Annotated in this window: 160 protein-coding genes (1 of these 160 cut by a window edge); 84 read left to right on the top strand and 76 right to left on the bottom strand. The window is 55.3% G+C overall.

The window, feature by feature from the left end; genetic code table 11:
* Window positions 1-957, bottom strand: partial view of a hypothetical protein gene (locus tag Pla52o_RS13745; RefSeq protein WP_146595162.1) — the 5' portion only. 300 nt of this gene lie to the left of the window's left edge; 957 of the gene's 1257 nt are visible here — the first part of the coding sequence; its start codon is at window positions 955-957; the stop codon falls past the left edge of the window.
* Window positions 958-1500: 543 nt separating this feature from the next.
* Here Pla52o_RS13745 and Pla52o_RS13740 point away from each other — a divergent pair.
* The 4 genes from Pla52o_RS13740 to Pla52o_RS13725 all read left to right on the top strand — a co-directional run bounded on the left by Pla52o_RS13740 (window position 1501) and on the right by Pla52o_RS13725 (window position 18816).
* Window positions 1501-11472: a hypothetical protein gene (locus Pla52o_RS13740; RefSeq protein WP_146595161.1), complete on the top strand. Its 9972-nt coding sequence runs from the start codon at window positions 1501-1503 to the stop codon at window positions 11470-11472.
* An 8-nt stretch (window positions 11473-11480) separates the two neighbouring features.
* Window positions 11481-16589, top strand: a complete 5109-nt coding sequence (locus Pla52o_RS13735; protein WP_197169226.1) for a protein kinase domain-containing protein — start codon at window positions 11481-11483, stop codon at window positions 16587-16589.
* Between the two features lie 214 nt (window positions 16590-16803).
* Window positions 16804-17574 carry a hypothetical protein gene (locus tag Pla52o_RS13730; RefSeq protein ID WP_146595159.1) on the top strand — a complete coding sequence of 257 codons (771 nt, stop codon included), beginning with the start codon at window positions 16804-16806 and terminating at the stop codon, window positions 17572-17574.
* Window positions 17575-17673: 99 nt separating this feature from the next.
* Complete coding sequence (locus tag Pla52o_RS13725; RefSeq protein WP_146595158.1) at window positions 17674-18816, top strand: hypothetical protein; 1143 nt, start codon at window positions 17674-17676, stop codon at window positions 18814-18816.
* Window positions 18817-19004: 188 nt separating this feature from the next.
* Here Pla52o_RS13725 and Pla52o_RS26910 read toward each other — a convergent pair whose 3' ends face one another.
* The 12 genes from Pla52o_RS26910 to Pla52o_RS13670 form a co-directional block, all read right to left on the bottom strand.
* Window positions 19005-19148 (bottom strand): hypothetical protein, encoded by a 144-nt coding sequence (locus Pla52o_RS26910; protein WP_197169225.1) that lies wholly within the window; start codon window positions 19146-19148, stop codon window positions 19005-19007.
* A gap of 138 nt (window positions 19149-19286) precedes the next feature.
* Window positions 19287-20060, bottom strand: coding sequence for a hypothetical protein (locus Pla52o_RS13720; protein WP_146595157.1), 774 nt, complete (start codon window positions 20058-20060; stop codon window positions 19287-19289).
* A gap of 557 nt (window positions 20061-20617) precedes the next feature.
* Window positions 20618-25660 carry a vWA domain-containing protein gene (locus tag Pla52o_RS13715; RefSeq protein ID WP_146595156.1) on the bottom strand — a complete coding sequence of 1681 codons (5043 nt, stop codon included), beginning with the start codon at window positions 25658-25660 and terminating at the stop codon, window positions 20618-20620.
* The gene (locus tag Pla52o_RS13710) at window positions 25657-27387 is read right to left on the bottom strand and encodes a peptidylprolyl isomerase (RefSeq protein ID WP_146595155.1); all 1731 of its coding nucleotides are present in this window, start codon (window positions 27385-27387) and stop codon (window positions 25657-25659) included. Before Pla52o_RS13710 ends, Pla52o_RS13715 begins: the two co-directional genes overlap by 4 nt.
* 758 nt (window positions 27388-28145) lie before the next feature.
* A complete protein-coding gene (locus tag Pla52o_RS13705) occupies window positions 28146-28436 on the bottom strand; it encodes a PAAR domain-containing protein (protein ID WP_146595154.1) in 291 nt (96 codons plus the stop codon).
* Between the two features lie 49 nt (window positions 28437-28485).
* Window positions 28486-34023, bottom strand: a complete 5538-nt coding sequence (locus tag Pla52o_RS13700; protein ID WP_146595153.1) for a hypothetical protein — start codon at window positions 34021-34023, stop codon at window positions 28486-28488.
* A 14-nt stretch (window positions 34024-34037) separates the two neighbouring features.
* On the bottom strand, window positions 34038-34976 hold the full coding sequence (locus Pla52o_RS13695; protein ID WP_146595152.1) for an FHA domain-containing protein: 939 nt from the start codon (window positions 34974-34976) through the stop codon (window positions 34038-34040).
* A 13-nt stretch (window positions 34977-34989) separates the two neighbouring features.
* The gene (locus Pla52o_RS13690; RefSeq protein ID WP_146595151.1) at window positions 34990-36993 is read right to left on the bottom strand and encodes a type VI secretion system Vgr family protein; all 2004 of its coding nucleotides are present in this window, start codon (window positions 36991-36993) and stop codon (window positions 34990-34992) included.
* 83 nt (window positions 36994-37076) lie between these two features.
* Entirely contained in the window at window positions 37077-37493 is a 417-nt protein-coding gene (locus tag Pla52o_RS13685) for a hypothetical protein (RefSeq protein ID WP_146595150.1), read from the bottom strand.
* 142 nt (window positions 37494-37635) lie between these two features.
* On the bottom strand, window positions 37636-39549 hold the full coding sequence (locus Pla52o_RS13680) for a type VI secretion system contractile sheath domain-containing protein (protein ID WP_146595149.1): 1914 nt from the start codon (window positions 39547-39549) through the stop codon (window positions 37636-37638).
* On the bottom strand, window positions 39549-40433 hold the full coding sequence (locus Pla52o_RS13675; protein WP_146595148.1) for a hypothetical protein: 885 nt from the start codon (window positions 40431-40433) through the stop codon (window positions 39549-39551). Before Pla52o_RS13675 ends, Pla52o_RS13680 begins: the two co-directional genes overlap by 1 nt.
* Window positions 40433-41500, bottom strand: coding sequence for a hypothetical protein (locus tag Pla52o_RS13670; RefSeq protein WP_146595147.1), 1068 nt, complete (start codon window positions 41498-41500; stop codon window positions 40433-40435). Before Pla52o_RS13670 ends, Pla52o_RS13675 begins: the two co-directional genes overlap by 1 nt.
* A 470-nt stretch (window positions 41501-41970) precedes the next feature.
* Between Pla52o_RS13670 and Pla52o_RS13665 the strand changes: the two genes are divergently transcribed.
* From Pla52o_RS13665 to Pla52o_RS13595, 15 genes are all read left to right on the top strand, one after another.
* The gene (locus tag Pla52o_RS13665; protein WP_146595146.1) at window positions 41971-43848 is read left to right on the top strand and encodes a hypothetical protein; all 1878 of its coding nucleotides are present in this window, start codon (window positions 41971-41973) and stop codon (window positions 43846-43848) included.
* Window positions 43849-43963: 115 nt separating this feature from the next.
* Window positions 43964-45181 (top strand): type VI secretion system protein TssA, encoded by a 1218-nt coding sequence (gene tssA, locus Pla52o_RS13660; protein ID WP_146595145.1) that lies wholly within the window; start codon window positions 43964-43966, stop codon window positions 45179-45181.
* Between the two features lie 75 nt (window positions 45182-45256).
* Window positions 45257-45778 carry a type VI secretion system contractile sheath small subunit gene (gene tssB / locus Pla52o_RS13655; protein WP_146595144.1) on the top strand — a complete coding sequence of 174 codons (522 nt, stop codon included), beginning with the start codon at window positions 45257-45259 and terminating at the stop codon, window positions 45776-45778.
* A gap of 77 nt (window positions 45779-45855) precedes the next feature.
* The gene (gene tssC / locus Pla52o_RS13650) at window positions 45856-47352 is read left to right on the top strand and encodes a type VI secretion system contractile sheath large subunit (protein WP_146595143.1); all 1497 of its coding nucleotides are present in this window, start codon (window positions 45856-45858) and stop codon (window positions 47350-47352) included.
* A gap of 93 nt (window positions 47353-47445) precedes the next feature.
* Entirely contained in the window at window positions 47446-47988 is a 543-nt protein-coding gene (locus Pla52o_RS13645) for an Hcp family type VI secretion system effector (RefSeq protein ID WP_146595142.1), read from the top strand.
* A complete protein-coding gene (locus tag Pla52o_RS13640; RefSeq protein WP_146595141.1) occupies window positions 47985-48521 on the top strand; it encodes an Hcp family type VI secretion system effector in 537 nt (178 codons plus the stop codon). Before Pla52o_RS13645 ends, Pla52o_RS13640 begins: the two co-directional genes overlap by 4 nt.
* 255 nt (window positions 48522-48776) lie before the next feature.
* The gene (locus Pla52o_RS13635) at window positions 48777-49646 is read left to right on the top strand and encodes a type VI secretion system accessory protein TagJ (protein ID WP_146595140.1); all 870 of its coding nucleotides are present in this window, start codon (window positions 48777-48779) and stop codon (window positions 49644-49646) included.
* Window positions 49639-50136 carry a type VI secretion system baseplate subunit TssE gene (gene tssE / locus Pla52o_RS13630; protein ID WP_146595139.1) on the top strand — a complete coding sequence of 166 codons (498 nt, stop codon included), beginning with the start codon at window positions 49639-49641 and terminating at the stop codon, window positions 50134-50136. The genes Pla52o_RS13635 and tssE overlap by 8 nt, the downstream gene beginning before the upstream one ends.
* A 6-nt stretch (window positions 50137-50142) precedes the next feature.
* Window positions 50143-52026 carry a type VI secretion system baseplate subunit TssF gene (gene tssF / locus Pla52o_RS13625; RefSeq protein ID WP_146595138.1) on the top strand — a complete coding sequence of 628 codons (1884 nt, stop codon included), beginning with the start codon at window positions 50143-50145 and terminating at the stop codon, window positions 52024-52026.
* Window positions 51990-53012, top strand: coding sequence for a type VI secretion system baseplate subunit TssG (gene tssG / locus Pla52o_RS13620; RefSeq protein WP_146595137.1), 1023 nt, complete (start codon window positions 51990-51992; stop codon window positions 53010-53012). Before tssF ends, tssG begins: the two co-directional genes overlap by 37 nt.
* A 6-nt stretch (window positions 53013-53018) precedes the next feature.
* Complete coding sequence (gene tssH, locus Pla52o_RS13615) at window positions 53019-55793, top strand: type VI secretion system ATPase TssH (protein WP_146595136.1); 2775 nt, start codon at window positions 53019-53021, stop codon at window positions 55791-55793.
* Window positions 55794-55987: 194 nt separating this feature from the next.
* Entirely contained in the window at window positions 55988-56830 is an 843-nt protein-coding gene (locus tag Pla52o_RS13610) for a hypothetical protein (RefSeq protein ID WP_146595135.1), read from the top strand.
* Between the two features lie 990 nt (window positions 56831-57820).
* Window positions 57821-58789 (top strand): DUF1559 domain-containing protein, encoded by a 969-nt coding sequence (locus tag Pla52o_RS13605; protein ID WP_197169223.1) that lies wholly within the window; start codon window positions 57821-57823, stop codon window positions 58787-58789.
* Window positions 58786-59226 carry a hypothetical protein gene (locus Pla52o_RS13600; protein WP_146595133.1) on the top strand — a complete coding sequence of 147 codons (441 nt, stop codon included), beginning with the start codon at window positions 58786-58788 and terminating at the stop codon, window positions 59224-59226. The genes Pla52o_RS13605 and Pla52o_RS13600 overlap by 4 nt, the downstream gene beginning before the upstream one ends.
* A 100-nt stretch (window positions 59227-59326) precedes the next feature.
* Window positions 59327-60391 (top strand): metallophosphoesterase, encoded by a 1065-nt coding sequence (locus Pla52o_RS13595; RefSeq protein WP_231612316.1) that lies wholly within the window; start codon window positions 59327-59329, stop codon window positions 60389-60391.
* A gap of 541 nt (window positions 60392-60932) precedes the next feature.
* On the opposite strand, the gene Pla52o_RS13590 is transcribed toward Pla52o_RS13595, so the two are convergent.
* The 6 genes from Pla52o_RS13590 to Pla52o_RS13565 all read right to left on the bottom strand — a co-directional run bounded on the left by Pla52o_RS13590 (window position 60933) and on the right by Pla52o_RS13565 (window position 71209).
* Entirely contained in the window at window positions 60933-62627 is a 1695-nt protein-coding gene (locus Pla52o_RS13590; RefSeq protein ID WP_146595132.1) for a type VI secretion protein IcmF/TssM N-terminal domain-containing protein, read from the bottom strand.
* A 9-nt stretch (window positions 62628-62636) separates the two neighbouring features.
* Window positions 62637-63278, bottom strand: a complete 642-nt coding sequence (locus tag Pla52o_RS13585; RefSeq protein ID WP_146595131.1) for a DotU family type IV/VI secretion system protein — start codon at window positions 63276-63278, stop codon at window positions 62637-62639.
* 22 nt (window positions 63279-63300) lie between these two features.
* Entirely contained in the window at window positions 63301-64800 is a 1500-nt protein-coding gene (gene tssK, locus Pla52o_RS13580) for a type VI secretion system baseplate subunit TssK (RefSeq protein ID WP_146595130.1), read from the bottom strand.
* Between the two features lie 151 nt (window positions 64801-64951).
* A complete protein-coding gene (locus Pla52o_RS13575) occupies window positions 64952-68209 on the bottom strand; it encodes a protein kinase domain-containing protein (protein ID WP_146595129.1) in 3258 nt (1085 codons plus the stop codon).
* 464 nt (window positions 68210-68673) lie between these two features.
* Window positions 68674-69276, bottom strand: a complete 603-nt coding sequence (locus Pla52o_RS13570; RefSeq protein ID WP_146595128.1) for an RNA polymerase sigma factor — start codon at window positions 69274-69276, stop codon at window positions 68674-68676.
* 55 nt (window positions 69277-69331) lie between these two features.
* Window positions 69332-71209, bottom strand: a complete 1878-nt coding sequence (locus Pla52o_RS13565) for a TolC family protein (RefSeq protein ID WP_197169222.1) — start codon at window positions 71207-71209, stop codon at window positions 69332-69334.
* A 575-nt stretch (window positions 71210-71784) separates the two neighbouring features.
* Between Pla52o_RS13565 and Pla52o_RS13560 the strand changes: the two genes are divergently transcribed.
* The 4 genes from Pla52o_RS13560 (at window position 71785) to Pla52o_RS13545 (ending at window position 78113) form a co-directional block, all read left to right on the top strand.
* On the top strand, window positions 71785-73566 hold the full coding sequence (locus tag Pla52o_RS13560) for an efflux RND transporter periplasmic adaptor subunit (RefSeq protein WP_197169221.1): 1782 nt from the start codon (window positions 71785-71787) through the stop codon (window positions 73564-73566).
* A gap of 14 nt (window positions 73567-73580) precedes the next feature.
* On the top strand, window positions 73581-74546 hold the full coding sequence (locus Pla52o_RS13555; protein ID WP_231612315.1) for an efflux RND transporter periplasmic adaptor subunit: 966 nt from the start codon (window positions 73581-73583) through the stop codon (window positions 74544-74546).
* The gene (locus Pla52o_RS13550; protein WP_197169219.1) at window positions 74543-76744 is read left to right on the top strand and encodes a site-2 protease family protein; all 2202 of its coding nucleotides are present in this window, start codon (window positions 74543-74545) and stop codon (window positions 76742-76744) included. The genes Pla52o_RS13555 and Pla52o_RS13550 overlap by 4 nt, the downstream gene beginning before the upstream one ends.
* Before the next feature lie 172 nt (window positions 76745-76916).
* Window positions 76917-78113 (top strand): winged helix-turn-helix domain-containing protein, encoded by a 1197-nt coding sequence (locus tag Pla52o_RS13545; protein WP_146595123.1) that lies wholly within the window; start codon window positions 76917-76919, stop codon window positions 78111-78113.
* Window positions 78114-78330: 217 nt separating this feature from the next.
* Here Pla52o_RS13545 and Pla52o_RS13540 read toward each other — a convergent pair whose 3' ends face one another.
* A complete protein-coding gene (locus tag Pla52o_RS13540; RefSeq protein WP_146595122.1) occupies window positions 78331-78708 on the bottom strand; it encodes a response regulator in 378 nt (125 codons plus the stop codon).
* Window positions 78705-80321, bottom strand: coding sequence for an ATP-binding protein (locus Pla52o_RS13535; protein WP_231612314.1), 1617 nt, complete (start codon window positions 80319-80321; stop codon window positions 78705-78707). Before Pla52o_RS13535 ends, Pla52o_RS13540 begins: the two co-directional genes overlap by 4 nt.
* 123 nt (window positions 80322-80444) lie before the next feature.
* Between Pla52o_RS13535 and Pla52o_RS13530 the strand changes: the two genes are divergently transcribed.
* The 7 genes from Pla52o_RS13530 (at window position 80445) to Pla52o_RS13500 (ending at window position 88701) form a co-directional block, all read left to right on the top strand.
* Window positions 80445-81782 carry a sigma-54-dependent transcriptional regulator gene (locus Pla52o_RS13530; RefSeq protein ID WP_146595121.1) on the top strand — a complete coding sequence of 446 codons (1338 nt, stop codon included), beginning with the start codon at window positions 80445-80447 and terminating at the stop codon, window positions 81780-81782.
* A 354-nt stretch (window positions 81783-82136) separates the two neighbouring features.
* Window positions 82137-82895 carry an SDR family NAD(P)-dependent oxidoreductase gene (locus Pla52o_RS13525; RefSeq protein WP_146595120.1) on the top strand — a complete coding sequence of 253 codons (759 nt, stop codon included), beginning with the start codon at window positions 82137-82139 and terminating at the stop codon, window positions 82893-82895.
* A gap of 56 nt (window positions 82896-82951) precedes the next feature.
* Window positions 82952-83956 carry a zinc-binding alcohol dehydrogenase family protein gene (locus tag Pla52o_RS13520; protein WP_146595119.1) on the top strand — a complete coding sequence of 335 codons (1005 nt, stop codon included), beginning with the start codon at window positions 82952-82954 and terminating at the stop codon, window positions 83954-83956.
* Between the two features lie 139 nt (window positions 83957-84095).
* Window positions 84096-84935, top strand: coding sequence for an SDR family oxidoreductase (locus Pla52o_RS13515; protein ID WP_146595118.1), 840 nt, complete (start codon window positions 84096-84098; stop codon window positions 84933-84935).
* Between the two features lie 254 nt (window positions 84936-85189).
* Window positions 85190-86182 (top strand): oxidoreductase, encoded by a 993-nt coding sequence (locus Pla52o_RS13510; RefSeq protein WP_146595117.1) that lies wholly within the window; start codon window positions 85190-85192, stop codon window positions 86180-86182.
* A 143-nt stretch (window positions 86183-86325) separates the two neighbouring features.
* Complete coding sequence (locus Pla52o_RS13505; protein WP_146595116.1) at window positions 86326-87285, top strand: FAD-dependent oxidoreductase; 960 nt, start codon at window positions 86326-86328, stop codon at window positions 87283-87285.
* Window positions 87286-87438: 153 nt separating this feature from the next.
* Window positions 87439-88701 (top strand): M16 family metallopeptidase, encoded by a 1263-nt coding sequence (locus tag Pla52o_RS13500; RefSeq protein WP_231612313.1) that lies wholly within the window; start codon window positions 87439-87441, stop codon window positions 88699-88701.
* Window positions 88702-88810: 109 nt separating this feature from the next.
* Here the strand turns inward: Pla52o_RS13500 and Pla52o_RS26905 are convergent, their stop codons facing one another.
* Together Pla52o_RS26905 and Pla52o_RS13495 are read right to left on the bottom strand one after the other, a co-directional pair.
* A complete protein-coding gene (locus Pla52o_RS26905) occupies window positions 88811-88975 on the bottom strand; it encodes a hypothetical protein (protein WP_197169218.1) in 165 nt (54 codons plus the stop codon).
* Window positions 88976-89885: 910 nt separating this feature from the next.
* Complete coding sequence (locus tag Pla52o_RS13495; protein WP_146595114.1) at window positions 89886-90638, bottom strand: type 1 glutamine amidotransferase; 753 nt, start codon at window positions 90636-90638, stop codon at window positions 89886-89888.
* A gap of 342 nt (window positions 90639-90980) precedes the next feature.
* On the opposite strand from Pla52o_RS13495, the gene Pla52o_RS13490 reads away from it, so the two are divergent.
* The 3 genes from Pla52o_RS13490 (at window position 90981) to Pla52o_RS13480 (ending at window position 95535) form a co-directional block, all read left to right on the top strand.
* Window positions 90981-92036, top strand: a complete 1056-nt coding sequence (locus Pla52o_RS13490) for a hypothetical protein (RefSeq protein WP_146595113.1) — start codon at window positions 90981-90983, stop codon at window positions 92034-92036.
* Between the two features lie 203 nt (window positions 92037-92239).
* A complete protein-coding gene (locus Pla52o_RS13485; protein WP_146595112.1) occupies window positions 92240-93640 on the top strand; it encodes a DUF1552 domain-containing protein in 1401 nt (466 codons plus the stop codon).
* Entirely contained in the window at window positions 93637-95535 is a 1899-nt protein-coding gene (locus Pla52o_RS13480; protein WP_146595111.1) for a DUF1592 domain-containing protein, read from the top strand. Before Pla52o_RS13485 ends, Pla52o_RS13480 begins: the two co-directional genes overlap by 4 nt.
* A 26-nt stretch (window positions 95536-95561) precedes the next feature.
* Here Pla52o_RS13480 and Pla52o_RS13475 read toward each other — a convergent pair whose 3' ends face one another.
* The 9 genes from Pla52o_RS13475 to Pla52o_RS13435 form a co-directional block, all read right to left on the bottom strand.
* Window positions 95562-96701, bottom strand: coding sequence for a class I SAM-dependent methyltransferase (locus Pla52o_RS13475; RefSeq protein WP_146595110.1), 1140 nt, complete (start codon window positions 96699-96701; stop codon window positions 95562-95564).
* A gap of 90 nt (window positions 96702-96791) precedes the next feature.
* A complete protein-coding gene (locus Pla52o_RS13470; protein WP_146595109.1) occupies window positions 96792-97436 on the bottom strand; it encodes a DsbA family oxidoreductase in 645 nt (214 codons plus the stop codon).
* 19 nt (window positions 97437-97455) lie between these two features.
* Complete coding sequence (locus Pla52o_RS13465) at window positions 97456-98502, bottom strand: hypothetical protein (protein WP_146595108.1); 1047 nt, start codon at window positions 98500-98502, stop codon at window positions 97456-97458.
* Window positions 98503-99360: 858 nt separating this feature from the next.
* Window positions 99361-99540, bottom strand: coding sequence for a hypothetical protein (locus Pla52o_RS13460; protein WP_146595107.1), 180 nt, complete (start codon window positions 99538-99540; stop codon window positions 99361-99363).
* Window positions 99541-99689: 149 nt separating this feature from the next.
* Window positions 99690-100781, bottom strand: coding sequence for a DUF1559 domain-containing protein (locus tag Pla52o_RS13455; protein WP_146595106.1), 1092 nt, complete (start codon window positions 100779-100781; stop codon window positions 99690-99692).
* Window positions 100782-101643: 862 nt separating this feature from the next.
* Window positions 101644-101985 carry a hypothetical protein gene (locus Pla52o_RS13450; protein WP_146595105.1) on the bottom strand — a complete coding sequence of 114 codons (342 nt, stop codon included), beginning with the start codon at window positions 101983-101985 and terminating at the stop codon, window positions 101644-101646.
* A gap of 76 nt (window positions 101986-102061) precedes the next feature.
* Window positions 102062-103045: a DUF1559 domain-containing protein gene (locus Pla52o_RS13445; protein ID WP_197169217.1), complete on the bottom strand. Its 984-nt coding sequence runs from the start codon at window positions 103043-103045 to the stop codon at window positions 102062-102064.
* A 371-nt stretch (window positions 103046-103416) separates the two neighbouring features.
* Window positions 103417-104667 carry a hypothetical protein gene (locus Pla52o_RS13440; protein WP_146595103.1) on the bottom strand — a complete coding sequence of 417 codons (1251 nt, stop codon included), beginning with the start codon at window positions 104665-104667 and terminating at the stop codon, window positions 103417-103419.
* 26 nt (window positions 104668-104693) lie between these two features.
* Window positions 104694-107024, bottom strand: a complete 2331-nt coding sequence (locus Pla52o_RS13435; protein ID WP_146595102.1) for a hypothetical protein — start codon at window positions 107022-107024, stop codon at window positions 104694-104696.
* A 573-nt stretch (window positions 107025-107597) separates the two neighbouring features.
* On the opposite strand from Pla52o_RS13435, the gene Pla52o_RS13430 reads away from it, so the two are divergent.
* The 4 genes from Pla52o_RS13430 to Pla52o_RS13415 are packed head-to-tail and all read left to right on the top strand — an operon-like array spanning window position 107598 to window position 111015.
* On the top strand, window positions 107598-108095 hold the full coding sequence (locus tag Pla52o_RS13430; protein WP_146595101.1) for a CBS domain-containing protein: 498 nt from the start codon (window positions 107598-107600) through the stop codon (window positions 108093-108095).
* A gap of 36 nt (window positions 108096-108131) precedes the next feature.
* Window positions 108132-108362 (top strand): hypothetical protein, encoded by a 231-nt coding sequence (locus tag Pla52o_RS13425; protein ID WP_146595100.1) that lies wholly within the window; start codon window positions 108132-108134, stop codon window positions 108360-108362.
* A gap of 24 nt (window positions 108363-108386) precedes the next feature.
* A complete protein-coding gene (locus Pla52o_RS13420; RefSeq protein ID WP_146595099.1) occupies window positions 108387-109544 on the top strand; it encodes a Gfo/Idh/MocA family protein in 1158 nt (385 codons plus the stop codon).
* Window positions 109534-111015 (top strand): glycoside hydrolase family 130 protein, encoded by a 1482-nt coding sequence (locus Pla52o_RS13415; protein ID WP_146595098.1) that lies wholly within the window; start codon window positions 109534-109536, stop codon window positions 111013-111015. The genes Pla52o_RS13420 and Pla52o_RS13415 overlap by 11 nt, the downstream gene beginning before the upstream one ends.
* A 490-nt stretch (window positions 111016-111505) precedes the next feature.
* Here Pla52o_RS13415 and Pla52o_RS13410 read toward each other — a convergent pair whose 3' ends face one another.
* The 4 genes from Pla52o_RS13410 to Pla52o_RS13395 all read right to left on the bottom strand — a co-directional run bounded on the left by Pla52o_RS13410 (window position 111506) and on the right by Pla52o_RS13395 (window position 116975).
* The gene (locus tag Pla52o_RS13410) at window positions 111506-113812 is read right to left on the bottom strand and encodes a glycosyltransferase family 4 protein (protein WP_146595097.1); all 2307 of its coding nucleotides are present in this window, start codon (window positions 113810-113812) and stop codon (window positions 111506-111508) included.
* A gap of 48 nt (window positions 113813-113860) precedes the next feature.
* Window positions 113861-114319, bottom strand: a complete 459-nt coding sequence (locus Pla52o_RS13405) for a c-type cytochrome (protein WP_146595096.1) — start codon at window positions 114317-114319, stop codon at window positions 113861-113863.
* 179 nt (window positions 114320-114498) lie between these two features.
* On the bottom strand, window positions 114499-115680 hold the full coding sequence (locus Pla52o_RS13400) for a baeRF7 domain-containing protein (RefSeq protein WP_146595095.1): 1182 nt from the start codon (window positions 115678-115680) through the stop codon (window positions 114499-114501).
* 335 nt (window positions 115681-116015) lie between these two features.
* On the bottom strand, window positions 116016-116975 hold the full coding sequence (locus Pla52o_RS13395) for a PAC2 family protein (RefSeq protein ID WP_146595094.1): 960 nt from the start codon (window positions 116973-116975) through the stop codon (window positions 116016-116018).
* A gap of 268 nt (window positions 116976-117243) precedes the next feature.
* Between Pla52o_RS13395 and Pla52o_RS13390 the strand changes: the two genes are divergently transcribed.
* Window positions 117244-117798, top strand: a complete 555-nt coding sequence (locus Pla52o_RS13390) for a DUF2267 domain-containing protein (RefSeq protein WP_146595093.1) — start codon at window positions 117244-117246, stop codon at window positions 117796-117798.
* Between the two features lie 123 nt (window positions 117799-117921).
* Here Pla52o_RS13390 and Pla52o_RS13385 read toward each other — a convergent pair whose 3' ends face one another.
* Window positions 117922-118932, bottom strand: coding sequence for an alcohol dehydrogenase catalytic domain-containing protein (locus Pla52o_RS13385; RefSeq protein WP_146595092.1), 1011 nt, complete (start codon window positions 118930-118932; stop codon window positions 117922-117924).
* 467 nt (window positions 118933-119399) lie between these two features.
* Here Pla52o_RS13385 and Pla52o_RS13380 point away from each other — a divergent pair, with 467 nt between their 5' ends.
* From Pla52o_RS13380 to Pla52o_RS13370, 3 genes are all read left to right on the top strand, one after another.
* Entirely contained in the window at window positions 119400-119645 is a 246-nt protein-coding gene (locus Pla52o_RS13380; RefSeq protein WP_146595091.1) for a hypothetical protein, read from the top strand.
* 549 nt (window positions 119646-120194) lie between these two features.
* Complete coding sequence (locus Pla52o_RS13375) at window positions 120195-121460, top strand: Na+/H+ antiporter NhaA (RefSeq protein ID WP_146595090.1); 1266 nt, start codon at window positions 120195-120197, stop codon at window positions 121458-121460.
* 285 nt (window positions 121461-121745) lie between these two features.
* Window positions 121746-122792, top strand: a complete 1047-nt coding sequence (locus tag Pla52o_RS13370) for an LOG family protein (protein WP_146595089.1) — start codon at window positions 121746-121748, stop codon at window positions 122790-122792.
* Window positions 122793-122905: 113 nt separating this feature from the next.
* On the opposite strand, the gene Pla52o_RS13365 is transcribed toward Pla52o_RS13370, so the two are convergent.
* The 3 genes from Pla52o_RS13365 to Pla52o_RS13355 all read right to left on the bottom strand — a co-directional run bounded on the left by Pla52o_RS13365 (window position 122906) and on the right by Pla52o_RS13355 (window position 127690).
* A complete protein-coding gene (locus Pla52o_RS13365) occupies window positions 122906-124858 on the bottom strand; it encodes a MutS family DNA mismatch repair protein (RefSeq protein ID WP_146595088.1) in 1953 nt (650 codons plus the stop codon).
* Entirely contained in the window at window positions 124855-126606 is a 1752-nt protein-coding gene (locus Pla52o_RS13360) for a hypothetical protein (RefSeq protein WP_146595087.1), read from the bottom strand. The genes Pla52o_RS13365 and Pla52o_RS13360 overlap by 4 nt, the downstream gene beginning before the upstream one ends.
* 148 nt (window positions 126607-126754) lie before the next feature.
* Complete coding sequence (locus Pla52o_RS13355; RefSeq protein WP_231612311.1) at window positions 126755-127690, bottom strand: DMT family transporter; 936 nt, start codon at window positions 127688-127690, stop codon at window positions 126755-126757.
* A gap of 15 nt (window positions 127691-127705) precedes the next feature.
* On the opposite strand from Pla52o_RS13355, the gene Pla52o_RS13350 reads away from it, so the two are divergent.
* From Pla52o_RS13350 to Pla52o_RS13340, 3 genes are all read left to right on the top strand, one after another.
* The gene (locus tag Pla52o_RS13350) at window positions 127706-128905 is read left to right on the top strand and encodes a hydrolase (protein WP_146595086.1); all 1200 of its coding nucleotides are present in this window, start codon (window positions 127706-127708) and stop codon (window positions 128903-128905) included.
* Between the two features lie 172 nt (window positions 128906-129077).
* Entirely contained in the window at window positions 129078-130499 is a 1422-nt protein-coding gene (locus Pla52o_RS13345; RefSeq protein ID WP_146595085.1) for a class-III pyridoxal-phosphate-dependent aminotransferase, read from the top strand.
* Between the two features lie 64 nt (window positions 130500-130563).
* Window positions 130564-131601 (top strand): arginine N-succinyltransferase, encoded by a 1038-nt coding sequence (locus Pla52o_RS13340; protein WP_146595084.1) that lies wholly within the window; start codon window positions 130564-130566, stop codon window positions 131599-131601.
* A gap of 8 nt (window positions 131602-131609) precedes the next feature.
* Here the strand turns inward: Pla52o_RS13340 and Pla52o_RS13335 are convergent, their stop codons facing one another.
* From Pla52o_RS13335 to Pla52o_RS28015, 3 genes are all read right to left on the bottom strand, one after another.
* Window positions 131610-133679 carry a DUF5722 domain-containing protein gene (locus Pla52o_RS13335; protein ID WP_231612310.1) on the bottom strand — a complete coding sequence of 690 codons (2070 nt, stop codon included), beginning with the start codon at window positions 133677-133679 and terminating at the stop codon, window positions 131610-131612.
* 37 nt (window positions 133680-133716) lie between these two features.
* Complete coding sequence (locus Pla52o_RS13330; RefSeq protein ID WP_231612309.1) at window positions 133717-134445, bottom strand: hypothetical protein; 729 nt, start codon at window positions 134443-134445, stop codon at window positions 133717-133719.
* Between the two features lie 437 nt (window positions 134446-134882).
* A complete protein-coding gene (locus Pla52o_RS28015) occupies window positions 134883-138632 on the bottom strand; it encodes a PVC-type heme-binding CxxCH protein (RefSeq protein WP_146595081.1) in 3750 nt (1249 codons plus the stop codon).
* Between the two features lie 226 nt (window positions 138633-138858).
* Between Pla52o_RS28015 and Pla52o_RS13320 the strand changes: the two genes are divergently transcribed.
* On the top strand, window positions 138859-139674 hold the full coding sequence (locus tag Pla52o_RS13320; RefSeq protein WP_146595080.1) for a hypothetical protein: 816 nt from the start codon (window positions 138859-138861) through the stop codon (window positions 139672-139674).
* An 88-nt stretch (window positions 139675-139762) separates the two neighbouring features.
* Here the strand turns inward: Pla52o_RS13320 and Pla52o_RS13315 are convergent, their stop codons facing one another.
* Together Pla52o_RS13315 and Pla52o_RS13310 are read right to left on the bottom strand one after the other, a co-directional pair.
* Complete coding sequence (locus Pla52o_RS13315; protein ID WP_146595079.1) at window positions 139763-140263, bottom strand: GNAT family N-acetyltransferase; 501 nt, start codon at window positions 140261-140263, stop codon at window positions 139763-139765.
* A gap of 256 nt (window positions 140264-140519) precedes the next feature.
* Window positions 140520-140792 (bottom strand): DUF1294 domain-containing protein, encoded by a 273-nt coding sequence (locus tag Pla52o_RS13310; RefSeq protein WP_146595078.1) that lies wholly within the window; start codon window positions 140790-140792, stop codon window positions 140520-140522.
* A gap of 44 nt (window positions 140793-140836) precedes the next feature.
* Between Pla52o_RS13310 and Pla52o_RS13305 the strand changes: the two genes are divergently transcribed.
* The 3 genes from Pla52o_RS13305 to Pla52o_RS13295 all read left to right on the top strand — a co-directional run bounded on the left by Pla52o_RS13305 (window position 140837) and on the right by Pla52o_RS13295 (window position 146629).
* Window positions 140837-142822, top strand: coding sequence for an AAA domain-containing protein (locus Pla52o_RS13305; protein ID WP_146595077.1), 1986 nt, complete (start codon window positions 140837-140839; stop codon window positions 142820-142822).
* A 255-nt stretch (window positions 142823-143077) separates the two neighbouring features.
* Window positions 143078-143707, top strand: coding sequence for a hypothetical protein (locus tag Pla52o_RS13300; protein ID WP_146595076.1), 630 nt, complete (start codon window positions 143078-143080; stop codon window positions 143705-143707).
* 342 nt (window positions 143708-144049) lie between these two features.
* Complete coding sequence (locus tag Pla52o_RS13295) at window positions 144050-146629, top strand: ATP-dependent Clp protease ATP-binding subunit (RefSeq protein ID WP_146595075.1); 2580 nt, start codon at window positions 144050-144052, stop codon at window positions 146627-146629.
* 155 nt (window positions 146630-146784) lie between these two features.
* On the opposite strand, the gene Pla52o_RS13290 is transcribed toward Pla52o_RS13295, so the two are convergent.
* Entirely contained in the window at window positions 146785-147843 is a 1059-nt protein-coding gene (locus Pla52o_RS13290; RefSeq protein ID WP_146595074.1) for a ThiF family adenylyltransferase, read from the bottom strand.
* 136 nt (window positions 147844-147979) lie between these two features.
* Between Pla52o_RS13290 and ccsA the strand changes: the two genes are divergently transcribed.
* Together ccsA and hemA are read left to right on the top strand one after the other, a co-directional pair.
* Window positions 147980-148888, top strand: a complete 909-nt coding sequence (gene ccsA, locus Pla52o_RS13285; RefSeq protein ID WP_146595073.1) for a cytochrome c biogenesis protein CcsA — start codon at window positions 147980-147982, stop codon at window positions 148886-148888.
* Window positions 148885-150168, top strand: coding sequence for a glutamyl-tRNA reductase (gene hemA / locus Pla52o_RS13280; protein ID WP_146595072.1), 1284 nt, complete (start codon window positions 148885-148887; stop codon window positions 150166-150168). Before ccsA ends, hemA begins: the two co-directional genes overlap by 4 nt.
* A gap of 245 nt (window positions 150169-150413) precedes the next feature.
* Here hemA and scpB read toward each other — a convergent pair whose 3' ends face one another.
* Window positions 150414-151694, bottom strand: coding sequence for an SMC-Scp complex subunit ScpB (gene scpB / locus Pla52o_RS26900; protein ID WP_197169216.1), 1281 nt, complete (start codon window positions 151692-151694; stop codon window positions 150414-150416).
* 384 nt (window positions 151695-152078) lie between these two features.
* Here scpB and Pla52o_RS13265 point away from each other — a divergent pair, with 384 nt between their 5' ends.
* From Pla52o_RS13265 to dnaN, 4 genes are all read left to right on the top strand, one after another.
* On the top strand, window positions 152079-152783 hold the full coding sequence (locus Pla52o_RS13265) for a hypothetical protein (protein ID WP_197169215.1): 705 nt from the start codon (window positions 152079-152081) through the stop codon (window positions 152781-152783).
* A complete protein-coding gene (locus Pla52o_RS13260) occupies window positions 152780-153967 on the top strand; it encodes a cysteine desulfurase family protein (protein ID WP_146595070.1) in 1188 nt (395 codons plus the stop codon). Before Pla52o_RS13265 ends, Pla52o_RS13260 begins: the two co-directional genes overlap by 4 nt.
* Window positions 153968-154115: 148 nt before the next feature.
* Window positions 154116-155246: a helix-turn-helix domain-containing protein gene (locus Pla52o_RS13255; RefSeq protein ID WP_231612308.1), complete on the top strand. Its 1131-nt coding sequence runs from the start codon at window positions 154116-154118 to the stop codon at window positions 155244-155246.
* 938 nt (window positions 155247-156184) lie between these two features.
* Window positions 156185-157303, top strand: a complete 1119-nt coding sequence (gene dnaN, locus Pla52o_RS13250; protein ID WP_146595069.1) for a DNA polymerase III subunit beta — start codon at window positions 156185-156187, stop codon at window positions 157301-157303.
* A 5-nt stretch (window positions 157304-157308) separates the two neighbouring features.
* Here the strand turns inward: dnaN and Pla52o_RS13245 are convergent, their stop codons facing one another.
* Entirely contained in the window at window positions 157309-163599 is a 6291-nt protein-coding gene (locus tag Pla52o_RS13245) for a hypothetical protein (RefSeq protein WP_146595068.1), read from the bottom strand.
* 476 nt (window positions 163600-164075) lie between these two features.
* Window positions 164076-165224, bottom strand: a complete 1149-nt coding sequence (locus Pla52o_RS13240; protein ID WP_231612307.1) for an aminotransferase class I/II-fold pyridoxal phosphate-dependent enzyme — start codon at window positions 165222-165224, stop codon at window positions 164076-164078.
* Window positions 165225-165416: 192 nt separating this feature from the next.
* On the opposite strand from Pla52o_RS13240, the gene Pla52o_RS13235 reads away from it, so the two are divergent.
* Window positions 165417-166658 carry a BaiN/RdsA family NAD(P)/FAD-dependent oxidoreductase gene (locus Pla52o_RS13235; protein ID WP_146595067.1) on the top strand — a complete coding sequence of 414 codons (1242 nt, stop codon included), beginning with the start codon at window positions 165417-165419 and terminating at the stop codon, window positions 166656-166658.
* Between the two features lie 122 nt (window positions 166659-166780).
* Here the strand turns inward: Pla52o_RS13235 and nth are convergent, their stop codons facing one another.
* Window positions 166781-167434 carry an endonuclease III gene (nth, locus tag Pla52o_RS13230; protein WP_146595066.1) on the bottom strand — a complete coding sequence of 218 codons (654 nt, stop codon included), beginning with the start codon at window positions 167432-167434 and terminating at the stop codon, window positions 166781-166783.
* Between the two features lie 184 nt (window positions 167435-167618).
* Between nth and Pla52o_RS13225 the strand changes: the two genes are divergently transcribed.
* A complete protein-coding gene (locus Pla52o_RS13225) occupies window positions 167619-168860 on the top strand; it encodes an MFS transporter (protein WP_146595065.1) in 1242 nt (413 codons plus the stop codon).
* Between the two features lie 151 nt (window positions 168861-169011).
* Here the strand turns inward: Pla52o_RS13225 and Pla52o_RS13220 are convergent, their stop codons facing one another.
* From Pla52o_RS13220 to Pla52o_RS13200, 5 genes are all read right to left on the bottom strand, one after another.
* Window positions 169012-169596, bottom strand: a complete 585-nt coding sequence (locus tag Pla52o_RS13220; protein ID WP_146595064.1) for a hypothetical protein — start codon at window positions 169594-169596, stop codon at window positions 169012-169014.
* Between the two features lie 139 nt (window positions 169597-169735).
* On the bottom strand, window positions 169736-170134 hold the full coding sequence (locus Pla52o_RS13215; protein ID WP_231612306.1) for a DUF3467 domain-containing protein: 399 nt from the start codon (window positions 170132-170134) through the stop codon (window positions 169736-169738).
* Window positions 170135-170426: 292 nt separating this feature from the next.
* On the bottom strand, window positions 170427-172664 hold the full coding sequence (locus Pla52o_RS13210; protein ID WP_315852948.1) for a hemolysin D: 2238 nt from the start codon (window positions 172662-172664) through the stop codon (window positions 170427-170429).
* 124 nt (window positions 172665-172788) lie between these two features.
* On the bottom strand, window positions 172789-173697 hold the full coding sequence (locus tag Pla52o_RS13205; RefSeq protein WP_197169214.1) for an efflux RND transporter periplasmic adaptor subunit: 909 nt from the start codon (window positions 173695-173697) through the stop codon (window positions 172789-172791).
* Window positions 173698-173766: 69 nt separating this feature from the next.
* The gene (locus Pla52o_RS13200; protein ID WP_146595061.1) at window positions 173767-175818 is read right to left on the bottom strand and encodes a biotin/lipoyl-binding protein; all 2052 of its coding nucleotides are present in this window, start codon (window positions 175816-175818) and stop codon (window positions 173767-173769) included.
* 351 nt (window positions 175819-176169) lie between these two features.
* On the opposite strand from Pla52o_RS13200, the gene Pla52o_RS13195 reads away from it, so the two are divergent.
* The 4 genes from Pla52o_RS13195 to Pla52o_RS13180 all read left to right on the top strand — a co-directional run bounded on the left by Pla52o_RS13195 (window position 176170) and on the right by Pla52o_RS13180 (window position 179231).
* Window positions 176170-176619: a hypothetical protein gene (locus Pla52o_RS13195; protein ID WP_146595060.1), complete on the top strand. Its 450-nt coding sequence runs from the start codon at window positions 176170-176172 to the stop codon at window positions 176617-176619.
* Between the two features lie 323 nt (window positions 176620-176942).
* Window positions 176943-177491: a DinB family protein gene (locus tag Pla52o_RS13190; protein ID WP_146595059.1), complete on the top strand. Its 549-nt coding sequence runs from the start codon at window positions 176943-176945 to the stop codon at window positions 177489-177491.
* Between the two features lie 32 nt (window positions 177492-177523).
* Window positions 177524-178045 (top strand): SixA phosphatase family protein, encoded by a 522-nt coding sequence (locus tag Pla52o_RS13185; RefSeq protein WP_197169213.1) that lies wholly within the window; start codon window positions 177524-177526, stop codon window positions 178043-178045.
* Between the two features lie 4 nt (window positions 178046-178049).
* Complete coding sequence (locus Pla52o_RS13180) at window positions 178050-179231, top strand: metallophosphoesterase (protein WP_146595057.1); 1182 nt, start codon at window positions 178050-178052, stop codon at window positions 179229-179231.
* A 59-nt stretch (window positions 179232-179290) separates the two neighbouring features.
* On the opposite strand, the gene Pla52o_RS13175 is transcribed toward Pla52o_RS13180, so the two are convergent.
* The 4 genes from Pla52o_RS13175 to metK form a co-directional block, all read right to left on the bottom strand.
* Window positions 179291-180946, bottom strand: coding sequence for a serine/threonine-protein kinase (locus Pla52o_RS13175; RefSeq protein WP_390620874.1), 1656 nt, complete (start codon window positions 180944-180946; stop codon window positions 179291-179293).
* Between the two features lie 71 nt (window positions 180947-181017).
* Window positions 181018-181668, bottom strand: a complete 651-nt coding sequence (locus Pla52o_RS13170) for a sigma-70 family RNA polymerase sigma factor (protein WP_146595055.1) — start codon at window positions 181666-181668, stop codon at window positions 181018-181020.
* Window positions 181669-181775: 107 nt separating this feature from the next.
* Window positions 181776-182606, bottom strand: a complete 831-nt coding sequence (locus tag Pla52o_RS13165) for a metallophosphoesterase family protein (protein ID WP_146595054.1) — start codon at window positions 182604-182606, stop codon at window positions 181776-181778.
* A 31-nt stretch (window positions 182607-182637) separates the two neighbouring features.
* A complete protein-coding gene (gene metK / locus Pla52o_RS13160; RefSeq protein WP_146595053.1) occupies window positions 182638-183819 on the bottom strand; it encodes a methionine adenosyltransferase in 1182 nt (393 codons plus the stop codon).
* A gap of 196 nt (window positions 183820-184015) precedes the next feature.
* On the opposite strand from metK, the gene Pla52o_RS13155 reads away from it, so the two are divergent.
* The 19 genes from Pla52o_RS13155 to Pla52o_RS13065 all read left to right on the top strand — a co-directional run bounded on the left by Pla52o_RS13155 (window position 184016) and on the right by Pla52o_RS13065 (window position 202722).
* On the top strand, window positions 184016-185074 hold the full coding sequence (locus tag Pla52o_RS13155; protein ID WP_146595052.1) for a hypothetical protein: 1059 nt from the start codon (window positions 184016-184018) through the stop codon (window positions 185072-185074).
* A 36-nt stretch (window positions 185075-185110) separates the two neighbouring features.
* Entirely contained in the window at window positions 185111-186073 is a 963-nt protein-coding gene (locus Pla52o_RS13150) for a hypothetical protein (protein ID WP_146595051.1), read from the top strand.
* Between the two features lie 1241 nt (window positions 186074-187314).
* Entirely contained in the window at window positions 187315-188361 is a 1047-nt protein-coding gene (locus tag Pla52o_RS13145; RefSeq protein WP_146595050.1) for a hypothetical protein, read from the top strand.
* A 214-nt stretch (window positions 188362-188575) separates the two neighbouring features.
* Window positions 188576-189538: a DNA-methyltransferase gene (locus Pla52o_RS13140; RefSeq protein WP_231612305.1), complete on the top strand. Its 963-nt coding sequence runs from the start codon at window positions 188576-188578 to the stop codon at window positions 189536-189538.
* Between the two features lie 123 nt (window positions 189539-189661).
* Complete coding sequence (locus tag Pla52o_RS13135) at window positions 189662-190183, top strand: hypothetical protein (RefSeq protein WP_231612304.1); 522 nt, start codon at window positions 189662-189664, stop codon at window positions 190181-190183.
* Between the two features lie 106 nt (window positions 190184-190289).
* The gene (gene can, locus Pla52o_RS13130; RefSeq protein ID WP_146595049.1) at window positions 190290-190949 is read left to right on the top strand and encodes a carbonate dehydratase; all 660 of its coding nucleotides are present in this window, start codon (window positions 190290-190292) and stop codon (window positions 190947-190949) included.
* A gap of 304 nt (window positions 190950-191253) precedes the next feature.
* Window positions 191254-191736 carry a Na+/H+ antiporter subunit E gene (locus Pla52o_RS13125; RefSeq protein ID WP_146595048.1) on the top strand — a complete coding sequence of 161 codons (483 nt, stop codon included), beginning with the start codon at window positions 191254-191256 and terminating at the stop codon, window positions 191734-191736.
* Complete coding sequence (locus Pla52o_RS13120) at window positions 191733-192017, top strand: monovalent cation/H+ antiporter complex subunit F (RefSeq protein WP_146595047.1); 285 nt, start codon at window positions 191733-191735, stop codon at window positions 192015-192017. Before Pla52o_RS13125 ends, Pla52o_RS13120 begins: the two co-directional genes overlap by 4 nt.
* Entirely contained in the window at window positions 192014-192346 is a 333-nt protein-coding gene (gene mnhG / locus Pla52o_RS13115; RefSeq protein WP_146595046.1) for a monovalent cation/H(+) antiporter subunit G, read from the top strand. Before Pla52o_RS13120 ends, mnhG begins: the two co-directional genes overlap by 4 nt.
* Window positions 192343-192906 (top strand): DUF4040 domain-containing protein, encoded by a 564-nt coding sequence (locus tag Pla52o_RS13110; RefSeq protein ID WP_146595045.1) that lies wholly within the window; start codon window positions 192343-192345, stop codon window positions 192904-192906. Before mnhG ends, Pla52o_RS13110 begins: the two co-directional genes overlap by 4 nt.
* A complete protein-coding gene (locus Pla52o_RS13105) occupies window positions 192903-193340 on the top strand; it encodes a Na(+)/H(+) antiporter subunit B (protein WP_146595044.1) in 438 nt (145 codons plus the stop codon). The genes Pla52o_RS13110 and Pla52o_RS13105 overlap by 4 nt, the downstream gene beginning before the upstream one ends.
* Window positions 193337-193876, top strand: a complete 540-nt coding sequence (locus tag Pla52o_RS13100; protein WP_146595043.1) for a sodium:proton antiporter — start codon at window positions 193337-193339, stop codon at window positions 193874-193876. The genes Pla52o_RS13105 and Pla52o_RS13100 overlap by 4 nt, the downstream gene beginning before the upstream one ends.
* Entirely contained in the window at window positions 193876-195354 is a 1479-nt protein-coding gene (locus Pla52o_RS13095) for a monovalent cation/H+ antiporter subunit D family protein (protein WP_146595042.1), read from the top strand. The genes Pla52o_RS13100 and Pla52o_RS13095 overlap by 1 nt, the downstream gene beginning before the upstream one ends.
* Window positions 195351-196883 (top strand): proton-conducting transporter transmembrane domain-containing protein, encoded by a 1533-nt coding sequence (locus tag Pla52o_RS13090; RefSeq protein ID WP_231612303.1) that lies wholly within the window; start codon window positions 195351-195353, stop codon window positions 196881-196883. Before Pla52o_RS13095 ends, Pla52o_RS13090 begins: the two co-directional genes overlap by 4 nt.
* 4 nt (window positions 196884-196887) lie before the next feature.
* Window positions 196888-197154 (top strand): hypothetical protein, encoded by a 267-nt coding sequence (locus Pla52o_RS13085; RefSeq protein WP_146595041.1) that lies wholly within the window; start codon window positions 196888-196890, stop codon window positions 197152-197154.
* Window positions 197144-198850 carry a Na(+)/H(+) antiporter subunit D gene (locus tag Pla52o_RS13080; protein WP_231612302.1) on the top strand — a complete coding sequence of 569 codons (1707 nt, stop codon included), beginning with the start codon at window positions 197144-197146 and terminating at the stop codon, window positions 198848-198850. Before Pla52o_RS13085 ends, Pla52o_RS13080 begins: the two co-directional genes overlap by 11 nt.
* A 999-nt stretch (window positions 198851-199849) precedes the next feature.
* Window positions 199850-200857: a PIN/TRAM domain-containing protein gene (locus Pla52o_RS13075; RefSeq protein WP_146595039.1), complete on the top strand. Its 1008-nt coding sequence runs from the start codon at window positions 199850-199852 to the stop codon at window positions 200855-200857.
* A gap of 9 nt (window positions 200858-200866) precedes the next feature.
* Window positions 200867-201307 (top strand): hypothetical protein, encoded by a 441-nt coding sequence (locus Pla52o_RS13070; protein WP_146595038.1) that lies wholly within the window; start codon window positions 200867-200869, stop codon window positions 201305-201307.
* Between the two features lie 86 nt (window positions 201308-201393).
* Window positions 201394-202722, top strand: coding sequence for a hypothetical protein (locus Pla52o_RS13065; RefSeq protein WP_197169212.1), 1329 nt, complete (start codon window positions 201394-201396; stop codon window positions 202720-202722).
* Between the two features lie 68 nt (window positions 202723-202790).
* Here Pla52o_RS13065 and tyrS read toward each other — a convergent pair whose 3' ends face one another.
* The 3 genes from tyrS to Pla52o_RS13050 are packed head-to-tail and all read right to left on the bottom strand — an operon-like array spanning window position 202791 to window position 206014.
* Window positions 202791-204074, bottom strand: a complete 1284-nt coding sequence (gene tyrS / locus Pla52o_RS13060; protein WP_146595036.1) for a tyrosine--tRNA ligase — start codon at window positions 204072-204074, stop codon at window positions 202791-202793.
* 25 nt (window positions 204075-204099) lie between these two features.
* On the bottom strand, window positions 204100-204813 hold the full coding sequence (ispD, locus tag Pla52o_RS13055) for a 2-C-methyl-D-erythritol 4-phosphate cytidylyltransferase (protein WP_146595035.1): 714 nt from the start codon (window positions 204811-204813) through the stop codon (window positions 204100-204102).
* Window positions 204814-204817: 4 nt separating this feature from the next.
* Window positions 204818-206014: a Gfo/Idh/MocA family protein gene (locus Pla52o_RS13050; protein ID WP_231612301.1), complete on the bottom strand. Its 1197-nt coding sequence runs from the start codon at window positions 206012-206014 to the stop codon at window positions 204818-204820.
* A gap of 242 nt (window positions 206015-206256) precedes the next feature.
* Between Pla52o_RS13050 and Pla52o_RS13045 the strand changes: the two genes are divergently transcribed.
* Both Pla52o_RS13045 and Pla52o_RS13040 read left to right on the top strand, forming a co-directional pair.
* The gene (locus tag Pla52o_RS13045) at window positions 206257-206889 is read left to right on the top strand and encodes a hypothetical protein (protein ID WP_231612300.1); all 633 of its coding nucleotides are present in this window, start codon (window positions 206257-206259) and stop codon (window positions 206887-206889) included.
* A 137-nt stretch (window positions 206890-207026) separates the two neighbouring features.
* Window positions 207027-209039, top strand: coding sequence for an ATP-dependent helicase (locus tag Pla52o_RS13040; protein WP_146595034.1), 2013 nt, complete (start codon window positions 207027-207029; stop codon window positions 209037-209039).
* Window positions 209040-209203: 164 nt separating this feature from the next.
* Here the strand turns inward: Pla52o_RS13040 and gap are convergent, their stop codons facing one another.
* On the bottom strand, window positions 209204-210199 hold the full coding sequence (gap, locus tag Pla52o_RS13035) for a type I glyceraldehyde-3-phosphate dehydrogenase (protein WP_146595033.1): 996 nt from the start codon (window positions 210197-210199) through the stop codon (window positions 209204-209206).
* Between the two features lie 189 nt (window positions 210200-210388).
* On the opposite strand from gap, the gene Pla52o_RS13030 reads away from it, so the two are divergent.
* Entirely contained in the window at window positions 210389-211219 is an 831-nt protein-coding gene (locus Pla52o_RS13030; RefSeq protein ID WP_231612299.1) for a class I SAM-dependent methyltransferase, read from the top strand.
* Window positions 211220-211307: 88 nt separating this feature from the next.
* Here the strand turns inward: Pla52o_RS13030 and Pla52o_RS13025 are convergent, their stop codons facing one another.
* Entirely contained in the window at window positions 211308-212492 is a 1185-nt protein-coding gene (locus Pla52o_RS13025) for a site-2 protease family protein (protein ID WP_146595032.1), read from the bottom strand.
* 159 nt (window positions 212493-212651) lie between these two features.
* Here Pla52o_RS13025 and Pla52o_RS27695 point away from each other — a divergent pair, with 159 nt between their 5' ends.
* Entirely contained in the window at window positions 212652-212789 is a 138-nt protein-coding gene (locus Pla52o_RS27695) for an RbsD/FucU family protein (protein WP_261343345.1), read from the top strand.
* Entirely contained in the window at window positions 212785-213066 is a 282-nt protein-coding gene (locus Pla52o_RS27775) for an RbsD/FucU domain-containing protein (RefSeq protein ID WP_315852953.1), read from the top strand. Before Pla52o_RS27695 ends, Pla52o_RS27775 begins: the two co-directional genes overlap by 5 nt.
* A 151-nt stretch (window positions 213067-213217) precedes the next feature.
* Here the strand turns inward: Pla52o_RS27775 and Pla52o_RS13015 are convergent, their stop codons facing one another.
* The 12 genes from Pla52o_RS13015 to Pla52o_RS12960 form a co-directional block, all read right to left on the bottom strand.
* Window positions 213218-213949 (bottom strand): ABC transporter permease, encoded by a 732-nt coding sequence (locus Pla52o_RS13015; RefSeq protein WP_146595031.1) that lies wholly within the window; start codon window positions 213947-213949, stop codon window positions 213218-213220.
* 91 nt (window positions 213950-214040) lie between these two features.
* Entirely contained in the window at window positions 214041-215837 is a 1797-nt protein-coding gene (locus tag Pla52o_RS13010; protein WP_146595030.1) for an arylsulfatase, read from the bottom strand.
* 168 nt (window positions 215838-216005) lie between these two features.
* Window positions 216006-217319: an outer membrane protein assembly factor BamB family protein gene (locus tag Pla52o_RS13005; RefSeq protein WP_146595029.1), complete on the bottom strand. Its 1314-nt coding sequence runs from the start codon at window positions 217317-217319 to the stop codon at window positions 216006-216008.
* A 129-nt stretch (window positions 217320-217448) separates the two neighbouring features.
* A complete protein-coding gene (locus Pla52o_RS13000) occupies window positions 217449-218186 on the bottom strand; it encodes a hypothetical protein (RefSeq protein WP_146595028.1) in 738 nt (245 codons plus the stop codon).
* A gap of 110 nt (window positions 218187-218296) precedes the next feature.
* Window positions 218297-218893: a CAP domain-containing protein gene (locus Pla52o_RS27420; protein WP_231612298.1), complete on the bottom strand. Its 597-nt coding sequence runs from the start codon at window positions 218891-218893 to the stop codon at window positions 218297-218299.
* 308 nt (window positions 218894-219201) lie between these two features.
* Entirely contained in the window at window positions 219202-219696 is a 495-nt protein-coding gene (locus Pla52o_RS12990; RefSeq protein ID WP_146595027.1) for a hypothetical protein, read from the bottom strand.
* On the bottom strand, window positions 219693-220322 hold the full coding sequence (hisH, locus tag Pla52o_RS12985; protein WP_146595026.1) for an imidazole glycerol phosphate synthase subunit HisH: 630 nt from the start codon (window positions 220320-220322) through the stop codon (window positions 219693-219695). Before hisH ends, Pla52o_RS12990 begins: the two co-directional genes overlap by 4 nt.
* 208 nt (window positions 220323-220530) lie before the next feature.
* Complete coding sequence (locus Pla52o_RS12980) at window positions 220531-221673, bottom strand: iron-containing alcohol dehydrogenase (RefSeq protein ID WP_146595025.1); 1143 nt, start codon at window positions 221671-221673, stop codon at window positions 220531-220533.
* A 269-nt stretch (window positions 221674-221942) separates the two neighbouring features.
* On the bottom strand, window positions 221943-222296 hold the full coding sequence (locus Pla52o_RS12975; RefSeq protein WP_146595024.1) for a VOC family protein: 354 nt from the start codon (window positions 222294-222296) through the stop codon (window positions 221943-221945).
* Window positions 222297-222313: 17 nt separating this feature from the next.
* On the bottom strand, window positions 222314-223291 hold the full coding sequence (locus tag Pla52o_RS12970) for an aldo/keto reductase (protein ID WP_146595023.1): 978 nt from the start codon (window positions 223289-223291) through the stop codon (window positions 222314-222316).
* Window positions 223292-224333: 1042 nt separating this feature from the next.
* A complete protein-coding gene (locus Pla52o_RS12965; protein ID WP_231612297.1) occupies window positions 224334-224912 on the bottom strand; it encodes a hypothetical protein in 579 nt (192 codons plus the stop codon).
* Between the two features lie 681 nt (window positions 224913-225593).
* Complete coding sequence (locus Pla52o_RS12960) at window positions 225594-229670, bottom strand: FG-GAP-like repeat-containing protein (protein ID WP_146595021.1); 4077 nt, start codon at window positions 229668-229670, stop codon at window positions 225594-225596.
* Window positions 229671-230686: the final 1016 nt, after the last annotated feature.

Here is a 230686-nt window from a genome sequence, read left to right as displayed (position 1 = left end):
ACTGGCGGTTTGCCAGTTCTGAACCTCACCTTGACCGGTCATCGAGATCGTCTCCGGCGAAGGCATGCGGTTGACCGGGCGATTGCTTGGCAAAACGTCGGCGTCGGTTCCCGCTATCCCGATGGAGACGTCCGCGTTCAAGCTTCCAATCGGCTCAAAAGCAAACAATGAAGCGTTTTGATCGACTTCGGAACCTTGGCCACCTCCCGTGACGGTGCTTGGCCGCGACAATGGTGCATCGACACGAACCAGAACCGGGCTTGCTCCCTGCTCAAGGCGACTTGGTAACACGGGTGGCTCTGAATGAACCCTCGTCTCGGTGCCACTCGTCTCGGTGGCTCTCATCTCACTGCCACTCGTTTCACTGCCACTCGTCTCGGTGGCTCTCATCTCACTGCCACTCGTTTCACTGCCACTCGTTTCACTGCCACTCGTTTCACTGTCACTCGTCTCGGTGTCACTCGTTTCGGTGCCCCTTTTGAGTAGGGTTTTGAATGAAACCGCTGGCTCCGGTTCACTGATCTGGCTGGACTCACTGATCTGGCGGCGTTCGACGATCAATTCGCGTTGCAGCGGGGTGAGCGTCGATTCATACCGGGGACTTAACGGTGGAGCGGTTGTCGTCTCAGGGGCATTCGCGTGCGTCGCGATTTCGGATGGAGCGGGTGACGACGTTGCAGGAATGGACGACGTTGCAGCAATGGAGGCGGAGAACGCAGACGGGGTGGGCTTCAGCGACGCGGGACCTTCTTCTTCAAACACCGGTGGTTCGACGACATGCAGTGTTAAACGGCGTTGCCGCAGCGCTGGGTCGGCCGCGAAACCGATTTGGACGCTGTCGCAAACGATGAGGCTACTGAATACACCGATCACGATTCGTAGAACAAGGACGCGAACAGGATGGTGAGTCTGATTCATCGTGGTCCTACCGTCGGCGAGGTTAAAAGGAGCCTTCATGAAGATAACTTCGGTCAGGATCATCCGGTTTGTGAAGGCAGAGGGGCATCACCGGTCCCCATCAGCAGAATCCGTTCGTGCACGAAAACCCGTTTTTTTGGCATGATTGCGCGAACGAGACTAACCGGACCAACCGTTACCAGACGCCCATCTCTTTCAAACCAGTCAGCTGCAACGGCACCAGAAAGCCCCACAGCGTGCTAGCAACTGTTTAAAATCGACTATTTCCCATCAAATCTCCGGATTTTCCGTGTCAGACACCGCACCGAAGGCGACTCTAAGAACTACTCCCCGTTCTCTCACGCCGCTCGCCACTCGAGAAAACCGACTGTACAGTTGTCTCCTATGTCATCGCCAAAGCGTTCCCGACTCTACCGATGGTTAAGGTCATTGTCATTGCGGCGCCAGTTCTCATCCGGCGGGGCGGGCAGCGATGCATCGCGGAGGGCTCCCTCAGGGCGGCGATCGGCACGGACGGATGTGTTTCCAAGGCTTTATGCGTCGCAATTGGAGCCCCGCATCGTTCTCAACGGTGCCCCGATCGTGCAACTAGACGCCAGCGGCGTGTTGACGGTGGGATCTGGAGCCGCCGGAGGGGATGGGGTTGCGGACACGTTCCAGCTCACCTTCTCGGATTCTTCCGGTGCTGGAGCTGGGGCTTCCGGGGGCACAGGAGCGTCGTCGGCGACGATCGAAGTCTCCGTCAATGACGGTGAAACGATGTCCATCGCAGCGGATCAAGTGCGCAGCATTCAAATTTTGGGTTCCTCGGATGTCGATTCCGTCGCATTGGATGCCGAGTTGGTCGACCGTTTTTCCGTCACGCTCGACGGGGCGAGCGCCACTTCGGGGCGAGACACGCTGTCGTTGAACTCGGATGCGAATGATCAATGGTCAGGGCTAAGTGTTGACGTCGATGCAACGGGCGGCCAACTGCAACTGACCCGTGCGGATGGAGTTCTGTCGGCGGGACTGAATTTCACTGGCACCATCGATGTCATCGACTCGCTGACGGTTTCCGATCGTCAGATCTCGATTAGCGGTGGCACCTCGGTCACTTTTATCGGTGATGGCGATCGATTAGGAGTGGAATCGAATCAGGGATCCATGCTGACGACCAGCCTCGATCGCGCTCATTGGCAGATCAACGCCACGGGGGCAGATGTCAGCGTGATCGGTCGCGCTGACGTCGATGGGCTAACGATTGATGCCGGGATCGAAGGACGAATCGAAGTCAGTGGGGAAGTCGACGCTTCGCGTTCCCTCGCTGGATCAGTGGGTGGCAGCGTGCAATTGCGCGCCGGTGAGGTCACGCTCACCGAGACGGCGTTGATCGACGTCTCGGGTGCGAATGGTGGAGGACGAATCGAAGTCGGCGGCACGCTGCAGGGTCAATCCGACGGCTCCCCAAACTCTCAACGGACAGTCGTCGAGTCCGGTTCTCGGTTGATCGCGGACGCGACCGATGAGGGCGATGGGGGGACCGTCATTATTTGGAGCGACGAAATCACGGCCTTCGCCGGAACCATTTCTGCTCGCGGGGCGGCGTCCTCGGGCGATGGTGGATTTGTGGAGGTGTCGGGCAAAGAGCGATTGTGGATGCGTGGGCAAGTCGATACCTCCGCCACCAACGGCAATATGGGCACGCTGCTGCTCGATCCCACAGCCATCAATATTGTCGAAAGCGCCGATGGTTCGGGCACTTTGGATAACCAGTTATCGGCAATCGATATGGTGATCGACAGCGGGGACCCAAGCGCGGAACTCAATACCGTCAGCACGGGTCAATTACAGGCCTTCACCGAAGGTAGCAACGTGATCTTGGCTGCCACAGGCGATATCACAATAGAAGACCTTGCCAGTGATGCGTTGACATTGACATTGGGACCGGGCCTGGGTGGCATCGTTCCGCGAGGAAGTTTGACGCTGACATCGACCACCGGAGCGGTCATTTTCGCCGGGGCGAATGACGTCATTGATACGGGCGGTGGCTCGTTGATCATTAACGCGGAAACCAACATCACGCTCAATGCGGACGTGATCACCGGCGGAGGCAACATCGTGTTACTCTCGGCCGGCACAATCACGACTGCGGACCTGAGCGGCAACGCGATCCGTTTGCAGGGTACGGACGTGACGACCGGAGCACTGACGGCCAGCAACGCCACTGCGTCAACCTATGCCGTGGACATCGATTCGACCACCTTGGATGTACAAGGCGGCATTCTCGCTAACACCGCTGCGGCAGGGGGTGTGGTACGCATACAGGGAAATTTGGCATCAGATTTAAGCGTGGATCTCACCGGCGGCGCCAACCGCTCGGGTGACTTCGTGGGCGTGGGCGAGATCGCCGCGACGACGCCAGGGGGTGCTTCGTTAGCGATCACCACGAACGGCGGCGACATCCACTTTGCAGGCGATGTCTCGGACCTATCGGGGCTGTCCATCTCCAACGCCACCACCGTCACGCTTCAGAATGTCGAGATTGACGGCAGCGTCCAGGTCGCGGGCACCAACATCCTCCTCGAAGGCGCGTCCTTGAGTGATCGCAGTGCGGCAGGAACCATGACGCTCACAGGCGACTTAACCCTCGCAACGGACGTGACGCTATCGGCCGAAGCTTCGATTGAGGTCAACGGTCGTATCGATTCCGCAGATGCCCCGGCAACCCCCGCTGGACTCAATATCCAATCGGAACTGGGGACCGTGCTATTGAGCGGCGAGATTGGATCGGTTTCTGCACTCGCCGGGCTGAACGTGTTATCGACGGATTTATCGATCGACGCGATCGGAACGTCTAGCGATGCCGGAGTCATCGGCGACACCGAGTTAGTGGGATCCGACAGCATTACGCTTTTGTCGCAGACCTATCACACCGGTGGCTCGTTAACGTTTACAGGTCCCGTTTCGGTCTCAGGCGCACTCGGTGCGGCAACGCTTCAATTCACCACTGACGCTTCGGACGCTGATTTACGATTCGACGACGATGTCGTGCTGCCGGGTATCGCCATCCTCGACGCTGGCGGAGACCTAACCTTTGCCGCGGCGCTGACGACGAGCGACCGTTTACAGGTCAGCGGGGATGAGGTGCGATTCGCTGGCGACACGACGGTCACGGGCTCGGTCAGCGTTAATGCACAAAATACACTCACCGTCGAAGCCGACATCGATGCAACAGGCCCGATTTTGTTGCAAGCGAATCAAGACAACACCGACAGCGAAGGTTTTGTGCAAACCAGCGGCTCGGTGATCGAATCGACCGCCGGTTCCAGCGATGCGATTGAGATCGCTGTTGGCGGCAGCGGCGGTGCCCAGATTGCATCGCTCCGCGCGGGGGCGGGGTCCGTGACCGTGACCGCCGGTGGAGCGATCGTGGATGACGGTGATATCAGCGCGGACGTGGTCGCCAATTCATTGATATTGAACGGAAATTCCAGTGTTCAGCTTGATACCGACATTGCGACGCTGACCGCCAATTTAGGAGTCAGCGGCGGGCTAGACATTGATAACGAAGGTAATCTAACCATCGATCAAGTTGGCGTCACCGACGGTTCGGCGGTGATTTCAGCGACCGCGTTGACCGTCGACGAGATCAGTGTTTCGGACGCGCTCACGCTCATCGCTCGCACCGGCGGCATCTCGGACGGCAATGCCGGGGCGATGAATGTCACCGCGAATGAGTTGAACATTGAATCCGTCAACGATGTGAATCTCGATACCGACATCAATGAATTGTCGGCAACCATCAGCGGTACTGGAAATTTGTCGCTCGAAAATCGAGACGAACTGACGATCGATCAAGTTGCCGTCGTCGACGGTTCCGCGGTGATTTCAGCGACCACGTTGACCGTCAACGAGATCAGTGTTTCGGACGATCTCTCGCTCATCGCTCGCACCGGCGGCATCTCGGACGGCAATGCCGAAGCGATGAATGTCACCGCGAATGAGTTGAACATTGAATCCGTCGACGACGTGAATCTCGATACCAACGTCAATGAATTGTCGGCAACCTTCAGCGGCACTGGAAATTTGTCGCTCGCGAATCAAGGCGGACTGACGATTGGCCAGATCGCACTCGGCGGTGGGTTTGTCAATCTGAACGCAACGGCTTTCGTCGTCGGTGATATTTCGACGACGGGCGATGTCACCTTGGTCGCAACAAGCGGTGGAATCCTTGACGACAATCTCGATACAACGACCGTCACGGCCAATACACTGACGCTGTCATCCGCATCCACCGTGGATCTCGATACGGACGCTGCGACGATCGACTTGACCATGACCGGCACAGGCGACGTCACGCTGGACCAAAGCAGTCGAGCGTTGGTAATGTCAGCGCTGAATGTTCCCAGCGGCGATGTGACGATTGACTCCGAAGGCGAGGTGCGTTTAAGCACCGTCACGCTGGCTAATAAAAATCTGACGGTATCCGGGTCCGACATCACCGCCGCTGATGACATCGTCGGTGTGTCCGATCTAGTGGTGACGGCGACTGGCGAAGTTGAGTTTTTGCAAGTGGTCAGCATTGCTCAAACCGTGCAAGTGGACGCTGACGGCGACGTTGCCTTTCGCCAATCAGCCAGTAGCGGAGGAAGCTTCGAAGTCGAGGGGGACAACGTTCGCTTTGATGAATCGATCACCGCGGGCGGAGCGATCACCATAACCGCAGCCAATGAATTGCGACTGAGCGATGATCTAGATGCGGGTGATCAACGCATTTCATTGACCGCGAATGCCGATGGCATCGGCACTCAAATGTTGGTGCAAACCGGGGGTGTGATCCAAACGACCAGCACTGCGACGGATGCGTTAACGATTCAGGTCGATGGTGAGGGTGACCTGACATTGACGAACTTGGAAGTCCTCTCGGGCGGAATTCAATTGATCGCTGGCGGTCAGGTCACAGGTGACGGCAGCCCGGCGGTCGACATTCAATCGGTCAGTCTGAGTGTGGAAGCGGGCAACGGGATCAACTTGGTCACTGACGTGCGAAGTTTGTCCGGTTTCGTCACCGGTGCTGGCGACATCGTGGTTGATTCGTTTGGCGATGTGAATGTACTGCGGCTCGAAACCACCGACGGATCGATTCAAATGACCAGCGTTGGCACCGCAACGTTGACCGAAGTCATCGCCGGCGCGAACGGCAACATCGACTTGAGCTCCAACACCGGGTCGATTGTGTCGGCTAGCGGAGCGACGGGTCCGGTGGTGCAAGGGGGCGATTTGACGGTCAATGCCGCTACGGGCGTCCGTTTGCAAACCGATGTCGAAGGATTGTCCGGCGGCGTCTCGGGCACTGGCGATTTTGAAATCACCGACCAGAGTGAACTGACGATCGGTCAGATCACGCTTGGCGGTGGGTTGGTGAGTCTGAACGCGACGGCTTTCGTGGTTGGGGACATTGCGACGACGGGCGATGTCACTTTGGTCGCAACAAGCGGTGGAATCCTTGACGACAATCTCGATACAACGACCGTCACAGCCAATACACTGACGCTGTCATCCGCATCCACCGTGGATCTCGATACGGACGCCGCGACGATCGACTTGACCATGACCGGCACAGGCGACGTCACGTTAGACCAAAGCAGTCGAGCGTTGGTAATGTCAGCGCTAAATGTTCCCAGCGGCGATGTGACGATTGACTCCGAAGGCGAGGTGCGTTTAAGCACCGTCACGCTGGCTAATAAAAATCTGACGGTTTCCGGGTCCAACATCACCGCCGCTGGCGACATCGTCGGTGTGTCCGATCTAGTGGTGACCGCGACTGGCGAAGTTGAGTTTTTGCAAGTGGTCAGCATTGCTCAAACCGTGCAAGTGGACGCTGACGGCGACGTTGCCTTTCGCCAATCAGCCAATAGCGGAGGAAGCTTCGAAGTGGCGGGCGACAACATTCGCTTTGATGAATCGATCACCGCGGGCGGAGCGATCACCATAACCGCAGCCAATGAATTGCGACTGAGTGATGATCTAGATGCGGGTGATCAACGCATTTCATTGACCGCGAACACCGATGGCATCGGCTCTCAGATGTTGGTGCAAACCGGGGGTGTGATCCGAACGACCAGCACTGCGACGGATGCGTTAACGATTCAGATCGATGGCGAGGGCGACCTGACTTCACCAAATCTAGAAGTCCTCTCGGGCGGAATCCAATTGATCGCCGGCGGTCAGGTCACAGGTGACGGCAGCCCGGCGGTCGACATTCAATCGGTCAGTCTGAGTGTGGAAGCGGGCAACGGGATCAACTTGGTCACCGACGTGCGAAGTTTGTCCGGTTTCGTCACCGGTGCTGGCGACATCGTGGTCGTTTCGTTTGGCGATGTGGATGTACTGCGACTCGAAACCACCGACGGATCGATTCAGATGACCAGCGTGGGCACCGCAACGTTGACCGAAGTCATTGCCGGCACGAACGGCAACATCGACCTGAGATCCAACACCGGGTCGATTGTATCGGCTAGCGGAGTGACGGGGCCGGTGGTGCAAGGGGGCGATTTGACGGTCAATGCCGCTACAGGCGTCCGTTTGCAAACCGATGTCGAAGGATTGTCCGGCGGCGTCTCGGGCACTGGCGATTTTGAAATCACCGACCAGAGTGAACTGACGGTAGATTCAGTTTCGGTCGCCGATGGCGTCATTCGCCTTACCGCTGAGACGATGAACGTAGGGGCGGTTACGGCACCCGGCATGGTTTTTCTGACCACGACGGTAGGTTCCATCCGTGATGCCAATGGCGGCTTGGTCAATGTCACCGCAAGCCAATTGAATGTGAATAGTATTGGCAGCGTTGATTTGGATACCGACATCGACACGGTCTCGGTTGCGATCACCGGAACCGGCGACTTAGACCTTTCGGATGACGACAATTTGCAGGTCAATTCGATTGCGGTCGGTGACGGCAAGGCATCGATTTCGGCCACTCAGTTGGGCATCGATGTTATCACGGCCAGTGAGCGGGTGACGTTGGTCTCCCGAACGGGTCAAATCACCGACCTGAACGGTTCGTTGCTCAATGTGACCGCTCCCACCCTGGAAATCCAATCTGCAAGCGACGTGGAACTGGACACCAACATCGATGCACTACAAGCCAACATCACAGGCAACTTGTTGATTCGTGAGAACAACGCAATTCGCTTGGACGACGTGACACTTTCCCTGGGAAATGCGTCGGTCGAAGCAAGTTCGATCGACGTCGTTTCGATCACCGGCGCAACCGAGACGACGCTGATTGCCTCTGCGGGATCCATTCTTGGTAACGCAGACGGAAGCGTCGACATCACCGGCGGACGTGTTACCGCCCGTGCGACCCATACAATCCAGCTTGAGACCCAGGTCGATTCCGCAGATTTAGAGTCGACGACTGCGGGCAATGTCGAGATTTCCGATTCCGCAGATTTGTTTGTTGATCGAATCGTTGTCAATAATGGCAATGCGATCGTGACGGCCGATCAAATCTTGGTCAATCAAGTGACCGCATCGAACGACGTGACGATGACCAGTCGAAACGGCGGTGTGACAGACAACAATGGCGCGGCCGTGAATGTTACTGCAGCCACGTTAATCATCGATTCCAGTGGACATATCAACTTAGATACAACCGTCGACGCGGTAGAGTTACGTGTTACCGGTGCCGGGAACATTGATCTCCACGACACGGATTCGTTGGCCATCGACGTGGCGACCACGGATTCGGGAAACGTGACGATCACGGCAACCGAGATGACGGTCGATGACGTTTCTGCGTCAGGGGTCGTTCGTTTGGAAGCCACGTCCGGCGGCATGGCCAGCGTAGCAAGTGGTTCGCCGATTGTCGTCGCGGATCAATTAGTCGCGATAGCGACCTCGGGAATTGATCTGAACACTCGCGTTACCGTCGCCGATTTAACCGTATCCGGGCTCGGTGATCTTCGGATCAATGAAACCGATGGGATCGATGTCACTCGGCTAAACGTAGCCGACGGTGATGCCACGGTGATCAGCGGTGCGGGACTAACGCTGATGCGTGACGTGACCGTAACGAATGGCAATCTTGAGGTTCAATCCTCCGGCGACGTCACCTTCAATGGCTTAGCCTCCAGCGGTGGCGTGTTAAGTGTCAGCGGTGACAACATCACGGTTCAAACCGTGTCGAACGTGTTGGGTGCAGTCGAGATAACGGCACTGAATCGGTTACAGGTCAACAATGGCATCGACGCCGGCAACTATCAGGTGCGTCTACATGCAAACCAAGACAACAGCGGCAGTGAAGGGTTCGTTCAATCGCAATTGGGTGCCAGCATTCGCACCAACCTTACGACTGCAAACGCGGTTGATATCCAAGTCGGTGGCGACGGCGATGCAAGTATCTGGGATGTACAAGCGTCCAATGGCGGAGTGGTGATTGACGCGGGCGGTCGCATCGCGGATTACGGTGACGCGGCGGCCAACATCGTTGCTCAATCACTCAACCTCGTCGCTGGCAACGGGGTCATGATCGGAACCGCCGTGAATACGATTTCCGCTTCGGTCTCCGATGGCGACATTGTCATTGCGGAAAACGATGCCGTACGACTCCAGAACGTGACGGCCAGCAATGGCAACATAAACATCACCAATTCGACGGGGACGATGGAAGTCGCATCGGTCAATGCACAGGCAGGTGATGTACAACTCACGGCGCTCGACGGTGCGGTGATTGGCATCGGCTCGGATGCGACGCACGTCCGCGGAATCAACTTGTTGGCCAACGCGACGGCGGGAGTTCAATTGCGAACCGATGTGGTGCAAGTTTCGGGGACCGTCACCAACCCCGGAAGTCATTTTGAAATCCAGCAACACGCTAACCTTCGCGTTGCGGATTTGGATGTTCGTGCGGGCGATGCGATCTTCGATGTCGAGAATGATCTTGTGTTGGCCAATGTCACCGTTTCGAATGCATTGCGTGTTGACGCTGTTGGCTCGGTAAGTGGCGGGGCAAGCAGTGGGCCCGATGTCACGGCGGACCAATTGATTGCTCGCACCGATCGAGGGGTGGAATTAGAAACGGCTGTAAACAGCGTTGATGTTACGGTCAGCGGCGAAGGTAATGTGCGGATCCAAGATCGCGACTCGCTAACCGTTAACCGGGTGCTTGCGAACGACGGGGACATCGCGATAACCGCCATGACGGGTGAAGCGAGGATTCAGGGCGAGGTGATTACCGCGAGCGGGCAGATTGAATTGACCGCGACAAGCGGTGATTTGCGATTTGCAAATCCAGTCGCAGGTTCCCAAATATTGATTAGCAGTAGTGGCCCCAATGCTTCGATTCGAAGTTCTGCGGGTGCGAATGTCTTGATGGAGGGACCGGGTATTGTTCTGTTTCAAACGCCGCAATCACAATACTTTAATGTGATGCCTGACCTGCGTGTCGACCCAATCAACCGTGCTGGACTAGGTGATATCCAGGTCGGGTTTGATGGCGTTGCGGATCTGAACATTTCCTTTGGCTTGCCGGTAGGCCCGGCTGAGACGTTCTTTGTGTTGACGGTCCATTGGGGAGATCAAACCGAAACCTACACCAACGCCAATACGACCGTGGGTGATTTGTACCTTCAACGAGCCGGCGCTGCGGCGGGATCGGAACTCGTTTTTACGTTGACGCATCAATACTTCAGCAATCCAACGGTGGGCGATGCTACCGCACCGATCCCGATTTTGGTGACGGCCAGTAATTCGGGGCCAGGCGGATCCGCTGCGGACATTACCTTTTTCGCGAATGGGGACGAAACCACTCCATTGTCGAGTATGGTTGAGGTCGTCTTGAACGTTCCCGGTTCGGGGCTAGCGACAGTGGGCATTCTCGTCACCGCCGTCGAAATCCCCGACGAACCTCTCGAAGTTGAACCGTTGCCGGAGCCTGTGTTGGTCCGCAGCACGTCTGCCGATACGTCGCAGTCGACCGAACCTTTAATGATTCGGTCCGAAGCTCCGATCGCCTACGAGCGGTATTACGTTTTGCGAATCGTTGTGTTGCTTGACGAGACCGGTGCGACTCACGAATTGGAAGACATTCGTATCGATGACGCGGAGATCAAGAATTTACCGGGACTGTTTGAAAAACTCCCTGACGATCGATATCGGCTGTATCAGGTTCGCGAAGATGGCGTGGCTCAGATGATCACCGATGTGGTTGTCCGAGGCGGCAAATCGGCTGGGAATGTCGAATTCGATGAGGATTGGACTGTCCCCGCCGAGCAGGACCAGGATCCAACGGTTGAACCGAGGACGAGTCCTAACGAGGAATCCGCACCGGCGAATCGAGAACGCTCATCCGAAGACTTGGGAGCGTGGCGTTCGTTCAACCCTGGAGTCGTGATCACGCGGACCGGCTTAGTGATTCGACCGAGCAACGAGTTTGCTCACCAAGAGGTTAACCACGAAAACGGTGTCAGCGCGAGTGTGCCCCCTTCACTTTCCGCAGTGAGTGATCAGGGTATTGAAGCCAGCTTGCCGATGGCTTGGCGATGGCGTATGTCTCAAAGAATTGGATAGGAAATTTCGTGCTGAATTGTTCACGTTGCAGCGCCGACTACAGCGAACAGGGACTCGATAATGGTCGCTGTCGGAATTGCGGACACGTCGTTAGTTGGTCGGCAACGGCGGTCCCAAATTCGGCGATTGCTTGGCCGACGGACGACTCCTCGGTTCCGATTGGCGACATCTCCGAGACACCGAGAGAGGCCCACGAAACACTCGATGGGTTTGGCGAGCCCGATCCCGTCAAGGGTGAACCCGAGCAAGTGGATCCGGATTCAGAGAAATTAGAGACGGAATCAGAGGATGCTGCGACCGTTCGCGCGCTTGATGCCACGATCGCGTTGGACTCCAATGCCGTCAAACAAACCCCGTCGGCGATCGTGCAAAAACAGTGGGCCACGCTAGCCCCAGAAGGGAAAGAGATTTCAGCGACGATCATGACCAACTCCACCGAAGTTGGCATGTCCGATCATTTGGTGATTCCTCGTCGTTCCGTTCGCAACTCGGACGAGGCCCTTGGCAAACGCACCGATTATGAATTGATCGAAGTCATCGGCCAAGGTGGCGAAGGCATCGTCCACGCGGCGCGTCAAGCGTCCATCGATCGCACCGTCGCGCTGAAGATGATCCGGTCGGGTCTTGGTGAAGCGGCCCACGCTCGCGACAAATTCTTGTCCGAGGCCGTCGTCACGGGCGATCTCGAGCATCCGAACATCGTGCCGATCTATGACCTCGGAACGACCAACGATGGATCCCCGTTCTACGTGATGAAGCGGATCGAGGGCACCCCTTGGTCGGAAGTCATTGGTCGCAAATCGCTGATGGAGAACTTGTCGATTCTCATGCGTACAGCCGACGCCGTCGCGTTGGCTCACTCTCGTGGCGTCGTGCATCGCGACCTCAAGCCCGAGAACATCATGCTAGGAGGGTTCGGAGAAGTCTTGTTGACCGACTGGGGGATCGCGCTGTGTACCGAACAGTTTGCGAAGCGATCCAGCGTCGTGATCTTACAGGGCTTGGGCGGCACGCCGGCGTACATGGCGCCCGAGATGGCAACCGGTCCGATCGAAGCGATCGGTCCAGCGGCGGATGTCTATTTGCTTGGAGCCATGTTGTATGAAATCGTGAGTGGTCATCCGCCCCATCACGCCGACACCGTCATGGGTTGTCTGCACGCCGCGTCTCGCAACGAGATTCAACCCACCGACGTGAAGGGAGAATTGATTGAAATCGCGCGGCGTGCGATGGCTACCGATCCGCGATCACGTCACGAATCGGTCAAGGATTTCCAAGAATCGATCGCAGCCTACCAATCGCACTCCGAAAGTGTATTGTTAGCCAACCAGGCACGCCAAGATCTACAAAAGGCGCGGCGAGACGGTAGCTACAAAGATTACGCAGCGGCTCTGTTTGGCTTCCAAAAAGCGGTCGAATTGTGGACGGGAAATCAGGACGCGCAAAAAGCGTTGTCATCAACCGCTAGTTTTTATGCGGATGCCGCATTGCAAAAGGGTGACTTGGATCTGGCACTCTCGTTGCTGGATCCCAACGCATCGCAACACGATAAATTGCGGAAGAAGATCATTGCGGCACAGGCGGAGCGAAACGCTCGCCTGCGCCGTCTGCAAACGATGCGATACGTTGCCGCAGGACTATTATTTGCCATCCTCGGCGGAGGATCGTACGCGATCTTGCGGGTGATGGCAGCCAAGCAGGTTGCGGAGTCGGAGGGCTACCGAGCGACAGTTGCCGCGGCCAACGCCAAGCACGAAGCGAAGCAGGCCGAATTACAGAGAGTCGCAGCAGTGGAGGCGACGGAGTTAGCCATCGCACGCGAAATGGAAGCCAAATTAGCTCGGGAGCAAGCCGAAGCCGCAGCCCAAGAGGCACACGAGCAACGCGGCCGCTCCGAGAAAGCCAGACGGGAAGCCGACGCAGCGCTGCGACGAGCCGAAGTCGCTTCCTACACTTCCAATATTTCACTCGCGGTCAGCAGCATCGCCAACAATGCGTTCAGTGATGCCTTGGGTATCTTGAGCGAGCAACGTGACAATCCACAAACGACTCCGCTGCGACATTGGGAATGGGGTCGACTAATGTACCTATGCAGCGGTGGGGATCCTGATGCTGCCCAAGGGGCGGCGGTAACGACGCTACCGACCGAAGCCGAAGCGATGGCGGTTGCCGTGTCGCCCGATCGACGTCGCATCGCCGCGCCGGACATGGCAGGATCCATTTTCCGATGGCGGCGTGATGATGACGATCCCGACGGACCGTGGATGATGTCGCCAACGATTCCGGGCAGCGTCCCCGTTAATGATGTCGTTTACTCGAATGATGGCCTGCGTTTGGCGTCGGCTGGCGATGACGGCATCATTCGCATTTATCAACTCGATAATCTGGATGCGCCTGCACTGCAACTCGAAGGGCATCGGATGGCGGTTCTGTCGTTAGCTGTATCGCCCACCGTAGGCTCGAATCTCTTAGCCTCGGCTTCCGCCGACCGGACGATTCGTTTGTGGAACATCGAAACGGGCACGCTGGTTCGCACGTTGGTGGGGCATACCGCAGAGGTGTGGTCGGTCGCGTTCTCGGCTCAGGCGGATCGCTTGGTCACGGCCAGCCAGGACTTTACCGCTCGCGTTTGGTCGGTCCGCACAGGATTGGAACTGCAGCGGTTCCGTGAACACAGCGAACCGGTCTTTTGTGCCGCTTTTTCGCCCGACGGAAAATCGGTTACCTCAGGCGGATATGACAAGCGTTTGTTGGTTTGGAAAGCGGACCGTTTCGAACCCGTCCAAGCGACTCTAGTCGACGAGGTCATCAAACGGCTCGATCCCAATGCGAAGGCCAAACCCAAACAGGCATTCCGAGTACTCGCCGGACACAGCGGTGGAATTCGAGATGTCCAATACAGTGCCGATGGTCAATTGATCATTAGCGCGTCGCGAGACAACACGCTGCGGGTCTGGGATGCCGATCCCAGCACGCAGGCCACTGGGGTTCGCCAACAACTGCGATCGGCGTTACAGGGAGCGGTTGCCGAGGACCAACCTCTCAAAACGCTACGCGGTCATGGCGGCTGGGTTACGAGCGGTCAGTTTTTGTCGCCCTCGACCGTGGTTTCATCCGCCTACGACCGTAGCGTCAAGATTTGGTCACTGCTGCGTTATGAACCGACGATCTCGTTGGCGTCGATTGATCGCCCCGTGCTTTCGGGGACGTATTCGCCCGATGGTCGAAACGTCGTTCTTGCACTGGACGATGGGACCGCAGGCGTCTGGGACACCGTCTCGGGAAAGCGAACTTCCCAATTGCAAGAAGGGCACGACTTCCTGGCGACCACCGCCGCCTTTCTGCCTGGTGCCGATCGACTTGTTACCGTTGCCGGCGATGACACCACGCGATTGTGGGATGTGCAACACGGCGCCGAAGTCTGGAGCGTCGGGGGAACCGGCCGTCGCGGCTTGTTGGCCTTGTCGCCCAACGGGAATCAGATACTGACCGGCAGCAGCGATGGCAAGGTAGCACAACTCTTTGAGGTCGAAACGGGCCGCAAAATACGGCAACTTGGGGTCGACCAATTCGCTGCCCTGGCGTCCCAATACCCTGACGCGACTCGTCGTGAATTGGAGAGTCAAATTCCCGACATCACGGCGGTTAGTTTCGCACCTCGCGGCGGGTTGATCGCGACCGCGGACAGTTTTGGAGTATGCCGTTTGTGGGCTGAGTCACAAGACGAGCCCAAGGTCGTTTTCCGTGGGCATGACGCGGCGGTAACCTGCTTGCAATGGTTGCCAAACGCGGACGTGCTGGTAACCGCCAGTGCGGATAGCTCCGTCGCGTTCTGGGACGCGAGTTCGGGAGAGGAATTGCCGGGCCCACGATTACAGCATGACGATTCGGTTTCCTTGTTGACGGTTTCTGACGATGGCACGCACGCGCTCTGTGTCGCTGCGGACGGCGCCGGCGGACAACGTTTGTATTACTGGGACCTGATGAATCGAACGCTGATTGCTCGTTATCCCGACGCCGCTTCGCGAGGGAATGCCTCGACGAAGGAAGCCAGCGAGAAAATGGCGATCAACTCGATCGCGTTCTCGCCACAAGGCGACATGGCGTTGGTCGCAACGTTTGAGATCAACACGTCGCGCTATCAAATTCGCCAATGGGATTTTAACAGCGGCAGTTTCGATCCGATCAACGAAGGAACGCTGAAAACGGGGACGGTTTTCTCGGCGGTCTACGCTCAAGCGGCAGCACAGGCAATTTTGACCGTCGGTGGCAACGGCGCTAGGTTTTGGGATAAGGAAGGTGGCCAGGAGCTGATGAACTATCGGCCGCACGGATCCATTTTGTCGGTTGACTATGCACCGGACGGTGACCGAATCGCAACCACCGGCTCCGATCGCTCCATCAAAATCTGGAAACATGACGAAGCGAAGGGTCAGTGGATCTCCGAAGCTAAACTGATTGGCAAACACGTCGGCCCCATCAACATTGCCAAATTTTGCCAGGCGAGTGGCGACACGATGCTCGTTTCGGGTGGCGATGATGGTTTGGCCATCGTGTGGCAGTTCAGCGAGACGAACCACTGGCAACCGGCCCATACCCTACGCGGTCACACGGCGGCGATTCATGCGATTGCCGCATCACCCGACAACCGCTGGCTAGCGACGGCGTCGGCCGACCAGACCATTCGATTGTGGGATCTGAAAACAAACCAATCGGTGGCACAGCTTCATGAGCATCGCGGTGAGGTTTTGGCGATCACCTTCTCCTCCGACTCCAACCGCTTGCTCAGCGGCGGCAGTGACAACCGGGCGATTTTGTGGGATGTCATGACCCATCAGCCGTTGACTCAATTGGTTGGGCATTCGGCCGCGATCAACGCTGTAGCGTTTTCCCCCGATGGTGCCCGAGTGGTGACATGTGGACAAGACAACACATTGAAACTGTGGGATACCAGTGACGCGGCACTAACAAACTCGAACAGCGGCAATGAATTGCTCAGTCTTTCTGCGCATGACCGAGAGATCACGGCTGTTGAGTTTTCACCCGATGGCCGGCAACTCCTCTCCACCGGTCTGGACGGAAAAGCCCTACTCTATAACAGCGTCGAAATACGCTAGCGATGGCTAGCGTATTCTCCACCGTATCTCTCGCCCGGTAAGCCTTGCCGAATAAGCACTGAGCATTATCGGCGGTCCTGAGACTTTACTGAATTTATACGCGATTGGTGTCAGAACCAAAACAATTACAGCCTCTTAATTGGGGGGGGGAAATCGCATTTTGCGAAGCCTCGCCCCTCACCCACTGATACCGACAACCTACAGGACATCCACGATGGGCAAACTACGATCCAGCATTATCGCCGCAAACCAAGAACTTGGAAAACTTCAAAAGGCGATCAGCGATCTCCCTGGTGAAATCGAAAAGAAGATCAGCAACGTCTGGAGTCTTACGCAAACTGGCTCGGAGGGCTTCGATACGCTCTACATCTATGTGAGTCAGAAAATAAAAAAGGAGGGCAAAAGCTGGTCCGACGTCGAAAAGGAAACGTTGCGTTCCATCGCTGACAAGGATATCGCCACCTTTGTTGTCGGAATCAACGGTTTTCAGAAAGATGCTCTGAAACGACGAAAGGAGTTCGAGGCAATTCCCAAGGAGCTAGCCAACTTACAAAAAACCCTCACCAAGAGTGAAGCGTCGCTCAACGACATTCAAGCCAAGCTAAAGAAAAAGAAAGCAAAGCTGTTTAAGTCCAAAGACTACAAAGCAAAACTTCAGGCGTATGAGAAATGCCTCGACAGCTTGGACGATCGCGTCAGCGATATCCAAAAATCCATCAAGGCCACAACGATGCTGGCCAAAGAAATCCCCGGTGAGAGTCAAATTTCGAAGGTGCTCGATGCAAGTTTGGACCTCACGCTCGCGGACCTGAAGAACAAAGCGACGATGCTGACCGTTAAACTTGAGAAGAAGTATTCCGAGATGGAAAAGCAGGGAGTCACCATCGCCAAGAAGTTTCGCCAAGCGGGCAACTTTAGCGGGGAGTTGAAAATGATGAAGAAGATGGTGGACGATGCCGACGCGATGGAAGAGTTTGACAGTTAACGACGATCGCGAAGCAAATCACGTCGAACGATGCACTCGAGCCCCCAGCCATTTTTCGGGTAGGCCGAAAAATTCCCACTCTCTTTATTCGGATCTAAGATGGCGACTGTTAAATACACAACGTTGCGAAAATTTAATCTCAATGGTGGCGTCAAGTCTAAATACCTTGACGTGGGGGCAACCACGGTCGATGTGATTATCGAGATCGACAAGACGCTCGACGACCTGATTAAATCGGGCAAGGAAAGTCTAAAGATCAGTCACCTAGGTGACGTGGCTAAGAAAGAGGTCAGCAAAGCGAGTAAAGCATTTGCGGACACGATCAAAGACCTCGATAAGAAAATCGCTCAGAATATTCTGGACAAAGAAGCGACTGACGCGAAGATCAAAGAGGCAAACCAAGTCCTTAGGCATTACGCCAAGATTGTCGAAGCCAACGCCAATGCCGCTGTCCAGAAGGAATGGCAAGGGTACATGTCCCGTCGCAAGCACTTGAAAAGCTTTCGCATCAAGTGCGTGGCAAAAATCACGATGAGTACGATTGGAATCGGAATCGCCGTGACCTCCGCCGTCATGTCGTTCGGTACGCTGTGGATGAACATCGGTACCGCCGCGAAAGGACTAACCGATCTCGTCCAGACGGCAAAAACATGGAGCCAAAGCCTTGATACCGTCTATCGCGACCTGCTGGTTCAGATGACCAAGGTCGATGCACTGAACGCAAAGCGGGAAAAAGCGAAAAGCACGAAGGAAGCTCAAAAACTATCCAAGACCAAGGAAGGCCTCAAAGAACTGACTAACTCGCTGTTGCCCATTTCAAAAAGCATGGTCAAGGCGACCAGTGAAATTGAAAACACTTGCAAACAGTTTCTAGGCCTCGTCGCAAAACTTGAGAACAAAGCAGACGACATTGCTGGCCAGATCAACAAACTCATGAAGCTGATGACCAAGATTCCCGACAAGCAGCTCAGCAGCGATTTGAAAGCCATCGTCACCCAAATGGACCGGAAGATCCAGGAACTGTTTAGCGAAATCACGAAGTTGCACAAACGCTCACAGAACGCGGCCAAGTTTGGCAACCGCGCACTCAAGGCAACCCAAAAGCTAAGAAAACAGGACCAGTGGGGCCCCGTCGATGCGGAAAAATCACTCGACACCGGCAAGCATGCAATCTCGGCGTACGCCGTTACCAACTTTATTTATCAGCTCGCGAAGAATGGAAAATCATTGATCCCGATATAGTGTCATCTTGCTCGACCAACGAGGTTGTTCGTTGCTGGCACCATTGAGCAAATTCACCCGCTGTGGAAGTGGACCTTCCGCAGGCTTGCTGCCGTTTCTGAGCTGGACCGGGGGATCAAGGCGGTCAAGGTTTTCACCTGATGATCGCCAACGCCCGATGATGGCCTACGCCCGATGACCACCAACGGTTATCGACGAGACTCGACGGACAAGCCTTGCTCTACACCCGCCTCGATTTCCGCTAGCGCATTTTCATCGTTGATGTCGCTGCCGTCACCCGACGGCAGCGACCAAGTTTTGGCGAACGCCGCTACTTTTTCAATCGATGTCATTTCTCAAAGTGCTCCCGCTCGGAGCACCGACTTAACGCCAACGACGCTATCATCCCGCACCCCGGGGTTAGGGTTTTGCGAGCGTAGCGTCACAAACGACAAGCCTGGGTGCGTGCGTCAGCAAAGTGTCGGCAACGGTTAGCTATTGGCCTTTACCCACTCTTTCACAGCCTTGACGACCTGTACCAGGGCGCTCATTTCTTTCTTGACGCCGGCCGCATCGGCATTCTTGGGTAAGGCTCGCCCGTCATTAGCCCAGGCGGTCATGATTTTGACGACCCCATCGAGATCCTTGCCCTTCCAGGTCACCATCCCCTTCTTCTGAAAACTCATGGCGTTTTTGATGTTTTGGGTGATATCGCGAGCGGCAGTTACGATCCCCGAATTGAAGACAGCAACCTTCGTTTCGACAGTCTTTTGCGCCTCCACCTTTGCCAAAAATGCGGACATTTTTTTCAAGCCGCTCTGAGTCCCTGGGATCACGACCGCAACCGCCTTCTCCTTCGCCGTCATTGCGGTCAATTGATTCGCGTAGGTTACCCCCATGGTGTTCATCGTCACGGTCATCGCTTTGATCCGCTTCTTTAGCATCACGACGGCCTTCCCATAGGCGCTGTCGGCATCGGCCTCTTTCGCCAGCGTGGCTTCCAACAGCTTGATGTACTTCTCGCCATCTTTCTTGAACGCAAGAACGACTTTATCGTACGTCGCGATGTCTTTGGCCTCGAGCGTTCCTTTACCATTCTTTACGCCAAGATCGGCATAGGCTTTATCAACCTTCTTCAGGGCATCTTCGAGACTGCTGGATTTCCGAAAGATGCCTAACGTTTTCTCTGCAGGCTTTTTCTTTCCCGTCAGGGTTTCGAAATCTTTCTTACAAGCTTTCCACTGAACAATGTAGGTGAGGTCCATTTGTGTTTTCCTTGGTAATCGCCGACAGGAGATGTAAGCGTGGTGTGACGTTGCAACGAAATGAATGGGGTTAGTTGCTGCACAAATTAAAGACGCAAATGAAACAAAAGCTGACACAAAACAACGAATGATCGCTAAATAATTTCAATGCGTTGCATTACCGCTTTGAATTCCCAGACCCCGAATCCGAAAGCATGAACGCCAGGAGTTGCTAAGCAGCAGGAATGATTGGGTGAAATCCCATTAGCCGCTTGGGCGTTAGCCCCGGTTGAACCGCTTGAACCGTGGCTAACGCCAAAACGGCTAATCTACCGAAAGACTCCTGCCTACCTGCTTAGACCAGCGGATGATTCTTAAGCAAGCGGGTCCGGGCATGGTCGCTTGCTGCTCCCCAGCAAGTCGCGTTCATCGTTGCCCTTGCCATCGTTGCCCTTGCCATCGGTTGCCCCTGTCATCGGTTGCTCGTTCCTGACGGAGTTGGGCGAACGTATTCTTTGCTTTGCGAAAGCGTGCCGAAGCAGATTCCAAACCGAAGGCAAGCCTTTTGGCTGCAATCACTATCGGGCGGGTTGCAAAGAGATGACGTCGGCGGCGTGGAACAGTTCAACCTCAATTGGCTGCCCCCCCGTCGGGTTCAACGCTCCCGCCTGCAACGCCGACATGGCCGTCAACACGATCTGCGATTGCGAGGATCGCTCTATCCCGCCGGCGTCGGAGTTAGCAAACGAGAAGGTGTGAGCAACGATGCCGTGAGCCGCGTCAAACTGATGCGTCACGAGCGTTGGCTGATACTGCTGGGCCGTGCGGAATTCCACTTTCAACTGGCCCAACCCTTGTGTCCCCGAACCCTGACCCGACGCATAATATTGCTCGATCACGCTGACAAGATATTGATCGTGGTTTGCGGATCGATCACTAACGGAAATCTGCAATTGGATCGATGGGAATTCCGGTAGCTTATAGCTGACGAAGGATTCCGGTTGATCCAAAACCTTCTGCAGCGGGATCGTTTCCATTGGCGCCGTTGGGGCGAACTTACAGAAATACCGCAACTGAGCCGCATCAGCATCGCTGGGCCAATCGGCTGCTTTCCATCGGAGCAGTGGCACCGGTTGTCCAGGCTCAAAATTCGAATCGTAGAACCAGTAGCGGTGATTGCGATCTTCGACACCCCGGATCACCGGGGTCACCATTAAACAGGTTTCCGCGGGCCGTGGCGTCACAGGGTCAACGGTGGATTGAATCGAAACCGGGAACACCGCATCCGCACCGAGACGCTGAGGGCGGTGGGCACGCAGTAGATAAGGAGTTTTTTCGTTGCTGGCACCTTTGACCAAATTCACCCGCTGTGGAAATTGACTTTCAAAGGGGATGGGCAAAAATCGACGACCGTCGTCGGACAATCGAATTTGCAAGGCCTCGCCGCCCGACAAAGGAATCACTTCGCTTAAAGATTCGAAGACCAATCGAAATTGATCGCTGGCGGTGAGCGCGGTATCGACCGTCACGGTTCCGTTGAGCGTTGCAACGACCGTATGCTCACCATGATCCGAGTGAGCATCCGTGGACGAATCCTGCAGTGAGAAACTCCCCATCGCGAGGCTCTCACGAAGTTGCCGCACCAATTCACCTGCGTCGTCGACGGAGGTCGCTTGGCCTCCGGTGGCATCTGCGATCTGTTGGAACTCCGCCTCCGTAGCAACACGCTCGTTCGCATCGAGCCCAAAACCGAGCAGATGGATTGGGACATTGACCCCCTCGGCGGCTCGCAAGACGTCTTGCCGAGTGACCTTGGCTGGTTTGCGAATGTCACTACGGCTGGGGGTGAATTGATAGTCACGACCGTCGGTAATCACGATGATGCTTTTTTGCGTGTCAGCATCGTCATTTCGAAACGCGCTGAGTGCTTCGACGAGCGCAAGGTTCAGCGGTGATTGGCCCCATGGTTGGACCGTATCAAGTCGCGTCAACACTTGCCCAGCATCAAAGCGTCCCAATGGTAAAACGGTCTCGATATCGAGACTTGGCATCAGCCCCTCCGGGACGTTTGGCCCCGCACTTGGTGACTGGCTACGCTGAGGTGGATCGGAACGTGTCCAGGCAACGCGGTGACCAAAGAAAACGACACCGACTCGGGTGGCATCTTGCTGTGACAATTCGTCCAGCATTTCGATCAACGCAGTCTTCGCCAAATCCAATCGTGATGTGGAAGCGTCCGACGCGGATTCTCCCGCCAGCGGTTCCTCCATACTACGTGAACAATCCAACACAAACATCACCGATGCCCGCCGTTGTCGTTGCCCGATCAATGTGATCCGGCTGTCGTGATGGCGGTGAGGTTGATATTGCACCACCGTGCCACCCAAGCGATTAACCACAAACGGTTGCGTGTATTCGTTACCACGAAACGTCGTGGATACAACAAGTCGTGGGCTGACCGGTTGCTCTGCTTCCCCGCCGCTGCTTGCGTCGACATCGGGGGCAATCGCAAGGTCAAAGCTTGTAACATCGGGGAGCGGGGATTGCACCGTTGCGGCGCCGGTCAATTGACGGCGATCGGATGTCTGCACCCAAACCGCTGCGGTGCCTGGCGGCAACGCCCGATCAGGCAATTCACCGGGTGCAGGTGGCAGGACCGTAACATGGATCGATTCCTCGGATTGGCCCGCCGGCGAGGGCCGTGGCGATGGCAAAGGCGAGGTGTCGGCTTTCATGGCGAACCCTTTGCGGGCACCCAGTCGCCGTTTGATTTGGTCTCCTTGAACTTTCGCGATCTGGCGTTGCAAGGAGGCATCGGCGGGACCAATGCGGTCGATCATCGCTAAGCAATCGGTACAAGCCGAATCGAAAAACGGCGTCGCGCCGGGGCCCCGCACATCGGATTGCGGTGAGCCTAAAAAGGCTTCGAGTTGTCGCTCGGCGTGCCAGAGCAGTAGCTGTTGTAAATCGCGTCGCCAAACGTGTTCGAGTGGTGAGGGTTTCGGTGATCCGCTGCTCAGCGACAAGCATTGAAGCTGCATTCGCGCGGCCGAGGACCAAACCGCCGGGTCGCTGGGGTCGGTCATCAAGCGTGTCGAGTCCGCGTCGGCCGTCCAGTTCGCAAGCGACTCGCGAACCCGATACCCCATCCGCTCAATTCGCTCTACCCCATTTTCAACGGCGACCACCGGTGACGAGGCCGCGGCATCGGTTGCCGCCAACGTCGCAGGGTTGGCTGGTTCACTTTGGGTGATCAAGATCGCTGGATGAACCGACCAGGAAAGCAATCGGTCCAACGATGGGATTGCCGCAGCAGTCGTGGTTTCCGTGGCCAAGTTTTCCCATGGCGATGATGTGGATGCGGAATCAACCTCCGCGGTAACGTGCTGAGAGGCAGCAACCGCATCACGGATTTCACGTAGTTTCCGGCGTTGTTGCCAAGGCAAACCGGGGGCTCGCAGCGCCAAGTTGAGTTGCCGGATCGATGCGCTGGTGATGTCGTCTTGTTGTGCGAGGTTTGTCAGAAATCGATCCAGTTGTCCCTCGAGTTGAACCAACGTCTGCTGCAGTCGATCCGACACATCAAAAAACGGAATTTGTTCGCTGGCATCCGACTCGGAATCCGATTTTGCAGCGGGATTGACGCCAGAGTTCGAATTCGCGTCGAGAAGACGATTGAGCGTAATCGCATCGCGCAAAGCTGGAATAACCAAAGTCGTGACTAAGTCATCGGGGGTATCAACGGCGTCGTCACCGTTGGATTCTGACAAGGCGTCGATGGGTAGCCCCGCGATCGATTCAGCGACAAAAGGCAGCCGATTCATCGCCTCGTCGCGAACCGAATAGGCTTCGATCACTCGGCGGAGTCGCTGACCAACGGATTGATAGGCTTGCCGAGCGGACATCCATTGGGAGTCGATCGATTCGGCTGCCGCATTTTCACCCGCGATCAGCAAATCTTCGGCTCGCAACCGCTCATGATCGGCACGTTGAAGTGATTGTTTTAACCACGCCGTCGCGCGAATGTCTTGCGTTGCGGAGTCCAAACGCATGACAGAATATTGATCGGCCTGATTTCGAAGTTTCAAGACTTCGACCACCGGATCCTGCCGTGTCCAGCGGTTGAGGGTGCCATAGCGCTGCAGCAACTTTAGAAATTGCAGGTCATCGGTCGCTGCGTTAGCGTTGGCGCCACCCGAAGGAGTTGCCCCGAGCGTCGTGATCGTCGAATGCAATTTAGATCCGCTGGGTCGTGCGACCAAGTCATTCCAACTTTGCGTTGCCGCTTCACTCGCAGCGGATGTCACGCACCCCATCGTGACGGCTAATTGTGAAGAAGGAACCGGTGCACCGGACAAAATCGGTTGCGACTGTCCCGTCAACACCCGTCGGACGGTCACGGGAGAGGTTTGAACCGGAGCTTCCTGCACTTGTTCCGAGATTCGTTTCAACTCACGTTCGATCAGCGTCCGTTGACGATTCGCCTGTTCTTTATAGGCGGAACCCGCTATCGCCAAATCCTCGAGCCACAGCATTTTCTGTTGAAGCTTCGCGTACGGTTCAGGTGCAACCGCCAGCAAATCTTTTCGAGGCAATCGCGACACCTGTTGCCAAAGTGCATCGAGCTGTGCCGGAGTGACCGACGGTGTCGCGTCGACTTGAAAACGGTCTTGCCATTGCTGCAAGCTGTTCCCCGAGAGTGACCAAACCAAATCAAAATCGTCCGCTTCGGCGGGCAACCGCATTACCGCTTGGCGCGGCATCTGGTGAGCGTGACACCAGCGACTAAATTGTGCATTCAAATAGTCGGCGAGTTCCTGGACCGAGACGCGTCCGTCCCCGTTGCCTGAGTGGGCGTGTTGGGCTTCCGCTGCGATGGCCGGATGGTCTGCGGCACCCGCCAATCCGTGGGCGACAAAATAGCCAAATAAACTACCACCGAGTGCCGGACTACTCCACCCAATCTGATCGGGCGAGGTGCTATTGAGGATCACTAAGTTCGGATGTCGCGCGGGGTCGATCGCCGACGCAAGTCGGTCGGCAAACGTGTTATGCAATTGTCCGGTTTGCCAATGCGACAGGGTGCGGTTGCTGTCGAGCAAGACCAATTTGTGAACGGTAGCAGGCAAGCGGTCCGAAATATGGTTCAGGATTTCTGCGATTGGCAACCACGATTCTGAATCCAGTGGCGACGCGTTCGTAGGCATCAGGTAGGGAATGCCGTTGGAATCCACTCGTCCATGAAGGCTAAAATGGAACATCACGGTCCCGGTCATCGCCCCTGAGCGAACAATGGAATCGAGATCATGGTCGAGGCGTTTGAGTGCCAATTCACGACTTTGCCAATCGGGCGAGGCATCAAAGATCTGAACCGTTTCTTGATCGAGCGTTGCTAATCGCCGCGCGTCTTCATCGGCCCAGGCGTTAGGCAGCACGGGCCATGCGTAATCGGTGACCGTCGCAGAGATCAACGGCGTCAATCTTGGTCGATGGACCAGTTCATAAACCCACAACCCAATGAAGGCGAGGGTAACAGCAAACAGCAATCCGACTGCGATTGCGCGTATGCGGCGACGGGATCGCAATCGTCGGCGAACTTCATTAACGGTATTGGCATTCATAGTTGGGCTGTTTCCGGGCCTGAACCGCCCTGCGATTGCGATAAGATCTTCGATTCGGTCGACTCGGAATCGACGACAGGCTTAATGACTTTCAACTCCGCTGGGACGTCTAGTTTTCCTGGGACTTCTGGTTCCGCTGGCTCGTCACCCGCATATTGAATCCGAGCTTGCGTCCTTAATTGTGCGATGTACGCGGTTTCTGCTGCTTTCCGTCGGTCTTCGAGAATATCCATTTTGACCTGACGTGTGACATCCTCTAGCGGCTTGGGCGGACTGAGTCGAATCTCGTTAACGAGCACAAACGATGCCCCGAGTGGACTTGTCATGATCTCGCTGGCCTGTCCCGGCTTGAGCGATTCCAAGGAGTCACGAATCGCCGGAAACGCGACATCGTTGAGTGTCATAAAGTCAAACGTTTTGCGATGCACGTACCGCTCGTCATAGCCGGTCGGCGGTTCGCTACGAAAACCGGTGGCGGCTAATTTTGCATACGCCAAAAACTCGGTCGCGAGATCGGAATCGCCCACCTCGCTCGCGTTGACTGAAAACTGTTGCCAACGGATCTGATCCGGGGCTCGATAAAGTTCCGCATGCTGTTGATACCAAGTTGTCACGGCCGCTTGGTCCACCAAAGCATCATGATCCACTTGGCGACGCAGCAACTCCTCGGCGAGCGATAACTCAAAGCGAGCATTCAGCGTGGTTTCGTCGTAAGCGACTTGGCCAATGGGATTGCCCAATGGGAAGGTGGATTGCTCTTGCAACCGTTCGCGGACCGCAACGGATAGCACAATGCGGGCGGTTTGGGCGAGCACTTTGCGGTCGATCGCCTGTTCAAGCACTTCGTCCATCAACGATTGCAATCGCTTGTCACTCGCGGATTGGATCGACTCGCCACTCTCAACAAAGCGTTGTTCCACCGTGGCCAGGATTTCTTCAGCCAGGATTGGCTCGCCGTTAACGCGGACCAGGACCTGAGACGTGACGGAGTTTGGTTCTGCCGCATGCCGTACGAGTTCGCCAATCGCTCGCGATGCTTTGCTAAGCAGTTCTCCCTCTTCGAGTTCAGGACCTTCCGCTGGCAAATGATCGTATCGTTCGTCGGGATTCCCGATCGGGACACAACAATGTTCCAGTGCCAATCGCGCCGTCCGACGAACTCGGCTCGATGTCTCGACAAAGCAGCCTGTGCTATCGACGTCCCACGCCAATCGCGATAACCCCTGGTGAACTTCCAAGGTGCAGCAGCTATTCTTGCCACAGGAGCAGCAATCCTGTTGAGCCACTGCCCGAAGTGCTTTGACGGTTGCATAACGCACCTCTTCACTGCAATCGGTCAGATTCGCAGCTAATGCTTCGGCAACGCCCTCGTAGCAACCACAACCGACGGTTGCTAAATACTCGGCTGCTTTCGCCTTTTGTGCAGCCGCATCTTTCTGTTGCTTGACCTTGGCGGCTGCCTGAACGCTGGCGGGAGCGTCGGGACTGAGATTGGCGGGGTCGGTCAGTGCCAACAACGGGGGCTTGGGTTCGAGTCCGGGAAACCGACCACCGAGCCGAGCGGTAATTCGATCACGAAGCAATCGAAGCAGCCCAGCCGTGCCACCGATGACTTGGTTAATCCCCAGAAACTCCGGCAGTGTGCAACTGGGGCTCGCCGGAGCAGGAGCGGCAATGGCAACCAACGTGGTTGTCCCCACGGTGGCACTGGTCGGCGGTGTCGGCACTGGGGGAGCTGGGGGAACAATCGGTACCGATGAACACCCGCTGCTAATCAAACACCACAATGCCAGCAAACAGCATAGCCGATCTGTTCGCCCAAAATTCACGTAGCTGCCCTAAACGAGTTCAAACGACTGCACCCATCCGAATGCGCCCTATGTGACTATAAGCCTAAAGTGGCATCGGCAATTCGGGTCCTGCGGCCTGAGCATATCGCAGGGATTAAGTAAAATTCGCCTATAACACCTGGGCTAATGCCGCCTCCGTCGCAATCAAAACGGACACTCCAAGTCGCTCCCTAACGGCTGGTTGATTTACTCGCAATGCTGCGCATAGCGATGAGCCGGTGATCGCCAGTCTGGGCTGTGGAAAATTTGGGTTTGTGGGGTTTGTGGTTTGCGCAATTTTCATCCCGACGGGATGACCAACAGTAGCCGGTGGTTTGAGCGCAGCGAACACCACCGGAAGGCCAGCGTGGATGTCCCAACCGACCCCACAGGGTGTCGTAGACCGAGCAAGATTGTCCTAACCGATTATTCAACAACGTGTTACGCATTTTGAATCATGTGCGCAAACAAAATCATAATCCGACGCGTGAGCGAGGGATTTTACGAAGGGTCCCTCGCTTACGCTTCGGGTTATGAAATATCCGCGTCTAGCGCTCGCCGACTAACTAAATCATAAAGAGCTTTACGCACATCCCACTCACGCCAAACTTCTGGCGGTGGTTCGGGCACGGGATGGCGGAGCGGGTAGGTGCGGGTCATCCAATCAGGACGGTCGGGCAGCCTGGTGCCGAAATCACCCCACCATGACCGGCGGCGTCCGTTAGTCGCGCCGCAGGCTTGCCACCGATCAGTACCATTGGGGATCCACCGGTGACGGTGCCAGGAGGACCGACGCAAACGGTCGGATCTCCCATTCGTGCCGCTGGTAAATTACCGATCAGCACGGTGGGACAGCCCATCGCGATCGGTCCGCCCACGTGGGGCACGATCGCTGTAACCGCTGGGCAAACTTGCATATCGGTCGCGCGTGCTGCGGGTAAACCCATGAGGATGTATCCTTGGTCAACGTTGGTTTTCTAATCGATTGAATCACGTTTATTCAATCATGATCTGAATCGGCTGTATTGTCTTATTGCCCTCAGGCACCACCACTTCTTGTTCACCCGAGCAATAATGATTCCTGACGAACGCATTGCTCTTTAGCATGTAGCTGCCGGGCGCAACCTTGGCAAAGCGAAATTCGCCAGCAGCGTTGGCGACGCGTGTGGCGATCAAACGTGGTGTCTCTTCGACCGTGAACAAATCCACTTTCGCACCCGCACCGGGAGTTTTTCCATGTGCGACCCGACCGCTGACAAGTTTCGGTTGTTGCGCCTCCGCTTCCATTTCGGCTGCGGAACGAATTCGCAACGAAATTGACGTGGGAGGACCGACGTTGCCAACCACATCGGTTGCCTGCAGCAACATGGTGTGCGTCCCCGCTATTAGCCCTGACGTCGGCAACGTGGTCGCCCACGCACCACTCGGTGTTAGCGTCGCCTTTACCGCTGGTGGAACCTCTGAAAAAGAGGTTGTCCCGGTCACCGCAAAACCAATCTTGACCTCAGCAACCCCCGATAAACCTTCGTCATCAACGGCGACGGAGACTTCGAGCGGTTTTTCTTCGACGACCGATCGACTGGGCAAGACCCTGACCGCACCAAGTCGAGGCGGCTGACCGTCCAAAACGATCTCGACCGGGTCACTCCAGACTTCGGTTTGTCCGGTACGCAGATGCCCCAGCAAATTTACGCGGGCGTCGGCCAGCGTCCCCGCGGGGATCGGCAACTTGAAATCGCTCACCTCACTGACGATGTCAAACGTTCCTGTGCCAGGCGGCAAGGGAGCTTTGGGGGGCTGCCAACCAATTCGCACCTGCCGATCCGATCGCAATACAAGGGGAGACTCATCGCGGAATTCACGATCGCGATCGGCATCAATCCCGATCGCAAACTGGTCGCGAGGATTCAAGAACGAACCCACCGGTGCATCGACTCGGGCCTCGACCTCGATCGGCTCTGCGGGCGACGCAAAAGCCTTGCCCGGTATCGGAGACGTGATCACCACACGGCTGCGATCGGTCCATTCGGATACCGACGGTTGCGAGTTGGTGGGACGCAAGCGGTACAAAAAGGCTCGGGGAAACTGATCGACATCCAATTCGACAAGCAACTGCGTGTCATCATTCGTCGGGATGTCGGCGCTCAGACGCAGATTAGTTTCGTTCGCGTGCAAGCGTCCTGCGAGTGTTAAATTCACCCCCGGCTCGGCATCATCGGACAGCCGAGCTTGGATAGGAATTCCTTCCGCCGGGACCACAAAACCTTTGACCGCCTCGACATCAATGACGAGCTTGCCGACGGCCGCGTCATAGCGGACCCGAGGCTGAACGTAGCGGCGCGGACGTTGAGGCGAACATTGGATCGGAAGGATCGCGGTGGTGCCGGTCGCCGCATCACGAATCACCACGAGCAAACCATGCGTGATTGAGATTGCAGGTGCTTCGGCGTCGGTGGGTTCCGCATCGGTGGGTTCAGCGGAGTCCGATGGAACCGCGTCTGGGGCGACTGCGGCTTCCGAATCGCTCCCCTTCGGTGGAAGCGGTGGTGAGGGAAGCAGTTCCACCGGACGAGCGTCGGCCGGTAAGGTGATCGGTCGGGGTGAAACCAACGTCACCGTCGACAAATCGTTGAGCCAATGGTCGGCTGCGGATGCGGGTAACATCGTTTCAGGTACGTTCAACGGCATCGAATCGACGGGAGCGACCACCGATACCATCGCGTCAAAATCGCTGCCGCGTGTGTTGTGGAGCGAAATGCGGTACGACGTCGCGCGATTCGGATAGGGATGCAGCGTCGGTTGCGTGCCCTCGGTTGTCCACGTCTGCGGATCACCTTGAATCGCGATGGCCACCGCAGTGCGATCGGGGAGCCGAATGGAAACGTCCGATCGCGAATGGTCAGTCGCCGTCAACGCGCGAACGACCACCTTGGACCGATTGCCAACCTGATCTTGACGCAACAGCGTCAACGTCACGGGTTGCGATTCTCCGGGTTGCAACTTTAACGTTGGCGGCAGATCGGCGACATCAGGACGGAAAGGATACCGGGCCGCTTGACGAAGACGATTGAGCTTCCCAGCTTGCTCAGCTTGTTGTCCACCGTTCGCCGAAGTGCTGACCAGCAATTGCAACTCGTCGTCTGCATCGCGAACCAACCAATTCAATTCGTCTCGCAGCGCCGTCTCTTCATAAACATTGGGCGTCCGTTCGGAATGCAGATTGATGTAACGCGGATCGAACTGCACCACCAACCAAACCTCGGTAGCTTCCCGACTTCGGTTGACGATGGTGACGTCGGTGGAAATCTCGGACTCTTGGGGCGAGAAGACGATGCTTTCGGTCGCTTCCATTGCAATCGCTGGAGTAGGAACGAGACTTAGCGATGGCTGCATGGTCTCGGCTGCCGCGAGCGACCGATAGCGTTGTGCAGACGCCAGATGCAATTCAAGATTTGTCGGTAATGATTCGGCAATCGCCTCGCGATCGCGATCCGCCTGCCAAACAAATTGATCATACCGCTCCGCCGAATCGATTCGCATCGCAACAGCACCAGGATCAAACAAATCGCTTAGAGCGGGGACAACCGTTCGAATCGCTAGTTGCGTTTGATGCAATCGGGACCGTCGTTCGTCACGCTGCGGAGCGTCACTCAAATCGCTTGACTGCTCTAGCCATTGGACTAACCGAACCGGCCACTGTTCATGGTCGTTCGTCAAGGACGTTCGCAATTGATCGTACGCGGCGCTGAATTCATCAATGCTGCGAGGTGTGGCGACCCAATCGGAAAGTGTTTGCCGCACGGAGGGTGCGATCAACGGTGAACGAGTGAGCAACGATTTATCTGGGTCGGCAACCTCCGCGGAATCACCATCATCAGACGGGCCAATCGGATCGGCAATCTCCAGCAACATTGACTGCCAACGGACCCAATGATTCGCTTGACGTTGCAGATTCGCCAGGCGTGTGGGTCGTGCTGGGTCATTTTGCCAATGGCCTGAGTAAGCGCGTTGTGCGTTTAACGCCACGGCGGTCGGAGGCGAATAATCCTGCAGACTGACGGCTTCGATTTCGCCGACAACCGCGATCCATTTCATGCGGCTTTGCGCTGACAACAGCGGAGTTTGCAGCACGAGACTCATGTACCAAGCATCCGACGAACGTATCGGTCCCTGGACCAACCGTTGTGTTGCCGAATCGTTGAATCCACGACGTAAGTCTTCGAGCAATGCTTGCAGTTGTCGAGCAACGTTTTGAAGGTCAGCAGGGTACGTGTCTTCGGAGATTCGAATGCTTAACGACGCCAAGCGACCGAGTACTTGATGGAGATCTTCGCTCCTCGGCAAGGGATGAGTCAAATCGGCATGGGCATGGCGTTGGAGTGCGATCAGGAACGGTAGATCGGCCAACAATTCGTTGGTCAGTCGATCGAGACGAAGCCGAGCATCGGCGATTTCCAACAACCGCATGTAGCTTGCTTCGGCGGCTGCGAGTCGATTTCCTGCGGCCGATCGCCAATCCGACTTCAATTGGTCGAGCATCCACCGCTCCGCATCGCGGCGTCGCGAATCCGCTACCTTCAAATCGTCTTGAAGCGGGGCTAGCGAAGCAACCGACACAGCCGCTCGCTCGCCTACGATCGCAGTGCGAAGTAGTTTTTGGACGAGCGCCCAGTCGGTTGCTGCTAAAGATGCAAACTGCTTTGCCAATCGCAATTCGGTAATCCGCTGGAAATCATCTTGCCAAGATTCCTCGATCCATTTCAGGAAACCATCGGGTAACTCTTGGTCAATCAGCTGAGCGTATTGATCAATGGCTTTCCGCTCGGATTCATTCCAACGTTGATGTGACGAATCGGTTGCCTCTAGCAATGCCAGCGAACCGAGGTCACTTGCCAACGCAATCGTGGGGCGTCTTCGCAAAAATCGATCGACAAGGCGATCCGAATTTTGCTTCGCGACCGTGGCGGAATCCAGCAACGTCGCCATCGGCAGCAATTCTTCGGTCAGCAACCGTGACAGCGGACGCGTTTCGAATCGCAAACCGCAACGGATCGATTCATCGACCGCCAAGAGTTGTTGACGGTAATCCCACCAGAGATCGGGCGCGTAATCGAGTGGCCGAGGCGATTGCCCCTGTGCAATGGTCAATTGGTCGTGGATGCTCCAAGCTTGGGCCAATTGATCCAGCAGCGAAACATCTTGAAGCGGATCGGTGGGTTCAATACCGCTGGCATCCGAATCGGATGGGTCATCGGCATCGTTCGGCTGCGGACTTCCCGTCTGATTCTCTGGGACAGCATCCGACGGTGCGGGTGCCTTAGCGGGTTCGCCTTCCTTGCCGTCTTTTTTTTCCGATGACGGCTTCGCAGCTTTGCTACCCGAATTAGCTTCGAGCCCACGCAGTTCGGAAGTGATTTCGGGCACCCGAGCTTCGGTCAATTTATCGCGAACAGGGTTGATTAACGGTCGCATCCGATTGGCTGCGCGCTCGCGAAATACGTTCTCCCACTTTCCACGCTCGCGAGGCTGCCTTGCTTCGGCCAAACTGTCTTGGACGTCACCCTCACGTGCCTCTTCGGGCACACTGCCAACGGACAACAACGGAACCGACGGCCAAGCGGTGTCAGGTCCGCCGCCGCCCCACAGCAGTTGCGGTGTCTGCGTCGTAAACCCATCACTGATTTGTCGCACCCAATCCGCAACACTGCCACGAACATAGACCAACAACTCATCGGTATCGATCAACTGGTCCCCGTCTAAGTCCGCATCGCCTTTCAACCCACGAGCGACGAAGTAGGCGAACACGGTGCGATGGAGTGCCGGCGACCGATGGGTCATCTCTAACATCGAATGAGAGGTTAACACCCATAACGTTGGGTCCCCGGTCTGTTGCACGGCGGTCGCGACTTGGCGTGTGAACGTCCCGGGCAGTACGGTCCCACGGTCGGCCAGCAGATTGGTTGACGTATCCAAGATCAACAACTTCGTTCGACCGGGTAAGCGTCGAACTTGATCGATGACTTGTGTGACTGGCATCTCGATCGATCCGTCGGCCAACCCGCCAATCCGCAGGGTGGCGGTTGATAGAGGCGGACTCGCTTCGTTGCTAGGGCTCGTGCTTGGCACCGGCTGACTTTCGCCCTCGTTAGCGGACACATAGATCAGGACGGCGTCGTTGGCGTCGATCGATTCGCCCAATGGCGTCTGGGCAAGATTGCCAATTCCGATCGTGGACAGAGGCATCAATTCAACCATGGGCGGGTTGTCACCCGATTTTGCCAAGCTGGTTTTCAGCGGTGTCAGATGAGCGTACTGTTCCAGCGCGTAGGGGGGCGGAGCGACGCCTGCGACCGGATCATCGCCCGCAATCGCGTAGACGAAATGGGTATTGGGATGCTGAAACGGCGACACCAACGCCATGATGAACCACCCCACCAATGCAAGCAGCGCAGCAGCGACCGCCAATCGCGCCAATCGCTTGGCGGGGCTGCGTCGGCTGTGGGGAATGTCTCGCCAACCTTGGCTGGTGACCATGACGGGATCCTCGGTCAAGTGTCGTAAAGTTTCAACTCACCCGACTCGATGGCTGCGGCGACCATCGTGTAGTGCTTGAACTGTTCCTCGATAGGCGGCGTGCGATGATGATAAATCGCGATCGCGAGTGCCGCGGCGACTGCGTGACTCGCCAAAGCATCATCGGGCTTCACCGGTTGAGGCGACGTCGCCGGGGCGATATTGTCGCCGCTCCAAAATGCAGCCGCGGCCAACATCCCCCCTGGCCCCTCATAATCGGCACGTTGTGCAGCCGCTTCGGCATGCAGCGAATTTTCTTGAACCGGCGAATGCGTCCAGGCAACGGCAGCGGCCAAGCCCGCCTGCTGAATATCGCTGATGCGATCCTGGAACGTTTCTTGAACGAGGTGGCAACCCCATGCGATACCAGGGCGTCGACCCAGCGTGAATGCGCGAACGCGCAGCGCTTGACGGTAGTCGCCTGCAGCGGCCAGAAGCTGCATCAACTCCAAGGAACTGGAGCAATCTCTGGCCAATCGCGGCGCATCGTCTTCCAATTCTAATCGCATACAAACTTCGACCGCGGTCATTCCGATCGCGATGGCGGCAACCGGGTCGGTCGATCCACGATCGCCCGATTCGTCATCATCCGCAGCGGCCAATAAACTTTCATCCATCCCTTCAATCGAGACAATGAACTCGGTCTCCCCGGCGCGGATCGCATCGCCCGGCATCAGTAATTGCTGGCTAACTTCCGCGGCGTTCACCCACGTCGGGGCTGCCCCCAGACTTTGCAATACGCATCGCTTCTCTCGACAGTCCAGGGCAAAGTGGAACTCCGCCATCGAGCTATCCAGGGGGAAGCTGAAATCAGCCCATTCGGTTTGCCCGAACCGCGTGACCAATCCGTGCTGGGCAACCATCCGCTGACCTCGGTGCTGGCCAGCGACAACGCTGAGAGTAACTTTCATCATAAACCATGACCGCCTAATTAATTTTAACGACACTGCCCTTAACGGTCATGATGCCCGAAGCTTTCACCGTGGTCATCGCCGAGCTGACATCCACTTTCGTGTCACCTTTGATTTCGATTTTGGGTGCCTTTAGGGTGATCCCGGATGACGTAATTTCGATGCTACTGCCACCGACGACAAGTTTGATCGACCGCGCTGCGGTGATCTTGCTCGTGCCGGAGTCGACATCAATCGAGTGATTCCCTGATTTGATTGTCAACGCGTCGTTGTTTTCGATCGTCTCCGTACGCTCGCCCTCGGAGACGGTGAGGGTGAGGTCGCCCTTTTTAATCTCGGTGGTTCGATCCCCTTCTTTGATCGTCAAGGAATCATTGCCCTTTTCGAGCGTGATGGTGCGATCGTTGTAGATGTCGATCGTCTGATTCCCCTCGCCGCTTTTCTCTCCTTTGCTAAGCCCGACCTCCAACGTATCGTTGTTTTCGACAACGCGGTGAAAATCGGTTTCGGCATGCAGGTAGATCTGCTCCTCGTCCTTCTTGTCCTCAAAACGCAGCTCGTTAAACGTTTCGTTGGTCCCCGCTTTCGTACTGCGAGTTTTGATTCCGCTTTGCGTCTGGTTGTCCGGCAACGAATACGGCGGCATCTGGTCAGCGTTGTAAAGGCTGCCGATCACGATTGGTTGATCCACGTCGCCTTCGAGAAACTGAACAATCACTTCCTGGCCAATTCGTGGAATGAAGATGCTGCCCCATCCCGACCCGGCCCAAGCTTGTGCGACGCGCATCCAACAGGTGGTGTTTTCGTCCTTTTCCCCGAGTCGGTCCCAGTGAAATTGAACCTTGATTCGTCCGTATTTGTCCGTCCAAATCTCTTCGCCACTCTTCCCGACCACCACCGCAGTTTGAGGGCCCCCCATCATCGGCCGGGGCGTGCGCGGTAGATTGCGAAACGTGACATCGCCAGGGATCGCTTTGAAGCGAATGCGAAACGCCCGTTCAAAATCCTCGTCACTCGTGTAGCGACGGTCACCAGGATCCTCGAAATCGAACCCTTCGATCCGCAGGTCCGTTTCCGTTAACAGGTATTCAATGTTGTCGGCTTTGCGTGGAAACTTCTCGAGCGTAAATAAACCACCCGCAGCCAACCCCAGTACATTGCCTTCGCCGGTGCCGACGCTGTCGGCGACCTGACGCGCCTGCAATTGGACCTTGGTATATGCTTCGCCGTCCGCCGCTTCGGTGTACTTGCCCGGATAATCATAGACCTCGCCCTGCTCTAAATCGTAAGCTCCCTCGTACAGCGCTTTCGTCTCCAGGTCCGCTCTCGGCTTTTCGAAGTCGTAGTCGGTCGTAACAAAACTACCGGAGGTCGCGGCCCGGCCAGGTTGGAAATCCCAGATATGAGCCAGATGCTGTCCACTTGTTCCAATGCGATGGAAGGGAATTGTCGCTTCCCCGTCAATCGCAGAGTGGGAACCGGTCCCATCGACCAACACCATCTCATGACCTGAATCGGAGTGTTTGAAAAAGTACGAGATGCCGACCTGTTCCATCAACCGGCTGACGAAGGCGAAATTAGATTCTCGGTACTGAACACAATACGCAACCGGTTGGTACGTTTCTTTGAGTTCATCGCAAAGCGTGACCCCATTTTCTTTCAAAACCGTCTTGATCACGTCCGCGATGGTTTCGTCTTGAAAAATTCGGCAATCTGCTGACTGTTTGAGCAACCAAAACTGAGGGCGAACAATGGCCACGTAATGATCATGGGAGCGGACCGATCCGGCATGAGAGATTCGCGTGATCACTCCACTGAAGTATCGGGGATCGGAGGCACCAAAATCCATTTTCATCGACAAGTGGGTCCCCACCAAGTCATCGAAGTCGACGTCGGTTGCATTACCTAGCAAATGAAATTCATAACGGTAGGGTTCGCCGAGCGACTCACGCCCCACCATTCGACCGAAGAATAGCTTGTCAGGGCCGAGTGCCGTCGTGAGTTCAAAGCCAGTCGCCAAGGTTGATTCTCGTGAGTGGTTGGATCGAGGTCATCGGGAGGAAAGGTCGTCGTGTTGATCACGAGACACAACGAAAAGCGAGTCTACCGTCTTCGCTTCAGCAACCGCATCGCCAATTTTTGCTTCTCTTGGGCTTCCTTGCTTTTTCCCGAGCGAGGCGTGTCAGACGTCGAGGATGAACCGCTTGCCAATTTTGACGGTGTTTTCTTGGACACCGGCTTGCTACGGTTCGCCCGCTTGCCCCCCCCGGATGAGCCGCTCTCGGAAGCTTCCGTGGTCTTCGCCGTCTCGGTTCCGCCTTTCTTTCGGCGGGCCAAATCTCTAATCGATTCGGCTCCCTCCTCAACGCCCTGTTTGTGCGCTTCAAAGGTGCTGATGTGCCCTTCGACGGTATGCTTCAGGCCAGTCAAGGATTCCGCGTGCCCTTCTAGAAAACCAAGTCCAGGGACACGACTCATCTTCACTAACCAATCGCTCAGTCCGTCTAACTTATCACGCATGATTTTTCCCAGACAATGAAGTCGTTACAGCAATGAAGTCGGTACGGCAAAGTAGGGCAACGCCCTTAATGGGGGGCGCTGCCCTATTAAGATAAGGCAGGTCGCTAGCAACACCTGACAGACATTGAATCCTTGTCCGTCCCTACAAATCAGCTAACAACGCGGCTAACTCCGGATCCATTTCATCATCATCGTCCGCTGAGGCGTCCTCGTCCGAATCGGAATCGGAATCATCGTCGGAATCCGAATCATCGCTCAAGCTAGCTAACAACGCGTCCAAATCGTCATCGGAATCGTCGCTCGCGTCGGAATCGCCATCGTCGTCCTCGCTTTCGTCACCGCCATAGCCATCCTCATCGTCGTCATCTTCTTCGTCTTCGTCATCTTCGTCGTCAAACGTGTCATCCTTCATTGCATGCATCAGGTCGTCGCGAAATTCCTCTCCGTCCTGGGTAACACGCGGCTTGACGGTGGACCGCAATTCGGCCTCTCGCTCGGAGGCCCGTTGGCGATCTTCCGCCTGCATTTTCGACGCCTCCGCGCTCTCAGGCCAAACGCCCGCCAATTCGACTCCTGCCACGCTGCGGGTACTCCCCAATCGCACCACCGGTTGGCCCTGAATCGAGAGCACCGGGATATAGCCGGCATCGATCACGGCATGCGCCATCCGTTGGGATAGCAATCGGTCGGTACAGGGCAGCGCGATCTGATCACCATCGGCATCGTTACAGTAGTAAAACGGCATGTCATCGAACGACATGATCGATCCGATCTGCATTTTTTTCAGTCCCTGGGCAGAATACGTTTGCCCAAGCATCAACCCGAACAACAAAACGCCGTTGCCCCACAGCATTCCGGAGACTCCCGATTGCGCTGTGAATTCCTCAAACGCGAAGGCATCGACCGGATCACTTTTCTTTCCGTAAGGCAAACGCAACAGAAACTGGGGCACCGTCAGGGCCAAGTATTTGGATTCCGGAATCTCCTTCAATGTCGACCAAGCTTCGGCGACCAGCGGGTGCGGCTCTTCGCCTTTCTTTCGATCCAGAACGTGCTTACTAATCGAGGTCACGAAGGGTGCCTCGGCTGCTGCAGCGATCTTGGCAATCCGGCCAAGCAACTCGGCGTGGGGTGGAGTTTCATCAAAGACATAGTGCCCCAGAATCGCCGCCAGCGACCCTTGCGACGCGTCCATCGCCGGTTGCTCAACCAGCAACTTGTACAGCCCTGAATCTTCGAGGGAATCGACCTCGCTTAAGTCAGCCGCGAGCTCTTCGGCCGAAACATCATACAGCACTAACTGCAGCGAGCTGTCCGTTTCCAACCGCCGAGTCAGAAGATCGACACCGCGCCAAATCGACTCCATCGCCTGAAAATCCGCTTGATGCAGCAGCGACCGCATGGTGCCCGACAAACTGTTGTCCACAGCCGCAACGAGCGCCTCTTGATCGGGATCCGCGTCGGCTTGGACGTAAGGAGCGATCAATTGCTTGACGAGCTCTTCGACATCGATGTCGGAATCATCCGCGGCGATGGGTTTTCCGGTCAAACGGGCAAAGTCACTCAATTTGCCTCCGACCGGAACGGTACTCCCGCGACTTCCACTCTTTCGCTTTGCCTTTCGTTGGCGACTCCGCAGCGATACCAAGTCCGCTTCGTCGACCCACTGACGCACTTCCTCCGCTGCCGCTTTCGCGGTGCGATCATGCAGCAACCGTTGTCGGAGCGATTTCAATTCGTCGAAAACCTCCACTTTATCGACCAATTCGTCGGGATGGAAATCGTCCATCGACTCGATTTCCAATTCGATCGATTCTGAATCGGAGCCCATGGGTAACCGCACCGAGATGCCCATCCGCTCGATGATGTCATCCAAATTATCGACATCCACGCGAATCGGTTTACGCGTAGCAAGATCATCGCCAGTCTCGAGTCGACCGGTCATTGCGCGTCCCGAAAAATCGCCCAACAACGCAATACGAAAACGACTTCCGTCTCCGCTGCGAGCCACCGACTTGCCGCCACCCAAGGTGCCAAAATTACATTCAAATCGCATCAAACACTCTCCTCCGAATTTAGTTGTTCAGGTTTTGAATCCAGCTCGTCTTGAGCCGTTTCCCAGCGCTGCATGTCGGTGAACCAGTAAGCTGCTTCGAAAAACAAGGGAATGAATGCTAGAAACGCGCCGTTCCGCAAAAACGATTGCAGGAACTCGCGATTTTCAAACACTTGAACTAGAAAAAACACGTGATCCGAAGATCCATACAATTTGCCCATCGCACCGACCAACAACAGGACAAACAAGGCTCCGGGCATAAAGTCCGCGTAGTCTTGGGCATACGGATAGCGAATGTAGGCCATCACCCGTGCTGAAAAAGGGATCGCCATGGCCAACATCGGCACCAACAGCAAGCTCTGGGGATCCCGCAGCGGCAATCGGACGCCGGCACTCCAGCAGACGAAGTACAAGGCTTCGCTGAACAACAAGACGTAAACCCAACTCAGCGTGTAGAGCAAACACAACGCTAAGACGAGAGAACTAATCCGAGTAGGAAAGACAGTGTCAGGGGTCGGTTGCTCGTCGATCCGCATCAACCTTGAAAAGAATCTGCGATAGCGTTTCTGGAACAGTTCGTCGTAAACGAGGTCTTCGAGTATTCGAAAGGAATAGACGTGGGCGATCACCTGCGTGTAAAGCTTGGTTACCGAAAACACGATCACGATGCCACATCCAACGGCTAACGCCACGGCCGACCCGCCGACAAAGTCGTCACTGATCGTGTCCAAGATTTTAAAGAACGCTCGAACCGGATGCTGGCCCTTGATCAGCATGTTGTACGCAAACGTCCAGCCTAAAATCACCAGCAACAACGTGATCCGAAGTCCAGCGACGTTCAAACGATATCTCGGCGGTCTTTCCGGCGAGGGAGAAGACGACATCAAATTATGTCCAACAAAGAACTCGGCAGGGCGAACAAGAACGAGCCGAGAATTGGAAAAAAGATAAGACACCATTGCGGTCGGCTCTGATGCCAAATCGCATGACCTTCCATTGGACGAATCGGAAAACAATAGATGAACGCGTAAATCAAAAACATGCTCGAAGTAAACAATGCCATGGGACTACCGGTAGCCGTGGAGATCAACAACAACACAAGGTGACACGCATACAGTAGTGACAGGGCGGTAAAAGCGACCTGGCCTCGCTGCTTCGGCGTTCCATAAATAACCATATCCGTCAACATCGGTAGGAACGAACCGGCTCCGGTGAAGTAGCCCTGCAGCAGGATTCCGTCGACCTCCGTCGCAAAGCGGGTCGTCGCACCGTGAACGCGACCGGCAAAGTGAATCAAGGCCGCATAAACCAACAACGGCAAGGAGGAAAGTGCGATCATCGTCATCCATGACGATCCAAATTGATCCGAAAGCGATGCCTGGGAGGCATTGCTGGCTAAATAAACGCTGCCGATAAACGAAAATCCCAAGCCGATCACGCCAATCACTAGCGACAGGATCGATTTCTGGTGTGAAACGATCTCCTCTTTTGCGACCGCACCTGCAAGCAGGTGACGCGACGCGGCCCCGGCAGCCGAATGCAAAACCACGCGAGTTAACCGCCGCGTTAATGTTCGTGCAACTGCTCGCATGACGGTGGATGCAGCGGTACGCATCGCCCCGCGGGCTCCGAATTGAATCACGCGACGTGCAGTTGCACGCAAGATCACGCCAATTCCCACCGCCGCTTCACGGGCCCTGGCAGCCGCCTGGGTTGTTACGTCATCCGCAAGCAAAGAGACAAACAATAAGGGGGAGATCAAGCATAAAACGATGCCCACGATGGCTAACGTGAGCAAACTTGAACGTGAGAGCCCCCCCGAATCAAGCGTCGCTGAGCCAATCGCAGGATCCAAGCCAATCGCAGGATCCAACGGGTCCGGTTTATCGACACCAATACTCGAGGGGTCCTCGTCGCTGGCATTACGTGGATTATTGATGACTGCGTTCAATGTAGAAGACTGCGTTCAATTTATACCCAGAGTGATCCCAGCAGGACCGCACCGGCCCCAATTCAAGGAAGTCCTTTCGTGGTCGAAAGCTGACAGTAAACCCAAAATTTTTGGCAAGACGACCCGTCAAGGGAATTCGCAGCTTGTGAAGATGTTTGAAATTGCCTCATCGGGGAGGGAATTGCTACGACGTGGAGGAACTCATTGCCGATACCACTGGTACAACCCTCCGGGTCGCACATCGCACGGGGAGACATAAACCCGTCATTATTTCGCCTAACCCTAAACCTAACCTAAGCTTTTTGATCGGAAAGGGTGCCAGGAACCAAGAATGCGAATCGCGCCTACGGGCGTTTTAGCTTGTGGTTCCTGACCTCCCTTTCCATGAAGCCCCCGACACTTCCCCCTGAAACCCATCGTTCACCGCAGGGCCGGAGCGAACACCTACTGTACGTTTGAACCGCAATCCAATGCAATTTATGATACGCCGCAAGCCAACCAACCGGTATCGCATCGATTCGATTGCGATGGCTTGGGTGTGTGCTGTTACTCATGTTCTTTTGACAACGCCTTCGTCGATATCCGCCGAACCCTCTCAAGTGAACTTGTTTGGCTCGGAACGGTTTGAGTCGGGGCTCAGTGAACCGAGCAACTTCGATCCAGGCGAGATCCAGTTAGGCGAAAAACGCGATGGTCTGATTGATACAGCACGGTTCGAGTCGGGGCTGATCTCGTGGCCGGAGTCTACCGTCATCCCGACCTCGGCGGAGACTGCCTCATCGGCGGCGACTTCCCCATCGAAGGCGACTACCCCATCGAAGGCGACTGGGCAAGGCGAACCGAAACGGGTCAATCCAGCCACATCAGCGCCGGCCACATCAGCGCCGGCCACAGCGGCGCCAGCCACGCGAGTGATCGTTGGAATGCCACAGTTGGCGGGGCATGTTAAGGATGAATTGCGTCTGCAGCCGAATGTCCAACTGGAATCGGGGACTGGACGAACCGCCACCTCAGGTTATTCCAATGCGAATGCGGGACGCTCGTCCGATGCAGGGCAACGGACGATGCCCTCGCGATCCATGTTTCTATCGCGCACGCCCGAAGATCAACAAGCGATCGAGAATCATCGGATCGCAGCCTCCCCATCAGGTGTCATTCGCGAAGTTTCGCGAGACCCTTTTTCACTTGCGAGTCGATCGAACGCTTCGCCATCAAGCAGCTACATTCCAGCCGGTGCGCGAGGGCAGATGATCTCCTCCCCTAGCGATTTGGCTCATCCAATCGAAGAATTGCCACCGTCGATTTTGGAATCCGACGGAATCGGCGAAGGCTTTGGCACGATCCACGATGGCGAAAGCGTGCTGTATGGTAACAACAGTATCTATTCACACGTTGAGGATCCGCTGACCGCCGGCGAAAGGGCAAACGACTCCCTATTGAGTCCCTCGCGGGGCGAAGCCGCCATGGACCGCATGATCCACGGGGTCCAAAGATCGGTTAACCGCATTCGGTCGACGCGCCAGCGAGTGGATGCTGGGCTAGGATCGATTTTGGTTCCCAACGCGCCATTGGTGCTCGACAAGACCCAACCGCTCCATCAATACCGCATCCGCACGGACTTTAACTATGGCAACGATTTCCCCGATCGCAGCGAATATCTGTGGGCATCGCCGTTAAAAGGGCCTGGGTACCAAGGGGCCATTGATACGCAAGAATTCGCATTCATGTTTGAAGTCGGTGGTGATTCAGCCTCGGTCCAAACCGAATTTTCGGTACGTGCATTTGACGCCGAGTTCGGTGGGGGGCACACCGGTGTAGGCGACATTCGAATCACGCAAAAGCTAAAGCTGTTCGACGGCAAACGTTGGCAAATCACTCAATTAATGCGCGTCCATACGCCGACTGGCAATTCCGCGATTGGTGCCGGAACCGGCCATGTGTCGATGGAGCCTGGCGTTCTGATGCGTTGGCAACAGAGTTGTTGGACTTATTGGCACGGCGAGCTCGAATACCGAATTCCACTCGGGGGCGATCCGCTGTACTCAGGCGATGTGCTCACCTATGGCTTTGGGGTCAGTTCCGTGTGGTACGAGACCCTGTCATCGGCTGTCATCCCAACCCTGGAGTTGACCAGCCTCAACTTTTTAACGGGTCAAAAAACGGGCATGCTCACGTCGTTGCCCGTCGATGGCGAATCCGCCATGGCATTGCACCCTGGGGTTCGTTTCGCTTGGGACCGCGGAGGTGATTTCGGAATCACCGACTTGGGAATTAGCTCCGGAATCCCGATATCCGATCTGCACTACTTTGACAGTTTCCTAAGATTCGAACTTAGGTTCACTCACTAAAAATATCAACCAATCTCTGGCATTCGTGTCAGATCCACGAGGGCAGTCGCCTTAGTGATCATGCCGTTCTCCGTTTTTTTTATCATCCTTTGTCCGCGCTGTGACTTGTTTGCATATGGCTTCGATAGACCTGGAAACTTTGCAGTCACCCGTTTCTGCCGATCTTCCCTCGGGGGAGGATCTTGAGTACGACACGCTGTTCGTGGAAATGGAACAGGCCGCAGCTGGCAAACCAGACCAGATCATGGGGGATGCGGTTGTCGAGGGAGAGGAGCCGGATTGGAAGTTGGTGCAACGCAATGCGATCACCTTACTCGAACGCAGTAAAGACCTGCGGGTTTGTGTTTGTTTATGCCAGGCAGCGCTTCGCAATGAGAGCTTTGCTGGATTGAGTACCGCGTTGCAGCTAACCCAGCTTCTAACCGAGGCATTTTGGGAAACGTTGTACCCCGAACTCGACGAGGACGACGACCTTGATCCCACCGCCCGCGTCAACACGATCATGGCGTTGACGACGGCTGCGACGATGTTACGACCGATCGAGCAGGCACCGCTGTTGTCGGTTCCGATGCTCGGCGCCGTATGTTGGGCCGACATCAAACCCGAGGCGGGGGAAGAGGATCCGCAACAGGCTAGCTCTGAAATCCAAGCCATTATCAACAACTGCGAACTGGACCAAATCGCGGACCGTCGCACTGCCGTTGCTGACGCATTGCAGGCATGTGCGGCAATTGAAACATTCATTACAAGTCAAGTTGGCGTCAGTCGGGCGCCGAGTCTAAAACCGCTGCGGGACCTGCTGAAACGAATTGGAAACCAACTCGACCGTTGGTGGAATGATCGTGGCGGCGATCAAGCGGCGGGCTTGCTCGACCAAGACGACGACGCGGATGCAGACAATCACGAAGCGTCCGAAACCGAAGCTGAATTTGCCTCCGACACCGAGCCCCGGGGCAACACGCCAGGCTCACGTCCGGCTCGGGGGTCGGCCCCCATCAACAATGTGATCAGCTCACGCGAGGAGGTGATTTCGGCGATCGACAAAATTTTGGTCTACTACCAGCGCTACGAACCGTCGAGCCCGCTCCCGCTGTTGCTGGTACGGGCCAAGCGTTTGGCGACCAAATCGTTCATCGAGATTCTCCAAGACTTGATCCCCGAGGGTCTCTCTCGCGCCCACGAAATTGGGGGCATCGTCGCTAGCGACGCTGGTTCGTCCGTCGGCGACACCGCCACCCACTTCGACGCGAGTGACTCGTACGAAGCCGATTTTCCCGACGCTGATTCATCGGGAACGGATGACGAGACCGATGCGGATGACTTCTTCAGTTAGCTCCACACGTGCAAACCTACTGAAACCACGACTTTTTATCGACTCCAACCTTTTTAGCTTTTTGGGAAACATGACATGGCCAAAGCCAGTTCACAAAAATTCATCGCCCGCAATCGAGCTCCTCGTGTCCAAATTGAATACGACGTCGAGGTTTATGGTGCCGAGAAAAAAGTCCAACTGCCCTTCGTGATGGGCGTGTTGGCCGATCTATCGGGCAATCCGTCGGAGAAACTTGCTCCAGTGGCCGATCGAAAAATGCTGGAGATCGACGTTGATAATTTTGACGATCGTCTCAAAGCCATGAAGCCACGAGCCGCATTCCGAGTGCCCAACACCCTGACCGGCGAAGGCAATTTAAGCGTTGACATCACGTTCGAATCGATGGACGACTTCTCGCCAGGCGCGATCGCTCGAAAAGTCGAGCCGTTGAAAAAGTTGCTCGATACACGGACCGAACTCTCGAATTTGATCACCTACATGGATGGAAAAGCAGGTGCCGAGGAACTGATCGCCAAAGTTCTCGAAGACCCTGAATTGCTGAAGACATTGTCGGCCCAGGCGAAACCTGCTGGGGACGACGAACCCGCTGCGGAATGATCGGGCGGAATTCAGACACTCCTAAGCCTATCGGCTAACAACAGAAACAAATTTTACCAATCAATAGGAACCATGCCATGTCATCGGATGCTTCTCAAGATGCGGCCCAAGCGGCACAGTCATCCACACTGGAAACCAGTGCTTTTGAGTCACTGCTGAAGAAAGAGTTTCGCCCAAAATCGGACGAAACCAGCCGTGCGATTCAAGGGGCCGTGCAAACCTTGGCTGCACAAGCCCTCCAAGGTGCCAACCTGATCTCCGGCGATGCCCTTGCCTCGATCGAAAGCATGATCGCGGAAATCGATCGCAAGCTGACCGAACAGATTAACGAGGTGTTGCACAACGAAGAGTTCCAGAAGCTCGAAAGCGCTTGGCGTGGTCTTCATCACTTGGTTAACAATACCGAAACCAGCGAAATGCTGAAGATTCGAGTGATGAACATTTCCAAAAAGGATTTGGCCAAAACACTCAAGAAGTTCAAAGGAACCGCCTGGGATCAAAGCCCGATCTTCAAGAAAATTTACGAGGAAGAATTTGGCCAGTTTGGCGGTCAACCGTACGGTTGCTTGGTCGGAGATTACCACTTCGACCACTCGGCACCCGATGTCGCTTTGCTGACCGAGATGCAACAGATCGCGGCTGCCGCTCACGCACCGTTCATCACCGGTGTCGCGCCCGAAACGATGCAGTTCGATTCCTGGCAAGAGCTCAGCAATCCGCGTGACCTGACCAAAATCTTTGAAACCCCCGAGTACGCCAGCTGGCGAAGCTTGCGTGAATCCGAAGATTCACGTTACATCGGCTTGTGCATGCCTCGCTACCTGGCACGGTTGCCCTACGGTGCCAAGACCGACCCGGTGGATGAGTTTGCGTTCGAGGAAGACGTCGCCGACGCCGATCATCGTCGCTACACGTGGTCCAATGCGGCTTACGCGATGGCGACGAACATCAATCGTGCCTTCTCGTTGTATGGCTGGACGACTCAGATTCGCGGTGTCGAAACCGGCGGAGCAGTCGAGAACTTGCCCTGCCACAGTTTCCCGACCGATGATGGTGGCGTGGACATGAAGTGCCCCACGGAGATTGCGATCAGTGACCGTCGCGAGGCAGAATTGGCGAAGAACGGCTTCATGCCGTTGATTCATCGCAAAAATTCGGACTTCGCAGCATTCATTGGTGCTCAATCGTTACAGAAACCGACGGAGTACGACGATCCCGATGCGACGGCCAATGCCAACTTGGCGGCACGGCTTCCGTACCTGTTTGCGACCTGCCGATTTGCCCATTACCTGAAGTGCATGGTCCGCGACAAAATCGGTTCTTCGATGACCCGTGACGCGATGCAGGCTTGGCTCAACGAATGGATCGGCCAATTCATTGAACCCAATCCCGATACTTGCACCGAAGCGGCAAAGGCGATGCGTCCGTTGGCCGAAGCGGAAGTCATTGTGGAAGAGGATCCGAGCAACCCGGGCTACTACAGTTCCAAGTTCTATCTCAAGCCGCACTACCAATTGGAAGGACTGACGGTCTCGTTGCGTCTGGTTTCGAAACTTCCTTCTGGAAAATCCTAAGCATTGCGTCATACCCACGGGGGCAATTGCCTCTTGTTAGTATCAACTCCGTTTCACTCACTCGTTCATAAGCATTAGAAGGCAGGTTCACAGATGATTTTGATTCACATCGACGGTATCAAGGGCGATTCACAAATCCCAGGTTACAAAGACAAAGATTGGTTTGCCGTTGACAGTTTTAACTTTGGCGTGGTGCGGGAAACAACCGACAGTGCCAAGGCTGGTACCGACGACATCACGATTGGCGTTGGCGATCTGCAAGAATGCTCGTTTGAAAAGACGACCGACCGTGGTTCGATCAAATTGATGCATCATTCGATTTCGGGCGGTCCACTTCCATCGGCAGAGGTTCACTTCGTCCAGACCAAAGACAGCAGTGATTCCAAGCAAGCCGTGTTCCCTTACCTGATGTTCAAATTGGAGCCATGCTTCATTAAGACTTGGAGCATCAATGGTGCCGAGGACGGTCGGCCGACCGAAACGGTAACGTTGTGGTACCAGAAGATCGCGATGCAGTATTACGCCTACACCAAGGTCAACGGCAAATACGCTTCGAAGACCGAAGGCACAGCGGGTTGGGACCAAGTCGTCAACAACTCGTGGGACACACCTAAGTTTGAGGTACCAAAGGGTTGATCATCCTTGTACGCGTTCGCGACGTGAAAGGCCGCTGTCGCATCCCCGGATACGACAAGAACTGGTTCGAAGCCAGGTCTGTCGAATATGGGGTGCAGAACAAGCGGCCAGGCAATTCCAGTTCAACGGATGCCAGTCGTGGCCTTGCCGACCTACAGGCACTTCAAATCACGAAAGTCGTCGATCAATCGACGTCGGATTTGATGTTTCAAGGGATGAAAGGCGAGGCGATTGCATCGGTCGAAATACAGATGGTGGAGACTGCGAAGAATGGGGCTGCGAATTACCCGTTCTTGATGCTTCGGTTCGAGGATACGTTTGTGGTGGATTGGAAACTCAATTTGAGCTCCACCGCCACTACCGAAACCGTGTCCTTCGAGTACGAGAAAGTTGCCATTGAGTATCATCGAACGTCGGATGGTTTGACCTATGAACGTGTCGGTAACAAGGGTTGGGATGCATCGCTGGAAGGTAGCAACAACCAGTTGGGTGCGCCCTGGGATTACACGTTCAAGCAACGCGGCGATAAATGATCGGGCATTCCCCGGTTGTTCGAATACAAGTCTTCATCCTGATGCGTTAACGGACCGATACGCTAACGGTCCCATGGCGCTAAGTTAGCGAAGTCGTCTTTTTTCACGTCGGATGGGGCGTTGCTACCATCCGACAGACGCTCAGCCGACTTGTGTCGAAATGGCTCCAAAGAGTCAGCAAAAACCACCGCTCGGTTTTCCTGCGCGTCCGTCTTATCTCACTCAAATCCTACCGCAACGGAAGAAGGAAATACTATGTCCGCAGCTGAAGCCTTGCAGCGAGGCGACCTTGGGCAAGCTCTGTTGGAATTGAAGGCAGAAATTCGAGCGGAACCTCAAAACGCAAGTCTGCGAATCTTCTTGTTTCAGCTGTTAGCGGTCAACGGAGAGTGGCAAAAGGCGATGACCCAACTGCAGTTGTGTGGTCAACTCGATCCGGCTGCTGAATTGATGGTCACCGCCTATACCGCGGCGATCCAATGCGAGCGATTGCGCGAAGAAATTTTCGCAGGCAAGCGAACCCCGCTTGTGCTTGGCGAACCGGAGCCTTGGGTTGCTTGGATGATCCAAGCGCAGTCGATGCAGTCACAAGGTCAGTCGGATGTTGCAGAGGAATTGCGAGCGAAGGCCTTTGACGCCGCCCCAACGACCTCGGGACGACTTGAATTTCGAGCTTCGGGAAAAGGCAGCGAGGAACAACGCGAATCGGCTGAATTTGCCTGGTTGGCCGATGCCGACTTGTCCTTGGGCCCGATCCTCGAATGCATGCTAGATGGACGCTATTACTGGGTTCCAATCAATCACATGGAATCGATGCGGATTGAGCCGCCAACGGACCTTCGCGATATGGTCTGGTTGCCGACCCAATTCACCTGGGTCGGCGGTGGTCAGCAACTGGGTTTCATCCCGACTCGCTACCAAGGATCTGAAGCAAGCGACGACGATGCGATCCGATTAGCGCGTCGCACCGAGTGGATCTCGGATAAAAACGGTTTCGAATCGGGACGCGGACAACGACTCCTGACAACCGATCAATCTGAATTTGGGTTGCTGGATTTACGTGAAATCGTGTTCGCGGTGGATGACACGCAACCGGCGTCCAGCGGAGTTGATGGCGATGGCTGATTTAACCAACCGCGAGCGGTTGCAACCATCCCTGCTCGATCGATTAACCGACAACGAACCGCAGAAACGATCCGAATCGCGGGACGACCGCGTCCTGTCGGTCGATCGCTTGAAGCAATGTGTGCTGCGTGATTTGGAATGGCTTCTCAATACCGAGAACCTTTGCTCACCGGTGGACTTTGGACGCTACCCCGAAATACAGTCGTCCGTGCTGAATTTCGGACGGCCCGCCTTGTCAGGTAAAGCGGGATCCACGGTCGATCTGAAGCAATTGCAAAGTCAAATTCATCAAGCGATTCTTAGCTTCGAGCCGAGAATCATCGCAGACACGCTTCAAATTCTGATTCAGTACGACGACGACGTCCAGTCCAATAACTCATTACGATTCGAGATCCGGGGGCAACTGTTTGCACAGCCGTTGCCACTTTCGCTATTTTTGCGGACCGATGTGGATCTTGAGAGCGGCGTGATTCATGTGATCGAGGAGTGAGCTAGGATGGATCCCAGACTGCTGAGCTACTACAACACCGAACTGCAACATCTTCGCGAGATGGGTGCGGAGTTCGCGAAGCAATACCCCAAGGTTGCCGGTCGGCTCTCTCTTGATGAATTCGAGTGCGCGGACCCCTACGTTGAACGTCTGTTAGAAGGCTTCGCGTTTCTGACCTCGCGGATCCAATTGAAGTTGGATGCCGAACACGCGGATTTGACGGGGCATCTTCTCGATGTCGTCTATCCAAACTACTTGGCACCGCTGCCTTCGATGACGATGGTGCGTTTGCAACCTGACATGCAGCAAGCCTCGCTAAGGGAGGGGCATGTCATTCCTCGGCAAACGTCACTGCGCGGGTTGCTCGGGCGCGGGGACCAAACCGCTTGTGAATACCGTACCGCCCATGAGACGACGTTGTGGCCGATCGAGTTAACCGAGGCGGGCTATTTTTCCCGTTCCGCTGCCGCGATTGACCTTCCTTCGCAACTGCGCGACGTCAAAGCCAGCATTCGGTTGACGTTGAAAACGCCCGGCATTCCCTTTCAAAAACTCGCCATCGATGAGCTGCCGATTTTCATCACGGGCAGCGAGCATTTGCCGATGGTTCTTTACGAACAAATCCTCTCGCAAACGCAAGCCGTCGTGATTCGTCCGGCCGGCCCCAAACCGGCTTGGCAACGTGTGCTTCATCCGGGCAGCGTCACCGCCCATGGTTTCCAGCCCGCCGAAGCCTTGTTGCCTGTCTCGGCACCCTCGTTCCAGGGCTATCGATTGCTGCAGGAATACTTTGCCTTTCCGCAGCGATTCATGTTCGTGATGCTTCAAGGATTACGTGATGCGTTGCGCACGGCCGAAGAAGATGTCATCGAGGTCATCTTTACGCTGAATCGGTCAACCGAAGGGTTGGACGGACGGATCAGCGCCTCGAATTTCGCTCTCTTTTGCACTCCCGCAATCAACCTGTTTCCCAAAGTGACCGATCGAATTCATCTGAACGACCATGATCATGAACATCATGTCGTTCCCGATCGAACACGGTCACTGGACTACGAGGTTTTCTCAGTCGAAAAGGTGACGGGGTACGGTGCTCAAGACCGCGAGGGGCAAGACTTTCACCCCTTCTATGCCTCGTTCGACGTGGAGGACGAGTCGCCATCCTCTGCGGCTTCCTACTTTACGACCCGTCGTCGTCCCCGATTGTTATCGTCGCGAGAAAGACGCCTCGGATCAAGATCGAGTTACTTAGGCGATGATGTTTTTCTCTCGCTTGTCGACGCGGACCAATCGCCGTATCGGCACGACCTAAGACAGCTGCGAGTCCAAACGCTTTGCACCAACCGTGACTTGCCATTGCAAATGCCTCTCGGGGTGGGTGAAACCGATTTTAGTCTGACGATCGGTGCGCCGGTTTCAAGTGTGATTTGTGTCGCGGGGCCGAGTCGCCCCGTGCCCTCTCGCTCTCATGAATCAGGGAACTTGCTATGGCAATTAGTCAGTAGCTTGACACTCAACTATTTGTCATTGTCGGACTTGCCGGACGGCCGAGGTGCCATGGCCATTCGTGATCTCTTGAAGCTGTTTGTGGTGCCCCATGATACGGTCATGCAACGCCAAGTCGAAGGTGTACGATCGATTCGGTCCGAACGGGTTGTACGGCGAGTCCCGTTGCCTGGCCCGACGACATTCGCCCGTGGATTGAAGATTGATTTACAAATGGACGAATCCGCATTCGATGGCAGCGGCCCGTTTTTATTAGCCAGCGTCTTGAAGGAGTTTTTTGCCAAGTATGTCACCATGAACTCGTTTGCCGAGACCGTTTTCCATAGCACCACACGAGGAGAAATCAAACGATGGCCAGCGAAAATCGGAACAAGGCCGTTGATGTAAGTCTCTACGATGAAATTCGTGCTACGCCCTACCGTTTCGGATTTCAACTTACGCTGCGCCGACTCGATTGCATTCATCATGACCGTCCGCCGACCGGGTTATCTAAGCGCGCCTGCGACGAACCGCTGCGTTTGGGTCAAACGCCCGGCTTGGACTTTGCCCCCGCCAACCTGCAAGCCTGTGAGCTGACGCCGGATGGGGAACGCTATGTCTTGCGAAGTCGTTTTTTGGGAATGTTTGGTCCCAATGCCCCGTTGCCACTGCACCTGACCGAGTACGCTCGAGACCGAATGCGGCGGCATCACGACGACACGTTTTCGCAATTCATGGACTTGTTCCATCATCGTCTACTCTCGCTGTTCTATCGGGCTTGGGCGACGGGCCAACCGACCGTGCATATGGATCGGGCGGACACCGATCGATTTTCCGCCTACGTTGGCTCGATGATTGGCCATGGGACCGATTCGTTTCGTAACCGCGACGCGGTCTCTGATCACGCTAAGCTTTCCTTTGCCGGTCGAATCGCGAGCCAACCTCGAAATGCCGAAGGATTGCAGGCAATGCTCGCGGCGTTCTTTCACATGCCTTGTGAAATCCAACAATTTTCAGGTCACTGGATGAGTCTGCCGGCCGATTGCCGTACTCATTTGGGCGGCTTTGCCGAATCCACGACCCTCGGGCAATCCGCACTGTGCGGAGACCGTATTTGGGATACGCAATCTAAATTCCGAGTGGTCTTTGGGCCCGTCGAACTCGACCAATTCTGTCGACTCCTGCCTGGCCAGGCTGGACTAAAACGATTGATCGCCCTGGTTCGCAATTACGTCGGTGATGAATTGCTCTGGGACATACAACTGAAACTAAAGCGGGAGTCGATTCCGCAAATACAACTCGGCCAACAGGGGCAACTCGGTTGGACCTCCTTCTTGACTAGCGGAGCGGCGGATGCCGATTCCGTTGCTGCCGTCTTCACCCCCAACGATTAAGAAATAATGAGTGAAATTAGCCGCGTCGCCTTGTTTGGCAAATTGAATTCACTTGGATACAAAGCGATCGAAGGTGCCACCACCTTCTGTAAGCTTCGTGGCAATCCGTATGTCGAATTAGTGCATTGGTTTCATCAATTGCTTCAGCATTCCGGTTCGGATTTGCATGAAATCCTTCGGCATTTCGAGCTTGATCCAGCACGGGTTGCCAAGGATCTTGTCGAATCGTTGGATCGTTTACCGCGTGGAGCGAGTTCGATTTCGGACCTCTCGCCGCATATCGAAGAAGCGGTCGAACGCGGATGGGTCTATGGAACATTGATGTTCGACCAAGCTCAGGTTCGCACGGGATTTCTGGTCATTGGGATCCTGAAAACCAAGACGCTGGCAAACGTTTTGTACGGCATTTCGGGCGAGTTCAAGAAAGTCAAAATCGATGAACTGACGGAGAAGTTTCGCGAGATTGTTCGCAAATCGCCTGAGGAGGAATTGGCGGCGAGCGACTCCAAAGGCGTCGGTGGAGGCGCATCCCCGGGCGAATCGAGCGGCGCAATGTCGTCCCCGCAAATGGGCAAGCAAGAGGCGTTATCGCAGTATGCAGTCGATTTGACCCAGCGTGCGTTGGATGGCAAGATCGATCCTATCGTCGGACGCGATGAAGAGATCCGCCAAATTGTCGACATTCTGATGCGGCGTCGCCAAAATAACCCGATCCTGACCGGAGAAGCTGGCGTGGGTAAAACTGCGGTGGTCGAGGGCTTTGCCCTGCGAATCGCTGCTGGCGACGTGCCGCCACAACTCAAAGAAGTGCGATTGTTGATGCTCGACGTGGGATTGTTGCAAGCCGGCGCAAGCATGAAGGGTGAGTTCGAAAATCGTCTTCGCCAAGTTATCGAAGAAGTCCAAGCATCCGAAAAACCGATCATTCTGTTTATTGACGAAGCGCATACGCTCGTCGGTGCCGGCGGTGCGGCTGGCACGGGCGATGCCGCTAACTTACTCAAGCCCGCACTTGCTCGCGGAGAACTTCGTACCGTCGCCGCTACGACCTGGGCCGAATACAAAAAGCATATCGAAAAGGACCCCGCTTTGACGCGGCGTTTCCAAACGGTCCAAATCGCGGAACCGTCCGAGAAAAAGGCCATTCTGATGATGCGTGGTCTAGCTTCCACGCTCGAAGCCCACCATCGGGTGCAATTGCTTGACGAGGCGATCGAGGCCGCCGTCGAATTGTCGCATCGTTACATTCCAGCGAGGCAGTTACCGGACAAGGCAGTCAGTCTTCTCGATACCGCCTGTGCTCGAGTCGCAATCAGTCAACACGCGGTTCCTGCCGAAGTCGATGACTGCCGAAAACGGATCGCTGCATTGGAAACCGAAATGCAGATCATCGAGCGAGAACGTACCGTCGGCGTCGACACCGAGCAGCGCGAGGCGGTGACCACTTCACTGCTGGAACAGGAACACAAACGCCTCGAAATCCTTGAGCAAAGATGGGAAGCCGAAAAGACGTTGGTGGATCAGATTTTGGAACTGCGATCTCAACTGCGAGCCCACACCGGAAAAGTCGATCTTCCCCTTCCGACCGACGCCTCCGCCGAAGCTCAGCCGCCAACCGAGAAGGCCGATGCGAAAAAGCAGACGCCCGCTGAAACCGAGGTGGGTGAAACGGAACCCCAGGAACCGTTTGACGTCGAACAAACACGCAATGCCTTGCGTGCCGCGCAGCAGGAGCTGGCAGACTTGCAAGGTGAAAGTCCGCTGATTCTTCCCACCGTTGATCAGCAAGCGGTGGGCTGTGTGGTCCAAGACTGGACCGGGATTCCCGTCGGCCGGATGGTCAAGAACGAGTTGGAGACCGTGCTCAACTTGGCGGATAACCTTGAACAACGAATTATTGGTCAACGGCATGCACTCGAAATGATCTCCAGCCGGATCCAGACCTCCCGCGCAGGGATGGATAACCCGCAGAAGCCGATTGGTGTCTTCATGCTCGCCGGGACTTCCGGTGTGGGTAAAACCGAAACGGCGTTAGCGCTGGCCGAGGCACTTTATGGTGGTGAGCAAAACGTCATTACCATCAACATGAGTGAATTCCAAGAAGCCCACACGGTCAGCACGCTTAAAGGGGCGCCTCCGGGATACGTCGGCTACGGCGAAGGTGGTATTTTGACCGAAGCAGTCCGCCGACGGCCCTATAGTGTTGTCTTGTTGGATGAGGTCGAAAAAGCCCACCCCGACGTTCACGAGATTTTCTTCCAAGTTTTCGATAAAGGTTGGATGGAAGATGGCGAAGGTCGCAAAATCGATTTCAAGAACACATTAATCCTGTTGACGACCAACGCCGGCACGGAACTGATCATGAACTTGTGCGCGGATCCCGATCTAATGCCTGGCCCCGAAGGGATCGCCAAGGCACTTCGTGAGCCACTCTTGAAGGTCTTTCCTCCTGCCTTACTGGGGCGATTGGTTGTCATTCCTTACTACCCATTGAGTGACGAGATGATTGGTGCAATCACTCGCTTGCAACTGGGACGGATTCAAAAACGGGTGCAAACCAATCACCGCGTTCCACTCACCTACGACGATGACGTCATCCGTTTGATTGCTAGCCGATGTACCGAACTCGAAAGTGGTGGCCGGATGATTGATGCGATTTTAACCAACACGCTGCTGCCCGCGATCAGTCAAGAGTTCTTAAAACGAATGATCCAAGCGAAGCCGATCAGCAAGGTTCATATTTCAGTCGCAGCCGAAGAATTCGCTTATGACTTTTCCTAAATCGACTCCGTATTAACTGCGGCGGCAACTTGTTCCTGCGTTTCAGGGACCCCACATATAAGTTATCAAATGGATGGTGTAGCGGCAGGACGCAAGCCTCCATGGGGCGGTATCGGACGGATGAAGCCGTGCCGCTAAAACGCTAATTTTTTGTGGATGGTCCCGAATTTGTCTAATCACATCGTTCCTTTTGAATGCCCATTCCTTATCCTAAAGAACTGACGCTTCCGCATTGGAAGACTAAAAAGTCCCGCCTGGTTACGGCGCAGGATCTGGAACGGCTATTGGTTAAATTGGAGAGCCAGCACAAGGCGATCGATCAGGTGAAATTGTCGGCATCCGGCTACCGAAACTTGGTGACGGTCGAGTCGGTGAAGCAGGCGATCGAAGCGGCGAATCGAATCCATAGCCGTCACGTTACGGTCCATACCACTTCACTAAAACAAACTCAAGCATTAGCCAAGAAAACGGCGGATCGGTTAGTCAGAGCACGAACCGTCCCCAAGGCAGACATCGATTTGGTTCGAGCCATTGAATCGGCTTCGGCAACACAGCTTGACGCCTGGGCCGATCCTAGCAAAAACGGCAAACGCTCTTTCGAAAAACAATTGCGAGTGCTCGAACTCAAACAATCACCTCTCTTGAGAAAAATCGAACAGGCGATCAAAGAGACGTCGCTCGCAATCAAAGCAACGAAACTAGTCCCGACCGTGCCCTACTGGATCGTCGGAAAAGAGTCACGATTGAAGTGCAAGCCGATTGGTAACAAGAGTGTCGAAATACAATGCAAATCGTTGCAAGGCTTACTGAATGATCATCCGTCGTTCGCTAGCCTGTCAGCGACATTCAAATCGTTTAGTGATGATTACCCGCGAAAGCAAAAACGAATTCGTATTGCCGACCCAAAACTGGAACGCAGTTCGCCCGTTGAATACCAGCGACTGCTCCTTTCGGAACAACAGGCCGTTGCTGGCTGCCTCGTTGACCTCACCAACGCACTGAAAGATTTGAAACGCAAACTGAATTCGATGAATTGAATTCAGCTAACCGCTTCACCCACCCCGGTGAAGCATTGATCGATTGCGTTTTGCCGCGTTTCGGTGACATGACGCCCCGCCGGCCCGCGTTGGGTTGTTGGATAAGCGTTCATCGCTAGATTCGCGTTTCGGGGGTCCCGAGCAAGCTCCCTACAACGTGCTTGACTATCAAACCTCGCCCAAGCACGGGCATCCAGATCGTGCCAGCCCGGCGAACTTTCCGGAAAGACTTCAACGGCTACGTGACGGTCGACGCGTTTGGCGTCAACGGTGAAGTTCCCTCACGTGTCGGGCCGACTAGCGCTTCGTGTGGTCATGCGCACAAGTGTCGCACGTTCGAGTGTCGCAAGTTCGAGGCGTCCAAAGGAAATGATCCCAAGCGAGCGGCGTAGGCGCTGAACCGATGGCAACCGCTACGCGTGTTCGGGTCCGATGGTCGCTTGCCGATCCACAAAAAGGACACGGAGCGAGATCGACGTCGGCTGATAAGCGGCTGAAAGAATTGGCGGTTCATCGGCAGCGAGGCGACCGGTCCGATCGCAGCGAGGCCGTACACGATCACGACCAATCTCGCATCGTCACCCGCGCGACTTGTGGGCGTAGCTGGACGATGTGCTACATCGACCCGAGGGTGGCAACGTCGAGGTCGATGACTTGCTCCCCGGCAAGTGGGCTCAGGCAAGTGGGCCCAGACGCATCCAGCCAACATCCGCGCTTAGCGCCAAGCCGAATCAGATCGCCCCGGCCATGGAAACCAATGCAAACAAAAGTCCGCCGCGTCCTCCGTCCGAAGCGGATCCGACGATAGCCGCACCAAACGCTTATAAGAACCCAACCTGCCCTTCATCTCTGCTTCACAAACTTGTGGTTAACTCCTCCTCGTCGTGCCAATGCACCCACTCTCCGTGTCGTTGCATGAGACAACTCAAGTGAATGCACCTAGAACCTAAGACATCGATCGATAGGAACATGAAGAAAATAAAATTGACAATGAAACGCGTTAAGGGTTTTACGCTGGTCGAATTGTTGGTCGTGATCGCGATCATCGGCGTTTTGGTGGGCTTGCTATTGCCCGCCGTTCAAGCTGCTCGTGAAGCAGCCCGACGGATGCAGTGTTCAAACCATCTCAAGCAGATTGGACTTGCGCTACACAATTATCACGATACCCATCGAAGCTTTCCGCCGGGTGGTATTGTGGCTGAAAAGGTGACCAAGGGATTGGGCGACACGTGGTGCAACAGCGGTGCTGCCACGCAAGGAGCACCTTGGACCGTGCTAATTTTGCCGTTCATGGAAGAGGGAGCTCGTTATGATCAGTACGACTTTGACCTCCCTTTATCGGCCTCGTTCACGAGCCAGGTCCCAAGTTCATCGCCCAACCGTCCGCTGTGGTATGATTCGAACGGGAATTATCAATGCCCGTCAGATCCTGCTTCGGGTGGCGACGTGAACAATCTGAACTACTTCGGCGTGCAAGGGGGTGGCAGCTCAAGTAACGTCAACTGTTTTGGTGGCAACTCAAACGTCTTTTTCGTCAACGGCATCTTGTACGCGAACTCAAGAAGCAAGTTTCGCGACATCACCGATGGAACGACCAATACCTTTCTGGTCGGCGAAACAAAGTACCATCTGACCGAAGCCGGAACCAACTCGACATTCTACTTCAGCTGGGCCTCGTCGATTCGTCTTGGTTCGGGAGGAACGATGCCGCATCCCGCCACCCTGGCGGGATCGTATGAGTCAATCAATTCCCGCATCCCGACCGGCAGCAAGCCAGTGGGCAGCACCGATTCAAGGACCGGCTACTCGCGTCTGTTCGGCAGCTATCATCCCGGCGGCTGCCATATGCTGATGGGCGATGCCTCGGTAAATTTCATCAGCGAATCGATGGACCTCGATCTCTATCGCCAACTCGGAATCCGCAACGACGCCCTGCCGATCGGAGGGCTCGAGCTATGATTCAACATTCGATTCGAAAATCCACTTACTCCGTCGTGCTGATGATGATCGTCGCTTCGTTAACCACGATCGTCGGTTGCGGGTCGGAAGGCGCTGGGCCGGGAAAATACCATGTATCCGGCAACGTTACCTTTCAGGGGCAGCCATTGCCCGAAGGTGAGATCTTGTTTACGCCGGACACTGCGGCCGGAAATCGTGGGCCAGCGAGTATTGCTTATGTGAAAGACGGTAAATACTCGACGCAGCCTGGCAAGGGACTGATTGGAGGAGCGTACCGGTTCGAGGTCGAGGGCTTCGAAACGAAAGCGGAAAAGGACCAAGATGGCGAAGCGATCGTCGCACCCATGTTTCAGACTTTCGTCTCGCAACATGATTTCGAACTCCAAGATTCCACGTTCGATTTCGAAGTGCAAGTTCCGGCGAAGAAGAAGCGATAGCTGAGCCCGCAATCTCAAGCGGCAGTGCAGCTTGATAGACTATCATGCTGTACTGTCTTGCTTTTATGTCGATGTCCCACCTTCAAAGAGAAACGAACCGTTGATCCATTTCACGCGCAGAGAGCTCTCACTCTCCTTCCTTTCGCTTGTCTTGGCGTCCCCGTTGGGACTTTCCCCTTCCCAATCGCATGCTCAAGAGCGAACCCTCTCCGCCCCAAGCCCCGGTTCGTTTTCGATCGTCGTCATCCCCGACACCCAGGCCTATCGTCGCGAAAACGACCAACTGAAGAACACGATATTCTCGCAACACATCGACTGGATTCTCGAAAACCAGGAGAAGCAGAACATCGTCTTTGTTAGTCATGTTGGCGATATCGTCGATAAGAATATCGACGCCCAGTGGACCGTCGCTCAACAGTGCATGAACCGTTTGCATGGCAAAATTCCTTACGGAATATCGGTCGGCAATCACGATATGACAAGGATCGGTGACGCGTCCTTATTTCAAAAGTACTTTCCCACCACGCGATTCGACGACTTTAATTGGTACGGTGGCTGTTATACACCCAAGTCGCATAGTGGCGAGATTTCGGGCAACAACGTCAACAGCTTCCAACTGTTTTCAGCCGCCGGTATCGACTTCGTTTTTTTGCATCTGGAGTGTAACGCTCCGGACGACGTTTTGGCGTGGGCCGACGAAGTGTTAGAACAGCACGTCGACCGGTGTGCCATCGTCACCACGCACATGTGCCTTGGCCCCCTGCAACGTCCAGAATCCCCAAGTGATTTCATGGATGCGCCCAAGGGACGGATGCAATGGAAAAAGATCCATGGCGAGCGTGGGAATACGCCGGAACAAATGTGGAACAAGTGTTTTCGCAAGCATTCCAATCTCTCGATGATTTGCTGCGGAGATCAAAGCCGTAGCCACTCGCTGCACGAAGTCGCTACGGGTGACCATGGCAACCAGGTCCATCAGCTGCTTTCCGATTACAGCACCGGTTGGCTGCGGTTATACCGTTTTCACCCTGCCAATGATCGGGTCCAAGCGTGCACGTTTCATCCCAACAGCGAAGTGTTATGCGAGGGGACGAAACATGTCCCGGGGATCGCCGGCCACCAATTCGAGTTTGAAATTCCATTCGCTGTGCAGCAGCAACCTTAGGGACACAGCCGTCGCGTCAGCGATGTTATTGGATCCGACGGCTTTCGAGAACATTGGTTTTTCAGCCCGCGATTTTTCGCTTCACCTCCACAGCCGTGAGCGTGAAGTGTCCTGTTCAGCGAGGCTCATGTTCTCGGTCGTATAACCGGTTCAGATTCGGCTGGCGTCCACTTCAAAAGCGACATCGAGAATCCGGCACAGACTCTCGCCACCCGATAGTATCCACGCGGATCATCGTTTCGAGAAACTCCGCTCGCTCAAGCAATGGAAAGAACGCGGCAATCACATTTGACTTCGCGTTTTGCTAGGCTTGAAAACGTCAATTCACATGCGATTCATCGCATCTTAAATTTTGATGCGGTGGCCGTGAGAGACGGATGGTGCCCGAACCTTCGATGTCACCTGATTTCCAGTAACCGTTGATCTTTCTCGAGTCAAAGCAGATCTCTCGCTGGAAACGGAACGTCCTAAATTGGATCAACGGTTATGGGTGCCCACGGGCCCCTGCGGCGAACCCAACCGTGACCTCCGGAGTTCCGTTTTACCAAACGATCATCCCGATCAGGACAACCAACAAGATCAGGCTGACGACCAAACCAACCGTCGCGAGACGCTCCCGTCGCAAGTCGTCGCGCAATGCGTCGCCTGTCCATTCAACCAGCTCTTGCTCCTCATCCATTTTGCTCAAGATGCCGCCGACGAAAGCGCGATGGTCCGAACGCTCTCCCGTGGCTGCAAAATAGCAGCCGCTAAATAGCAAACCATCTTCGGCGGACCCCTGTTCGGGATCATAGGCGAAGGCACCTTGAAGCACATCAATCAGCCGAGATTTCAAGGTACAGCGAATTTGACAGAGCAGATGATACAAACGCTGGTTACCGGGCCGGGTCATGGCTTCATCCTCGCGAAACAAGGCGTAAACCCAATCTTCAAACGTTCCACAAACCAGCTCGCCCAAGGCAGCCATTTCAGACTCGGTGGCCAACGTGCGACAGTCATACTTTCGTCCAAACCGCTGCGCCGACACGCGTTGACGGCCAACCCGACGCATCAACTCTCGGAAGCCTTGTTGGCGTTCCATGTCGGTCACCAAGGCTGTCACAGGGCAGCGCACTTGAAGCATGTAATGAATGGTCGTCAAATCCGATTTAACGGCTTGCTGTAATGCATCCGCATCGCCCGTGCCACTGTCAATTGCAGCGTACGGCAGCAGCGAAAGGATACCATTGATGGGGCAAAGTGGTTCACGAACCCGATTGATCTGTTGGCAAAGGTAAGTCAATCGTCCGATACGCTGCGTTGACTCTTTGGAATTCAGAGTGATTGGCTTGCGTTCGGTTCCGGAATCACCAAAGACTTCGTCCGATTCAGCGTGCGGTTCCGGTTGCAGGAATTCGCCTCCCAATTGCATCGTCCCACGGATCGCGGAAGAGGCTGGGCCTGACACGGGCGCAGGTTCCGTTGGCGTCCCAGCCGGGCCTTGCGATGGAAGAAACTGATCCAATTGCACCGTCCCCATGGGGCGTTCCGATGCCATCGGTCCCGCCGGACTTGGGACAGTGCCCATCGGTGCGGGCGCCGATGTCGCAGGCGCCGATGATGGCGGTGGTGATGCCGGCGTGGGCGAAGCGGCGGCGGCGGGTCGCCGCGCCGACGGGTCGCCGAATTCTTCATAGTGACGTTGGCGTTTCGCAGCCAAACCACTCGACCAACTGGCGTCGCTACAAAACAAGTAAACCGAATCGGAGGTGGCGTACCAGTGCAACGGTGCAGGACCCTCGGGCACACACTCGACCCGCAAATCAAGTTGACCGGTCTGCATGATCGCTCGCTCTTGTCCAAGGCTACGCGAACCGATGACCAAATAGACCGCCATCTCGCGAATCTCGAGCCCTTGTTCTTTTAGGGCCTCGATTCCGGCTGCCCAGGAATGATCAATCTCGGGGTACAACGACTTTTCTCCTTCTAGCCAAAGTCGCAGTGCACGATACAGCACGATCGGAATGATAAAGACAAAGGCAATGACCAACAAAATTCGGCCAAAACCGATCGCATGCCGCCAAGGAACGTTATTGGGATCGAGATAAAAGAAAGTCCAAACCACAGCAACCAAGGTGACCAAGAACAGCCACGTGAGCACAGCGGCACATCCGGGCGCCGTCGACGGGATCAGTCTCGAAAGCCAACGATGCATGCGGCGTGACGGGGGCGGGGTGGATTCAGGTGCGTCTGACATCAAACGTGACTATTGGGTTTGCGACCAGAGGAAATGGATGACGATGCAGACGAACAACATCGAAGCGGCCAGCCAAGGCCAAACGACCCGTGATTTTTTCTTCAGCGGTGGCGCACCGTACAATTCGCGGCCCGGCGTATCAAGCTCAGGGCGGCCTTGACCGAGCCGAATGGACATCGAAACCTGTCGCGCCCAGGTCGGAAAATCAGCGGGCAGGCCATGCTTTTGAGTAAGCACTGCGGCCGTTTGAGGATCGGCATAGAGTCCACGAAACCCAAGGATTCCACAGATGTAACAGACCTCTAATGCATCCCGGTTGGGGGACCCCGCCGCCCGTTGGGCGTTCACGAAAAACTGTTCAAAGCAAAGCCGAGTATTGAACAGTTCCACTTCCATCACATTGTTTTGCCACCACGATGCGTGGCTCCATGAACTTTGAACCAAGATATCGTCGATCCAAGAGACAATGGCATACTTGGCCAATTCCCATTGATCCCCGTTGGGCAGCATCGCACTCGCCTGATCAATCAACGAGCGAATGCGGATTCGCTCCTCGTGAGGCAACGGATTCTCGTTATCTCCAATCCGCGTCATCAGATCGAGAGCATAAAGGAAGATGGGGTCGACCGCTTGAGCAAATTGAGGTGTCATATCACCATCTTTCGATCGGGCATCATGTGGATTGTGGCACCGAAAAAAGTGCGAATTGCAACGTCACCGTGCGTCCGAACGCGGTGACCACCAAATTCCGCTCTCCTTGCAACCGATCCCGGTTGACGATCAGAGCTTCCTTTAGTCGCATTGCCATCGACTGCGTCTCCTGCACATCAAGCCATGCGGGTGACCCCGTACGAGGGACTTCGTAATATACCCAATCTCGTCGACTCGGCAACGCACGGACCGCGTGGTCCGCTTGCTTCAATTCCAAACCTTCGGCACGATGACTGAACAAAAATTCAACCTGACGACTGCTGCCAAGCTTCCAATCCAAATGACCAGGCGATAACAGGTCGCGGCACTCTTGTTCGGTCAAATCGCCCTTGAACACACCGATGTACCACTTCCAGTCCGAGTTGAACCAGCGTGGTTCCAGCGAAACCTGCATCCCTAATCCAACGCCAACAAAGTACCGCTGTTCGTACTTGTAACTGCGAACCGCGTTCAGTAGCGTCTCAATCCGGGCGCGAATGAGATGGAAAATTCGTGCCAAGTCCTCGTGGTCATAAGGAGGCACTTCCTCCGCTCGCCGAGCATCGCTGAAGATCGATAATTGGCCGACAATACGACACAGTTCTTCGTAAGCTTGATAAGGATGCACGCCTTGGGCAAACGCCATCACACCCAGCGTCGTGAAAGCCGTGTTGAGTTGATTGAGCATCAAGATTCGGTCGGCATCCCCCGGTTCGTTTGTCTCCAAACCGATGCCGCGACTTAGAATCTGCTGACTAAGCACCTCTAATTTTTGACCGATCATGTCATAGATCGCACGGACGACATCGCGACCGAGCCCCGGCCATGCGTCGATCGAAATGACAGGGGGGATGTACGATGGGTCGATCCGTGGCTGCGAATCTCCATCACCAGAACGCTTGATTTGAGCGATCGGGCAAAGTTCGTAGCCGCTCAGGTCTTGGGTGGAAAGCAAGAGTCGCGCATTGAGCGTACGGAACTCGAGCTCCTGGTCATTGCCACCTTGGCTTTCATCTTGGACTTCCAATCGAGCGGTTCGAAATCGAGTCACCTCTGCGGAAGCTCCCGAACCGATTGATTGCGGATCGGAAGTTCCTTGATCGACATTCGACCGTCCCAATTGCAGCTTGGGGATGCCTAAGTAAACCCGCACCGTCGATTCGTTTTCGAATCCTTCGGCCAACTCGGTCATCAGCGGTTGAGAATCTTGCAATCCCGCCTTTAAACTCAGACGATCGGGTTGTTGCCCGATCCCCAGATCGACCAGAGTGCCATCGGGCATTCGGGCTTGCAGTTGGTCGATTTGGAATTGCTGGTTGGCCAGCGCTTCCTCGCTGAACCGGATCGATTTAAGACCGTAGCTGTAGGGGTGATCCCAACGTTCGGACGTTTGCAGGACCTCATTCCAGTGGCGTTCGCCGGCCTGGAAGTGTTGCGGCCTAAGCAGAAGGCCCTCGTACCAATGTACCGGATGGTTTTTCATGAACAACGATTTCCGTAATGCAGACCGCGTGGTCCAGTGAGAGTATAGGGGTGCAAATGGGATGGCCGCCTATCCGGTATCGTAAGGCAACTCAACCCGAATGTCTGACGGTAATGGAGGGATGAAACCCGCAAATTGGCTCGTATCCCGATCATTTCTTGCTTCGATTGCGTTTGTGTTGGTCCGATTCGACGGTGACCAGCCAATGCTTCAAAATATTGATGGAAGAATCCGAAAGGTCGACCCAGTCCGCAGCGGCCACGACGCCTCGCAAGGTGTCGGCTGCCAAATCTAGTTGCCCTTCCTTCATCGCCACCAGCCCCTCGATGAGTTTCACACGGGAAGCTTGCCGAATCGAGCTAGGTAGTTGTTCGATTCGTCTTCGCGCGGTTGCGTACCGCTGTTGACGCAATGCCTCGTCAATCCGCTGCAGGTACCAATTGTCCACTCGCTGAGAATCGTCGCCGGACGCAACGCGACTAGCCACACCCGTGGCGGTGCGTTCCCGACGCTGACGTAAACTATCCCACTGTTCCGACGTCAACGCGACCGGGCTTCCCTCAGGCCCAGCACGATAGCCAAGGATCCATTGAACTTCCGCTTGGATCTCTTCAGCGGACTCGTTCAATTCGCTGAACTCGAACCTCCACGATGTCCCGTCACGATCGTGGCAGACGACAGCCTCTGCTCCCGCGACGAGCTCAACTTCTGCGATTGCCATGGGGGATCGCCCGATGGGCGTTAGCGCTGCGTCCGAATGAGTGTCCCAAAGTTGCACCGCGCCATAGCCTCGGTCGTCTACGCCACCGATTGCGATTCGCCCCGTCGATAGATCGAGTTCGGCGCAGGTCACTTGAAAATCGACCGCCAATGAGCTGGTGACGTGAACGTCGGGCTGTAGCCGGAGCAATTCCAATCGCCCCTCAACGCCGCCGACAATCAACACCGCAGCCTCGGCATCCCAGCGCAACCACCCGATCGGTTGGTCGTAATGAATTAACGTCGGTTGGGAATCAGTCAGAGCAAGTCCTGAACGCGGAGCCGCTGAAGGCGGAGTCTTGGAGTGAAAATTCAATTGCAGCACCGACAAGTTCCGCTGATCTTGTCGTCCGTCCATGGTGCTCGAACTCTCCGCAAGTTCATCTCGAGCGAGATCATCCCGCAACGCCACCGCCACACAGTTCGCTTCCATGCATACGGCCCTGGCGGTCTCGTGCGGGCTGGATTCATCAACGCCCCTTTCCAAGAGCGTGTAGACACTTGTCCCATTCTCACCGCTCGGCGAACCCTGCCCCGTGGCGACACGTTCAATCCAATGGAGTGATTCGATCATCGCGTCAAGGGAAAGGGGATGGGACGTTGAATTGCTGGCTGCCAAATCCCAAACACGTATCAATCCCTGTAGATTACCGACCGCGAGATACCGGTCGTCGTCGCTAAAGGCAATTGACGTGACCGAACCGGTAGTTGGGATCTCCAATCGCGGCATCGGAAACGATCGATTTTCGGTGACGTCCGCAGGGATCAACCAAACCGAATCGCCGGGGGCCCCCGCGGTGTTTGCCGTAGCGAATGCCACTTGACTACCGTCGTGGCTGAGGATGCTCACTCGTGGCCGCGGCTGATGCCAAGCCAGAGGTTTCGACCACGAATTGCTGCCTTCCATCTTTGGGCGGTCGATCGTTCCAACGCTGGCAACCGGAGCGGTTTCCGCGTGGGGCTCGACAAGTGACCGAGATCGAATCAAGCCCTCCCCGTCCTGAAATAAAAGTCGAGCAGGCTCAGGTTGAAAACGTAATTGGCGAATCGGTCCCACCTGTTGCCAACTTGTCAGCGGTCGAGGCGATTGACTTAGGATCGAGGCGATTCGCAAGCGAATGTTGTCTTGCAATTCTGCTGCCCCGTCGAGATCTAGCATCACCGAGAGCGGCTGCAATGACGCAAGCGCGCGTCCCGACCGCATCTGCTCCTCCACGTCTTCCCATTGCCTACTTGCCAGCAACCGTTGAGCTACCTGCAATCGTTGAGTTGTTTGTAAGGTCAATGGAACATGCGAGGAATCAGGGCCTCTACCGTCCGAGCCGGCGCCAACTCGCATCGCGGCTACAAGCGTTTGATTGGATCGTTCAGCTTGATGCACACGTTGGAGCAACAGCCCCAGGCTAAAAAGTAGTCCAGAGACCAAAGCGGCGATCAAGACGTGGCTGAGCCTCCTCGTTTGAAAGGCAGTCAGCAATCGTTCGGAAATTCGCATACGACGTGCAGAAATTTCTTCCTGATCGCAAAACCGCTGCAGATCGTCGGCCATCTCCGCCGCCGTCTGGTAACGTTTGGCCGAATCTTTAGCGATGGCCTTCAGAACAATCGTTTCAAGATCTCGTGGCAGGTTTGGGTTAACATGACACGGTGCGGGGGGATCGCGATGAAGGACATCCTGCATCAGCTCAACGCGATCACTTGCCTTGAACAATCGCTCACGAACCAACAACTCATAGAGCGATGCGCCTAACGCATAGATATCGCAACGTTCATCGGCAACGCCACGAAACCGCTCGGGCGAAAGGTAACGAAGCGTTCCCAACAACTGACCGGTTTGCGTCAACTCGTCATCATCAACTTTGGCGAGACCAAAGTCAGCGACCCACACGACCCCCGTGTCATCTAGCAAGAGGTTCGACGGCTTGATGTCGCGATGGACAACGCCGCGTGCGTGAGCGTGCGCAAGCGCACTGGCGACCTGGGCTCCCATCTGAGCAATCGAGCGAGCATGCAGCTCGTAGTCGAGGTCCGCATCGCTAAGGTCGGGATCGGTCTGCGGAGTTTCACGAAGCTCGTTATAGACCTGGGCCAACGAACGACCTCGGATCAACTGCATGGCAAAGTATTGGCAGTCCTCCGTCTCGCCGATTTCGAAAATGGGGACGATGTTGGTATGGTGCAAATTAGCCGCCGCTCGAGCTTCACGACGAAAACGGTGTAACGACTCCACGTCATGCACGTTCGCGGTGTGAAGCACCTTCAACGCCACTCGCCGGGAAAGGGAGACCTGCATTGCCTCGTAGACAATCCCCATGCCTCCTTGGCCGATCATTCGAACCAAGCGGTAATCCCCAATTCGACGACCGTTCTGAAACGGCTGGATACTTGCGTCGGCGGTGCGAAGCTTGTCCAAGAAAAGGTCTTCGACTGGCAAACCATGCAAGCGATCGCAGCAGGTCGAACATTGTGCAATGTGGTCATCCACCTCCGACAACAACTTGTCGTCAAGGCGACCGTTCGAATAGTCGTCGAGTTGTTGATCCGAGGGATGGTCGCCATCGAAACCATCGACCATCGACAACAAACGACTCTTGGGAGCAAGGTCGGAATCGGTTGCGACGATTTCAGAAAGCTTGCTCTTACATGCCATCACTAATCAATGCGGTCCTGGAGTTTGACGTTACCTTCCCGCCGTACCGATGTGCAGGCTCTTCCAATAGGAGAACTCGCCCTGTGGAATTCGAATCGTGAAATGACGATCAACAAAACGCCCAAGTGAACCTAGGGTTTTTCGGAAATGCCGTCATTGAGACGTTAACTATCTTCCTAATAATAACGCCGTTGTGGGGTGCTGTGTCCATCGGTGCAACTCTTCGTCGCACAGCTAAGCAGGGAGGCAGGAATGATTGGGTGAAATCCCATTAGCCGCTTGGGCGTTAGCCCCGGTTGAACCGTGGCTAACGCCAAAATGGCTAATCTACCGAAAGACTCCTGCCTACCTGCTTAATGTCGCGAGGATAGCTATACGCACCTACCAAATCAATAGAAGAAACCGACTCCATCGGAGGGGCAAAACGCTGGCGTTTTCCTTATCTCTCGGGGCAATCCGAACGTTCAAACTTCGCCGTCGTCAGCGGTTTGAAGCAGTCCCTCGGCTTCCTGACGCAATCGCCTCAGAATACGGGATTTGATCTGATAGACCCCCGCGCTAGAAATACCCGCTTCTTTGGCCACTTCACTGGCATCGCGCTGTTGGAGCACATGGCGGCGAAAAACTTGCATCGATTTTTCGGTAAACTCCCCTTCGATAGCGAGAGTGATATGCTGCAAAACATGGACGTCATGTTGCTCATTCCAACGCCGCGTCATCTCGCTGTTGGGATCCTCCAATTCACTGAGCATCATACGGAAATCATCATCCCCGGTCGCAATGGGTCGCAATCGTCCGTCCCGCCAAAACTGGCGAACGCGATTCGCTGTGACACTACGAAGCCAGCTGCGAAACGCTCCAGTCCTTCCCGAGTGCTCGAATCGTGGTAGCTCCTTGATCATGATCGTCATGATCTCTTGAGCGACGTCGGCCGCATCTTGCGCGGGGATCGAGTAACGACGAAGCCAACTCGCGATCAATGGTTGGTAAATATCGACCAATTGAGACCAAGCTGCGTCGTTACCGCCGCGGGCGAGTTCGAGCAAGGATCGGTTTGTGTGTTCCATCGAATGACTATCTTGAACTCAGGTAGGACAAACTTGGATTGCTATGATAGAGGGGCTATTGGGAATCAACCAGGTAGACAGAGGTGTAGTCGAGCAGTGACCCCTTTTCGAAGTGCACATTCTTGATCGCAACGGTCTGGTCCACCAAGGCGCGAAAGTATTCCGCGTCCGCGTCGGCAACCTGTCTGTAGACATCCAATAACACCGCGGGTTCAATCCGTCCGGTCCGTTCATTTCGCTCTTCAAGAAGTTTCAAACGCTTTTGAACCGCAAGACGGCGATGATACGACGCTCGGCCCACTTCATAGGCGCGGTACAAATCGGTGACGGCATTGGACAGATCGTGCGTGATCACACGTTGTGCTTCTTCCATCACCGCTCGGTCACGGGCCAACTGTAATTGAGCGTTGCGGACGGCGTTGTAGGCGGCGCGATAACCGACTGGCATCGACATCTCCATCCCTAATAACCATTCCTGGAAATCGCCCGTCGTCAGATCTTGAAACGCATTGTCGAACTTCGGCGATGTCAGCGGAGGAACCAAGAGGCCCGGCTGACGATCGGAATTGATCAAATCCTTTCCAAACCCGCGAAACCGATATCGCCCAATCATGTCAAGTTGAGGCAGTAAAAAATTACGATTGGCAACGACTTCCATTTCACGTCGATGCAGAGCAATTTGTTGCTTACGCAGTTCGGTTCGTCGGCGCATCGACTCGCTGACGACCTCGTCCCAGTCGAACACAATACGCGCTAGAATGGGATCTCGAGCGGGTCGGATCAAGCGTCCATCGGCCAGCGGCACGCCCATCAACAATCTCAACCGTCGCTCGGCAACATGAATGCCTACGGTTCCGCGAAACGTCCCTCCACGACTGCCGTTGTTAGCGAGCGTGCCTTCAACCAACCGGCCACCCAGCACATTTTGGATCTCAATTTCATAGGCATAGAATTGTGCTTCGGCCAACGCTTCCTGCTCGGCGACGCCGCCTGGCAAATTTCCGCCTTTGGCTTGGATCTGCTTGAGCACTTGTAAGGTTCGGTCACGCGCCGCTTTGCGTGATTCGAGCAATCGGTAGGCAAAGTAGAGGTCCCAATAGGCATTCTCAATTTGATTGACAACGTCACGAATGTCTTGTTCAAAATCGATGACGCTCATGTCCGTGTTGAGCCTCGCCAGAACCACTCCATTTAGGTTCCCGGGGGTTGCGGCTGGACCTGCGATGCGATTGAAACCAACGCCGGCCCCTTGCAACAACGGATGCCGAACCTCGCCCTCCAATTGCGCCGTCCAACCGCTCGAAAACAGATTGCCAGGCAAATTGTTGGCGTCATAGTCGATGACTTGTCGCAGCGTAAAATCGGTTCCGGTCGCGGCTTTCTTGGTTAACTCAACTCGGTAATTACCTAAGTCCTGCTTGATCAGATTGGCGCCTCCGCCCAGGAACCGGTTGTTGACGGCGCGGTCATTGTTCTCGAATACCGCCAACGCATTCAGCTGAGCATCGAAAGCCGACAGGGCTGCATCGACACCGAACCGAGGATCCGTTTCTCGCAGTACCGGATCATAGACGGTCGGCACTTGATCGGGCGATCGAACAGTCAAACCACCAAGGTCTCGCAGCACGGTCGAATTCTGAAGCGCAATATGAATCGCTTCTTCTGCGGTCAGATCCCAGTACTCGGTGGCCTGATCGTAGACAGTGAAAGGTACACCGGTGTCCGCCGCGGCAGGCATGTCGACAACCGAGTCAAACTCAACGCCGTTCGCCAATGCTTGCATTGAATCGATCTCGCCTGTGATCGATCGTTTTGGCACATTGGTGTGACATCCCGCAATGACGACGACGAGCAGGGCAATGAGGACGACGATCCCTGCCCTACCGATCACGACTCGCCTCAATCGATCGAGCGGTGCAATCAGATTGCCCATTCTGTTGTTTCGATTGTTGGACACGCGGTTCCACTGCTTTTTGGGCTGAGGAGAAATATGGTATTTCTGATCGATAAAATCAGCTCCGCATTGATGCGACGATATTGGGATGTCATCGGCTCGACGACGGGCCCCCATCCGGTACAATCGTTAAAATTGTCGTTTTTTCAGATTATTTCATCGGTTCATGGCCGCTTCCCGTCCCCAACGGTTTCCCGATGAATCCCATGTACACCTCTTTGCCGCCAGAACCCGAAAACACTCCTCTCGACCGCTTTCAAGATCGTTTCGAGTACCTAGGGCGGTTAGCTAGGCAGCCGATTTCGACCGCAGAGTTCTCTCAGGCCTTGCTGAATTGCTTGGTTCGGGATATTCGAGCCCGTCGGTCACGGGTGTGGCAATCCGAACAAGGTCATTGGCATCAAATAGCGATTGCGGGTGAACCACCTGGGGGATCAAACGACAGCGAAATTACGCCTGGATCAGCGTCTGCGACAGGACCCGCGCCCGTAGCAGGATCAGCGTCTGCGACTCTCAGCAGCGACGCAACCGGCGTCGGAAAGTGTGAGCGAGTCATGGCCGAGGATGGGTCAGTATGGCTATCGCTCTCGATTGCCCAAGTCGCCACTCAAGCCCCCAGCATCGTATTGCAAGCTGCCCTCCTTCCTGCACTCACCAACGATGCCCACCAGGCAAGGGCAAAGGAGATCGACGCTGCAGCCGAATTGCTCCAAGCGTACGGATTGTTGTTCGAGGATCATCTCGGCCATCAAATGATCCTGCGGCTGCAAACGGCACTGAGTAGTGAACATCAGCTGCGAACGTTTAGTGATTCCATCCACAGCAGCGTGGACTTGCATCGAACCGCAATGGCGATTGTTGCGGCCACCGTAACAGCAACGCGGTGCCAAAGAGCGAGTGTCACGATTCATTCTACAAGTGGCCGTTCGTCAAGTCCGAATCGAAATCTCGATCAACGCGTGCTTGCCGTTAGCGGCGTTTCAACGCTCGACCCGCGATCGCCTCCCGTCCGAAAGTTGGCGAAATTGGCGTCCATCGTTGCTACGTTAAAAAAGCCGTTGATTCATGACGGCCAGGACCATGACCTTCCTCCCCAGGCCATGGAAGCACTTGACGCTCATCTTGATGAATCTCATTTGGGCTGTTTGCTGGCATTGCCCCTAGAGTTGTTGCGTTCAACCGCCGATGTGGACGCAACCCTCGAGAGTGAGTCTGAAGGATTGGCGATGCCCTCCGGCGCTCCGGTGGGAGTGTTGTTACTTGAGTTCGCCAATCCATCGGCCCTGCACTCCGCGGCTCCCACGGCAACGAAATTGACCGCGACTGCCGCAGTGGCATTGCGAAACGCAGCAATCCACTCACGGCTGCCTTTCCGCCGCGTCCTTTCTGGTTTGCGCAGCATGACCGAACGCCGCGGTCTGGCGGGCGTTCATCGAATCGTTTGGGCTACTTTGGCATTCGTTTTCATTGCATCGGCACTGATGTTGATCCCCGCCGAACTGACGATCGAGTCTACCGGTACATTGCAACCCGCCGTGGTCCGCGGTTGCTTTGCGCCACGCGACGGCAACATTGACGATGTCCTCGTCCAGCACAATCAAACGGTGGCTTCCGGGGACACGCTATTGCAGATGCACTCACCGGATTTGGAACTAGAACTTCGTCGTATCGAGGGTGCCGTCGAGTCAACAAAGAAGCAACTGATTGCAGCTGAATCCGCTCGCAGACGAAACTTGAATGGGTCTTCAAGCGGTCGCCGTGACTCTCGTGATGGAGTCGGGTCGGATTCCGGCGGCAACCACTTGGCGGCTGAGGAAACACAGTTGCAGGCAACCTTGGATAGCTACCTCGAACAGCTTTCCTTGCTGCGCGGCGAACGCGATCGATTAGCGATCAAAAGCCCTCTCGATGGCGTTGTATTGACCTGGCAAGTTGAGCAGACGCTGCGAGGCCGACCCGTGCGACGCGGTCAGCAATTGCTTCGAATCGCGGCCGCCGATAGTCCCTGGATCCTGAAGCTAGAACTGCCCGACGGGGGTGCCGGTCACGTCCAAAACGCCCGTCGTGAACTCAAGCGGGAATTGGACGTGGAGTATGTCATCGCCAGCCATCCTCAAGATCGTTTACATGGGAAAATCATCAACGTTGCCCAAATCACGTCGATGTCCGATGAAGGTCCCGTGGTCGAGGTGATCGCAGCGATCGATTCGCCACCGCAAGGGTTGCTGCGTGCCGGGACTCAGGTTCGTGGTCAGATCCATTGCGGACAACACGCGCTCGGCTATGTCTGGTTCCACGAACTGTGGGATGCAATCTGTCTTCATCTCTTCTTTTAATGCCTTTCACTTCGATGCAATCTTTACCCATCCTTTCGAATATTTTCTTACGACGTCCGATCCTTCCGACGCTGGTGTTGGCTCTTCTCATTGCGATGACGGGAACGGCGTCGTGTGAAGTGATCGAGATTCCGCGAGCACTGGTCACCAGCATCAATGCCACGGAGGTGCCTGCAAGGGAGACGGGCGTGTTGGCCGAGATCACGGTCCGAGTGGGTCAAATGGTGAAGGTCGGCGAGCCCATGGCGCGGATTGATGATGAAGAAGCCAAGCAAAACGAAGCGTTGGCGGAAGTCGAAATGAAGATTGCCATCAAACAGGCCCAGACCGCGCCGCTGGTCGCCGCCGCAGAAGCAGCAGCCACCGTCGCCGCAAACAATCTGCAACGTGCCGAAGAAGCGCTGGCTCAATTCAACCGTAGCTTGTCGCTCTCGGAAGTCGATGACTATCGCTTGAAAAACACCGATGCCCAAACTCTTTTATGGCAGCGCAAGCACGAGAACGAAATCGCTCAATTGACACAACAATTCCAAACCCAAAAGTGGAACCAGGCTCGTAGTCGGACCAAGCGGCACCACATCACGGCTCCGATCTCCGGAATGGTCAATGAGGTTTACCACGATCCAGGCGAATGGGTGATCCCGGGTCAGTCGGTGGTTCGCATCCAGCCACTTGACCAGCTCCGCTGTGTTGGATTTGTTCCTGCCGACCAGGTGAGTTTACAGCGTCCCACTGCAAATGGGGCAACGCCGGCGGTTGATCGAGAGAATCCGCGCAAGCGGATGGCCGTGGGGGATGCAGCAACGTTGACGGTTCCGTCGGAGCGAAGTGATGCGGATGATGAATTTCCGGGACGTGTGACATTCATCGACCCTGAAATCGAACCGGAATCGGGCCAAGTCAAAATCTGGGTCGATGTCGATAACCAAGACTTGCGGTTACGTCCGGGTACTCGCGGAACGTTGACAGTTCGATGGTGAAAACCGCCATAGACCGACGACTCGGCGTTCGCATGCGTGGCGGTCTGACGAGCGTTGAATCGTGGACGCGAGCAGGGCGTGTTTGGATTTTGTCCGATCCGTTGGTGCGTCAGTATTTTTATCTGCTCGACGAGGAATACGAGTTGTTGCGACTGCTCGACGAGGATGCGAGTGTTGCCAACGTTAGACAACGGTTCGAAACCGGGCATGTGCGACGACGCTTGGACCCGGCACGATTGATTGCGTTGATCGCTCGTTGGCACCGCGAGGGGTTGGTCGAATCGCTTTCCCCCAACCAAGCAACCATGTTGGCCGATCTTGGCGCCGAGGAACGTCGTCGTCGCTGGCAACAACAATGGCTCAATCCGCTGGTGATTCGACTTCCTGGCTTTGATCCTGCCTGGATCTTGGGCCGGATCGCGCCTCACGTGGCTTGGTTCTTTTCGCCAATCATGGTGTTGTTTAGTGTGCTATTGATGTGCTCGGCGATCCTGCTGGTGACCACTCAATTCGCGACACTGCGAGCAAGTTTGCCGAGTCTAGACATGCTGGCGCAGCCGAACCAGTGGTTTGTCTTGCTGGGCGTTGCCGCTGGGATCAAAATCTTGCATGAGTTCGGTCACGCGCTAGTCTGTCGACGGTTCGGGATCCAAGTGAAAGAGATGGGCGTGTTGTTGATGCTCTTGATGCCGTGTCTCTACTGCGATGTTTCGGACGCGTGGCGTCTTCCCCAGCGTCGACATCGGATGTTCATTTCCGCAGCCGGGATCTATGTCGAATTGGTGCTCGCGGCCGCCGCAACTTGGTTGTGGTGGTGGAGTCAGCCAGGATTGTTTCATACCGTTTGCCTCAACGTGATGTTAATCGGATCGGTCAACACCGTGTTGCTCAACGGCAATCCGCTACTTCGGTACGACGGCTATTACTTGCTTTCCGATGGCCTCGGTATTTTCAATCTCTGGTCGCGGTCTCGTGCGGCAGTCCGTTCGGCAATCGAACGACTTTTGCTTGGGATTGTGTCGGATGGTGATCCGATGGACGACCGATTCACCCGCCTGTTCTTAATCGTTTATGGCATCGCATCGATTGCCTACCGCTACTTGGTACTGGGTTTCATGTTGCTGTTCCTACATGCCATGCTTAAACCTCTCGGGTTAGAGTGGCTAGCCATGGTTGGCGGTGTTTGGCTTGTCGCCACCAGCGTCATTTTTCCAGCACGACGTCAATTGCAACGCAGGTTTAGTCCATCCGGTCGGCGAGGTGTCGCAAGTCGCAATGTCATCCTTTCCGCTGTTGGACTCGGGTTGCTTTTGATCGTTTTCTTTTTCCTTCCGCTACCGAACTGGATGACCGTGCCGGCGATCGTTCAGCCAAGCCCCGCTGTCGATGTCTACGTTGCTACCGGAGGTCGCTTAGTCGAAGTGAACCGAAAATATGGCGATCCTGTACAACGTGGCGATCTTATCGCCCGACTTGAGAACCCTGAATTGAAGATCGAGCAAATGCAGGTTCGTGGAGAATGGGAACGAGCGGTCGCTTGGCTTGAACACCTCGAATCCCTCGGTGCTACCGACCCCGCGACTCGATCGATGATCCCCGCAGCAATTGCGAGGCGTGACGACCTTGGTAGACAAGTACAGCAACTTGCCGATCAACTCCACGCACTCCGTTTATTTGCAACCACAAGCGGTGTCGTTTTGCCGGTCACACGAGACATCAACGAAACCGTCGAAGAGGAGCTGCCCGAATGGGATGACCAACCTCTGGACCCACAAAATCAAAATGCGTTTTTGGCAACGGGAACACGGATTTGTACGATTGGCTCAGGAAAGCAATGGCAAATGATGGCGTTCGTTCCCCAAGAAGAAATCGTTGAACTTCAGCCAGGATTGGCCGTCCGTTTGCGTCTCGTCCATCTTCCCGGCGAAGTCTTCGACGGGGAAGTCGAGTCGATTGCAAGTGCCAATGCAAAATCGATCCCGAGGCAATTGCAAGATTCGGTGACGCTGTCGCCCGGTTCCTCCACAGCCCATGTCGGCACACGACCGCTCGGCAGCCTTTACGAGGTACGTGTCAAAATCGACGCGGAAACGGCGGACCTGTGGGTGGACGCTCGTGGTAAAGCTCGGATCTGGCTACCACGCCGAACCGCTTTTGAATTGACCCGGCGACTGCTGAACCAAACGTTCGCCCTCTAAGTTCGCGTGGGAAAGCGGCGCTGCAGCAAATTGCTGAGCCCGGCAAACGTTTGATTCCTGAACGCGAGTCTCCGTACCGCATAGGATAAACTCAATTGCCAAAATTTCCACAAAGTGTCCAACACCTTTTCGCCCCGACACTTTTTCGCCTGTTATTCATCGATGCTACTCTATGATCGAATTGTCGCCTGCTCAAGCCAAACGTCTTGTCATCAACCGCCAAGGTTTGCACAAAAGCAACGCGTTCGGCCGCGGGGATTCGGCACTGCATGATTGCATCGATCGACTCGGCTATATCCAGATCGATACGATCTCGGTCATCAATCGAGCCCACCATCACACGTTTTGGACACGCGTTGCAACGTTTCGCAACAATCACCTGGATGCATTGCAAAAGGACCGCAAGATCTTTGAGTACTGGGCCCATGCCGCCGCGTACTTGCCGATGCAAGACTACCGCTACTGTTTGCCCTACATGAATGCGATCGCTTCGGGGCAAAAGCATTGGCGAACGCCAGACAAAAAAGTGATGGCGTCGGTAATGCAGCGGATTCGTTCGGACGGTCCGCTAAAAGCCCGTGATTTCGCTGCGTCAGGAAGCAAAACGCTGCATTTCTGGGGAGCGAAGAAGCCGGAAAAAATTGCGTTGGAGCAGCTGTTCATCGAAGGGAAATTGATGGTCAGCCATCGCGACGGATTTGAAAAAGTATTTGATTTGCCCGAGCGCATTTTGCCATCGAGATTGGATACCAGCACACCGACCAGTGAAGAGTTTTACAGGTATTTGATTATCCGCACGATCCAATCTCAAGGATTCGCCACCGAATCGGAAATCGGATACCTGCGTAAAGGCATCAAGTTAGCACTGAGGAAACAGATCCAGCAAATGCTTGCCGACAACGAGATTGTCCAGGTTCGCGTGCACGGGAACCCCAATGTTTACTACTCGCAAACGGATATGATTGAGCAGGATCGCCCAGCTCGGGTTGCGAGGAACGTCCATTTGTTATCGCCATTCGACAACCTTGTGATCCAGCGAAAGCGAATGGCTCAGTTGTTTGATTTCGATTATCAAATCGAATGCTACGTTCCCGAAAGCAAGCGGAAGCACGGTTACTTTTGTCTGCCGATCCTGTTCGGCGATGAATTGGTGGGTCGGCTTGACCCGAAAGCCGATCGCAGGAACCGCAACTTGGTTGTCCGTAATCTGGTGATCGAAAAAGAACTCAAACACGTGGACGCCTTCATCGACAAACTCGCGCGAAAACTCAACGAGTTGGCGATTTTCAATGGCTGTGACAGCACCGTGATCGAGCGCTGCAATGTCAAGCAGATTGGCTCCGCAGTGTCTCGCCGCCTGGCCTCGTAATACCGCGTAACATGCGCACGTGGTTGCCCATATACGCACAGCTCACATCTCCATTGGCCAGCATAGACTACGAGGTCGTACGGCTTTGAAGTCGCTCGAAGCTCGTCGTTTAGCGTGCCTCACCTCCCCAAAATCTCGCAGCAGGCTCGATTTCCGACCCTCCCCGCGTTGCGGGGCGGGTGAAGCAGATTCTTAACTTTAAAGCCGGACGCTCCTCCTACGTTGCGGGGCAAGCTCGTGCGATCGCGGCTTGCAAGTTCGGCACGCTGACGGGTTTGAGCAAGAAGTCGGCGATGCAGTCACAATCGTCGCAGTGCAAATCATCGCTACCGGGTCGCTCGTACGAAGAGACAACGATGACCGGAATCGTTTGCGTCTTGTTGATCTGGATCGCCGCTTCGATTCCCGACATCTCCGGCATTCGGACGTCGGTGATCACAAGGTCAGGTTCCGTCTGACGACATAGCTCGACCAATTCACGGCCGTCGCCCGCTTCGCCCACCACTTCGTAACCAAGTTTACCGAGAAGCCGACGCACGCCCTGACGTATATCCGCTTCATCGTCGGCGATCACGATTCTCAGGCGGCGTTTCATTCGATCTTTCGTGGCAACGTAATCAGGAACTCGGCACCGCCGTCGGTATCGTTTCCGACCTTAATGGTGCCGTGATGTGCTTTAATGAATCGATTAGCAATCGCCATGCCTAACCCGGTTCCTTTTGCCTTTGTCGTGTGAAACGCCTCAAAAACCCGTGATCTCAGTTCTTCGGCAATGCCTGGCCCGTTGTCTCGCACGGAGATCGAGATTGCAGGCTCTCCGTCGAGTTCGACGTTGCGGCAGGTCACTGAAATGCGGACCGGGTCGTCGCAAGCGGTCAAGGAGTTCTCGAAAAGGTTGCGGAACACCTGCTCGATTCGGAACGCGTCCAATTGGCAATTCAAATCGACGCCGTCGATCGCTTCATTGAGTTGTGCATCGCGACCGGTTCGCGACACGTGCAAGTTCGTCCAGGCTTGCCGCCATACGCGGGACACGTCTGTCATTGTAGTGTCCAAATGGATGGGACCGGCGAAACTGCGCAGCTCGTCATGCAGGTGCTGCAAATCTTGCTGTGCACGACTGATCCGATCCAGATCATCGCGAGCGTCGGTCCCCTCCTCAATTTCGTATCGCAGGATGTCCACGCTGACTTGAATTCTCTGTAACGCGTTGCGGCTTTCGTGAGCGATCGCCGAAACCATTTGCCCCATCGCAGCGAGCCGTTCCGACTGGACCACTTTGTCTTGACTCGCTGCCAGCTTGGCGTCGGCGATTTTGCGGTCGGTGATGTCGCGGATCAAACCGAGATAGCCGAGCGGATTGCCGTCTTCATCGCGGATCGTCGATGCCACTATCTCACCGGGAAATGTCGCTCCCGATTTCTTCCGCCACTGGATCTCCGTCAGATCGATCGCTTCGGACGATCCTGGGTTAAATCCTTCTTGGGCCAACCGATCGTAGTCGGCGGAGTCAGCGTACAACAGCGAGGTCGATCTTCCCAAAACTTCTTCCGCTTCGTATCCAAAAACCCGACTCGCACTGCGACTAAAGTGAGTGATCTTGCGGTCCAGCCCGCTGGAAACCAGCGCGTCGGGGACGCCGCTTACGATCGTCTTCAATACGGCCCGTTCCCGCTCGACTTCGCTCTGATAGCGAACTCGTTGAATCGCCAACGCAGCCAAATCCGCGCTGCTCGAGACAAACTCGAGATCACTTGCTTGCGGTGTACGAGGTTCGTTGTAGTACATCGCAAACGTACCGAGGACTTCACCGGTCGACGCGATGATGGGTTGTGACCAACATGCTTGTAGCGACGCTCGCAGGGCAAGCTCGCGGCCGGCTTCCCAAAGCGGATCAGTATTGATGTCTTCGACGATAACGCGTTCGCCTGTGAAGGCAGCCGTGCCACACGAACCGACTTTGGGTCCAGGCATCAAGCCGTCGACACCCGCACAGTAAAAATCGGGCAGCCGACGAGAGGCCCCGTGCTGCAAACGACCCGATGGTTGATCTAACAACAGAATCGAGCCGATCATTTCAGGTCGCGACTCTTCCGCGACTTCGACCAGTGTGTCCAGGACTTCATCGAGCGACGCCCCTTGAGCCAATCGTTTCAGCACACGCGTTTGCCCCTGCAAATCACTTTCCAGCAAATCTCGGCTCAGCATTTCAAGTTCTCGGTTCAGGGCAAGATTCGCTTGATCGAAGTTTCATCGAACATTTGTCTCAAATGTTCCCGGCCACGCATAGTCCTGCGGCCAATTACCGACAATTGTTCTACAATACGCCGCATGGATAACAAAGCTTTTGACATTCTGTTTGTGGACGATGATTCGGATTTTGCGTCGGGATGTGTGCGTTGGTTTGAGAAAAATGGCCATCGGGTCACCCACACCACCAGCGGCCAGGATGGCATCAGCCAGTGTGAAAAACGTGACTTTGACATCGCGGTGCTCGATTGGAATCTGCCGGGGCTGAGCGGCTTGGAGCTGGTCCAGCGGATGCGGGACTCGAATCCCGACACCGAAATCATCGTCTTAACCGGGGAAGGCTCGATCGAAAATGCGGTCGAGTCGATGCGGCGTGGCGTCTACGACTTTCTCTCCAAACCGTTTCCGATGCCCGAGCTGCAACGCAGATGTTGGGCTGCGATGGAACGTCGCCGCTTGCGAAAAGAGAACTCGCAATTGCGTGAAGTGATCGACCGAACCAAGCGGCCGGCCGCGAAGATGCTCGGCGAGTGCGAGCCGATGAAGAAAGTATTTCGTCTGATTGATCGAGTCGCCCCGACCGACAAACCGGTGTTGATCGAAGGCGAGAGTGGAACAGGAAAAGAATTGGTCGCCCAAGCGATCCATCAGGGCAGCTCACGCGGTGGGCGACCGATGGTGACGGTGAACTGCGCGGCGTTGCCCGAGCAACTCGTCGAAAGCGAATTGTTTGGACATGAGAAAGGATCCTTCACCGGCGCGACCGCGGCGAAGCCAGGATTGTTCGAGGTAGCCGACCGCAGCACGTTGTTTATTGACGAAGTTGGCGAGTTGCCGCTTGCGTTGCAACCCAAGTTGCTACGAGTGCTCGAAGACGGCTCGATGCGTCGTGTTGGCTCGGAAAAAGAACGTCGTGTCGATGTGCGGATCGTCGCGGCGACCAATCGGCACCTTCAAACGGAAGTGGCCGAAGGGCGATTTCGCGAGGATTTGTACTATCGCATCAACGTTCTGGCAATCGATCTGCCACCGCTCCGCGCACGAGGAGACGATGTCGAACGCTTGGTCGATCATTTTCTGGGGGATCAACATCAGCTTGATGATGATGCTCGCGCTGCATTACTGGACTTCGCTTGGCCAGGCAATGTGAGGCAACTCATCAACACGATCGAGCGTGCCAAGATCCTGTCGGACGATGTTATCATGATCGAGGATTTGCCGGACCAATTCGAGCCACCGTCGGCTGATTCGTCCCATGCCGATGCGGATTCCGAAGGTTCGCTGGTGACGTTGCAGCGAGACCATATCAAGGAAGTGCTTGAACAGGAAAACGGTAACAAATCCGCTGCGGCCCGCATCCTCGGCGTCGAGCGACGCAAGCTGTACCGGATGATGAAGCAGCACGGGATTGAGATGTAGAACGTTTCTCTCAAAGGTTCACGGAGGTATCGTCAATCTAGTGAACCGAGCCGTTGGGACAACGGTTCTACATAGCTGCCCGCTAATTGACACCCGGCTTTCGGCAACTGCGCTCATGTGGGCACTTCGCGGATCGACCTTCTCGGCGGTAATGCCATTCTTGGCTCCTCTGGCCGAATTCCTCACGTTTTATCTGCTTCAGCCGCCGATGGCACACCGCTTGCGACATGCTGATTGCGAGTCCAGACGATCAAACGGATCGTAGCAGAGGTAGCCAGCTTGAAAGTGACCCCATTGCAAGACTTTCGGACCGGCAATCCTGCATCCCCCATGGAAATCTAGAGAGGAAAAACGATGTCGCATGATAAAGTCGCTGTGGTCACCGGTGCAGGGTCTGGGATTGGTGCTGCGACCGCCAAGCGGTTTGCTCGAGATGGTTTCAAAGTGGTTCTCAATGGTCGTACCGAGAGCAAGCTTAGCGCGGTGGCGGAGGAAATCGGTGTGGAGAATAGCTTGGTCGTGACGGGCGATGTTTCTTCGGAAGCCGTGGTTGAGAACATGATTGCTCAAACCATCAAGACCTACGGACGACTCGATGTGGTCGTCAACAACGCAGGAGTCTTTGTCGGCGGTACGATCGACAAGCTCTCCGCGGCGGACTGGGACAAGCAAATGAACATCAATGCCAAAGGCCCCTTCCTAGTGACCAAGGCAGCGTTGCCGCACTTGGTGAAAACGAAAGGCTCGGTCGTCAACGTTTCCTCTGTGTCGGGACTCGGCGGCGACTGGGGAGCGTTCGCATATGACGCTAGCAAGGGCGCGGTGACGCTGATGACCAAGGCACTGGCTTTGGATTTTGCTCCGCAGGGCGTTCGCATCAATGCGGTCGCGCCAAGTCTAACCGATACCGAGATGGCCGAAGCGGTGATGGAGAACGACGAGGTTGTTTCGGCGTTCGCAAATCGAATCGCGATGGGGCGTGCAGGAAAGTCCGAGGAAGTCGCGGACGTGATTGCATTCCTGGCAAGCGAAGATGCTCGCTTTGTGACCGGTACGATCGTGCCGGTCGATGGAGGCTTGAGCGCCTCCAACGGTCAACCAAAACTGGGATAACCCCAAAAGCAACCGTCAATGTCGCACTACACAATACAAATAAAGGGAAACCAAAGATGAAAGCGATTGGATATAACCAGGCTGGGCCAATTACCGCAGCCGATTCACTGGTCGAATTTGAAGCCGAGACACCGAAATTGAGGCCGCACGATTTGTTGGTCGAGGTGCGAGGCATCTCGGTCAATCCAGTGGACGTGAAAGTCCGCGAGAATATGGCACCTGAAACTGGAACCAAAGTGATTGGTTACGATGCCGCGGGAGTGGTCAAGCAAATCGGCAGCGACGTCAACAAGTTCAAGATTGGCGACGAAGTTTTTTATGCTGGGGATATTACTCGTCCCGGCACCAACTCGGAACTTCATGCCGTCGATGAACGGATCGTCGGAAAGAAACCGAAATCGCTCGGTTTCGCGGAAGCAGCTGGCTTTCCGCTGACATCGATTACCGCTTGGGAATTGCTGTTCGAGTCGCTCGCAGTCAAAGAAGGCGAAGGAGCTGGTGAAAGCCTGTTGATTATCGGGGGTGCCGGGGGCGTCGGTTCGATCCTGATTCAGCTTGCCAAGAAACTCACGGGGCTGACCGTCGTGGCAACGGCTTCGCGTCCGGAAACGATCCAGTGGGTCCAGAAAATGGGCGCCGACCATGTGATCAATCACCGCGAGTCGCTTGTCGATCAGCTGCAGGAGCTGAAGCTTCAGCCACGCTACGTTGCCTCGCTGACCGGAACGGATGGGCATTTCCCGGCAATCATCGAGCTGATCAAGCCTCGCGGCCATGTTGCGTTTATTGACGATCCCCAAACACTCGACATCAAATCGGGCAAACCCAAAGCACTGACGTTTAGTTGGGAATTCATGTTTGCTCGCTCAATGTTCCAAACTGACGACATCGAGTATCAGCATGAGTTGCTAAACCGGGTATCGGAGATGATTGACGATGGCACGCTGATTTGCACCGTGACGAACAATCTTGGCAAGATCAGTGCCGACACGCTCAAGGAGGCTCATAAGCAGCAAGAAAGCGGTCGTGCGATCGGCAAAAATGTACTCACGGGTTTTTAGCTGTAACGCAGGAGACCAGCCTAGACTACGGTTCGACTTTGGGCTCGGCCTAAATCGTGCATCAAGCCATTCTCCTAACCCAAATCAAACGCGTCGCTGGCTACCTAGTCAGCTGACTGTATTACAAGGATTTGAAACCATGCCCCAGCCAAGAATTGCCGTGACCGGCGCGACAGGATTCCTCGGCGGTCGAATTGCTCGGATCTTGGACGATCGCAATATCCCCACGCGTTTGATTGTGCGGAATCTGGCAAAGGCTCCCCAATTGAAACATGCCGACGTTGCGGTTTCGACGTATGTCGATCATGCGGCACTCGTGGCCGCAACCACGGACATCGACACCGTCTTTTGGGTCTCCGGTTTTGAGGCCAGCGATCGATTGGACCAGCACCGAGCGGCGATTGATGCCTTCGTCGAAGCCGGCGTGCAGCGAGTTGTTTACACCTCGTTCATCAACTGTGCGCCCGACTCGATCTTCACGCTTGCCCATGATCACTATCACACCGAGCAAATCATGGAAAAAAAGGGGCTCCCCTTCGTCGCGTTGCGGAACAATTTTTACTCCGAGATGGTGCCTCGGCTTGTCACCGATGGGGTAATCCGCGGTCCAGCTGGAAACGGTCGCTTCGCGCCGGTGGCCCGCACGGACGTCGCCGATGTTGCGGTCGCGATGTTGACCGACCCCACGTCACCCACGGGGCGGTTCGACGTAACCGGTCCAGAGCTTTTGAGCATGGAGCAAGCCGCCGCATTGCTGACCGAGGTTAGCGGTAACCCGGTCGTCTATCAGAACGAGACGCTGGAGGAAGCCTATGCCTCGCGTGCCCATATTGACGCTCCGCAATTCGAGATCGAAGGTTGGGTCACCAGCTACAGCGGCATTGCCGCGGGCGAATTCGAAGTCGTCAGCGACACGGTCGAACGTTTCGCTGGGCATCTGCCGATGACACTGAGAGCTTTTCTTGAGGGCCACTCGTAGCACCGGCTGTCGACTAGGTTGTGCACCGAATGACATCCGTCTTCGACAACTGCCCAAATAGGGGCGATCCAGTTGCGTTTCAGTTCCCACTCGCGATCAACTCAGGGCTGATCGATCAATGGCCTGATCGATCAATGGCCTGATCGAACAATGGCACGTTGATTGCAACAATCGCTCAAGTACAGGATAACCGCCTGTTTTCAATAGTATCCCGAATGCGGGCTAACAGCTTGCACCACGAAAGAATCAACACAATGACATTCAAAGCCCTTGTTGTCGAACAGAACGGCGACGCCGACGTTTCGGCAACGATTCAAGAATTGAGCGAAGATCGCTTGCCCGCAGGCGACGTGACGGTGGCCATCCAGTACACCACCGTCAACTACAAAGACGGGTTGTGCATGCAGCCCAACAGCCCGTTGGTTCGCGACTATCCTCACGTCGCGGGGATCGATTTTGCGGGAACGGTCGAAACCTCCAATGACCCACGATACTTCGCCGGTGACAAAGTGGTGTTGACGGGTTGGCATGTTGGCGAGACGCACTGGGGAGGCTATTCACAGAAAGCTCGCGTCAACGGCGATTGGCTGGTGCCGCTACCGGACGGTCTGACGACCAAGCAAGCGATGGCGGTTGGAACGGCTGGCTTGGCCGCGGGTCTGGCGGTGATTGCATTGGAAGATCACGGTCTTAACCCGAATCAAGGCGAAGTGCTAGTCACGGGTGCCGCCGGAGGAGTGGGATCGATCGCAACCGCGATGCTTAGCAAGCTCGGCTACGAAGTGGCCGCCGTCACGGGCCGCCCCGAAACCGAGGAATACTTGAAATCACTCGGTGCCACACGCGTTGTCGCCCGTAACGAGATCGACACGGCCATCAAGAAACCACTTGAACGTCCCGTATGGGCGGGTTGCGTCGATGCGGTCGGCGGCGAAATGTTGGCTCGCGTGCTCGGTCAGTTAAAATATGGCGGCTCGGTTGCCGCGGTGGGACTCGCCGGCGGCGCGGCGTTTCCCGCATCAGTGATTCCGTTCTTGCTTCGCGGAGTCAACTTGCTCGGAATCGACACCGTGCTGCATCCGTTTGAAAAACGCATCAAAGCATGGCAACGCATCGCTACCGACTTGCCACTTGAAAAACTCGATGCCATGATCCGACCGGCGACTTTGGCCGAGGTCCCAACCCTCGCGTCTGAAATTCTTGCAGGCCAGATCAAAGGCCGCATCGTCGTCGATGTGAACGCCTAAATCTAACCCCCGACTCCCTGAATCTCCCCCCCGGCTCCCTAAATCTACCCCCCGGCTCAGCGCCAAGGCCTTGGCCACTTCAGCGAATCAGTTAGTCTGGATACTCTTTTCATTTTGTATCCAAGTCCGAAACGGAAAAACGAATGAATCGCAAAGTCGCGGTGGTGGGTCAAGGGCTGATGGGGCTAACGTCCGCCTTGAAGCTACTCGAGGCGGGATGCCATGTGACGCTATTCTCCCGAGAACCGTTCGAGCTGACCACTTCGATGTCAGCCGGGGCGTATTGGTGGCCGCACCGGACCTATCCCATGGACAGGGTCGCTGCCTGGGCCAAGACCACCTACGACGAATATGCAAAAGAACGCTCTGATCCTAAGTCGGGCGTTCACTTTGAACAGCATCTTCGCTTCTGTCTCGATCCCGACGACAGCTCGTATGTGTTGCAAATCGTTGATCAGTGGGAACGGGTCGATGGAGCCAGCTACGGGATTGCCTGCGAGGATGCTTTCCTGGTGACCGTGCCCGTGATCGATGTCCCCGTGTTCATGGCGAATCTAAAGCGACGGGTCGAAGATCGGAACGCCGTGTTCGTGACCCAACACGTTGCTTCGGCCCAACAACTGTTGCCGGAATTTGATCTCGTTGTCAATTGCACGGGCGTGGGATCCAGAGACTTTGCCGGAGACGAGGAAGTGTTTCCTATTCGTGGCCAGGTGGTGCGCGTCGCTCGTCCAGCCGGCCTTCACCGCTCGACCCGGATCTATCAAAAGAACGATCAGTTTACGCTCGTGCTTCCTCGCACCGATGACGTCATTCTCGGCGGGACCGCCCAGGAGGGTGATTGGGATCGCCGCGAAAGACCGGATGATTCAGCGACGATTCTTCAGCGGTGTACGGCGATCGTCCCCGAGATCGGAAACGCGAAGGTTCTGGGGACCGCCGTCGGGCTTCGTCCAGGACGCCACGCCGTCAGACTGGAATTGGAGATGACGTCCCCTGGGCACCCTGTGCTGCATAACTACGGTCACGGCGGCGGCGGATACACCGTGGCGTGGGGGTGTGCCAACGAGGTCGCGACCTTGGCTCGCAGTGTCTTGTCGTGAGCCTCGGCCGATCCATTATGGTCGTTGTTCGCTAAGCGAACTTACGTTTTTAGCCTTGTCAGAGACGTTCCTTAACGCTTCTGGATCGATAGGGTATGGTATCGATAGATCATCGAACCACTATCCTCTATCCCTGCGAGCGTGACCGAGCAAATGATCGATTTTGAGTTGATTGCCGGTCCCTTTGATGTTCCGATCTATTTTCAGCGGCTGCCGGTCAACACGGTGTCGTTGAATTGGTTGGTCTTTGTCGGCAGCGCGGATGACGATCAAGCCGGCGGACACGGTATCTATCACTGGTTCGAACATGTGCCCTCGCGAGGCACAAAGAAGTTTCCCGGTGGCTATCGCGATACCGAAGCACGGTTGGTGCGGCACGGTGGTGGCAGCGACGCCGAAACCGGATCGACACACACCTCGTTCAGCGCCGCCAGTCCCAAACGCGTGTGGGCTGAGTCGCTGGAGATTCTCGCCGATATGGTGGGCCAACCGCTACTGCGGGTCAGCGACATCGAAGCCGAACGCGATATCATCCTGCAAGAGATCAACGAGTGGCATTCAGATCCCTACCATCACTCGCTGTGCCGATTACCAGGAGTGCTTTGGCCCGACCATCCGCTGGGGCACGACCAACTGGGGACGGCGAAACAGCTGAAGGCGATCGACGCTCGGCAACTGCGACACGCCCATGCATCAGGCTACTCTCGCAACCGATCCGCTCTGTTTATCGCCGGCGATATCGAGCGCAATCAACTGATCGAAGTGGTGCAATCATGCTTGGAGCAGATGCCTGGCACGCCGCTGAGCCCAAGAAAGCATCCCGCTCATTACGGCCCGTTGCCCGCTTGGCAAGCCGATCACGTGACAACGATCGACTCGCCTCACGCCGATTCGATCGTCTACTTACTGTTCCCCATCCCGCCCACGACCGACGGCATCGAAGCTCACTTGCAATGGGATTTCTTGGAAGATGTCTTTTCCGCTGGCGAACTGGGTTCTCCGCTAAATCGGTTGGTCCGCGAGGACTCGCGACTCGCCTACTCGCCCGAATTCATCAGTACCACTTATCCCGATGGCGGGTACGCCGGTTTGGTCGCGCAAACCAGCGTCGAGCCGGAATTGGTTCTCGAAGCGTTCTGGAGATTGATCCAAAGTCCCGAGATCCGTTCGGCTGCGTGGTTGGACTATGTCCGCGACACAATTCGGGGAGGCATTGAAATGCATGACCCCAACGCTTGCGAATACACCGACGAAGGCAGTGCAACGTTGATTCATTATGGCCGCTGTCTGACCGACAGCGAGTACTCCAGCAAGATGCTCAGCTATAGTGATCGCGACGTGGCCGAATGGATGGAAAGGTTAGTGCCGTCCGCGTCGCACGCGATCGTATTTCGCGGCCACGGCGAACACGAGTAACGCAAGCATCAAGCCGTTTAGCGCACCGCGGCATAAAAATAAAGGCTGTCGAACCCGAGGTTTCGACAGCCGATCGTGATTCAAGCATCACCTGGGAAGCGAGGAAAGCTTACTTCTTGCCTTTACCTTTTTTCCCTTTGCCTTTCTTGCCTTTGCCCTTCTTGCCTTTGCCTTTTTTGCTGCCGCCTTTTTTGCCTTTCAGTGCCTTAGCTTTGTTACCTTTTTTGCCTTTCTTCCCCTTGTTCTTCTTACCTTTGCTTTTTTTCCCGGCCATTCCGCTTCTCCTAAAGAGTTCACCGCTGGCAGCTGCCTACGGACTTACGCGCATCGGTGAGACCGCCTCACCGACGAATTCGTGATCGCGGAGTCATCCACTCTGCGAATCAGCTTTCTTCGGTACTTGTCGACGAGCTTCCCGAACCAGCACTCGTCTAGCCCAATTGCTAAGCGAACGATCGTCTAGCTCGGATACCTTCTCCAGCAACGCCAACTCCTTTTCCGTCACCCGAAGGTTGATTCGCTCGCTCAGCTTGTTCTGATCTGATTTCCGCTTTTTTCGTTTAGCCATAATCGTCGTATCGGCATCTGCCACACATTCAACGTCTCACTTAAACATACGGTGTATGACAAAGTGTGACATTGTCAGTTTCGATAAATCGATCGCTTTTCGCGAGATATCGCACGTTTGGGCACGATTACCGACCGCCAAAGAGGCCGATCGACGCGATCGCTTGAACAACAAGACTGGATCACGAGGCGGACAGACCGAGAGGACTGGGTGTCACTTGATTAGCCGATTGAGCGCTACAGCAATTTGACACATGACGTGGGATTCAAGCCGAAGCTGCGTTCGCCCGAAGGTGGTCCACCTGTTGGCGACGGTCGCTAGATCCAAAATAAAGGTGCGCTCGCCCGTGCTGCTCGATCTAAGATGCCGCTAAAAATCGGCACTGAACTTGTTGGTCATGGCGCGACGTATGTCGGCAGTGACCTGATCGATTTGTTGCCACCTCATCCGAGAGACTTCATGAATTCGGGTGTATTTTTGCCCACGCCGGACGCACCGCAAGCATCCGACGCCGGTTTTTGTTGTGTCTGTTGATGATCGACTCGGCCGAGCAGGAAATCTCGAGGGCATCACGTCGCTCCGTGAGAGCTTTCAGCTTCAGCGGCAATCAGACGGCTCAATTTCGATTCGTCGGAATCGTTTTCGGCGGATGTTCCGCACGCAAGTGCTGCATGAAGCGACCTAGCAATTGATCTGTCGCAGAAGTCTCTTTGAAATGTTCCACAAACGAGTCGATCGGCTCACCGCTGATCGATTCGACGTATTGCGGGTAAGCGTAGAGTCGCTCGATCAATGCCGCGCGGTTCAGTTCCGGGTGAAATTGCGTGCAGTAAATCGGTTTGCCCTCGATTCGGAACGCTTGATTTTCCGTTCGCTCACTCGTTGCCAAACAAATCGCTCCGGGCGGCAAACGGGTGACGCAATCCTGGTGCCCCATCGGTGCTAAAAAACGCTGGGGTAGTTGTCCGAAGATCGGATCTTCGCGACCGGCTTGGGTCAGACAAACTTCGACCGTGCCAAGCTCCGCCCGCTGCATGTCCGTGACCACTTCACCCCCCAGCGCCCGAGCCATCGCTTGGTGACCCCAGCACGAAGCGAATGTGGGTTTGTTGAGATCACACAGTTCACGCATCGCCTCAAGCGCTGGCAAAATCCAATCTCCCCCTTCGGCAACCGAATAGTCGCCGCTGCCACCCAACAAAACTAAGTCAACTTGGTCGAGTTGCTCAACCGTCGGCACGCCCGACAGCAAATCAAACACGCGAATCTGTTGTGCATCACAGTCGAGCGCGCGCGCAAAGCAATCGACTTCCTGACCCCGCATGGGATCATCGGCATTGCGAACCTGCAATAGAAGAAACGTATTCATCGCGATGATTCCAAAGGCCAAAGTGAATCAGTAGACCGTCATGGGTACGACAGCCATCTTACCATCGCGACTGCGAAGCCGTCATGAAAGCGTTGGTATGGACCACTGCGAAAATCACACCTTCCCCCAAACGCTCGGTCGTTCTGCCTTGAGGGCGGATTCCTCGGTTTCGATTGATCACCCGCACGAGACAATGCTGCACCTGTTAAACTGTTTGACCGACCACGGTCCGGCTAGGTCGTCGTCGAGGTCATCACAGCGATTGGATAATCCAATCGCACCGTACTCGAGATCGAAAAGGGGTTCCGTTCCATGTGCTGGATTCACCAACGACACTGCATCGTGGCACTTGTTTCGCTGGCCACGATGTGGCTCGCACCTCCCGCCGAGAACGCCCGTGCGAACGACCCTTTGCCTACCGTTCGCGTGCAGAATGTTCGCCGCGTGTTCGACAACGGCGAACACAATGCGTTTACCGATCTGATCCGGTGGAAGGGGAAATACTGGCTCACCTTTCGTAGTTGTCCGGACGGGCACATGGTGTTTTCAACATCCTCGATCATCGTTCTGAGCAGCGACGATGCGAAGACATGGGACACCGTGCATCGATTCTCCGTTCCGCTAAGGGACACGCGTGATCCCCACTTTTTGGCCTTCAAGGGAAAATTGTTCATTTACACTGGCACCTGGTACAGCGGCGAAGGCGAATTGGCTCGCGAAGGCTACGACATCAACAAGCATCTTGGCTTTGCCGTTTGGACCCACGATGGGCAAACGTGGAGCACTCCGCAGCAAATGGAAGGCACCTATGGTCATTACATTTGGCGCGCGGTCACCGACGGAGAGACAGCCTACCTGTGCGGGCGGCGCAAGCGAGACTATTCCGAAGCCGAATCGGGTGCAGGAGGTGCGTCGCTGCTTGAGGGAGCGCTGCTAGAGAGCGCCGATGGACACAACTGGCGTTTCCGATCCCTGTTTCAGACGCAAAATGGAAATGAAACGGCCTTTGAGATGCTGCCCGACAAAACCTTGTTGGCGCTGAGTCGCGAGCGCGGCTCGACCGCCCAATTGGCGCGTTCACGGCCACCGTATCGGACCTGGGATCGCCAAGAACTTCCGCTCTACCTTGGCGGTCCTTTGTTGGCAAAATGGGGAGACGATTGGTTGGTCGGCGGACGAAAGAACACCGACGCAGGGCCAAAGACTGCGCTCTACTGGTTGATCGAGGATAAACTCAAACCGATCGCGGAACTGCCCAGCGGCGGAGACAATTCCTATCCAGGTTTCGTTGACATCGACGCTCAGCGCGGTTTGTTGTCTTGGTACTCCAGCCACGAAAAAGACGAGGATGGGCAACCGATCACTGCCATCTATTTGGCCGACCTTGTCAAAGAATAGATCCGCAATCGAATGCCCTCCATGCCGAAAGGTGACTGTGATTCCTGTAATGCTGCTTGATATCCCTCAATACGCGGAAATCGCTCTGGCAGGGCCATTTTGATGTGTATATTGTTGAACAGCTAGACAACTCGAACGTAAAATGGGCTGTTTAGCTGGCTCGAGTTCCCCACCCTCCCCTCCCACCTTCCTGGCTTGTTTTAATGACTCGCTCCCTCAAACTCTCGCGACGGACCCTTCTGCGCGGTACGGGCGTCGCGATCGCCTTGCCTTGGCTCGAAGCAATGAGCAACCGACATGCGAGCGCCGCATCGAGTCAGGGTCCGCCGCTGCGTTTGGCATTCTTCTATGTGCCCAATGGCGTGAATATGGATGATTGGAGAGTCGGCGACGCCGGGCCACTGGGCGAACTCTCACCGATTCTCAAGCCCCTGGAACCGATCAAGCAGCACGTTTCCGTGCTCACCGGCATGGCCGCCGAACACTGCGATGGCAAATCCGCGGCGCACGAACCGGCCGGTGGCGGCTATCTCGTCGGCAAGAAGTGTAAGCACTCCGAAGAACCCGAAGTCGGAGGCGCATCGGTCGACCAAATCGTCGCGCGAAAGATCGGCTATCAGACTCCGATCGATTCCCTTGCCCTCGGGATCGATCCCGGCCACCGCGGGGACCATGGATACAGTGGAACGTACATGTCTCACATTTCATGGCGAGACAAACAAACGCCCGCCGCGCTCGAACTCAATCCCAAGCAACTCTACGATCGGCTGTTTCAAGGAAAAGCTCCCAAGCGGCCGAATTGGAACGCTGCGGAAAAGGAATCCGCTCCTGTAGACGATTCGATCGAAGCGAGTGTATTGGATCTGGTAAGCGAGGAGGCGAAATCGCTGCAGCGACAATTGGGGTTCAATGACCGACGTAAATTAGAAGCCTACCTGGACGGACTTCGAGGCATCGAAAAACGGATCGCCGTTGCCAATCGAGATAGCCATTCGCATCATCAAGACTCGTTTACGAATGATCGTCACTTGCAAGACGACGATCCCGAGATTGCGAAGCTGATCATTCCCGCAGGGAAAGGGATCCCGTCGGTCTACGCCGACCACGTAAATTTGATGCTCGACATCATGACGATCGCGTTTCAAACTGACACGACACGCGTGGCCAGCTTCATCTTCTCGCACGAAAAGTCAGGTCGCTCCTATCCCGAGATCGATGCGAAAGGCTCCCATCACTCGACATCTCACCACCAAAAGAAACCGGAAAATCTTCAGCAGTTGACCAACATCAACCGGCATCACATCGAGCTCTTTTCCCGCATGATTCAGCGGATGTCGGAAATCAAGGAAGGTGATGGCTCGCTGTTGGACAACGTGATGCTCTGCTACGGCAGCGGGATCAGTGACGGAAACAAACACAACAACGATGACTTGCCATTGCTGCTTGCCGGCGGCGGAGGCGGAACGATCCGCGGGGGACAGCATCGTGTCTACGCCGACCGCACTCCCTTGTGCAACCTGTACGTCGAAATGCTGTCGCGAATGGGATTGAGTCGAGAGTCCTTCGGCAACAGCAACGGCGGCTTGGACGATTTGACCTCATGAGAAATCGCGTCGATTTTCTGATCGCTTTGCTCCTTGTGGTCATGGGTTTCAGCTCTCCCGCCATCGCCCAGCCCGGACGGGACAAGGATCCATTGTCCTGGGATCGCCAGATTCATCGCATCGTCAGGCAGTATTGTGTCCGATGCCACAACACTGACGAATCCAGCGGCAATGTGAATCTCGCCCAATATCATGACATCCGACGGATCTTAGAGCATCGGAGGACTTGGGAAGTGGCGCTCACGGTCATCGAACGAGGCGAAATGCCACCCGAGGACGAACGTCAACCGTCGGATGAACAGCGCCGCAACCTGATCGAGTTCATCCGTCAAACGCTCAACGATCTCGACTGCAGCGAACCGGCGGACCCAGGCTACCCGAACGTTCGTCGCCTCAACCGGGTCGAGTACGATTTGACGATCGAAGATTTGACGGGCTTGAAGTTGGGGCTAGCCGAAGACTTTGCGCCCGACGCGAGTGCCTATGGATTTGACCACTTGGGAGAGGTGCTCAGTCTGTCACCAACGCAGATGCAGCAATACTATCGGGCCGCGAAAACGATTGTGTCCGAATTGATCAACCAGAAAACGGCCCGTCCCGAGCTCTATGAACAAGCATTTGGAAAGCAACCCTCGGGCACCGACGACGAGCGAACGCAAGCACAGTTAACCCTGGTGCGTTTTGCCACGCGTGCATTCCGGCGGCCCGTGGATCCATCTTACATCGACCAACTGATGAAGCTGTACGACAAAGCACGTCAAAAACAGCAGACGCACGAAGAGGCAACCGGTCATCTGCTGTCCGCGATTCTGATTTCGCCACAGTTCCTGTTGCGTTTGGAACAGAGCAAAGCGGATACCACCGAGCCCTATCCCGTGGACGACTACGAGCTGGCAACCCGGCTGAGCTACTTTCTATGGTCGCGGGCACCGGATGACACGCTGCTACGGCTAGCATCCGAGGGCAAGCTATCCAACCTCGAGACCCTCGAGTCGCAAGTTCGCCGCATGCTCGGCGACCCGCGCAGCGTTGCCTTGGCGGAGAACTTCTTTGGGCAATGGCTTTCCTTGCGTGATGCGAAAACGCACCAACCAGATCGAGAGCGGTTCCCCGAATTCGACGAACCGCTGCGCACGGCGATGATCGAGGAGATGCGATTGTTTCTCACTGAATTGGTGCAGCAGGATGGCCCGATCACCGATTTGATCGATGCCGATTACACCTACTTAAATGAAACGTTAGCCGGTCACTATGGAATCGATGGCGACTTCGATCGATCGTTTCAGCGTGTCCAACTGAAGGATCGTCGCCGAGGCGGCGTGGTGACCTCCGCGGCGCTCACCATGCTGCTTGCTGACCCAGGACGCACAAACGTTCCTCGCCGTGGCAACTTCATCGCCGGTCGGCTGTTGGGCACACCTCCGCCGCCACCGCCGCCAAACGTACCTCCATTGGAAGAGATCGCCAACGACGGAGAATCCAAGACCCTACGTGAGCTGTTGGAACTGCATCGCAGCGAGCCGGGATGCGCGAGCTGTCACGCTAAAATGGATCCTCTCGGCTTTGCGTTAGAGAACTACGACGCCATCGGCCGATGGCGTGAGAAAGACAACGGGCTGCCGATCGACGCCTCGGGCGAGCGGGTCGGTGGACAATCGTTTTCGGGACCGCTGGGACTCAAGGATGTGCTACTAAGCGAAAAGGAGGCCTTCCGAAAAACGTTGACTCAAAACCTGCTGATTTATGCCCTCGGTCGAGGTCTACGTGGCAGCGATGAATGCGTCGTCCGCGATTGCGTTGAATCAGCGGAGAAGAACGACGATCGTTTCTCGAGCCTGGTCATCGCGATTGTCAAAAGCGTGCCATTCCGGTACCGCCGAAATCCGATTGATTAGCGGCCGGCTGATTCACGTCCGACGGATTAGCGTCGGCGGGCTTTAATCTTGAGGTAAGGCGGTAAGTAAGTGGCGCGATGTTGAGGGTTACCCGATGGTGCCCAGACATCACCACGCGGCGGCTCGACGATCTCCTCGATCACAAATCCGCTAGCGCACAATGATCCCAACAACGTGCCCAGGGGATGCAAAAACTCCTGCGTCCCGCTTTCACGAAGCGTTGTTTCTTGAGCTAACGCAGGTAACGCGTAGCCTTCCTCGGCCGGATGCTCGATTACATATCTCGAGGCGACGGGTGAGACGGATGCTTGCAGCGAACTCGGTTGTTTTTGTTGTGAGATGTAAAGCCCACCGGGTCTTAAGACTCGTGAGATCTCGTGGTAGACCGGCGCCACCTCTGGCACGTAACAAAGGCTGACGGGATGGATCACGGCGTCAAAGGAATCATCCGACAACATCGAGAGGTTGTCCATCGAGGTCACGATCCGCTCAATCGACAACCCCATTTCGTCGGCCATCATGCGATCGTGTTCAAGTTGCTTTGGACTCAAGTCGACGACCGTCACCCGAGCGCCGGCCAATGCGTGCAAGGGTCCATGAGTGCCGCCACCGGCCGCCAAACAGAGCAATCGCAACCCTTCAAGCGTACCTTCGCCCGCCAACCATGGATCGATCGCGGCCAAGGCCTCCTCACGACTACCGGGTAACCCGCCCGACAGCGTGAAACGCGGGTCATTTGCTTTCGTATCCCAAGCGAGTTGATTGACGGCAATCGTTTCCGCCGTTGTCGACTCCCTCGCCGAACGCAAACGATCGGCAAGAGCACGCAGTGTGGGCGCGGAATCGTCGAGCAATCGTCGTCGCACGGCATCCATTGGGCTATAAACCGAGCCGCCCAAGCGAACCCGCGGCGCCGTGGGTTCACTGAGTCCGATCCATCGGCCCCCAAAATGCTCTCGCACATACTCCCCCCACCATGCGCCGTAGCACACCGTCATTGATTCGATGAATTCAGAATGCCCGAGCGATCGTTCGCGATCAAGAATTTCCCCCACACGGTCGATCGCATTGGCAACCTTCGTCGAGATCGTTTGACCGTGATGCTCACAGGCGTGTTGATTCGCGGCCAGAGCCAAGGCGTAGAGCTGTCGCTCAGCATCACTCATAGATCACTCTGCATATTTGCACTTCGTTTTGCTTTACGTGCCAAGCATGCTTTACGTTAGTGCCATGCATTTCCACTCTCCATTTCGGTACTACTCACGATGATTCGTCTGACATAAGGCCTCCAGGAACGTCTCCGCGGGTTGGGCGCCGGACAACGTAATCTTCTGGTCGATGATAAAAAAGGGAACGCCCTCGACTCCGTATCGCTGAGACCGTTCCTTGGCACTGACGATCACATCCATGGCTTGGTCGCCGCTTAGCAAAGTCTCAGCGGCGTTGCGGTCCAAGCCAGCTCCGGCCACCACGTCAATCACGGTCGGGCGATCGCTGATGTCCAACGCGTCGGTGAAGTAAGCTTGGAACAATGCCTCTACCACCGCATCCTGACACGCATGTTGATCGGCGAGCCAAATCAGTCGATGGGCGTCGACGGTGTTGGGCGTGCGCTCCATTTTTCCGAAGGCGAAATGGATTCCTTCGGCTTCACCGACTTCGCTGAGCTTTGCATCCAGTTCAAGCGACCGTTCCCAGCTGCCAAATTTTTGGGTGCGGTATTGCTTGCGAAGAATCCCTTCCTTCGGCATCGCCGGATTGAGCTCGAACGGATGCCAACGCACGCGCACATCCTGCGGTCGATCAAACGTGGCAATCGCCTGCTCAAGCCGCCGCTTGCCAATATAGCACCACGGACAGATCACATCGGAGATCACGTCCACCGTCCGTTCCTGCGACATCGTTTGAATCCTTCGTGAGCTATTCCGCGTTAATCGAGGTGATCGAGTATGGCGAACCGATATTGGGTTTTGCCAACAGATAGGAGGCCAGTTGTGACATCACCGCTGGGTTGCCGGCGTAGGCATCCCAGCTGTGTGTTTTGCCAACATTTCCACTGAAGTTGATCTGTTGCACCTTATATCCGTCCGCTCCCAGCGAGGACGTTGACATACCGACGTAGCCCAACGCGGGCGGCCCACCGCGGCCGTACAGTCGTGGATACCAATGAAGCACCGAGTCACGGGGATTGTACGCAATCATCATGTGCTCGACCTGCGTCAACGCGCGGCCGTGATGTTGATGGGGCAACAACCAATTCGCGTCCAACGCCGAGGCCAACAAAGCGACCCTCACCGAAGGCCGAACCGAGGAAGGAGACAGCGGTAGACGATACCCCGCAATCGTGCCACCTCCCCACAAATGCAACGCTGAGGTGATCATGCGGGGTCCGTAGCTGTGACCAAACATGCGGACGGGAACTCGCGCATCGATCTGATCCAACAACCAAGCCAAATAATAACCATGCATCTCGCTACGTTGCGCCTTGATCTGTGCATCAGGCCGCGGGCGAACTCCAATCCGATCGCTCGGCCAAGAGATCACCACCAAACGAAAACGATCGTTCGTTGATTGTGATGCCTGCTGCAGTTGACAATAAATCGACCGCGCTCGCCCCCACGCTTCCTCCGCACTCACCCGATTTTCATGTACATAGATGCACAACGGCATCGGATCGGCGGCGAGATCGCCATTGACGCAATCAAAAAAGTGGTTCGCGGTGGATGGTTGCCAACGGCTACGTTGGTGGCATGACCAGAATTTGATCCGGCTGGCCTGGCTAACCGAGGGTGCACAACTCGAAGCGTCACGCGTACTGACTACCCAAATTTGGTTGGCAAGGGACTCGTCGGCTTGAATTTCCTTATCCAGCCCCGACACGCCGATGATGATCGTCGCAATCAACACCCCCACGAATCGCAGGCGAAGGAAGTACGACAATGTTCGTGGCACTCTACGAAAATTCATGGCTTGGGTTCGCACGGGGGTGTCGTGACAAGGATGTTGTGTTCCGATTTTAGCCAACGATTCGCATTGCTTAGCAAGAACGCGCATGTGAACGGTTGGAAGACACGCGGGACCTTGGCTGCTGTCTCCCGATATTCCGCTTTTCAAAGGTGTAAAACGAACCCTCGAAATACAGCCAACCTCCGATAATATAGAGGACTTTCAATCGTCTTGTAGCCTCTCGCGTCCCAAAGTGTCCCGCTCGTCTCGGCAGCCTGATTCGCCCGCTGTGAAGTTTCCCATCGGGTCAAAGAATGACATGCGTCACCATCGACACTTCGGTACGAACGGCCCCCGGATAAGGCTGCGATTTTGATCGGGAGTGGCAAGAGCGGACGCATGCGGACACCCACAAGGTCTCGCAACATCGGCAGCAGAGAGATTTATGCGTTTTTGAGTTCCGTAGAATCGAACCGTCACTGTCGGCCTTAAAATGCCGACTTCGCCCGATAACAACCACGATTCCGGGCAACCACGATTCCAGGCAACCAGGGGAGACTCGGGGACGGATGACACATTCGGAGTCACTCAACCCCACCCGATTCGTTCCGCTGAAGCGGGACAACACACCGGGACAACCCCCTTGATACCGAAGATCATGAAGATCCCAGACTCGATATCAAGTGCATCCTTCCATCAACCACGCTTTGGGCTGGAGGAGCCTCCCTAGCCGGGAGTGTTCCACTAACGAAAGCAAAACCGCATCTCTGATGCTTGGAGGGCCATGGGCATCGCTAGCGAATCACAAGGGATTCGCTAGCGAGAAAGCGGCGGAGTTGCCAAGCAAAAGCCGTGCACCTACACACTCAAACGCGTGTGTTAGATTCCTTGCTCGCCCGAGGTGTATTCTTCGGATTCTTTGAAGGCTTCGTCTTCTTGGAGACCGCCATCCTCAACACCGACGGGATCGGTACTGGAACCACAACCGGCCAATGGCAAGCAGAGGCATCCAGCGAACAAGAAAAACGCAGCCGTTTTACACAATGCGGAGATATTCATTTGGTTGTCGAAATGGAGTTGGAAGTTCGTGAAAAGTGGAGGATCGAAGTCCGCCGCCACAACCGAGTGATTACGGCGAGCGGATCGAACCTGCGAAACCCGCGGACGAGGTTCGCGGGTGACACGTGTCGCTTAGCGCGACATCAATTTTAGAGCTCATCCATATTAGCGACCACGCGGTCACCGATACCACCGACTGCACGCCACAACAGAAAGTTAACCGAATCGGACACAAACTTGACCGAACCGTCCCCCATCGCCACCTGCACTCCACCGGCGTGTAACGACCGTGCCGCGTACATGTTGCGATCACTATTGGCGCCACAATCCCACAGTTTTGAATTGGGAGTCATCAGCGTATTGAAAGCCACTTCGTTAGGCGAATAGCCTCGCAACCAAGTCAGCCCACGTGCACGTCCTGAATTCGTATCCGCACTTCCCGTCGCCGGACAACCATTGTCGCTGCTCGTTGCATTCAGATCCCCGGCCGCGCCGGTCGTCTGTTGGTCATAGCCGAGGTTGGTTCGCATGGTCGAATTGATATTCAACCGAGGCTGCCCGATGATACCTTCAGATACCGCCACGGTGTTGGACAGTCCATCGAGTATGTCTCGGAACTTACGAAAGCGGGCCTTCGTGCCCGTGCTCGCTGAATCGGAGCGGATCGAATCAAAAAAGCCAACCCCTTCGGTGTTCCAACGCAAAATGCTGTCCGGTCCGGTGGAGGCAAAATAGTTCGTCGGCGCATAGTCGGCGTGCGAAGGAGAGCCTGAGTGTTTAACCGACGTCGAATCGGTCCAGATGATCGATCCGGTGCCTGGCTCGCTCGGGCAACGAAACGCAGCGAGCACCGTCGGATTCACGACGTCATAAACTTGATTGGGACGTCGCGAGCTGCTCCACCACGTATGCAACGAATAGTCGATCCGCTCGTAAAGCGCTGCCTGCTCAATGAACGGCAAAATTCGAGACGACCAACTGAAGTTCTGGGTATTCCAGTTATCAATGCCGGGAGCAACATTATCGTGACGGTCACGCAGCGCCGGAATGGCGTTGTGTGCACTGTGGTAATTGTGCAGCGCGAGCCCAATCTGCTTCAGATTGTTTGAACACTGCATCCGTCGGGCTGCTTCGCGAGCAGATTGAACGGCGGGCAATAACAAGCCCACCAAAACGCCGATGATCGCGATCACGACCAGTAATTCGACGAGCGTAAACCCACGCGTCTTGTGGTTAATCACAATAAATCCCTCTCAATACGGAAACGAAAAGATGATAAGACACCGCTGCAGCAGGGAGTGACAACACCCTCTAAGAGAATAATCACCGCCTCTATATGCCATTAGTGTGCTTTAACTCTACGTAGACTCGTCATAACCGACAAGAAAGTCTGGGCATCTATCTCTCCAAATTGCGGGTAACCGCGGCGTGAAAAACCCGATCCATCGCTCAGTCAACGCTCCGCAAACGATGCTCCAACACCCGAACCGGCTACCTTTTGTGTGGCCGCCAACCGCCGCTACGATCTCGCGAAACAACCGTTTGCTCACCGCCTCCGCAGGCTCGTGATGACCCCGCACGCTCGTTCAAAAGAAGTGGATCGCTCGCGCATTCGTCTCAACCGATCCAGTGATCCACGAATCGGAACCCAGGGGCGAAGCCGGGCTACTGCGGTATCTCGATTGGTGGGGCTCAATCGCTACTTAGAAGTAATTGACATCCTACCGATCACGCTTGAGTTCCTCGAAAGCGAGCCGGCATGGAAGGCTCGGCCCGCATAGCCCGAGCCCGCCGATTAACACCCGATGATGTCTTAAAGAAAAGGATCGGCACTGGCTGGATAAACCATTACGGCCCCTCGAATGAACCGTCACGCAACCATCCCACACTAGGTGGGAGGTTGAAAAACAATGACTTCCCTTGCCCCGCGTTTTCATAGGCAACTCACGCAGAGCTCGCGCCGTTCCCACAACAACGAAACCACAACTCGCTCCACCGGAGTTGGCCTACTTTTTAATGTGGCCAACTCGAGCTTTGCTTGACTGCTTGGCTATAGAGTTCCAGCCCTCGCTGAAATCAGCGGGGCGTGCAGTCTCATCCAGTTTACAATGCTGCCGCTTTTTGCTTCAGCTCCGCAAGGGTTGTTTTGATTTCCGATTCGCTGGCCCCGCTGGACGCTTGGTTTGCCAAATTCCGAGCGGCTACCTTGATCGAATCGAGTGCAGGGTCTTCGATCGCTTCGACCGATTCGGCTAAGCCTGCCGCATTAGCTTTGACCGTCTGCAGATTTTTTTCCGCCTCTGCAACAAACTGATTCACCAACTGCTTGGTCTCGGAAACCATTTCCGAATTGGAAGGAGGTTCCACGTATTCACCCGACGATTGACAGGCAGGAATCGCCAGTAAAAGTAGGCTACACAAAGCCATGGTTGACAATCGTGTCACTGGAATACCTCTTGAAAAAATGGTGAAGGAGGAATCAGCTTGCTGCGAGTTAGACAAATGGGAACGGAGCAATTGCTCAGTCCAATTGGATCGGGTTACCATCGCTTCGGGCGAGCAGGTTCATGTAGGTGGTTGAATCGACGGATTCCGTCATGAAACGGACACTTCCGTCTACCAATCCCATCAACACACCGCCTGGATGAAAGCTTCGAGCCGCAACTCCGGCGTCGAGTGAATCTGCATTGCTACGCCATCCGAAGTTGACATTGGTTTGGTCGTTCGACGAGTAATGACTGCAATCCAGACGGGTTTTGGAATTAGGGGTGTGGAACCCCGTTCCGCTACAGTTGCTTCCCGTTCCGCCCGAATACAGTGGCCCGGTTGCCCAAGCCCAGGCACCGCGATCGTCGCCGGTGCTGTTCGACGCCATGACTTCGCTGGTCATCGCCACATTGGAAGTCCCATCGAGCACGTCGCGAAAACCTGCGGCGCGTCGATCAAGCACATGAAAGATTCCCGCCAGGGCGCTGTTGGTAGCATCCGCACGACGAAGCAAACGGCCGGCACCGCTGTTACCGGCATAGTTTGCCTTTGAAAATCCGTCGTAGTCCTGTGTTAGACGGTTCGAGGGTATCGGGTGCGATGGGCAGCGATAGATGCCCATCTCGGCCGCGACGACGTCGAAATTATCGGGGTGTCGAGCGGGCAACCGCGAGTCATATTGGTCGGCAAGGTTTTGCTGTTCCATGAACGGCAAAATCATCACTAACCAAGTTGCCCCCCAACCTGCGTCACGTGCACTCTCAGGTGCCGGAGTATCGGCGGCAGAACCACTCGGCTCGGTCTTCCAATGCGCCCCTAAAGGCAGGGTGCCAAAGGTGTCATGGTAATTGTGCAGCGCAAGCCCAATCTGCTTGAGGTTATTGGAACACTGCATCCGCCGAGCTGCTTCACGGGCAGATTGTACGGCAGGCAATAGCAAGCCTACCAAAACGCCGATGATCGCGATCACGACCAGTAATTCGACGAGCGTGAACCCAAGCCTTTTGTGGTTATTCACAATAAACCCCTCTCAATTTAGAAAACGAAAAGATGAAAAGACACCGCTGTCGCAGGGAGCGGCGACACCCCTGTAGTCAGGAATGGACGCCGCTATCCGCATTTAGTGTGATTTTATTTTACGCAAGGGGGTCATAGTGGACAAGAAAACCTTAGGTTCCATCTCCCCAAATTGCGGGTAACCGCCGCGAGAAGGTTATGTAAACAGCCCGGCCGGGGGTCAACGGACGACGCTTCTACGCCCTGCTCAGCTACCTTTTGAGTGAGCCATACGATCGCGCGCATTCAACCCGTTGCTCGCGGCGTCCGCATGGTCCCAATGCCTCACGCATTGGACCAGTCAAAATGAAGGGGAACGCTAGAACCTTCGCCTCAGCGGATCCAATGATCCGTGAATCGGAGCCCGGGGGCGAAGTCGGATGGGGGCATGTGGCAAGACAGGCATGCGGAATCGATCGGTTGCTGCGAACAAGTGACAACACCGGAGTGTGGATCCGCTTTGGCGTTTTGCGGAGGGGTCGGTGAGGTATGGCAATCGCGGCAAATCGCTTCGAAAAACTCTGGATCGGTCCGTGACGGCAGATGCGGATCATGACACGTGATACAGTCCAATCGCGGATACCGCCCCGCATTCTCGGCAGCATTGGCGACCTGGAAACAGCGACTCATGGAAAGCCCGACAGGTGCGAATCGAATCAGATGCGTTTGATCGACCGAGATTTCATAGGGCTTCATCTCATCGGATCGACGATGACATTCGCCGCAACGATTGATGGATTCCAGCGGCGTCAAATCGCTCCACCCCTGAACCGTTGGCAGCTTACCCTCGGATTCGGCATGAGCTGCGGCCCCAAAATGACACCGGCTGCAGTCCAAATTGGCGACCATGCAATCGGTGCTTGTATTGAAATTTAGAATCGCGTCGGCGGTCACCGGCCCCTCGATTTCGATCTCCGTATCGTGATTGAAACGATCGCTGGTTTGCGGCCGCGGCGGCGTTTCCATCCGCTCGCAATCACTTTCCGCCGCACGCGAAACTCCCTCGCTGCACAACCGACTGGCATGGCATCCGAAACAACGTCGCGTGTCCACAACGGTCTCGTGATTTCCCAGCCGCAGTGGAGTCGAGAGCACCGCCGGCGTGCCGGGCGTGTTACGCAATTTTCCGTCTGCGAACGATGAAACGTAAAGCTGCGTCATTCCCTTTGGATCGAGTGAAACCGGCGTCAATGCGTGCCGCCCCGAACCGAACACCCAATCGACCCGCCGTCGATAATCCAAGTCATCACTCTCGAACCACAGTTCGTTTTGTTCCTGAGAGAAAGAGAAGCGGCGGTCGTCGATCACAACGGATTGCCCCGCGAACACCGACATCATCGCCGGATCGCTTCCGGGTCGTAGAGTATTGGAATGGGGTGCGGTGGCGAAATCCGAGACAATCCCACTGTGGCATTCGGCGCATGTTTGAACGTTGATCCGAGGCTCGTCCGTTTCCAATCGGCTGACCGGCCGTGGGGAATGGACTTGCATCACCAGTACCAGCAACAAGACGCAAGCGAATGTGCCAAGACAACTAATCGCAGCGGTGAGGTTAATCGCAGCGGTGAGGTTGAACGGTTTCAAACGAAAGTTCCTCCAATGCTCTAAGTTCACGACTCGTCATCCGAAGTCGGCTGAGGGTGCAGTTCGCGAAAACGCATTTCGACTAATCGTTGTAACACGCCGGTGGGCGGGTTGTCGGTAAACCATGTTAGGTAGCGTTCGGCCATCGCAGGGTTCCCCAGCTCAATCGCTCCGCATAGTCCAGCATACATGAGTTGGGCGTGCTCGATGCCGCGCGACGTTTGAAAGTCCGTCAACACCATCAACGCCTGCGGTCCCTGTTGCAAGTACGCAGCCACGCGGTTACGAAGCGTGTCGTTCCGCTCTGTTTTTTGGGGGGCAACCCAACCGGGAACGATCGATTTGTTCTGCACTTCCAATTTCACTTCGAGTGACGGTGAGCAAGCATCCCTTGCGAGGGCTTCCGTTGCGGCAAAGTAACGAAACCAACTGGGGCGGCCCGTAGCGGCAATTTCAGCCTCCGCCAATTCGGTTTGACAGCGAGTCATCGCGCAGGCCAACGGCACCGACTCGGGGAACGCCTCGCGTCCGACCCATAACACGCGCAGGGCGGCATATCGCAGTCCCATGGCACGAAAGACCTCCGCTTGGCGGTACGCTTGATCGGCGTTGACGATCACGGAGATGGCCCCCCAGCGATCGCGATCGAAAAGCGATCCGGTCGAATTTGGAAATGAATATTGCCAATTTTGAAACTCGACGATCTCACGGTGAGTGAGCGTCTCGACCATCTGACGAGCGTAGTGCTCATCACCAGCGGCAGCATAGGGGATCACCGGTGAATCAAGTGAGAGCGGCTTCCAAATCGACGGTTCCAATCCGTAAATCAACTCGCTGTCACGACTCGAGACAACCAACAACGTCGTCTTGCGACGTTCCAGCGCCAGCCAATATCCACCTCGAGAACCGTCCGTCAACCAATAACTCATCAGCCGCTGCTGGCGCAGGTCGTCGATCACGCGGCGGTGCTCGGCAAAACGGCCCGTGATCACCGCTCGCAGCGCGACATCCTGCAGTTGCAGCGGGGGCGAGTCGCTTGCCGCGGAGGGTTCGCGAAGCTGGGGGATTTCCCATGCCAACATCCCACCACTCCGCGTGTCATCGGCAAACGCCGTTCCATAGGGACGAGTCGGTTCCAAGGCGATTCGCAACATCCGATTGTCGAGCCCTACATCGATCCCCCATCCCAGTGTCCCAAGCAATCCACTGAGCGGTGGTGCCACCGCGATCACCAGCGGCGCTACGAGCAAGCCGATCCGTCGTGATCGCGACCAGCCCAAAGTGGAAATCGTCCACGCGCCGCGGCGATGCCAGGTAAATAAAATATCGGCAGCCAGCCATGTCGTTGCCAGAGGGACATTCGAAAGCGACGACCATGCCAACCACTGCATCCATGCGAAACAAAACAGCCCTCGAGGGATTCGCTGTCGATTCAACGTTGCAGTGGCAACCCAAATCGCGGTGAGCACCAAAAATAAAATCGCCGCCTGATTCGGCAGCCCTTCAAACAGCGGTCGCCATGGCGTACCGGCCAGCAATGAAGGATGGTTTCGCCATGCCGGCACGATCGCCGAAAATGAATCTGACCAAGCGAACACGCCGCGAGGGTTGATGCAGCCGCCAGCCAGCATCAAGATTGCCAAACCCCAGTTTGCACGACGGCCTGGATCCCCGCTCAAAGAGGCCGCGAACGTAAACGCCAACCATCCGACCAAGCCTGCCAAAATCGCCGGCGAGAGATTACTCCAAACGACGAACAACCCCGCGGCGGTCACCATCGATGCGGCATGCTTGCGTCCCTTGCTGGGCCAGGGAACCGCGCCGGTAGGCTCCCCCGGTTTTCGGTGCATCAATCCCACCAGTACCAGAATCGCCAAACAGTCGAACATGGGGGGCAGCATGTCAAAACGCTCCGCCAGCGTGAGCATCGCGAGCGTCACGACGAACCAAACCCACGGATGAACCATCCCGCCCGACCGCGGCGGAGCGAGCAACCACGCTAAGCCTCCGCCGACCAACAGCACCCGGCACAACATCAACCCGTTTCCGCCCAGAAGTTGAAAGACGGAAAAAGCCGGCAATCCGCCAAGCCAGTCCGCTTCGGCCAAGGTTTCGAGTGTCAGCAGCGAACGACTCGGCGTGATCGATCCGCCGACAACCTCACGCCCACGGCTGAGTTGCCACCAAAAATCATCCGCCGAGAATGGCTGAAACGCGAAGACGCCCAGAAACAATATCGCCAACCATTGCCACCCGTACTCAAAACGAGGTGCAGTGGCGGGATGGGGTGAAGCCCTACCGGAATCACGTCTAGGACGAGCGGTGGTCGATTTGATGTTTGGATCTTTGGAACGCATGCTTGCTGATTGTAGAAGAAACCACGCAGACCGTTTGAGCCTCGATCTGGCGTTTCACCATTTCGTCACGCTCGGTTGCAAAGTCGATCGCTTTCATCACCCCCCTTCGCTACACAATGCTAGCCTGAAAATCTCAGCGAGTTTAAGAATCTCATCGCCTCACTTTGCCGCTAACAAAAAACAGCAAAGCCTATACCGCGTGGAAATGATCCGAGTCGACGCTTTTGGGGTGTGCTATTGGGCACAACCGCAGCGGAGATCATTCATGATTCGTCTCACAAGTTTTGATCACGGTGACAAAGAAAAAAAACCTTTGACGGCAAAACTTCGCAATCAGTCTTGATCACGCGGTCTTGATCACGCGGTCTTGATCACGCGGTATCGCGTACCGCAACGACGATCGTCTCTACCACTTCCACGACGCTCTCCAAAAACGCCAATCGATCCTCGCTGCGATGCGTTCGCGTTGGTGATCTCGGAGCGGTGCCGCGTGGTCATCCGTTGGGCGCGGTTTTTGCTCGTTTAGGCTGGTCGAATTTTGAACTGCATCCCGCCGGATGAAAGGCGAACGCCATGAATATCGAACCCGCTCCCAACGCCGCGGAAATCATGACTTCGCATATCCAGACGATTGGTCCGGCGATGAAGTTAGACGAGATTGTTACCTTTCTACTCAAACATCAATTGTCGAGCGTTCCAGTCGTGGATTCGCAAGGCGAGCATCAACGGTTGTTGGGCTTTCTTTCCGAAAGTGATTGTCTGGAATTCATGAGCAACGAGTTGTTCTACGGCAGCCCAAGTCCGCCGCAGCGAGCCGAGACGATCATGAAGAAGCATCCGGTCTGTGTCGGCTCCGAAACCGACCTCTTTGCACTCACCTCGATCTTCACGAGCCATCACTATCGGCATCTTCCGGTAGTTCAGGATCAAAACCTGCTTGGCATCGTCAGTCGACGCGACATTTTGCAATCGCTCGATCGATACTATCGCGATTGGATCCGCAGAAAAGATGTGGAGCGGTTTCCCGTCGATGTCCACCAAATCATCAACCACCGCTTCATCATGGGATGAGTCGAACGTGGTCGCATTTTCAATCAAGGATCTGTCATGCATTCGTTTGCCGTTATCGAAGTCGAAGATGGATTTGAAGTGATTGAACTGATCACCGGGCAATCTGCCGAGGATGCTGCTGCCACCCAAGGAGGGCAATTGATTGATCCCGGTCCGTATCACAGCTACGAGGATGCCAACGAAGTGTTGGAGCAATTGGAAGTGAGCGATGATCGCGAATGGCCCACCGCGCGACCCAGGCGAGTGAATCACAATTCCGAGCGGTAACCCCAAGCATGGAACGAGGAAACGATGGGCGAGTTAGGAATCGGTGTGATCGGATGTGGTGGATTCGGATTCTACGCCATGCAGCAATATGCGAAGATACCGAATGTGAACTTAATCGCGGTCTCCGATCCGAATCGAGCAGCCGCCGAGCGAGCCGCTAAACACTTTGGTTTGATTGACGCTCCCAGCGTCGATTCGCTTTGTCAGCGGCCCGACGTTGACTTGGTCTACATCGCCTCGCCCCCATTCTTGCATCATCGCCATGCGATCGCAGCGCTAACGGCCGACAAGCATGTCGTTTGCGAAAAACCCCTCGCGCTTTCCTTGGCTCAAGCCGATGAAATGATCGCGTTTGCTAAGGCGAGCGACCGGATTGTGGTGGCGAATCTGATCCAGCGTTACAATCCGCTGGCCGACCGCGTCGGCAAACTGATCGCCAACCAAATCCTCGGCAAACCGCTACATGGCTACTTCGAGAACTACGCCTCCGACGAACAACTCGCGACGGACCATTGGTTTTGGGATCCCGAGAAAAGCGGCGGCATTTTTGTCGAACATGGAGTGCACTTCTTTGATCTGTTCGCGAGCTGGCTCGGCAACGGCGAAGTTGTAGCGGCCCAACGATGCCTGCGGCAACCGCGAGCGCAGGAAGATCAAGTCCAGTGCTGTGTCCGTTATCGCGATGAGATCCTGGTTAATTTTTATCACGGCTTTCATCAAACCGCCCGCATGGATCGACAAGAGATTCGGATTGTCTTTGAACGCGGCGACGTCACGCTGCATGGCTGGATTCCAACGCGGTTGAGTCTCGATGCAATCGTCAGCGATGCGGACGAAGCACAACTTGTCGCGTTGTTCCCCGACGCGACGCTCGACCTCCTTGAATCATACTTTGGCGAACAACGCGTCTGTCACGGGCGACATGAAGCATTCCCCGTCGATCGCCGTATTCGTATCTCGACGGGCCAGGACAGCGACAAAATGAACCGCTACGGCGAGTTGGTGCGAGCGTTGATGGAAGATCAACTCAAACGTATCAGCGAGCCATCTCACCAACGCCGCCTCACCGAGCTCCATAGCCGCGAAGCCTTGCGTATGGCGGTGCAGGCGAACCGATTGGCGAGCCAATCCTCTGCACCCAACTGCTCTCCCCTCGGCGAAGTCATCATCCATGATTCCTGAAACTGTTTCTGATACATGCGACAGTCCGTTGGTACAACGGTTGTCGGTCAAGTTCACCGCCGATGATCGCTGGGTCGTGACGCGGCCATTCTTTCCCGGTGGGGAAGCCCGTGTGCGGAGCGTTTGCCATCGGGTTAGCGAGCTTTCCGATGAGGGCGTACAAGTGATCCTCCGCCAAGTACAAGCCGAATTTGCTGCGCGGCACAAAGACATGCTTTCCGAATGGACCGATCACTTTCGCCAAGCGCTTCAACTCGTCCCCGAACTCGCGCAGTTCACACCATCGCGACAACGGTTGATCGGCGCCTATTTCACGATGGAGTACGCCTTTGCATCGGCAGCTCTATTCAATCCTTCGATCGTTTTGCATCCCGACCAATCCGGCGTCGACGAAGAATCGTTACGATTCATTATGAGTTTGCGCGCGACCGGAGAAGGGCATGTGTCATCGATCGTGTTTCGAACGGGCACGATCGGTCCCCGCCATCACATTCAATTCGATCCGCCCGCGGCCCATCAACATCGGATGCGATTATCACCCGATCGTCGATACGAGAAAGCGTTGTTTCGCCGCAAGTTGTGCGAAGTGGTCGTAGATGAATCGGTAATGGATTTAGTCATGAATCGATTGCCCGATTCATTTACGATGGTCGAACTTGAGCACGCCATCGAACATATCCACGCCGAATATCCCGACCTGTATTTACTCGGCGAAACGGCCGACAATATGACCTGGCTGGCACGCGAAAACTATCAACTTAGCCTCGATGAAGATGCGGATATTTCCGAGCTGGTTGTCTTTCCCCAGAGCGACAACGACCGCATGGGCATCGAAGATTTGCGGTTGGTACGGTTCATCGACGACGACCACAGTGTGCGGTATTTCGGAACCTACTCGGCCTACAACGGCACTCACGTCTTACCCCAATTGATGGAGACTTGCGACTTTCACCATTTGAAAATTCATACCCTCAACGGCCCTGTCGTCCAGAACAAAGGGATGGCATTATTTCCACGGCGAGTCAATGGACACTATTGCATGAGTTCACGAATCGACGGCGAGAATCTGTTCCTGATGTTTTCCAACAATATTCAGTTCTGGGAAACGGCCGAGATGCTACGGGCCCCCCGACAACCTTGGGAGTTTATGCAAATCGGAAACTGTGGATCACCGATCGAAACCAGTGAAGGTTGGTTATTGTTAACCCATGGCGTCGGTCCGATGCGAAAGTATTGCATTGGGGCGATGTTGTTGGACCGCGATGATCCGTTGCGTGTGATCGGCTCCTTGCAGGAACCGCTGATTGCACCAAACGAACAAGAACGCGAAGGCTATGTGCCCAATGTCGTCTATACCTGTGGCGCGCTCGCCCACCATCATTGTTTGTTCATCCCCTACGCCATGTCCGACTCGGTGACCGGTGTCGCCGTGGTGTCGTTGGAAAAACTACTAAACGAACTGCATCCATAAATTCATTCCATCGCCATTGGCATGTATGGTTCAACAACAGATCGTTCTTCCAATCCGATCGCACTGGTTCGTCAGTCACTGGTTCGTCAGTCACTGGTTCGTCAGTCACTGGTTCGTCAGTCACTTGTTCGTCAGTCACTTGTTCGTCAGTCACTTGTTCGTCAGTCACTTGTTCGTTAAGTCACTTGTTCGTTAAGCCAATCGAATAATACTTGCATGGCGGTGGGTACTGCCATGCAAGTATCGGCTGCCCCCGTAGTATATCCGCAGCGAGTCACCGTCCGCGGAGCGTGCACAATTCCAATGGGACAAACCATGATGGTCATCCCTGCGACAAACCATAACGTCCCCCCGGTTCTTCAGACGATCCGCCGCCGGGTTGCACACGATATGAAAAGGTACGGGATTAAACGGTGCGGGCAATCTAAATTGGTACGACTAAACCCCTGCGGCCAAAAACGGATTGTTGGGGTGGCGATGAAAAAAGAGACTATCCTTGATCGGTTGCGAACTCCGCTGAAGTTTCGCTCTGCCCGATCTGCTCAACTAACTTTGCCGCTCGGATCGCCCGCACCGACAACAACCAAGCCAGCGTCGATTCGGCACCTTCATTTTCATTGACACCTTCTTCGTGCAGACCATCACGGCAGCCACCGGTCTCGTAGTTGTAGATGGGAATCCCTAAATCGTTGCGTCCGAGATACCAATCAAAACAACGTCGAGCCTCGACAAACCATCGGTCATCCTGGGTCACCGAGTGAGCTTCCAAGCACGCTTCCAACAGTGCATGGGCTTCGATCGGTTGCTGGTCAAACGGTGCCTTCGCACCGCCGCGTGGAAACCAGCCTTGGTTACCGATCAATGAAAGGTGCCCGCCCTCGCTGGTCTGAATTTTCAGTAACCAATCGAGTGAACGAAGTCCGATGTCGATCATTCCGCCATGTTGCATCCATTGGCCGGCCAACAGCAGCGCATGCGGAATTTTGCCACACGAATAGGTCAAAGTGTCTTCGGGCCACGGCCAATCGTCTTGAGCATTGGCCAGGAATTGGTCGTACAAGCGGTTGCCCAGACTCTCGCGAATCCGCTTGACGTCACTATCGCCGCCATAGCGGCGGAGGTACGCATGCAGACCGACCAACGTGAACGCCCAAGCTCGCGGCGAGGTGAAATCGGCGGTCACATGGACCGCTCGGTCAAACAAATCGAGCGCGAGCGCCCGGAACCCGTCGTGTCGCGCCAACGAGACGGCCGACCCGAGTCCCCATAACGCTCGCGCGTGTGAATCTTCCGAACCGATCTCCTCTTTCCAGCTGCGATCGTAGCTCATGAAGTTGCGAAACCGAGCGGCATTTGGATTGAACGCATGATGCACGAAACTCAGGTACGTCCGCGCTAATTTCAGCATCGCGTCGTCTTGGGTCAATTCATACGATTGCAGCGCGACGACCAGCGCCCGCGCATTGTCGTCGGTGCAATATCCGTGGTTGCGATCGGGAATGGTGAACCTCGCATGTTGTAACATCCCCACATCATCAGTCATCGAGTGCAGCGCCGCAACATTCACTTCGGGAACCGCGTGCAGTGGTGACGTGGCATCCGCGCGATACGCATGGTATCGCCGAGTGGCGACCGACGGTTGATGAATCACCTCGTCGAATACCTCCAAGTAGCGCTGCGCTACCTCGGACCAGACCGCTTGGCGGCTATACAGGTAGGCTCGTTTGCGAATCGCTTGTTGTTCTTGTTCGTTGCTGAGCAACCAACCGACTTCGCGAGCGATCGCGTCCGCATTACGAAATGGCACCAAGCGACCACGTTCCTCGGCTAATAATTCCTTGGCATAAACATAAGGTGTCGCGACCACCGCTTTGCCGGCGCCGAGCGCATAGGCCAAAGTGCCTGAGGCGATCTGTTGCTCTGCAAGCGAAGGCGTGACATAAATATCCGCGGCCATCAAGAACTCGCACAGTTCCGCCAAATCAACGTAGCGGTTGATGAACATCACGTGATCCAACACGCCTAGATCTTCGGCCATATGTTGCAGTTGATGGCGATACTCTTCTCCACGATCTTGCAAAACATGAGGATGGGTCGCACCCAGAATGACGTAAATGAGTTCAGGATGCTGGGGGATCAATTTGGGTAGCGCCCCAATGGCATACTCGATTCCTTTTCCTGGCGAAAGCAAACCGAACGTCAACATCACCGTTCGCCCTTCGACGCCAAAATGATCCTTGTAGAAACTCGAATCGACGAATGGCAAATCCGGAATGCCATGCGGAATCATCCGGACTTTGTCGTTGGAAAGCTTGTAAACATCACGCAGCAAAGCCGCGGAATGTTCGCTCATCATGACGAGGCGGTCAGAATGTTCGATGATCGCTTCCGTCACTCTTCGCATTTGTGGCGATGGGTCCGGTAGCACCGTGTGCAAGGTTGTCACCACCGGCATCCGCACATTCCGCAGGAAGCCCAACAAATGCTCGCCACAATCTCCGCCAAAGATTCCATACTCATGCTGCAGCAGCAAGACTTCGCAGTTGCGAATATTGACAAAATCCGCCGCCAAACGGTAATCGGATGGCTGTTGTTGGCGGATTTCGAACCGCACGCTCGCGGGATAATCATATCGCTCGGCGCGGTCATTGATCGCGAGCACATGACAATGCCGTCCCGAATCGTTTCGACTTTCAATCGCCCGACAAAGGTCTTGAGTAAAGGTCGCAATCCCACATTGACGAGGCGGGAAGGTCCCCACGCAGGCAATCCGTCGTTCCGGTTCCGTGTTCTGCATCGAAAGTGCCTCGAGCTTGAATTGCGATTGAACGGTCGATGAAACGTGCTACAAGTGGTAATAGGGGGCGTAGGGGGTCGGATCGTATTGGATTACTGAATAGTGCGATTCCAAAAAGGCGACAAGATCGATGAGTTGCTGGACTGTCATCTCATCGTTGTAGCTGCGCATTTTGGAGGTGCCATCGATGGCCACGTCTTCACTTGGATACCCCTGAGCGAAGCGATGCGATGGATTGATGATCGACGTGACGAGATCTCCATAGGTTTGCACTCGCGTCTTAGCGCCCCCGAGCGAAACCATGGTTTGGTTCGGGTCCGTTTCAATCGGCTCCAACGTCACGTCCGAAACGGTATGACACGCATGACACTGCAGTTGAGTGAAGGCTTGTTTACCGCGTTCAATATCGCCGGTGGGTAACGTGAATCCCTTTCCCGATTTTGAATCGGGTCGGCATCCAACCGAAAACAAAACGAGTAAAACCATGCCTAGCAATGACGTTCTCATGGAAAATTTCTCCGAGTGAAACAATGATCGTTGCAAATCGAGAGGGGATGGAACGCGACCAAAGCTGCCACGCCATCGGAATCGCAATCATTGCATCGAGCGTGATACGTTCTGGTCGCAAAAAGGCGGCCGCAGCGTGACGGATTTGCTGGCGACCGCGGAGCGATATTTTCCGCGATTCAAAACCGCAGGGCCGCGGCCATGGTGGTCGCGACCGGCATCGCGTCGGTTGGCACCGCATGGACCGTGCCGCCGGTTTTGAGGGTTTGCACGGCAGCCAGCTCGATCAAATCATGACTCTCGTCGGCGGGGTCACCTGTCGGTGCGTGATGCACCTCCTTCAAGATACCGCGATCGACCATAAACATCCCGTGAAGCGATGCGTCTCGGTCGATGAACAACGTGTCGATACGGCCTTCGAATGCCGCGATCAAAATGCGTTCAGACTCGGTCGCGGTGGGCACGTCATGTTCGCGAATTCGTGAGGCATCTTGCTCGCGCTGGCGTCCGTTTTCCTCCGTGACAATATCGGCCACTCGCATCCGAAGTTGATCGGCCGAGAGATGATCGACGTTACCCGAGAGCGAATCGGCGAGCAGCGAATCGTACCGGCAAACCGAGCGAAACGTTGCTGTCACCGAATCCACTCCCGCTAGAATCAGCGGCGTAGCAGGAGATTGCCGCAAGTAGCCGCAGACGACATCATCGACCCGTTTTAAATAGTTTTCAAAGTCCTTCTTTTCCGAGTCCGGCAGCCCGCCTTGCCCATGAAAGACCGCGCCCTGTTTGCCGCCCTGTTTACCCCGCATGCTACTAGCGGCCGAATGGGCTTGGAGCTGTGGCTCGGCGGTCAATGAGTCCTGCAACTGCTCGAAACTCTCCTCCAACCCGGGAACGCTCCTCCGCTCCAACACGTCAACCGTGCCCGCGAACAAAGCGACTCGTTTTTGGCTCAACGTGAGCACATTATAGGCCTCGAGCTGTCCCAGACTTGGTAGCAAGGAGCGAACCTGAAACGCACGTGCGATGGTCCAATGTTCTTTAACCGCACTTTCAACACGAAACGTCTCGAGTGAATCACCCTGCAGAAAGACCGCAATCCCGTGGGTGCGGGGAGTCGCAAGCGCCGGCGTGTTGGCCAACTTGCGTAGCGGCCCCAGAAAGCCGGCGGCGTCTGCTTCGGACATCCAATGCTTTGCCAGCGATTCTTGGGCACTTCGCGCCACATTACCGATTCGAATTCGATCTTGGTCTGCGGCGTTAATCGAGGGAGGCGGGGGCAGGTACAAACTCAGATGTGGACCGCCCACGCTGGCGATCAAGCGGTCCAAGTCGTCACGAGTGAATCGTTTGAACGCCATCACATTTTCCTTATTCAAATGAGCATTTTAGAAATGCAAATAGTGCAAACGCTGTTCCTGTGAGGATGTAATTCCCGTGTTTGTGATTCATCTGATTTGCTTTGCGTTCGCAGAGCCTTCTTTTCAATTCCCGTCGAAGCGGTGCGATCTGCGCGGGGATGCACACCCGCCGCCCCCTCGGATACCATTGCAGGTCCCCAATGGCCCATCATTGACACCGAACGTTGAGCCGCAGTGGTGAGCCAACCGCACGCCCCGATTGGGAAACGCTTGCAAACCGCCGCATTGTCGAACTCGCCGCGATCGCTTCAATCGGGAAAGGGAAACGACGAAAGCTACGCTCCGGGATCCTCCTTTTTGAACAAATCGAGAAAGCGATCCTCATAGTCTTCAAACACGCCGAGTCGATCGAGTTCGCTTTTCAACTCAAACGCTCGGGAGCGATCTTGCTTGGCAGCATCGAACATCGTTTCGAGATGTCGTTCATCCTCCGGAGAAATCCCCGATTCGGTCGGTTCGGACTGCCACGGCTCGCCGCCGGTTTTATCTCCTTCGCCCGTATCTTCGTCCTCGACCGCCTCAAGTCGCCGCTGCACCTCGGCAATCAATTGTCCCAAACGGTGCTCCGTCGCTTCGGCGTGTTTGGCGAGTTCGGCAAAATCCAATTCAATCCCTGCCAACTCGACAAAGACGCGCAACACCGCCAAGGAAGCTTTGGGATACAACATTTGTGAAAACACGTGAGGCATTTCGCCGAGCAAGCAAATCCCCGGTATTCCTTTCTCAATCGCCGCAGCAAGCAACACGCCGTTGAGCCCTCCGACATGCCCTTCGCCCAGCCGATGAACGTTCGTGTTGGCGAGTTCATCGAGCAGCGGTTGTCCCGTCGCCGCCACAAAGACTCGCGCGTCATCGCCAAGATGCATCTCGGTCGCCATCGCTGCAAACGTGAAAACTCGCTCGACACGCAACTCGCGAGCAAGGTCGAGCAGACGTTCACAAAATGCATACTTGCCCAACGGCGGCTGCGCTTCACCGATAAAGACAATCACGTCTCGTTGGCCCGGCGGCGCCTTCCAAGCGAACAAACGGCTCTGCGGCCGATTCGGCTTCTGGACCAACCCGTCTCGCACGATCGCCACATCGATATCGAACAAACCTGCCGAGGAAAGCTCGGCGAATTGATTCATCCCCAGTTTCGACATCAAGTAGTACCCCGCGCTCAGGGCAACGTGTCCCATGCCAGGCCAGACAGCGACAAGCCAGGGATGTTCGAGCTCATTTGAGTCAGTCATCGTTGAAGTTCTCCGTGGTTAGCTGAAGAAGCTGCAAAGCAAACGACGCGCCACCGGCAATAAAATGGCTGCTTCGCGGTGCAGCGAAACGCGCACGCATCGTGATCGAGTCACCCCAGCCATGCGAAGCCACTCCACACTTTGCCCTCTTAGTCGCTTTCTTTTCTGACGTTCCCATTTTGTGGCCCACCAGTTGCTTAGGTTGCTTAGGAATAGAATCGATAGTTCCACAAGTCCTCCCGATTTCCTCGCTCCCAGGACATAAATCATGAATGGCACCTCCATCTACAGCAATGTGCACGGTGTCGAGGAGTTCTATATTGTCTTCAACACCGGCGATGAGGGCACCGAGCGCGACGAAGGCAACGCGAGCACCAAAGCGAAGCCGAAACAAGGACGCAGCAACATTCCCGCCTTTGCGACGACCGTGCAGAAAACGAAACGCTGGGTCAGCGAACTGATGGTCGAGTTACAGTGGCAGGATGCTCAAAAAGCCTATCATGCGTTGCGCGTCGTTTTACATGCGCTTCGCGATCGCTTGACGCTTCACGAAATGGCCGACGTCTCGGCACAATTGCCGACCTTGATTCGCGGTATGTTTTTCGAAGGCTGGCAACCAAGCCATGCTCCCGTCAAAGACCGATCCCAACAAGCGTTCTTCGAGCATGTTTTACATGAGTTTCCTAACGATTCGAGCATCGACCCCGAACGCTTGACCCGCGCCGTCTTGAGCATCCTCAGCCGACATGTCAGCCAAGGTGAAATCGCCGATATCAAAGCGATTCTTCCCAAACCACTACGAGAGCTAATGCCAAAGGAGTGAGCCCTAATCGATCGCGATTTGAATACGCGTGCGACGACGCATTTGAGTAGGACGTCAAATCACGGAACCCAACCGTGACACCGCGTCGATCATGCCAACGCAGACCGCGCCGCGAATACGGGCTCACGCCACAACCAAGACGTTGGCACCCTTGATTTGTCCACGTCGCAGGTTGCGTAGAGCCGCGTTGGCTTGTTCGAGCCGAAAAAGGGTGACTTCGGGGAGGATCGGGATCGCTGCGGCGAGCGGCAAGAACTCGGCGATGTCCGCGTGCGTTAAGTTTGCGACCGACTTGATCTCGCGTTCCATCCACAAATGCTCGTGATAACTTAGTTTCAACAGCTCCTCTTTATCCGCGTCTTCCTTACGAATCGCGTTAATCACCAAACGGCCTCCGGGGTGAAGTTTTTTCAGTGATTCCACCACGGGTTTCCAGGCAGGCGTTGTGTCGATGATCGCGTTCAACGGTTGCGGGGGCGTCGCGTCGATGCCTCCCGCCCAATCTGCGGACAATTTGCATGCGAACCGCTGGACCGATTCCTCTCGCGTGAATACGTACACGGGCGAGTTTGGAAAGAGATGCTTCGCGGTTTGTAAAACGAGATGTCCCGAGCCTCCAAAGCCCATCAAGCCGAGCGGCTCGCCATCACGAAGTCCCGTTAACCGCAACGCGCGGTATCCGATCGCGCCGGCACACATTAGCGGCGCGGCCTGCGCATCGCTGAAACGGTCGGGGATCGCCACCGCATAGGTTTCCGGTACGGTCATGAATTCAGCGTAGCCGCCGTTGACATCACAACCGGTCGCAGCGAACTGTGGCGAGAGGTTCTCGGCGGGCGTGCCACTGGAATGATGGATCCACCCTACCCCAACTCGATCTCCGATATCAAAACGGGTGACCTGGGAGCCTCGCTCGGCAACGCGGCCCACCACTTCATGCCCGAGCACGATCGGTAGGCGTGATGGAGTCAAGCGACCTTCGATTTCATCGAGCTCGGTGTGACAAACCCCACACGCCGCGACACGAATCAGCAATTCGTTTTCGGCGGGCTGTGGCGTGTCCAGCTCCATACAGTGTAGCGGCTCGGGCTCATCGCTCAGCAAAGCGGTTTGCGACAAGACCATCGCTCTCATGATTTTTTCCGTTTGATGATTCGAGGTGCTGCATCGGAGTCATCAGAGGGATTGTTATTCAGTGCACCTCCGATCGCGGGCGCCCCTCACGACGACTCGCGTTGGTGCGCGATGACACGTTTGGCAAGTCACTTGTGACGTTGTCGCACATTGGGTTGCGTCGCAAATTCGGCCGACTCTCGCTTACCAGGCCGTTTCTTGCTGAGCGTGCAAGCCAAAACAAAACCGATGCTAACGCTGGCAATGCAAACACTGCGCCGTTTGTAAACGCGAATCCAGAGCGACACCGCCGCGACATTTCAGTGCGTCTCGACGGGCTTCGGCACAAGACATGCTGTTGCAACCGCCACCTGAAGCCAAACAGGCTCGGCGCAGAATATCACTGCGACTCAAAAGGCCGAAAAGGTTTCGGTCGCCGCGGTGGTGCAGCTGCGATGTCAAATGGATACACGAACATGGAGTTTGAGATGAAACGTTTTACGTTTGCTTGCGTGCTTTGTGGTGCATTACTAATGGTAGCGGGATGCGACAACAAGACCGATCAACCCGCCGCGCAGTCGCCCCCAGCGGAGTCAGCAGAGCAGCATGAAGTGATGAAGCCCGCCATGCCTGAGGTAACACCACCCGCATTAGAAAGCGAAGCGGAAACGCCAGCGAAACCAGCGGAGCCAGTAAAACCAGCGGAGCCCCCAGCGGAACCCACGAAGCAGTAAACCAATCTCGGAGGTTTGCCCGCGGCATGGCGGGCGTCGCGATAGGGAGGCCGCAGGCATGCTGCTTCTCTTTGCTCCGATCGACTCGCTAATCCACAGCTAAGCCGATCTTTCCAAGTTTAATGGCACACCGAAGGCGTCGCCGATTCCCGTCAACCACGGACGCCTTCGGCTTGCCCTGTTTGCGGCGGCAGCTTTGATTGAGATTCGTGCCAAGCTCTCCCTATGCTCAAATTCTCAGCGATTGCCGGACGAGCATGATCGTCGGACACGGGCGGACGTCGACGATTCGTTGCCCAATCTCATCACCGCGGAAAGTCCGCCCTTTTCTGGCCTGCCCCCCCCTCCCGACCGATATACTGATCGGAACAGACGTCACAGTCCGATTTGCCCTCCGATTTTGACAACAAAGCAATGGAACGAAATGAAGTCGCACTTCCAAAAGTGACCCACGCTTGATTTCGGGCAGCCACCTTTCTTGGGTCTGTCACTTTTCACCATTATCTTTCAAACTCAAAATCGACTCATCATCGATGACAGCGTGGTTATATGTCTGGGCAACAAGAAAAACGCGGACTCGTTCGCAAACTGATCGACAATTCCTTCTTGCTGATCGCAGGTGCGGTTTCGGCTTTGATCTGGGCTAACGTTCACACCAGCAGCTATCAAGCCTTTATTAACTTTGATTTGCTTTCGCTGTTTCACCATGCTCCTAGCGCCGGACATGAGACTGCCGCCGAAGCACATTCGCATGGCTTTACGCTGCACTTTTTTGTCAACGATATTGTGATGGCATTGTTCTTTGCGATTGCGGCAAAGGAAGTATGGGAATCCTTGTTGCCCGGCGGTTCGCTTGCCAATCCTAAGAAAGCGGCCACTCCGCTGCTTGCCACGGTAGGCGGAATCCTGGGGCCCGCGATCGTTTACATCGCGGGAACCTATTTCACCGGAACTCATGATTCCTTGGGCCGAGGATGGGCGATCCCTTGTGCGACCGACATTGCCTTTAGCTACTTGATCGCACGGTTCATTTTTGGGGCGAGCCATCCCGCGATTGCGTTCTTGTTGCTACTTGCGATCGCCGATGACGCCGCGGGATTGATCATCTTGGCGGTATTCTATCCGCAAGCCGAAATCCGTCCTGAATGGTTGCTATTGACCGTCGGTGCGGTACTTTTGACGATGCAACTCCGCCGCTCGAAAGTCCATTCGCATTGGGCCTATTTGATCGGACCGGGAATCATTTCCTGGTTTAGCTTTTACCAGGCCAATATTCATCCGGCCTTGGGCTTGGTTCCGATCATCCCGTTCATGCCTCACGCACATACCGACCTCGGATTCTATGCTCGCGCTGAACGCGGTCGGCATGACACACTCAATGAATTCGAACACTTTTGGAAACTCCCGGTTGAATTCGGACTCGGACTATTCGGACTCGCTAACGCGGGCGTGGTGATGAGCAGTCTGGGCACGGGCACCTGGGTCGTGCTGGCAGGACTGTTGATCGGCAAACCGGTTGGCATCACCTTGTTAACGCTGTTCGCCGAAAAGGCCTTGAAACTCGAGAAACCTGCGGGGATGGATTATCGCCACGTGGTAACCCTCGGAATGATTGCTGGGATTGGGTTCACGGTTGCCTTGTTCGTCTCGGTCGCGGCGTTCACCACCGCGGGGATGGAGCAAGATTCCGTGAAGATGGGCGCTTTGCTCAGTTTCGCAGCGGCACCCATCGCCGTGATTGTTGCCAAATTGCTCGGCATTCGCCCCTTACCGTTGGTGAATGTCGACACGCCGAAAATCGCCAAGGCGGCCTAGCCAAGTTGCGTTGAGTGGAGGGTCCCACGCGTGTCGCGGCACCGATTGGCGACCCGCTTGGGCAAGCGACGAGCGAGGATGCCGGTGGTCTACGAATCGTTCTCTGGCGAGAGAAAACCCGCCTGCGACGGGAGGGTCCACGCCGTCACCAGCAAGTCTCCCTCGAATTGCCGTGGGACGTTACACTAAACATCGGCATGCTCTCGCCGGGCTAAGCAAAACAACGCTTCGCCAGCGATTTTTCCTTAGATTGTTGCCATCTCTGAAAGAGACATTGAAGGACCTATGCATCAAGAACCACTGCCCAGCGAAGCGATTGGCGAAGACGAACTGCAACGACCTCAGCCGGCGGACGAGCCGATCTCGACAGTCGATTCGCAAGACTTATTGCAAGTCATGCGACACACGGTCGACCGTTTAGAGAAAGACAATACTGCGCGCGGCGACCTCAAGATCCTGTCACGAACACTGCGTGAATTGCGCTACGCCTTCAAGGTCTTTCGCCCATATCGCAAACGCCGCAAAGTCACCATTTTCGGTTCGGCACGAACGCAACCGGGCCACCCTGAATATGAATGTGCGGTCGAACTGGGGCGTCGGATGGCCGAGCATGGTTGGATGGTGATCACCGGCGCTGGGGGCGGGATCATGGAAGCCGGGCATCGTGGCGCCGGTCGCAAAGCATCGATGGGGCTGAACATCATGTTGCCCTTCGAGCAAAGTGCGAACCCCTACATTCAAGGCGATGCAAAACTTGTCACGATGAAGTACTTCTTCACTCGCAAGTTGATGTTTGTCAAAGAATGCAGCGGAGTGGTTTGTTGCCCAGGCGGATTTGGGACGCTCGATGAAGCGCTTGAAACCTTGACGCTGATGCAGACGGGCAAACAGACGATGATGCCTCTCGTGCTACTCGATTCGAAAGAGGGCAGTTATTGGCGAGACCTGGGCGTCTTTATGGAGAAGCAACTGCTTAAAACGGGAATGATCAGCCCCGAGGACGTGAGTCTTTACAAAATCACCAATTCGGTCGATGAAGCGATCCAAGAGATGCTGAGCTTCTACCGCGTTTACCATAGTTTGCGTTACGTTCGCGACCGACTCGTGTTCCGCTTGCAACGCAAGTTGAGCGACGAAGCGATCGAAAATATCCGCGAACAATTTGCCGACATTTTGGTCGATGGAACCTACGAACAAACCAAGGCGCTACCCGATGAAAGCGGTGAACCCGACCTCGCTCATCTCCCCCGCTTGGTCTTCCATTTCAACCGCCGAGCGTTGGGCCGATTGCGAATGTTGATCAACACGATCAATGCATCCGAAACGGTTTAGCCACGTAGCGAACCTCACGTAGCGAACCTCACGTAGCGAACCTCACGTAGCGAACCTCACGTAGCGAACCTCACGTAGCGAACCTCACGTAGCGAACCTCACGCAGCGGACAACTACGCCTTCGGTCCTAGGCCTACCATCTCTAACAATCGCAATGCGTTCGTCGTCGGCGACACACCTTGTCGCATTTGATAGTCGAACGTCATCGTATCGTTTCCATCATCCCCGGTGGTAATGGTTTCACGGAAGTGCACCGTATGGGCGATCGAATTCAACTCAGGCTCATCCGCGAGTTCCAAGTCATGAGTGCTGATCGCCCCAACTGACTCCAGCGCAACGAGGTGCCTCAATACTTGCACAACGGCAATCTGACGTTCGCGACTGTTCGTTCCTTGTAGGATCTCGTCGAGCAAGAACAACAACACACGATCATCCTGGTCAGCCAATCGACGCGCGTGATCGACCACCTGTTTCAAGCGGTGAAGCTCGGCCATGTAGAACGACACCCCTTCGCTGAGATTGTCACTGACGCGAATGCTTGTGGCTAATTCGATCGAAGGCAACGAGAACTGCTCCGCACAAACCGGTGCCCCGGTTCCCGCCAAAGCGACGTTGAGTCCAATGCTGCGTAGCATCGTACTTTTGCCGGACATGTTGCTGCCGGTCACGAGCAACAAGGTGCCGGGTGGCCCGACCGTGACATCGTTGCGGACGCGAGCATCATCGCGTAACAGCGGATGCCCGATGCCGATTGCTTCGACGGAGCGATCCGTGCGACCATCCTTCCACTGAGGCGTGGTCCAACTTGGGTATTCGTCGCGTAAGGCCGCTAACGACATCAAGGATTCAAATTGCCCGAGCGACTCGAACCAATCCGCCACCACGTCACTGTAAGTTTCTTGCCACTGTTCAAGTCGTTTTAGAACTCGCACATCCCAGAGGGCGAACGCTTGTAACGGCAAGTAGAGCAAGAACGTTGCCGCGGATTGTCGCATCGATCCTGCCGCAGCGACCTTTTGCAACGCCCTCATGCCTTCGGCTGCGGAACGATCACCTGCGACGAGCGTTTCTCGAATCGCTTGCAGATGCTTCGTGCTAGCGGAAACGTTATCCGTCGGCAGACTTTCGGCGGCGGCAAACAGATCTCGATAATCATCAACCGCACCACGGCTGGCCATCGCGATTGAAAAGATCGCATGGGCCGGTCCAAGCACGACGCCGGTCAGAGCGACGTTGATGACACCCACGCCAAGCAAACCTAAGAGACCGACTCGGAACCAGGTCGCGGATTCCAGCGCGGTGAATCCGACGAGCATTGCGAGCAGGAATGACACGGCCAGGAGCGCGGAAAGGTTGGCCCAGCTCGAAAGCCATTTCCGCGACGCCAACCAACGCGGCCCGGTTGCCCAAGTGGTGAAACGATCGGGATCGCCGCTGCTTTCGGCGACCTTTCGCGCGGTCACGTAGAAACGAAGACGTTCTTCGCGCAAGGGGGCCAGCGTTTCGATCGCGCGCGTTCGCTCCACCGCTTCGCTGGAAATGGCAGGTCCGGTTAACCACGAAGCAAGGGTGCGGATCCCAGGAGTCGTGGCGGTCATCGAGACCAAATGAAACAAGGAGGCACGGCCCAACAGATCTAAATCTGCAGCGGCATCCCGTTGTCCGACGGGCAACGGAACTTCGCTGAGTTGACGCGACAAGCTGGCGGTGGCCAAGCGATCCCAATCTCGCTCGATCCTGGCCACCAAACGACGAAACACAGCGCGTTCGCGGCGAAGTGCATCGAGTCGATCGCGCACTGGTTCGTTCAAAATCACCGCCGCGATGAAACCGACAAACGCAGCCCAGCCCAGTGGCCGTGCGATCACGATGTCGCCGTAATAGCCCACAACCCAGAACACGATCGCAAACAAAAACAACACGACACGGATCGTGCCGTAGGTGCGATCCCGTCCTTTTAGCTGCTCACGCTCGGTTTGAATTTCCGTTAAATGTTCGCGATAGCGAGCAAGCGCTTCGCTTGCATGACTCAGTTCGTGGCCCGAGTTCGCGTTTTGATCCTTCAAGCTGCATCTACCCCCAACGCCGCCGGGCGTCGTTTTCTACCAGATGAATCCGAGACAACTTTCAAGGCGACACGGTCCTGTAGGTTCGGACGAAATATTGTTAACAACAGCAGCGGCAGGAACCAAGCGATATAGAGTCCACCCCCATAGCCGTGCCAAAATTGGGCCCCGACCATCACGGCGGCCGAACAACCAATCAACGTGCCGAGGTTCTTTTGAGCCGGCCATGCGGCAAAGAACGAACAAAGAATCACAAACCCGACGATCACCGGTAACCGCCAGATTGGATTCCAGCCCAGCCCCCAAACGCCTCCCAAAATATTGGATTTCGTTTCCGGTTTGAACAACCCAAACATGGTCCGCAAGTGATCGACCAGCGTTTCAATTCCACCGAGCGAAAGCAGCAACATCAATAGCCCAAGCATCACGGCCACTCCAATGGTGAACCGCCAAACGCCTCGTCGCCAATAGAAACTGATCCACAACGGCAACAAAAACAGTGGGTAATAAACCAGCCCGGCGGCAAGCCCCAAGAAAATGCCTGCGATAAGTGGTTTGCGATAAAACAGCACGGCCCATAGCAATAGCGCCGCGGGCAGCGCATGGTCGACTCGCCCCGTCATTTGTGCGGTATAAGGCATCAGCAAGTAGAGCGTCGCACAGCCAACGCCAGCGCGCATGTTGCCGAAATGCCAATTGCCAATCAACACAATGCCCAAAACAATCGCCGCATGCGCCAGGATCGCCAATACCTTTGCGATCGTGGCAAGACGCCGTTGCGATGAATCCAATTCATTTTCGCTGCTGGATACCGAACCGGACGCAGAACCGGCCAGGGCATCGGTCACAGGCCGGGTGGGAATCGCCGGTAACATGTTCATCAACGCGTAACCGGGTCCAAGCTTGGGACCTTGTTCAATCTGAATGCGTGGCGTGCTTGCGACAATGTTCGCCATCATAAAAATGAACAACGAAACCCCAATAAAGGTCAAACCGCCACTGGAAAGGTTCGGATCCAACAACGGACGACGGACCATCAATGGGTCGAGTAACAAGCGAATCAGCAGCAAAAACTGAACGACAAACAAACTAATGAATCCGTAACGACGGATGTCTTCGGGAGCGATTACCGAAGTGTCCGCGTGCTCCGATGGAGTGCTCGAGCCCGCATCGCCGGCGGGCATGGATGCCACAGGTGATGCGGAATCGGCTGATGCAGACGCATCGGTGGCGGGCGCATCGGTGGCGGGTGATGGAATCGCTTCCGCTTTCACCGACGCCTCTTCGGAGGCTCGCTCGACCGCGGATGCCTGTGTCAGTGCCACCAAGATGTTAGCGCCGCGTGAATCCCGCTGAGAATCCCGCTGCAGTGCATCGATGTCGCGAGGCTCCGGTGACGCGTTAGGGTTGGCGGGGGCGGAGTGGTCGACGAAGGCGATGGGCTCGGTGTTCGCAAGACTGGTGGCGTGATGCGTCCTCGCTTGAGACGAGTCGGACGAGGCCATTTCGGGATCGGATTGTCGATGGGTGATGACTTCGGACTCAAATTCCTGAATCTGACGTCTGCGCCCCTCATGGACCATCAACAGTCCGGGAGCCAACAAAATCAACAGGACGATGTCGAGATTGCGAACACTCCAAAAGCGGTGGAAAACGAAAAACAACCCAATCGTCAAAAATGACGACAAGTACACCCAAGTGGTTGGGTCAGGACGTTTGTAATAGAGCAGGATCTCGCTCATCAACATGAAGCAACGTTGGTTGCCGCTCGCTTGTCACGTCACTCGGTTGAAACGAAACTGAAGCCACACTCGGCGTGAGTTATCAGTCCCAGAAAGACACAGTGCCGTATAGGATACGGGGATTCGGCTCGACTGAAAAGCACGACACTTTGCCTCACGCTCCCAGGACCAACAAAGCGACGCCGCAGAGAATCGTCGCGATACAAGCCGCTTTCGGCCAAAAGTTCGCTTCCCCCAATGCTCGAATCCCAAACACAAAGGCAATCACGACGCTGCATCGCCGCACCACGGAGATCACGGAAACCAGAGCCTCGGGGTCGGCCAAGGCAGTGAAGTAGACGAGATCGGCGGCTAACAGCAATGGGCTAATGCCGAGAATCGCCCAGCGCCACTCAAAAAGCGTGTGAATCGTGGGCTCCGAATCTTCCATTTTCCGTGAACTTCGCCACCAAATTGCCGCCATCGGGATCATCACCGGCACCAAGTAGAGCGAAAACCATGCTTGGAGCGTGGAGGGATCAAGTAAAATCGTCTGCAACAGGAACTTGTCGTAAATCGAACTGAGGGCCCCGAGCAGGGTCGCCACGATCATCATCGCGACGCCGCGATCACGGGAAAATGAGATTCCCTCGCGAAGACTAATTACCGAGAATGCCCAGAATGCCAACAGCACGGTGGCGATGCCAAGCCATTGCATTCCGCTGGGCCGTTCCTGAAGAAACACCGCCGCGATGGCGATCGTCCAAATCGGGCTGGTCGAACGAATCGGGGCGGCGATCGACAGGGGGAGTCGCTTTAACGCGAAAAAGGCAAACGTCCAAGACGCCCCCACCAACACGCTTTTAACAAACAACCACCCATGTTCGCGTAGCGACAAGGGATTCACTTGTAAAATGGGATGGGGCAGACTTGCCGGTGAAATCACGGACCAAACGATGAAGGGCAACCAAATCGCAGCCCCCACCGAAACGCTAAGAAGCAACACGATCGGCACGGCGTTCTTTCGCACGGCGATCTTTTTGGTAACGTCATAGCATCCCAGCAACACGGCGGAAACCGCCGCTAATCCAATCCACGTTAGGTCCAGCAATCCAGCTCCTCAAAAATGATGTCTGATAAGATCCAAGCGGCAATCGAGTGGATGCACACTCAGGAAGCCTCGGCAACCGAGCGGCTCGAGCGTTGGTGTAACCAGAACTCGTGGTCGATGGATGTGGCCAAGTTGCAAGCGATGGCTGACACGCTGTGTGACGATTTTCGCAGCTTCGGCGTTGTCTTTGACCCAGTGCCGCTCGGCCCGATGAAGCTACTCGATGATTCGGGCCAATGGTACGCCCCTGCGACCGGACCTGCATTGTTGTGGCATCATCGTCCCGATGCCAAAACGCGCGTTTTGCTGATGATTCACTACGATACGGTTTACCCCAGCGATCGTGAAGCGACTCGCTGTGTGCATCAAGCCGAGCGCTTGGTCGGTCCCGGAACCGCCGACGCCAAAGGGGGGATCGCGGTGATCGCATTGGCCATCGAAGCGGGATTGCGATTCGGTCTGTTCCCTGACTTGGGGGTCTCGATTCTGCTCAATCCTGACGAAGAAATTGGTTCCACCGCGTCGGAACCCTTGATGCGGCAATTGGCCCCTCAGTTCGATGCGGCCTTGGTCTTCGAACCGACACTCCCCGATGGCAGCCTCGTCGCGGCCCGCAAAGGCTCGGGCGGATTCGCCATGGTCGTCCGGGGACGCTCGGCCCACGCCGGCCGCAATCCCGAGCAGGGGCGCAATGCGATCGTACACCTTGCTAAGCTCGTGGCCAAGCTTTCTGAACTCAACAACCCCAATGAGGGGGTTTTGTTGAACGTGGGCAAGATCGCCGGCGGAGGCCCCTTGAACCGAGTCCCCCATGCTGCCTCGGTGCACTTTAACGTGCGCGTCACCGATCCGATTGCGATGCAAAACGTCGAAACGAAGCTGCAGTCCCTTCGTCAACAATTTGACGGCGACGGCTATCAAGTCGAACTCAACGGGATGCTCCATTCCCCCCCCAAGTGTTCTAATCAAGCGCTCGTGGCGATCCAGGCACAGGTGGTCGCGGCGGCACAGAGCGTCGGCCGCTCGATTCGGTGGCAGGATACCGGCGGTGCGTGTGACGGATGCAAGCTCGCCGCGATGAATCTGAGCAACATCGACACCATGGGCGTGACAGGCGATAACCTACACAGCAGCGAGGAATATTGTCTTCCCGCCACGCTCGTCCCTGCGGCGGCAACGGTCTTGGCCTTTTTAGCGAACACCCATCCTGAGTAAGTGTCATGTACGGGATCGCGCTCGGTTTGCTAGAAAACCAGTCGGTTACGGGCGTGTTCGACAAGCGGACTGACGGTGATCCTTAGCCGCAGCCAACCAATCCGGTCAGCGCGCATCAAACGATGTGGCAAATTTAATTCCCAACCCACCCTTTCCATCCCTAACGGAGCCAATGGCTGTGGTTCAACCAACCTCCCCCTCCTCGACGACACACGCCGAAGCCCTTCGATCGGATCCTCGCATCGCCGAGGCGAAACGGCTGATCGCCGAAGCGGTTGCCGAGCACGCAAAATCGATCGACGATGTTCGCAGTGCGGATGATTCGCTGGTTCCCGGCTATCAAGCGATGCTCACGCGATTGGGCACCGCACGTGGTGGCGCCCCGATTTGGCCCTACCTGTCCTCAGGTCTCGGCAACGGTCCCTACGTGCAATTGGCCGACGGCAGCATCAAGCTCGATTTCATCGGCGGCATTGGCGTGCATGGTTGTGGGCACAGTGACCCGCGGATGGTCGATGCGGCCATCGATGCGGCCCTAGAGGACACCGTGATGCAAGGCAACTTGCAACAACATCCCCCGAGTCTGGAGATGAGTGAACGGTTGTTGAAGTTGGCGACCGCGGGGGGAGCAAACTTCGACCATTGTTTGCTGTCCACAAGCGGTGCGATGGCAAACGAGAACGCATTAAAAATTGCGCTGCACCACAAGGCGCCAGCTAACCGTATCATCGCGTTTGAAAATGCGTTCGCCGGACGCTCGATCGCCCTGGCTGCACTCACCGATCGTCCTAACTATCGAGCCGGATTGCCGCTAGCCCTTTCGGTCGACTATCTGCCGTTTCGTGATCAAGCGGATCCCGCAGGAAGCACCAAGCGAGCGGTTGCCGAACTGAAACGATTGCTCAATCGACACCCCGGTCGTTATGCCGCATTCTGGGCTGAACCCATCGCAGGCGAAGGCGGCTACTATCCCGGCAGCACCGAATTCTTCGAGGCACTATGCGTTCCCCTTCGTGAAGCCGGAATCCCGATCATTTTTGACGAGGTGCAATCGTTCTCGCGAACGTCCAAACCGTTTGCATTCCAGCATTACGGGCTCGATCGATTCGCCGACATCGTCACGATTGGAAAGATCACCCAGGTGTGTGCAACACTCTACGGCGAGGCCTTCAAACCGACCGGTCCGATCTTGAGCCAAACCTTCACCGGTGCTTCGTCGTCGATTGCCACCGGATTGGCCACACTGGATGCTCTCGAAGCGAACGATTGCTTCGGAGAGAATGGGCAAAACATCCAACGACACCAATACTTTGCTGACGCACTGGATTCGCTTGCCAAAAAGTATCCTGGATTGATCGCCGGCCCGTACGGCGAAGGCATGATGATCGCGTTCACTCCCGGCGACGGCAGCTTTGAGCAAGCCAAACAACTGATGGACATCATGTACGACGTCGGGCTGTTGGGCTTTGTCTGTGGATCCAATCCCACACGCATTCGTTTCCTACCCGCTCCCGCGATCACTACGACCGAGCACATCGATGCCGCCATCACACTACTCGACAAGTCGTTGGCGTTGTTTAGCAAACCGCGGTAACTAAAATCAAGTAGTGTCACGTCGTCACACATGCGTCTCGTAACATCTTAAGAGGTCTGAAACGATGTGGGTTCTACGCGCGGTTCGCATCGACGATCTGGATGCACTTCACGACTTGGTCAAGTCGGCGACCCGTGGATTGACCAGTTTGCAGCTGAAACGAGATCAGTTGCTTGATCGCATCGAACACTCCGAGTTTGCCTTTTCGCGTAGCGGTCCGTCACCTCGAGGCGAACCGTACGTGTTGGTTTTGGTGAATCAGGAAACGGGAGAATTGGCGGGTACGTCGACGGTCTATGCCAAGACCGGTGGCTACCAACCGTTTTATGCTTACCAGTTGATCGAAACCGAACACGTCAGCGCACAGCTTGGCCTTCGGCAAGTCCGTCATTCACTTCAATTGACGCGGATTCATGATGGTCCGACTGAAATCGGCAGCCTGTTTTTACGCGGCCGATATCGCGGTCACGGCTTCGGTCGTTGGTTATCGATGGCCCGTTTCGCCCTGATTGCGATGCGACCACACCGCTTCGCCGATCGCGTGATCGCCGAGATGCGCGGCAAGGCGACGGCCGACGGCAAGGTTCCTTTTTTTGATGCGGTGGCGGGCAAATTTATCCCCATCGAATTCGCCATCGCCGATGCGTTGTCCACCGTGTCGAAGCAATTCATCGAAGAACTAATGCCCGATTCACCGATCTATCTCGATCTGCTGCCCGACGAGATTCGCGACGGCATCGGGCAAGTGCACGATGAAACCGTTCCCGCGCTGACGATGCTGAAAAAGGAAGGCTTCGGCGAAACCGCGTTCGTCGACATCTTTGACGGCGGACCGATGATTAGCTGCGAAACGAATCAAATCAACGCGGTCAAACGAACTCGAGAACTGACCGTGAAATCGATTCTCGCCAACCAACCGAGCGGCTCCGAAACCAGCGATCTAGAAAAGCACATCGTCTGTAGCACGCATCAAGGTTTTACCAGTGTGTATACCAGTGTTTTGATCGACCAACCCAATGGCGACGTGACAATCGACGCCGCAAGTGCGGAGGCGTTGCAGGTCGATATCGGTTCAACATGCCATGTGCTGGGAAAGTCCTAAAACGACCGTTACGGCGTCGGTAAACCCTGGCTGACTTGCTCTTCTCGCTCCGTGCCAATCGCTTGATAAACTTCCCACGCGCGTTTGCGTTTGCCATACGGTTCCGCTTCGCTGGGCAACGTTCTCAAACCTAGCATCAATCCGCCTTCATCGGGATGATCGATCCAGCGATGGTAATGAAAGGACTCGACCATCGGCATTGCATGAACTTTTTTCATTGCATACCGCAGCGCCGCCGCTTGCCGATCCTGAGCATCAGCGTCGTACGAATCGGTATGGAAACCTTGCTCGCTGAACAACACCGGACGTATCCTGCCAGCAGGATCACGCATCGATTCTTGCTGCATAAAACGACCAAACACCTGCAAGTTCTGAATCGTCACCAGCGGCGTGTCGAAATCATCGCTGATGCGAGTATCATTCCACGGCACCGACGCAAATAGGTTTTGTGGATAGGGATGATAGGCCACACCCCAAGCAAAGTCGCCTTCCAAGACGGAATAGCGTTGCAGCGACTGGATCACTTCGCGGCCTGAGAGTTGCCGCCACTGGCCATCGTCGGGGACATTGAAATGATGTGTCAGTGATGCGAACACACGAGCATGTGGGTTGGACTGGCGAGCCGCGTTGTGAATGATCCGCATCGACCGATAGTAGGTCTCGGTCACGATCTCGCGAGGCTGCAGCCCCATGTTGGTCCACACCGTGTGGAAGTCGATTTCGTTGTGCGCGATCCAGTTGCTGATGCCTCCCGGAGCGGCGTCGGTATTGCTGTACCGCCGCGCTATTTCGCTTATCACAAACGCATAGATGTCGGATCCTCGCCGCGTCGTCAAATCGGGCATCGTATAGATGCCGCCATCATTGTCGGGATGGACCAACGGTGAGGTGTCTTTGCCAACACGTGGGGTCGGAATCAGAATGATTGCCGAAACCACCACGTTGTTTTCCCGAGCCCAGTTCATCACACGGTCGTAGTGCGATAGCGTGAGCGTGTCGAAATAAACCGGTTCGCCCGAGGTTGGGATGTTGATTCGACCTTGACCGGGCGAATCTTTCACAAAGGCATTGATCGCGATATTGACGGTGATCGCAGTGACTCCCAGTTCTTTGAGCTCCTCGATTGGCCCATGCAAACCAATACCGCCCAACCCTTTCTGATTCGCAGGCACCGGGCGATGCGGCGCATGGTTATCGCCGACCACGTTGATCTCGGTGGCGAACGCCCGCGGGGTGAGGTAAGACGATTGCCCCGAGACCGATCGTGTCAGCCGCCAACCGCTCTGCAATCGATCTCGTTGGCCATCAAACCGCGGCAACCGCATGGTGATTTTACGATCATGACGCTGAATCGCCACGTCAACTTTAGTGGGCTCCACTTCAGTCGGCTCGACGGATTGGCTGATCGATTGCCACGGCGGACATTCGATGAGCTGGACGTCCGAGACCGAGAGCGTTGTGGGCAAGGCCGAAAATGAAATCGTGAGGGTGTCTTGGTCAACGACCACCGAATCGATTTTGGCGGGAAACGACTGCGAAAGGTAGCTGCGAATCCGTTCGGCTTGGATAATCTTTTGCTGCCGCAATTGCTGCTGGTTCGCTTCGCGTTGTTTCTCTTGCGGCGTCGTTCCCCGCATGTGGACGTTGCGAAGTTGGATCCGAACGCCGGGCCTTTGCCCCAAATCGATCCGCAATGTGTGGTGAGCCGGATCGCCGTTTCGCAGCCGATCGAGCTGCACGGGCGTACTATAGGTTTGCCACGCTTCCGCCACCGGAATCGACGGCAAGCTCAGCGGGGTGTCGCCGAAATGGGTTCGCCCCAAAAATAACTCGACTTGTTCAATTCCCGAAACGCAAAAGTAGTCGAACTGAAGCACGGCATCTTCCGCCCCGATTTCACTCAGTTCACCCACGAGATACGGATCGTTCCCCGTGGTGAGGATTTCGATCACTTGGTCGCGTCGTTGAATATCGACGTCGTTGCAACGCTCTGGGAAAAGAGTCCAGCTCGCTGCCGAAGCGACAGGCATCGCGATCAACCACACCAAAAAACTAACGTAAAAGCGTTTCACAATCACGCCAAAGAAATGGGGGGGAAAGTACGGGAAGGGCCGATTAGTTTGATCCAGACGAATCGCTGCCGATTTGAACTTTGATTGAACCGAGCACGCGAGTCAGTTCTCGCTCTTTGTTTCCAACGAACAAGATATTGTCCAACACGATCGCTCGTTTTTCGGTCGTGGGGTGCAAAATCAAACGGCCAGCACCAAGCAGCATGAACTCAAAAATATCATTGATCTCTTTATCGACTCGCAGATTCGGAGCGGGATAGCGTTTCAAGTCGCTCAGAAACCCGTGATGATGTAGCAGTTCGTTGTTCCGGAGTTCCCAGTAGTCGAATCGTACGCTCACAAAGACGGCGACATACATCAAAATCATCGCCAGCGCCGTGCAGACAAAGAAGGTCGTGTTGGCGGCGGGTCGAATCCCGGAGAGTACGCTTTCAATCGTCGGCATCAAATCGGGATAGACCAACGTCAAAATCCAAATTCCCATGCCAATCGTGGCCAGCACGAAGACCAACGTCAGCGACGTCGCGCGAGGAAAATCGAAAACGATGACGAACATGTTGGTGACCATCACCAATAGAAACAATCCTGTCATCACGACCGGAACCGTTTGCGTGTCGGGATCGACAGTGTGGTAACCGCCCAAATACATCACGATCGCCGCCACGGTCGCCACAATCAATGTGGGGTACATGAAGATAAATTTTGGATACGGAACCAGAAAAATCGAGTTCGACTTCGACGGTTTCTTAGCGACGTCTGACGTTGAACTCATCGATTTATCCTCTGTCTCTGGTGTTGCATTCTCATTCGCCATCACGTTTGCTCCCACGCTAACTTAATCATGTTGAATCACTCTCTCACACCCTTGGCACCGTTTGCGCAGCAGCAGGGCGCGAAGTGCTTGATATTCTGGATGCGAGCTATCTTAGCATCATCCGACTGCCGTGCATCGGGCACCTTCGCTGAAGCTGCCATTCCAAGTTGGGGATTCCGAAGCGAGCTGCCCGGGCATAGAGGACTTTCCCAAACCCGACGATTCTCTTAAGCACGTAGGGGAAAACGAAGCGATGGAACAGAAAACCCAGAGCCATGGCATGGCCACGACTCTGGGTTTGAATTGCTTCAGCGTTTGAATTGCCTTAGCGACGCAGGCGGCTAACGTGTCAAAAAAGGTTATTTCGACAAGCACACTCGCTCGAGCGGGGCTCGTTACTTTTGGTTTACCGGTTCAGAGTTAGGCAAACGACTTCCGAAAAAGACGGCTTGATCGAGGTGGAATGTGCCACCGTTCTCAAGTCCCAACTTGATGTACTGAGCCTTGGTTCCCGCGGGTAAATCGAAAGACCACGTCGCAGCGGGTTTCTCGCTCGTCCAAACCTTGTCCCACGATTGCCCATCGTTGCTAGTCCACATCGCCAACCCTTTTGCACGAGCATGGAACTTAGCGGTGCGGCGATTGGTAAGCTCCCCATGACGCAACTCTGTGGGGCCGGCCAAACGGATGACGATGAAGGACTCCTCGGGTTTGGCGCCCTCGCGAGAATGAAACGCGAAATCAAACTTTTTCGGTGATTTGCCGCTCAAGAACAATGAAGCTTCTTCGGAGTATTGACTCTGGAAGCTAGCTCCAAGCTTCAATTGAGCATCGCGCGAGACCTCTTCAAACTCACCGTGCTTTCGCAACTTCAGCTGCTTGTTGGCATCGGTCGAAATCCAACCATCATTGAGAAAGGCAATCAGGTCCAAAAACTCACCAGGCGAAATCGTTTCTAGCAAACCTTCGGGCATGCTACTGGCCTTCATTTCCTTGCGAATTTCGATCTCTTCCTTGTCAATCTTTTCAACCTTGCCGTTGGCGATGCCGAGCGTCAACGTTGTTTCATCCTCAGCCAGGATGAACCCGGCAAAAGGTTGCCCATCGTAGGTCAGGACTTGAACGGTTTCGAAGCCTTTGGAGATTTCTTCATTCGGCCAAACGATCGAACGAATCAGTTGCTCTCGCGAGAAGCGACTTCCGACGTCCGTCAACTTGGGACCGAACTCTTTGCCCAACTTGCCATGCAAGTGACATGCGGCACAGGCGCGTTCGAACACCTTCGAACCATTGTCCATGCTTCCCCCACCCGCGGCAACGAGTTTCGCGAGTGCCTTGTCATGCTCGGATTTTTTATCCGGGTTCATGACCGTGCGAAGTGGCACGTAGATGTCGCGTCCAGGACCGGTGGAATGCTGATAGTCGCGAAGCACTTTTTGCGACTCAGGCGACAAACTTGCCAAGTACTCAGGATCTTCACTGGCCTTTTCCCAGACCGGTCGTAGTGCTTGCAACGTGTGCTCGAATACGTAGTCGATCCACGAATCACGCGAGTTCTCGTAAATCCGTAGCGAGATTTCGACCGACTCGATCGTTTGCTGGAAACTCAACGCTCGAAGCGTTTCGAGTCGCACGCGAGGGTGCTCGTCGAGAATCGATTGACGCAAAATTTCGTTTGGATTCTCCATCCATTCCCATTGGTTGCCGACCACGTGAATGGCGGCACTGCGAGCATGAAAGTCCTCGCTTTTCATGATCCGGTTGACCAACGCGGGATCAACCTGATGAAAGAACTCTTGCAACCAGAGCACTTCGCACATTCGCATCGGATCGTTGGAATCACCTAACCACGCGGACGCCTTGGTTAGCACTTCGTTTTCATCGCGGTCATGCAAGGCACGACGAACGCGATAGCGAGTTCGAAGCTCGTAGGTGCTGAGTTGCTCGAGCAATTCATCGACGCTTTTCTTGTCTTGCAAAACAGGCTCGATGAGCGGCTTTTTGTCGTAGACCATGCGATAGACACGCCCATGCTCATGATCTCGGTTCGGATCGCGTTGGGAATACTGCATGTGTCCAATCAGCGCGTTGCACCAATCGCCGAACCACACCGCCCCATCGGGACCGACTTTGGGATCGACCGGGCGGAAGAACATGTCCGTCGAGGAGAGCAAATCCTCGATTCGCTTTCCGGTGAAACCGGCCGTTCCCGGTTCATCTTCGATCGTGAACTTGGGCATCCCATGCATGTTGATCACGCAGGCATAGATAAAGTGATCGTGATAGGCTTCGGGAAAGTGACGCGAGGTCAAAAATTCGCTGCCCACCGCAGGCCGCATGCCTTCATTGTTGAAGATGGGTTGCACGCTGCTTCGCGAACGAACCGCAGCACCCGAAAACAAGCTCGACCAGTGCTGTTGAGCCCCAGTACCGTCACCAATCACCCCCATGCCCCATTTGTCGAAAACCAAACACCATGGATTTCCGTAAGCAGGGGTGCGGAAGTGACGGATCTTAAGCGATTCAATGTCCCACACGTATGATCCCGAAGGTCCATGATTGCGGAAGGGCCCCCAGGGGGTTTCCAAGGTGGTCGACATCGAAACGCCTTCTTGCATGTACATCAAACCGCCATGCGAGAATTCCCAGGCCCCCATCGTATGGTGAGTGTCATCCGTTGCGAGTCCGTCGAGCATGTGCACAACGACGTCGGCTTGGTCATCACCATCGGTATCCTTCAAGTGAATGATCCGTGGTTCGTCAACGACCAACACGCCACCATCGTAAAATTCGAAGCCCGTGGGGCAAATCAATTTGTCGTAGAACGTCGTGCACTTATCAGCTTTCCCGTCGCCATCGGTGTCTTCGAGAATCAACAAGCGGTCACTCGGACGCGACGACCCCGGCAACCATTGTGGATAGTTCACCATGCATGAAACCCACAATCGCCCTTTTTCGTCAAACGCTAGTTGAGTCGGGTTGGCGAGTTCCGGAAATTCTCGCTCTGAAGCAAACAATTCCACCCGGAAGTCCTCCGGCACGGTCATCTGAGAAATCGATTCTTCGGGCGTGGGATACTCGAGCGTCTTGGGTTCGCGAAATTGTCGGAACTTTTCATCGCGAGATCCGAACATGGTTTCCGGAATGAAAACCTCACCGGTCCCCGAATCGTCAGGCTGATCGGCTACCGGTCGTCCCGCGGCGATATCCCATACGTAGCGATCGCGAACGGCGACCATTTGGCGAATCTTGCGAAACTCGGTCGGAAACGTTTCCGTATCCCAGGTGCGTCGACCCCCATAGACATACCAACCGTTTAGCATGCGATAGTCTTGCAGGTGCAACCATGATTTGTCGTTGATCGCGGTGCGAAGCTTTTCCATTTGTGCTCCGTCGACTTGCGGCGCCGGTTCGTCGAACAATTGGGCGTCAATCATACGCGCGAGTTCCACATCGCCCTGTTCATTCAAATGAATCCCATTGATCGTGAACTGCGCCCCCGGTTCGCGAGAGAACAATTCTTGGGTCGATGCAAAGACGTCGACGACCCGATAATTCTCGGACTTTCCAAGCTGGCGAACCGCTTCGGCGTACTTGGCTAGAATCGCGTTGCGCGAGACCGCGTCCGCATGCAAACGGTTTCCCGTCGATTCAAATGCGATCGGGGTGACCAAGATGAACGATGGCTTTCGCCCGTCAACGGTAAATTCAGTGGTAATCTTGCTCAGATACGCACGATAATTGGCAACGAACGTTTCGATCGCTTCGGGTGAGTCACCCGCGAACGATTCGTTGAATCCAAAAAAGCAAAGAAAAAAGTCAGCACCATATACTTTGAATGGGTCGTCGATCAGCGTGTAATTCCCCGGGCGCTGTTGATTGGCGACTTCATCGGCGGGCCAACCAAAGTTACGGAACTGAATGCGTTGATCGTGAGTACGTAATTGAAGAAGGGTTTCCAAATTCCCAAACAAGTTCATCCGCTCTGCGGTACTATTGCCAACCAGGGCTACACGTTGCCCGTCGCGAAGCTGAATCGATTCCGCTTGCACAGCCCCGCCAAGCAGAGCGTGCCCGAGCAGGGCGAGCGAGAGAAGGGCCACGGTGAATGCGACGTTTTGGGATGTCCGGTAGCGGATCGGCATGGAAGTTCACCTAACGGATAGGAGGAAGACGGGATGCGGTTATAGTGAATGAGCCAAGATTCGCCGCTAAGAGGAAACAGACGAATGGGGGTGGTCAGGCAAAATCGGAGATCCCCCTAGCGACTATACTAGTCAATGATTTTGCCCCTCGCACCATTCCAGGCACGGTTATTCTATCGCAGAGAGCGTTCCCATTTCCGATTATGCGTGTTCGGAGACAAGCATTTTGCCGAGTTCGGAATTTCCAGACGCCGATTCAGCCGAAGTTGATATTGAGGCCCCGGCGATACCGGTCTCGAAGGATCGAGGCTCGATGGTCAGCGTCCGCGAGTATGCCGATGCGTTTTCGGCCGAGACCATTCGGATCCGATTAGCGGCCGCCGGGATTCGCTCACTCGTCACTGGGACCGATGCCGCGGTGGCACTCAGCATGGGCGGCGCCGGAACGGACCGCTTGGTACGGATCGAGGTCGCCTCAGCGGATTACCAGCGGGCAGTCGATCTGCTGAGGGCTGACGAGAGATTGATCCAAAGTGCGGGACCCTGGATTTGTTCGCGATGTGAAGAACAGAACGAGCCCGCGTTCGAAGTTTGCTGGAGTTGCAACAAACGACGTAGCGAGCAGGATGCCACCGGACGCCACGTTCCCAAAACGCAAGATGGCTTTGAATCACATTTGGGTGCCGGTGACTTTGTCAGCGAAACTTCGACGGAGCCGATCAACGATTCGGACAATCCCTATCATCCTCCCACTCTGATTTCGGATCTGCCGGAACATCCACCCAAGAAGCGAAACGAACGCCGCGACGTGCATGCGGAAATCGATGAATCGGTCGCCGAATCGGTCAAGCGAGCTTATCTGTCATCGATCGTTGGAATTTTAGTGTTTCCACCGCTGCTTAACTTTTACTCGCTATACGTCACACTAAAAATCCCAGCGACCGCCTATCGTGACGCTACGGCGCGACGCAAGCTGATCTTCGCCTGGGTCGTCAATTCGATTTGCATTCTGCTGGGCGTCTGGTTCTGGACCGGCATGTGACCATCGTTGTTGTCAATCTCAGTTCCACTCTGACGTTGCAAGGGATGTGAAGCAAATAACTGGCGTAGTGGATCTTGCTAAAGATCCTTCATGGGGGATCTTTGACAAGATCCACTACGGAAAATGCGTCAAAAATCGTTTTGCTCATCTTGATATGAGGCAGCGTGACCTCGGTAAACGGTTCTCCCGTGACCACATAACCAAGCCGCTCATAGAACCCCACAGCCACCTTGCGAGCATGCAGCTGAATCGATTGCACCCCTTTCATCTTCAATTCCAATTCGACTCGGCAGAGCAGTTCAAATCCGATCCCTCGACCTTGGAATGCGGCATCCACGGCCATTTGACGAATTTTTGCTGCGGTCGGTGAACGCAGTATTACTGACACACATGCGAGCAAGTCATCGCCTCGGAGCATACCAAAATGCAGCTGGTCATGTTCCGCAGCAAGCTGGCGCTCGCTGTACGCTAGCCCCAGCGGTTGACGAAGCACTGCGTGACGCAGCGCAATCGCTTGACCATACACATTGGACTGAAATTCGATGGGAACGAATTGGATCGAGGCGGGACGGTCACTTTCGCTCGGCATGGCGACAAATCAACAATGGGTCTGGGTTGCGAATTTATTTCAAGCACACGAAATAACGTCCGTAGTGGATCTTGCTAAGCACCTCGGCAGAAGTCTTTCGGCATAACTCCTCAAAGCGGCGAAGCTGCAAAACGCAGCCTAAGCCCAATGAGTTGTGCGGAGGTGCTTAAAGATCCTTCATGGGGGATCTTTAGCAAGCTCCACTACGGGAAGGACGCGAATGGTTCCGGCGATGTTCCGAGCGAAGGGGGGACGATCAATGCCATGTGTAAACAACGGCTGCCACGGCAATCAGATTTAGAGTGGCGGCCAACGCGAATTGGATTCGATAAGATCGTTTATAGGTTTTGTGACGCAGCCAACGACCGGCGATCCAGCCCCCAGGCCATCCACCGACGAGCGACCACCCCAGTAGCGTTCGCTCGGAAATCCGACGCCGACCCGTTTGTGCAGCGCGTTTGTCCCACGCGTACAGAATTGCGGTGATCAAACTTGCTACCAGTGTCGAAATTGCGAAACCGATTAACATGAGCGGAAACTTTCCCTGACCTTTTTCATTTTGAGCTCTCTGTGATGTCGTCTCGTTCTGGCCAGTCTCGTCCGCGTCGTGGATCTTCACGTCCTGCTGTTTCAGGTTCCAGTACGTTTGGTGGCGGCTTAAAGGGGGTGAGGGACTGCATCACCCCCGAAGATTACTTCGGCGTTTTGGAGCATTGGCTCGCGTTGGAAGGCGAAGCCGAACGCGCCCGAATGGCGCTGCGACGGCAAATTCGCTCGCAACGAGACGTGGAAAGTAGCGGGGAAACCCTCGTTTCGCTACAGATGTCCGACCACAAAACGGGGCTAGCGGGCCGATTGCTGCTCGATTTTGTCAAACCCGGCGGCGAAACGCTGCCGATGAACCGTTTGAAGGTCGGTTCGCCCGTGGTGATCTCAGACTGGTCCGACGCCTCGGACGAAGGCGTCGCTGGGGTGGTCAGCCGCCGCAAGCATAACGCGATTCAGGTGGCGACGGAGCAGTGGCCGGCGGGATCGATGTTTCGCATCGATCTTTCGCCCGACGAAACGACTCGCCGTCGCCAGATGGCAGCGATGGCAAAAGCTCAAACGGCGACTGCCCGCACCGGACGACTGCGTGATGCGTTGCTTGGATTTCGGCCACTGCGTTTCGATCCCCTGCCCGACCTTCGTTTCTTGACCCGCTTGAATCCACCGCAACAAGATGCCGTGCGATTCGCCATGTCGGCTCAAGATGTCGCGATTCTTCACGGTCCCCCGGGGACCGGTAAAACGACCACCATCGCCGAAGTCATCTACCAAGCGGTCGCCCGCGGAGAACGCGTGCTGGCATGTGCGCCGAGCAATACCGCCGTCGACAATCTGCTCGAGCGATTGGTTGCCATCATGCCCAACGTGTTACGCGTCGGACACCCCGCCCGAGTGTTTGAATCGCTACGAGGCCACACGCTTGATGAACTCGTTGATGCCGATCCGTCGACCGACATCATTCGCGAGATGCGTCGCGAATTAGAAGATCTAATGCGTGCCGCGTCCAAAAATTCGAGGGGCCGCGATGCGCATCGGCGCAAAGGAGCACTGTATGCCGAAGCCGGTCAACTTCGTGGCCAAATTCGCTCACTCGAACGCAGCGTGATCCGCAGTGTGATCGATTCCTCGGACGTCGTTTGTACGACCACCACCATCGACGACGAGCTGTTGTACGACCAAGACTTTGATTTGGTGGTGATCGATGAAGCGTGCCAATGCACCCAGCCCAGTGTGTGGCAAGCGGTGTTGCGCGCCGATCGCTTGGTTTTGGCGGGTGATCACTGCCAATTGCCGCCCACCGTCTTGAGTGACGAAGCGGCGCGAGCAGGGATGCGTGAATCGCTGATGCAATCACTCGTGGAGCGCGAAGGCGATTCGATTTTCCGCCGCTTGGTCGTCCAATACCGCATGAACGAAACGATCATGAACTTTTCTTCGCAACAGTTCTATGATGGAACCTTGGTCGCCGATGCATCAGTTCGTTCCCACCGCTTGTGTGATCTGCCAGACGTGATCGAAAGCGATTTGACGACGCAACCCATTGAATTCATTGACACCGCAGGTGCCGAATTCGACGAGCAATTGGAACCCGATGGCCAGAGCAAACTGAATCCCAAAGAAGCGAACTTGATCCTGCGTTTGATTCGCGAGTTCCTTGATGCGGGGGTCCAACCGGAACAAATCGCCGTGATTGCACCCTATGCAGCCCAAGCCCGGTTATTGCGATCGCGATTGGAAATGCCGGAAGTTGAAATCGACACGGTCGACGGATTTCAAGGACGCGAGAAAGAAGTCGTGCTGCTGACGATGGTGCGCAGCAACGACAAAGCGGAGATCGGCTTTCTCGCCGACACGCGGCGTACCAATGTGGCGCTGACCCGAGCGCGTCGCAAAATGATCATGGTGGGCGATAGCGCCACACTTGCCAGCAACGAGTTTTATGCTTCGTTACTGCAATATTTTGAAGACGCCGGAGCCTATCAATCCGTTTGGCAGTTCGGCGACGTCTAGGTAGCAAAACTGTTTGGGATGCGGAGTCAAAGCTCGGGGACAAAAGTCGATTTCAGCGTAGCTACGCTCGCCAGAGCGTGGCGTGTTTCGACGTACTGTCCACCGTCTAGCGACGGTAGCTACCGTTTTTCAATGAAGGATCTTTAGCAAGATCCAATTCCTCGATATCGAAGCTCATGTTCAACAGAATGTGAACTTAGGTAATTTGGCGATTGTGCTTGATTCGTTCGGCTGCGAATGAGTACAAGCGAGGTTATGAGCGCGAGTTACTATTTATCGTGTCTTTGGCCAGGGTTGCCAGAGTTGTGGTGGCGTGGCCGGTTGGCCTCGTTACCGTTGGCGATCGGTTTTTGCCTTGCGCTCAATAGTTTTTTCGTTTTCGGTTGGTTATATCCCGGTTGGTTGTCGGGCGGATTGTTCTGGATGGCCACGCTGGTGGGCGCCGCGGTGTGGGGTTTTTACGTAATTCGCAGCATTCGCGAATTACCAGAATTGATTCACCCGCGCAAGGTCAGCGAAGAACCTGACCGTTTTGAAGAGGCCCGGGCCGCCTATTTGCGAGCCGATTGGGAAGCCGCTGAGGAATTGTTGACCTCGGTATTGGCCGTGGAGCCTCGCGACCCCCCGGCCTTGTTGATGTTGTGTTCGGTTTATCGACATCTATCCCAATTAGACCACGCCACCGTTCTTATTAACGAAATCAGCCGTCTCGAGGTGGCCGATCCCTGGTGGGTCGAAGTCGAAACCGAACGGAAACGAATTCGTCGTGCCGTGGCGGCCGAAGCGGAAACTGGAAACGAGTCAAATCAGGACGTCCGAGATCGCGATGCGAAGCGCCATCCAAACGCTGCCGATATGACAGCAGAGAGCGCAGCGGCCGCTTAATGCTAGCTTTCTATGCGGTTGTGATCGCATCGACGAGGTGATGGCGAGGAAGTTCTTCAAGAAACTTCCTCGCTGTTTTCGAGAAGATTCGGCGTCAGCGGGCTTCTTTTCCGCTTTCCAATGTCAAGCTCCTATCCCCGGCCTTTGACCTACCCGATAGAATCAAACATTGGAGTCGAAAGTCATCGCGTTGGATTGGCATCATTCCGCACGAACACGAAAAGTCATTCCCGCTGAGACCGCCATTGCCATCAAGAGCAAAAGTGGCGTACGGTTTGCTTATCTAAATTTATTGCGAAATGTATCGCCAGTTTGACAGCCTGGGTAAACGAGATAATTGATATGTACGAACGCTTTACCGACCGCGCCCGAAAAGTCATGCAATTGGCTAATCAGGAAGCACAGCGGTTCAACCACGAATACATCGGCACCGAGCACATTTTGTTGGGCTTGGTCAAAGAGGGCAGTGGTGTTGCCGCCAATGTGCTGAAGAACCTTGAGGTCGATTTGCGAAAAATTCGGCTTGAAGTAGAAAAACTTGTGCAAAGTGGTCCTGAAATGGTCACGGTCGGCAAGTTGCCACAAACTCCGCGTGCCAAGAAAGTCATCGAGTACTCGATGGAAGAAGCACGCAATTTGAACCACAGTTATGTCGGTACCGAGCACATTTTGCTCGGCCTGCTCCGCGAGCAGGAGGGCGTTGCGGCTCAGGTATTGATGAACCTTGGGCTGAAGCTCGAAGACGTTCGCGAAGAGGTCTTGAATCTGTTGGGCCATGGGCTCGAAGGTGCCGAGGTTGGCGAACGCGGTGGTCGCAGTGGCGATGGCGAAAGCAGCGGCAGCTCGTCAGGCAAGAGCAGCAAGAGCAAGACTCCGGCTCTGGACAGCTTTGGTCGCGATTTGACCGAGTTGGCCAAGAAGGGCGAACTGGATCCTGTGATCGGTCGTGAACGAGAAATCGAACGTGCGATTCAAATCCTTTGCCGCCGTACCAAGAACAACCCCGTCCTGCTCGGTGAAGCGGGCGTCGGTAAGACCGCGATCATCGAAGGCTTTGCTCAGAAAGTAATCGAAGGCGAAGTCCCCGAGATTTTGGCTGAGAAGCGTATCGTCGTTTTGGACTTGGCGATGATGGTCGCCGGTACCAAGTATCGCGGTCAATTCGAAGAGCGAATCAAGGCGGTCATGACCGAAGTTCGCCGCGTCAAGAACACGATCCTGTTCATCGACGAGTTGCACACTTTGGTGGGTGCCGGGGGTGCCGAAGGCGCCATCGATGCCGCTAACGTGCTGAAGCCAGCACTCGCTCGCGGTGAGATCCAGTGTATCGGTGCGACGACCTTGGACGAGTACCGCAAGTACATCGAAAAGGACAACGCACTGGCGCGTCGTTTCCAAGAAATCATTGTCGAGCCGACTGGCAAGACCGAAACGATTGCGATCCTAAAAGGACTTCGCGAACGTTACGAAGAACATCACCGCGTTCAATTCACCGACGACGCGATCGTTGCTGCGGTCGAAATGAGCGAGCGTTACATCACCGCACGCTGCTTGCCCGACAAGGCAATCGACGTGATCGATGAAGCGGGGGCTCGGGTCCGATTGCGGACCATGACTCGTCCACCGGATTTGAAAGAAATCGACGAAGAAGTCGAAAAGCTGAACAAGGAAAAAGAGGACGCGGTCGCGAACCAAGACTTCGAAAAAGCCGCCAATTTGCGTGATCAGGCCGAAAAGCTTCGCAAGAAGAAAGACCAAATCACTGCCGAGTGGCGTCAAAAGAGTCAGCAGACCGACGGCGTTGTCGACGAAGAAGTGATCGCGGAAGTGGTCAGCAAGATGACCGGTATTCCGTTGACCCGTTTGTCGACCGAAGACAGTCTGCGTCTGATGAAGATGGAAGAAGAACTGCACAAGCGAGTCGTCAGCCAAGAGCAAGCCGTCACCGCGGTTGCCAAGGCAGTACGACGTAGCCGTAGCGGTTTGAAAGATCCAAAACGTCCGACCGGATCGTTCATTTTCGCAGGACCCACCGGGGTGGGTAAAACGTTGCTTGCCAAGGCCTTGGCCGAATACATGTTTGGCGACGCCGATGCACTCGTTCATATCGACATGAGCGAGTACATGGAAAAGCACAACGTCAGCCGTTTGATCGGTGCCCCTCCAGGATTTGTCGGCTACGAAGAAGGCGGTCAGTTGACCGAAAAGATTCGTCGTCGTCCGTACGCGGTAGTCTTGTTCGATGAAATCGAAAAGGCTCACCCCGATGTGTTCAACATGATGCTGCAGGTGATGGAAGAAGGCCGTTTGACCGACTCGTTCGGTCGTAACATCGACTTCCGTAACACGATCCTGATTATGACCACCAACGCGGGTGCCGAAGCGATCAAGAACGAATCTTCGTTTGGTTTCCAAAAACCGGACGGCGATGCCAGTTACGATTCGATGAAGAGCCGCGTGATGGATCAGATCGAACGCGTTTTCCGACCCGAGTTCTTGAACCGCTTGGACGACACGATCATCTTCCGTCACTTGACCAAGGAAGACCTCAAATCGGTGATCGATTACGAATTGTCGAAGGTCCGCGAACGTTTGTTGGAACGCGGTTTGGCAATCGAATTGACCGACGAAGCGAAAGAGTTTTTGGTCAAGAAGGGCAGTAACCTTGATTACGGTGCACGTCCGCTTCGCCGAGCGATCGAGCAACGGATCGAAGATCCGCTCAGCGAAGAGTTGCTGCAAGGCACCTTCGAAGGCAAGGACACCATCGTGATCGACGCCTTCAAGGACAGCGATGGCAAAATCACTCGCCTTGATTTCAAAGGCGAGAAACGAGGCTTGCCCGAACCGAGTGAAACCGTCACGGCGGGTGTCGGCGAAGACAAGGGCGACTCGGACAAATCCGATGGCAACGATTCCTAGTCATCACGGATGAATTCGTGACAATCAAAATCAAAGGGCAGACGTGCAAGCGTCTGCCCTTTTTTTATGGAAGCCCTTTTTATCGGGAGCCCTTTTTTTTGGAAGCCCGTTTCGATCGGCGCTGGGGGGAGCCCCCCGTCGCAGTCCGCTGGACGCTACCCCCCCACAAAGCGATCATAAAGCGATCGCGCCTTGCTGGCGTTGTCGGTCCCATCAATCACCGCACGCCCATCGGCAAAGAGGGTTAACCGCAGCGGGGGTTCGTTGCCCTGAGACGCGATCATCAATCGGGCGAAGAAGCGATTCGCTTGAACCTCTCCTTGCCCCTGCCAACGCTCGGCGACCTGCTTGAGCGCCACCTTGGATGCCGTTGCCGGCGTGATCTGAACGGCGTCGCGTCCACAGATCTCCACGGCGCTGCGAGAGCGAGCATGATCGGCATCTAAGAAGTCGTATTGGTGTTCACCGCACGCTCGACAGGATTGGCTCAGCCCGGGGTCGATCCCCAAGGCTCGGAAGCGGTTCCGCCACAGATCGATCGACCACAGTTCCTCGTGAACGGTGTCACGGTTGCCCGAGAGCCACTTGAGTGCCTCGAGCGACTGCAGACTGGCAACCACGTGGGTTGCTGCTCCGAGCACCCCAGCGGTATCACAGGTCGCCACCGACGCTGCGGGAGGGGGCTCCGGAACCAGACAGCGAAAGCAGGGGGCCCCCTGTCCATCAAACAGACGAACTTGACCGCTCGCCCCAATACAGCCTCCATGCACCCAAGGGGTTTTGTTCTTCAGCGACCAATCGTTGAGCAGAAACCGGATCGCGAAATTGTCGGTCGCATCGATCACGAGATCCGAGCCCTTGAGCACCCCGCTGATGTTGTCAGCGGTGATGTCGACGACGACCGGTTCGATTTCGATGGTGCTGTTGATTTTCGTCAATCGCTCGCTGGCCGCTTGAACCTTCGCTCGTCCTTGCTCGGCATCCTGTTCGTCAAACAGCGCTTGTCGCTGCAGGTTCGTCCACTCGACCAGATCGCGGTCGAGCAACCGCAGATGCCCTACCCCGGCTCGAGCGAGTATCTCCGCGGCCACACTGCCCAGCGCACCACAACCGAGCAGCGTCACACGCGATTGCTCGATGCGCCGCTGTCCCTCGATTCCCACGGGATTGAATTGGATCTGGCGGGCGTATCGATTGTGGCTTGAATCTTCCATGGTTCCTCGGTCCGATTGCGCTTCTAAACTTGCCAAGCTGACAAATTTGAGTGAGTGTGTAGGATGGTTGCTGGAAATGTTTTGTAAATTCGCTCGTACGTTGTCACCGCCCCCCCATCGCCCACGAATCACCACGATGCTCGCTATTCTTAGCAAGATAACCGTGACCTGTTTCTTTGCGAGCTACTTGATTGTGCTCGTCTTAGAACTACTCCGTTTGCTAGGCAAGATACCTGGACGCGGCTTACTCGTCATCGTGATGATGGGGTTAGGGCTGTTCACCCATCTGTGCTACTTGGTGCTAAAGATGGTCGCTTCGGCGGCAACGGCGGATCGTGGACTGCTGGCGAGTTGGTCCGAATGGTCACTCTTATTGGCCTTGGGAATGGCCATTTGTTTTTTAGTTTTCTATCTTCGCCGCCCCGATACCGTCATCAGTTTCTTCTTTTTGCCAGTGATCTTGTTGCTGATCGGGTTATCGATTGCCGTTCGACCGATGCCCCCCTTTTCCCGTTCCGAGGCGGCGGAGGTTTGGTTGAGCGTGCATGCGTTTGGGATGGCGACCGGTGCCGGGGCGGTGCTGATTGGATTTCTCGCCGGAGTGATGTACTTGGCTCAATCGTGGCGTTTGAAACAAAAACGTGCCGGTTCCGCTTTGCGATTACCGACCCTCGAAACACTCGCTCGCTTGAACCGCCAATGCTTGATTGTCAGCACGTCCGCGGTGGCCATCGGCGTCTTGGCCGGGGTGGTGATGAATTTGAATCGTTGGGGCCAAGTGGCATGGACGGACGGGGGAATCTTGTTCAGTTTTCTACTCTTGGTCTGGTTAATCGTAGCCAGCTCGGTTGAGTTCTTCTACGCACCCGCGCGGCAAGGTCGCAAAGCGATTTACTTGACGTTGGCGAGTCTCGGTTTTCTGGTTTTGGCATTCGTTGGCGTGATGACTTCCTCGCACGGTCGCGACGAGACCCCTGCTGCTGAGAACATTGACGCGATCACCGCGACCGATCGATCGCAGCGGCATGAGGCACTGCGATCATGAAATTACAAATGATTGGCTGTAGCCACCGTGACGCTGCGGTCGAATTTCGTGAACGCATTTCCTTTACCGCAGATCAAGTTGGCAAGGCGTTAAAGGATTTTCGACAACGCTTTCCCTCGGCCGAATTGGTCCTGTTAAGCACCTGCAATCGCGTTGAGTTGTATGCTTCCTCCAACGACGATTCGGTCGGATTGGATCGGGATTCTGTCGCCGACTTTCTCGCTGGCCAACATCAGTTAACCGCGGATGAAGTCATCCACCACATGATCTATCGGACCGGGCCCGAGGCGGTCGAACATCTATTTACGGTCGCAGCGAGTCTCGACAGCATGGTGCTGGGTGAAGCTCAGATTTTGTCCCAGGTCAAACAAGCCTACGACTTGGCTTGCAACAATGGTTCGACGGGCCCCTTAACGCACGCGGTCTTTCAAGCGGCCAATCGAACGGCAAAGCGAGTTCAGCAAGAGACTTCGATTCACCGCCGCCGGCTGAGCGTTCCCAGCGTGGCGGTCGGCGAGGTCGTTCCCGAAGTCTTCGATTCGCTTCATGACAAACAAATTGTGGTTTGTGGCGCGGGGGAAATGGGCGAGGAAACGCTGCCCTACCTCCTCCAAGCCGGTGCCACCAAGATCACGATTGTCAATCGAAGCGCCGAGCGGGCCGCCGAACTTGCCAACCGCTTTGACGTTCAAACGGCGCCGTGGAGTTCCTTAACTGAGAAATTGATCGAGGCCGATTTGTTGATCGGGACTACGAGCGCCCCGGAACCGATCGTCGATCGCGCCCTGTTTGAAAGCATCCGCAGCAAACGCAAAGGACGCGTGTTATTGATCTTGGATCTCGCGGTCCCACGCGATTTCGACCCCGCCCTGGGTGATTTTCCCAACGTCTATCTGTACCAGATCGACGATTTAAAAGCGGCTTGCGAGCGCAATCGACGCGAACGGGAAAAGGAATATCCCAAAGCGCAACAAATCATCGCAGACGAAACCGAACGTTTGATCCTGGCGGTGAACCATCGCTCTACCGGGCCAGTGATTCGCCGCTTACGCGAGAATGCGGCCGAGATCAAAACCGAGGAGCTTAAACGCTTGAAGAACAAGCTCGAGCAATTAAACGTCAACCCATCGGTGATTCAAGAGATCGACAAGTCGTTTGATCGGTTGACCAATAAATTGCTTCATCCGCCCCTATCGTCGGTACGCGACGATGCCGCCGAAGGACACCAGCGTGGATTGCTTGAAGCGCTACGCCACCTGTTCAATTTGGGCGACGAATAGCGTGGTCTTTGACGTAATCGATTCCCACGGCGGCGGAGCGGTGTCGCGGGCCTGAAGGTGTCGCGGGCCCTGAAGTCATCGCGGGCCCTGATGGGCTGACATGGGTAGGCTGACATGGGTCTCCTCTTGGAGACCCCTTCGCGCGAAACAGCGAGCGTGAACTCTTGCCGGCTCGATCGACCGCGGCGAACTAACACATCGAGTGGAACCAGCACATCGGTTGGAACCAGCACGAGCCGACGAAGTTAACTCCAATCCTCGTCGTCGTCTTCCTCTTCGTCGTCCTCGTCATCCCAATCGTCTTCTTCTTCGTCGTCGTCGTCCCATTCTTCTTCGTCGTCGTCATCGACTTCTTCCCAGTCGGCATTTTCCGCGTCTACTTCATCCTCGTCGTCGTCGTCCTCTTCATCGAGGTCATCATCCTCTTCGTCGTCGTCTTCATCATCGTCGTCGTCAGCCCAATCATCGTCGTCGACGTCGTCATCCTCATCCTCTTCGTCGTCGTTGTCGCCGTACAGCTCATCTTCTTCATCTTCAATGATGGCCTGTGCATCCTCGACGAGCCCTGTATCAGGATCAATGTACGAGATGGCATTGGGATCAAGGTTGACCAAAACTTCTGAATCGGCTTCGGAGAGAACCGATGCGAGGGCGGTGCTCACGACAGACTCCTTCGTGGATGGAAAATCATCATTAGTGGACGGATCGATAGATGTGGAATCAAGGGGTTGTTCGGGGTCGGTTTCCGAGGCGTCGTTCTCAGCGGTGGGATCGTGTTCGACTTCCTGCAGGATCTGCCACTCGATCGGCGGCAAACTTTCGGTATTTGCCAATCCGAAAAGTTGTAAAAAACGTTTCGTGGTCCCGTAAAGATACGGTCGACCCAATTCTTCGCTACGCCCAGCAATTCTTACTAAATCTTTTTCCATCAACTGTCGCAACAGATCGCCGCACGCCACACCACGAATCGCTTCAATATCCGCTCGAGAAACCGCTTGACGGTAGGCGACCACCGCAAGCGTTTCCATCATCGGCGTTGACAACCGCATCACTGCAGGCAAATGTCCGAGTCGAGCTAACCAAGGGGAAAGTGTCGCACGGGTCATCAGACGATAACCACCGGCGATCAGTTCCACTCGAAAGGCCCGACCATAACTTTCGTAGGTATTATTGAGTTCGCGGACAAGTGTACGGGCCTCGGTAGCATCCGCCAAGTGAGCCATTTGGGCTAGTTTACGAAGCGAGACCGGTGATTTTGAAAGGAACAGAACCGCTTCGGTTCGCTTGCGTTTCTTATCGATACTGTCTTCGGAGCCCCTCGCAGTGTGGGGACTCGTCTCTTGCTCAATCGGTTGATCATCCTCATCGGCATGCGAATATTGCCCCCATAGCACCGCATAGGGCCGCGGTAATCGCGGCTTTGCGTTGGACACTAACGCAAAGTGTCCTCGATCAACCGAGGTACGCTGGGCAATCGTTCCCAGGGCAATCGTTCGCTGGGCTAAGGTGGATTGGTTACGTTTCATCACACGATACGTTTGGATGGCTTAAAATGGCAATGCTCGTGATCGCAATGCACAAAGTGATGAAACTTCACGGCGAATTACGCTAAACGGCGTGTTCATTGCAGTGCCGGGCTGAAAATCAGCCCGCTCTCGGTACGATAGGTTGCTTCGGCCCTGCATTGCTTCGGCACTAGTCGTTGCTTCGGCCCTGGCTTGGCCTTGCCGAACCCACGTACTGTTTGACAATCGTTTGTATCCCACCGATTCTTCACCTTTTCCGCAACATCTTTCATCCTGACTGCCTTGTCCACCACGGTATTGCCCCCATCGTCCGCTTCGTCTAGCCCCTCTGCATCGCGAACCTTGAAGAAACAAAAAGGTTCACTGCGACGATGGATCCTTGTTTTGGCGACGATTCTAGTCTCTTTGTTTGTCCTGCTATGGGTTCGCACCCAAGGCTTTGTCAGCGGCCGCGAAATTTCGCCAACCACTTTTTTGATGCGAGATTTTCAATTTTATGAGATCCCCTTGCTGCATTGGCAAATCACCCCCATCCGCCGCACCGCTTCGACCGCGAAGACGGCGATCTACCTTCGCCAAAACAAACTGATCCTCGATCCCGCGACGCCCACCGCCCGATGGCACTTGGTCCAAATTTCACGGGGCTTTACGGGCTCGACCCCGGCGGATGCTCAGCTCTTGGCCGACCAACTCTCGCTGCAACAAACGCCTAACGAGTATTGGCGACAATGGAGTATCGATCACCCCGAACATGCCAAACGATTCTGGCCCGTGATCCAACGGCTCGCCGACCGTGAACTCTACCTACTCATGCCTCCCCTGTTTGAACTGGCCCAGCGCAAGCAAAGCCTCGACGAATTGAACACGAGAATCGACGCGATACTCGCACGACAATACCATGATTTGATCCTTGATATGCGTGCGGCCAAGCGTGACGATCTCGCGGCCGGTTTGCTGGAAGAAGCGCTACTGGACTTTCCCAACGATGCCGCCCTGAAGAAACTCGCCGTGCCCAGCAAGCCCCCTCTTCCTAGCAAGCCCCCTCTTCCTAGCAAGCCCCCTCTTCCTAGCAAACGCAGTGCCACGTGATCTATCTCGATAACAATGCGACGACCACGATTGATCCTCGCGTCGCCGACGTGATTGCCGAAGTGTTTCGCAGCGGTCCCTGCAACGCGTCGAGCCAGCATGCCGTGGGGCGTGCCGCTCGTTTGCGGATCGACGACGCCATCGACACGATCGCCTCCTGTCTCGATTCGCCGCTGGATCAACCGGGCGGCCCGCGGCTGATCTTTACCAGTGGCGGCACGGAATCCAATAATTTGGCCCTCAGTGGGCTCGCCGATCCCGCGGCTCCGATCGTGCTCAGCCGGATCGAACACCCCAGCGTGATTGCTGTCGCCGAGCATCTCGCTACCCAGGGACGCGAAATCCGTTGGTTGGACGTCGATGGGGAGGGCGTCGCCAAAGTCGAAACGCTCGCCGAATTGATTCAATCGGGAACCCAACCGGCCGGTTTGGTTTCGTTAATGTCGGCCAATAACGAAACCGGCGTGATCCAACCGATCGACGAGGCCGCCCGTATTTGCCGCCAACGGGGCACCCTGCTTCACGTCGACGCGACCCAATCGATCGGAAAAGTGCCGCTCTCGTTGAGCCAACTCGGTGCCTCGGCGGTCACGATGTCGGCCCATAAATTCCACGGCCCCCCCGGTATCGGAGCGCTGTGGCTCGACGGAGGTGTTCCACTGCGTCCCTTGCTGCACGGCGGAGAACAACAACTTGAAAGCCGTCCCGGCACCGAACCGGTCGCATTGATCTGTGGCATGGCCCTCGCCTTGCAATTGGCGACCGCCGGTTTGCACGAAACCCAATCCCTTCTGAGTTCGCTCCGCGATCGGCTCGAACAAGGACTTCGATCGCGGCACGCCGACTTGGTCGTGCATGGATGTTCGAGTGCGGCGGCCAACCAACCCGCCCCCCCCCGATTACCGAACACCACTTGCCTCTCATTTCCCGGGGCCGATCGTCAATCAATGCTGATGGCGCTCGACTTTGCGGGGATCGCCCTCAGCAGTGGTTCGGCGTGCAGCAGCGGCAGTAGCCCCCCCAGTCACGTGCTGTTGGCCATGGGAAAATCAGCAGCATTAGTACAATCGGCATTGAGGCTCGGGGTGTCAAAGTTTTCCACGGTTGAAGAAATCGACGATGCAATCGATCGCATCTCGTTGTGCTACAAGCGTTTAGGTAAAAAAAACGATGTGGAAAACTAGCTATTTTCCCCCTCGTTATCGATGGCTGATTCGGTATAATCCCGCTGGTTTACAAGTGGTTCTGCGTCGCCGCACGCAGGACAAAAAATGGGTCTCCAATTTTTAAGCCATCCAGCGCGCGGCGACGCCGGATCACCATGTTGCTGCTTTGTCATCTGCAATGCTGACAACCGAGCCCGACCTGAAGCGTCCTCTAGCGGATAGCGATCTTTTCGCATTTCCGTTGGAGCGTCCACCGCTAAAGGTACGTCGTCGCGAATCCGCAGTCAGTCCGTTACTGCTGCCCTATTTCATCGCGGGCCCCGAGAATCGCTTGGTCGCCTTTATCGCTCGCCAAGAGGCGTCGGTTTTTGCGCTGGGCAACCCCCTGTTGTTGGTCGGTCCAAGTGGAACGGGCAAAACAGCGCTGGCACTTCATTTGTCGGTGCGTCATGCAAACAAGCTTGGGTACATCGATGCAAGTGGCGTCCAACACGTGCCAGCGATTGAGTTTGCCCGTCGTTTCGCCGAAGCCGTTGCAGCGGACGATTTGCAACATTTGCGTGAAGAGCTCGATGAGGTTCCGGTTTTAATCATTGATGATCTTCACTTGATCACCAGCAAACCGGCGGCTCAGGAAGAGCTAGCCCAACGGATCGAAGCTCGCTGTGAATCCCAACGACCGACCGTGTTGACGTGCCGTCGTCTGCCTACCGAAGTGCGTGGTTTGCGGCCTGCTTTGGTCAGCCGCTCCTTACCGGGTTTGACCATCGCGATGAGTTGTCCGGCAGGGAAAACTCGCACGATGTTACTGACGGAATTAGCGATGCAGTTGGGTCTCGAGCTCGACGGACCGCTCATTGAAATGCTCGACAACGGGTTGGATCCAACGCTTCCCGTGCGTGCGTTATCCGCTGCGATTCGGCAAGTCGATTTGTGGTGCCGCATGAACGAGGCACAACCGTGTTGTCAGGCGATCGCGTACGCCATCGAGTCCGCTGCACCCGATGAGGAAATCCCGCTTAATAAGATTACCAACACCGTTGCTCGCTACTTTCGCTTGAAAGCAAGCGAGTTGCGAAGCAGTTCACGCAAACAGCACATTGTTCGCGCCCGCTCCCTAGCGATGCTGTTGGCTCGCCGAATCACATCCAAGAGTGTGACTCATATCGGCGAACATTTTGGAGGACGCGACCACTCGACAGTCCTGCACGCGATCCGCAAAACCGAAACACTCTTGCACGACGATGCCGAGCTCCGCGTCGCCGCGGATGAACTCGCCGATAAACTCGGTGGTTAGTGCCCCAGAGCGTTTGTTGGGATCGATCCCAACTCAGATCAGAAACGCCTAATCCTCGCTTCTTCTTGCGGTCAATGCTCTACCGCCGTGGCTGCGATTCCCTGCCACCGATGCGCTCGCTATCCAACCCAAGACGAAGCATGCGTCTGGTGTTAGAGCCAGGAGCAAGATCGCGATCCTGGCTCGATAAAAAACTTCCTAACGACCTTCTGAGGCCGATAATTCATGCCATCAAATGCTTTGTCCATCCTTACTTTCTTGGGTTCGACGGAAACCGGAGGGCTCGCGCCAATGCTTAGACTCGGCGGATCACGAGAACTTACTCAAGACTGCGGCCGGATTGAGCCCGCTGCTGCGGCCCCCGATAAGTACTCTCACCTACCTTGCGTTGGGGACAGCTCGCTCGGCTACTTCTGGCGGATCGGCGGTCCCGCGACAAGCTGCCGCCCCTGAACAAAGCCCCTGAACAACGATACAGCCGTCGCTGAGATCCTAGGTTTCGATCAAATCCAGGTCCTTTCCCCCCCTGCTTTTCCTGTCTTTTTACCCTTTTTTTATCGTGGATAACTTGTTCATTCCCTGGTCGTCCTTGGTGTGACTTTGTCCTCTCCCTTTGTTCGCCCTCCCTTTGCTGTGTCAGTCCATGTTGGTCTTTGTCCTCTTCCTCAACGACATTTTCACTTCACAGCCACGGTTTTTCCACACCCCTACCTAAACCGCAAACCCATTGGTGTAAACAAGTTAGGAATCAAGTTTCGAGATTACGAACAGTTCTGGATGTCGTATTAAGACTACGACGATTTATATATTCTTTAAACCTTTGAGGAGGACCCAGTGAATGTTCTGATCTGGATTGGTTTCACCACTACACACAGCAGCCTGTGAACCGGTACAACATGGCTACGAAATCTTCTTTCTCTCAGTAAGTCCATGGTTCCATGAAGATCACTTGCCAACGCGAATCACTCACCGCAGCCTTTGCTCTTGCGGCAAGCATCGCTCCGACACGTTCGCCCAAAGAGATTCTTCAAAACGTCAAAGTGACCGCATCGGGTGATCGGATCACGTTGACCGCGACCGACTTGGACGTGGGGATTCGCTTGGATCTCGAAGAAGGGGTCGAAGTGGAAACCGAGGGAACCGCCCTGTTGCCTGTGCAACGAACGATGGCGATCCTGAGAGAAAGCAATGATGAAACCTTGACCATCGAAACCGATGATGCGGGGATTCGCATCACCGGCAGCCGCAGTAAGTTCCGCCTTCCCGGCAGCAATCCGGATGAATTTCCTAGCGTCACGGAGTTCAACGAAGACAAGTTTCATGTCTTGCCCACCCGCTTGTTCCGCGAAATGGTTCGCCGCACGGTGTTCGCCACCGATGCGGAGAGCAGTCGTTATGCACTCGGTGGGGTGTTGCTCGAAATGGAAGGGACCTCGGTGATCGCAATCGGTACCGATGGTCGCCGCTTGGCCAAGATGGAAGGGACCGGAGAGCCGCAGGGAGGTCATCAGACGACCGGTACGAGCACGATCGTCCCCACACGAGCAATCCAGTTGATGGAGCGAGCGGTGAGCGACAAGGACGACACCGTCGACGTTGCGGCTCGAGCGAACGACTTGCTGATTCGCACCCCGCGAGCGGTCATCTACTCGCGACTTGTCGAAGGACGTTATCCGAATTGGCGTCAAGTGTTCCCGAAGCGAGATTCGGCTGAGCAGATTGACATGGCGGTTGGACCGTTGTTCGCAGCCCTTCGCCAAGCGGCCATTGTGACCGATCACGAGAGCCGAGGCATCGACTTTACCTTTGGCGATGGCACGCTAAAACTCGAAGCGAGCACAGCGGATATCGGTGAATCTCAAATCGAATTGCCAATCCCTTACGACGCCGAAACGATCACTTTGACGATGGACCATCGTTACGTCGCCGACTTTTGCAAAGTCTTGGACAACGAAACGAATTTCATCATGGAAATCGAATCGTCATCCAAGCCAGCCCTGTTAACCACCGATGATGGTTTCAGTTACGTCATCATGCCGATGGCACGCGACCGGTAACGCGACTACTTCGGTGGGGCGACGTCGTGTAACGTTGCACCCTTCTCGTCACTGAGCACCAGGATCGCAAAACGGGTCGCTCCCTTTGCATCATCCGCACTCACGCTGGCGTAATCAAACCGGCCTCGCGAATCGGTGTAACCGTCCTTGTAGAAGCGAATGTTACCGTCGGGATACTTAGCGTAGACCTTCACATAGGCGGTATCGATAGGACGATGGGTTTTCGCATCGCTGGATTGCAATTGTCCGAAGCTCTCCGAAACATACGTCGTCATCTCGCCCCCAAAGTACAGGGCGGTATCACGCGATGCCCCCGAAACGACTTCGACTAACAAGGTTTGCCGACGCCGGTTTTCGTCCAATTCATAACGGGCGATCCCATTGGTTTGTTCAAAGTCCAACGATTCACGATGAGTCGGCTTGACCATTGCCATCCGCTGCAAGTCTTCGCGAACAAACGGTGCTTTGCTAAACAACAATTCCAAATCGACCCCATATAGGTTGAGCGTCGCTTGCTTGGTTTGTCGATGATCGATCCGCAACGAGTCCCCTTCGACACGCACCATTACGACGGGTTGTTGGTCCGCAGCAGAAGCTTGTTGTTGTTCACGATCGAGAACGGATAGGTCCGCCGAGCCGGCCTGAACCGCTTCGTTTTCGTCGCTTCCCGCGTCGTTGGAAACGAGTTGTTCGTTCATCCTCAGCTCACGACGTTGTTTCAATTGGTTGGCGAGCTCCGAGAACCGAGATTGCCAACGTGGCACCGCTTCGGCAGTTCGGCGATTGGCGATGTTTTCCGCTCGCTCGTACTGTCCCTGATGCATGGCCAAGTACGCATCCATGTAATCGAATTGCAATTTAGTAGCGATCGAATCACGCTCGATTTTGGCAAACGTCGCAATCGCTTCTTCAATCCGATTTTGGATCAACAAATAGTAAGTCAGCGCTAGCGTTTCATTTTGCGGAACCTCTTTCTTGAATCCAAGCACACGCACAAAGTCGCGATAGTGGTCCAGGAAGGTGGGATTAAGAATTTCGTCATCTTCGCCCAAACGATGGATTCGAGCGCGGACGAGGGGGGCGAATTCAAGCATCTCGTGGAACCGTTGGTCGGTGGCATTCACATGCAACAACGGGCTATCGAGTTCAGGACCCACACGCTGGACCAAATCCTCGCGAAGCGACAAGAAGTTCTCGATCGCCGGTTCGTCACGATGCGTTAACGAATAGGCCCACAATTCAGTGATGGCGAGGTGGGCACTTTCAAGCACGCTCGTTACCGCGTGATAGACATCGGCTTCGGACATCCGGTGAGCCACCAACATCCAATCGAGCTGATGAAGATTGGTGCTCGCTAAGAACTCGCTGATCTCAGCGGCGGTTCCGCTTCGGGCGACTTTCTCCCAGCTGATTTTTGTCAATTCCGTCGCTTGATCGACGACCGCAAACGTCCGTGTGCTGCCGCGCGAGAGCAGTTCCCCGTCACGGGCGACCGTGGCGGGATAGTGGGGAAACTTGCCGATGCTGGGAAAGTAAAATTGGTACTCGATCGCTTCAACGGCAAACGGTTCCAACGTGATCGTTTCGCTGTCAGTGACTTGGCTACCGGCAAGTGGCAAGCTGCCTTCGGGAATCTGCCAAAAGACTTCAACGATCTGTGGGTCGGCGGTTGGATTCGAGATCACGGTTTGACCTTTGTAGGCGATCCCTGTCAAAAACTCTTTGGGTTCCTCGGACGGCTTCGATTGGCTGGCGGGCGGATCGCTCGCTAACGAGAACCGTTGTCCTACCAAAATGCTGCTCTGGTTGTCGGGGTCGATTTTTAGCGATCGTAAACGTTTCATGACCACGGCGACGGGATGCTCTGGGGCGTACGCGTCACCTTCCTTGTTAGGCAGCCCGATCTCGCCCGCCTTCAAGGGCAGACCACACATCGCTAACGCGACCAAAGCGGCATGCCGGTTTGCAACCGGATGCAATAGCTCAGAGGAGACCGCAGGAACGCTGTCGTCGGACAAGGCAAGACCCGCCCAAAAGGGATCGACCGAGATCAGACTGACCGGGGGAGGTCCCGCGGCGGTGCGAACATGATCCCATTGGCTTTCCGCCCACTGTTTTGTCGAGTCGAGATCGCGAAAAAAGGCGAGCGTTCTGGATAACGAACGACGTGACAAACGGTCGATCCCGAGGTCCTTCGACTCATCGAAGGCCATCGATTCCATCTCGGCAAGTTCTTGGACCTCTTTCGCCTTCTCCATTCGGCGGCCTCGCTTGCGGTTGGCGTCGGATTTGTCCGCCGGCGACATCGCTCCTCCGGCACCTGCAAATCTTCCGCCACCCATTCCTCCGCCACCCATGCCGAAGTTAGCGATCGGGGCTTTTTCCCCCTTCATGCCATCCATCGCCATGGCATCGTCCGATTCAGCAAACATCACATTAGCCTTGAGCGCACTTTCGATGCGCATCCGGATCTGGTCGTAATCGGTATCCTGGCGTTCGACTAACTCCTTCAATTCGCGTCGCACCGATTCACGGACCGCAGGAACGCGCATCGCCAACAGCGCTCGTTCGCCATAGTTCAGTTGGTTGTACTGCCAAAGCGAGGTGTAGGGTGTTAAGTCGTCGTCGAGCAACCAATGATCAACAAACTGTTTCTCCTTTTTGTTTTCCAGATAGGGTTTGATCGTGGCGTTGAAGAAAGTGGGATCATGTGCCTTCAAGAAAAGATGCAATTCGTGACACGCCAATCGAGAGTAGGCATCAAGCTTTTCAGACGTATTAAACTGGTCCCATTGAGCTAGCTCATCAAACTCCGCAAAGCGGTCATCGGGAACAAGTGTTTGGTACAGTTTTAAGAGTGCACCGACGTTTCCATAGACTTGGAGTTGAGCCGAACCCAGTTCTTGAATGTTCAACGGTTTGGCTTTGGAAACAATCGTCACCGCCCTTTCAAAGGAGACTGATTTTTCGGCGGCGATCGCTTTAGCCAGTCGTAGATCGAGCGTATCGACGTCGCTAAGCGGAGCGGTGAGCGTCCGCTGGATCACTGTCGTCGGGTCGCTGACGATGATTTGCAGCAGGGGTAAACCATCGATTAGATCCGCGGGAACATGGACGATGCCGTCCTTGTCCGCACGCAAATTGGTGACCGTCATGCCGCTGTCCGCTAAGAAATCGTAATCCGACGTGACTTCAGCCGCCTCCCCAGCGGAATGTGCGTTCCCTGAATGCATTCGAGACATTGGGGCCGCGGCTGCGGACGGCCTCGGTTGATCGCCTGCTGCGACCGCCTGACTGGTGTTGCTTGTCGCTTCGGTTTCCCATGGATTCAGAATCACTCCTGGTTGAGGCAGCATCACGCCAGGGAATTTTGTGGCGTAGCGGCGGCGCAGCACGTATTGATATTCATCTCCCAAACGCAGATCACTGATGTAGCCGCACTGCGGTAGCGACACACTACGGCCGCGAACCGGAGCGAGTGGCAAATGCAACGACTTGCCCGCCATCCCTAAGTCGAAGTAACGCGTGCCAATCACATGGATGCGAGCCTGATCGGTTTGCCCGGACAATTGAATCCGCAGTCCCTCGGCATTGCGAACGATCGAGGCCACGCCGAGGGGCACGAGGGGAGAGATTTCACGGTGGCGAATCGCTCCCGCAGCAACGCGGTCGATCACAGGGCCCTCGACTACCGAGATCGTCGTTTGGATCGCGGTATCGCGATCAATCAAACGGTAGTCACCCGGCTCGAGTGACTGGATCGACAGCATTCCATTCTCAATCATCAATCGGTCGGACCGATCGGTATCGAACACGCCTCCCCGTAGACGAAGCAATCGATAGCGCTCCGAAGCAGCGACTGCCACATCGGCGATCGGCAATGCCAGGCCAAGTTCGGGAGTGGTGTGCAGCGTGTTGGGCCAAAAGACTTCGTCGAGTTTCAATCGACGAACATGCCGAGGCCCCGAACCGACGGAATAGCGAAGTTCGTTCACATAGGGAAGTGTCGATAAACGAACTCGCCCGTGGTCGTCCGATTGGAGCGTGCGTTGGATCTCCGAGGCACTCACATTGGTGGACAACGAAACCGAAACGGTCGCACCCGCGATCGCTTCACCGGAACGGCCTCGGACTTCGATCACATATTGGTCGCCATCGCGGGTCAAAAACGCATCGTGGGTAGCGTTGGTATTCCGCACACTGGCGATTTTCCATTCTTCGCTGGTGCGCAGAGTACGAACTTGGTTGTCCGATAATGAGCGGACTTTCCCCGTCAAAACCGCGTTTAGGTGCTGCAACCGCGTGGGGACACGGAACGAGACGGCCAAGTCGCTGTTCGCATCGAGTTTGACGTCGTCGATGGTTTTCGTCGTTGAAATACCATCTAAATCGGTCGCTTCGATACGAACGCTCGCGTCCGTCAAAACGGATGGATCGAGGGAGGTGTCGCCCATCGCAATCCGTGGACGAATCAACAAAGTGGCGTTATCGCCGGACTGCAATTGAGTGCGATCCAGGTGCATGCCGGCGGTCAGGGAATAGTTTTCGATGAGGTGCGAGAATGTTATTTTCTCAGCCACTTGGCCATCGCTGATGATCGCGTCGCGTTGAGTTTGCTCCGCGACAGGTGGCAGCGTAATCGAACCCTTGTCGTCCGCTAAAAATTCGCGTCCCCCCACGATCATACGCGCATTGGCGATGGGGTTACGGTCTTCGTCGATAATCGTGAATTTCATTCCATCGGCGGTGCTCGAATCAACATGATGGAGTGCACCACGGCGAATCATCGCGCGAGCTCGCATCCCTTTACCCACCAATTCGACCACCCACACACCTCGACCCGTGATCTCGTCAAGCGTCAAGGTTTCGCGATGACGCTGGACCGCGGGCTGAGTGAATGCAATTTTTCGTTCGTACGTCGCAACCAAACCATCGAGATCAATGTCGGTATCAAGACGTTCATCATGATTGCGAAGAAAGGCGAGCGAGTTGATTTCATAGATCCGCAGCACCAGCTCATCAATGTTCTTGACGTCGATGAGCAATTGCGACGCTTCTTCCTTGCCAAAACGGATCGGATTCTGAGCTGCTAAGCGTAATTGCACCGAGTCACGGATCGCTTGCCGCTCCTCGGCCGACAACAGTCGATACCACTGTTCTTCCTGACCGATGCCGAACATCAGCTTTGTTTCGGCAAACACACGACGCAGGTACTCCGGTAGCAGGTACTCGGAAAAAGCATCCGAATTCGCTTCGTTGACTAAAAAGTGCTCGAGGTAAACTCGGACGAGAGGCTCTTCATTGACGATCGGCGGTAGCATCGCCAGCGGCATGAAGTTCTCATTCAGATTGGCTTTTTGTTCCGGTCGTTTGACCCATTCCAATGGAACAATTGGGCTTTGCCGAGGCAGTGCGAGGTAACGCAGAAAGAGCTCGCGATCATAAATCCCCGCCGCAAGGTTCGCTTCGAGCAATCGATACGTCGCGGATGCTTTTAACGAGTTGTAGCTTGTCGGTAAGGTGTGAACGTAGGCTTCGACACGTTTGAGGTAGGCCAGTCGTTGTTCGGGTTGCTGACTCAAATCGGTGTCGTCCCCGGGGCGAAGACGCAGTAGTTTCGCGGAAACAAAAGGATGGTCGTCAGCGATGTCGGGAACCGCAGCAGCAACACGATCGAGTTCCGCGAGCGTTAATATTTGATGAGCGGCAAGGTCACCAAACCGCACGTCTTGCTTGCGACGCGATTGCAATTCACGAATGACAAGTTCATCCAGTTTATCGATCGTGGCGTCGTCAACGCGTTTAAGAAAATCTTGCAGATTGATCTTCAAACCCGCGGTTTGATCTCGACGAAACTTTTCTGCGAGATGACGCATTCCGATCGGTCGCAGCAGCTCGTCACGTTGCACCGCTTCTTTGATCAAAAGATCAATGTTTAGTGCGGAGTCATCAAATTGACTCGGGTAACGTCGCTCGCCTTTGACGGGCGGTGCCGGGTGATGCAATTGAACGCCGAGTCGCTTGATCAAATGGTCAAGCGTGCGTTGAGGAGTTTGGGAATAGGTGAGCAAACGTTGCCGATCGATCATGCCTTGAATGACGGGCGTTTCTCGACCTTTGTGTTCGGCCAACCAATCGTTCAAAATGACTTCGGCTCGATCAAGTTGCCCTGACGTTTGGTAATGCAAACTGTGATAGAAGTAATAGTCATCGCTGCCTGGGATCAACTCGCCGAGAAACGCCTCGCGATCATCCGCCAAGGCGTAGCGTTCCATGATTCCGATGGGTTCAGCCATTGAATTTCCGATGGCAAGAGAGAAGGCGAAAAGCAATGCCAGTAATGCTCGATTGGGTGATACCGCAACCATGACAGCAGATTCCTGAGACAGAGAAAATGAATCGAGAAGCAATCAAACAACGATCCATCTCCGTCTTTATTAGGCTGTCCGTAAAAGAATAAAGTCGATTGGATCCGATTTGAAGAGACTCCGAGAACCCATTATCGCTCCGATAACGCGGTTTTCACGCGATAATCGAGCCACAATTCCAACAAACCCGCAGCCGGAGACGGCTGGGACGTCCGTTTTGAGAGAAGAAGCATCGGATGGCACGAGGGGCACCCCTTCCCCTTGGGCGGGTCGGACGCGTTAGCGTTCGGTGAGGCTTTTTCTCACTCTTCTCAATGCAATATTGAACGGAGGTGTTTCACTTACGATCACGCTCTCCCAAACAGCGCAGAGAAAGGAGATTTCGCCGCGAGTAACCATCGACTTCAACAGGTTGGGATCAGTTCTGCGACCGCGCGGATTAACGACTCGATCATCGCATCGTCATGCAGTGCCGACAAGGAAAGACGCAGCCGAGAGGTGCCTCGGGGTACGGTGGGTGGTCGAATCGCAGGAACATAGAAGCCAGCCTCAACAAGCTTTTCAAAGGCCGTCATCGCCTTGGCATCCTGACCGAGAACGATGGGGATGATTGGGACGGAGTTTTCCAACTCACAAGTGGTGAGCAATGACAACCGCTCACGGACATGACGAGCTATCGATTGCACCCGATGGCGCCGGCTCGGCTCGGCTTGAAACGATTCAATCGAGGCGAGAGAGGCCGCCACCGCCGAGGGTGCCAGAGACGTACTAAAAATTAAGGAACGACATCGATTGACAAGATAGTCGGTCACCACTTTGGGGCCAGCCACAAATCCACCTTGGCCACCTATCGCTTTGCTAAGCGTTCCGATGCGAATGGCGACGCGATCCTTGACCTCCAATGCTTCGCACAGCCCGCTTCCGGTTTTACCCAACACGCCGGTGCCGTGGGCTTCGTCGACGATCAAAGTTGCTGTAAACCGCTGAACCAAATCGGCCAGTTCGCGTAGCGGCGCAACGTGCCCATCCATGCTGAACACTCCGTCGGTGACAATCCAAACACGAGTGAATTGATGCCGACGTTGTGCCAGTGTGTTAGCGACAAATTCATGATCGCGATGCGGATAGACAATGCACTCGGCCCGTGAGAGTCGGCAACCTTCGATCAGCGAAGCATGATTGAGCTCGTCGCTGAGGATCAAATCACCCTCTTCGGCCAGCGTGGCGACGGTGCCACTACAGGCCGCGTAACCACTGGGAAACAGGATGGCTGATTCGGTCGATTCAAGCTGTGCGATCCGCTCGGCGAGTTGTTGATGCAGCGGGGTCCATCCACAGACCAGGGCGCTGGCGGTGCTGCCGGTTGCCGACGGTGCGATCGGCGATGGGGAACGCGAGGTGGCCAAGCCGAGATAGTCGTTGCTGCCGAAATTGATCAGCCGTCGCTGGGCATCGTCGATGAATTCGATGCCCAAGGGTTGACGAGGCACAAGCGTTCGCAAGCGATGATGCGATTTCAATTCGGCGAGTCGATCGGCAAGGTAGTCAAACATAGGTATGCCGGAGATCGCAGTGGCGGTGTGGGCGTCGGGTGTGGGCGTCGGGTGTGGGCGTCGTAGGAATGTTGCGGCAAGGTTATGATAAGCCCCTCTTGACGACAAGTGACACGATGAACGGGGGCGTGTCATGGATTCCCCGCCATGTTGCCGCCTCGGCGACGAGAAAATCCACGGGTTTAAAACCTAATGCAAATTGTAGTGATCGGCGCCGGAGCCGCAGGGATGGTGGCGGCGGCGGAAGCGGCGAAACGGTCCGCGAACGTCATTTTGCTCGAGAAAAACACCAAAACGGGCGTCAAAATCTTGATGTCCGGCGGGACCCGCTGCAATGTGACCCACAATACCGATGCGCGAGGCATCTTGCCAGGATTTGGGCATGCAGCTCGATTTCTTCAGCCCACGATCGGTGCCTTTCCACCGTCCGAAGTGGTGCGGATGTTCGCGGATTTGGGGGTGGCAACCAAAGTCGAAAATACGGGAAAGGTGTTTCCGCAAAGCGACCGCGCCATCGAGGTGCGAGATGCGCTGCAGCGGCAAGCCGTCGAAGCAGGAGTCCAAATTATTCGCGAACAAGCGGTAAAACGTTTGATTCGTGATCCTCAGGGATGGCGTATCGAGACCGACGAACAAAGCTATGCGGCGGATCGGGTGATCGTGACCGCGGGAGGACGAAGTTGGCCAGGCTGTGGGACGACCGGAGATGGTTACGGTTGGCTTGAACCGTTGGGACATACGATTGTGGCGACGCGTCCGGCGCTGGTGCCATTGACGGGTGGGTTTGAGTGGACCAAGGCGCTCTCGGGGATCACCTTGGAGGATTGCGTCGTGACGGCTGAGAATCAAACCAGCGAAGCTAAGAAGTCGAAGCAGACAATGACGCGGCGTTCGTCTTGGTTATTCACCCACTTCGGTTTTTCGGGGCCCGCGGCGATGGATATTAGCCGGATCGTGACCTTGACCGAAAACCTTTCTCGCGTGCGTGTGCATCTCGATATGGTGCCCGATGTGTCGGCCGAGCAGATCGAGGCGACGCTTTGCGATACCGCCGGTGGGGCAGGACGACGTCGGCTTTCGAGTGTATTGAACCAATGGGTCCCCAGTCGCCTTGCCACTTCGCTGGCAACGGAATTATGCGCCGATCCGACGATCGCGGAGCTGAGCAAGGGGGGCCGTCGATCGATATTGGCCGGAATCAAAAAATTAGAATTGCCGATCACCGGGACGCGAGGATTCAACAAAGCCGAAGTGACCGCCGGGGGCGTCGCGCTGAGTGAAGTCAACTCGCGAACGATGGAGAGCAAAATCGCCAAGGGATTGTATATCGCGGGCGAAGTGTTGGACGTGGATGGTTGGATCGGCGGCTACAATTTCCAAGCCGCCTTCAGCACGGGTAGAGCGGCGGGGATCGCCGCAGCGACGGCCGAATAGCCCCGATTTTTCATGGGAGCCGAAGCGTCCGCGAAGGAAGACCACGCTTGATTCGGTCCCTCGCTGACGCGTTGGGTTATGATTTTTGACTTCGTAACCCAACCTACCGCCTGCACTCCAACCTAGGGTTTTTTCCAAACCACCGGTCTCTTTCGGTTGGGATACAACTCCACACACAGACCACACTTGGTACCGTCACAGCTGCGGGCGGTACAATGTTCGCGGCCATAGAAAATGATTTGCAGATGCAAGTCGTTCCACGACGATTCGGGAAACAGTTTCTTTAGGTCGCGTTCGGTTTCGACGACATTCTTTCCACTCGAAAGTCCCCAGCGTTGAGCGAGTCGATGGATGTGGGTGTCGACCGGGAACGCAGGCACCCCAAAGGCTTGAGCCATCACGACCGAGGCCGTTTTATGCCCTACACCGGGTAAGGCTTCGAGCTCTTCGAAGGTTCTCGGCACCTCGCCCTGATGTCGCTCGATCAACAATTGCGACAAGTTGTAAATGCTTTTCGATTTGGTGGCGGAGAGACCGATGGGACGAATCAAACGCAAAATTTCTTCTTGACCGAGTTCGATCATGGCCGCCGGCGAACCGCCGACGTGAAAGAGATCAGGGGTGACTTCGTTGACTTTCTTGTCGGTGCACTGGGCACTCAGCAGGACCGCGATCAAGAGCGTGAACTCATCGCAGTGATCGAGTGGGATGGGGGGATCGGGGTACAACTCCGCTAGTCGTTGACGAACTCGATCGGCGCGTTCCTGTTTTTTCAATTTTTCGTTATCCTACTTTGTTCAGGCGGTTGGTCCCCTGAAGCGTGCCTAGAGACCGTGCCTAGAGACCGTGCCTAGAGACCGTGCCTAGAGACGAGGGTTAGTTTGCTAGCACGATAATTCACATCTGATCTTTTGAGGGAACTTCTACCATCTCTGAACCACGACGTCGAGGATTTGCTTGATGGATCGAGTTGACCGCGATCGTACCGTGTCGGCTTCGACATCAACATCGGCATGGGCACCCTTACAGATCCCGCTGTACCGCACGTTTTGGTTCGCGTCGCTGGCCGCGAATTTGGGGACATGGATTCACGAGGTGGGTGCGGGATGGTTGATGGCGAGTCTAGATCCTTCACCGCAAATGGTTGCTGCAGTGCGGACCGTGATGGCGGCCCCGATCATTTTCTTAGCCATTCCGGTGGGGGTATTGGGGGACCGAATCGATCGTCGACGGATGTTGATTCTGACTCAGTTTGTGCTCTGTGCCTGTACCGCGACGTTGGCCTTGCTGACATTTAGCGGGATCATTACCGCGAATTTGCTGCTGGTGTTCACCTTCATCATCGGTTTAGGGATGGTGGTACACGTCCCCATCTGGCAAGCATCGATCCCCGAACTGGTGCCGAAAAATCAACTCGCCCGAGCGATAGCGTTGGGTAGCATTAGTTTCAATCTCGCTCGCGCGGTGGGGCCCGCCGTCGGTGGAGTCTTGATAGCGTTGGCGGGCGTTTGGACGTCGTTTGCACTCAACGCGATGTCGTTTGCCGGCGTGATGTTTGTGTTGTTGTCCTGGAAACGAGCGCGTCGGGAATCCTCGCGGGGGCTGTCGTTTCGTTTGTCGATGTACCAAGGGCTGCGTTATGTGGCGAAGAACCTTGCGATGCGGCATACGATGCTCGGGGTGGTCTTATTCGTGTGGCCCGCTAGCGCGTTGTGGTCGCTGTTGCCTTTGGTCGCGAAGGAGCATCTTCGTTGGGGGGCGAGCGGATTTGGATTTTTGGTCGGATGTATGGGGGCCGGAGCGGTATTGGCCGCTTGGTTGTTACCCCATTTTCAGCGCGCTCGAGGCGCCGACCAAACGATTGCGATCTCGATGGTCGGGTTCGCCGGAGGATTGGCCCTGCTCGCCAATGTGACAAATGGAATTTTGGTTTGCACCGCAACCTTGATCATGGGAGCCAGTTGGATGATGACCTTGACGACGCTGAATTCGACGGCCCAGATGACATTGCCGAGTCGGATGCGAGCGCGAGGGATGGGATGCTATTTAACGGCGATGGCGTTTTCGATGAGCAGTGGATCGATCGCTTGGGGGCAGCTTGCCGAAGCGACATCGATCACGACGGCACAAACAACCGCTGCGGCGATTTTAATAGTTGCGGCGGCGGCGAGTCTGAAGTTTCGCGTGGGCGATTCGTGGTAGCGATGCGATTGAAGCGGTATCCCCAGCAAATCACCACCCGACGCGTCAGCGAGGGACTGAGTCAAGATCGAGATTCCCTCGCTGACGCGTCGGCTTGTGAAAAGCACGCAACGTCTACCGCGATCGCGAGGGACTGAGTCAAGCGTGATTTTTAACCGCGTCGTCGCTCCAACAGCACGAGCATGATCATCGCCAACAGTGACCGTAGCTCATCGTCCTCGGGGATCTCGTTGAGCTTGGTCAGGGTGAACTTACCCTCGAACACAGCGGGACGTTTCGTCAACCTCAGAACCGGGGTGCCATCGGGACGTTTGATGATGTAGCTGGGGTTGAGCATGTAATCGGCGACCAAGCCGATAATCGGAATCTCGCCGAGCAAACTTTCGAGCACTTTCTTCATCGGGCTCTCTTCGGAGATCGTCATATCGACCGTCCCCTCTTGCATGATGTCGTAATGAGCCGACCACAACGATCTCATCCCCTTGCGACGCACCGCGCCCCAATCGTTGCCCTGGGCATCGCGGAAATGATAATTCGCCGAGAAGTCGATCATGCGGTCCGAGGCGATCTGGAAGATCAGATTTTGTTGGGTGCTATCGCTGTAGATGTCGACCTTCTCTTTTAACTTGAACATCTTTTGCTTGATGAACATCAACACGTTTCCGTTCGCGTCGGTGGCGGTGATGCGTTGACCAAACGTCATCAATTTGAAGGTCAATTCGATTGGATACTGCATAATGGAATCACTCGGAGAGATCGTTCAAGAAGACATCGGAAGCATCGGAACGGCCCCAAAAAAAAAGCCGCGTCACTCGTGAAGTGACGCGGCTTAGTCTAGCTGATTTCACTGCAGGTAAATGCAGCGAAGGAGCCCACTAGCTCTTTTGTGCAGGTGGGGTCTGTTGTTGATTCAAGCCGGGACGAACTCGTTTGTTGATATCGGTTTCCAACACGCCGAAGACCGACTCGTGACGAGCCACTGACATTTGCAATGCCGCCAACAAACGCTTCGCAGTGAAGAAGTTCACGATGATGCGTTGCTTGACTTGAATGGGGTCCTTAGGAACGCCGATCGGTTGTGGGTTCAAACCGAAGTCGATGATCAACTCTTCAGGCGATCCGGTGACGCGGCAAAAGTTGGCGTAGCATGCCATTGCGTTATCGTCCGCCACTTGGACTTGCACAGGCTGTTGTTGCTGTGTCTGTGCTTGCTCCGCAGGTGCTGCAGCACCCGCTGCTGCTTCTGCTGCAGGGGTTTTCGTATCGTCTGCCATCAGTAAGTTCACTCCGAAAGGTAAAGAAGGAAGATCATTCTGTTTTCGCATCACGAACGAGCGAAAACGGCTTGGGCATAAAAGTCGTCTCGGGTTTGCCGCCCGAATCGCACCAGTCCCAGACAGCTCCCTTTTTCTAAGCCCGCGTTATCACAATGAAAGATCATGACGCATCGCATGCTAACAATATGGAGGGCTGCTGCAACGTGAGACGACGATGGTTCGATTAAAAATTCTTGATTGTCTTTTACGGTGTGTTAAACCACGTGATGTACGCAAATTGGCGAGTTGCCTAGAATTCAAAATTGAATGTCTTGGCAATCACGCGCCACAAGCGAGCTCCTAATGACATCGGATCGACGTGTACTTTCGCGCTACCTCGATAGCCAGGTCGGAAGGACATTTCGTCGTGCTCCAACGGAACCCGTGCTTGATAAGACACACTGCGTGGCTTGATCATTCCGGTGGTCGGATCAATCTCGGTTTGCAAGTCGCCTCCGGTCTGGCTCGCCATCGAGGACGAGGTTGCTTTGAGTGGATCGTTGGATTTTTCGGAGATGCGTCCGCTGAACTTTTTCATACGATTGGAATCGAGTAGCATTTCCACCGCTTGGCCTTCGCGTACCAATTGGTCGTCGCCTTGGTCGATCACCAATACCGCTTCAAACGCATCACGGCTGCCTATCTCGCAAATCAGGTCATCGGCCGTCAACATCGCTCCACGATTTCGTTCATCCAGCGGCGAACCGGTCCAACCAGGCAATCGTCCGTCGCCGGCATCTTGGGAATCACGTTCCGGCGGTGGCAAGACAAATCCGTCGCGGTTGGCGCGAATCACCAATCGCTCTAACTCTTCTTCGGTTTTTGCACGCACCGAGGCCAGCGAATGAATCAATTCCACCTGAGTTTCAATCCTCGCCTTGAGGGAAGGATCATAACTGCTCCGCAGCGACAGATTCCGCAGCTTGACGGTCTCCACCTCCTCTTCGCCGCGGTAATCGGCCAAGCGAATCTCAAGATCGGGGTTCTCTAAGATCGCAATCTTGTCGCCCACACGAACTTCGGCCCCCGGTTGGACCGTCCATGCGATGCGTCCCGGGGTTCCGGCATAGACCGCACCAGCTTGGCTAGGACGAATCTCCAACGCACAATCCACATGGTGGGGAAGTTCAATTTTAATGACGGCAGCGATAACCAGCCCGGCGATCGCCAATGTCGCCAACAGACGGCCACGTTTCACTTTTGATAATCTCCCAGGCGTACGACAGAACTTCCACGTTTGAATCACCGGTTGCGCCACCAGGCCGAAGAATCCGACCACGGCCACCATCCGTCCCACCGCTTGAAGTCCATAAGGTTCGAGTACTTTGATCACGAACCAACAAATCGAAAACACCACGACCCAGCGATAAATCACACTGGCGATCGTGAACAACCCGAACATCAACTTGCCCCGCGTGGGCATGAACGGATCGTCTTGTAACTCTAAACCGAGACAGGTTTCTTGGAACCAACGCTTCAGCACTTCGGTGCTCTTTTGACGCAGGTTCGGGATCTCTAAAAAATCCATCAAGATGTAGTAACCGTCGAACCGCAACAGCGGGTTACCATTCACCAAGACCGTGCTGACGACGTTCAAAAACATCATGTTCAAACACAAGTCGTTGATCGTGGTGCCTTGTTCACTAAACCACCACACAAACGCTGCGATCGACGCCAAGATCATCTCGACATAGATCCCGCCCGCTCCGATCCAAACACGCTTCCATTTGTTCGGCAACATCCACGAGTCGGAAACGTTGCAATACAAACACGGCGTAAAGACCAGCAACATGAAGCCGATCTCGTGGCATTCCCCACCGAACTTTTTACAACTCAACCCGTGACCAAACTCGTGAAGCACTTTTACCAGCGCCATCGTGATGGCCAGAATCAACCAACGATCAGCAGCAAAAAACTGGTGAAAGGTCGGCAATTTCGCGTAAACGGTCTCGTATTGACTGGCCAGCAGCAGCCCAGCGGCCCCACACAAGCCAAGAAAAAAGATTAGCGCTGGAACGGTAAAGATCCAACCAAACCAAGGCAAAATCGTATTGAGTATCTTCTCGGGATCGAAGCCGCGGAATCGCAATGCGAACACGTTGGACATCTTGCCCATCACTTCTTTGTTCTTCTTTTTGCGACCGCGCTCGCGCAGTGCTTTGCCTTGCCCCGGCGAATTACTGATCACCAATCCGCTGCGGTGCAACATGCCAATGAATTGTTGCAAGTCACCAAACGTGATCTTTTGCGGAGCAAAACGCTGCTCGAATCCATCCTTAATCTGCTGCAGACTGACGTGCCCATCGAGCATGTTTAGGATGAAGTACTCTTCCTCATGAAAACGAAAGTACTGTAATCCCACCGGTTCCTTGACCACCCAATAACCTGTGCCTTGATAGCGATGTCGACTCGCCGTCAAATCAGGTCGTTTGCGCACTGTCAGCGGCCGTGATGAGCTGCTTACGAGTGATTCAGCAAGTGTGGCCATGGAGTGGAAAAGAGAATGGAGTGGAAAAGAGAATGGGGTAAAAAAGTGGGAGAGGCTTTCCGCCTGTCATTGCCGCGTTCGTCCGGTCTCGCCGTTTTGGAACCCTTGGGCTAACGCGGTCGAGTTACTTAAGCACGATGATTTCGGCTCGCATTCCTGGCTTGACCAACCATTGTTCGCCAGCTTGTTTGTTGTCGATATTGACCGAGACTCGGTAGCGTTTGTCCAAGCCAATCTCGCTGCCGACGAAGTCGATTTTGGCATTAAAGGTCACTGCGTTTTCATTGCTCGCTTCGCGATACACCCGCACCTGGGCGGGCATGCCTTTGACCACTTGGTCGGAATAACGCAGTGCATCGACGTAACCCTCGACTTTCAATTTGTCCAATTGAACCAAGGTCGCGACCGGGGTTCCCGGTTGCACCCATTCACCAAGTTGGGCAAGACGAGCTTCGACGTAGCCAGCAAAGGGAGCCGTGATGCGGCGTTTCTTGATCTCGTACTCGGCCATTTGGCGTTCGTTTTCTTTGGCTTTGAATTGAACCTTGGCGATCTGCATTTGCATTTCCGCCAAGTCAATTTTTAGCTCCGCGCGGGTCGCCTCAAAACGTTTCTTTTCGAGTTCCCAGAAGGGAATGGCTCCTTCGCGACGCAGCTCCTTGAACGCTTCAAGTTCCGCTCTGGCGAGATCTTCGGCGTTCTTGGAATCCTTCAAATTGACGTCGTTGGTGGCATTGAGCAGGGCTTCCTTCTCCTCGGCTTTCTTCAGCTCCAAAGCGAACTTGGCCTGGGTGTCGTCGATGACCACCATCAATTCGCCAGCCGCAACCGTCGAGCCCTCATCGAACTTTAGTTCCATCACCTTGCCATCGACCTCCGCAGGAACATCCACATTGTGAATGAACTTCACCATGCAATTCTCGGCGTGAATTTCGTTCGCAGCCGAAGTGGGTGCAACCGAAGTGGGGGCGGTCTGAGCCAAAGCCGGAGTGGCAAACGCCAGTGCGAGTGCAGTGATTAAGATTGTTTTCACAGATTCAAACTCGATTAGATTGGTTCATCGTGGGGTGACAGCTTGATCACGCCATCACTTCGCTGGGAACTAAAAGAAGAACTTACAGCACCATTCGTAGATCTCGTGAAAGAACACGAATCCACTCGATCGGCGGCCGCAGTAAACCTTGGCGATCACCTTCGCGCCGGGACGCGGACGCAATGCCTGTAATGCGGTTTGTTCGGGAAATGCCGACATTTTGATGACCGCACCATGCTCTTCGTTCGGTTCAGCCCGAGCCGAAATTTGGGCAACTTTGAGCGTTGCATCCAATTTCACGTCCGGGTTGGTCGCCAAAATGTAGGTCACATCCAGCTCGTCGGACTGATGCTCGTCGATATATTCGTCCAAGTGACCTTCACGTTTTTCAGGCAGCTCTAACTTGAGGAACAACGGCTGACGCAGGTCCGCGACTTCCAACAACACTTGGCCAGTCGAAATCGGACGACTCCGCAACATCTTTTCGACGTCCCAAGTGGTCACGATTCCGTCGATTGGCGAGCGAATAATCAATTGCTCGGCGCGATCCACCAACATTTGTTTCTTTTCGATCAACACTCGGCGTTTCGTGTCGAGCTCGTTGACTTCTCCTTCGAGCGCCCGTCGTTCGGAAGGGTCGAGCGATTTTCGCTGGGTCAATTGCCCCTGGTTGCGTGCCTTTTCCGCTAACGCCGTTTGAATTTGGCCTTCGATATCGGTGAGCTGGATTTCCAAGTCCCGGTTTCGCAAACGAACCAGTTCTTGGCCGATCGTGACGGGTGAGTTGTGGTCCACCAACACTTCGACCACCTCGCCGTCAATCGGCGCGAAAATCTCGCGGCGAATCTCCGGAGTCAGCGTTCCCTCGGCTTCGAGTGTGAAATCCTTAGGAATGAATACCAAGGCGAGAATTCCGGCGAGCACTAAAGCGACCACAGCGAGCGTCTTTGGTAACGTTCGCGCTCGTAATACCCAGGTGGCACGACCTAACGCCCGCCACACCGGCATCAAGAACAAATTGCTATGCGACATCGAGTTGGCGATCGCACGCGTTCCGTGCTCGTACACCAAATCGCATCGGGCGTGAAAGATTTCGGTCGGAATGTTGCTCTCGATTTGCTCGATGATCAACGCCCCAATCACTTCGCCGCGGTGAGCGTTGTCGCGATCGATCTCACCCGCGGCGCCGGTGTCCGCTTCGGCACCGAGTTTTCGTTGCGGTTCGCGAAGCGGCAGCACAGCGATGCTGCGGCCGTAAGATTGATCGACGTAGTCTTCGAGCGCCTCTTCGATTTGGGGAGGCAAATCTTCGGTCGATCCATCATGCCAAAGCGGCTCGCCCGCAGCGACCACACGGGTGGCAAGTTGATTGAGCGACGAGACGATATTGGATCGATTCTCGATCGTGTCTTGACCGCTGATCGCCCGTACCGTGCACTTGTTCCCCTTTTTGATCGCCACGCTTACGCGGTCGCAACCGATCAAGCGACGACCCTCGTTGGCAACGATGTGAGCGGTTTCCATCAAGTCGAGCGACTCGTGCGACGCTCGCGCGAACGCGTCGGCTTGCTGCCACAGCGTTTGACGGTCCCCAAGCTTTTGTAGCTTCTGTCCGCGCAACCAATCCGCGGCTAGTTCACACATCTGTTGAACAAACCGCAGGTAACCACGCTGAGTATCCGGCGCGGTGTCGGGACGTTGGAAAATCTCGATCAAACCGTCTTGTTGCTCGTCATGCTTCAGAGCGCCCAGGACGAGCAGATAACGGGTTGGGTTGCCTTCGGCCTCGCCGTCGGCCGTGCCCGAATAAGGCGGAACGATCAGCGATTGGCCCGTGTTGGCGACGCGCTGGATCAACCGGGTGTGACGAGTCGCGTCCTCGGTGTCCCCCGACAACACGCTCGGTTCCGCATTGATTTGATACTGCAACTTGAGCTGACGATCTTCGTCAAGCAACCAAATGGCACCGCCGGCAGCGGCCAGCGCAGTGATGATGCGGGAAAGCAGTTCAGGATAAAACTCGCCGGCCGTCGCCCCGGATTTCGAGAGCGCAGCAATCTCGTTGACCAGCGATCGGATCTGAGCTTTGGTTTCCTCAACGGTTTGTTGATTGACCGACATGGCGTTTTTCGGAGCTCACGAGGGGGTGAATTGAGTTAGATGTATGTCGAACAGTAGTGAATCAAACGCTTCGCCGCCATGTTGACCTTGACGGTTACTGATAAAAGCCACCGGCACCCACCGACCTTGTCGATTGATGCGAATAAGCAGCGCTTTCCCATTTTGCGTCGCTTCGTCATCCCCTCATCAAGTGGCGATAATGGGACGTCTTGGTAAACCAGTGGACGAAAACGCGTCGATCTGACTGGACAGCTTATACAATTTGTATAAAATCGTCCAGTTCGTTCTGGGGGATTTATCTTAGGCTTCCTAGAGTGTTGTTTTGTTCACGTCCCCCTCCTTATCGATTCTATGGCTGACCTCGATCCCGCCGGATTGCACCTGAACCGAACCCCCCTGCATCAATCCAACCCAGCGGATACGGAGACCCTATCGGCCGAGGTTGCTGGGGCGGCCATCGAAGATCTGGAGCGTGAAATCAATCGCATGCAACGCTCGATTCGGCAAGCGATTCAAATTCAACTCGGACAATTTGCCGGCCGCAGTTTCGGCTCCCTCGACCAGAATCAACAAATGGTTCAGTCGATTCATCGTTTGCTCGATGGCCACGGATTGCGTATCCAGTGCAGTGAATGTGGCCATCCGGCGATCCTCCGCGTCTCGCCTCGTCCCGGCATCGAGCATGGCGCGTTCGTGTTTGATCACACGATTGAGCGTCGCCGCACGTTCCATGGCGGCCGTGCGGTGATGCCGCCGATTCGTCTGGTTTCAAAGCCAGCGCGTAACAAGGCTGCCCGCTAGCACGGTCCCCCTCTTGCAGTTAACTGCGGCCCTTCCCGCCGGGGTCCCGATGACGTTTTTGCTTTGCGCTTTGAAAGCGAACCTACCCCAGCCGCGATTGCCATTTTTCCCAGCAAATCCTAACCCGACGCATCAGCCCAGGACCAAATCAAGATCGGTTGACCCCCGCCGACGCGGTGGGTTCGGAACAACGCGCAAGTTCACAGGCAGATCGCTGAGTAGCAAGGATGCTGAGCGGCAAGGACCTTGGGAGCCGCCATTTTCGGTGCGTGCGGAGGCGCCGCGGCTCGTTTTCATTTCCTAAATTTTGGTATGATCGGGACATGAATACCGAAACGAATAGCACGATCGTTCCTTCGCTGACGCAAGCTTCCGAGATGTTGCGTGGGGCGATCGGCCAGATCCAGTTTGCCCGCAACTACACCTTGGAGTTGCTCGAAAACACGCCACAAGAACTGTGGTTTACGATCCCCGCTGGGATGCCCACGAACGTCGCCTGGCAAGTGGGGCATCTAACGGTCAGCCAGTACGGGCTACTGATGTTTCGGATCCGCGGCCGCGGCCCGGATGATCTGGAATTGATACCGGGAAAATTTCGTAAAACGTACGGTCGCGGCACCGTTCCGAGCGCGGACGCCAGCTCGCAACCGACACCCGAGGAGCTGTTAGATCGACTTGCCCAAGTCCACGCTCAATCCATGCAGGTACTCGAGGGGGTTGCCCCAGAGGTGTTGCTCGAAGCGGTCGATATGCCCTACGCTGCTTACCCGATCAAACTCGGTGCGATCCTCTTCTGTCCGATCCACGAAGGCATTCACGCCGGACAACTCGGTCTCTTACGACGGATGCATGGCTTGGAATCGGTACGCTAAAGCTCACGCGGACAACGTTAGAAAAAATGACCATGGACGATTCCCAAAGTCGAACGCATCAAAAGCCGCGGCGTCTCGTCTTGATGCGGCATGCGAAAAGCGATTGGTCTGGCGAAGGGAGTGCCGATCATGAGCGTCATCTCAACGAGCGAGGGCGTCATGATGCCCCGATCATGGGCGCGTGGCTTGGCGAGCTCGATTGTCTGCCCGATGTTGTGCTCTGTTCCTCGGCAACCCGAACGCGAGAAACCCTCCAACGGATGCAGGACTCGTTTCCTTCGGATCCCATCGTCAGTTATAGCGACGCGTTGTACTTGGCCACGCCCGAAACGATTTGCAGCACCATTCGTTCGGACCATTGCGATGCTTCGACTTTGATGGTGATCGCTCACAACCCCGGTCTGGCACACCTGGTTTCCCAACTGGCTCAACAATGGATCGACATGCCCACCGCTGCGATTGCTGTTTTCACCTTAGCGGACGAGGACTGGAGCAAGTTTCGGCTCAGCAGCACGGTTGAACTTGAACATTTCATGCGACCCAAGGCGCTGTAGAGTGATGCTTACGCCTAATCGATGGTGGTTGATCCTGGGGGCCGCTCTAATCGGGCACTTCGGGATTCATGTGGCGATTTACAATCGCATCAATGGCTTGGGGATTCCACGGCAGCGTATCAAACGAATCGTCAAGGTTTTTTTTGCATCGGCCGTCTCGATCCCCATGATCGTCGGAGTGTTGTACTTTGATTCTCTAAAAAGCGTGCTGATCGATGGCGATGCGACCGTGCACTTTCCACCGTTATTGAACCTTTATGCTGTCGTTTGCTTAGCGAGTTGGATTTACCTGGGGATTCCTTGGCTGCTGTGGCGTCCGATCCTCGGCATCGAGAGGGTGGCTGCGAAACGCAAAGTCGAGGTCGTCGATGTTCCACGTGTGGTCAACAAGCCGCTTGCGTTAACGGCGAAATGCAAGTTCGAATCCAAGTTGCCGCTGAACCAAATCTTTGACTTGGCGATCGAACAGATCACGCTGCCCGTCGAGGGATTACCGGAAAAATTGGACGGTTATCGGATCGCCCATTTAAGCGACATTCATTTAACCGGCGATGTGCATCCCGACTACGCCAAGTACGTCGTAACGCGGGCAACTCAGTGGCAGCCCGACATGATGGTGATTACGGGTGACATCATCGATCGGCAACCGTGTGTCGATTGGTTACCTGAGATTTTTGCTCCGGCCGAGGCACGCGATGGCTGCTTCTACGTGCTGGGCAATCATGACACGCGGATCGAAGACTCGCGACAAACACGTCATGCGATGGACTTGGCCGGGTGGACTGATCTGGGCACCAATTCCGTCACTTGCCAATTACGTGGTCAAGCGGTACGAATCATCGGCAATGAATACCCCTGGTTTGATCGACCGCAACTTGAGCCCCATGACGGCGGCGAGTTTCGGATTTTGGTCAGCCACAGCCCCGATCAAATTTGGTGGGCGCGACGGCACGGCATTCATCTGATGATGGCGGGGCACACGCATGGCGGGCAAGGACGATTGCCGTTGATCGGTCCGATCTTGAGTCCTAGTTTTCACGGTAGCCGATTTGCGTCGGGCGATTTCTACAAAGCACCGACCACGATGCATGTCTCGCGCGGGCTCGGCGGCGTCCACTTGATGCGCATTCATTGCCGCCCCGAACTGTCGCTGCTGACGCTGCGTCGGACAGAAAGATCCGCGTAACGGTTGCATTACCGAACAACGGCGACTCTCTCCTTTCGCACTCTCCGCGCGAGCCGGATCTAATCAAACCAGCGTTGGCTTCTCTCGGGTGTGTGTCCTTGCCTGCGTCGGCGGCGGGCGTATTGGTAGCCGGGCACAAAAAAACATCCTCCACCGACAACCCCAAAAATTAAATGGGCCCAGGGTGGGTAGTACGCCATCAAAACCGACGCAACTAATAACGCGGCCGTCTGGACATAAAACGCCCCCGTTAACATGCTTGCTTTGATTAGAAAGACCATCGCGGTGACAAGCCCTAGCATCGGGGATAGGGTGAGCACCGGTAGCGAGAGCCACCACTCCAGCGGAAATATCATCGCGATCGCCATCATGCTGGCGCCCCACACGTGGGCGACTTGCCGCTCAATAAACGTGACCGGCCCCATTCGCTGTCGCATTCGCCAAAAGACTGCCGCCCAAGTGCCTAAGCCGACGGTCCATACGCCGGCGTATGCCATTCGATTGGTGATGTTGTGATAATCCAGTTGCCACGTCAATAAACACGCAACCAATAACACCAACGAATGCCACATCCATAACAGCCCCCAGTTTTCTAGAACCGCGGCATGATGGGTTTCGCGAAACACGCGTGCAACGACCTGGCCAAACCGACCACTGCGTGCGGCGACCGGTTCGTCAGTAAGATACGCTTCGAGGTCTGTCGCCAGCGCGGCTGCCGATTCATATCGCAAATCGATCGGTTTTTGCAGGCAGCGAACCACAATCATTTCCAAGTCGCGATCCAGGCTTGGACGCAGCGTTCGCGGTGGACTGGGGTCTTGCTCGATCACCAACATCACCAATTGCATCGGAGTCTCGGCGACAAAGGGTGAACTTCCCGTCAAAGCGAAATAGAGTACACAGCCAAGGCTGTAAACATCGCTCGAAGGTCCGATCATGTCGCGGCGATTACCAGCTTGCTCGGGTGACATGTAGGCAGGAGTGCCGACGAGCATCCCGCTGCGCGTTAAATCAGCTTGGGAACCCAATTGTTTCGCCAATCCGAAATCGGTGATCATCGGCACGCCCTCGCGAGGCAATAAGATATTGCTTGGCTTGATGTCGCGATGCAGCACGCCAGCGTCATGTGCGAACTGGATCGCGCGAGCGATGGTGGCGACAATCTGAGCCGCTTCTCGTGGTGGCATCGGTCCATCGGCGACTCGCTCGGCCAGCGTGATGCCGTCGATGTACTTCATGCTGAAGAAAGGTCGGCCATCGATATCACCGACTTCGTATACCGGCACGATACTGGGGTGATCCAACTTTGCCGTTGCCGACGCTTCGGCCAAAAAACGTTGCATGTCGGTTTCGCTTGCCAATCGTCCACGCAGGATCATTTTGACAGCGACTTCGCGATGAAGACTGATTTGGCGAGCGCGAAAAACGACGCCCATTCCGCCGCGACCGATCTCTTCGATTAAGTTGTAGTCGCCGATTTCGGTTGGCAATTGCAGACTTCGCCAACGTCCCGATGAGCCGGCTTCGATTGTCATATGGTCGTTTGCAGCAGGGAGTTGTTCGTTGGCAACGCCGGCGGTATCGGTAACCAGGACGGCACCCCACAAACGCCGCAATTCATCAGCGTATTGAGGATGCTGGTGACACACGGCGGCGAAGTCGACGAGTTCACCGCGACAAACCCCATCGGCAAGATCGGCCAAAATCGCGGCGATCTTTTCATCGTCGGCGCTAGACTCCTCGGCGGCGGAGTGGGATTCGTCGAGAGGTCCAAGCGGTGTGTCGCTCACGGCGCATACTCGTCACCCGATTCGTTCTCGAGCAGTTCACGCAGTCGCCGGATGGCACGCAAGTATCGCATGCTCGCCGCGGGCGGATTGACGCCAAGCACTTCGGCAATCTCTAGATTGGAAAGGTGCTCGTAATGCCGCATCAAGATCATTTCACGGTCTTGTTCACCAAGTTGCTCGATCGCCGCTTCGACCTTCGTCGCGATTTCGCGTTGCGTAGCGGCGGCGGCCGGCGTCGGTCCCGGATCCCAAAGTTGAGCCGCCAATTCCACAGACGATTGATCTTGGCCGGCTGGTATCACCATCGCTTGTTCGCGATCCATGTTGCGTTTCGCGCTCACACGGTGTCGTCGATACGTGTCAATGATGCGGTCCCAAGCGATTTGACGAATCCACAGGTGGAAGGCCATGGCGGGGTCATCGAGATATTTTTCCAGCCGGCCGCTGGCTTCCAGCAGCACATCTTGGACGACATCACTGACGTCCACTCGCCGCTGGACTTTGCGATCGAGCCGCATTTCGACCAGTCGCCGCACGGAGACTCGATGCCGTTCGAGTAAACGGTTCACGGCATCCACGTCACCCTGTTTCGCCGCGATCAGCAGCGTTTCGGTTTTGTCGTCGCTAGGCCAGATCGATTTTGCCATGGGATCAAGTTCGCTCACATTCGAGATCGTTCTCTACCATCATAGTAGAAAGTAAATGCCACGAGGTGAGCGAATGCCGTTGACCAATGTCGTTGATCGCTCCGCGATCAACGACGGTGCCCTGCGATGTGAAGTTCGTTTGCCGTGACTTCGATGACGGCCTCGACATCGGGAGCACCGTAGACGGCGGATCCCGTATGCACGATCAAATTTTCACGTAGGGTGGCGATGCCGTCGTGATGCGTATGACCACAGATGACGGTGGTTTGGCAATCCACGCGGCGTTGGCAAAACTCCATTAACGTGCGGCCAACTTCACCGCAAACGAAAAAGGGAGCCCAGTGGTCGTCGGTCGTTTTGCCTTCGTACCAACACGATTCACGAAACGGCGGAACATGGGTCGCGACGAGTATCTGGGTCGCATTGCGAGGAACTGCATTGAGTTTGACTTGCAGCCGAGCGGCCGAGTCGGCACCGAGTTGTTGGAGCTTTGCTTTCCAGCGGTCGTCGGATATCTCGCGAAAATCATCGATCAGCTTGAAGTCGTTTAGCCGGATAAACGATTCATCGTAGTTGCCCACGGTCGCATCACCCCAGCCATCTTCACCGACTAGGTAAACCCCGTCGGCTAACGCGACCGGACCTCGATCGGTCAGGTAGTTCAGTGCATTGTGGTCGCGTGAGGCCGCGATCACATTTTGCCGAGTTTGGGCAATGGAACTTTGATAGAAGTCGTGATTGCCGAGCACAAAATAGAGCGGGACGGCGAACCGTTCCGCGGTGCGTCGCAACTGCAACTCGACGTCATCCCCTTCGGAGATGTCGCCGGTGATTAGAAGTGCATCGGGTTGCATCGATGCGATGCGATCGCACCATTGATCCCAACGATCCGGCGAAACGTGATTGAGATGCGGATCGGTTATCCACGCGATTCGCATCTCATCTCACTTTCGCTTTTTAGAGCCAAACTTAAGCCGTGGCTGCGATACCAGCCGCTTCGGCCAACGCTTCGGCCTTGTCGGTCTTTTCCCAAGTGAACGCATCGCCGTCGCGTCCGAAATGGCCGCCCGCACTGGTTTGACGGAAGATGGGGCGACGCAGTTGCAAGTGGTTGATGATGCCCGAAGGTGTCAACGCAAAATGCTCTCGCACCAACGCACACAGCTTCGTATCGTCGATCTTGCCCGTACCCTCGGTATCAACATGAACACTGACGGGCTCGGTCACGCCGATGGCGTAAGCGAGTTGCACTTCGCAACGATCGGCAAGCCCCGCAGCGACGATGTTCTTGGCAACGTAACGCGCCATGTAGGCCGCACTGCGGTCCACCTTGGTCGAGTCCTTGCCGCTGAATGCGCCGCCGCCGTGACGTCCCCAACCACCATAGGTGTCAACGATGATCTTGCGACCGGTCAAACCACAGTCGCCGTGAGGTCCGCCAACGACGAACTTGCCGGTCGGGTTGATGTGATACTTGATGTCGCCCTTGTCGAGTTCCGCAGGAATCGAAGGCTTGATCACGTTCTCGATGATGAACTTTTTGATCTCGTCATTGGTCACGTCGGGCGAGTGCTGTGCACTGACCACGACGGTGTCGACGCGGACGGGCGTTTGTCCCTCGTACTCGACCGTGACTTGTGCTTTGTTGTCCGGACGAAGCCAGTCGACCTCTTTGTTGAAGCGAGCTTCGGTGATCCGATTGATGATGCGGTGCGACAATGCGATCGGCATTGGCATCATTTCGGGAGTGTCTTTGCAAGCATAGCCAAACATCAAGCCTTGGTCGCCGGCACCGACATCTTTGCCGCTGCTATCGTCCGAGTTAACACCTTGGGCAATGTCGGGGCTTTGCGTGTCTAGCGAAACCATTACTGCACAGGTTTTGCCACAGATGCCGAATTCGTCATCGGTGTAACCGACTTCGTTAATCACTTCGCGGACGACATCGGAGTATTGGACATTGGCTTTCGTCGAGATCTCACCCGCGACGATCGCGATTCCGGTGGTGACCATGGTTTCGCAGGCCACGCGGCTGTGGGGATCTTGCGCCAACAACGCGTCGAGAATTCCATCCGAAATACGGTCTGCCAGCTTGTCGGGGTGACCCATGCTGACTGATTCACTAGTAAACAGGTATCGAGCGTCGCTCACGAGTTATTTCTCCGCAGTGTGGATCTTTCCCACCAAACTGGCGAATCACCAAAGTGTTGGTCTAGGGTTAGAATGAATTGACCACTAACGTAGTTGTCTGAGACGCGTCTGAAAAGGCACTATTGAGCCGCCGCGAGGCGTATCACGGCGAAAATTAGCTACCTTTTTGAATTTCCGATCCGCTCGCGACCCTTTTATGAACCGTTCTGCCAATCCCACGCCACAGGCGACCGGTGACTCAATCGCGCCCAGCCCGGGGGATCGATTAGAGCTCGATCTGCCCGACCGCCCGTTGCCCGCACTGTTGCTATCGCTCTCATTCCATGTGGTACTTTTAACGTCGCTTGGGCTATTTTTGGCTCAGACATCCTCAGGAACGGGCTCCGATACCGAGCGTCCGGTCGGCATTGCCATGGTTCATCGCATGCCCGACCGTGACCGCTATGTCGATGTGGCCAATCCGAATCCGACCGCCACCGACGAAGCGACCGCAGCGGAATCGGGGGAGGTGTCAGCGGCCGCAGCGCCTCCGGCGGATTTGAGTCCACCGATCGATTTGGCTGGAATTTTGAGCCAAATGAACGCCACTCCCTCCCCCGTTTCGGGAACGGGAATCGCCGGAGAAACGTCGCTCGACGGCGATGCGTTTGATTCTCAACGCCCGCCGGGCAGCGAAGGCGATTCCAACGAAGCCACGACCATGGTATTTGGCATCTCTGGCAGCGGATCACGTTTTGTCTATGTGTTTGACCGATCCGACAGCATGAATGGCAACGGCGGCATGCCGCTCCGCGCTGCCAAACGCGAATTGATCCAAAGTTTGAACAGTCTGACCGACCGTCAACGATTCCAGATCATTTTCTACAACGATCAACCGCAACCGTTTCAAATCGTCGGTGTCCCGCTGCAATTGATGCAGGGGGAGAAGGCAACCTTGGCTCGCGCGCAACGTTACGTCGACTCGATCACCGCGTACGGCAGCACCGAGCACGACAGCGCGTTGAAGCTCGCGCTACGAATGGATCCCGATGTCATCTTCTTTTTGACCGATGCCCGCATCCCACGGCTTTCCACATCCCAGCTTGGCGAGATTCGTCGCCGTGCTCAACGGAGTGGGACGACGATTCATGCGATCGAATTTGGTGCCGATCCCCTGGCCCCGGCGGATAGTTTCTTGCGAGATCTTGCGGCACAAAACCTAGGCCAATACCAATACGTTGACATCCGCTCGCTCGGTAAAAATCGTCAGCCTTAAACCCTCAGTCTGTTTCCACTGCGACTTCGAACGAAAATGTTATTTCGACGCACCACCGAAACGAAAGTAACGCCATCATGGACGTCTCTTTCGACCGCGCCGCGAATCGGCTTGGCGATCCTGATGACGCTTTCGCTGATGGGGATCCAAACCGCTTGGGGTGACAAGGTTTGGCTTGAACCGATGCGGCCCACTGCGGCTCAAAGCAATTGGTATCCGCAAGCGATTCAAATGCGGGTTGGCGAAATCATCTCGCTGGACGCCAAGCAAATCTCGATACGTCTAGCTGGCGATGAAAAAGAATCGCTGTTTGCGGCCCATCGTGTGATTTGGATTGAACCGAGCCAGCGCAGTGAAAAGCAAACGGCCGCGATTGAATTGTTTGATGCCCAAAAGTATGACGAGTCGCTGCGGGGGTTGCTCGATTCGCTCAAGGAACGACCGCCGGTATGGCGCCAACAATGGTTGTCGATGTTGGCCGCTCAAGCGGCTTGGCGAAGTGCGCGTGCCGCGATCGCACTGGAGCTCGTCGCTCAACTTGATCGTCGACCCTTGCCTCCCCTGGTGCTGGCGTGGTTGCCGATTGCATGGCGCAACGATCGTGGGACATCCAGCGGGGCGACGACCGAGGCGGCCCAGAAACGGCTCGCGGATCCCGCACCCGCGGTGCGGCTTGTCGCGGCGAGTTGGTTGCTTTCGACCGATCAACGCGACCGGGCTGTGCAGACGCTCAAGGCGCTACGCAGCGATCATGCACGCCCTGAAATAGCCAAATTAGCCGACGTGGTTTTGTGGCGAACGACGTTGCCGCCGGAGGTGGCAGAGCAAGCATCCCGCTGGCAAGAGAAACTCGATGCGTTGCCGATGGTCTTGCAAGTTGGCCCCACCGTTTTGATCGTGGAACAACTGAGCAATGCGAATCAAGAAGCGGCAGCAGAGTCGCTGAAGCTTTCGCTCGAACTCACCCCGCCCCATCCGCACCCCGAGCTGAGCCGTTAACTCGGCCCGCTCATGGATCCGTCCCCGCGGGCTGGCGATCAACCCGCTCGCGAGGTTCACCCCAGCTTGGACCGCGTGAACGCCGATGAAGCTGCGCTGCGAAAAACCTAGTTGCACGTCGCCGACGTTTTGCACTGGGATGCTTTTTTGGGGGGGAGATCAGCGTGTTCTGAGTTTGGATTCCGTGGGTCTTCTGATTCGCGATCCCCTTGAAATCCACGGTGCTCTTGAAATCACAGAACCCTTTGAATCGGCTAGCAGGCTCGAATGTTTAACCCTCCTGCTAGGGGCAATTCATCCCACTATCGCGTCGCGGTTGTCTGGGAATGAGAAGCTTCACGAGCCGCTTGGCCCGCAGGGTCACCGTAACGCGTGCGACCGCTTCCTTAGGTGCAATCTGAGGGTGGGGTGCGGAAAGATCATCGTCGAATCGGCGATTTGGGGAGGGCTGATCCTGAGGAAGACGATACCTCAAAGGAGCGAAATCCGAGATGGACTTCAAACGCGAATGATCCGGCGTGGATCGTGCAAGGTGACGAAGCTTTGTAGACGAGCCTAGTTTGGCGGTTGCGTGGCGAAGATTTTGAGGAGCGAACGGCGCGTTGAAAAGCGATGCGTTTCAGTGGACGTGCAACTGCTTGGATCGCTCGTCGCTGTGAAAGGGTTACCTGTGGAAAATGGGAATCGTTTCTTAGCAACCCCAGGAGATTGAATCCGGAACAAAGGATGTTGTCGGGGATTTTTTGGGTGCTTCCAGAACCACGCACGGATGTGACGATGTCTCAACTCAATACACGACCCTTTGTCGTGTCTCTACAAATGTTCGCGACAGTCCGCGTGTTCGGTGGGATTGGTAACAGCGACGATGCGTCTCGGGCTTTTCTAGTCTGAATGGACGTTAAAGCCTTGGTTGACGAGGGTAGATCGCAGTGCGAACTCAGCCTTGTCCAACCAGACAGATGCTTCCGCCCCCAGGCCTATTCATCTACGCGTTTCAATTTCTGGAAAAGTAAGCGGTGATAATGATGCAACGACCATCCCCAACACAATTGACGTCGGCGGTTGCGATGACATTAGCCGTCACGCTTGGTGCCAGCGTGGGCTGCGTATCTCTGCGACACGACCTAGCCAGGCATTGCTCTCTCGATAAATTTCGAGCAAGCAAGAAAACGTACAACGGTCACGAGCCAACCTGTTGGAACAAGTGTCCCGAAGCAACGGGCTGTGCAAACGGAGCTCAGGTGTCTCATCCTGGAATGCTTGAAGTCTTGCCACAGGCGGAACAAGTGGAAAGTGTGAGCGTCAAACGAACGCAGCCGGATGACTCCGCTATGATCGATGGATTTGTGCCCGACGAACACGCCATACCGAGCGCGAGCGATCGAAACACCTCCGCTTTAAACGATGGCATAAGTCCCACGACCAAGTTGGATGTGAGTGCGGCCGAGCAAGTGCTCCAGGGTTTCGTAGAGACCAGTGCTTCGACCCATGCGGTCGTGGACGCTCCGAAGCACGACGTGGTCGCATTGCCGTCGATGGTTCCTTTGCGAAGCGATGGGATGATCGAAGCGACCGTAAACGCATCGTCGGTGGTTGGTAACGAGGCGGCGGTGAGCGATCCGATCGAAAGCGGCATTGAGCTTTCAACACCGCTGGCTACGGATGAGCGAGTGCCATCGGTTGCCAAGTTTTCAGCACCCGAGGTGACGGTGACGGAAGCACCGGATTCGATTCCATCGGCTTTGAAGGGTACCGTTTCGGCGAACCGCTCAACAACGCAACCTGCACCTCCTCAGGTGGAGGTTCCACCGGTCCTCGAGTTCGGAAAGGTAAAGCGGGTCGCGGTTCCTGAGCCTAAATCAGGAGTACTCGAGGAAACCGTACTCGAGGAAACCGAACTCGACGAAACCACGCCCAGCGAATTTACCGACGCGGCTTCCGATGAACGCTTCGAGCCCTACAAGATGAAGCATACGTTCGCGCCCGTTTCGGTGGAAACGAAGTCATCCCGAATGATTCCCTCGATGGTAACGCTGCCCAAACGAGTGCCTGTGATTCCTAGCGAAACCACTGCGAGCGTGAATGTGACCTCGGAACGTGATTCCAACATGAACCGGTTTGCACCGCTGCGAAGGATTCCTATCTCGGTTGAAGGATTGAGAGTCGAGCGGCAGCCCGTGCCTGGACCGCAGCCCGTAATGGGATCGCAAATGGTGACCGAGACCCCAATTGGGACGGGATTGTATCCGGTTCCTGCGAATCGGATCCAGATTCCAAGCGGAACCTAAAGGATGGGGATCGGAGCCAGCCAAACGCTGGGGCCGTGGAACACGCCAAGCCAACAAAGCCACTGCGACTCGATGAACCGTGGCATTTGTTCTGCAACGCTGGCACTTTCGAATCGCGGGCACATTGCCAGCGCGGAGGGTTCCGTTAGGATGGATCGCCCATCCATCATCGCTCGGTCATTCGTTTTTATCGCACTTTTACAGGTTGTTTTGCGTGGCACTTCAATTCAATCAGCTTCATCAGGGTGACTGTGTTGAGTTGCTTAAACAAATGGAGCCGGAATCGGTTGAGCTTTGTTTTGCCGATCCCCCGTTCAATATTGGCTACGACTACGACGTCTATGATGACAAGCGAGGCGACGAAGACTATCTCGATTGGTGTCGCCAGTGGATGACGGGGGTTCACCAAGTTTTAAAGCCCGACGGGACCTTTTGGCTTGCGATTGGTGATGAGTATGCCGCGGAACTAAAGGTCTGTGCGACGCGTGAAGTCGGTTTTGTTTGTCGCAGTTGGGTGATTTGGTACTACACCTTTGGTGTGAACTGCAAATATGGATTTAGCCGTTCCCACACTCACTTGTTCCATTTTGTCAAAGATCCCAAGAATTTCACCTTCAACGCGGCCGATCCCGAGATCCGTATCCCCTCGGCGCGGCAATTGGTTTACGGCGACAGTCGCGCCAATCCGAAAGGTCGGCTGCCCGACAATACTTGGATCCTCCGTCCGCAAGATATGCCGGATGGTTTCCAGGAAGAGGGGGATACGTGGTATTTCCCTCGCGTCGCGGGGACGTTCAAGGAACGTCAGGGATTTCACGGTTGCCAAATGCCTGAGCAGTTGCTGGGGCGGATCATTCGAGCGAGTTCGAACGAAGGTGATTGTGTGCTCGATCCCTTTAGCGGTAGTGGCACCACATTGGTGGTGGCAAAAAAGCTGAGACGCGAATTTATTGGCACCGAACTGAGCGACGAGTATGCCACCAAGATCAATGAGCGGCTTGAACAAACCAAGTTAGGCGAACCTCTGGTGGGGCCCGAGAACCCTCTCTTTAGCGCACCGAAAACGAAAGATGGAAAGCGATTGGGCGGGAAAAAGGGCAAAAAGAAAGCATCATCGACTGCGCAGAAAGCCAATGGGCAAGCGAAGGGCAATGTAACCCAGCCCGATCTGCTCTAATCGCGATCGCCGGGTTGGGTGGGGGCCTCGCGAAAACTTGCTTGACAGCCGAGTGCGTGACACAATGGCGGCTTTCCTTTGCCTCGATCCAACGGCACGCAATTTTTGCAACGAGGTCTGACGATGCCTTCCCTGAGAATGCAACCTGCGTTTACGTTGGATTTGCCGTTCTGCAAAGAGGAGGCGATGCAGCGGCTCCGCCACGCGATCGATGCGTTGGAGGGCATCGAGAACGCCAAGGCGGCAGGCGATTGTGCGGAATTCACCGTCAAGATCGAAGACCAGCGATTCTGGTCGCCGCATCTGTCGGTGCAAGTTAGCAACACCGAAACGGGATCGCAGCTGTACGCTCGCTTTGCACCTCGCCCCGAAGTATGGACCTTTTTTATGATGGTCTACTTCATGACCGTCTTTTTTATGTTCGTTGGCGGCATCTACGGTTACGTCCAATGGTTCATGGGGGGAACGCCCTGGGGACTGCTGCTGGTTCCTGCCGGAGTGGTGGGGATCGCGGTGATTCACGTTGCCAGTCTTGTTGGACAAGGGCTCAGTAAGGACCAGATGGAACAGCTCCGCGACCAGCTTGATCGAACGGTCGCCTGTGCTGTGGGAAGCTCTGGAAATAGAGAACCCATTCCTCGCTAGGATGACGCCGCTCGATTGTTTCGGAGTGATGACTCAAGCGACGATGGACGATACTAAACAGAATTCATTTTCACACGACGACTAAACACTTATCGGAAAAACCAGCATGCGTTTGTTGAAGGACCTTTTTGAAAACAACCAAGCATGGGCGGAGGGTGTCGTTGAGGCAGATCCTGGCTTCTTTGACCGATTGTCGAAAATTCACTCCCCCAAATACCTTTGGATTGGGTGTGCGGATAGCCGTGTGCCAGCGAATCAAATTGTGGGGTTAGATCCAGGCGAGCTTTTTGTACACCGCAATGTGGCCAATCTCGTGGTGCATTCGGATCTGAATTGTTTGTCGGTGATGCAGTTCGCGATCGAAGTCTTGAAGGTTGAACATGTAATCGTGTGTGGGCACTATGGCTGTGGCGGTGTCGCCGCCGCGTTGTTTAACAAAGAGCTTGGTTTAATTGAAAATTGGTTGCGTTATATCCAGGATGTGGCTCAGACTCATCAAGAGCGACTCGATGCGATCGCGGTGCCGCGCGAGCGATGTGATCGTCTCTGTGAACTCAACGTGATTGAACAAGTCAGGAACGTTTGTCGCACCACGATTGTGCGTGACGCGTGGCGAAAAGGGCAAAAGCTTGCCGTTCATGGATGGGTTTACGCGCTCAGCGACGGAAGACTGCGTGATCTGGGGATGACGGTTGCCAATGCGGATGACTTGGTTGTCCGCTATGAGGCGGTGCTCAATAAACCGCCGAGTGAGGGCTTGGCTTAGTCTGCGATGGATCGGGATTCGTGATCGCCTCGATCCTTTCAACGCGACCAGGTCGCTGCTTGCGGTACGCGCGTCGAGGAGGATTTCGCGCTGTGTTGCGAGGGACGACGCTGGGTCTTGCGAGAGACGACGCTGGGCCGTGCTTGCTTTGGGAGCATGCTTGGCGGGCTAGACATTGCCGAAGCGGAGGGATTGCCCATATTCACGAAACACCATCGGTGGCTATATTCGGCGATGTTTTGATCCCTCATTTACCTCCGCAGTGCATTCCTCGTCGATAGGAAGCCGCAATAGGACGGCGATCGTGATATACACCTTGACCCTCGCAGCGACGTTGTTCGTCACTTGGCTGACCTGGTCTGGGCATTTTGAAAGCCCCTTCATTCTGGGTTTAGGCGTGCTATCGTGCCTTTGTAGCCTGTGGATGTCACGCCGGATGAGGATCGTGGATGAGGAAGGTGCCCCGGCACAGTTAGGGGTACGACCCTTCACGCGCTATGCCCCGTGGTTGATCAAAGAGATTGTGATCTCGAATCTGGCGGTTGCAAAAATTATTTTGTCTCCAAAAATGCCGCTCCAACGAAAATTAGTCACCGTGCCGACCCAAGTGAAAACCGAGCTTGGGCGTGTCATGCTTGCAAATTCAATTACGCTCACGCCGGGGACCGTTTCGGTGCGAGTGGATGAGGGCAGCATTACCATCCATGCGTTGGTGCTCGACGGGGATGGATCGGGCATCTCGGCCGATATGGAACGACGGATTTGTGAATTAGAGAGGCCGCGATGAGCTTTGATATGTTCGCGGTGACCTCGATCGCGATTTTGGTGACGATGAGTTTGGCACTGATTCGCGCCATGTGGGGACCGACCGTTTTCGATCGAGTGTTAGCGCTCAATACGTTTGGCACGAAAACGGTGTTGCTGATCTGTGTGGTCGATTTCATGACCGGACGCGACGATTTTCTCGATCTCGCGTTGCTCTACAGTCTGATGAACTTTATCGGCATGGTGGCACTGTTGCGGTTTGCCGAATACGGCAGCTTCGGCGACGAGGGCGTATCGTCATGAGCCTAATTGATGCTTTGAGTTGGATCCTGCTGCTATCGGGCTCCGTCTTTTCCATTATCGGCGGGATTGGGATCGTTCGTCTTCCCGAGTTTTTCTCGCGGATGCATGGTGCCGGGATCACCGACACGATGGGTGCGGGATTGATCGTCGCCGGATTGTTACTGCAAGCGGGGCTGAGTCTGACAGCGCTGAAACTTGTCGCGATCCTGTTTTTCTTAACCGTGACCAGCCCGAGTTCTTGCCATGCCTTAGCTCGTTCGGCGTTGAGCCATGGTTTGAAACCGATGTTGGATGGCGAGACGAACCGCGAGGATGCGAGCAAGTCATGAGTAGTTTGATCGATTTTCCCATCTTGGCCTTGCTCGCCATCACGGCGGTCACGATCGCGCGGATGCGCGACTTGTGGGCCGCGATCATGTTCACCGGCATCTACAGCTTTCTCAGTGCGAGTTGGATGTTAATCCTCGACGCCCCCGATGTTGCCTTTACCGAGGCGGCGGTGGGGGCGGGGATCGCCACGGTGCTGATGCTCAGTACGTTGGCGTTAACGGGCAAGAAAGATCGCGAGTTGACGCATGCTCCGATCATGCCCTTTTTTCTCGTGTTGATCACCGGCTGCGTGCTGGTTTACGGCACTTTGGATATGCCACATTTCGGCGACCCGCAAGCGCCCATCCAATTGCATCCGAGCCCTTCGTTTGTAGAAAAATCGCAACACGACATGCATGGATTGCCCAACGTCGTGACTGCGATTTTGGCTGGCTATCGCGGTTACGACACGCTCGGCGAAACGACCGTCGTGTTGACGGCGGGAATCGCCGTGATGTTGATTCTTCGCAAAGAGAAAGACGAATCTCCAAAGAAGCGATCCAAGGAGACGCGTCGATGAAAACCTTTCCCATCATTCGAATCGTCACGAAAATACTGATTCCGTACATCTTGTTGTTTGCATTTTACGTGCAATTTCACGGTGATTTTGGGCCCGGGGGTGGTTTTCAAGCAGGCGTTATCTTTGCCTCGGCCTTGATCTTGTACGGTTTGGTGTTTGGGCTTGAGTCGGTCAAACGCGTCGCCCCGCCGATCGTGATCGAAAAAATGATGGCCCTTGGCGTGCTGGTCTATGGGTTGACGGGCGTGTTGACGATCTCGTTGGGGGGCAACTTTCTTGACTACCAAGTGCTGGAACATCATTTCTATCCGACGATCTTTCCCGTCGGACAACACCTCGGCATCTTTCTAGTGGAACTCGGCGTCGGGCTGACCGTGACCTCGGTGATGACGATGATTTTTTACACCTTTGCGGGCAGGAAACGAATCGCATGAACGTGGAACAAGTCCTCGGTCTGTACAACTACTGGATCGTGATCTTTTTGATGATGACCGGCTTCTATATCGTCATCGCACGCCAGAACATGATTAAATCCGTGATCGGATTGAACATCTTCCAAACCTCGGTGTTCTTGCTCTATATCACGATGGGCAAGGTCAATGGCGGGACCGCGCCGATCATTCCGCCACGCTTGGTTAATGGGCATGCCGATACATCGGAGCACGCAGTTGACCACATAGCTGAGCACGCAGCTGACGCGACGGGTGCAGGGCACGCGGTGTCCGAGCCGGCGAATTCGGTTGCGGAGCAAGTCCTTTCCCCGCTCGGCGAAATCGCTCAACAAGTCGATCTCTCGTCACACGTCGAGCCGATCGTTTATTCCAATCCCATGCCAAGCGTGCTGATGCTGACTGCAATCGTGGTGGGCATCGCGACGACCTCCTTGGCGCTGGCTTTGATTGTTCGTATCCGCGAGGAGTATGGCACGATTGAAGAAGACAAAATTTTGGAATTGGATCGAGATTCTTGATGGACATTCATCTCCCCATCTTATTGATCGTGCTGCCGTTATTGGCGGCTCCCTTGTGCGTGTTGATTGGCAATCGCAGAATCGCCTACGCGATCTCGTTGGGGGTCACATGGTGCGTGTTCGCGATCTCGGTCGCGCTGATGAGCGAGGTCAGTGCGCACGGTCCGGTTCGTTACAACATTGGCAATTGGGCTCCGCCGTACGGGATCGAGTACGTCGTCGACGGGCTCAGCGGATTTGTGATGCTGTTCGTTTCCGCACTCGGTGCGATCGTATTGACGTATGCTCCGCGCAGCATCGATGAAGAAATTCCGCACTCCAAGCACTATTTGTTCTACGCGACCTACTTGCTTTGCTTGACCGGAATGTTGGGCATGTGCGTCACGGGCGACTTGTTCAACGTGTTTGTGTTCTTGGAAATTTCGTCCTTGTCGACGTACGCGTTAGTCAGTCTGGGGCGCTCTCGGCGTGCACCGCTGGCGGCGTTTCAGTACTTAATCTTGGGCAGCGTTGGAGCCACGTTCATCTTGATCGGTATCGGCTTGGTCTATCAGATGACCGGGACGCTCAATATGGCTGATATCGCAGCGCGATTGCCCGTCGATCATGGGCCGCGAACCGTTTTGGTGGCATTCGCGTTTTTGACGAGTGGATTGTTCATCAAAATGGCGGTCTTTCCCGTTCATACCTGGTTGCCCAATGCGTACACCTACGCCCCTTCGGCGGTCACCTGCTTTATCGCTGCGACCGCAACCAAGGTTTCGGTCTATGCTTTGATCCGAATCGTATTCAGTATCTTCACTCGCGAATTTGCGTTTGAAGTCTTGCCGTTGGATACGGCGTTGATGGTGATGGCGCTCGTCGGCATCTTCGCGGCTTCCATCGCAGCCATCTTTCAAGACAACGTAAAGCGTTTATTGGCGTATTCGAGCATTGCACAAATTGGTTACATGCTGCTTGGAATTAGTATGGCAAACCATGTGGGGCTGACTGCGGGAATCGTTCACATGTTCAATCACGCCTTGATCAAAGGGGGATTGTTCATGGTGGTGGGATGCTTTGCCTTACGCATCGGTTCGGTCCAAATTGCGGATTGGCGAGGTGCGGGGCGGACGATGCCGTGGACCTCCTTCGCCTGGGCGATCGGAGGACTCGGCTTGATCGGCGTCCCGTTGACCGCAGGGTTTATCAGTAAGTGGTTGTTGTTGACGGCGGCCTTCGATTCCCATCACTGGTCGGTCGCCGTGTTGATGTTGCTCAGTTCGCTGTTGGCGGTGGTTTATGTTTGGCGTGTGGTCGAGACGTTGTACTTTGCCGAACCATCGAAAAAGGCCAAAAACGCCCGCGAGGCACCGCTTGGAATGTTGATCCCGATGTATGCGGTGATTGTAGCGACGGTCGTCTTTGGAATTTGGACGGCCTATTCGGCTGACCTCGCCGCGGGAGCGGCTGCAACGTTGTTGGGGGGCACTCCATGATGACTGCCGAAACGCTAATCGGGATCGCGGCCGGCTTGCCGTTGTTGGCTCTGTTCTTGATCTACGCCGTGGGCCGGTGGGCTAACGTGCGAGAAGCTTGCACGTTGCTGGTCTCAACGATTCTGTTTGCGGTTACGTGTCGCCTTTCGAGTCATGTATTCTCGGGCGAACGACCCGCGGTCGACTTGGGTGAAATGTTGCCCGGTTTTCGAATTGCCTTCGAAGTGGAACCGCTGGGGATGTTGTTCGCTCTCGTCGCATCGGGGTTGTGGATCCTGACCACGGTGTACGCGATTGGCTACATGCGCGGGCACCACGAAAAGAATCAAACGCGGTTTTACGCTTGTTTTGCCATCGCCATTTTCGCGGCCATCGCAGCGGCGTTCTCCGCGAACTTGTTTACCTTGTTTGTCGCTTACGAGTTGATGACGGTGTCGACGTATCCGTTGGTCACCCATCACGGTACGCGGGAAGCACGGGATGGCGGACGCGTTTACCTCGGTATTTTGCTTTCCACCTCGGTCGCCTTCTTCATGCTGGCGGTCGCCTGGACATGGTACGTGGCCGGGACGCTCGACTTTACTGCAGGAGGGGTTTTGACGTCTCCCCACGCTGCTGGAAAAATTTCGACGCTAGGACTGGGTGTGTTGTTGGGGCTGTTCGCCTTTGGGATTGGCAAGGCGGCGCTGATGCCGTTTCATCGCTGGCTGCCCGCCGCGATGGTTGCTCCGACTCCCGTCAGCGCGTTGTTGCACGCCGTCGCCGTCGTGAAGGTGGGAGTGTTTTCGATCCTCAAGGTGACCGTCTACATTTTTGGCATCGATTTGCTCAGTAGCACAGGAGTCAGCATTTGGTTGGCGTACGCCGCCGGTGCGACGCTGGTGATTGCGTCGCTCGTCGCGATGAGCAAAGATAATTTGAAGGCGCGATTGGCCTATTCGACGATTAGTCAACTTGCTTACATCACCCTCGGGGCGGGATTGGCAACGCAAAGTAGCGTGATCGGTGGCGGGATGCACATCGTCATGCATGCGGTTGGAAAGATCACCTTGTTCTTTTGTGCGGGGGCCATCTATGTGGCCACTCACAAAAAGAACATCAGCGACATGCGTGGTCTGGGGCGGCAAATGCCGTTCACCTTCGCGGCATTTTTGATCGCGGCGGTTAGCATCATTGGCTTGCCACCGGGGGGCGGTGCTTGGAGTAAATGGTTCCTGGCAATGGGCACCGTTGAAACGCATCTCTACGTCTTAACGGCGGCGCTGATGCTCAGTTCGCTGTTGAACATCGCCTATCTGATTCCGATCCCGATCCAAGCGTTCATGGCACCCTTGGAAAACAAATCGGATCCATCCCATGAAGGGGAACCCTCGGCGGTCGATCCTTCGCTGGCCGGGGCCGCCGGGATTCAAGAGGCTCCCATGATGTGTGTGGTGCCGTTGTGCGTGACCGCGATCTTGAGTGTGTTGTTGTTCTTTTTCGCAGATTGGATTTACCAAGTGCTTTTGCCGATCACGGTGGCGAGTTAAGCGGATGACCGAACCTAAACCCACAACCGAGCCGAGCTGGTTTGAGAAACCACGTAACATCCATTGGATGATTGGTGGACTGGTCGTCGCTTGCTTGGCGCTCGTCCTGGCCGACTTGTTTTACGAGAACCCCCACCCGCACTTTCCCAAGTGGGAAAATGTGATTGGGTTTCAAGCCTGGTTTGGATTCATTGCTTTTGTCGTGATTGTGTTTTTGGGACGTTTGTTGCGAGTGATCGTTCGTCGGCCGGAGGATTATTATGATCGATAACATTCCGCCCGGCTTGATCATGATCCTCGGCGCCTTGGTGTTGCCATTTCTGGCACATCGAGCACAGGCCATCGGTGTGTTGGTGCTATCGCTGATTAGCATGGTCGTGTTTTGGTTCACGCCTGAAACGACGTTGGGTCAATTTGAGCTGTTGGGCATGACGCTCGAAGCGATTCGTATCGATCGGCTGAGTCGATTGTTCGGAATCGTGTTTCATATTGCCGCGATCGTGTCGGCGATCTATGCGCTGCACGTGCGGGATACTCGTCAACATGTTGCCGGGATTGTCTATGCCGGTGCCGCGATCGGGGCTTGTTGCGCGGGCGATCTGCTGACGTTGTTCGTCTATTGGGAACTGACCGCGCTGGCGAGTGTGTTCCTCGTTTGGGCCAGCGACAATGAACGTGCCTACAAAGCCGGGATGCGTTATCTGATCATCCAAGTCACCTCAGGCGTGCTGTTGCTCTCCGGAGCGATCATGCGATTTGTCGAAACGGGATCACTTGCCTTCGGTTCCTTTGTCGTCGAGGGTGAGCCGCTGAGTGCGTCGGCGTTTTTGATTCTGTTCGCCTTTGGAATCAAGTGTGCGTTCCCGCTATTGCACAATTGGTTGCAAGATTCGTATCCGCAGGCGACCGTCACGGGGACGGTGTTTCTTAGTGCGTTTACCACGAAATTGGCGGTCTATTCATTGATCCGCGGCTTCGCCGGTTACGAGCCGCTGATTTGGATCGGCTGTGCGATGACCTTGTTCCCGATCGTGTTTGCCGTGATCGAAAACGATCTGCGGCGTGTATTGGCCTACAGTTTGAACAACCAACTTGGCTTCATGGTAGTGGGAATCGGAATTGGGACGGAGCTTGCCATCAATGGCACCGTGGCTCACGCGTTCTGTCACATCATCTATAAATCGCTGCTGTTTATGTCGATGGGCGCGGTGCTGTTTCGCGTCGGTACAATCAAAGCGACCGAGCTCGGTGGGCTGCACAAGTCGATGCCGTGGACGACGTTTTTCTGCATCATTGGTGCCGGAGCAATTTCGGGCTTCCCGCTGCTGAGTGGATTCATCAGTAAGTCGATGATCATCAGCGCGGCCGCCGAAACGCATCAGTTCTGGGTCTGGTTTATCCTGTTGATTGCGTCGGCGGGGGTGATGGAGCACTCGGGAATCAAGATCCCCTTCTTCGCATTCTTTGCCCACGATTCAGGGAAGCGTGTCAAGGAAGCTCCGGCGAATATGTTGGTCGCGATGGCGATCGCGGCGTTCTTCTGTGTCGCACTCGGAGTCGCCTACCCCGTGCTGTATCGCATGCTGCCGCACCCCGAGATCGATTATCACCCCTACACCGTCACGCACGTCGTGACCCAGTTGCAATTGTTAATGTTCGCCGCTTTGGCGTTTGTGTTTTTGATGAAGTCGGGGCTCTACCCGGCGGAACAGCGGGCTACGAACTTGGATACCGATTGGGTGTATCGTCGCGCATTGCCGCGTTTCGTTTCCGCCCTCAAAACGGTAGGAGGGGCGGTGGATCAGGCGATTCGTAACGACGGTCGGACGATTTTGAAGGGTTGCATTTCTTCGGCGAACCAGACCTTCAATGATCGGGGTGTGCTGGGGCGAACCTGGACGACGAGTACGATGACATTCTGGGCAACGATCCTATTGGCGATCTGTCTCGTGCTTTATTACTTGTAAGGTCCCAGGAAGCGTCAGCGCCCGACTGGGACACCGATGCGCAAGGACACCGACACGTAGGCGCGCTGCGGCGCAGGCAGGCTTTGAAGGTGCGATATTGCCGGTTTTTCCAGCCAATCATAACTAGATGCGTTAGCGAGGGACCAAGTCAAGTGTGACATTCCCTCGCTTACACATCGGGTTATGAAGAACGCGATACCCTCAAAACAGGCGGGTTGAGGTCTAACATCGTTGCAGTACAGTCCCGGAAGCGTGAATCGCCGATTTGGGCCGTGGGTGGGTGAGTCTCGAGTCGCTCGATTGTGTGAGGGCTTCCGTCCACAATCTCGAAATGACCGATTGTGAAAAGTGAGAGTGTGTTCAGTGTCGATGGGTGGCAAACGACGACGATAGGGAATGGCTGGTCGCGGACATCAGTGCCGGTGAAGACGTACAAAGGGGGGTAGTGGCTAAACCCATCACCCACTTCCTCGCTACCTGCGGTGACATTACGTGCAGTGACCTCAAGCGTATTAAAAATAGATGTGGGATGTAGGGCCGGTGCCCACCGGGCAATCGCAAGCTGGCCGGTAGGAACCGGCCGGACGACCTATCTAAAAATGCTCGAGTCGTCGTGGAGGTGCATCAAGGGGTGGTGATCCGCCCTTTGCTTCGGCATAAGGGTTTATCGATGGGAAGGGTCGTTTTCGAGTCTAGCTTCGGTCACCAGAATGACCGAGGTTTAGAGGCGAGGTGTTACGCGGTGGCAAACCTTCGGGGGTCTCGAAGCGTATCGAATGTAGCGATTTTCCGAGGCTTCGTGCTGCACTTGAGTTCACTTTGCCACATCCCCTTGGGGATGATCCTTCGCTCGACCTAAACTAGAGAATTGTATTCCATCTTGAACGACCGAAATCGATCGGTCGAGCGGCCAAATTTGACCGAGAAAAGCGCCGTCGCATACGGTTACGTCCATTTATTTGCGTTTTCAGCTCCGACTTTCAACCCACGATCCATCCCATGGCTCTGATTATTCTCCGATGTGTTTTCCTGCTTTGTGCCGGAGGTGTGTCTGCAATCATCAATACATCACTTTCGAGTGATACTGCGACATCGGTTCCATGGCTGATTTTTGCTGGCATCATGACGCTCGCTACGGTGGTCGTCATCGGCGATATTTATGCACCACGAAAACGAATTGATACGATTTCGGCGCTCTACTTCGGAGTGCTAATCGGAGTTCTGTTGACCTATATCCTCTGGATCGCGATCGCCCCGCTTTTGGATCAATCGTTCAATGGGCGTGGCTTGCAATTGGTGATCGGATTGTTGTTGTGTTACATCTGTACCAGCGTCTTGCTTCAGACCAAGGACGATTTCCGCTTCCTGATTCCTTATGTCGAATTTGTTCGCGAAGTTAAAGGATTCAAGCCTTTGGTGTTGGACACCAGCGTGGTGATCGATGGTCGGATCGCTGATTTGGTTGGCACGGGAGTGTTTGACAATCAACTCATCATGCCGCGATTTGCCTTGACGGAGTTGCAGGCGATCGCCGATAGCAGCGACAAACTTCGCCGCACCCGAGGCCGACGCGGGCTCGATGTGCTCAATCGGATGCGCGCCGACGAAAACGTGGATTTGATGATCTTTGATCGCGAACTTCCTGAACTCGCGGGACAAACCGTTGATCTCAAGTTAGTCTTGCTTGCCAAACATCTTGATGGCAAAGTCGTTACCGGAGACTTTAATCTGAACAAGGTGGCCAAGTTGCACAATGTTCCCGTGATCAACTTGAACGAGATCAGCAATTCGTTGCGCCCCGTATTCTTGCCTGATGAAACCTTTCACATCAAAGTCATCAAGGCTGGTGAGGGCCCCGAGCAAGGGATCGGCTATCTCGACGACGGTACGATGGTGGTCATCGAGGGAGCTCGCAACAAGATAGGTCAAGATTTGGATGTCCGCGTCACAAGTACATTGCAAACCAATGCGGGCAAGATGATTTTTGGCAAGGTCGAAGGGCGATGATCGAGTCGCATGATGTCTGAAGTGGGGTATCGTGTCGCATTGCTCGCTTCCATTCCGTTGCTGTGGTGCGGTGTGTGTCTCGTGCTAAGTTGGGCAAGCGGTTGGTGGATGTTGTCGCATCGTTATTTAGCCAAGCCAGGCGATGGTTCGGGCGATGATCGGGATTCCGCTCGGATGCGTTCCGCCCGGATCGGGGCGATCCAATATCACTCGAGCTTAAATTTTATCGCGGATTCACGAGGACTTCGCATCTCGGTTTTTTTTCCGTTTCGACCCGGTCACCCACCCTTGTTTGTGCCGTGGAGCGAATTTGACAAGATCCGCCTGGACAATCGCTTGTTTTCTCAGCGAATCAAAATGGCCATTGGCCGACCCGCAGTGACCCGCGTGGTCTTCCCAGGCTGGGTCAAGTTCCGTATGCCGATCGAGTATCGGTCAAGGGATCTCTAATTGCATAGGTCGTGAAGCGAATCGAATTTCGAGATTGGAAAGAATCCAATTGACTCGGAGGCCGCCGAATTGGTAATTCAACGGTCATGTGGAACGGATTTCCGAAACGACGAGCGCTCGCGACCAGTTTGCTGGCCCTGATGGGGAGCATTCCATTTGCTAGCAGCGACGAACCAATCGAGCAGTCACCGCTGCTGAGGATCGTTACTGCGCGAACCAACTTCGCCGCCGAAAGCCAAGCGACGGTGGGATCGGTCGCGTCGAGCGAGGACGAAGTTCCTCGCGAGGTTCGGGCTCCTAGTGAATTGGAGTCCCGCAGCGTGGCATCGAGCGACATCGACTCGCGGTCGTCGACTCAAAAGTCACTGCCTGCTTCGAGGCCATTGGCCGCCGCGGAGAGATCGGGATTCGAATCACAACCCTGTGTTTTACTGAACAACGGAAATGTGCTGTTTGGTGAAGCGACCCAGCTGGGGCATTGGGTCATCGTCAAGCGAGATGACTTGTCCGAAGTCCAGCTCTCGCGCCAAGACGTGGCTTGTTGGGCAGGTTCGATTCGCGACCTGTACCGCTACCGAATCGATCATCGTGGCAATGGCTCGCTGGCAGCTCGCTTAGAAGATGCACGGTGGTGCCTGCGCTACGATTTATACGATCTAGCAGCCCAAGAATTGATCATGATCTACGAGATCGCGCCAGATCATCCCGAAGCGAAACGAATCGAGCAACGTTTGCGACGCGCTGCCGAGGCGACCAAGGTGGTTGAAGTAGCGGCGACCGAACCGGACGGTAACGCCAGTCGCGTTTCGTCTCAAGAGTGGGTCTCGACGACGTTGGCGTCGGCGGATCGAATTCGTGATTTTGCAAGATTCGTCCAACCGCTACTGATCAATCGTTGTGGACAATGTCATGCGCACGATACCGATCGCAAGTGGCAATTGATCGCACCGTCGGTCGGTTCCCGGCCGTCAGCTCGCATGACGCAAGATAATTTGAAGGCCGCACTTCCGTTCGTCGACATTGGCTCGCCTCTTTCCAGCGAGTTTTTGATCAAAGCACAAACGCCGCACGGTGACGAATCCGCGGGGAACGATGCCCGGCGCCACGCGACTGCGGCAACGATCCAAAGATGGATTGAATCGGTGCATGCGAACGTCGCTCCGACAAAATCGGTGCCGAAAGAGGTGGTTCCATTGGGCCAGTTTTCGGTTCCCGAGGACGCCGCTGCACGAGCGGAGTTCGACGGAGTGCCCAGCCCGAAGATGCTGAACTCGCCGAATGACGATCCGGATACCGTTGACTTGGATGTGTCGGCGAGCAAACCGCCGGTCGCCACCAAGCCCGAGCGGCTCCCCGAAATCAGTAATCCGTTTGATCCCGATTTGTTCAATCGCCAATTTTCAACGGATAAGTAACGGGCGTCCCCGTTGGGGGCCGCCCTTTTTCGGTCCACCCGCTTATTGGCAGGCTCGCGTACCGCAGCTTAAGTGAAGCGGATCAAAGCGTACTTACGTTTTCCACGTCGCAGCACCGTGACCGTCTCGCTGGCCAAGTCGACTTCGCTTAGTCGATGGTTCATGTCGGACACGCGGCGATTGTTTAGATAGACACTGCCCTCTTTGATCGCACGTCGCGCGTCACTGCTGCTGGAGGTTAGTCCAGACGCTTGCAACGCTTCGACGATCCACCATCCTTCGCCGCCTAAGACACTGCGCTGTGCTTCGGTGCTGGGGACGTCGGCAAAGATTTGGCTGAGTTGTGCGTCGGACGCTTTTTCAATTTCACCGCCGAACAAAATTTTCGTTGCACGCTCGGCGGACTCAAGTCCTTGTTCGCCGTGAACCAGTTCGGTCATCCAGGTAGCGAGTCGTTTTTGGGCGACCCGCTTGCCCGCGTCGGCTTCGGTTTGAGCCGCTAGCTCGTCGTACTCTTCTCGCTCGATCTCGGTCAAGTAAGCGATACAGCGCATCACGTCGGCGTCTTCGACATTGACCCAGTATTGAAAGAACTCGTAGGGGCTGGTGCGCTGCGGGTCCAACCAAATCGCTCCCTTTTCGGTCTTGCCCATCTTGCGTCCATCGCTGGTCGTCAACAATGGTGCGGTCAAACCAAAGAGTTGCTGTCCGAGCATCCGGCGACCGAGGTCGATGCCGGCGGTGATGTTGCCCCATTGGTCGCTGCCGCCCGCCTGGATCTTACAGCCGTGTTCGCGTGAGAGTTGCACGAAGTCATACGCTTGCAACAACATGTAGCTGAACTCGGTGTAGCTAAGTCCCGCTTCGCTATCGAGTCGCGAGCGGACTGATTCTTTGCCCATCATCGCACCGACTGGGAAATTCTTGCCGACGTCACGCAAGAATTCGAGGTACGAGTAGGACTTCATCCACTCGAAGTTGTTCAGCAGCAGGGCGCCCTGATCGCCACTGAAGTTGAGGAATTGTTTCATCTGTTCAGCCACCCCGTCGACGTTGGCTTGCAGTTGTTCGGCGGTCAACAGGTTGCGTTCTTCGCTCTTGCCGCTGGGGTCACCAATCATCCCGGTCGCCCCGCCGACCAATGCGATCGGTCGATGGCCGGCGCGTTGGAATCGACGCAGCATCATCACCTGCATCAGGTGTCCCACGTGCAAGCTCGAGGCGGTGGGGTCAAAGCCGATGTAGATCGTTTGCGGGCCCGATTGCAGCAGTTTGCCCAGTTCGACTTCGTCGGTCGTTTGATGGATCAGGCCGCGCCAGCGAAGTTCTTCGATTAGGTTCGTTGCAGTCATAATGGATTTGAGCGAGTAAGGTGTTTCAGCGGGCCAGAATAGCTTCGGCAATCCGCAGGTCTTCGGGATGGGTTATTTTTAAGTTGTCGGCGGAACCGTGAACCAGCGCCACGGGATGCCCGATGCGCTCGACCAATTGAGCATCGTCGGTCGCGGGGCGTCCGCGGTCTCGATCGTAGGCGCGGCGCAGCACGTCGAGGCGAAAGACTTGAGGCGTCAGGGCGCTGTAAAGTTCGCTGCGGTCGACCGTCCGCGACGCGTTGCCATCGTCGAGTTTGCGTTTCAGCGTGGCCGTGACGGGCGCCGCCAAGATCGCGGCTCCGGTCTCGGCGGCCTTGGTAAACACGGCCGCCAAATCGGCATCGCGAACCAGGGGCCGAGCGGCATCATGGATCGCGATGAATTCGATCGACTTGTCATTGGCCACGGCATCCAATCCCGCGCGAACGCTGTCGCTACGCTGGTCACCGCCACGCACCAGTTCGATTCGTAGTTCAGTGACGAGTTCGGCAAACGGGCCGCGAAAATCGGCTTCGTCCTGTTCCGAAATCGACATCACCATGCGGCCCACTTCGGGGCGAGCGGCTAACCGCGATGCGGCATGAAACCAGATCGGTTTGCCGCGCAGCATGGCGAAAAGTTTATTGCGATCGCTACCAAACCGCTGGCCGCTGCCGGCCGCAGGCAAGATGGCGGCGATGCAGCCGGCCGCCAATTCGGTTGGGTGAGGATCGTTCATGCTATTAGCGTCGCGCGGCTTCGTGCTTCAGTGGCAACCAAGCGGAGTTCTGTATATTGCTTTCGACGCATTGTTGGATGAAGTACATGCCTTCGACGCCATCAAAAACGTTCGGGTAGATGGTGTCGCGTTTCTCGACGGGGCCGCCTTCGGCGCGTTTAGCAATTGCATCGAATACCGCAGCGTAGATGTTGGCGAACGCTTCAAAGAACGCTTCGGGATGACCCGCAGGTAAGCGGCACGCCGCAGCACCCGAGCCGTTCATGTGCGATCCGCCTGGATCACGCGTGTAGATTTGATGCGGGCTGCCGTTGCGTCGAACGATCATCTCGTTGGGGTTTTCCTGACGCCATCGCAGTGAGCCTTTGGTTCCATCGATCTCGATTTCGAAATCGTTTTCTCGGCCATGGCTAATTTGCGACGCGGTGACCGTACCGAGCCCACCGTTCTCGTAGCGAATGACGGCAGTGCCATAATCGTCCAACCGTCGACCTTCGACGAACGATTTCAGCGAACAACTAACCGAATCGGGCAACAGCCCGGTCATGTAGCGTCCGAGGTTATAGGCGTGAGTCGCAATGTCGCCGAACGCACCCGCCGCACCACTCTTGCTGGGGTCGGTTCGCCAAGCGGCTTGTTTTTGGTCTTCTGCTTCGAGCGAGGTGCGCAGCCAGCCTTGGATGTATTGGGAGCGGATCGCGTTGATTTCGCCCAATTCACCACCCAGGATCATCTCGCGTGCTTGGCGAATCAGCGGGTAGCCGGTGTAGTTATGCGTGACCGCAAACACCACGTTGCTCTTTTGGACGGATTCCAACAGCGATTCGGCCTGTGCCAAGTCGAACGTCATCGGTTTGTCGCAGACGACGTGAAAGCCCGCTTCGACGGCGGCTTTGGCGATTTCAAAGTGGGTGTGGTTGGGAGTCGTCACGCTGACGAAATCGATTCGCTCGCCCTCGGGCAATTTCGCTTCCGCATCGAGCATCTCTTGGTAACTACCATAGGCTCGCGCGGGATCGATGTCGTAATCGGGAGCCGAGGCCTTGCTGCGTTCGGGATTGCTCGAGAGCGCCCCGGCGGTGACCACGGCCCGATTGTCAAGGCAGGCGGCGATCGAGTGAACGCGTCCAATGAAGGAACCCTGGCCGCCACCGACAAGCCCCATGCGAAGTTTGCGATTTAACGGAGAATTGATGCCCATGGGTGGATTGTCCTTGAATTAAACGGGGGGGTGCCATTTACGGTAGGTCGTGATCACGTCCCATACTGTAAACTAGACGCGGGTCAGGAGCAGGCGGGCAGAAGAATCTGTGCCGAACTCAATCTGTGCCGAAATCACTGAGAAGGCAATCGTAAAGTCGATTGTCAACGCGTACAATTCCCTGGAAGCCACCCAATCTCGTTAAACGCCGTTCAACGTCACGTCGCTGGAGCCAAAATACGATGTCCGATCAAAACGCGAACATGGACTTTTCGGAGTCGAATCCCATCGATCATCCTCGCACGGTTGGGGCGGCACCCTCCACTCAATGCTGTACCGGAAAAGTTTATCGGAGCATGGCTTTGTTGGTCGTCTCGTTCTGTAGCGTGGCGGTCGCCGCTTATTTTGCCGGGCAATCCTCGTCGCAGCCTTCGATAACCTTTCCAACCATTGATGCGACCGCTGCGGTCACCAGTGAAAAATTCTCGATGGCGACCGGTCCGGTCAGCGAAGATGCCGAAGGGTTGTTCGTGCTCGATCACAATTCCGGCCTGCTTCAATGCTCGGTGATTTATCCGCGTGCGGGCCGATTCATGGCTAGTTTTACCGCCAATGTGGCGGAGGCACTCGCCAGCGGAGGGAAGGGAGGATCCTACATGTTGGTCACCGGTACGGCTGATTTCCCTCGTGCCAGCAATCGCCCCGCAGCCCCTTCGGTGGTTTACGTGCTGGATACGGCGACCGGCAACTACGCTTGCTACGGAATCCCCTTCAATCGCCAATTGGTCAATAACAACCAGCCTCAAATGGGGCCAATGGTGCTGATCGCCACCGGAACCGCCAACCCACTCGTCGACCGGGACGCGCTTCGCTAAAACGCTCTATGGAGCTTTTTTCTGCAGCCGTTGGTGTTCGCCTCCGAGCGGGTCGAATGGGAAACAAATCGCCCGCGGCGAGTGCCGTGGGCTTCGTTTTTGAATTCGCTAATCCTTTATTACCTTGATCAAACGGAATGAATGTGAGCCACGGACTTAACCCGGCTCAGGCTGCCGCAGTCGAAACGTTGTCTGGGCCCATGCTGGTGCTGGCAGGTGCTGGAACCGGCAAAACGCGGGTGGTGACGTTCCGGATCGCTAATTTGATCCGCAACGGGACGCCGCCGGATCGCATTCTCGCGATGACGTTTACCAATAAAGCGGCCGGCGAGATGCAAGAGCGGATCGGCGAGTTGATCGGGACCAAGACAAAACGCAAACCTCGCAAGGGCGAGTCGCAAGAGCCGAAGCCGACGATTAGCACCTTCCACTCGTTGTGTGTACGGATTTTGCGCCGGCACGCCAAGGCGCTCGGCTATCCCGACAAGTTTTCGATCTACGATCGCAGCGACCAAGAGTCGATCGCCCGCAATATTCTGCGTGAATTGCGTCTCTCGGGCACCGCGCTGAAGCCGGGTGACATGTTGTCGATCATTGGCGGCTGGAAAAACCAGTCGATTCATCCCGAAGAGGCGATGTCGATCGCATCGACCGACAAAGAGCACTTTGCGGCCTCGGGGTATCGCCGCTACCAAAATGCGTTGCGGGCCCGGGGAGCAATGGATTTTGACGATTTGTTGCTGCAAACCGAATCGCTGTTTCTTGAGCACGATGCGATTCGGGAAGAGGAAGCATCGAAGTTTGATCACGTGCTCGTTGATGAATACCAAGACACCAACGGCAGCCAATATCGTATTACGCGGGCACTGACCCAGGTGCACCGTAATTTCTGCGTCGTGGGTGACGATGATCAATCGATCTATGCCTGGCGTGGAGCGGATGTCACGCACATTTTGAACTTCACCAAAGATTGGCCTGAAGCAAAAGTGGTCTGCCTCGAAGACAACTATCGCAGTACTGGGGCGATCTTGGGGATGGCCAACACGTTGATCCAGTACAACACGGTGCGCCACGACAAAGTATTGGTGCCCAGTCGTCCCGATGGGCGTCGACCTCGAATTTTGCAGCACAAAGACGAAACGGCCGAAGCCGAGTTGGTCGTGCGCGAAATTAAGAACATGATCGACAACCAACACATCCAACCGCGTGACATTGCGATCCTGTTTCGTACCAACGAGCAGCCGCGATTGTTTGAAACCGAGCTTCGCAAGCATGACGTTCCCTATGTGATGATGGGGAGCCAATCGTTTTTTGATCGGCGTGAAATTCGTGACCTGATTGCCTATTTGAAATGGATCGAGCAGCCGGACGATGAGATTTCGCTACTGCGTGTGATCAATACACCCGCGCGTGGCTTGAGCAACAAAACGGTTCAATTGCTGGTCAAGCGAGCGGTCGAACGTGGAGTCCCGGTGTGGCAAGTGATGCAGGACAACGCGGCGATCCAAGACTTGTCCCCCAGCGCGCGGCGGGGGATTGTCGAGTTGGGCCAAATGGCCGAAGACGTTCGCTTGCGTGCCAAGAACGATTCGCTTACCGATGCGGTCCGTACGCTGCTTGAGCGAACGGCCTATGCCGACGAGATTACTCGCTTGTACGACAACCCCGAAGAGCGGGATGCTCGGATGGCATCGATTGGGGATTTGACCAATGCGATCGCTGCCTTTCAAGACAAAACGCCAGAGGCCGATCTGACCGGGTTCCTCGCTGAAACGGCGCTAGCCGGACGTGAGATGGGGAACGAAAAGGACAAGATGGCGCTGAAGAATTCCGTTTGGCTTTTAACGCTCCACGCGGCCAAGGGACTCGAGTTTCCGGTGGTCTTTATGGTCGGTTTGGAAGAGGGGATTTTGCCTCATAGCCGCAGTGTCAAAAGCGGCCGTGAGGAAGATATCGCCGAAGAACGCCGGTTGTGTTACGTCGGGATCACGCGAGCTCAAGAGACGTTGACCTTGTCGATGGCGCTGACTCGCCGCAAATGGGGAAAGCCGCGGCCGACGATCCCAAGTCAATTTTTGTACGAGATCACCGGCAAAGCCGCCAACCCGAATAAGTATCGCAAGCCACGCCCCGCTTCGGCACTACGCTAACGTCAATGTCGCCCGACGTCTCCGACGTCATGTTTAGGGGGACAGGCATCCTGTTTGGCGAGGGATGTTATGACAGGTTAAACGCCGATCCCACACCGCCGCAAAAAAAGGCCCGAAGCGTGATGCATCGAGCCTTTTTGTTTGTTTAGCGATCTGCAAAAGTTTTACTTCGAGATCTTAGCAACGAGGTCGAGGACCTTGTTCGAGTAACCCCACTCGTTGTCGTACCACGAGACAACTTTAACGAAGGTCTTATCGAGTTGGATGCCCGCGTCGGCGTCGAATACGGAAGTGCGAGTTTCGCCACGGAAGTCAGTGGAAACCACTTTGTCATCGGTGTAACCGAGGATGCCCTTCATCGGGCCATCGGCTGCGGCTTTCATCGCATTGCAGATGTCTTCGTAGGAAGCTTCCTTTTCGAGTTCGACGGTCAAGTCGACAACCGAAACGTCCGAAGTAGGAACGCGGAAAGCCATCCCGGTCAACTTGCCGTTGAGCTCAGGGATAACCTTGCCAACGGCCTTGGCAGCACCGGTGCTCGAAGGAATGATGTTTTCGAGGATACCGCGACCACCACGCCAATCTTTAGCCGAAGGTCCGTCGACGGTTTTCTGGGTTGCGGTTGCAGCGTGAACGGTGGTCATCAATCCACGCTTGATACCGAAGCTGTCGTTGAGCACCTTGGCGATCGGAGCCAAGCAGTTGGTGGTGCACGAAGCGTTGGAGACAAATTGTTCTCCAGCGTAGCTGTCGTCGTTGACGCCCATGACGAACATCTTGGTGTCGTCTTTGGATGGAGCCGACATGACTACCTTCTTGGCACCTGCATCGATGTGGCCTTGTGCCGACTCGGAGGTCAAGAAGATTCCGGTCGATTCTACAACGACGTCGGCGTTGACTTCGCCCCACTTCAAGTTCGCCGGATTGGTTTCGGCGGTGATGCGGATCTTCTTGCCGTTGACGACAAGCATTCCGTTTTCAGTCGAGACTTCGCCGTCGAAGGGACCGTGGACCGAGTCGTACTTCAGCATGTATGCCAAGTAATCAACGTCGAGAAGGTCATTGATGCCTACGACTTCGATATCATCGCGAGTCACTGAAGCACGAAAAACCATACGTCCGATTCGACCGAAGCCGTTAATTCCAACTCGTATTGCCACTGTCCTATTTCTCCTCAAGTTGATGGAGCCTAACCAGGATCACTGGCTGGCGTCGAATAAACCGTCTGTTACGGTAAGCTGATTGTCACTCGAGCAATTCGTTGCCCGAAACCTATCGTGGTCCAGTGGTAAAACACGAGCCACGTTCAATCACGATCACGCCGCGAATTATAGGAACTCGGAAGCGCTTTGAACCAGCCCCCAAAAACCACACGACAACCCGACTGGCGCCGTCCGATCGGTGTTTCAGCGGGAACATGGAGTTATGTGAACGAGCGGACGATCGCCGACCATTACGACTCGTTTGTGGCGGATACTCCGCTTTGTGCTCTGGACCAATCGATCTTGAAAGAAGTCTTTCCTGGCACATTATCGGATGAATCTTCATCAAGCCTGACTTCGATTATCGATTTAGGCTGCGGAAGTGGACGTGTGGCCATGGAATTGGCCCAACGCGGCTACGACGTCATTGGGGTCGATCTGAGTCAGCGAATGCTGGAGGTAATGCTGGCAAAAGCGGCTCAAGGCGGTCTGCAAAATCGCATCCATGCGGTGCGGGCCAATTTGGTGCAATTGGACGGGTTCGCCCCCCACCGTATCGATCACGCCGTCTGTCTCTTCAGCACGCTCGGCATGATCCAGGGTCGCGCGAATCGACGACAGATGCTCCGACACGTTTCCCGGATGCTAATGCCGAGCGGCCGTTTCGTGATCCATGTTCACAACCGCTGGGCCGCACTGCGAGAACCCGCCGGGTGGCGATCGCTGGCCCGATCGTGGATCAAGTCGCGATGGAATCCCGCACATGAGTTTGGCGATAGCGTTTACCAATACCGTGGACTCGAAAAAATGTTCATGCATCGATTTTCTAAGCGTGAATTGGTCGCGGATTTGCAGGCGACACAGTGGGATGTAACACAGGTGCATGCAGTGGCAATTGACGGAGCCACGATCGTGACCGGATCTCGAGCCGCGGCGGGCGGCTTTATTGTGGTTGCCGAAAATCGCGTTCGCGGCTAGCCCCTACGCTGCTGATTTGATTTCCTCTCCGCTGCCGTCAGCAGCGATCGGACGGGCGTCCTCACCAGATCTAAGGGGGGAGAGGTGATTAGGTGACCGCATCGAATCGATCGAGGACGGCGGGCCGGTTGGCAAGGTGCTTGCGCAATGATCCTCGCACCAGCATCGAGTCCATGTCGAGCCATCCGGCCAAACATCCGTTGGCATCGACCACAGGGCATTGGCGATACTGAGCTCCAGCGCGAAGGATTGCGTTTTCGAGTGCTTCATACTCGCGAGCAAACGGGGCGTTGTGGTCGGCGATCTCACCTGCCGTCGCATGCGGGTTTGAGTGCGATTCGATCGCCGCCAAGAGCGATTTGAGTCGTAGAATGCCGATCACGATGTCGCCTTGTGCCGTCACCGGCAAACTTGCTGACGGAATCGTTTCCCATCGCTTGGCAATCTCGTCGAGTGTCGCGTCCATGGGGATCGACGCGTGGGACTGCGTCATCACGTTGGCGACGGTCAAACCACGCACCGATTCCATCATCTCTACTTGGCGTGCTTCGGCGAGTCCCGCGTAGGCGATGAACATCGCCACCAACACAGGGCCGGGCGCGTAAACGTAGATCCCAATCATGGCCATCAACAACGCGCACGCCAATCCAAATCGTGAGGCGAGAAAGGTGGCTCGCCGATAATTGGTTACCATCGCCAATAGACTTCGTAGCACTCGACCACCATCCATTGGAAACGCGGGTACCATATTGAATAGCACCAACATCACGTTCACCGCCAATAGGATCACGCAGAACGAGAGCAGCGAAGGCGACGCTGACATTTCCGCATCGATTTGGGCTGCGTCTAAACTGTCCCTCGGTCCCACAAAGGCATCTAAAATCTCGACTAGAATCTCGACGCCACCAAACAGATAAAATCCCGTCAACAGCAGCGTTGCGATCACGACGTTGACTGCGGGACCGGCAACGGCCACCACTAATTCTTGCCAAGCGATTCGCGGCATCCGTTGTAGACGGGCGACCCCGCCGATCGGCAGCAGGGTAATGTCCAGGGTCGGGATTCCAAATCGCCGTGCGGCCAACGCATGCCCATACTCATGCAGCGTCACGCAGAAGAAAACGGCAAACAACTGAGCCATACCGAACGCAATTCCCGCCGGACCTTCGGATCGCGTTTCGAAGGCGACGTAGGCAACCAGCAGCGCAAACGTCCAATGCACATAGACCTCAATCCCGAGGAATCGGCCTAGTTTTAATCGGCGTTCTAACACTTTGGCTCCGTTACAACGTATCTGACTTGTGACATAATTGCGTTCAATCGATAGGGACTATCGTAGCGAAATCGCCTGGATTTATCGCTACCCCGGTCAACTTCATCTTCAATAGGGCGATCACTTCTGCTGCGACAAAAGCTGATCCATCCGCAAATTTTGGCGATTCTGGCGGCGTCGGGACATTACAGTTCCATCTTAATCGCCGACGGGAATTACCCGGCCGCCAGCAAACGAGGGGCACGCGCCGAATTGGTCAGTCTGGATTTGATGCTAGGCGTGCCGACCTGTAATTAAGTGCTCGAAGCCTTGCTATCGGCGATCCCGGTCGAAGCGATTCAGGCGATGCAGACCGAAACGAGCGGTCCTTACGCGGTCCAGGGGGGATCCACCGGTTTGGCAGGATTATCGCAAATCGATTCAAAACGAGAGACTCGATCTGGAGATTCAACCGATCGGAAAGTGGACCTTCGATGACGCGGTGAACACGAACGACCATGTACTCACGGTCCAAACCGCCGACCAACAACGCTACGCCAACATCTTGTTGACCGTAGGCATGCGAATGAATTAGCCAACGTCGCTGATCGCTCCCGCGATCATAGCGTTCTGTTTCTAGCGTTTTGATCGCGGAGCGATCAACGACATTCAGATCAGCGGATCGTGAGAACTACCGCATCGGACATGTTTTTGCGAAAGGGGAAGGAAACAGAAAGGTCCGTGATTTAGATGATTTTACTTTCTTCGCTTTGTATAGGATGACTTTCGGAGCGACCGATCAGCCACAAGAAAATGGCTGCCGAAAGCCCCGCCGATCCAAAGATCATGCACATCACCATGATTTGATAGCGGGCGGCGATCAGTGGCGAGACCCCCGCCAATACCTGACCTGTCATCATGCCAGGAATCGAGACAATTCCGACTGCGTAGAGCGAGTTGGTGATTGGAATGAACGCCGCCTTTAACGCGACTTCGCGAGCTTCCAAATCAGTCGATCCTCGTTGAGATTCTGCGTAATAGCGTTCCGCCGCCAAGCTGATCGAATTCATACTACTGGAAAGGGTCATGCCCGCCAGCGGGATGAACACACGCGGGGCAAACCAAGGGTCCAGCCCCAGTACGATTTGGGTCATCACCAAGAACGTCGTTCCTGCTCCCAGCAAGATGGCTAGAAACGCGTAGCGAAAGTTACGTGGGCGATCGCGTGGAATCGAGCGCAGCGAGATCCAGCTGGCCGCGACCAACATCGCCGCAAACACGCCGATGACGACAAGCGACGTGTCGGTGCTGAAAATGTATCCGAGCAGATAACCGACCAACGCCAGTTGCAGCACCATGCGGAGCACGCCAACGAACGCCGCTCGAAATCCCAGTGACCAACGGATCATCAAGACCAGCACGAGCACGACGGGCAATAACGCAAACGCCAATCGATGCAGGGGAATGACGTCGGTCATGGAGGTGCGATGTTTAGGAGATCAAGGTTAGCAGTTGAGACCGGACGGCCCACAAAGCAGCCATCGTTCGCAGGGTTGCGATCACGCCAGTTTACTTTTGCTTGCTTAATCGCAGCAGGCGTACTTCCATCACTTCGTTGCCCGGAACTTGAAACGCCGAAAGTTTCAACAGCCCGCGTCCTTTTGCCAGCGTGATCTTGCCGACGCTCATGGGTTGGAAATCTTTGACGTACGATTCTGATCCGCGATTGGGAGTCCGGTCGGCTTCGCCGCCATACGCTGGCGGATCGTGAGCCTGAGTGACTTTCCCCGTCAGTTTTACGTCGGCAAATTCCAGTTGGAACTCGGCTCCGACGTCATCGGCCGCGCACGTGTAAAAGATCTCGACGTCGAACGTTGCCGTTTCGGAAACTTCAATGTCCCACGTGATCGCGTCATCGGGATCGCCGACCCAGTGAGTAAAGTACGAACAATTGGGCGCTCTAGCACTTCGCTGGACACTGCCATGTTCCACTCCGTCACGTGCGGGCAACAACGTGGTCGGCGCTTCGCCGACGGGGAAGGGACGCTCGTCGGGTTTGACAAGATCGCCAAGCTCTTCGACAAACTGGTCTGCCGTCCGTTTCATCTCACGTACGAGATCGGGGTGTCGGTTCGAGACATCCGTATTTTGACCCGGATCTGCGGTGATGTCGTACAGTTTGCCAGCGGCATCCAGACGGAATCGCTGATTGCGAACGCTCACTCGCGGTTCCGGTGTTTTGCCCTTCCCGCCACGCGGTGGCTGGTACGAGATCAACATCCGGTCGTTCCAATGCGTGTCGTTACCTCGTAGCAGTGGAACAAGCGATTGGCCATCGAGCGGCTTCTTCGTCGCGTAGGGAACTGAGGCGAGTTCTGTCAACGTCGGCAGCAAATCAATCGCTCCGGCAATCGGCTTGATCACTTTGCGTTTGTCGATATGGCCTGGCCATCGCATCAACATCGGAACTCGCACGCCACCTTCATCGATACTTCCTTTGCGGCCTTTCATGCCACCGTTCCAGCGCCATCCATTGGGACCGTTGTCGCTGAAATAAATGACGATCGTGTTGTCCGCGATCGAGAGTTCGTCGATCTTCTTAAGCACCCGCCCAACGTTCCAGTCGATGTTTTCACACATCGCCAGCGCGGCTCGCAAATGAGGCATGTCCTCTTGTTTGGGATTGCGGTGGTGCATTTTCAAAGGCCGATTGGCGACCTTGTCAAAATACTCGTCCGGAACTTGCATTGGCGAATGCGGCGTGTTGTACGGCAGGTAGCAGAAGAACGGTTTGCCCCGCTCGTGATTCGTCTCCATGAACTCCATCGCATGCGTCGTCAAATCGTCCGTGATGTAGCCTTTGCCACGCGTGATTTCATTGTTGTGTTCCAGCATCGGGTCAAAGTAATGGCCCCAGTGCCCTGAGGTGAAACCGTAATACTCTTCGAACCCACGCGCGTTGGGATGGTAGGGAAATTGGGATCCGTTGTGCCATTTTCCAAACGCCCCGGTCGCATACCCGGCTTGTTGAAAGAGGTCCGCAATCGTGACTTCGTCGGAATTGATTCGCTCCTGACCCGTGGAAACGCCTCGCACCCCCGTTCGAGCGTAATAACGTCCCGTCAAAAATTCGGCTCGCGTCGGGGCACAAACCGGACAAACATAAAACCGATCAAACAAAACGCCGTCATGGGCCAACGAGTCGATGTTGGGCGTCGACAAATTGGTATTGCCATGCACACGGAGGTCGCCCCAGCCTTGGTCGTCGGCCAGCATGATGACGATGTTCGGACGCGAGGGCCTTTCCGCACTCTGCGCTGGCGTGCAATATCGTTGAGCAATCACAACGACCGCAACCCAAACCATGGCGTGGGTGAATGAGTTTCGGAATGATCGCAGAGACGGAGGCTGCGTCGGAACAAAATCTCGAATCATCTCAATCCCTTGTGAATGGATTACAGGCGTAGAGAGTCTCTCAGCGAATGGTTCCTTCGGGCGTTGCTACCGAACCATGATGGACGCATTGCAAATGGCTTAGCGGACGCAGATAACGGCGTTGCCGACGCGCAACAGGAAGGCATCTTCGGTGACGGCGACGCCGTACAACGTCGGTTTGCTGAACATCGCCGCGGCACGCCGCCGTTGTTCGGATGATTCTTCGGCCAACTTGGTTTCCGGCGGCAACGTGCCCTCATCCCAAGTGGCGTTCTCCGCCAACACGTTGAACTCGCGACCCGCGGATAAGACGGTGACCAAGCCGTCTTTGCCAAAGAAGTAAACGCGATTTCCTACGCCGTAGGGAGTCGCCCAACTCGATTGTTTGCTGCGTTCGGTAAATAACGCTTCGCCGGTTGTGGCGTCAAAGCAATGGATCACACCGGATCGGTTGATCCAATACGCCAACCCTTGGTGGACAATCGGCGAGGCCCACGTGGGAGTCGCTTTGGTGGCGGTCCATTGTCGTGTTGCGGTCCAAGTGCCGCCCTCACGTGTGATTTGCATCAGACCATTCGAATCGGCTGCGGATCCGGCGTTTTCGCCGTTGCGACCGGGCGAAGCACCGATCAAAAATCGCCCGCCGCCAATGTTCATCGGCGTGGTGGATGTGTTGCCACCGACGTCCTTAAACGACCATAGCAAGGTACCGGTTCCAGGATCGTAACCGTCCACGGTGCCAGCCGAGCTGACGACGATTTGCGGTGCACCTTCCACTTCGATCACCGCCGGGGAGCTCCAGCTGCGTCGTGGATCCCGCGGCGCCTTCCACAATGTTTTTCCGGTTTGCTTATCGAGGGCCAACAAACTGCTCGGCCCATCGTGTTCCAATAAGACAAATACCGTCGACTCCGTCTGGCACGGAGAGGCCCCGAGTCCAAACTCGGCAACAAAGGGGCCTTCCTCCTTCACCAGCGTTCGTGTCCATTGCGTTTTCCCCGCGTGGTCGTAAGCGACACAGTCGCCGCTTTCAAACACCGCAATCACGCGATGCTCATCGACCACGGGTGTGGGAGCGGCGCGGCTGACGTAATGACTGTTGGTCACCGGAGCCGAGTTGGTAAGCTCATTGCGCCACAACTCACTTCCGTCGGCGGTGTCCAAACAAACGGTGTAGTACGTATCCTTCTGTGCCCCCTCGACACTGGTGACAAACACACGGTTGCCCCAAACCACAGGACTCGATTGGCCATGACCGGGAACCGATTTGATCCAGGCAATGTGCTCGGTCGGCGACCACGTCAACGGCAAGGCCGTCGCATCACGCGGGCCTGCTCCGGCACCCAAAAACGCAGGCCAAGCGTCAGGAACACTCGTCGTTAATCCGATCCAAATCGCAAGAACGTAAAACATGATGAGTTGGCTTCGCGGTGAGTTGAGTTCGCAAAGAAAAGAAGGGAAGCAATGCGATTGGAGAGCTTGCCGAACCAGCTCATTCGCCCATCACATCGCTCGTGATCCTAAACGATCCTAACGCATGCGTTAGTGGTTGAGCAGCATCGACCAGGAAAAACGCAGTTTGTCGCGTTTTTTTTCGATCGCTTGATTCAACTTTGCCACAATTCGATCGTTTTGGCTCTCGATAAATCGTTCGACAATGACTTCTTGCATCACCTCGCCCCAGGCTTCTGCTGCGTCGCCGCCAATTTTGCTAACCCGGTCGATCTCGAAGGAGGCAAGCGTTAGCTTTGCACCCTCAACGATCGGTTCTGCTACCACCGCAGGGGGGACTTCGGTGTAATCGAGATACAAGCCTATCGTGGACGTTAGCTGCAGTTGAACTCGTAAGTGCCCGGTCACCGTCACGCTATAGAGTTTGATGCCATAGTTCCAATGTTCGACTTTTGCCATGAAGTGCATCGTCGACTCAGTGATGGAGCCGATTTGCCATCGATCATCGTCGGTTAGTTTTGCCGATTGGATGGTCGTGGTGGCAGCATGCGGCGTGTTGACGTCGGGCAGCTTGATTTCGTAGCGAATCCAGCGACCGTGATTCACCTCTTTGAAGCGGCGATGCGTTTTCAGTTTCAATCCGTCAAACTTTGCTCGTACCCCAGCCCATATTCGTTTTGTGTCACCCCAATCTTTATCGCCCTGATAGACCGCAGGAACCTCTTGCATGGCACGCGTAGCAAGCCACTGCATCGAGTCCTTGGCTTGGGATTCGGAAACCGAAATGATTTGTTGTGCTTCGACCAAACCGGCCATTGAATTTAGCACGAGGATGGCAATGAAAGTGAGCGACCACGGCCCAAGTCGCGATCCCTGCGACTTGCAGCAGACATGCAACGCACTCGCGACGACAAATTTGTTTGTCAGCGAAATCAACGTTAGCGATAGACCACGCAGAAGTAGACGCCATCGCGACCGGTGGCCATCGCCGCTCCTGCGACGCTCATCCGTGGATCGTTTGTGAAGCAAGCCGATACTCCCGAAGGCGAATAGGAACTCGACCATCCGACCCCTTCGTAGGTCCCCGGTGCAAAGGATCCTGGAGGATGATTCTTCAATCCTTGCGATGCCATCAATGCGGCGCGTTGCTCGGCGACCGCTTGCAATTGCGGATCAAATCGTAGCGTGCCGACGCCGCTGCGAGCACGCTGGGCATTCAACGCCCCGAGGACGTTGGACGTTCCACCGCGGGGTTGCATCGTCGATACCGCAATCGTACTGGATTGCGATCGCCCAGGCACAGATTGAATTTGTGCCGGTCCAATGGCGGGCGTTCCCGCTGGAATTCCCGTGGGGTGGGACCACGAAGTGGACGTGACCGTCGCGGGCGGAGCGGAGTGCGAATGCACCCTTCCGCACTTGTGACAGAAGTTCTGCTGAGACGCCCGCACGACGGTGTTGGCGGCCCCATGGGTTGCCAGCATTCCAGTGGTGGTGATCAGTCCAGCCAAAGCCACAGACAGCATTCGAAGCATGCCGTTTCCCTTTTCTACGAACCAAGAACTTTCATTTGACGAGAGTCGTTGGCAGAACGAGAAGGGGCACGGTCTTGGTGTTCGATACGAGCGTGCCCAGAATCTCAGCCAATCAACGAGCCCACGAAAATGCAAAGTTTGCCGATTGGGCGAAAGGGGGCGTAGGGTAGAGAAGGCGAGTTTCTCTAGAGTTTTATTGTTGCGATTACGCTAAATCAACTGTCTCGCACGAGTTACGCCAGCAACGGACAGACAGAAAACGGGGTGGATGGATAGGTAGAATAGGACGTTAGGGTTAAATGCGACTGCTAGCACGCTTTGATGGTGTAGGTCCAGCGGAGGGTGCCTGAAGCGTCCGTCGAAGCGGGGCGAATCTGCGTTTGATCGCCGTCGATTGTCAGTTGTGAACCTTCGCCGGCCTCGATTTTGAACCGTGAGTTGGGGCGGTAGGTGCTGCCCAAAAACTCAGGCGTCTGCTTGCAGCGGCAGGCAAAATCAAAGAACAGGGTGGGCTCTTCAGCCGCTTCGAGCCAATGCACGCTGACGCTCCAGTGGCTCACACCGGCCGCTCCCACGCCCAGCAGTGCATCGCCGACGGGCAGCGATTCAAGCGAAAGTTGTTGAATGGGAGGTGAGCAGGGCCAGGTTTGGTCCGCCGTTCCATTGACGCTTGCCATCACGGTGTTTTCACCCGTGGGGGAATCCGCACCAAGGATCTGGTGTACAAAGCGGTCTTCGCACCAATGGAATTCAACCCGCAGCGAGCCATCGGGCGACTTGAGTGCAAGCGGAGCGGTGGTCACGCGGTCACCTCATTGCCGGTCGCGAGGTTTGAAAATGCCGACAACAGCTTCAACCCATCCGCTTGGCTCTTTTCGGGATGGAACTGTGTGGCAAACACATTGTCTCGCCAAACCATTGCGCAGAACGGGCCGCCGTAATCACACGTCAGTGCAACGACTGAAGGATCCGTTGGGCGAACGTAATACGAGTGAACGAAATAGAAGTGGGCCTCGGGGCTGATCTCTTTCAGCAAGGGTGGTTCGGTTTGGTGCGTCACCGTGTTCCAGCCCATGTGAGGCACTTTAAAGGAATGAGGCAATTCAAAACGAACCACGTCCCCCTTTAGCACGCCTAAGCCTTCGTGTTCGCCGTGCTCGAAGCCGCGTTCGAAAAGCAATTGCAGCCCCAGGCAGATGCCAAGAAAAGGTTTTCCGGAATCGATGAAATCTCGAATCGGTCCAGCCAAATCGCGGCGGCGAATCTCGTTCATCGCGTCCCCAAACGCTCCGACGCCTGGCAGGATCAACTTCTCCGCTTCCGCAATTTCACGCGGATCGGAACTGATTCGTGCAGAGCCGCCGACGCGTTCAATTCCTTTTTGAACGCTGCGGAGGTTTCCCATCTGATAGTCAACAATGGTGATCATCGTGGTACAGGCAATGACTTTTGGAAGAAATGTGAAAGAACCGTGCGAAAATCGGCGTGCTCGACAATATCGGTGAGGACGTATTCTCGCAACCTGTGGTTCACTCGGGGGTGGGTGCGCTAACGACGTTGGGAGCGCACGCGCCACACCGCGATAAGAAACATCCCAACCGGTTTGGAATTCGTTTCGGTCAGACGTTGGATCGAGGTTAAGCCACCGCGTGGTAGAGCGCGCGTGCTTTTTCGGGGTCCAGCGGCACGGGGTTGAACGTGCCCGTCCATTGCTGGAGCGCTTCTTCGGCCAACGATTCGATTTCCGACGGTGGGATCGACAGTTGTTCGAAGGAGGTGGCGAGTCCGGCGTCGCGAAGCCACTCGGTGACCATCATCGCCAAGCGTTCGGGCGCGTTCTCGTTCGTGGCGGTGGGGTCGATTTCCCGCAGCAGTTCCGCGTACCAATCGGGATGATCCAGCCCGTTGAGCCGAATCACGGCGGGCAACATCAATCCGACGGCTTGGCCATGCGTGACGTCGTGCCGAGCGGTCAACGGATTCGCCGTCGCGTGAGCTGCACCGAGCATCGAGGTTTCGATTGCCATGCCGGCAAAGTGGGCTCCGAGCTGCATCTGGCTGCGTGCTTCGCGATCATTGGGGTCCGCCAAGACACGCGGAAAGCCTTGCGCCAACAAGCCAAATGCACGTCGCGAATAGGTCGTCGACATCGGATTGCGGCGTTTGGTGACGTAGGTTTCGATCGCATGCGAGATCGCATCAATGCCCGTCAGCGCCGTGACCGATCGTGGCTGGGTCATGGTCAAATCGGGATCGAGGATCGCGATTCGGCAAGCCGCACGAGGGTCGCCGCAAGGCATTTTGACGTGCGTTTTGGCATCGCTAATCAAGGCAAACGATTGGGCTTCGCTGCCCGTGCCCGAGGTCGTTGGCACGGCGATCATCGGCAATAAGTCGGTCGTCGCTTTACCGACTCCCTGGTAATCATGAATCGTGCCGCCACACGAATAAACAAAATTGATTCCTTTACAGCAATCCATGCTGCTGCCACCGCCGAGTCCAATCAACAGATCGGGTTTGACCTTGGCCGCATGGCGGACTCCCGCGTCGACCATGTCCGAGGTCGGATTTTCGGCGAAATCATGAAACGATTCGACCTGCAAACCACTGGCGTTCAGCGACGCCACAGCGTGTTCAAAATGTCCTGCTTTGATCAATCCAGCGTCGCTGACGACCATCACCCTCTGTGGGCGAAACTCGGCCGCTAACTCGCCAAGTCGCGAGAGCGTTCCAGCGCCAAAAACCACACGCGTTCGGCTTTGGGTATCAAAGGGCTGCATGGCAGGCTCAGCAAAAAGGTGGGAGGGCGGCAAAAAGGTGGGCTTTGATCGCAAAACTAACATTGCACCGTGTTTACATCATATCTTGAGGCCCCAGCAAGGGAACCTACACCGCGGCGGGGTCCCCCAGACGAATGGAGTGCCACGCGGTGCTTGATTGACGTCGAAATCGCCGCCTCTTCAAAAATGGACAAAACCTCACTCGATCCACCCACCCTGTTTTAACCGTCAAAATGCCGAGTGGTTTCGCCTAATCGAGTCGCATGCCGCTATTGATCCGACCAGACGGCGAATTCATTTCCGCTCGGTTCGGTGAACTGGAATCGCCGTCCGCCTGGGAACGAAAAGATCGGCTTGATGATCGTCCCGCCAGCCGACTCGACCTTGGCCTGAGTTGCCTCGAGCTTCTGGCTGTAGAAAACCAGCAGTGCCGATCCATTGGAGGTGAGTGCGGCTTGATCGGATTGAAAGAATCCGCCGTCGAGACCCTCGCCGGTGAACGCACTGTACGCCGGGCCGTAATCCACAAACGACCAACCAAATGCATCCTGAAAGAATGACTTTGTTGCGGCGAGGTCGTTGCACGGGAACTCGACATAGTTCAATTTTTCGTGCTCATTCATTCGTTCATGCTCCGCTGTTATTCGTAGATTGGGAAGAAAGTATTGAACGCGGATTCACAAAAGTTGCCGGGATCATTGAAGCGGCGATGACGATCCAACGCATCGATCGTTTGCATTTCCTCGTTCGTCAATTGGAAATCAAACAGAGCGATGTTCTCTTTTAATCGCTCGAGTTTGGATGTCTTGGGGACGATCGCGGTGCCACGCTGGATGCCCCAACGCAACACGACTTGTGCCGGTGTGCGACCGTGATGTGATGCGATCTCTTTGATCTTCGCTTGCTCGATCACCGCTTCCCCCGACTCGGCCATGTTCAGCTGGAAATACGACTGCGCCCCTAGCGGTGAAAATGCCGTCACCGCAATCTCGGACTCGCGGCAAAAACGCAGCAATTTTTGCTGAGTCAAATAGGGGTGCAATTCGACTTGCAACATCGCCGGCGGCGTGTCGCTTTGACTCATCAATTCTCGGATCAAGGCAACACTGAAGTTACTGACGCCGATCTCGCGAACCAAGCCTGCCGAAACCAATTCCGTCATCGCTTGCCATGTTTCAATCAGCGGAACTCGGTCCGGTTCCATCTTCGGCAAAGCCGCATTGGGATCGGCGAACCAGCCCGGCGGATAGCTTTGCTCGAACGGCACAAATTTCTGTGCGATCGGAAAGTGGATTAGATACAAGTCGAGGTAGTCGAGTTGCAGATCGGCAAGCGTCTTTTCGAGTGCCGGTCGCACATGCTCGGGGCGATGGTAGGTGTTCCATAGCTTGGATGTGATCCAAAGTTCTTCACGCGTGACTTTGCCATCGCCGATCGCTTGACTCAGTCCGTTGCCCGATTCGACTTCGTTCCCATAGTCACACGCGGAATCGAAATGTCGGTAGCCGCAATCGATCGCGGATTGGACGACATCGGCGGTTTCGGCTTGGTCGATCTTCCACAGTCCAAGTCCGACCGAGGGGACGCTTCGCCCGCTTTTTAATTGGATCGATTCCATGATGTTTAAGAATGCTCTCGTGTCAGTGCGTTACGAATGAAAGACGAAGTGGTTTCGACAATCTAGCGGACACTCGAAGACGCATCCACCGCGACTCGTGAGGATCCCGTCTCTTACGCTGCTCTGCTCTGCGGCTGCCGTAGTGGACGTGGCTACACGTCCCTTTCCCAGCATCGGATGAACTTTCCCAACCTCGCAGAAAAGGATCTTTAGCAAGCTCCACTACGTTTCAGTTGCATCAGGCCTTGTTTACGAACGGAGTTCGTGCCACGCATCAAAATCTTCATCCACCGTAACACGCAAGGATCCCGTCGGATGACAAAGTTTTCGACTGCTCTGCGGCTGCTGTAGTGGACGTGGCTACACGTCCCTTTTCCTATCATCGGATGAACTTTCCCAACCTCGCAGAAAAGGATCTTTAGCAAGATCCACTACGTTTCAGTTGCATCAGACCTTGTTTACGAACGGAGTTCGTGCCACCCATCAAGATCTTCTTCCACCGTAACACGCAAGGATCCCGTCGGATGACAAAGTTTTCGACTGCTCTGCGGCTGCTGTAGTGGACGTGGCTACACGTCCCTTTCCCATCATCGGATGAACTTTTCCAACCTCGCAGAAAAGGATCTTTAGTAAGCTCCACTACGTTTCAGTTGCATCAGACCTTGTTTACTAACGGAGTTCGTGCCACCCATCAAAATCTTCATCCACCGTGACACGCAAGGATCCCGTCGGATGACAAAGTTTTCTACTGCTCTGCGGCTGCTGTAGTGGACGTGGCTACACGTCCCTTTCCCATCATCGGATGAACTTTCCCAACCTCGCAGAAAAGGATCTTTAGCAAGCTCCACTACGTTTCAGTTGCATCAGACCTTGTTTACGAACGGAGTTCGTGCCACCCATCAAAATCTTCATCCACCGTGACACGCAAGGATCCCGTCGGATGACAAAGTTTTCGACTGCTCTGCGGCTGCTGTAGTGGACGTGGCTACACGTCCCTTTCCCAGCATCGGATGAACTTTCCCAACCTCGCAGAAAAGGATCTTTAGCACGATCCACTACGTTTCAGTTGCATCAGACCTTGTTTACGAAGGAACGAATTCACTCGGTCGAATCGATCCCAAAAGTCAGCATCGAACACACGTAATTCGGGATAGCCCGGAACGACACAGCCTGAAAACTTGTACTCGGCGAACTTATCAACATCGACCAACCCCGCACGCTCTGGGTTTCTGGCAATGTATTCGCAAGCGTTTCGGAACTCTCCTTCATGTCGTTCCTCTTCCTTGAAGACGTGATCGTAGCTTTGGTCCTGTAGCTGAAAACCAATTCGATTGAGCGAATCATTGACCGTTTTTCTAAAATGCTTCATCGCGAGCAGTTGATCACTACCAGGAGAAAGCCCCATCCACACCATATGGAAATGGTCGGGCATCAGACAAAAAATGGGGCAAGCCAATCCGTAGCGAAACAAGGTATGCGTCATCAGTTCGCGAAAGCGATAGAGAAAGGTGACGGACAACCATCCTTGGCGACGTTCAACGATTGTCATAGACCAATGGACAATCGCATTGCATTGGTAGTATCGCGGTGGAAGTCGGCGCAAGTGATCGCGTTGTGTCATCGCCATGTTTCCAATAAACGTAGTGGACGTGGCTAAACGTCCGTTTTCTCATATCGAAGAACGTTCCTGGCATCGGAGAAAACAGCCTTGAACCATTGTACCGTTCCAAGCGATGGATCTTTAGCGAAATAGCAAAACAGCAACATCGTACCATTCAGACGAATGCTACGATTCCACGTGTCGTAGTGGACGTGGCTACACGTCCTGCCGCGATGGGCACATCCCAAGGCTCGACCTTGATCTCAGGATCTTTAGCAAGATCCACTACGTTAAAACAAACATGCGGCGAACGGGGGCAAACAGGGGCATAGCATCTTTTGCGGGCACGCGAGACTAGCGAGAGCGGACTTGGCCTGCACCCAATAGACGGATCCAAGCAAAGTAAGAAAATCGGACTAAAGTCGGGTCGGTTTTTCCTAAGAGAAAACGCCGATGAAGAAATCTAAATTTACTGACGAGCAGATTGCTTTCGCGCTGAAGCAGTCTGAGGCCGAAACTTGGCCCGAGTGATTGCAAGAGACTCGATTCATTCACGATGGTCTGCCCATCGGTTGCTGCCGACGCAATTTGGAACGTTACGGAGAGCAGAGCTGCCCTCCGGAGACCATCTGTCAACTTTTAGCAATGATTGGGACGCTTCCTCAATCCGGAACGGCATGACTTGTGAATGCAAAAGTCGTGTTACGGTGTTAGGCTCAATAATCTGCCATCTTCCGTTGCCACTTTCAGCGTACTTCCATCCGCTGTCATTTGCGTAATCTTCGAACTTTCTTGCTGTTGACGCAACAAGTTGCCTTTAGCGTCGAAGGCATAGATATTCCCTTTTCGCGTTCCAGCCACAACTGTCATCTCTGATTGCACCGGCATTGTGACAATCGCTGTGGCGGCGTCGCCAAGCTGACGCAACCAGCGGAGTTTCCCGTCGGCGCCAAAACAATAGAGATATCCGTTGTCGGAAGTAGCCAGTATTTCGTCGACACCATCGCCATCCAAATCCGCAGTGACAACATGTCGGACTTCGTCACCCGTGTCATATTGCATGCGTACTTTACCCTTGAAATCGGTGTGATACAGGGTGCCATCACCACCGCCGAAAATGACGCCACGAGTTTTATTACCCTCAAAATTTCCAGTGGTAATGTCATAGCAGATGGGGGCCGAAAATCGTCTTCCCCATAATCGCTTGCCGTCGTGGCTGAGCGCCCAGGCTGTGTAATAATGTGTTCCTGCGAGCACTTCCTTTTTTCCATCGCCATCTAAGTCAGCGATCGTCCCCGATCTAGATGGATGCACCGTTTCGTATTGCCACAGTTCCTTTCCGGCACCGTTATAAACGTAGAAACGCCAGTTTTGGCTGCCGATGACCACTTCGTCTTTCCCATCACCATCGAGATCCCCCATGCGCACCAGGTTCACATAAGGTTGCACGCGATAAAACGATAACTGCTGGCTCCATAATTCTTTACCGCTGGCATCAAGCAGCGTCGTCTTTCCATCTTGTCGGGCAATCGCAATTTCATCGATACCGTCTCCATCCACATCGCCAGCTGCCACATCGTTAAGCTGCGTGGGAAACGTCTTGCTCCATAACACTTCACCCTGTGGTGAAACCGCCAACAAATTGCCTTCCGCTGTGGAAGCCAAAAGTACTTTTGACGCGTTCGTTTGGAATTGGGCGGTCACGACCTTGGTGCAGGTGAAAGGAGCGGGATTGAGACTCCAAGCGGTTTGAAACGCTGCCGCCTTGTACTCCGATTCTAGGTTCGCAATGGGCGGAACAAGAGCGACCTTCTCTCCAGAGGCGTTAGCTTCAAAAGTGCTTTTAGAAGGCTCGTTGGTTTGTGTTTCCGCAAATATCGTTTTGCCTGGCGTGTTTAGCAGTTCGACGCTGTTATCTTTCAGCTGAACTTGGAGCGTTTGATCTCCCGTATTTAATTGCACGCCTTTATAGCCTTTCAAGAAATCCATTTCCCAGGGGTTCGCTTCGCTGTCTGGATTGCCCTGAAAAACCGTAGCAAATAAGTAATGCTGTCCCTTTTCTAAACGCACTCTTGCCGTGGCATTCATCGAGCGTACCACGGGATCCGCGTGTTTATATCTCGCCCAATTTCTGCTGCCCAGTTCTGCATCATTAGAGAGTTGCAACTTGGGCCCCTTGGCAACCTGAACCCACATTGAAGGGCCATTTTGGGTGAGGAGCATCCCGTCTTCTGTCAATTTCGCCGCACCAATGCCATGCCACCACAGGCGGCATTGAAATTCACCACTTTCCTGCGCTGTCACTTTATCCAGCACCATAAACGCCTGTTTATCTTTGAGCCAAATGACATAGCGATCCCAATCTGCATCGGAATAATCGGCGAGTTGCGTGTGACTGTAACCGTAATTTTCTGCGTCTCCATATCCCCGCAGCGCTGCGTAGGCAGGTATTTCGGACGCTTGGCCATCTCGTAAAATCTGGATGGAGTTTTGATATTTCACCTGAGATTTAAAGTAATCGTTATCGGCCAGCCAAATGCGATCAAACTGTGTCAATTGTTCCACGCTGTTCCCATCAAGATGACCGTGACCGCCGTTGTTGAGGCCGTCCAGCAACAGATAGGGCGAATTCACATCGAACGAATCGCGGAATGAGACTTTGTCGAAAAGCTGATTGTCTGCCGGTCTGGGCTCGACAGGAAAGGTGTTCACATACGCAGGTTCCAATGGCCACATCTTCACACCATCAAATCCAGATGGTGCATGCACCGGAGCGGCGCGTTGAAAATTGTAGAGTTGGAACACATTGCGATTGTTCTGTTTGAGCGTACTAGCCCACAACGCTGCTTGGTTCCCAGTGGCATAGGTCACCGCATTCAAGACCGTTTGCTCCGAAGTCGAGCCCGTCCACGCACCTGTGTCGCCATAGGGAACTTGGTAGCCCAGGTTGTTCATCGTGGCAATGCAATAATCGGACATGCGTTCCGCATTGCCATTTTCAAAAACCGTAAAATCGGGACGCGCTAAAGCGTAGCGCATGACATGGCCATCGGTGAGCCATTGATAGGTATTACAATCTTCGTAGCATTTAAAGTACTTTTGTTGATTTCCAAAAACGCGATCAGCCTGAGCCAGCCATTTTCCACCTTCCACCGCATCAGGATAGGCTTGGGAAAAATATAAGCCCGCGCGTAACACGCCCAATGTTGGAAATGTTTGATGGTTGAACGCAACGCGTCGCGGTGTCATCGTGGCTTTTACCACAACCGCCTCGCGCAGCCAGCGTGCCATGTTCCGCGCGACCTGCAACCGTTCGGTATCTGTCAGAGCAAGATCTTCCTCCATATTATCCCAGCCACTGACGACTTCGTAGGAAGGAAAATCACTATCAAATCCCCACATGCCGCCACCCATTTGGCTGGGGTCGTTGACGGCGCTTTTAGCATACAGGTCCCACAGCGCCACATATAACTTGGCTTCGTCGCTATTGCCTGATAGTTGATAGCGAAGCGCGGTCGTTCTTAGCAAACCAGCAATCGACGTATGTTTGCCGGTGTCTAAAATTTCTTGACCGCGTTTTAACCCGTCGGCGACAGTGTTGGGATTTTTCTTCTTTTTGAGCCATGAGTAACGACGCAGGAATGCCTCGCCATATTTGGCATCCAGGAATTTGGGAAACGAAAGTTCTTTTTCAGTAAAAGGACGTTCGTTGATCTTTTGCACAAAGGCATCTGTGGCTAGTTTCAGCCCCGCATCGTCAGAGGCACCCACGACAATCGCGCCATGCCCATTGCCAAATGGGTCATGCACCGTTTGCAATAGATAGCCTGTGGGGCCTGGACAAACGGAATCAACTGGCGTGAATTGACGCGAATACAAAAGCAGCATCGCGGGGTTATCGAAGACATTTCCTAGCAAAATTACATTTTCGGTAAATTCGCGATCCGCTGTCGTGCCCGGACGCATTTTCAGCGAAACCCCCGTTTTCTCCCGGACCGCTTTTACAATTTGGGTAGCAGCACTTTTGCCCACTGCAGAATCGGGATACAAAACCGTGGCAAAATCATTGCTGTGCACAACAGGTATCGTGCGCAGCAGCTTCTTGGGCTCCGTCACGTCATCAAGCCCAAGTACCGGTGGCAAGGTGTGCAGGTTACTGATCTGCAAATCGAGAGGCACGTGTTCGGTTCTTGTGCCGATGATGAATTCAATGCGATCAACGTGGGTAGGACGCCGGTCTGCAACAACTGCCGGTTCAGCTCTCAGGCTGCTGTCCGGTCCATCTTCCTGAAAACGAAACGTTTTCCAGTCCGTAGTCAATTCGCCCGACCAAGAAGCGAAGGACAAGCTCGGCTTTGTTTCCCCCTTATTGTAAGCGCGCACATAAAAAGCCAACGTGTTCGCAGGTTGAGTGGAACGCGCATCTACGGCAATTTGTTTGTTCGTCAGATCCCATGTTTTTCCTAACGACACCATAATGCCAAAATATTGACTGCCGCTTGCGTTGGAGCTTTTGACACTGCTAACCGCTGAAAGCTCCACTGCCCCATCACCATCAGAGCCATTGGAGATCACTTTGAGCTTTGATGCGGTGGAACCACCGATGCTGTGTTTGATTCCGTCAAGGCTATTCAAGGAAAGTACTTTTTCATGCTGTGCGAACGCCTGCGGCAACCTTGCATTTAGCAAACACGCTATCATCATCAACAAGCAACTCAATCGCTTCGCCATTCTCATCATCATCCAATCTTTTTCGCTTAGCCCCGAATTAGTTACCACGAACGTTTGAGGTGGAGGTATTCACCGCAATGGGTGACGCACAAGGTACTCTTCTCAAGCCACAATTCAATCCTTAGGTCAAGGTCCAAAACATCCGTCTGAGATAGTCGCCAGTTCCCGTACCGTCGATGGCGAGATTGAAGATGATCGTGCGTGGCTCGCTGTTCGATCTGGTTTCGCCCACTTTGGCCACCGTCGACCAATCGATGCAGCGACTCTGGGTGAGTGCCTGCGGTTGCGTTTTTCCCCCGTTTGAGCAACTTTGGTTGGCTAACGACCTCCTCTCTGTGGCGGGGTGCGCAGCCGACTGCAACGGGCGACCATGTCCATTCGCGCGCGAGGGCAAGGAGGATGAAACAGGCAAAACTCACCCACAGTATGTCGCGGCCTCCCCGCCATAGAGCGGCAAGGTCGATCGCGACATGCTCGTAAATCAAAGACGCTCAATGATCATAAAAACGGCCGCAGCAGAGTCATAACGCTGTTCAGATCCGCAGCGAAAGGATCATTCCTGTGCTCCACGATGATCGTAAGGTGACTGTCCCCCGACCTTCGACCCCGTGCGAATCTTGAACTCTGTCCTACACCACCCAAGGATGTGCTCTGTCCCCGTCTGGGATTTCCGTTTGGGATTTGCCGCCGGAGCATTATCCTCGTGTCGATGGCGGTCGGGATCTTTAGCAAGATCCACTACGGGGAGTCGGTAGTGGGCGTGGCTACACGTCCCTTTCCCGGAAGTTCAGCGTACTCGGCAGTCTGTTTTGGCAAGCTCAATGATGTTCGACCGGCATCAAGCCTCGTTTACGAAGCAACGAAATCACTCGGTCGAATCGATCCCAAAAACTCCTCATAGTAGCAAACGAGCAAACGGGGACAGAGCATCTTAGCAAACGGGGACAGAGCATCTTGTGGGGGCATGCGTGAGTAACGAGAGCGGACTAGCTGTGGACGCTCGGCACAGCTTCACGGTTGCCACGACCGAAACCATCGCCGAACACGGGGGATCTCGCTCGAGA

Origin of the sequence: Novipirellula galeiformis (genome assembly GCF_007860095.1) — a bacterium.
GTDB lineage: Bacteria > Planctomycetota > Planctomycetia > Pirellulales > Pirellulaceae > Novipirellula > Novipirellula galeiformis.
This window is presented reverse-complemented; position numbering and strand designations above follow the sequence as displayed.

Bases quoted from the DNA above. Each gene is read 5' to 3' on its own strand.
- Pla52o_RS13730 (WP_146595159.1), top strand. From the start codon at position 16,804: ATGGGCAAACTACGATCCAGCATTATCGCCGCAAACCAAGAACTTGGA.
- Pla52o_RS13725 (WP_146595158.1), top strand. From the start codon at position 17,674: ATGGCGACTGTTAAATACACAACGTTGCGAAAATTTAATCTCAATGGT.
- Pla52o_RS26910 (WP_197169225.1), bottom strand. From the start codon at position 19,148: ATGACATCGATTGAAAAAGTAGCGGCGTTCGCCAAAACTTGGTCGCTG.
- Pla52o_RS13720 (WP_146595157.1), bottom strand. From the start codon at position 20,060: ATGGACCTCACCTACATTGTTCAGTGGAAAGCTTGTAAGAAAGATTTC.
- Pla52o_RS13715 (WP_146595156.1), bottom strand. From the start codon at position 25,660: ATGAATGCCAATACCGTTAATGAAGTTCGCCGACGATTGCGATCCCGT.
- Pla52o_RS13705 (WP_146595154.1), bottom strand. From the start codon at position 28,436: ATGGGTTTACCCGCAGCACGCGCGACCGATATGCAAGTTTGCCCAGCG.
- Pla52o_RS13700 (WP_146595153.1), bottom strand. From the start codon at position 34,023: ATGGTCACCAGCCAAGGTTGGCGAGACATTCCCCACAGCCGACGCAGC.
- Pla52o_RS13695 (WP_146595152.1), bottom strand. From the start codon at position 34,976: ATGATGAAAGTTACTCTCAGCGTTGTCGCTGGCCAGCACCGAGGTCAG.
- Pla52o_RS13685 (WP_146595150.1), bottom strand. From the start codon at position 37,493: ATGCGTGATAAGTTAGACGGACTGAGCGATTGGTTAGTGAAGATGAGT.
- Pla52o_RS13680 (WP_146595149.1), bottom strand. From the start codon at position 39,549: ATGCGATTTGAATGTAATTTTGGCACCTTGGGTGGCGGCAAGTCGGTG.
- Pla52o_RS13675 (WP_146595148.1), bottom strand. From the start codon at position 40,433: ATGTCGTCTTCTCCCTCGCCGGAAAGACCGCCGAGATATCGTTTGAAC.
- Pla52o_RS13665 (WP_146595146.1), top strand. From the start codon at position 41,971: ATGCAATTTATGATACGCCGCAAGCCAACCAACCGGTATCGCATCGAT.
- tssA (WP_146595145.1), top strand. From the start codon at position 43,964: ATGGCTTCGATAGACCTGGAAACTTTGCAGTCACCCGTTTCTGCCGAT.
- tssB (WP_146595144.1), top strand. From the start codon at position 45,257: ATGGCCAAAGCCAGTTCACAAAAATTCATCGCCCGCAATCGAGCTCCT.
- tssC (WP_146595143.1), top strand. From the start codon at position 45,856: ATGTCATCGGATGCTTCTCAAGATGCGGCCCAAGCGGCACAGTCATCC.
- Pla52o_RS13645 (WP_146595142.1), top strand. From the start codon at position 47,446: ATGATTTTGATTCACATCGACGGTATCAAGGGCGATTCACAAATCCCA.
- Pla52o_RS13635 (WP_146595140.1), top strand. From the start codon at position 48,777: ATGTCCGCAGCTGAAGCCTTGCAGCGAGGCGACCTTGGGCAAGCTCTG.
- tssE (WP_146595139.1), top strand. From the start codon at position 49,639: ATGGCTGATTTAACCAACCGCGAGCGGTTGCAACCATCCCTGCTCGAT.
- tssF (WP_146595138.1), top strand. From the start codon at position 50,143: ATGGATCCCAGACTGCTGAGCTACTACAACACCGAACTGCAACATCTT.
- tssG (WP_146595137.1), top strand. From the start codon at position 51,990: ATGGCCAGCGAAAATCGGAACAAGGCCGTTGATGTAAGTCTCTACGAT.
- tssH (WP_146595136.1), top strand. From the start codon at position 53,019: ATGAGTGAAATTAGCCGCGTCGCCTTGTTTGGCAAATTGAATTCACTT.
- Pla52o_RS13610 (WP_146595135.1), top strand. From the start codon at position 55,988: ATGCCCATTCCTTATCCTAAAGAACTGACGCTTCCGCATTGGAAGACT.
- Pla52o_RS13605 (WP_197169223.1), top strand. From the start codon at position 57,821: ATGAAACGCGTTAAGGGTTTTACGCTGGTCGAATTGTTGGTCGTGATC.
- Pla52o_RS13600 (WP_146595133.1), top strand. From the start codon at position 58,786: ATGATTCAACATTCGATTCGAAAATCCACTTACTCCGTCGTGCTGATG.
- Pla52o_RS13590 (WP_146595132.1), bottom strand. From the start codon at position 62,627: ATGTCAGACGCACCTGAATCCACCCCGCCCCCGTCACGCCGCATGCAT.
- Pla52o_RS13585 (WP_146595131.1), bottom strand. From the start codon at position 63,278: ATGACACCTCAATTTGCTCAAGCGGTCGACCCCATCTTCCTTTATGCT.
- tssK (WP_146595130.1), bottom strand. From the start codon at position 64,800: ATGAAAAACCATCCGGTACATTGGTACGAGGGCCTTCTGCTTAGGCCG.
- Pla52o_RS13575 (WP_146595129.1), bottom strand. From the start codon at position 68,209: ATGGCATGTAAGAGCAAGCTTTCTGAAATCGTCGCAACCGATTCCGAC.
- Pla52o_RS13570 (WP_146595128.1), bottom strand. From the start codon at position 69,276: ATGGAACACACAAACCGATCCTTGCTCGAACTCGCCCGCGGCGGTAAC.
- Pla52o_RS13565 (WP_197169222.1), bottom strand. From the start codon at position 71,209: ATGGGCAATCTGATTGCACCGCTCGATCGATTGAGGCGAGTCGTGATC.
- Pla52o_RS13560 (WP_197169221.1), top strand. From the start codon at position 71,785: ATGGCCGAGGATGGGTCAGTATGGCTATCGCTCTCGATTGCCCAAGTC.
- Pla52o_RS13555 (WP_231612315.1), top strand. From the start codon at position 73,581: ATGCAATCTTTACCCATCCTTTCGAATATTTTCTTACGACGTCCGATC.
- Pla52o_RS13545 (WP_146595123.1), top strand. From the start codon at position 76,917: ATGATCGAATTGTCGCCTGCTCAAGCCAAACGTCTTGTCATCAACCGC.
- Pla52o_RS13540 (WP_146595122.1), bottom strand. From the start codon at position 78,708: ATGAAACGCCGCCTGAGAATCGTGATCGCCGACGATGAAGCGGATATA.
- Pla52o_RS13535 (WP_231612314.1), bottom strand. From the start codon at position 80,321: ATGCTGAGCCGAGATTTGCTGGAAAGTGATTTGCAGGGGCAAACGCGT.
- Pla52o_RS13530 (WP_146595121.1), top strand. From the start codon at position 80,445: ATGGATAACAAAGCTTTTGACATTCTGTTTGTGGACGATGATTCGGAT.
- Pla52o_RS13525 (WP_146595120.1), top strand. From the start codon at position 82,137: ATGTCGCATGATAAAGTCGCTGTGGTCACCGGTGCAGGGTCTGGGATT.
- Pla52o_RS13520 (WP_146595119.1), top strand. From the start codon at position 82,952: ATGAAAGCGATTGGATATAACCAGGCTGGGCCAATTACCGCAGCCGAT.
- Pla52o_RS13515 (WP_146595118.1), top strand. From the start codon at position 84,096: ATGCCCCAGCCAAGAATTGCCGTGACCGGCGCGACAGGATTCCTCGGC.
- Pla52o_RS13510 (WP_146595117.1), top strand. From the start codon at position 85,190: ATGACATTCAAAGCCCTTGTTGTCGAACAGAACGGCGACGCCGACGTT.
- Pla52o_RS13505 (WP_146595116.1), top strand. From the start codon at position 86,326: ATGAATCGCAAAGTCGCGGTGGTGGGTCAAGGGCTGATGGGGCTAACG.
- Pla52o_RS13500 (WP_231612313.1), top strand. From the start codon at position 87,439: ATGATCGATTTTGAGTTGATTGCCGGTCCCTTTGATGTTCCGATCTAT.
- Pla52o_RS26905 (WP_197169218.1), bottom strand. From the start codon at position 88,975: ATGGCCGGGAAAAAAAGCAAAGGTAAGAAGAACAAGGGGAAGAAAGGC.
- Pla52o_RS13495 (WP_146595114.1), bottom strand. From the start codon at position 90,638: ATGAATACGTTTCTTCTATTGCAGGTTCGCAATGCCGATGATCCCATG.
- Pla52o_RS13485 (WP_146595112.1), top strand. From the start codon at position 92,240: ATGACTCGCTCCCTCAAACTCTCGCGACGGACCCTTCTGCGCGGTACG.
- Pla52o_RS13480 (WP_146595111.1), top strand. From the start codon at position 93,637: ATGAGAAATCGCGTCGATTTTCTGATCGCTTTGCTCCTTGTGGTCATG.
- Pla52o_RS13475 (WP_146595110.1), bottom strand. From the start codon at position 96,701: ATGAGTGATGCTGAGCGACAGCTCTACGCCTTGGCTCTGGCCGCGAAT.
- Pla52o_RS13470 (WP_146595109.1), bottom strand. From the start codon at position 97,436: ATGTCGCAGGAACGGACGGTGGACGTGATCTCCGATGTGATCTGTCCG.
- Pla52o_RS13465 (WP_146595108.1), bottom strand. From the start codon at position 98,502: ATGAATTTTCGTAGAGTGCCACGAACATTGTCGTACTTCCTTCGCCTG.
- Pla52o_RS13460 (WP_146595107.1), bottom strand. From the start codon at position 99,540: ATGAATATCTCCGCATTGTGTAAAACGGCTGCGTTTTTCTTGTTCGCT.
- Pla52o_RS13435 (WP_146595102.1), bottom strand. From the start codon at position 107,024: ATGCGTTCCAAAGATCCAAACATCAAATCGACCACCGCTCGTCCTAGA.
- Pla52o_RS13430 (WP_146595101.1), top strand. From the start codon at position 107,598: ATGAATATCGAACCCGCTCCCAACGCCGCGGAAATCATGACTTCGCAT.
- Pla52o_RS13425 (WP_146595100.1), top strand. From the start codon at position 108,132: ATGCATTCGTTTGCCGTTATCGAAGTCGAAGATGGATTTGAAGTGATT.
- Pla52o_RS13420 (WP_146595099.1), top strand. From the start codon at position 108,387: ATGGGCGAGTTAGGAATCGGTGTGATCGGATGTGGTGGATTCGGATTC.
- Pla52o_RS13415 (WP_146595098.1), top strand. From the start codon at position 109,534: ATGATTCCTGAAACTGTTTCTGATACATGCGACAGTCCGTTGGTACAA.
- Pla52o_RS13410 (WP_146595097.1), bottom strand. From the start codon at position 113,812: ATGCAGAACACGGAACCGGAACGACGGATTGCCTGCGTGGGGACCTTC.
- Pla52o_RS13405 (WP_146595096.1), bottom strand. From the start codon at position 114,319: ATGAGAACGTCATTGCTAGGCATGGTTTTACTCGTTTTGTTTTCGGTT.
- Pla52o_RS13400 (WP_146595095.1), bottom strand. From the start codon at position 115,680: ATGGCGTTCAAACGATTCACTCGTGACGACTTGGACCGCTTGATCGCC.
- Pla52o_RS13395 (WP_146595094.1), bottom strand. From the start codon at position 116,975: ATGACTGACTCAAATGAGCTCGAACATCCCTGGCTTGTCGCTGTCTGG.
- Pla52o_RS13390 (WP_146595093.1), top strand. From the start codon at position 117,244: ATGAATGGCACCTCCATCTACAGCAATGTGCACGGTGTCGAGGAGTTC.
- Pla52o_RS13385 (WP_146595092.1), bottom strand. From the start codon at position 118,932: ATGAGAGCGATGGTCTTGTCGCAAACCGCTTTGCTGAGCGATGAGCCC.
- Pla52o_RS13380 (WP_146595091.1), top strand. From the start codon at position 119,400: ATGAAACGTTTTACGTTTGCTTGCGTGCTTTGTGGTGCATTACTAATG.
- Pla52o_RS13375 (WP_146595090.1), top strand. From the start codon at position 120,195: ATGTCTGGGCAACAAGAAAAACGCGGACTCGTTCGCAAACTGATCGAC.
- Pla52o_RS13370 (WP_146595089.1), top strand. From the start codon at position 121,746: ATGCATCAAGAACCACTGCCCAGCGAAGCGATTGGCGAAGACGAACTG.
- Pla52o_RS13360 (WP_146595087.1), bottom strand. From the start codon at position 126,606: ATGTTGATGAGCGAGATCCTGCTCTATTACAAACGTCCTGACCCAACC.
- Pla52o_RS13350 (WP_146595086.1), top strand. From the start codon at position 127,706: ATGATGTCTGATAAGATCCAAGCGGCAATCGAGTGGATGCACACTCAG.
- Pla52o_RS13345 (WP_146595085.1), top strand. From the start codon at position 129,078: ATGGCTGTGGTTCAACCAACCTCCCCCTCCTCGACGACACACGCCGAA.
- Pla52o_RS13340 (WP_146595084.1), top strand. From the start codon at position 130,564: ATGTGGGTTCTACGCGCGGTTCGCATCGACGATCTGGATGCACTTCAC.
- Pla52o_RS13330 (WP_231612309.1), bottom strand. From the start codon at position 134,445: ATGAGTTCAACGTCAGACGTCGCTAAGAAACCGTCGAAGTCGAACTCG.
- Pla52o_RS28015 (WP_146595081.1), bottom strand. From the start codon at position 138,632: ATGCCGATCCGCTACCGGACATCCCAAAACGTCGCATTCACCGTGGCC.
- Pla52o_RS13315 (WP_146595079.1), bottom strand. From the start codon at position 140,263: ATGCCGAGCGAAAGTGACCGTCCCGCCTCGATCCAATTCGTTCCCATC.
- Pla52o_RS13310 (WP_146595078.1), bottom strand. From the start codon at position 140,792: ATGTTAATCGGTTTCGCAATTTCGACACTGGTAGCAAGTTTGATCACC.
- Pla52o_RS13305 (WP_146595077.1), top strand. From the start codon at position 140,837: ATGTCGTCTCGTTCTGGCCAGTCTCGTCCGCGTCGTGGATCTTCACGT.
- Pla52o_RS13300 (WP_146595076.1), top strand. From the start codon at position 143,078: ATGAGCGCGAGTTACTATTTATCGTGTCTTTGGCCAGGGTTGCCAGAG.
- Pla52o_RS13295 (WP_146595075.1), top strand. From the start codon at position 144,050: ATGTACGAACGCTTTACCGACCGCGCCCGAAAAGTCATGCAATTGGCT.
- Pla52o_RS13290 (WP_146595074.1), bottom strand. From the start codon at position 147,843: ATGGAAGATTCAAGCCACAATCGATACGCCCGCCAGATCCAATTCAAT.
- ccsA (WP_146595073.1), top strand. From the start codon at position 147,980: ATGCTCGCTATTCTTAGCAAGATAACCGTGACCTGTTTCTTTGCGAGC.
- hemA (WP_146595072.1), top strand. From the start codon at position 148,885: ATGAAATTACAAATGATTGGCTGTAGCCACCGTGACGCTGCGGTCGAA.
- scpB (WP_197169216.1), bottom strand. From the start codon at position 151,694: ATGAAACGTAACCAATCCACCTTAGCCCAGCGAACGATTGCCCTGGGA.
- dnaN (WP_146595069.1), top strand. From the start codon at position 156,185: ATGAAGATCACTTGCCAACGCGAATCACTCACCGCAGCCTTTGCTCTT.
- Pla52o_RS13245 (WP_146595068.1), bottom strand. From the start codon at position 163,599: ATGGCTGAACCCATCGGAATCATGGAACGCTACGCCTTGGCGGATGAT.
- Pla52o_RS13240 (WP_231612307.1), bottom strand. From the start codon at position 165,224: ATGTTTGACTACCTTGCCGATCGACTCGCCGAATTGAAATCGCATCAT.
- Pla52o_RS13235 (WP_146595067.1), top strand. From the start codon at position 165,417: ATGCAAATTGTAGTGATCGGCGCCGGAGCCGCAGGGATGGTGGCGGCG.
- Pla52o_RS13225 (WP_146595065.1), top strand. From the start codon at position 167,619: ATGGATCGAGTTGACCGCGATCGTACCGTGTCGGCTTCGACATCAACA.
- Pla52o_RS13220 (WP_146595064.1), bottom strand. From the start codon at position 169,596: ATGCAGTATCCAATCGAATTGACCTTCAAATTGATGACGTTTGGTCAA.
- Pla52o_RS13215 (WP_231612306.1), bottom strand. From the start codon at position 170,134: ATGGCAGACGATACGAAAACCCCTGCAGCAGAAGCAGCAGCGGGTGCT.
- Pla52o_RS13210 (WP_315852948.1), bottom strand. From the start codon at position 172,664: ATGGCCACACTTGCTGAATCACTCGTAAGCAGCTCATCACGGCCGCTG.
- Pla52o_RS13200 (WP_146595061.1), bottom strand. From the start codon at position 175,818: ATGTCGGTCAATCAACAAACCGTTGAGGAAACCAAAGCTCAGATCCGA.
- Pla52o_RS13195 (WP_146595060.1), top strand. From the start codon at position 176,170: ATGGCTGACCTCGATCCCGCCGGATTGCACCTGAACCGAACCCCCCTG.
- Pla52o_RS13190 (WP_146595059.1), top strand. From the start codon at position 176,943: ATGAATACCGAAACGAATAGCACGATCGTTCCTTCGCTGACGCAAGCT.
- Pla52o_RS13185 (WP_197169213.1), top strand. From the start codon at position 177,524: ATGGACGATTCCCAAAGTCGAACGCATCAAAAGCCGCGGCGTCTCGTC.
- Pla52o_RS13180 (WP_146595057.1), top strand. From the start codon at position 178,050: ATGCTTACGCCTAATCGATGGTGGTTGATCCTGGGGGCCGCTCTAATC.
- Pla52o_RS13170 (WP_146595055.1), bottom strand. From the start codon at position 181,668: ATGGCAAAATCGATCTGGCCTAGCGACGACAAAACCGAAACGCTGCTG.
- Pla52o_RS13165 (WP_146595054.1), bottom strand. From the start codon at position 182,606: ATGCGAATCGCGTGGATAACCGATCCGCATCTCAATCACGTTTCGCCG.
- Pla52o_RS13155 (WP_146595052.1), top strand. From the start codon at position 184,016: ATGAACCGTTCTGCCAATCCCACGCCACAGGCGACCGGTGACTCAATC.
- Pla52o_RS13150 (WP_146595051.1), top strand. From the start codon at position 185,111: ATGTTATTTCGACGCACCACCGAAACGAAAGTAACGCCATCATGGACG.
- Pla52o_RS13135 (WP_231612304.1), top strand. From the start codon at position 189,662: ATGCCTTCCCTGAGAATGCAACCTGCGTTTACGTTGGATTTGCCGTTC.
- can (WP_146595049.1), top strand. From the start codon at position 190,290: ATGCGTTTGTTGAAGGACCTTTTTGAAAACAACCAAGCATGGGCGGAG.
- Pla52o_RS13120 (WP_146595047.1), top strand. From the start codon at position 191,733: ATGAGCTTTGATATGTTCGCGGTGACCTCGATCGCGATTTTGGTGACG.
- mnhG (WP_146595046.1), top strand. From the start codon at position 192,014: ATGAGCCTAATTGATGCTTTGAGTTGGATCCTGCTGCTATCGGGCTCC.
- Pla52o_RS13110 (WP_146595045.1), top strand. From the start codon at position 192,343: ATGAGTAGTTTGATCGATTTTCCCATCTTGGCCTTGCTCGCCATCACG.
- Pla52o_RS13105 (WP_146595044.1), top strand. From the start codon at position 192,903: ATGAAAACCTTTCCCATCATTCGAATCGTCACGAAAATACTGATTCCG.
- Pla52o_RS13100 (WP_146595043.1), top strand. From the start codon at position 193,337: ATGAACGTGGAACAAGTCCTCGGTCTGTACAACTACTGGATCGTGATC.
- Pla52o_RS13095 (WP_146595042.1), top strand. From the start codon at position 193,876: ATGGACATTCATCTCCCCATCTTATTGATCGTGCTGCCGTTATTGGCG.
- Pla52o_RS13090 (WP_231612303.1), top strand. From the start codon at position 195,351: ATGATGACTGCCGAAACGCTAATCGGGATCGCGGCCGGCTTGCCGTTG.
- Pla52o_RS13085 (WP_146595041.1), top strand. From the start codon at position 196,888: ATGACCGAACCTAAACCCACAACCGAGCCGAGCTGGTTTGAGAAACCA.
- Pla52o_RS13080 (WP_231612302.1), top strand. From the start codon at position 197,144: ATGATCGATAACATTCCGCCCGGCTTGATCATGATCCTCGGCGCCTTG.
- Pla52o_RS13075 (WP_146595039.1), top strand. From the start codon at position 199,850: ATGGCTCTGATTATTCTCCGATGTGTTTTCCTGCTTTGTGCCGGAGGT.
- Pla52o_RS13070 (WP_146595038.1), top strand. From the start codon at position 200,867: ATGATGTCTGAAGTGGGGTATCGTGTCGCATTGCTCGCTTCCATTCCG.
- Pla52o_RS13065 (WP_197169212.1), top strand. From the start codon at position 201,394: ATGTGGAACGGATTTCCGAAACGACGAGCGCTCGCGACCAGTTTGCTG.
- tyrS (WP_146595036.1), bottom strand. From the start codon at position 204,074: ATGACTGCAACGAACCTAATCGAAGAACTTCGCTGGCGCGGCCTGATC.
- ispD (WP_146595035.1), bottom strand. From the start codon at position 204,813: ATGAACGATCCTCACCCAACCGAATTGGCGGCCGGCTGCATCGCCGCC.
- Pla52o_RS13050 (WP_231612301.1), bottom strand. From the start codon at position 206,014: ATGGGCATCAATTCTCCGTTAAATCGCAAACTTCGCATGGGGCTTGTC.
- Pla52o_RS13045 (WP_231612300.1), top strand. From the start codon at position 206,257: ATGTCCGATCAAAACGCGAACATGGACTTTTCGGAGTCGAATCCCATC.
- Pla52o_RS13040 (WP_146595034.1), top strand. From the start codon at position 207,027: ATGAATGTGAGCCACGGACTTAACCCGGCTCAGGCTGCCGCAGTCGAA.
- Pla52o_RS13015 (WP_146595031.1), bottom strand. From the start codon at position 213,949: ATGACCGACGTCATTCCCCTGCATCGATTGGCGTTTGCGTTATTGCCC.
- Pla52o_RS13010 (WP_146595030.1), bottom strand. From the start codon at position 215,837: ATGGTTTGGGTTGCGGTCGTTGTGATTGCTCAACGATATTGCACGCCA.
- Pla52o_RS13005 (WP_146595029.1), bottom strand. From the start codon at position 217,319: ATGTTTTACGTTCTTGCGATTTGGATCGGATTAACGACGAGTGTTCCT.
- Pla52o_RS27420 (WP_231612298.1), bottom strand. From the start codon at position 218,893: ATGCTTCGAATGCTGTCTGTGGCTTTGGCTGGACTGATCACCACCACT.
- hisH (WP_146595026.1), bottom strand. From the start codon at position 220,322: ATGATCACCATTGTTGACTATCAGATGGGAAACCTCCGCAGCGTTCAA.
- Pla52o_RS12980 (WP_146595025.1), bottom strand. From the start codon at position 221,673: ATGCAGCCCTTTGATACCCAAAGCCGAACGCGTGTGGTTTTTGGCGCT.
- Pla52o_RS12975 (WP_146595024.1), bottom strand. From the start codon at position 222,296: ATGAATGAGCACGAAAAATTGAACTATGTCGAGTTCCCGTGCAACGAC.
- Pla52o_RS12970 (WP_146595023.1), bottom strand. From the start codon at position 223,291: ATGGAATCGATCCAATTAAAAAGCGGGCGAAGCGTCCCCTCGGTCGGA.
- Pla52o_RS12965 (WP_231612297.1), bottom strand. From the start codon at position 224,912: ATGACACAACGCGATCACTTGCGCCGACTTCCACCGCGATACTACCAA.